The sequence below is a fragment of the Labrys methylaminiphilus subsp. lupini genome (genome assembly GCF_051161885.1).
Classification (GTDB): Bacteria; Pseudomonadota; Alphaproteobacteria; order Rhizobiales; family Labraceae; genus Labrys.
Genome location: NZ_JBMDIH010000002.1, coordinates 1,042,140 through 1,268,561 on the forward strand (window position 1 = coordinate 1,042,140; position 226,422 = coordinate 1,268,561).

The 226,422-nt window shown below is 63.0% G+C and carries 203 protein-coding genes (2 of these 203 running past the window's edge); 94 read left to right on the forward strand and 109 right to left on the reverse strand.

Annotation, left to right across the window (positions count from 1 at the left end; translation table 11 throughout):
- Positions 1–645 carry the 5' portion of a DUF72 domain-containing protein gene (locus tag ACN6KF_RS30475; protein WP_434960624.1) on the reverse strand. The gene continues 246 nt to the left of window position 1, outside the view, so 645 of the gene's 891 nt are visible here — the first part of the coding sequence; its start codon is at positions 643–645; its stop codon lies off the left edge, out of view.
- Positions 646–914: 269 nt separating this feature from the next.
- On the opposite strand from ACN6KF_RS30475, the gene ACN6KF_RS30480 reads away from it, so the two are divergent.
- The gene (locus ACN6KF_RS30480) at positions 915–1,418 is read left to right on the forward strand and encodes a sigma-70 family RNA polymerase sigma factor (RefSeq protein ID WP_434960625.1); all 504 of its coding nucleotides are present in this window, start codon (positions 915–917) and stop codon (positions 1,416–1,418) included.
- 157 nt (positions 1,419–1,575) lie between these two features.
- Here ACN6KF_RS30480 and ACN6KF_RS30485 read toward each other — a convergent pair whose 3' ends face one another.
- Positions 1,576–1,821: a DUF982 domain-containing protein gene (locus ACN6KF_RS30485; protein WP_434960626.1), complete on the reverse strand. Its 246-nt coding sequence runs from the start codon at positions 1,819–1,821 to the stop codon at positions 1,576–1,578.
- A 158-nt stretch (positions 1,822–1,979) separates the two neighbouring features.
- Here ACN6KF_RS30485 and ACN6KF_RS30490 point away from each other — a divergent pair, with 158 nt between their 5' ends.
- From ACN6KF_RS30490 to ligD, 3 genes are all read left to right on the forward strand, one after another.
- Positions 1,980–2,171, forward strand: a complete 192-nt coding sequence (locus ACN6KF_RS30490; protein ID WP_434960627.1) for a hypothetical protein — start codon at positions 1,980–1,982, stop codon at positions 2,169–2,171.
- Positions 2,172–2,323: 152 nt separating this feature from the next.
- Positions 2,324–3,199 (forward strand): non-homologous end joining protein Ku, encoded by an 876-nt coding sequence (ku, locus tag ACN6KF_RS30495; RefSeq protein WP_434960628.1) that lies wholly within the window; start codon positions 2,324–2,326, stop codon positions 3,197–3,199.
- Between the two features lies 1 nt (position 3,200).
- Positions 3,201–5,738: a DNA ligase D gene (gene ligD, locus ACN6KF_RS30500; protein ID WP_434960629.1), complete on the forward strand. Its 2,538-nt coding sequence runs from the start codon at positions 3,201–3,203 to the stop codon at positions 5,736–5,738.
- Positions 5,739–5,756: 18 nt separating this feature from the next.
- On the opposite strand, the gene ku (ACN6KF_RS30505) is transcribed toward ligD, so the two are convergent.
- Together ku (ACN6KF_RS30505) and ACN6KF_RS30510 are read right to left on the reverse strand one after the other, a co-directional pair.
- The gene (ku, locus tag ACN6KF_RS30505) at positions 5,757–6,548 is read right to left on the reverse strand and encodes a non-homologous end joining protein Ku (RefSeq protein WP_434960630.1); all 792 of its coding nucleotides are present in this window, start codon (positions 6,546–6,548) and stop codon (positions 5,757–5,759) included.
- Positions 6,549–6,600: 52 nt separating this feature from the next.
- Positions 6,601–6,957: an avidin/streptavidin family protein gene (locus tag ACN6KF_RS30510; RefSeq protein ID WP_434960631.1), complete on the reverse strand. Its 357-nt coding sequence runs from the start codon at positions 6,955–6,957 to the stop codon at positions 6,601–6,603.
- Between the two features lie 322 nt (positions 6,958–7,279).
- On the opposite strand from ACN6KF_RS30510, the gene ACN6KF_RS30515 reads away from it, so the two are divergent.
- Positions 7,280–7,510, forward strand: a complete 231-nt coding sequence (locus tag ACN6KF_RS30515; protein ID WP_434960632.1) for a DUF2171 domain-containing protein — start codon at positions 7,280–7,282, stop codon at positions 7,508–7,510.
- 60 nt (positions 7,511–7,570) lie between these two features.
- Here ACN6KF_RS30515 and ACN6KF_RS30520 read toward each other — a convergent pair whose 3' ends face one another.
- Entirely contained in the window at positions 7,571–9,856 is a 2,286-nt protein-coding gene (locus tag ACN6KF_RS30520; protein ID WP_434960633.1) for a penicillin acylase family protein, read from the reverse strand.
- 487 nt (positions 9,857–10,343) lie between these two features.
- A complete protein-coding gene (locus tag ACN6KF_RS30525) occupies positions 10,344–11,600 on the reverse strand; it encodes an ROK family transcriptional regulator (RefSeq protein WP_434960634.1) in 1,257 nt (418 codons plus the stop codon).
- 283 nt (positions 11,601–11,883) lie between these two features.
- Here ACN6KF_RS30525 and ACN6KF_RS30530 point away from each other — a divergent pair, with 283 nt between their 5' ends.
- From ACN6KF_RS30530 to edd, 4 genes are all read left to right on the forward strand, one after another.
- A complete protein-coding gene (locus ACN6KF_RS30530) occupies positions 11,884–12,918 on the forward strand; it encodes a sugar ABC transporter substrate-binding protein (protein WP_434961348.1) in 1,035 nt (344 codons plus the stop codon).
- A gap of 104 nt (positions 12,919–13,022) precedes the next feature.
- Positions 13,023–14,105, forward strand: coding sequence for an ABC transporter permease (locus ACN6KF_RS30535; RefSeq protein WP_434960635.1), 1,083 nt, complete (start codon positions 13,023–13,025; stop codon positions 14,103–14,105).
- Complete coding sequence (locus tag ACN6KF_RS30540; protein ID WP_434960636.1) at positions 14,105–14,887, forward strand: ATP-binding cassette domain-containing protein; 783 nt, start codon at positions 14,105–14,107, stop codon at positions 14,885–14,887. Before ACN6KF_RS30535 ends, ACN6KF_RS30540 begins: the two co-directional genes overlap by 1 nt.
- Positions 14,888–15,020: 133 nt before the next feature.
- Entirely contained in the window at positions 15,021–16,832 is a 1,812-nt protein-coding gene (gene edd / locus ACN6KF_RS30545) for a phosphogluconate dehydratase (protein WP_434960637.1), read from the forward strand.
- A 49-nt stretch (positions 16,833–16,881) separates the two neighbouring features.
- On the opposite strand, the gene ACN6KF_RS30550 is transcribed toward edd, so the two are convergent.
- The gene (locus ACN6KF_RS30550; RefSeq protein ID WP_434960638.1) at positions 16,882–18,225 is read right to left on the reverse strand and encodes an aminotransferase-like domain-containing protein; all 1,344 of its coding nucleotides are present in this window, start codon (positions 18,223–18,225) and stop codon (positions 16,882–16,884) included.
- A gap of 173 nt (positions 18,226–18,398) precedes the next feature.
- Here ACN6KF_RS30550 and ACN6KF_RS30555 point away from each other — a divergent pair, with 173 nt between their 5' ends.
- From ACN6KF_RS30555 to ACN6KF_RS30570, 4 genes are all read left to right on the forward strand, one after another.
- Entirely contained in the window at positions 18,399–18,638 is a 240-nt protein-coding gene (locus ACN6KF_RS30555; protein ID WP_434960639.1) for a DUF1127 domain-containing protein, read from the forward strand.
- A gap of 64 nt (positions 18,639–18,702) precedes the next feature.
- Positions 18,703–19,461: a sulfite exporter TauE/SafE family protein gene (locus ACN6KF_RS30560; RefSeq protein ID WP_434960640.1), complete on the forward strand. Its 759-nt coding sequence runs from the start codon at positions 18,703–18,705 to the stop codon at positions 19,459–19,461.
- A gap of 186 nt (positions 19,462–19,647) precedes the next feature.
- On the forward strand, positions 19,648–20,787 hold the full coding sequence (locus tag ACN6KF_RS30565) for an HlyD family secretion protein (protein ID WP_434960641.1): 1,140 nt from the start codon (positions 19,648–19,650) through the stop codon (positions 20,785–20,787).
- Positions 20,784–22,406 carry an MFS transporter gene (locus ACN6KF_RS30570; protein ID WP_434960642.1) on the forward strand — a complete coding sequence of 541 codons (1,623 nt, stop codon included), beginning with the start codon at positions 20,784–20,786 and terminating at the stop codon, positions 22,404–22,406. Before ACN6KF_RS30565 ends, ACN6KF_RS30570 begins: the two co-directional genes overlap by 4 nt.
- Before the next feature lie 170 nt (positions 22,407–22,576).
- Here the strand turns inward: ACN6KF_RS30570 and ACN6KF_RS30575 are convergent, their stop codons facing one another.
- From ACN6KF_RS30575 to ACN6KF_RS30585, 3 genes are all read right to left on the reverse strand, one after another.
- A complete protein-coding gene (locus tag ACN6KF_RS30575; protein WP_434960643.1) occupies positions 22,577–25,402 on the reverse strand; it encodes an autotransporter family protein in 2,826 nt (941 codons plus the stop codon).
- A 461-nt stretch (positions 25,403–25,863) separates the two neighbouring features.
- Positions 25,864–26,754, reverse strand: coding sequence for an alpha/beta hydrolase (locus ACN6KF_RS30580; RefSeq protein WP_434960644.1), 891 nt, complete (start codon positions 26,752–26,754; stop codon positions 25,864–25,866).
- A 9-nt stretch (positions 26,755–26,763) separates the two neighbouring features.
- Positions 26,764–27,759, reverse strand: coding sequence for an amidohydrolase family protein (locus tag ACN6KF_RS30585; RefSeq protein WP_434960645.1), 996 nt, complete (start codon positions 27,757–27,759; stop codon positions 26,764–26,766).
- A 270-nt stretch (positions 27,760–28,029) separates the two neighbouring features.
- Between ACN6KF_RS30585 and ACN6KF_RS30590 the strand changes: the two genes are divergently transcribed.
- The 3 genes from ACN6KF_RS30590 to ACN6KF_RS30600 all read left to right on the forward strand — a co-directional run bounded on the left by ACN6KF_RS30590 (position 28,030) and on the right by ACN6KF_RS30600 (position 31,033).
- Positions 28,030–29,016: a LysR family transcriptional regulator gene (locus tag ACN6KF_RS30590; protein ID WP_434961349.1), complete on the forward strand. Its 987-nt coding sequence runs from the start codon at positions 28,030–28,032 to the stop codon at positions 29,014–29,016.
- A gap of 233 nt (positions 29,017–29,249) precedes the next feature.
- Entirely contained in the window at positions 29,250–29,744 is a 495-nt protein-coding gene (locus tag ACN6KF_RS30595; RefSeq protein ID WP_434960646.1) for a DoxX family protein, read from the forward strand.
- Positions 29,741–31,033 carry an MFS transporter gene (locus tag ACN6KF_RS30600; RefSeq protein WP_434960647.1) on the forward strand — a complete coding sequence of 431 codons (1,293 nt, stop codon included), beginning with the start codon at positions 29,741–29,743 and terminating at the stop codon, positions 31,031–31,033. The genes ACN6KF_RS30595 and ACN6KF_RS30600 overlap by 4 nt, the downstream gene beginning before the upstream one ends.
- A gap of 18 nt (positions 31,034–31,051) precedes the next feature.
- Here ACN6KF_RS30600 and ACN6KF_RS30605 read toward each other — a convergent pair whose 3' ends face one another.
- Entirely contained in the window at positions 31,052–31,627 is a 576-nt protein-coding gene (locus ACN6KF_RS30605; protein WP_434960648.1) for a GNAT family N-acetyltransferase, read from the reverse strand.
- A 158-nt stretch (positions 31,628–31,785) separates the two neighbouring features.
- Here ACN6KF_RS30605 and cnbZ point away from each other — a divergent pair, with 158 nt between their 5' ends.
- On the forward strand, positions 31,786–32,556 hold the full coding sequence (cnbZ, locus tag ACN6KF_RS30610) for a 2-amino-5-chloromuconate deaminase CnbZ (RefSeq protein WP_434960649.1): 771 nt from the start codon (positions 31,786–31,788) through the stop codon (positions 32,554–32,556).
- A gap of 30 nt (positions 32,557–32,586) precedes the next feature.
- Here the strand turns inward: cnbZ and ACN6KF_RS30615 are convergent, their stop codons facing one another.
- Positions 32,587–33,903, reverse strand: coding sequence for an amidase (locus tag ACN6KF_RS30615; protein ID WP_434960650.1), 1,317 nt, complete (start codon positions 33,901–33,903; stop codon positions 32,587–32,589).
- A gap of 233 nt (positions 33,904–34,136) precedes the next feature.
- On the opposite strand from ACN6KF_RS30615, the gene ACN6KF_RS30620 reads away from it, so the two are divergent.
- The 7 genes from ACN6KF_RS30620 (at position 34,137) to ACN6KF_RS30650 (ending at position 41,160) form a co-directional block, all read left to right on the forward strand.
- Positions 34,137–35,048, forward strand: a complete 912-nt coding sequence (locus ACN6KF_RS30620) for a fumarylacetoacetate hydrolase family protein (RefSeq protein ID WP_434960651.1) — start codon at positions 34,137–34,139, stop codon at positions 35,046–35,048.
- Positions 35,049–35,097: 49 nt separating this feature from the next.
- Complete coding sequence (locus ACN6KF_RS30625; RefSeq protein WP_434960652.1) at positions 35,098–35,556, forward strand: cupin domain-containing protein; 459 nt, start codon at positions 35,098–35,100, stop codon at positions 35,554–35,556.
- A 293-nt stretch (positions 35,557–35,849) separates the two neighbouring features.
- Entirely contained in the window at positions 35,850–36,884 is a 1,035-nt protein-coding gene (locus ACN6KF_RS30630) for an NADP-dependent oxidoreductase (protein WP_434960653.1), read from the forward strand.
- A 227-nt stretch (positions 36,885–37,111) separates the two neighbouring features.
- The gene (locus tag ACN6KF_RS30635; protein WP_434961350.1) at positions 37,112–38,101 is read left to right on the forward strand and encodes an ABC transporter substrate-binding protein; all 990 of its coding nucleotides are present in this window, start codon (positions 37,112–37,114) and stop codon (positions 38,099–38,101) included.
- A 47-nt stretch (positions 38,102–38,148) separates the two neighbouring features.
- A complete protein-coding gene (locus ACN6KF_RS30640; protein WP_434960654.1) occupies positions 38,149–39,057 on the forward strand; it encodes an ABC transporter ATP-binding protein in 909 nt (302 codons plus the stop codon).
- Positions 39,054–39,938, forward strand: a complete 885-nt coding sequence (locus ACN6KF_RS30645; protein WP_434960655.1) for an ABC transporter permease — start codon at positions 39,054–39,056, stop codon at positions 39,936–39,938. The genes ACN6KF_RS30640 and ACN6KF_RS30645 overlap by 4 nt, the downstream gene beginning before the upstream one ends.
- A gap of 151 nt (positions 39,939–40,089) precedes the next feature.
- Positions 40,090–41,160, forward strand: a complete 1,071-nt coding sequence (locus ACN6KF_RS30650) for an LLM class flavin-dependent oxidoreductase (RefSeq protein ID WP_434960656.1) — start codon at positions 40,090–40,092, stop codon at positions 41,158–41,160.
- Positions 41,161–41,176: 16 nt separating this feature from the next.
- Here ACN6KF_RS30650 and ACN6KF_RS30655 read toward each other — a convergent pair whose 3' ends face one another.
- The 13 genes from ACN6KF_RS30655 to ACN6KF_RS30715 form a co-directional block, all read right to left on the reverse strand.
- Positions 41,177–41,962, reverse strand: coding sequence for a putative hydro-lyase (locus ACN6KF_RS30655; protein WP_434960657.1), 786 nt, complete (start codon positions 41,960–41,962; stop codon positions 41,177–41,179).
- Positions 41,963–42,184: 222 nt separating this feature from the next.
- The gene (gene sctT, locus ACN6KF_RS30660) at positions 42,185–42,991 is read right to left on the reverse strand and encodes a type III secretion system export apparatus subunit SctT (protein WP_434960658.1); all 807 of its coding nucleotides are present in this window, start codon (positions 42,989–42,991) and stop codon (positions 42,185–42,187) included.
- Between the two features lie 2 nt (positions 42,992–42,993).
- Positions 42,994–43,263 carry an EscS/YscS/HrcS family type III secretion system export apparatus protein gene (locus tag ACN6KF_RS30665; protein ID WP_434960659.1) on the reverse strand — a complete coding sequence of 90 codons (270 nt, stop codon included), beginning with the start codon at positions 43,261–43,263 and terminating at the stop codon, positions 42,994–42,996.
- A 24-nt stretch (positions 43,264–43,287) separates the two neighbouring features.
- Positions 43,288–43,941: a type III secretion system export apparatus subunit SctR gene (gene sctR, locus ACN6KF_RS30670; RefSeq protein ID WP_149249595.1), complete on the reverse strand. Its 654-nt coding sequence runs from the start codon at positions 43,939–43,941 to the stop codon at positions 43,288–43,290.
- Positions 43,934–44,947 (reverse strand): type III secretion system cytoplasmic ring protein SctQ, encoded by a 1,014-nt coding sequence (sctQ, locus tag ACN6KF_RS30675; protein WP_434960660.1) that lies wholly within the window; start codon positions 44,945–44,947, stop codon positions 43,934–43,936. Before sctQ ends, sctR begins: the two co-directional genes overlap by 8 nt.
- Positions 44,948–45,023: 76 nt before the next feature.
- The gene (gene sctO / locus ACN6KF_RS30680; protein WP_434960661.1) at positions 45,024–45,524 is read right to left on the reverse strand and encodes a type III secretion system stalk subunit SctO; all 501 of its coding nucleotides are present in this window, start codon (positions 45,522–45,524) and stop codon (positions 45,024–45,026) included.
- Positions 45,517–46,869, reverse strand: coding sequence for a FliI/YscN family ATPase (locus ACN6KF_RS30685; protein ID WP_434960662.1), 1,353 nt, complete (start codon positions 46,867–46,869; stop codon positions 45,517–45,519). Before ACN6KF_RS30685 ends, sctO begins: the two co-directional genes overlap by 8 nt.
- On the reverse strand, positions 46,866–47,465 hold the full coding sequence (gene sctL / locus ACN6KF_RS30690) for a type III secretion system stator protein SctL (protein WP_434960663.1): 600 nt from the start codon (positions 47,463–47,465) through the stop codon (positions 46,866–46,868). Before sctL ends, ACN6KF_RS30685 begins: the two co-directional genes overlap by 4 nt.
- A gap of 27 nt (positions 47,466–47,492) precedes the next feature.
- Positions 47,493–48,107 carry a hypothetical protein gene (locus tag ACN6KF_RS30695; protein WP_434960664.1) on the reverse strand — a complete coding sequence of 205 codons (615 nt, stop codon included), beginning with the start codon at positions 48,105–48,107 and terminating at the stop codon, positions 47,493–47,495.
- Positions 48,104–48,916 carry a type III secretion system inner membrane ring lipoprotein SctJ gene (gene sctJ, locus ACN6KF_RS30700; protein ID WP_434960665.1) on the reverse strand — a complete coding sequence of 271 codons (813 nt, stop codon included), beginning with the start codon at positions 48,914–48,916 and terminating at the stop codon, positions 48,104–48,106. The genes ACN6KF_RS30695 and sctJ overlap by 4 nt, the downstream gene beginning before the upstream one ends.
- Before the next feature lie 32 nt (positions 48,917–48,948).
- Positions 48,949–49,383 (reverse strand): hypothetical protein, encoded by a 435-nt coding sequence (locus ACN6KF_RS30705; RefSeq protein WP_434960666.1) that lies wholly within the window; start codon positions 49,381–49,383, stop codon positions 48,949–48,951.
- A 51-nt stretch (positions 49,384–49,434) separates the two neighbouring features.
- Entirely contained in the window at positions 49,435–49,617 is a 183-nt protein-coding gene (locus ACN6KF_RS30710; RefSeq protein WP_434960667.1) for a hypothetical protein, read from the reverse strand.
- Entirely contained in the window at positions 49,614–50,261 is a 648-nt protein-coding gene (locus ACN6KF_RS30715; protein WP_434960668.1) for a type III secretion protein, read from the reverse strand. The genes ACN6KF_RS30710 and ACN6KF_RS30715 overlap by 4 nt, the downstream gene beginning before the upstream one ends.
- A 305-nt stretch (positions 50,262–50,566) precedes the next feature.
- Between ACN6KF_RS30715 and ACN6KF_RS30720 the strand changes: the two genes are divergently transcribed.
- Complete coding sequence (locus tag ACN6KF_RS30720; protein ID WP_434960669.1) at positions 50,567–51,250, forward strand: L,D-transpeptidase; 684 nt, start codon at positions 50,567–50,569, stop codon at positions 51,248–51,250.
- A gap of 302 nt (positions 51,251–51,552) precedes the next feature.
- On the opposite strand, the gene ACN6KF_RS30725 is transcribed toward ACN6KF_RS30720, so the two are convergent.
- The 3 genes from ACN6KF_RS30725 to ACN6KF_RS30735 all read right to left on the reverse strand — a co-directional run bounded on the left by ACN6KF_RS30725 (position 51,553) and on the right by ACN6KF_RS30735 (position 60,146).
- Entirely contained in the window at positions 51,553–51,720 is a 168-nt protein-coding gene (locus ACN6KF_RS30725) for a hypothetical protein (protein WP_434960670.1), read from the reverse strand.
- A 128-nt stretch (positions 51,721–51,848) separates the two neighbouring features.
- Positions 51,849–59,204 (reverse strand): hypothetical protein, encoded by a 7,356-nt coding sequence (locus ACN6KF_RS30730; protein WP_434960671.1) that lies wholly within the window; start codon positions 59,202–59,204, stop codon positions 51,849–51,851.
- 84 nt (positions 59,205–59,288) lie between these two features.
- Entirely contained in the window at positions 59,289–60,146 is an 858-nt protein-coding gene (locus ACN6KF_RS30735; protein ID WP_434960672.1) for a MurR/RpiR family transcriptional regulator, read from the reverse strand.
- 211 nt (positions 60,147–60,357) lie between these two features.
- On the opposite strand from ACN6KF_RS30735, the gene ACN6KF_RS30740 reads away from it, so the two are divergent.
- The 7 genes from ACN6KF_RS30740 (at position 60,358) to ACN6KF_RS30770 (ending at position 66,492) form a co-directional block, all read left to right on the forward strand.
- Entirely contained in the window at positions 60,358–60,534 is a 177-nt protein-coding gene (locus ACN6KF_RS30740) for a hypothetical protein (protein ID WP_181160973.1), read from the forward strand.
- A gap of 112 nt (positions 60,535–60,646) precedes the next feature.
- Positions 60,647–61,678, forward strand: coding sequence for a SctD/MshK family protein (locus ACN6KF_RS30745; RefSeq protein ID WP_434960673.1), 1,032 nt, complete (start codon positions 60,647–60,649; stop codon positions 61,676–61,678).
- Positions 61,675–62,112, forward strand: a complete 438-nt coding sequence (locus tag ACN6KF_RS30750) for a hypothetical protein (RefSeq protein WP_434960674.1) — start codon at positions 61,675–61,677, stop codon at positions 62,110–62,112. Before ACN6KF_RS30745 ends, ACN6KF_RS30750 begins: the two co-directional genes overlap by 4 nt.
- 17 nt (positions 62,113–62,129) lie before the next feature.
- Positions 62,130–62,450, forward strand: a complete 321-nt coding sequence (locus ACN6KF_RS30755) for a hypothetical protein (RefSeq protein ID WP_434960675.1) — start codon at positions 62,130–62,132, stop codon at positions 62,448–62,450.
- Entirely contained in the window at positions 62,437–64,599 is a 2,163-nt protein-coding gene (sctV, locus tag ACN6KF_RS30760; RefSeq protein ID WP_434960676.1) for a type III secretion system export apparatus subunit SctV, read from the forward strand. The genes ACN6KF_RS30755 and sctV overlap by 14 nt, the downstream gene beginning before the upstream one ends.
- 46 nt (positions 64,600–64,645) lie before the next feature.
- The gene (locus tag ACN6KF_RS30765) at positions 64,646–66,019 is read left to right on the forward strand and encodes a type II and III secretion system protein family protein (RefSeq protein ID WP_434960677.1); all 1,374 of its coding nucleotides are present in this window, start codon (positions 64,646–64,648) and stop codon (positions 66,017–66,019) included.
- Positions 66,020–66,033: 14 nt separating this feature from the next.
- Positions 66,034–66,492, forward strand: coding sequence for a hypothetical protein (locus ACN6KF_RS30770; RefSeq protein WP_434960678.1), 459 nt, complete (start codon positions 66,034–66,036; stop codon positions 66,490–66,492).
- A gap of 37 nt (positions 66,493–66,529) precedes the next feature.
- Here ACN6KF_RS30770 and ACN6KF_RS30775 read toward each other — a convergent pair whose 3' ends face one another.
- Entirely contained in the window at positions 66,530–67,354 is an 825-nt protein-coding gene (locus ACN6KF_RS30775) for a tetratricopeptide repeat protein (protein WP_434960679.1), read from the reverse strand.
- Between the two features lie 142 nt (positions 67,355–67,496).
- On the opposite strand from ACN6KF_RS30775, the gene ACN6KF_RS30780 reads away from it, so the two are divergent.
- Positions 67,497–68,540, forward strand: a complete 1,044-nt coding sequence (locus tag ACN6KF_RS30780; protein WP_434960680.1) for an EscU/YscU/HrcU family type III secretion system export apparatus switch protein — start codon at positions 67,497–67,499, stop codon at positions 68,538–68,540.
- Between the two features lie 68 nt (positions 68,541–68,608).
- On the opposite strand, the gene ACN6KF_RS30785 is transcribed toward ACN6KF_RS30780, so the two are convergent.
- The 3 genes from ACN6KF_RS30785 to ACN6KF_RS30795 all read right to left on the reverse strand — a co-directional run bounded on the left by ACN6KF_RS30785 (position 68,609) and on the right by ACN6KF_RS30795 (position 74,008).
- A complete protein-coding gene (locus ACN6KF_RS30785; RefSeq protein WP_434960681.1) occupies positions 68,609–71,737 on the reverse strand; it encodes a LysM peptidoglycan-binding domain-containing protein in 3,129 nt (1,042 codons plus the stop codon).
- 261 nt (positions 71,738–71,998) lie between these two features.
- Positions 71,999–72,523, reverse strand: a complete 525-nt coding sequence (locus ACN6KF_RS30790) for a hypothetical protein (RefSeq protein ID WP_434960682.1) — start codon at positions 72,521–72,523, stop codon at positions 71,999–72,001.
- A 144-nt stretch (positions 72,524–72,667) separates the two neighbouring features.
- Positions 72,668–74,008 carry an aspartate aminotransferase family protein gene (locus ACN6KF_RS30795; RefSeq protein WP_434960683.1) on the reverse strand — a complete coding sequence of 447 codons (1,341 nt, stop codon included), beginning with the start codon at positions 74,006–74,008 and terminating at the stop codon, positions 72,668–72,670.
- 351 nt (positions 74,009–74,359) lie between these two features.
- Here ACN6KF_RS30795 and ACN6KF_RS30800 point away from each other — a divergent pair, with 351 nt between their 5' ends.
- The 3 genes from ACN6KF_RS30800 (at position 74,360) to ACN6KF_RS30810 (ending at position 76,395) form a co-directional block, all read left to right on the forward strand.
- On the forward strand, positions 74,360–75,229 hold the full coding sequence (locus ACN6KF_RS30800; protein ID WP_434960684.1) for a DeoR/GlpR family DNA-binding transcription regulator: 870 nt from the start codon (positions 74,360–74,362) through the stop codon (positions 75,227–75,229).
- 214 nt (positions 75,230–75,443) lie between these two features.
- Positions 75,444–76,277: an AraC-like ligand-binding domain-containing protein gene (locus tag ACN6KF_RS30805; protein ID WP_434960685.1), complete on the forward strand. Its 834-nt coding sequence runs from the start codon at positions 75,444–75,446 to the stop codon at positions 76,275–76,277.
- Entirely contained in the window at positions 76,198–76,395 is a 198-nt protein-coding gene (locus ACN6KF_RS30810; protein ID WP_434961351.1) for an AraC family transcriptional regulator, read from the forward strand. Before ACN6KF_RS30805 ends, ACN6KF_RS30810 begins: the two co-directional genes overlap by 80 nt.
- Before the next feature lie 87 nt (positions 76,396–76,482).
- Here the strand turns inward: ACN6KF_RS30810 and ACN6KF_RS30815 are convergent, their stop codons facing one another.
- Positions 76,483–77,442, reverse strand: coding sequence for a phosphotransferase (locus ACN6KF_RS30815; protein WP_434960686.1), 960 nt, complete (start codon positions 77,440–77,442; stop codon positions 76,483–76,485).
- The gene (locus ACN6KF_RS30820) at positions 77,442–78,395 is read right to left on the reverse strand and encodes a phosphotransferase (protein WP_434960687.1); all 954 of its coding nucleotides are present in this window, start codon (positions 78,393–78,395) and stop codon (positions 77,442–77,444) included. Before ACN6KF_RS30820 ends, ACN6KF_RS30815 begins: the two co-directional genes overlap by 1 nt.
- 321 nt (positions 78,396–78,716) lie before the next feature.
- On the opposite strand from ACN6KF_RS30820, the gene ACN6KF_RS30825 reads away from it, so the two are divergent.
- From ACN6KF_RS30825 to ACN6KF_RS30835, 3 genes are read left to right on the forward strand one after another with little or no spacing between them, the layout of a single operon-like run.
- Positions 78,717–80,117: an amidase gene (locus ACN6KF_RS30825; RefSeq protein WP_434960688.1), complete on the forward strand. Its 1,401-nt coding sequence runs from the start codon at positions 78,717–78,719 to the stop codon at positions 80,115–80,117.
- 7 nt (positions 80,118–80,124) lie between these two features.
- Complete coding sequence (locus tag ACN6KF_RS30830; RefSeq protein WP_434960689.1) at positions 80,125–81,351, forward strand: Zn-dependent hydrolase; 1,227 nt, start codon at positions 80,125–80,127, stop codon at positions 81,349–81,351.
- 46 nt (positions 81,352–81,397) lie between these two features.
- Positions 81,398–81,766: an endonuclease domain-containing protein gene (locus ACN6KF_RS30835; RefSeq protein ID WP_434960690.1), complete on the forward strand. Its 369-nt coding sequence runs from the start codon at positions 81,398–81,400 to the stop codon at positions 81,764–81,766.
- Between the two features lie 227 nt (positions 81,767–81,993).
- Here ACN6KF_RS30835 and ACN6KF_RS30840 read toward each other — a convergent pair whose 3' ends face one another.
- The 4 genes from ACN6KF_RS30840 to ACN6KF_RS30855 all read right to left on the reverse strand — a co-directional run bounded on the left by ACN6KF_RS30840 (position 81,994) and on the right by ACN6KF_RS30855 (position 87,342).
- Positions 81,994–83,817, reverse strand: coding sequence for an ABC transporter ATP-binding protein (locus ACN6KF_RS30840; protein WP_434960691.1), 1,824 nt, complete (start codon positions 83,815–83,817; stop codon positions 81,994–81,996).
- Between the two features lies 1 nt (position 83,818).
- Positions 83,819–84,727, reverse strand: coding sequence for an ABC transporter permease (locus tag ACN6KF_RS30845; protein WP_434960692.1), 909 nt, complete (start codon positions 84,725–84,727; stop codon positions 83,819–83,821).
- A gap of 2 nt (positions 84,728–84,729) precedes the next feature.
- Entirely contained in the window at positions 84,730–85,710 is a 981-nt protein-coding gene (locus tag ACN6KF_RS30850; protein ID WP_434960693.1) for an ABC transporter permease, read from the reverse strand.
- Between the two features lie 69 nt (positions 85,711–85,779).
- Positions 85,780–87,342, reverse strand: a complete 1,563-nt coding sequence (locus ACN6KF_RS30855) for an ABC transporter substrate-binding protein (RefSeq protein WP_434960694.1) — start codon at positions 87,340–87,342, stop codon at positions 85,780–85,782.
- Between the two features lie 308 nt (positions 87,343–87,650).
- Between ACN6KF_RS30855 and ACN6KF_RS30860 the strand changes: the two genes are divergently transcribed.
- Complete coding sequence (locus ACN6KF_RS30860; protein WP_434960695.1) at positions 87,651–88,430, forward strand: HAD-IIA family hydrolase; 780 nt, start codon at positions 87,651–87,653, stop codon at positions 88,428–88,430.
- Positions 88,431–88,568: 138 nt separating this feature from the next.
- Here ACN6KF_RS30860 and hpaH read toward each other — a convergent pair whose 3' ends face one another.
- The 11 genes from hpaH to ACN6KF_RS30915 form a co-directional block, all read right to left on the reverse strand.
- Complete coding sequence (gene hpaH / locus ACN6KF_RS30865; protein ID WP_434960696.1) at positions 88,569–89,372, reverse strand: 2-oxo-hept-4-ene-1,7-dioate hydratase; 804 nt, start codon at positions 89,370–89,372, stop codon at positions 88,569–88,571.
- Position 89,373: 1 nt separating this feature from the next.
- The gene (locus tag ACN6KF_RS30870) at positions 89,374–90,246 is read right to left on the reverse strand and encodes a fumarylacetoacetate hydrolase family protein (protein WP_434960697.1); all 873 of its coding nucleotides are present in this window, start codon (positions 90,244–90,246) and stop codon (positions 89,374–89,376) included.
- 92 nt (positions 90,247–90,338) lie between these two features.
- Positions 90,339–91,319, reverse strand: a complete 981-nt coding sequence (gene hpaD, locus ACN6KF_RS30875) for a 3,4-dihydroxyphenylacetate 2,3-dioxygenase (protein WP_434960698.1) — start codon at positions 91,317–91,319, stop codon at positions 90,339–90,341.
- Between the two features lie 275 nt (positions 91,320–91,594).
- Positions 91,595–93,112, reverse strand: coding sequence for a 5-carboxymethyl-2-hydroxymuconate semialdehyde dehydrogenase (gene hpaE, locus ACN6KF_RS30880; protein ID WP_434960699.1), 1,518 nt, complete (start codon positions 93,110–93,112; stop codon positions 91,595–91,597).
- A gap of 40 nt (positions 93,113–93,152) precedes the next feature.
- Positions 93,153–93,539, reverse strand: a complete 387-nt coding sequence (locus ACN6KF_RS30885; RefSeq protein ID WP_434960700.1) for a 5-carboxymethyl-2-hydroxymuconate Delta-isomerase — start codon at positions 93,537–93,539, stop codon at positions 93,153–93,155.
- A 56-nt stretch (positions 93,540–93,595) separates the two neighbouring features.
- Positions 93,596–94,606 carry a phosphotransferase enzyme family protein gene (locus tag ACN6KF_RS30890; protein WP_434960701.1) on the reverse strand — a complete coding sequence of 337 codons (1,011 nt, stop codon included), beginning with the start codon at positions 94,604–94,606 and terminating at the stop codon, positions 93,596–93,598.
- Positions 94,607–94,613: 7 nt separating this feature from the next.
- Positions 94,614–95,897, reverse strand: a complete 1,284-nt coding sequence (locus ACN6KF_RS30895) for an aspartate aminotransferase family protein (RefSeq protein ID WP_434960702.1) — start codon at positions 95,895–95,897, stop codon at positions 94,614–94,616.
- 1 nt (position 95,898) lies between these two features.
- Positions 95,899–97,257 (reverse strand): aspartate aminotransferase family protein, encoded by a 1,359-nt coding sequence (locus ACN6KF_RS30900; protein ID WP_434960703.1) that lies wholly within the window; start codon positions 97,255–97,257, stop codon positions 95,899–95,901.
- A gap of 19 nt (positions 97,258–97,276) precedes the next feature.
- On the reverse strand, positions 97,277–97,927 hold the full coding sequence (locus ACN6KF_RS30905; RefSeq protein WP_434960704.1) for an HAD family hydrolase: 651 nt from the start codon (positions 97,925–97,927) through the stop codon (positions 97,277–97,279).
- Positions 97,924–99,177, reverse strand: coding sequence for a Tm-1-like ATP-binding domain-containing protein (locus ACN6KF_RS30910; protein WP_434960705.1), 1,254 nt, complete (start codon positions 99,175–99,177; stop codon positions 97,924–97,926). The genes ACN6KF_RS30905 and ACN6KF_RS30910 overlap by 4 nt, the downstream gene beginning before the upstream one ends.
- A complete protein-coding gene (locus ACN6KF_RS30915) occupies positions 99,177–99,962 on the reverse strand; it encodes an IclR family transcriptional regulator (RefSeq protein WP_434960706.1) in 786 nt (261 codons plus the stop codon). The genes ACN6KF_RS30910 and ACN6KF_RS30915 overlap by 1 nt, the downstream gene beginning before the upstream one ends.
- A 287-nt stretch (positions 99,963–100,249) precedes the next feature.
- Between ACN6KF_RS30915 and ACN6KF_RS30920 the strand changes: the two genes are divergently transcribed.
- Both ACN6KF_RS30920 and ACN6KF_RS30925 read left to right on the forward strand, forming a co-directional pair.
- Positions 100,250–101,728, forward strand: coding sequence for an APC family permease (locus tag ACN6KF_RS30920; protein WP_434960707.1), 1,479 nt, complete (start codon positions 100,250–100,252; stop codon positions 101,726–101,728).
- A gap of 224 nt (positions 101,729–101,952) precedes the next feature.
- The gene (locus tag ACN6KF_RS30925; protein ID WP_434960708.1) at positions 101,953–103,431 is read left to right on the forward strand and encodes an aldehyde dehydrogenase; all 1,479 of its coding nucleotides are present in this window, start codon (positions 101,953–101,955) and stop codon (positions 103,429–103,431) included.
- 45 nt (positions 103,432–103,476) lie between these two features.
- Here ACN6KF_RS30925 and ACN6KF_RS30930 read toward each other — a convergent pair whose 3' ends face one another.
- On the reverse strand, positions 103,477–103,920 hold the full coding sequence (locus ACN6KF_RS30930; protein ID WP_434960709.1) for an SRPBCC family protein: 444 nt from the start codon (positions 103,918–103,920) through the stop codon (positions 103,477–103,479).
- A gap of 399 nt (positions 103,921–104,319) precedes the next feature.
- On the opposite strand from ACN6KF_RS30930, the gene ACN6KF_RS30935 reads away from it, so the two are divergent.
- Positions 104,320–105,258 (forward strand): hypothetical protein, encoded by a 939-nt coding sequence (locus ACN6KF_RS30935; protein WP_434960710.1) that lies wholly within the window; start codon positions 104,320–104,322, stop codon positions 105,256–105,258.
- Positions 105,259–105,370: 112 nt separating this feature from the next.
- Here ACN6KF_RS30935 and ACN6KF_RS30940 read toward each other — a convergent pair whose 3' ends face one another.
- Both ACN6KF_RS30940 and ACN6KF_RS30945 read right to left on the reverse strand, forming a co-directional pair.
- The gene (locus ACN6KF_RS30940) at positions 105,371–106,081 is read right to left on the reverse strand and encodes a L,D-transpeptidase (RefSeq protein ID WP_434960711.1); all 711 of its coding nucleotides are present in this window, start codon (positions 106,079–106,081) and stop codon (positions 105,371–105,373) included.
- 248 nt (positions 106,082–106,329) lie between these two features.
- Complete coding sequence (locus ACN6KF_RS30945; protein ID WP_434960712.1) at positions 106,330–107,247, reverse strand: alpha/beta hydrolase; 918 nt, start codon at positions 107,245–107,247, stop codon at positions 106,330–106,332.
- A gap of 333 nt (positions 107,248–107,580) precedes the next feature.
- On the opposite strand from ACN6KF_RS30945, the gene ACN6KF_RS30950 reads away from it, so the two are divergent.
- Together ACN6KF_RS30950 and ACN6KF_RS30955 are read left to right on the forward strand one after the other, a co-directional pair.
- Entirely contained in the window at positions 107,581–108,498 is a 918-nt protein-coding gene (locus ACN6KF_RS30950) for a DMT family transporter (RefSeq protein WP_434960713.1), read from the forward strand.
- Between the two features lie 247 nt (positions 108,499–108,745).
- Positions 108,746–109,636 (forward strand): adenylate/guanylate cyclase domain-containing protein, encoded by an 891-nt coding sequence (locus ACN6KF_RS30955; protein WP_434960714.1) that lies wholly within the window; start codon positions 108,746–108,748, stop codon positions 109,634–109,636.
- Positions 109,637–109,817: 181 nt separating this feature from the next.
- Here ACN6KF_RS30955 and ACN6KF_RS30960 read toward each other — a convergent pair whose 3' ends face one another.
- The 3 genes from ACN6KF_RS30960 to ACN6KF_RS30970 form a co-directional block, all read right to left on the reverse strand.
- Positions 109,818–110,840: a DUF930 domain-containing protein gene (locus tag ACN6KF_RS30960; RefSeq protein ID WP_434960715.1), complete on the reverse strand. Its 1,023-nt coding sequence runs from the start codon at positions 110,838–110,840 to the stop codon at positions 109,818–109,820.
- Between the two features lie 312 nt (positions 110,841–111,152).
- On the reverse strand, positions 111,153–111,665 hold the full coding sequence (locus ACN6KF_RS30965) for a flavin reductase (RefSeq protein ID WP_434960716.1): 513 nt from the start codon (positions 111,663–111,665) through the stop codon (positions 111,153–111,155).
- A 7-nt stretch (positions 111,666–111,672) separates the two neighbouring features.
- Positions 111,673–113,235, reverse strand: a complete 1,563-nt coding sequence (locus ACN6KF_RS30970; RefSeq protein WP_434960717.1) for a 4-hydroxyphenylacetate 3-hydroxylase N-terminal domain-containing protein — start codon at positions 113,233–113,235, stop codon at positions 111,673–111,675.
- A 103-nt stretch (positions 113,236–113,338) separates the two neighbouring features.
- Here ACN6KF_RS30970 and ACN6KF_RS30975 point away from each other — a divergent pair, with 103 nt between their 5' ends.
- On the forward strand, positions 113,339–114,211 hold the full coding sequence (locus tag ACN6KF_RS30975; protein ID WP_434960718.1) for a helix-turn-helix domain-containing protein: 873 nt from the start codon (positions 113,339–113,341) through the stop codon (positions 114,209–114,211).
- 78 nt (positions 114,212–114,289) lie between these two features.
- Complete coding sequence (hpaR, locus tag ACN6KF_RS30980; RefSeq protein WP_434960719.1) at positions 114,290–114,784, forward strand: homoprotocatechuate degradation operon regulator HpaR; 495 nt, start codon at positions 114,290–114,292, stop codon at positions 114,782–114,784.
- Positions 114,785–114,938: 154 nt separating this feature from the next.
- On the opposite strand, the gene ACN6KF_RS30985 is transcribed toward hpaR, so the two are convergent.
- The 6 genes from ACN6KF_RS30985 to ACN6KF_RS31010 form a co-directional block, all read right to left on the reverse strand.
- Entirely contained in the window at positions 114,939–116,501 is a 1,563-nt protein-coding gene (locus ACN6KF_RS30985; protein WP_434960720.1) for a SpoVR family protein, read from the reverse strand.
- Between the two features lie 11 nt (positions 116,502–116,512).
- On the reverse strand, positions 116,513–117,820 hold the full coding sequence (locus ACN6KF_RS30990; RefSeq protein ID WP_434960721.1) for a YeaH/YhbH family protein: 1,308 nt from the start codon (positions 117,818–117,820) through the stop codon (positions 116,513–116,515).
- A 21-nt stretch (positions 117,821–117,841) separates the two neighbouring features.
- Positions 117,842–119,791 (reverse strand): PrkA family serine protein kinase, encoded by a 1,950-nt coding sequence (locus tag ACN6KF_RS30995; protein ID WP_434960722.1) that lies wholly within the window; start codon positions 119,789–119,791, stop codon positions 117,842–117,844.
- A 400-nt stretch (positions 119,792–120,191) separates the two neighbouring features.
- Complete coding sequence (locus ACN6KF_RS31000; RefSeq protein WP_434960723.1) at positions 120,192–120,665, reverse strand: DUF411 domain-containing protein; 474 nt, start codon at positions 120,663–120,665, stop codon at positions 120,192–120,194.
- Positions 120,662–121,294, reverse strand: coding sequence for an SCO family protein (locus ACN6KF_RS31005; protein ID WP_434960724.1), 633 nt, complete (start codon positions 121,292–121,294; stop codon positions 120,662–120,664). Before ACN6KF_RS31005 ends, ACN6KF_RS31000 begins: the two co-directional genes overlap by 4 nt.
- A complete protein-coding gene (locus tag ACN6KF_RS31010; protein ID WP_434960725.1) occupies positions 121,291–122,307 on the reverse strand; it encodes a LysR family transcriptional regulator in 1,017 nt (338 codons plus the stop codon). The genes ACN6KF_RS31005 and ACN6KF_RS31010 overlap by 4 nt, the downstream gene beginning before the upstream one ends.
- A 90-nt stretch (positions 122,308–122,397) precedes the next feature.
- Between ACN6KF_RS31010 and ACN6KF_RS31015 the strand changes: the two genes are divergently transcribed.
- The 3 genes from ACN6KF_RS31015 (at position 122,398) to ACN6KF_RS31025 (ending at position 125,249) form a co-directional block, all read left to right on the forward strand.
- Positions 122,398–123,345: an MBL fold metallo-hydrolase gene (locus ACN6KF_RS31015; RefSeq protein WP_434960726.1), complete on the forward strand. Its 948-nt coding sequence runs from the start codon at positions 122,398–122,400 to the stop codon at positions 123,343–123,345.
- 13 nt (positions 123,346–123,358) lie between these two features.
- Positions 123,359–124,363: an alpha/beta hydrolase gene (locus ACN6KF_RS31020; RefSeq protein ID WP_434960727.1), complete on the forward strand. Its 1,005-nt coding sequence runs from the start codon at positions 123,359–123,361 to the stop codon at positions 124,361–124,363.
- Positions 124,364–124,445: 82 nt separating this feature from the next.
- A complete protein-coding gene (locus ACN6KF_RS31025; RefSeq protein ID WP_434960728.1) occupies positions 124,446–125,249 on the forward strand; it encodes a CDP-diacylglycerol diphosphatase in 804 nt (267 codons plus the stop codon).
- Between the two features lie 198 nt (positions 125,250–125,447).
- On the opposite strand, the gene ACN6KF_RS31030 is transcribed toward ACN6KF_RS31025, so the two are convergent.
- On the reverse strand, positions 125,448–125,831 hold the full coding sequence (locus ACN6KF_RS31030) for a PaaI family thioesterase (RefSeq protein WP_434961352.1): 384 nt from the start codon (positions 125,829–125,831) through the stop codon (positions 125,448–125,450).
- Between the two features lie 389 nt (positions 125,832–126,220).
- Between ACN6KF_RS31030 and ACN6KF_RS31035 the strand changes: the two genes are divergently transcribed.
- On the forward strand, positions 126,221–126,595 hold the full coding sequence (locus tag ACN6KF_RS31035; RefSeq protein ID WP_434960729.1) for an SPW repeat domain-containing protein: 375 nt from the start codon (positions 126,221–126,223) through the stop codon (positions 126,593–126,595).
- Positions 126,596–126,720: 125 nt separating this feature from the next.
- Here ACN6KF_RS31035 and ACN6KF_RS31040 read toward each other — a convergent pair whose 3' ends face one another.
- Entirely contained in the window at positions 126,721–127,677 is a 957-nt protein-coding gene (locus tag ACN6KF_RS31040) for a hydrogen peroxide-inducible genes activator (protein ID WP_434960730.1), read from the reverse strand.
- 358 nt (positions 127,678–128,035) lie between these two features.
- Here ACN6KF_RS31040 and katG point away from each other — a divergent pair, with 358 nt between their 5' ends.
- The 4 genes from katG (at position 128,036) to glyA (ending at position 136,613) form a co-directional block, all read left to right on the forward strand.
- Positions 128,036–130,240 carry a catalase/peroxidase HPI gene (gene katG, locus ACN6KF_RS31045; RefSeq protein ID WP_434960731.1) on the forward strand — a complete coding sequence of 735 codons (2,205 nt, stop codon included), beginning with the start codon at positions 128,036–128,038 and terminating at the stop codon, positions 130,238–130,240.
- Between the two features lie 155 nt (positions 130,241–130,395).
- On the forward strand, positions 130,396–132,219 hold the full coding sequence (locus ACN6KF_RS31050; protein ID WP_434960732.1) for an FkbM family methyltransferase: 1,824 nt from the start codon (positions 130,396–130,398) through the stop codon (positions 132,217–132,219).
- Between the two features lie 351 nt (positions 132,220–132,570).
- Positions 132,571–135,264, forward strand: coding sequence for a phosphoenolpyruvate carboxylase (locus tag ACN6KF_RS31055; RefSeq protein ID WP_434960733.1), 2,694 nt, complete (start codon positions 132,571–132,573; stop codon positions 135,262–135,264).
- Positions 135,265–135,308: 44 nt separating this feature from the next.
- Positions 135,309–136,613, forward strand: a complete 1,305-nt coding sequence (gene glyA, locus ACN6KF_RS31060) for a serine hydroxymethyltransferase (protein ID WP_434960734.1) — start codon at positions 135,309–135,311, stop codon at positions 136,611–136,613.
- A 106-nt stretch (positions 136,614–136,719) separates the two neighbouring features.
- On the opposite strand, the gene ACN6KF_RS31065 is transcribed toward glyA, so the two are convergent.
- Together ACN6KF_RS31065 and ACN6KF_RS31070 are read right to left on the reverse strand one after the other, a co-directional pair.
- Entirely contained in the window at positions 136,720–137,850 is a 1,131-nt protein-coding gene (locus ACN6KF_RS31065; RefSeq protein ID WP_434960735.1) for an AbrB family transcriptional regulator, read from the reverse strand.
- Positions 137,847–138,416, reverse strand: a complete 570-nt coding sequence (locus tag ACN6KF_RS31070) for a hydrolase (protein WP_434960736.1) — start codon at positions 138,414–138,416, stop codon at positions 137,847–137,849. The genes ACN6KF_RS31065 and ACN6KF_RS31070 overlap by 4 nt, the downstream gene beginning before the upstream one ends.
- Before the next feature lie 119 nt (positions 138,417–138,535).
- Here ACN6KF_RS31070 and ACN6KF_RS31075 point away from each other — a divergent pair, with 119 nt between their 5' ends.
- The 3 genes from ACN6KF_RS31075 to tkt all read left to right on the forward strand — a co-directional run bounded on the left by ACN6KF_RS31075 (position 138,536) and on the right by tkt (position 142,469).
- Positions 138,536–139,171 carry a TetR/AcrR family transcriptional regulator gene (locus ACN6KF_RS31075; protein ID WP_434960737.1) on the forward strand — a complete coding sequence of 212 codons (636 nt, stop codon included), beginning with the start codon at positions 138,536–138,538 and terminating at the stop codon, positions 139,169–139,171.
- Positions 139,172–139,238: 67 nt separating this feature from the next.
- Positions 139,239–140,096, forward strand: coding sequence for a MipA/OmpV family protein (locus ACN6KF_RS31080; RefSeq protein ID WP_434960738.1), 858 nt, complete (start codon positions 139,239–139,241; stop codon positions 140,094–140,096).
- Positions 140,097–140,423: 327 nt separating this feature from the next.
- A complete protein-coding gene (gene tkt / locus ACN6KF_RS31085; protein WP_434960739.1) occupies positions 140,424–142,469 on the forward strand; it encodes a transketolase in 2,046 nt (681 codons plus the stop codon).
- A gap of 192 nt (positions 142,470–142,661) precedes the next feature.
- Here the strand turns inward: tkt and ACN6KF_RS31090 are convergent, their stop codons facing one another.
- From ACN6KF_RS31090 to ACN6KF_RS31135, 10 genes are all read right to left on the reverse strand, one after another.
- Positions 142,662–144,218 (reverse strand): B12-binding domain-containing radical SAM protein, encoded by a 1,557-nt coding sequence (locus tag ACN6KF_RS31090; protein WP_434960740.1) that lies wholly within the window; start codon positions 144,216–144,218, stop codon positions 142,662–142,664.
- Positions 144,219–144,330: 112 nt separating this feature from the next.
- Complete coding sequence (locus tag ACN6KF_RS31095) at positions 144,331–145,593, reverse strand: class I SAM-dependent methyltransferase (protein ID WP_434960741.1); 1,263 nt, start codon at positions 145,591–145,593, stop codon at positions 144,331–144,333.
- 125 nt (positions 145,594–145,718) lie between these two features.
- Positions 145,719–147,101, reverse strand: a complete 1,383-nt coding sequence (locus ACN6KF_RS31100) for a sigma-54-dependent transcriptional regulator (RefSeq protein WP_434960742.1) — start codon at positions 147,099–147,101, stop codon at positions 145,719–145,721.
- A complete protein-coding gene (locus ACN6KF_RS31105; protein WP_434961353.1) occupies positions 147,076–148,878 on the reverse strand; it encodes a sensor histidine kinase in 1,803 nt (600 codons plus the stop codon). Before ACN6KF_RS31105 ends, ACN6KF_RS31100 begins: the two co-directional genes overlap by 26 nt.
- Positions 148,879–148,880: 2 nt before the next feature.
- Positions 148,881–149,276: an EamA family transporter gene (locus ACN6KF_RS31110; protein ID WP_434960743.1), complete on the reverse strand. Its 396-nt coding sequence runs from the start codon at positions 149,274–149,276 to the stop codon at positions 148,881–148,883.
- Entirely contained in the window at positions 149,273–150,409 is a 1,137-nt protein-coding gene (locus tag ACN6KF_RS31115; protein WP_434960744.1) for a GNAT family N-acetyltransferase, read from the reverse strand. The genes ACN6KF_RS31110 and ACN6KF_RS31115 overlap by 4 nt, the downstream gene beginning before the upstream one ends.
- Positions 150,406–151,311: an alpha/beta hydrolase gene (locus ACN6KF_RS31120; RefSeq protein ID WP_434960745.1), complete on the reverse strand. Its 906-nt coding sequence runs from the start codon at positions 151,309–151,311 to the stop codon at positions 150,406–150,408. Before ACN6KF_RS31120 ends, ACN6KF_RS31115 begins: the two co-directional genes overlap by 4 nt.
- Positions 151,308–151,670, reverse strand: a complete 363-nt coding sequence (locus ACN6KF_RS31125) for an EamA family transporter (protein ID WP_434960746.1) — start codon at positions 151,668–151,670, stop codon at positions 151,308–151,310. The genes ACN6KF_RS31120 and ACN6KF_RS31125 overlap by 4 nt, the downstream gene beginning before the upstream one ends.
- Positions 151,667–152,581, reverse strand: a complete 915-nt coding sequence (locus ACN6KF_RS31130) for an arginase (protein WP_434960747.1) — start codon at positions 152,579–152,581, stop codon at positions 151,667–151,669. Before ACN6KF_RS31130 ends, ACN6KF_RS31125 begins: the two co-directional genes overlap by 4 nt.
- Positions 152,578–153,342: an MtnX-like HAD-IB family phosphatase gene (locus ACN6KF_RS31135; RefSeq protein ID WP_434960748.1), complete on the reverse strand. Its 765-nt coding sequence runs from the start codon at positions 153,340–153,342 to the stop codon at positions 152,578–152,580. The genes ACN6KF_RS31130 and ACN6KF_RS31135 overlap by 4 nt, the downstream gene beginning before the upstream one ends.
- A gap of 416 nt (positions 153,343–153,758) precedes the next feature.
- Between ACN6KF_RS31135 and ACN6KF_RS31140 the strand changes: the two genes are divergently transcribed.
- The 3 genes from ACN6KF_RS31140 (at position 153,759) to ACN6KF_RS31150 (ending at position 156,680) form a co-directional block, all read left to right on the forward strand.
- A complete protein-coding gene (locus tag ACN6KF_RS31140) occupies positions 153,759–154,613 on the forward strand; it encodes a fatty acid desaturase family protein (RefSeq protein WP_434960749.1) in 855 nt (284 codons plus the stop codon).
- A gap of 63 nt (positions 154,614–154,676) precedes the next feature.
- On the forward strand, positions 154,677–156,023 hold the full coding sequence (locus ACN6KF_RS31145) for an aspartate aminotransferase family protein (RefSeq protein ID WP_434960750.1): 1,347 nt from the start codon (positions 154,677–154,679) through the stop codon (positions 156,021–156,023).
- A gap of 66 nt (positions 156,024–156,089) precedes the next feature.
- Positions 156,090–156,680, forward strand: a complete 591-nt coding sequence (locus ACN6KF_RS31150) for a phosphatase PAP2 family protein (protein WP_434960751.1) — start codon at positions 156,090–156,092, stop codon at positions 156,678–156,680.
- A gap of 47 nt (positions 156,681–156,727) precedes the next feature.
- Here the strand turns inward: ACN6KF_RS31150 and ACN6KF_RS31155 are convergent, their stop codons facing one another.
- Positions 156,728–157,687, reverse strand: a complete 960-nt coding sequence (locus ACN6KF_RS31155; protein WP_434960752.1) for an NAD(P)/FAD-dependent oxidoreductase — start codon at positions 157,685–157,687, stop codon at positions 156,728–156,730.
- Between the two features lie 207 nt (positions 157,688–157,894).
- On the opposite strand from ACN6KF_RS31155, the gene ACN6KF_RS31160 reads away from it, so the two are divergent.
- Positions 157,895–158,359: an Rrf2 family transcriptional regulator gene (locus tag ACN6KF_RS31160; protein WP_434960753.1), complete on the forward strand. Its 465-nt coding sequence runs from the start codon at positions 157,895–157,897 to the stop codon at positions 158,357–158,359.
- 29 nt (positions 158,360–158,388) lie between these two features.
- On the opposite strand, the gene ACN6KF_RS31165 is transcribed toward ACN6KF_RS31160, so the two are convergent.
- Positions 158,389–158,862, reverse strand: a complete 474-nt coding sequence (locus tag ACN6KF_RS31165) for a winged helix-turn-helix transcriptional regulator (protein WP_434960754.1) — start codon at positions 158,860–158,862, stop codon at positions 158,389–158,391.
- 180 nt (positions 158,863–159,042) lie between these two features.
- On the opposite strand from ACN6KF_RS31165, the gene ACN6KF_RS31170 reads away from it, so the two are divergent.
- Positions 159,043–159,963: an alpha/beta fold hydrolase gene (locus ACN6KF_RS31170; protein ID WP_434960755.1), complete on the forward strand. Its 921-nt coding sequence runs from the start codon at positions 159,043–159,045 to the stop codon at positions 159,961–159,963.
- An 87-nt stretch (positions 159,964–160,050) separates the two neighbouring features.
- On the opposite strand, the gene ACN6KF_RS31175 is transcribed toward ACN6KF_RS31170, so the two are convergent.
- Positions 160,051–160,659 (reverse strand): TetR/AcrR family transcriptional regulator, encoded by a 609-nt coding sequence (locus tag ACN6KF_RS31175; RefSeq protein WP_434960756.1) that lies wholly within the window; start codon positions 160,657–160,659, stop codon positions 160,051–160,053.
- Between the two features lie 314 nt (positions 160,660–160,973).
- On the opposite strand from ACN6KF_RS31175, the gene ACN6KF_RS31180 reads away from it, so the two are divergent.
- Positions 160,974–161,273, forward strand: coding sequence for an I78 family peptidase inhibitor (locus tag ACN6KF_RS31180; RefSeq protein WP_434960757.1), 300 nt, complete (start codon positions 160,974–160,976; stop codon positions 161,271–161,273).
- 48 nt (positions 161,274–161,321) lie between these two features.
- On the opposite strand, the gene ACN6KF_RS31185 is transcribed toward ACN6KF_RS31180, so the two are convergent.
- Together ACN6KF_RS31185 and ACN6KF_RS31190 are read right to left on the reverse strand one after the other, a co-directional pair.
- Positions 161,322–161,570 (reverse strand): hypothetical protein, encoded by a 249-nt coding sequence (locus ACN6KF_RS31185; protein ID WP_434960758.1) that lies wholly within the window; start codon positions 161,568–161,570, stop codon positions 161,322–161,324.
- A 151-nt stretch (positions 161,571–161,721) separates the two neighbouring features.
- A complete protein-coding gene (locus ACN6KF_RS31190; RefSeq protein ID WP_434960759.1) occupies positions 161,722–162,426 on the reverse strand; it encodes a DUF3053 family protein in 705 nt (234 codons plus the stop codon).
- Between the two features lie 375 nt (positions 162,427–162,801).
- Between ACN6KF_RS31190 and ACN6KF_RS31195 the strand changes: the two genes are divergently transcribed.
- Positions 162,802–164,277, forward strand: coding sequence for a CoA transferase (locus ACN6KF_RS31195; protein WP_434960760.1), 1,476 nt, complete (start codon positions 162,802–162,804; stop codon positions 164,275–164,277).
- Positions 164,278–164,286: 9 nt separating this feature from the next.
- On the opposite strand, the gene ACN6KF_RS31200 is transcribed toward ACN6KF_RS31195, so the two are convergent.
- Both ACN6KF_RS31200 and groL read right to left on the reverse strand, forming a co-directional pair.
- On the reverse strand, positions 164,287–164,706 hold the full coding sequence (locus tag ACN6KF_RS31200) for a hypothetical protein (protein WP_434960761.1): 420 nt from the start codon (positions 164,704–164,706) through the stop codon (positions 164,287–164,289).
- Positions 164,703–166,331 (reverse strand): chaperonin GroEL, encoded by a 1,629-nt coding sequence (gene groL / locus ACN6KF_RS31205; protein WP_434960762.1) that lies wholly within the window; start codon positions 166,329–166,331, stop codon positions 164,703–164,705. Before groL ends, ACN6KF_RS31200 begins: the two co-directional genes overlap by 4 nt.
- 733 nt (positions 166,332–167,064) lie before the next feature.
- Here groL and ACN6KF_RS31210 point away from each other — a divergent pair.
- Both ACN6KF_RS31210 and ACN6KF_RS31215 read left to right on the forward strand, forming a co-directional pair.
- Positions 167,065–167,508 carry a hypothetical protein gene (locus ACN6KF_RS31210; RefSeq protein ID WP_434960763.1) on the forward strand — a complete coding sequence of 148 codons (444 nt, stop codon included), beginning with the start codon at positions 167,065–167,067 and terminating at the stop codon, positions 167,506–167,508.
- A gap of 154 nt (positions 167,509–167,662) precedes the next feature.
- Positions 167,663–168,589, forward strand: a complete 927-nt coding sequence (locus tag ACN6KF_RS31215) for a cation diffusion facilitator family transporter (protein ID WP_434960764.1) — start codon at positions 167,663–167,665, stop codon at positions 168,587–168,589.
- A gap of 117 nt (positions 168,590–168,706) precedes the next feature.
- On the opposite strand, the gene ACN6KF_RS31220 is transcribed toward ACN6KF_RS31215, so the two are convergent.
- Positions 168,707–169,429, reverse strand: coding sequence for a class I SAM-dependent methyltransferase (locus ACN6KF_RS31220; RefSeq protein WP_434960765.1), 723 nt, complete (start codon positions 169,427–169,429; stop codon positions 168,707–168,709).
- 398 nt (positions 169,430–169,827) lie between these two features.
- Between ACN6KF_RS31220 and ACN6KF_RS31225 the strand changes: the two genes are divergently transcribed.
- The gene (locus ACN6KF_RS31225; RefSeq protein ID WP_434960766.1) at positions 169,828–171,087 is read left to right on the forward strand and encodes an NAD(P)/FAD-dependent oxidoreductase; all 1,260 of its coding nucleotides are present in this window, start codon (positions 169,828–169,830) and stop codon (positions 171,085–171,087) included.
- Positions 171,088–171,109: 22 nt separating this feature from the next.
- Here the strand turns inward: ACN6KF_RS31225 and ACN6KF_RS31230 are convergent, their stop codons facing one another.
- Both ACN6KF_RS31230 and ACN6KF_RS31235 read right to left on the reverse strand, forming a co-directional pair.
- Positions 171,110–172,900 (reverse strand): ATP-binding response regulator, encoded by a 1,791-nt coding sequence (locus tag ACN6KF_RS31230; protein ID WP_434960767.1) that lies wholly within the window; start codon positions 172,898–172,900, stop codon positions 171,110–171,112.
- Positions 172,901–173,515 (reverse strand): response regulator, encoded by a 615-nt coding sequence (locus ACN6KF_RS31235; RefSeq protein ID WP_434960768.1) that lies wholly within the window; start codon positions 173,513–173,515, stop codon positions 172,901–172,903.
- A gap of 359 nt (positions 173,516–173,874) precedes the next feature.
- Here ACN6KF_RS31235 and ACN6KF_RS31240 point away from each other — a divergent pair, with 359 nt between their 5' ends.
- Complete coding sequence (locus ACN6KF_RS31240) at positions 173,875–174,591, forward strand: LuxR C-terminal-related transcriptional regulator (RefSeq protein ID WP_434960769.1); 717 nt, start codon at positions 173,875–173,877, stop codon at positions 174,589–174,591.
- Between the two features lie 66 nt (positions 174,592–174,657).
- Here the strand turns inward: ACN6KF_RS31240 and ACN6KF_RS31245 are convergent, their stop codons facing one another.
- Complete coding sequence (locus ACN6KF_RS31245) at positions 174,658–175,092, reverse strand: SLOG family protein (RefSeq protein WP_434960770.1); 435 nt, start codon at positions 175,090–175,092, stop codon at positions 174,658–174,660.
- A 386-nt stretch (positions 175,093–175,478) separates the two neighbouring features.
- On the opposite strand from ACN6KF_RS31245, the gene ACN6KF_RS31250 reads away from it, so the two are divergent.
- Entirely contained in the window at positions 175,479–175,631 is a 153-nt protein-coding gene (locus ACN6KF_RS31250) for a hypothetical protein (RefSeq protein ID WP_434960771.1), read from the forward strand.
- Between the two features lie 44 nt (positions 175,632–175,675).
- Here the strand turns inward: ACN6KF_RS31250 and ACN6KF_RS31255 are convergent, their stop codons facing one another.
- Both ACN6KF_RS31255 and ACN6KF_RS31260 read right to left on the reverse strand, forming a co-directional pair.
- On the reverse strand, positions 175,676–176,263 hold the full coding sequence (locus tag ACN6KF_RS31255) for a TVP38/TMEM64 family protein (RefSeq protein WP_434960772.1): 588 nt from the start codon (positions 176,261–176,263) through the stop codon (positions 175,676–175,678).
- A gap of 389 nt (positions 176,264–176,652) precedes the next feature.
- Positions 176,653–177,336 (reverse strand): GntR family transcriptional regulator, encoded by a 684-nt coding sequence (locus tag ACN6KF_RS31260; RefSeq protein WP_434960773.1) that lies wholly within the window; start codon positions 177,334–177,336, stop codon positions 176,653–176,655.
- 189 nt (positions 177,337–177,525) lie between these two features.
- On the opposite strand from ACN6KF_RS31260, the gene ACN6KF_RS31265 reads away from it, so the two are divergent.
- The 7 genes from ACN6KF_RS31265 (at position 177,526) to ACN6KF_RS31295 (ending at position 186,105) form a co-directional block, all read left to right on the forward strand.
- Complete coding sequence (locus ACN6KF_RS31265; RefSeq protein WP_434960774.1) at positions 177,526–178,650, forward strand: sugar ABC transporter substrate-binding protein; 1,125 nt, start codon at positions 177,526–177,528, stop codon at positions 178,648–178,650.
- Between the two features lie 174 nt (positions 178,651–178,824).
- Positions 178,825–180,375, forward strand: coding sequence for a sugar ABC transporter ATP-binding protein (locus ACN6KF_RS31270; RefSeq protein WP_434960775.1), 1,551 nt, complete (start codon positions 178,825–178,827; stop codon positions 180,373–180,375).
- The gene (locus ACN6KF_RS31275) at positions 180,372–182,447 is read left to right on the forward strand and encodes an ABC transporter permease (protein ID WP_434960776.1); all 2,076 of its coding nucleotides are present in this window, start codon (positions 180,372–180,374) and stop codon (positions 182,445–182,447) included. The genes ACN6KF_RS31270 and ACN6KF_RS31275 overlap by 4 nt, the downstream gene beginning before the upstream one ends.
- Positions 182,448–182,473: 26 nt before the next feature.
- Complete coding sequence (locus ACN6KF_RS31280) at positions 182,474–183,253, forward strand: SDR family oxidoreductase (RefSeq protein WP_434960777.1); 780 nt, start codon at positions 182,474–182,476, stop codon at positions 183,251–183,253.
- A 28-nt stretch (positions 183,254–183,281) separates the two neighbouring features.
- Complete coding sequence (locus tag ACN6KF_RS31285) at positions 183,282–184,226, forward strand: 3-hydroxyacyl-CoA dehydrogenase (RefSeq protein WP_434960778.1); 945 nt, start codon at positions 183,282–183,284, stop codon at positions 184,224–184,226.
- Positions 184,227–184,235: 9 nt separating this feature from the next.
- Entirely contained in the window at positions 184,236–185,162 is a 927-nt protein-coding gene (gene kce, locus ACN6KF_RS31290) for a 3,5-dioxohexanoate:acetyl-CoA acetone transferase (RefSeq protein ID WP_434960779.1), read from the forward strand.
- A gap of 64 nt (positions 185,163–185,226) precedes the next feature.
- Positions 185,227–186,105, forward strand: a complete 879-nt coding sequence (locus ACN6KF_RS31295) for an SMP-30/gluconolactonase/LRE family protein (RefSeq protein ID WP_434960780.1) — start codon at positions 185,227–185,229, stop codon at positions 186,103–186,105.
- Between the two features lie 512 nt (positions 186,106–186,617).
- Here ACN6KF_RS31295 and ACN6KF_RS31300 read toward each other — a convergent pair.
- Positions 186,618–187,037 (reverse strand): DUF1236 domain-containing protein, encoded by a 420-nt coding sequence (locus tag ACN6KF_RS31300; RefSeq protein WP_434960781.1) that lies wholly within the window; start codon positions 187,035–187,037, stop codon positions 186,618–186,620.
- Positions 187,038–187,532: 495 nt separating this feature from the next.
- On the opposite strand from ACN6KF_RS31300, the gene ACN6KF_RS31305 reads away from it, so the two are divergent.
- Complete coding sequence (locus ACN6KF_RS31305; RefSeq protein WP_434960782.1) at positions 187,533–188,255, forward strand: response regulator transcription factor; 723 nt, start codon at positions 187,533–187,535, stop codon at positions 188,253–188,255.
- Between the two features lie 202 nt (positions 188,256–188,457).
- Positions 188,458–188,796, forward strand: coding sequence for a hypothetical protein (locus tag ACN6KF_RS31310; RefSeq protein WP_434960783.1), 339 nt, complete (start codon positions 188,458–188,460; stop codon positions 188,794–188,796).
- A gap of 75 nt (positions 188,797–188,871) precedes the next feature.
- On the opposite strand, the gene ACN6KF_RS31315 is transcribed toward ACN6KF_RS31310, so the two are convergent.
- Positions 188,872–189,435, reverse strand: coding sequence for a hypothetical protein (locus tag ACN6KF_RS31315; protein WP_434960784.1), 564 nt, complete (start codon positions 189,433–189,435; stop codon positions 188,872–188,874).
- Positions 189,436–189,548: 113 nt separating this feature from the next.
- Here ACN6KF_RS31315 and ACN6KF_RS31320 point away from each other — a divergent pair, with 113 nt between their 5' ends.
- Positions 189,549–189,791: a hypothetical protein gene (locus ACN6KF_RS31320; RefSeq protein ID WP_434960785.1), complete on the forward strand. Its 243-nt coding sequence runs from the start codon at positions 189,549–189,551 to the stop codon at positions 189,789–189,791.
- A gap of 40 nt (positions 189,792–189,831) precedes the next feature.
- Here the strand turns inward: ACN6KF_RS31320 and ACN6KF_RS31325 are convergent, their stop codons facing one another.
- Positions 189,832–190,659, reverse strand: coding sequence for a copper chaperone (locus ACN6KF_RS31325; RefSeq protein WP_434960786.1), 828 nt, complete (start codon positions 190,657–190,659; stop codon positions 189,832–189,834).
- Between the two features lie 92 nt (positions 190,660–190,751).
- Between ACN6KF_RS31325 and ACN6KF_RS31330 the strand changes: the two genes are divergently transcribed.
- Together ACN6KF_RS31330 and ACN6KF_RS31335 are read left to right on the forward strand one after the other, a co-directional pair.
- Positions 190,752–191,966, forward strand: coding sequence for a helix-turn-helix domain-containing protein (locus tag ACN6KF_RS31330; RefSeq protein WP_434960787.1), 1,215 nt, complete (start codon positions 190,752–190,754; stop codon positions 191,964–191,966).
- A 15-nt stretch (positions 191,967–191,981) separates the two neighbouring features.
- A complete protein-coding gene (locus ACN6KF_RS31335; RefSeq protein WP_434960788.1) occupies positions 191,982–192,635 on the forward strand; it encodes a Vgb family protein in 654 nt (217 codons plus the stop codon).
- 12 nt (positions 192,636–192,647) lie between these two features.
- On the opposite strand, the gene ACN6KF_RS31340 is transcribed toward ACN6KF_RS31335, so the two are convergent.
- On the reverse strand, positions 192,648–194,006 hold the full coding sequence (locus tag ACN6KF_RS31340; protein ID WP_434960789.1) for an aminotransferase-like domain-containing protein: 1,359 nt from the start codon (positions 194,004–194,006) through the stop codon (positions 192,648–192,650).
- A 116-nt stretch (positions 194,007–194,122) separates the two neighbouring features.
- Here ACN6KF_RS31340 and ACN6KF_RS31345 point away from each other — a divergent pair, with 116 nt between their 5' ends.
- Positions 194,123–194,728 carry a LysE family translocator gene (locus tag ACN6KF_RS31345; RefSeq protein WP_434960790.1) on the forward strand — a complete coding sequence of 202 codons (606 nt, stop codon included), beginning with the start codon at positions 194,123–194,125 and terminating at the stop codon, positions 194,726–194,728.
- A 248-nt stretch (positions 194,729–194,976) separates the two neighbouring features.
- On the opposite strand, the gene ACN6KF_RS31350 is transcribed toward ACN6KF_RS31345, so the two are convergent.
- The 5 genes from ACN6KF_RS31350 to ACN6KF_RS31370 all read right to left on the reverse strand — a co-directional run bounded on the left by ACN6KF_RS31350 (position 194,977) and on the right by ACN6KF_RS31370 (position 199,312).
- Positions 194,977–195,576, reverse strand: coding sequence for a dihydrofolate reductase family protein (locus tag ACN6KF_RS31350; protein ID WP_434960791.1), 600 nt, complete (start codon positions 195,574–195,576; stop codon positions 194,977–194,979).
- 232 nt (positions 195,577–195,808) lie between these two features.
- Positions 195,809–196,321 carry a hypothetical protein gene (locus ACN6KF_RS31355; protein ID WP_434960792.1) on the reverse strand — a complete coding sequence of 171 codons (513 nt, stop codon included), beginning with the start codon at positions 196,319–196,321 and terminating at the stop codon, positions 195,809–195,811.
- Positions 196,322–196,496: 175 nt separating this feature from the next.
- Entirely contained in the window at positions 196,497–197,096 is a 600-nt protein-coding gene (locus tag ACN6KF_RS31360; RefSeq protein WP_434960793.1) for an acyl-homoserine-lactone synthase, read from the reverse strand.
- A 127-nt stretch (positions 197,097–197,223) separates the two neighbouring features.
- Positions 197,224–197,952 (reverse strand): LuxR family transcriptional regulator, encoded by a 729-nt coding sequence (locus ACN6KF_RS31365; protein ID WP_434960794.1) that lies wholly within the window; start codon positions 197,950–197,952, stop codon positions 197,224–197,226.
- A 565-nt stretch (positions 197,953–198,517) separates the two neighbouring features.
- On the reverse strand, positions 198,518–199,312 hold the full coding sequence (locus ACN6KF_RS31370; RefSeq protein WP_434960795.1) for a lytic murein transglycosylase: 795 nt from the start codon (positions 199,310–199,312) through the stop codon (positions 198,518–198,520).
- Between the two features lie 402 nt (positions 199,313–199,714).
- Here ACN6KF_RS31370 and ACN6KF_RS31375 point away from each other — a divergent pair, with 402 nt between their 5' ends.
- Positions 199,715–200,326, forward strand: coding sequence for an IMPACT family protein (locus ACN6KF_RS31375; protein WP_434961354.1), 612 nt, complete (start codon positions 199,715–199,717; stop codon positions 200,324–200,326).
- Between the two features lie 13 nt (positions 200,327–200,339).
- On the opposite strand, the gene ACN6KF_RS31380 is transcribed toward ACN6KF_RS31375, so the two are convergent.
- The 7 genes from ACN6KF_RS31380 to ACN6KF_RS31410 form a co-directional block, all read right to left on the reverse strand.
- Complete coding sequence (locus tag ACN6KF_RS31380) at positions 200,340–200,840, reverse strand: GNAT family acetyltransferase (RefSeq protein ID WP_434960796.1); 501 nt, start codon at positions 200,838–200,840, stop codon at positions 200,340–200,342.
- A gap of 149 nt (positions 200,841–200,989) precedes the next feature.
- The gene (locus ACN6KF_RS31385) at positions 200,990–202,345 is read right to left on the reverse strand and encodes a purine-cytosine permease family protein (RefSeq protein WP_434960797.1); all 1,356 of its coding nucleotides are present in this window, start codon (positions 202,343–202,345) and stop codon (positions 200,990–200,992) included.
- Positions 202,346–202,435: 90 nt separating this feature from the next.
- Complete coding sequence (locus tag ACN6KF_RS31390) at positions 202,436–203,413, reverse strand: 5-oxoprolinase subunit C family protein (RefSeq protein WP_434960798.1); 978 nt, start codon at positions 203,411–203,413, stop codon at positions 202,436–202,438.
- Positions 203,403–204,278 carry a 5-oxoprolinase subunit B family protein gene (locus ACN6KF_RS31395; protein WP_434960799.1) on the reverse strand — a complete coding sequence of 292 codons (876 nt, stop codon included), beginning with the start codon at positions 204,276–204,278 and terminating at the stop codon, positions 203,403–203,405. The genes ACN6KF_RS31390 and ACN6KF_RS31395 overlap by 11 nt, the downstream gene beginning before the upstream one ends.
- A complete protein-coding gene (locus tag ACN6KF_RS31400) occupies positions 204,275–205,666 on the reverse strand; it encodes an acetyl-CoA carboxylase biotin carboxylase subunit (protein ID WP_434960800.1) in 1,392 nt (463 codons plus the stop codon). The genes ACN6KF_RS31395 and ACN6KF_RS31400 overlap by 4 nt, the downstream gene beginning before the upstream one ends.
- Positions 205,663–205,905 (reverse strand): acetyl-CoA carboxylase, encoded by a 243-nt coding sequence (locus ACN6KF_RS31405; protein ID WP_434960801.1) that lies wholly within the window; start codon positions 205,903–205,905, stop codon positions 205,663–205,665. The genes ACN6KF_RS31400 and ACN6KF_RS31405 overlap by 4 nt, the downstream gene beginning before the upstream one ends.
- A gap of 3 nt (positions 205,906–205,908) precedes the next feature.
- Positions 205,909–206,709 (reverse strand): 5-oxoprolinase subunit PxpA, encoded by an 801-nt coding sequence (locus ACN6KF_RS31410; protein WP_434960802.1) that lies wholly within the window; start codon positions 206,707–206,709, stop codon positions 205,909–205,911.
- Between the two features lie 280 nt (positions 206,710–206,989).
- On the opposite strand from ACN6KF_RS31410, the gene ACN6KF_RS31415 reads away from it, so the two are divergent.
- On the forward strand, positions 206,990–207,895 hold the full coding sequence (locus ACN6KF_RS31415) for a LysR family transcriptional regulator (RefSeq protein ID WP_434960803.1): 906 nt from the start codon (positions 206,990–206,992) through the stop codon (positions 207,893–207,895).
- A 51-nt stretch (positions 207,896–207,946) separates the two neighbouring features.
- Here the strand turns inward: ACN6KF_RS31415 and capA are convergent, their stop codons facing one another.
- Positions 207,947–210,025 carry a caprolactamase subunit alpha gene (capA, locus tag ACN6KF_RS31420; protein ID WP_434960804.1) on the reverse strand — a complete coding sequence of 693 codons (2,079 nt, stop codon included), beginning with the start codon at positions 210,023–210,025 and terminating at the stop codon, positions 207,947–207,949.
- An 11-nt stretch (positions 210,026–210,036) separates the two neighbouring features.
- Entirely contained in the window at positions 210,037–211,791 is a 1,755-nt protein-coding gene (capB, locus tag ACN6KF_RS31425; protein ID WP_434960805.1) for a caprolactamase subunit beta, read from the reverse strand.
- Between the two features lie 360 nt (positions 211,792–212,151).
- Here capB and ACN6KF_RS31430 point away from each other — a divergent pair, with 360 nt between their 5' ends.
- Complete coding sequence (locus tag ACN6KF_RS31430; RefSeq protein ID WP_434960806.1) at positions 212,152–213,147, forward strand: AraC-like ligand-binding domain-containing protein; 996 nt, start codon at positions 212,152–212,154, stop codon at positions 213,145–213,147.
- Between the two features lie 232 nt (positions 213,148–213,379).
- Positions 213,380–213,574 (forward strand): hypothetical protein, encoded by a 195-nt coding sequence (locus tag ACN6KF_RS31435; RefSeq protein ID WP_434960807.1) that lies wholly within the window; start codon positions 213,380–213,382, stop codon positions 213,572–213,574.
- 75 nt (positions 213,575–213,649) lie between these two features.
- Here ACN6KF_RS31435 and fhuF read toward each other — a convergent pair whose 3' ends face one another.
- From fhuF to ACN6KF_RS31450, 3 genes are read right to left on the reverse strand one after another with little or no spacing between them, the layout of a single operon-like run.
- The gene (fhuF, locus tag ACN6KF_RS31440) at positions 213,650–214,393 is read right to left on the reverse strand and encodes a siderophore-iron reductase FhuF (RefSeq protein ID WP_434960808.1); all 744 of its coding nucleotides are present in this window, start codon (positions 214,391–214,393) and stop codon (positions 213,650–213,652) included.
- Positions 214,390–215,637 carry an MFS transporter gene (locus ACN6KF_RS31445; RefSeq protein WP_434960809.1) on the reverse strand — a complete coding sequence of 416 codons (1,248 nt, stop codon included), beginning with the start codon at positions 215,635–215,637 and terminating at the stop codon, positions 214,390–214,392. Before ACN6KF_RS31445 ends, fhuF begins: the two co-directional genes overlap by 4 nt.
- Before the next feature lie 35 nt (positions 215,638–215,672).
- Positions 215,673–217,733: a TonB-dependent siderophore receptor gene (locus ACN6KF_RS31450; protein WP_434960810.1), complete on the reverse strand. Its 2,061-nt coding sequence runs from the start codon at positions 217,731–217,733 to the stop codon at positions 215,673–215,675.
- Between the two features lie 893 nt (positions 217,734–218,626).
- Here ACN6KF_RS31450 and ACN6KF_RS31455 point away from each other — a divergent pair.
- The 7 genes from ACN6KF_RS31455 to ACN6KF_RS31485 form a co-directional block, all read left to right on the forward strand.
- Complete coding sequence (locus tag ACN6KF_RS31455) at positions 218,627–220,258, forward strand: methyl-accepting chemotaxis protein (protein ID WP_434960811.1); 1,632 nt, start codon at positions 218,627–218,629, stop codon at positions 220,256–220,258.
- An 88-nt stretch (positions 220,259–220,346) separates the two neighbouring features.
- A complete protein-coding gene (locus ACN6KF_RS31460; RefSeq protein ID WP_434960812.1) occupies positions 220,347–220,766 on the forward strand; it encodes a chemotaxis protein CheW in 420 nt (139 codons plus the stop codon).
- A complete protein-coding gene (locus ACN6KF_RS31465) occupies positions 220,763–222,004 on the forward strand; it encodes a CheR family methyltransferase (RefSeq protein WP_434960813.1) in 1,242 nt (413 codons plus the stop codon). The genes ACN6KF_RS31460 and ACN6KF_RS31465 overlap by 4 nt, the downstream gene beginning before the upstream one ends.
- Positions 222,001–222,681: a chemotaxis protein CheW gene (locus ACN6KF_RS31470; RefSeq protein WP_434960814.1), complete on the forward strand. Its 681-nt coding sequence runs from the start codon at positions 222,001–222,003 to the stop codon at positions 222,679–222,681. The genes ACN6KF_RS31465 and ACN6KF_RS31470 overlap by 4 nt, the downstream gene beginning before the upstream one ends.
- Positions 222,678–224,927 (forward strand): hybrid sensor histidine kinase/response regulator, encoded by a 2,250-nt coding sequence (locus tag ACN6KF_RS31475; RefSeq protein ID WP_434960815.1) that lies wholly within the window; start codon positions 222,678–222,680, stop codon positions 224,925–224,927. Before ACN6KF_RS31470 ends, ACN6KF_RS31475 begins: the two co-directional genes overlap by 4 nt.
- Positions 224,924–225,952: a chemotaxis response regulator protein-glutamate methylesterase gene (cheB, locus tag ACN6KF_RS31480; RefSeq protein ID WP_434960816.1), complete on the forward strand. Its 1,029-nt coding sequence runs from the start codon at positions 224,924–224,926 to the stop codon at positions 225,950–225,952. Before ACN6KF_RS31475 ends, cheB begins: the two co-directional genes overlap by 4 nt.
- Positions 225,949–226,422 carry the start of a diguanylate cyclase domain-containing protein gene (locus ACN6KF_RS31485; protein ID WP_434960817.1) on the forward strand. 555 nt of this gene lie beyond the right edge of the window, so only the first 474 of its 1,029 coding nucleotides appear in the window; the start codon lies at positions 225,949–225,951; its stop codon lies beyond the right edge, outside the window. Before cheB ends, ACN6KF_RS31485 begins: the two co-directional genes overlap by 4 nt.

Genomic DNA, 226,422 nt, shown 5'->3' on the forward strand with positions numbered 1-226,422 from the left:
ATGCAGCCGGCAATAGATGAATTTCGACGTGACATCCATGACAAGCGGCCAGTCGACACTGTCAGCGCAGACGAGGGTCACATCGTGCTCGCGCAGCAGTGTGATGAAATCGCTGACGAGGAAGCTCTCGTGTCGGATTTCGAGAGCATGTCGTATCGGCTGCTCTCTCGGCGTCTTCAGCCACGGTTCGGTGCGGAGTTTGTCGTCATGCTTCCTGGCGGCATGCACGGCGGCGGCGGTATCGCGAGGCAGTTGCTTCAGGAAATCCGCGAGTAGATCCGCATCGAACCGGAAACTGGGCGGCAGCTGCCACAGGATCGGGCCCAGCTTGTGCTCCAGGCGTAATACGCCGGAAGCGAAGAAATTGGCGAGCGGCGCCGAAATCTCGCGCAGCCGCTTGACGTGGGTGATGAAGCGCGGGGCCTTGACGGCGAAGACGAAATCATCGGGGGTTTGCTCGAACCATCGCGCGAAGGTCGTCGGCGTCTGCAGACGATAGAAAGTGCTGTTGACCTCTATCGTCTTGAAAACACTGCTGGCATAGGCGAGTTCGCTCCTGTGCGGCAGTCCTTCGGGATAGAATTTGCCGCGCCAGGGCGGGTAGTTCCAACCCGATATGCCGATGCGGACATCTGCACGGCGCATGCCGATCTCCCCCACGCGGTCCAAACCCATTTTTGATCAAACCGGCACCGGCACATGCTGTTCCAAGTGCGCTATCCAAAGGAACGAGCGGCAGCAATCGGGACGACGCGGGTATCGAAGATGAAGGACGGCGGGCTGCGGCGACTCGAATGAAGGTGTTGAGGTTTATCGCTTAGGGGCGGAACAACCTTCGCGCTCCCTGCGTTGAATTAGCACACCACACCATCTCAGCCGCCAAAGGAAGGGGATTTTCCTTGCCGGATAATCATGTGACCGAGAACACTGAGCGGACCGACATCGTAAAGCTGATCCCTGCCTTGCGCGCTTTTGCACGCACCTTCTGTCAGGAACCCACCGATGCCGACGACCTGGTTCAGGAAACGCTTCTCAAGGCTCTCGCCAATATCGATCAATTCGAACCGGGAACCCGGTTGAAGTCCTGGCTCTTCACGATCATGCGCAACAGCTATTGCACAAAGGCCAAGAAGAGGAGCCGTGAGGTGCTGCGCGGCGACGACACGCTGTTCGATAGTGCGGTGCCGTCGGGCGAACAGGAATGGAACGTCAGGATGGGTGAAGTCGGCCGAGCGTTCCAGAACCTGCCCGACAAATACAAGGAGATCATCGCCCTCATCGTGATCCTGGGCGAATCTTATGAGAACGCGGCGCAGATCTGCGGCTGTGCCGTGGGCACGGTCAAAAGCAGGCTCAACCGGGCGAGGGCCCGCCTGACCTTTGAAATGGGCGAGGAGGATTATAGGCAAGCGAGCTAGTCACGCACGCTCGGCCTGCCGCAATATCCGCGTTCCTGGTAGAAGTCGGAGCGCCTCGCCAGCCAACCGTTACAAGCTTGTAGCGGCAACCGTGTTGGCAGGCCTCCTGTCGGGCCACGCCCGGGGAACGGGCAGGGTAGCCGTCATGCATGCCTTCTCAAGGCATCACGGGAATTTCGGCTTCCTTGCAGGCTTCGAGGAAGGCGGCTCGCGCATCGTCGGGCCCCCCGATCCCGGCCAGAACATCCAGACAAGTCCGCTGCGCTTCGATGAATTTCGGCCCGATATCAGCAGACCATTCGTTCTGCAAATAATAGGATGCCTCTTCGGTGGAAGTCAGAATCCTGACGTTTCCGCTGTCGGCTCCGAGCTGGACCGGGCGGCTCCAGGGTTGGGTGTCCATATCACATCTCCTGATTAACAACCCGGGTAGGGTCGGATGGTTCCGGGCGGAGCGAGCCATGACCGGTTGGCGCAGGCAGGCAGTCTCCGCGCCCTTGAGGAACGTATCGGCAGGAAAAGGGTTTGGGGCGACAAGCAGATCGAGAGAAGGAGGCTGACATGACCCCTACGATCGAAAAGGACAATGTCCAGCCGGCCCCGCGCGATGGGCGGGATACGCAAAACATTACAGCCGATACCGTCCGGCAGGGGCCAGCGGGCTGGCGGGTCCTTTATGTGCTGGTGGTGGGAACGGTCGGCGCTGCCCTGGCCTGCCTCGTTGCTTATCTGGCCTGGGCATATCTCCGATAGGATTGGGCCCTTTCGTTCCGACGCCATCGGACGGCAAGGCCGACAGCGACAGAGCGCAGGAACAATCGCATCGACGCTCGGTTTGAGAAATAGTCGCGGGTGTCGTCGCCAGAGCTCTCGCGGCGGTCATCGTCGAGCCTGGAGGTAGATCTATGGCGCCACGAGCGAACTGGAAGGGATTCCTGAAAATTGCGGAGGTTGCTTGTCCGGTTGCGCTCTACACGGCCGCATCGGCTTCCGATCGCATAGTATTTCACACGCTCAACCGTGCAAACGGCCATCGCGTCCATCGTGTCTTCATCGATGGCGAGACTGGCAAGACCGTGCCTCGGGAAGAGCAGGTCAAAGGCTATGAGACAACACCAGGCGACTATGTCGTACTGGAGCCGGAGGAAGTCGCATCCGCCGTGCCGGAAAGCGACAAGACTCTGGCCGTTGACGCCTTCGTGCCATGCAGGGAGATCGACGATGTCTATTTCGACAACCCCTATTATCTCGCGCCGGCCAATGGGGAGGCCGAGGAAGTCTATGCGGTGATCCGCGATGGCATGAGCGCCGGCGAGGTCGCGGCGCTGGCCCGAACCGTACTGTTCCGGCGGGTCCGGACGGTGCTGATTCGGGCGCATGGGCCGGGGCTGATCGCGACCACGCTCAATTTCGACTATGAGGTGCGCCCGGCCGAGGAGGTCTTCGATGACGTTCCGGACCTCACCATCGAAGGCGAGATGCTGGATCTGGCCAAGCACATCATCCAAACCAAGTCCGGCGCATTCGATCCATCGCAATTCGAGGATCGCTATGAACAGGCCCTCGCCGATCTGGTCAAGGCCAAGATCGCAGGAAAGCCGGTTCCGGTCCGCAAGGAGCCTGCCCGCGAAAAGGTGGTTGATCTGATGGCGGTCTTGCGCGAAAGCGCGGGGGTGACTGGCATCAAACCGGCGCGGCGATCCTCGGCGCCCCCCAAGGCCGCTCGCAAGACGACCACGCGCAAGACGACTGCGCATAAGACTCGGCGCAAGGCGGGCTGAGATGAGCGCGCTCGAACCCTATCACCACAAACGCGATTTCAAGGTGACCCCCGAACCCAAGGGACGAGCCGGTCGCAGGCGCGGCAACAGCTTCGTGATCCAGAAGCACGACGCCAGGCGGCTGCATTATGATTTCCGGCTCGAGATGGACGGCGTGCTCAAAAGCTGGGCGGTAACCAAGGGACCCAGCCTGGTCCCCGGCGAAAAGCGCCTTGCCGTGCATGTCGAGGACCATCCGCTCGACTATGGAGATTTCGAGGGAACCATCCCCAAGGGGGAATATGGCGGCGGCACCGTGGTCCTGTGGGATCGGGGCACTTGGCAGTCGATCGGGGATGCGCATCGGGGCTATGACAAGGGGCATCTGGAATTCGAGCTGAAGGGCGAAAAGCTTGCCGGCCGCTGGCATCTGATCCGGATGCGCGGCAAGCCACGCGAAAAGCGCGAGAACTGGCTACTGATCAAGGCAGAGGACGAGGCCGCTCGTCCGCCGGACGCCCCCGACATTCTGGAGGAACGGCCGGAATCGGTGAAGACGGGCCGCGATGTCGCCGAGATTGCGGGCGAAGAACCGGGCTGGTCATCCAAGACGGGCAGGATTGCTCCCAAGGCCAGGCGGACCCGGCAACCAGCAGGTCGACACAAGCCCGGCACCGTCTCCGATCCGGCCTCGATCAAGGGGGCAAAGAGGACGCCGATGCCGGATTTTGTCGAGCCGACGCTCGCGACGCTCGTTGCCAAGGCGCCGACCGGTCCCGATTGGATCCACGAGATCAAATTCGATGGCTATCGCCTGCAGGCGCGCATCGAGGCAGGGCGGGTCAAGCTCCTGACCCGCAGCGGTCTCGATTGGACCGGAAAGTTCGGCAAGCGGGTGCCGGCAGCATTGCAGGCCCTGCCGATAGGCTCGGCGCTGCTCGATGGCGAGTTGGTGGTCGAGGCCGGCACAGGAGCCTCTGATTTTTCCTCTCTGCAGGCCGATCTGAGCGAGGGTCGCTCCGACCGCTTCGTCTATTATGGCTTCGATCTCATCCATCTTGACGGCTATGACCTCCGGGCCTTGCCGCTCGTCCGGCGCAAGATGCTTTTGCAGGAACTGCTCGCCGATGCCGGGGCGGAGATCCGCTTTTCCGATCACTTCGAGGCGAGCGGCGCCATGGTCCTGCGTCACGCCTGCCGGCTGAGCCTCGAAGGCATCGTCTCCAAGCTTCGCACAGCCCCCTACCAATCCGGGCGCGGCAGGAGCTGGGTCAAGTCCAAATGCTCGGGGCGCCAGGAGTTCGTGGTCGCCGGCTATGTGCCATCGACGATATCCCGAAAGGCGATCGGATCGCTCGTCCTCGGCGTCTATGAAGACGGGGGCCTGGAGCCGGTCGGCCGGGTCGGCACCGGATTCACCCGTTCGGTCGCCGAAGCTCTGTTCGGGCGCCTGGAGGGCATGCGCGTCAAGCAGAACCCGTTTGCCCGCCCGCTCACCGCCGAGGAAGGGCGGGAGGTGCGTTTCACGCGCCCGGACTTGGTGGCCGAGGTGGAATTCCGGGCCTGGACGGCCGATCGTCATCTGCGCCATGCTGCCTTTCGCGGTCTTCGCGAGGACAAGCCGGCAAAAGAGGTCGTCAGGGAGACCAGGAAAAAGGCAGGAACCATGGCTGCAGCACCGCGCCGAACCGTGAAGCTCACCCATCCCGACCGGCTCTATTGGCCGCAGGAAGGCGTGACGAAGGAAGGGCTTGCCGATTACTATGCCGAGGTCTGGCGCGCCATGGCCCCCTTCGTCGTCGGCCGACCGCTGGCCCTGCTGCGTTGTCCCGATGGCATCGAGGGACCTCGCTTCTTCCAAAAGCACGCCTGGAAGGGCGTGAACGAGCACATTCTTCAGGTGAGCGACCCCAAGGACCGGGATGGCGAGCCCCTGATCGCGATCGAGGACCTCGACGGCCTGATCGGCCTGGTCCAGGCTGCCGTCCTGGAGATCCACCCGTGGGGATCGACGCTCGCCGATTGGGAGCGGCCCGATATGATCACAATGGATCTCGATCCCGGTGACGATGTCGCGTGGGGCGAGGTCATCGCAGCCGCCGAACAGGTGAAGGAGCGGCTGGAACAGGCCGGGTTAACTGCTTTCGTGAAGACGTCGGGTGGCAAGGGGCTGCATGTAGTCGCTCCCTTGAAGCCGAAAGCCAACTGGCCGAAGGTCAAGGCCTTCACCAAGGCCATGGCCGATGCCATGGCCGCCGACAGTCCGGATCGCTTCGTCTCAACCATCGCCAAGGCAAAACGCCACGGCAAGATCCTGATCGATTATCTGCGCAATCAGCGCGGCTCAACGGCGGTTGCGCCCTATTCGACGCGAGCGCGGCCGGGTGCCGCCGTTTCCATGCCGCTCGCCTGGGAGGAACTGGCGCCCGCGATCGGGCCGGCCTATTTCACCGTGACGAACACGCCGACGCGGCTATCGGCCCTTGCCGCCGATCCCTGGGCGCATTTCCTCGAGGCGGCCGTGCCCCTCGAAGCCCGGACGGTGCGCAAAACAGCTTGAGAGAGGGCGGTACGGAGATCAGCGTCGTGCCTCGCGCGCCAGGCTCCGGCGCAGGGCATCCATGATGCTGACCACCTTGCCGGGCACTTCGGTCTTGGGCTGGGCCGCGGACCGACGCCGCCCTTTCTTCTTGGTGGCGATAATTTCGAGAAGACGCTCCTGCACGGGATCGCGGACCATCTCCGGGCTCCAGGATTTCGTGCGCCCATCGATCAATTTTTGCATGAGCTGCAGCGCGGCCTGATCGGGACTGATATTGCCGAGCTTGTCGAAATAGGTGCCGGGGTCACGGACCTCGTCGCCGAAACGCAGGGTCCACACGACGATGCCCTTGCCGCGGGGCTCCAGCATTACCGCACGCTCCCGCCGATACATCACCAGGCGGGCAATGCCGACCATATGCGTCGTCGCCATGGCGTCCCGGATGACCGCGAAAGCTTCCTCCCCGACAGGATCGTCCGGCGTCAGATAATGCGGCTTGTCGAGCCAGATCCATTCAATGTCCTCCTGCGGCGCGAAGAGTTCGATGTCGATGGTCCGGGTGCTTTCCAGAGCGACGGCCTCGATCTCGTCTTCCTCGAGCATGACATAGTCTTCCTCGCCGCGCTGATAGCCCTTGACCTCGTCGTCCTCCTCGACGTGCTTGCCGGTGACCGCATCGACATATTGACTGACGATACGATTGCCGGTCGCGCGGTTGAGCGTATGGAACCGGACTTTCTCGCTCTCCGACGTCGCCGGCGTCAGCGCCACCGGGCAGGTGACCAGCGAGAGTTTGAGGTAGCCTTTCCAGAACGGGCGAGAAACCATGGGGCTTTCTCCTGAGGCAAGGCACGTTCATGTGAACGCCGGGAGGCTCTTTCTATGTCTCCCGCACGAAGATATCGGCGTTTGTCGTCACCGCGTGGGGCCAAGGGCGCTCGGTGATGCGGGCGTCCGGATCGAGCTGACCATCGGAGATGACATGCCAGACCGTGTTGAGGCGGTCGCCGCGCGACAATCCGCTATAGGAACAAAGCAAATCTCCGCCAGCGGTCGAGGCCGTGAAGGCAAAACTGATGCAATGTCCGAGATGAAGGCCCGAGACGGCGATCTCCGTGCCGTAGAAGCCGCTTTCGAGGAGCGCCGTCTTGAAAGTGCCGGTGATCCTGCCTTCCGCATCATCGGTAATGGTAAGGATCGATCCGTATTGGTTCTTCCATCTGCCTACCCAGCTCATTCCAGTCCTCCCTATCGGCTCTCCCGCCCTTGTCGGCGCGGTCGCGCCGGGCGAATGAGACGATGTGCGCCGACGGGACGGCGTGCTCTCGGCATGTCCGCGAGGGACCATTCCTGAAGAAGAACAAGCTTCGGCGCGGATTGTTTCATGCCGCCGACCGGAGCTGTGGCCAATCTCGATGGCCTGAGCGACGCCAAGGCTTGCCAATCACCGTGGTGTGACGGGTAGCGACAAACCCAACCAGCCTCGTCCCTCGGGATGCCTTGAGGAACTCCATATCCGCTGGGCAGTTAGATTCTCGATTACACGAGAGGGCACGGCCATGATGGATATCCGCGAAAATATGGAAGTCGTTGACGCCAATGATCAACATGTCGGCATTGTAGAAAGCGTGGAAGGCTCCTCGATCAAGTTGAGCAGCGAGGATATCCTGGATCCCCGGGAGCCTTTCATCGACATATCCCAGGTGTCCGCGGTCGAGGGGAACAAGGTGAGGTTGCGGCAGAAGGTATCGGCCGTTGCGACGCGAGCTTTCCTGTCTTCCGAGGAATAGGCAGCCGCGCTTGCCAGAGCGACGGCTGCCTCATGCCGCAACGGGCATTTTCCGAGCCACTTAATGCGCGGGCGCGTAGGTCACGATTTCGCTCGCCGCATTTTCGACCGCTGGCTTGGAATAGAGCAGGGGCACATATTGTCCATCGGCCCAGAGCGGCGCGAGATCGCGATAATGGGGGCTGAAGGGATTTCCCGATTGTCCGGGCGCGTTGATGACGCGGCTGGCATCCCAATTGCCGACATCCAGCACCATGCGGAAGGAAGCGCCAGAGGTCAGGCGAAAGTCCGAGCTGCGATAGCTCGTGGCATGGGGCACGTTGCTGGCACCTCCAAGCTCGAGCGGGCCCACACGCATCTGCGCCTGGGTCGAGGGGTCGGCAAGCGACGTGAGCGCGTGATCGAATTGGGCATGGTGCAGCCGGCCCCAGCGCCATTGGCCGGCATCCTCGCCGAGAAGCTTGGAAACCTCCGCGACCGCCGCGCCGATGCTCTGCAGCAGCAGCTTGTCGCGTGCCGCGGCCGGATCGGTGCCGAGCGAGGCGTCCGGTTTCTCCAGAAGCTCGAACATCGCGCCGACGCTCGGCTTGGGAATGAGGGAGCGAGCCGCCTCCGGCACGGTGGCGTTCACCAGCGCCGGACCGATATGCTTGCTGATCCACACCTCGAACAGGGCGGCGGCCGCGCTGTCGCGGTCATCGCGCGCATTCCAACCACGCAAGAGCTGCAGCCCCTTGCCTATCTGGGGATCATCGGATTGCAGCGGCTTGAGGAGCACGATCAGCCGGCGGCCAAGCATGGTGGTGTCGTCGTTCTGCAAGTCCATTGCGTCGGCGAGGCTGAATTTCTTCTTGTCCTGCAGTACCTCGACGATGCGGTCCCAGCGGGCGGGATTGGCCCAGGAATCGAAGCCGATGCGGCGCTGCGCGACCGGATAGTCGGGCGGCAGGTTCATCTGGTTGGCGGTGGCGAAATAGCCGGTCTTCGGATTGAAGACGCTCGGCAATTCATCCAGGCGCAAAAAGCCCTGCCATTCATAGCGCCCGTCGCCCGGCACCGGCAGCAGACCGTCATAGCTAAGGCGGCGCGGCGCCATCCCACCCGGCTGCCAGCCGATATTGCCCCTGGTATCGGCATAGATCTGGTTTTCCGAGGGCGCGCCCCAGCGCTTCATCGCAGCCTGGAATTCAGGCCAGGTCTTCGCCGTCATGTAGTCGGACGAGCCGAAATAGGCCGAGGTTCCCGGCTCGAACCAGACGGAGCGAATGGTAAAAGCCAGATTGCGCTTGGCATCGGTGGCTAGAACCGGCCCGTGCCGGGTGAAGCGCATCTCGATCTCTTGTGGCTCGGCGCCCTTGACCTCGACCTTTTCGCGCACGATCCGGATCGGTTCCCAGTCCGTGCCGAACTTGACCTGATCGGGATTGCTCGGATTGAGTGCCTCGACATAGAGATCTTCCTGATCCATGCCGAAGATCGTCAGGCCGAAAGCGATGCGGCCATTATGGCCGATCGAAATGCCGGGCAGCGCCGGTTCGCCGGCGCCGATCACATTCATGCCCGGCGCGACGAGGTGAACGATATAGCGCAGGGACGGCACGCTATGGTCGCGATGCGGATCATTGGCCAGGATCGGGCGCCTGGTTGCCGTGCGCTTGCCGGAGACGACCCAATTGTTGGAGCCGATCGTCTCGACCTTGGTCTGCGCCTGCGCAAGGAGGGTGTCAGGATCATAGGCCTGCGCCGCCTTCTTGCCCGCCCCGAACTTCACCGGATCGGTCGCAAGCGTGTAGTCCTTGAGCACATCCCGTGGAATTGAACAGGGATCGAGGCCATCGGGAAGCTTCGTCGTCCAGGCGGGTTCGAATTGAGCCTGGAGCCTGTCGGCCTGGAGCCCGGCAGCGCAGGCAATTTGTGCGCGCTGCACTTCGAGCTCGACATTGCGCGTCAGACCGTGACTGCGGATGCGCACGATATCGTCCGCATTCCACAGATCGGGACGCGAGCCGGCGATCTTGAACTCCTCGGGTAGCGGCTGCGCACCCTCCCGCGTTTCCTGGACATAGGCGTTGACGCCGGCAACGAAGGCGTCCGCGTAGTCTTTCGCATGCGGCCCGTAGGACTGCCATTCCTTGCCCATGTCGCCGCGATAGAGGAACAGGCGTGCCGCACGGTCCTGCTCGACATAGCTCGAACCGAAATCCCTGGCCAGAAGACCAAGGCCGCGCTTGCGCCACAGATCAATCTGCCACAGGCGGTCGCGCGCGGCATTGTAGCCTTGCATGAAGAAGGCATCGCGCCGGTTGGCGGTATAGAGATGCGCGATACCCCAGTGATCGAGGATCATTGTGGCAGGGTGCTGCAAACCGCGGATATTGTGGGTCTGTTGCCGTACACCCGATGAGATTTCCGCAAGAGAAGGTGGAACCCAAGCGACCAACGCGACGGAGCTTAGAAAGATGGTCAGGCTACGAAGCATATCAATGACCTTATTTTTCTATGCGGTACACTTTTGAAAATTATGATTATTTTGAACAGGACGCGAATAGTGGCGTCATTTCTATCGTCAGACAAGATGCTTATCTTCGTCTCTTCCGGAATATCCGTCGCCAGAGCCGCATGTCTTGCTTGAATTGGACACCGCGAGGCCAAGCCTCGCCGTCGCAGGCGGATAGCGTGCATGGGCGGGGGCAGGCCTGGGCCGTCGTGTCAAAATAGGTTTAATTTACTGAAAAAAATCTTGCAATAACAATATGTTATTGCATATTTTTTAATTCATGAATGAAATCTTGTGCCGTATGGGCGAAAGGGCTCAAGGCACCATTTGCGGTGCCCTAGCGGCCGTGAAGATCGCCGTTCTTGACGGTGTTGTTCTCTTTGGAGCTGTCCGCGAGCACGAGAAAGCGCGCCGATAAAGGCAGGCTGGCGCCGCCGAGCGCGCGGGCATGAATGCCCACGGTTCCCTCGCGCACATGGGGCGTTCTAAGTCCCTCAACGTCGATTCTGCCGAATGCCTCGCGCACGGCGTCGACAAGGCGCGCCCTGACATCGGACGGCATCCAGCCATCGATGACGGCTGCCTCGAAATCGATCACGGCACAGGACGAGACGATGGCGTACGCCAGGGCGTCGGCCGCCTTGCGGATCCAGAGCTCGACTTCCTCACCCAGATCGCCCCATACCTCGGGCGATGTCCATAGATGCGCGGCTTCGATGCCGCGTTCCTTCAACGCCTTTTCCAGCATGGCGATGGAGGCGACGTCGATGAGCTGGGTCGGCCTGCCGTCAGGGCCGGGGACAGGCATGGAGCCGAGCGCGCCGGCATTGCCGGTCTGGCCGCCGAACAGGCGGCCGTTTAACACGATGCCTCCTCCGGCAAAGGCGCCGATATAGAAATAGACGAAGTCACGCACGCCTGCGAACTGGCCGAAGACGAGTTCGGCCCCACAGGCTGCGGTGGCGTCATTCTCCAGATAGACCGGAAAATCGCAATTCGACTGGAGGTCGGCCTGGATGCTGCGATCGCGCCATTCGTCCATCACGGCGGGCGGGGCACCGGCCGCATCGGCCCAGTTCCACAGCTCGAACGGCATGGCGATGCCGAGCCCCGCGATGCGTTTGTTCGCGGCAGGACTGAGCGTTGCCCTGATGGACGCGATGCCGTCGAGCGCAAAGCCAATCGTCTCGCCCGGGGCAGGGTAGCGGTAGGATTTGTGCAGCATCGCGCGCACATTGCCGAGAAAATCGATCAGCACCAGATCGGCGCTGCGCCGCCCGATCTTCAGGCCGAGGAAATAGGCGCCTTCCGGATTGAGTGCCATGGGGATCGAGGGCTGGCCGATACGTCCGCGCACCGGTTCCTGACGCGTCAGCAAGCCTGCTTCCTCCAATTCCCGCATGATCACCGAAACGGTCTGCAGTGACAGGCTGGTCATGCGGGCGATGTCGGATTTGGCCAGGGCGCCGTGCTCGCGAACGAGCGAGAGCACGATACGCTCGTTGTGGTCGCGCATACCACTCTGGTTGGTGCCGCGATGAAAGCGGCTCTCGGCCAGCTCGGGCGAACCGGCCTTCTGGGTGCCAGCCTCCATCCCATTTCCTCCCCGTAAGCAGAGTTTCTTAATATTGCAGCTTCCTCTCGTTCGAATCCGTGGCTCGAACGAGAGGAAGCTGCATTGGGCTACATCGCTCCTTTCACCAAGAATGGGCGCTTCGTGCAAGGGCGTCAATAAATAACTAAATAAGACTTATTTATTTATTGACAAGGCAGGCAGGGATGATGTTTTTTATGTCCAGGCGCCAATGCGGCAATGAAGGCGCCCCGAAAGCGAGGTCCGGGCAGCCGGCCAAGCGATCCAAAATGGGAGGAATATGATGAAAAAACGTGTCCTGAAGTCGGCGCTGTTGTGCGCCAGCGTCCTGTCTCTCGGTGTCTTTGCGACCCCAGGCTTTGCAGCCGATGTCGGTGCCTGCCTGATCACCAAGACCGACACCAATCCCTTCTTCGTGAAGATGAAGGAGGGCGCGACTGCCAAGGCCAAGGAGCTTGGCGTCAACCTCAAGGCCTATGCGGGCAAGATCGACGGTGACAATGAGAGCCAGGTCTCGGCCATCGAATCCTGCATCGCCGACGGGGCAAAGGGCATTTTGCTGGTGCCTTCGGACTCCAAGGCCATCATCGACTCCGTCAAGAAGGCCCGCGCCGCCGGCATCCTCGTTATCGCGCTGGACACGCCGCTGGAGCCGATCGACGCCGCCGACGCCACCTTCGCCACCGACAATTTCAAGGCGGGCGAACTGATCGGCCAATGGGCGCAGGCGACGCTGGGCGACAAGGCCAAGGAAGCCAAGATCGCCTATCTCGATCTCAATCCGAGCCAGCCGACCGTCGATGTCCTGCGCGACCAGGGCTTCATGAGTGGGTTCGGCATTTCCAAGATCGCCAATCCGACCAAGATCCAGGATTGGGGCGATGCCCGCAACGTCTGCCACGACGTGACCAACGGCAATGAAGAGGGCGGCCGGTCCGCCATGGAGAATTGTCTCCAGAAGGACCCGATGATCAACGTCGTCTACACCATCAACGAACCGGCCGCCGCGGGCGCCTATGAGGCGCTGAAGTCCGTCGGCCGCGAGAAGGACGTGCTGCTCGTCTCGGTCGATGGTGGCTGCCCGGGCGTGAAGAACGTCGCTGAGGGCGTCATCGGCGCCACCTCGCAGCAATATCCGCTCAAGATGGCGGCCATGGGCATCGAAGCCATCAAGAAGTTCGCCGATAGCGGCGAGAAGCCCAAGCCCACCGAAGGCAAGGCGTTCTTCGACACCGGCGCCACCCTCGTCACCGACAAGCCGGCTTCCGGCGTCGAATCCATCGACACCAAGAAAGGCAAGGACCTGTGCTGGGGCTGATCTGAGCTCAGCCCGGCCAACGTTCAATCTTGTTCTTACGGAGGAGCGGCCCCCGCGCCGCTCCTTTTGCGAGGGGCCCCGCCCCGCGGGAGGAGACCAAAGATATGACCGATCCTTCGGCAAATGTCGGACGTCCACAGGACTTCGAAAAAGTCCTCTCGGGCAGCGACACCAGCGTAGCCAGTTTCGACGTTCACAAGAAATCACTCCTGGAAAAGGCACAGCACTTCCTGCACGGAAATCCGGCGATGGTGCCGTTGATCGTGCTGGTACTGTCCACCGCCATCTTCGGCATCATCCTGGGCAGTAAGTTCTTTTCGGCCTTTTCATTGACGCTGATCCTGCAGCAGGTGGCCATCACCGGTATCGTCGGCGCAGCGCAGACTCTGGTCATCCTGACAGCCGGCATCGACCTCTCGGTCGGCGCGATCATGGTGCTGTCCTCCGTTGTGATGGGGCAGTTCACCTTCCGGTACGGCCTGCCGGTTCCCCTATCGATCCTGTGCGGCTTCGCCTGCGGTGCCCTCTGCGGCTATATCAACGGACTGCTCGTCTCCCGCATGAAGCTGCCGCCCTTCATCGTCACGCTGGGCAGCTGGCAGATCATCCTGGCAGCCAATTTCCTCTACTCGGCCAATGAGACGATCCGCAGCCAGGACATCGCGGCCCAGGCCCCGCTGCTGCAACTCTTCGGTGCGAGCTTCCGCTTCGGAGGCGCGGTCTTGACGGCCGGCGTGGTCGCCATGGTGCTGTTGGTCGCGGTCCTGTGGTACGTGCTCAACCACACTGCCTGGGGCCGGCATGTCTATGCCGTGGGCGATGATCCCGACGCGGCCGAACTTTCCGGCGTCGGCACCAACAAGATGCTGCTCCAGGTCTATACGCTGTCCGGCCTCATCTGCGCCCTGGCGGGCTGGGTCCTGATCGGCCGCCTCGGCTCGGTTTCACCGACCTCCGGCCAGTTCGCCAATATCGAGTCGATCACCGCGGTAGTCATCGGCGGCATCTCCCTGTTCGGAGGCCGCGGCTCGATCCTGGGCATGATCTTCGGCGCCCTGATCGTCGGCGTGTTCCAGCTCGGCCTCAGGCTGGTCGGCACCGACCCGCAATGGACCTACCTGCTCATCGGCGTTCTCATCATCGGCGCCGTGACCGTCGACCAGTGGATCAGAAAGGTTGCAGGCTAATGGCACAGGAACCCATTCTCAGCGCACGCGGCCTGATCAAGCGCTATGGCCGGGTCACCGCTCTCAACAATTGCGAGTTCGACCTCTATCCCGGTGAGATCCTCGCCGTGATCGGCGATAACGGGGCTGGCAAATCGTCCCTGATCAAGGCCTTGTCGGGCGCCATCACGCCTGACGAGGGGGAAATCAGGCTCGACGGCAAGGTCGTCAACTTCAAGTCGCCCATCGATGCCCGCGAAGCGGGGATCGAGTGCGTGTACCAGAACCTGGCTCTGTCGCCGGCCCTGTCCATCGCCGACAACATGTTCCTGGGGCGGGAGATCCGCAAGCCCGGCATCCTCGGCCAATGGTTCAAGATGCTCGACAGGCCCGCCATGGAAAAGCGGGCCCGCGAGAAGCTGACCGAACTCGGCCTGATGACCATCCAGAACATCGGCCAGGCGGTCGAGACCCTGTCGGGTGGCCAGCGCCAGGGCGTCGCGGTGGCGCGTGCGGCCGCCTTCGGATCGAAGGTGGTCTTCATGGACGAGCCGACTGCCGCTCTCGGCGTCAAGGAAAGCCGCCGTGTCCTGGAACTCATCCTCGACGTGAAGCGGCGGGGGCTGCCGATCGTGCTGATCTCGCACAACATGCCCCATGTCTTCGAGGTGGCCGATCGCATCCACATCCACCGGCTCGGCCGGCGGCTCTGCGTTATCAATCCGCGAGACTACACGATGTCCGACGCGGTCGCCTTCATGACGGGTGCCAAGAGCCCGCCGGAGGAACTGGTCGCAGCCTGACAGATACGAGGGCCGGGGGGCGTTGTCCCCCCGGCTGGCGTGTTTCTTGCTTCGCCTCCTTATCGACGAAGCCATCAGGAGACGATGCTCCATACCAAAAGCAGCATCGTCTCCCAACCCGAGAAAGGCCACCATGGCGCTGAACCCAACGCTCGCACGGGTCACCGATCGGATCGTGGAGCGGTCCGCCGCCCTTCGCCGTCCCTATCTCGCGCGCATGGCGCGCGCCCGGGCCGCCGGCACCGTTCGCGCCCATCTGTCCTGCGGCAATCAGGCCCATGCCTATGCGGCCATGCCGGCGGACGACAAGGCGACGCTGGTCAAGGGCGGCGCAGGCAATCTCGGCATCATCAGCGCCTATAACGACATGCTCTCGGCGCACCAGCCCTATGAGAGCTACCCCGACCTGATCCGCGCGGCGGCGCGTACGGCCGGCGGCACGGCGCAGATGGCCGGCGGTGTTCCGGCGATGTGCGACGGCGTCACCCAGGGCCAGGCCGGAATGGAGCTGTCGCTGTTCTCGCGCGATGCCATCGCCATGGCAGCCGGCATCGCGCTCAGCCACAACACCTTCGATTCGATCGTCTATCTCGGTGTCTGCGACAAGATCGTGCCGGGCCTCGTCATTGCGGCGGCCGCCTTTGGCCATATGCCGGCGATCTTCGTGCCGGCCGGGCCGATGGCGAGCGGCATCGCCAATGACGAGAAGTCCAAGGTGCGCCAGCTCTTCGCCACGGGCCAATGCGGGCGCGACAAGCTGATGCAAGCGGAGATGGCGGCCTATCACGGGCCGGGCACCTGCACTTTCTATGGCACGGCCAACACCAACCAGATGCTGATGGAATTCATGGGCCTGCATTTGCCGGGTTCGAGCTTCGTCAATCCCAACACGCCCCTGCGCGATGCGCTCACCGTGGAAGCCGCCAGGCGTGCCTTGTCGATCACGGCCCTGGGCAACGACTACACGCCGGTCTGCGACGTGCTCGACGAGCGCGCCTTCGTCAACGGCATCGTCGGGCTCAACGCCACGGGCGGCTCCACCAATCTGCTCATTCACATGATCGCCATGGCGCGGGCGGCCGGGATCGTGCTCGACTGGCAGGACTTTGCCGATCTTTCGGACGTGACGCCCCTGATGGCACGCGTCTATCCGAACGGGCTCGCGGATGTGAACCATTTCCATGCCGCGGGCGGTCTCGGCTTCATGATCGGCGAACTGCTCGAAGCCGGGCTGCTGCATCCCGACACGCGCACCGTGGCCGGCGAGGGGCTGGCCCGCTACACCCACGAACCGAAGCTGATCGATGGCGCCCTGGTGTGGTCGGAGGGTACGAGCGCGTCGCTGAACCCCAAGGTGCTGCGGTCGGCCGGTGAACCATTCCAGCCGACAGGCGGCCTCAAGCGGCTCCGAGGCAATCTCGGCACCGGCGTGATGAAGGTTTCGGCCGTGGCACCGGAGCGCCATGTCGTCGAGGCGCCGGCACGCGTCTTCGCCGACCAGGAGGCGGTCAAGCAGGCCTTCCGCGCCGGCGAATTCACCGACGATACTGTGGTGGTGGTGCGCTTCCAGGGGCCGAAAGCCAATGGCATGCCGGAACTGCACAGCCTGACCCCGATGCTCTCCGTGCTGCAGGACAAGGGGCTGAAGGTTGCCCTCGTCACTGATGGCCGGATGTCGGGCGCTTCCGGCAAGGTGCCCGCGGCGATCCATGTCAGTCCCGAGGCGCTCGACGGAGGGCCGCTTGCCAGGCTCGAAGACGGTGACCTCGTGCGCGTCGATGCGGTTTCGGGCACGATCGACGTGCTGACGCTGGGAGCGCTCGAGCGGGCGAATGTCCAGCCGGATCTCGCCGGCAACGAATTCGGGGTCGGGCGCGAGCTCTTCGGCTTGTTTCGCCGACAGGTCTCGGCGGCGGAAAACGGCGCCTCGCCCCTGTTTGGATGATCGGGGCGCCCATTCCAGCGTGCACCGGCATCGCGGGAGTGCATTCGGCTTACTCGGTTGAGTCGAAATCGTCCTCTCGCATGGCCAGCATCGCGGCCAGCGTGGACAGGCCGCTATCGAGCTGGTCCATGGTCGGGCTGGCCAGCGCCAGCCGGACGGCGTTGGGCGCATGGCCTGGCGTCACGGCGAAGGTCGTGGAGGGAGACAGGGCAATGTCGCGCCTGGCCGCCGCCGCGACGAAGGTTTGCGAGCGCCAATGCGCCGGCAATGTCAGCCATAGATGGTAGCACTTTTCGTTGGTTTGAATCTCGAAGCCCGAAAGGCGCTCGGCGGCCAGCTTCTGGCGCGCGCGGGCATCCAGGCGTTTCAGCCTGGAGAGTTCGGCAGCGGTGCCATCGCCCATCAGTCGCTGCGCCGCCGCAAAGGCAAAGCCGGAGGCGGTCCATCCGCCCGAGCGCACCGAAGCCATGATGGTTTCACGCAAACGCTGCGGCGGCACGATGAAGCCCAAAGTCAGGCCCGGCGCGACCTTCTTGGACAGGGAGTCGATGACGACGCACCGTGCCGGCGCGAGAGCTGCGAGCGGCGGCTCGTCGTCGAGGAAGCCGTAGACATTGTCCTCGATGATCGGAAGGTCGAGCTTTTCGGCGACGTGCAGAAGGTCGGCCCGGCGCGCCGCGCTCATCGTCATGTTCAGCGGGTTTTGGACAGCCGGCTGGACGTAGAGCGCCGAAAGATGGGCCTCATGGTGCGCCTTTTGCACCGAGTCGGGACGCAGGCCGCCCTCGTCCATCGCCAAGGGCACCAGCGTGATGCCGAGCCGCGCGGCAACGCCCTTGATGAAAGGGTAGGTCAAGGCCTCGACGCCGCAGCGCCCGCCGGTCGGAACGATGGCGGCAAGGGCGGCCGCCAGGCTCTGGCGGCCATTGCCGGTAAAGACGAGTTGCTCCGGGGTTGGCGACCAAGCGTCCCGCGAAAGGAAGGAGGAGGCTAGGGTTCGCAGCGCCGGGGTTCCGATGCTGGTCGCCTGCCTCAGTGCAATGTCGAGGGCGGCGGGTTGTTCCAGGCCATCAAGACTTTTGGCAATGAGCGTAGTCTGATTGGGAAGCAAAGGGTAATTGAATTCGAGATCGATCCGAATGCCGCTCGGCTCGCTTGGCGCTGCCACGCCGCGCCTGGCATTGCCCGAAATGAAGGTGCCCCGGCCGGTTTCGCCGACCACAAGGCCGCGACGCAACAGCTCGGCGTAGACGCGGCTTGCCGTCGAGGCGGCAATCTTGCGCTCATAGGCAAAGTTGCGTTGAGGGGGCAGGCGATCGCCTGGGCTGAGCCTGCCGTCCGCTATGTCCGCGGCAATCTCGTCGGCCAGCTTCAGATATTCGGACTTTGACATTATTGCACCGAGAGCAATGTTATAATTGCACCTAGAAGCATATCGGAACATTCTATCTTCATCAACCGGATTGTACCGGGAATTGCGAAGATTTCTACGGTTCGGAACGGCCAGCTCGCCAAGGCTTGCGGCAACGGCGTCGCATTGCCCGAAGCAATTATTGGAGATCGGAAATGTCTGCTCCCCTGTCGACCATCACTCACCCCGCGATCGCGAAAAAGCCCGACGCATTGTATCGGCAGCTCGCGGCACTTTACGATGGAATGCTGCGCTTTTTTGCCCGGCGTGCCGCCCTCGCGGACTTGCGCGAATACGATGATTTCGCCCTGCGCGACATCGGCCTCACACGCGGCGATATCGAAGCGGCGGTCTATGGCCGTGCCGTCCCGCCCGACCGGACGAGGATGTCATGATCCCCGCTTGGGCAGAGGTGAGGCGGCACCGGCAGGAATGCCTGCGCGTGATGGAGGCGGTGCCATGGACCTGAGCGCTGCCACCATCCTGGTCGCCTTCGCGGGCGTGTTCCTGATCAGCTTCATGAGGGGCGCATTCGGTGGCGGCTTTGCCATTGTCGGCATCCCGCTGCTCTCGCTGGTCATGGATCCTGTCACCGCGGGCGGACTGCTTGCGCCTCTATTCATCGCAATGGATCTCTATGCATTGCGCTACTGGAGGCCCTCGACCTGGTCCAAGCCGGACCTCGTGCTACTGCTGCCGGGACTTGTGATCGGCATCGGCTTCGGCTTCCTGCTGTTCCGCGTACTCGACCATCGAGCCATTGCGGTCATGACGGCGGCCATTACCCTGGCCTTCGTCGGCCTCTGGCTCGTGCGGGGCGGGGAAATGACGCATCGTCCGCGCTCCAAGCCGAAGGCAGTCGCCGCCGGCCTCACGTCGGGCATCACCACCATGGTGGCGCATTCGGGGGGACCGCCGCTTGCGATGTATCTGCTGCCTCTTGGACTTGGGAAGGAGATCTACGCGGGAACGACAAGCCTGTTCTTCACCGTCGGCAATGCGACCAAACTGGTGCCGTGGCTGGTGTTGGTGCAGCCTGCGGCCACGACCTGGGCGTTGATGGCGATCTGCCTGCTCGCCATTCCCTTTGGTATCTGGTCAGGCTGGCGGCTTCATGGCGTTCTGGATCAGCGCCAAGTCTATCGTGCCTGCTATGGCTTGCTGGTCGTGACGGCGCTGAAATTGCTGTGGGACGGCGCTTCCGGCTTCTTGGGGTGAGCCCGGACGCCCGGCATGCCCTCGAGGCGTGACGTGCCGGTGCCGATTCACTGGCTGGGTGAACCCTGATGGATATGGGTTCGATCGGGCTTGGCGAGTCCGGTGTGCGTATTGGAATATTTTTGTTTCGCCATCCATAATCCTTCGCCAGGATCGGTCGCATTCGAGTGTGAGTGCGAGGATCAGATGTCGGATGCAGCAGAAAAGTCGACCGTATCCGAAACGCCGCCGCCCGCGCGCAGCCTGAGGTCGCGCTGGCTCTATCCGGCCTTGCGCGTCGGCTTCCTGCTGCTTGCTGCCTGGCTCGTCTGGTATGTCGCCGGCAACTGGAACCGCTGGACCGGTGCCGCCCGCCTCGCCGAGACCGACAATGCCTTCATCGTGGGCGACGTCACGCCCTTGTCGGCCCGCGTCTCCGGCTACATCAAGGAAGTCCCCATTCGCGACTATCAGGCGGTGGAGGCCGGCGATCTCATCGCCGAGATCGAACCGTCCGACTATCAGGCCCAGCTTGCATTGGCGCAGGCCAATCTCGCCGCGGCCGAGGCCAGTCTCGCCAATGTCGCTAATCAGAAGAACGTGCAGAATGCCCTGATCCGGCAGGCAGGCGCCAATATCGACGCGGGCAGTGCTGATGTGCGGCGCTATCAACTCGAAAGTACGCGCCAGCGCGATCTGCTCAAGACCGGCACGGCCGGCACCCAGCAATCGGTCGAGCAGGCCGATGCCAATGCCCAGCGCGCTTTGGCCCAGAAGGCGCTCTATGAGGCCCAGCTCGACCAGCAGAAGGCCCTGCTTGCCGGCCTCGATGTCCAGGAGCAGCAGGTCAAGGCCCAGATCAAGGCCGCGGAGGCGCAGGTCACCCTCGCCACCAACAATCTAGGCTACACCAAGATCCGCTCGCCGGCCAAAGGGCTCGTCGGCCAGCGCCAGGTTCGCCCGGGCCAGTTCGTCAATGTCGGCACGCAGGTGATCGCGGTGGTGCCGTTGCCCAATATCTGGGTGGTAGCGAACTACAAGGAAACGCAGATGACCAATATCCGCCTTGGTCAGCCGGCGCATGTCACCGTCGATGCCTTTCCCGACCTGGTCCTGGCAGGACGTGTCGAAGCCTGGTCGCCCGGCACCGGCAGCACCTTTGCCCTGCTGCCGCCCGACAACGCCACCGGCAATTTCACCAAGGTCGTGCAACGCATTCCGGTCAAGATCGCCCTCGACCCCAATCCGGCCCTGGGAACCTTGATCCGGCCTGGCATGTCCGTGGTTGCCACCGTCGATACCGGAGCCGGTGACAAAGCAGGCACCGGCACGGCAGCGGCGCCATGACGGCGGCCGGCATAACGACGTCAGCCGCACCCCTGACGGCGACCGGCGCGGCCCTCGAGCCGGCAGCGCATGCGCCGCCGCGCTTTCGTGCCGATACGCTGCGTCCCTATATCGGCATCCTCGGCGTGCTGCTCGGCTCCATCATGTCGACGCTCGGCAGCCGCGTCACCAGTTTCGGCCTCGCCGATCTGCGTGGCGGGCTGCATCTGGGCTTCGACGAAGGCGCCTGGATGACCACCACCTTCGCTGTCGGCCAGATGCTGGTCGGGGTTGCCTGCCCCTATCTCGGCGCCATTTTCGGGGTCCGGCGTATGCTGTTGCTGGGTATCACGCTGCTCTTCGTCGCCAGCTTGCTTGCGCCTCTCTCCCCCAATCTCGGAGCCTTCCTGGCCGCCCAATTCCTCGCGGGGGTCGGCTCCGGAACGTTCATTCCACTCACCATCAGCTTCATCGCCCGCAGCCTGCCGCCACGCCTGATCATCTACGGCATTGCGGTCTACGCCATGAATTCGGAGCTCTCGCAGAATGTCGCGGCCTCGCTCGAAGGCTGGTATGCGGACAATCTCTCCTGGCGCTGGATCAGCTGGCAATATTGCGGCCTGCTGCCGCTGATGTTCACCTGCGTATGGTTCGGCATTCCACGCGAGGACGTTAAGACCGAACTCCTGCACCATTTCGACTGGCCGGGTCTGGTCTATGCCGGGGCCGGCTTCAGCCTACTCTATGCCGGCCTCGACCAGGGTAACCGGCTCGACTGGACCAATAGCGGCCTGGTCAACGGCCTGCTGATCGCCGGCGGCCTGGTGACGGCGGCCTTCGTCGTGCGCGAGCTATGGGTCAGCCGCAGGCCCTTCCTCAATCTGCGGCTCTTGATGCAGCACCATCTCCTGCTGTTGCTGCTCCTATTGGCAGGCTTTCGCTTCATCATCCTGTCAACAGCCTACATCATTCCCAATTATCTGCAGTCGGTGCAGAATTTTCGGGAATTGCAGGTCGGCGCCGTGCTGCTGTGGATCGCCTTGCCCCAGCTCATCATCGTGGTGCCGCTCGGCTATGTCCTCAAGCGCTTCGACGGGCGGTGGGTGCTGGCCGCCGGCACCGCCCTGGTCGGTATTGCCTGCCTGATGGCGGCCCAGCTCACCAGCGCATGGGCCACCGACGATTTCCTGCAATCCCAGATCCTGCAGGCCCTCGGCCAGTCCTTCGCGCTCACGGCGCTGGTCGTCCTGGCGGTGCAGTCGATCAATCCGGCCGATGCGCTGACGATCGGTGCCCTGCTGCAGATCAGCCGCATGTTCGGCGGCGAAATCGGCACGGCCTTCATGCAAACTTTCGTGCGCGTGCGCGAACAGGTTCATTCCAATCTCATCGGCCTGCATGTCGACAGCCTCGCTGGCGCGACGGTCGATCGCCTGGCAGCCTATCGCAATGCCGTCAGCGCCCACACGGCGGATGTGGCGATCGCCAGCGCCCGGGCGACGAGCCTGTTGTCCTCGGCCATCGCCAAGCAGGCGGCGGTGCTCTCCTATATCGATGGCTTCCTGGCCGCCGCCGGCGGTGCCTTTGTCTGCCTCCTGCTGATCGCCTTGCTGCCCAGGCCCAATCGGCTTCCTATCTAGATGGAAGTACGATTTATCCATATAATTCTGATATATACCTGATTAACTTAATCTGTTTTTTTAGCAAGACTGCTGCAGCGATGCGCCTACCTTGAGGGAGACGAGACGAACGTCGTAGGGCAGGTTGGAATCTCCCAGCGTCCGACAGCGCGTCTCGCCTTCTTTCGCAATCAAAACCTCCAGACGAAATTGCCTTTGACGCTCTGGTCGACGGCCTTCTCGCCGAATTGTCCGCTATAGGACACGCCGAGGCTGGCCGAATGTGACAGCGCCACGCTCAGCCCGGCATCGACCGCCAGCGCATCGCGAGCGATTGGTGCACCATTGGCGAGGAAGCTCGAACCATCGGCCAAAGCGAGTGCCGCGGTTGGCCTGAGATTACCATAGGCATGCCGCCAGCCCAGGGTCGCCTGCGCGGTGGCGACGATGTCCCCGGTCAGGTCGAAGCTGGTCGCGGCCCGAGCGCCCAGGGTGGTGAAGCCGAGATTGCTGGTTTCGCTCCGGCCGGTCAAAGCCGCGTCGCCGCCGGTCTCCCGGAAGCCGTCGGTATGCAGGTTGAGATAGGCCGCGTTGACGAAGGGCTCTAAGCGCAAGGCTCCCCTGTCGATCCGATAGCCGAGCTCACCGAAGAGCTGCGCCGTACCGGCGTCATAGCTGGTGCCGAGCCGGTCGGCGTAGCTGGGCAGGATCACGCTGCGGTCGCTGTCGACGTCGTGCCATGTATAGGTGGCGCCTAGCCGTAAGGCGAGGGCGTTCCACTGCCGACCGGCATAGAGGCCGACATGGTAATTATCGGCCTTGCCTGAGGCGGAGCTGGCATCGGCATCGAAGCTCGAATGGCTGTAGCCGGCGAGGGCGCCCAGGCGCCAGTCCTGCAGGAACGAGCCCTGGACCAGCGCATCGAAGCCGAGGAGGAAGCCGCCCGTGCTGTGATCGATGCGGACATCGTGACCGCCGCCGAAATGGCCCCAGGAACCAAACCCCTGTGCCCAGAAGCCGGAAGGGGCGGGCGAAGTGTCCGAGCCGAACGGCGTCGGGCCGTGGGGCGTCGCGGTTTCAGCATAGGACGGCAGGCCGGTGGCTGGGGCAGTGGGGGCGACGGCAGCCAGATCGGCGGTATAGAGACGATTCAGCACGGCATCGCGCAGCAGCCCGCTGTCCTGGATCAATACGCTCCGGGCCGAGGCATGGATGTCGCCGGACAGGGTCGAGAAGGCCTGACGGGCGCTGGCGACATCCGGAGCCTTGGCGACGGCTTCATAGAGAGAGCTGCCGCCTGCCAGCGTCTCGACGCTTTCGGCCACGGCGCGTTGGATCTCGCTGGTGGCGACGGAAGCGAAGCTGGCGTCGTTGCGTGTCACCTTCAGATAGATGTTATTGGCGTTCTGCGACAGGCCGAGATCGACGAAGGGGGCGTTGTCGACCACCTTGGAGAACTGGCCGGTGATACCGCCATTGGCGCTCAGGATCTTGTAGGTCTGGCCGATCGAATAATCGCCGGAAGCGGGGATGACGGAAACCGTGCCGCCATTGATGGTGGTGGTGCCGGTGGCGTGGATGAAATCGTTCTGGCCTGCGGCGTTGATGTTCACCTGGATGGTGCCGCCGTCATTGACGAAGTTGCGCACCGTCAGCGTCGTTGGCCCGCCGGTCTGAAAGGCGATCTTGCCGGCGTTCTTCATCGTGCCGCTGACGGTGGAATTGCCGCCTCCCGGGATCGCCCACAGGGCATCGGGAGAACTCAGCACGACGGTCGTGGCATTGCTTGCCGAGCCGATCCAGCGGGCAGAATCGGCTAAAGTCACATTGCCTCGCGAAGCGCCGTTCACAGCCAGATTACCGGTCCATGTCGTGATGCCCCGCAGACTGGCCGACAGGATATTTGCTCCATCCGCAGCAGGTGCCTCCACCTCCATGTTCCCAGAGAGCGTGGAATCGATTGCGGTGAGGCTGAGTGCACTGGGTAGATGGAAGATCCGGCCCGTACCGACATCGGCAAGCAGGCCCCCGGTGCCTTTGAAGGCCGTGACGTCTGAACCGATCAAGCGCACCGTGGCTCGCCCACCATCTGCATAGATGGCGGCTCCGGCCGAGTTCATCGTAAGCTTGGTATTATCCAGAGCGAAGGTCGCATTCTCGGTCACTGCATTCGAGACATGGACGCCCCAGATCGCTCCCTCAGAATTGGCGCCATCCAGCTCGCTGTTGGAGACCTTGATAGTGCTCAAACTGCCTCCGGTCAGCAAGGAGGTACCACTGCCTTGGTTCGTATCGGCGTGGATCTTCAGACCGGTCGCCGTCAAAATTCCGTCGGCGCTCGCCGAAAAAACACCCTGGCCTGCTCCGGTCAGCGAAATGGTTCCCCCGCCCTTCAAATCGACCCGGCTGCCGTCGCCGCTGTGGGCGACGTAGAGCCAGGCACCGCTGGCATCGATCGGGCCATTCACGGTAATGGTGCTGTCGAACTGCGCAGAAAGACCATCCGACCAGGCACCATGGCCAACCAAGGTGGTTTGGCCGCTAAACGTCATGCGGCTGCTCCGGGAGGCTATCGCACCGTTGGCAACGTCCGCGACATCGAGGTTTAGGTTGGTCGCGTAGATCGTACCGCCCGGCGCGTCTGCCCAATTGGCCTGCAGCCCCGTCGAGCCCCCGCCGACGCGAACGATCCCCCCACCCTTGAGATTGATGGTGGTCTCGTTCTCCGCAAAAATACCGATGTCGTAATCGTCACCATTCAAGGCAGGTGGCACCGTCACGTCGATGGGCGTATCGGCGTTGCTGTAAAGCAGCGAGCCCTTGTCGATGGCATGAAAGCAGATCTCGTTCCTACAGGTCGCCTGGGCCGGCGTGATGCGCACCGTCCGTCCGCTGCTGGCTGTCGCCTGTGCATGCGCGGATTGGCACAGCATGACGGTGCCTGACGCCAATAGGAAACTCAGGAGCGACCGCTTGGGCAGGCGGGAGCGAACTCGAGCGTTTCCGGTCGACGTCATGGGGGCCCTCCTTTTCCACATAACCCGGTCGGTTCAGGTCTGTGCACCTGACTGAATGGGCCGCACGGTGCCTTTAGGCAAAGCCTGCCCCGCACCGGAATAATGAGAAAATATCTCAAAATTTCACAGAATATGAATCAAAATTATCGTGTTTTAATGATACTTTCAAGTGTATGATTTTTGAATGATCAATTATCATATAGGAATAAATTATCGTAGAATCATTGTTTATGAATAATATTCAAATTATGAATTGATGCATCGGCATATACGATCGAATTGTTTGCTGGATGTGGAAGTTTTTATTGAGAATGGCGCGATTCTACCCATGCTCAGCCTTAAGTTGTGCGGGGCGAGTCAAATACCTGAGGACTGAGGGACTCGGGAACATCCGGTTTTGCGGACAGGCAACGGAGCCACCAAAGCCATAGTGGCTCCAGCCGGGGGGTGAGATCGCCGTTCTATCCATCGCGTCGGGGCGCTGCGTGGATCAAGGCGCGGATGGCGTTGCTGAGGGAGGAGGCGGGATCCGACAGCGCCAGTGCGGAGGAAAAGTGATCCTCCTCACTTTGCACCAGCAATGAGGGCGGCGAATTACCGGCCTGGGTCCAGGCCGTGGCGAAGTCGCGTGACTGGCGCTGGAACTCACCGGTCTCGCGACCGCCATAGGCAACCAGAAGCTTCGCCTGCGGCATGGGCCGCGCCAGAAGCAAGGGGCTGTTGCGACGCACCATGCCCCAATCGAGCTGGAGCTGCGGCTGTATGAACGTATAGGGCAGGGGGCTGAGGTCGTAGAGGCCGCCCACCAGAATGCCGCCCTGAAGCATGTCTGCGGGCAGGTCATAGTCTTCGTGCCATTCAGCCAGCAGACACATGGCGGCTAGATGCGCGCCGGCCGAGTGCCCGCCGACATGCAGATGGCGGGTATCCAGGCCGAGAGTGGCACCGTTGCGATGGATCCAGGCGACGGCCGCCCGCGCCTGGCGGACGATCTCGCCGATGGAGACGCCTGGGCAGAGCGCGTAGTTCACATTGGCGACGGTTATGCCATTGGCAGCCGCGCCGGCGGCGGCGAAGGCGAAATCTTCGCTCGAGAGCATGCGCCAATAGCCGCCATGGAAGAAGATCAGCACCGGAGCATCGGGAGCCTTGGCCAAATAGAGATCGAAATATTCGGCCCGCGTCGGGCCATAGGGGATGCGGCGGCGGGGCTGCAGGCTGGCGAGGGCCTCCAGGCTGGCGGCATCGAAGCGCCTGCGATAGGCCGAAAAATCGGGGACCGAGGCCTCGACATCATAGTCCCGATCGAGCTGGGCCTGGTCGAGGAAGTCGCGATAGAGCGGCACGGGCATGTTCGGTCCTCACTTGGCGATGGAAAGTGCGTGTACCCGGTTCGATCGGGCTTGTGCCAGACTTGGGAACAGCCGACGCGCGGAACCATGGTCGATCGCCTCCCGGATGCGGTCGTCCAGGCGTGGTGACTGTGCCAGCTGGCTGATCGAGAGCGCCGCCGCCGGCACCGTCCCGAAAGGCAGGTCCGATCCGAACAGGAGCTGCGAGGGCTCGACCAGGGACAGCAGGGCCGACAGAGCCTCCGGCGCGGTCGCAAAGGCGGTGTCGAAGTAGAAGCGGCTGAGATAGTGGCGGACGGGGTGGGCAAGCTCGAGGCCCGGAATGCGCTGGCCCATATCGAGGCGGAAGGACAGGAAAGGCAGCGTGCCCCCGCCATGGGCCAGGATGATCGGAATGTCGGGGTACCGGTCGAGCGTGCCGCTATAGATGAGGTGCATTGCGGCTCGTGTCGTGTTGAACACGAACTCCAGGATCCAGGGGAAATAGGAGAGCGGTGCGTCATAGGCGGGCATTGCCGGATGGAGGAAGACCGGCAGCCGCCGGCGTGACAGCTCCGCGAAGAGAGGATCGAATTGCGCATCGCCGAGATAGGCCCCGCCATAGTTCGAGAGCAGGACGACCCCGGAAAGATTCAGCCGGTCGGCAGCATGGTTCAGTTCGACAAGGGCATCCTCGACATCCGGCAAGGGCAGGACGGCGAGGGCACCGAAGCGGCCATGGGCCTGCCCGGCGATATCGGCCAGATATTCGTTGCACTCGCGGGCGAGTTCGCGCCGGAACCCGGGATCGCCGATCGAGGCACCGGGATCGGAAAAAGACAGCAGCGCAACGGCAATGCCGAGTTCGTCCATCTGGCCGAGCGCGCCTTCCGGGCTCCATTGCAGGCTCGGCTCGTCGGGCGAGCGTCCGCCGAGCTTGGCAAGACCGGCATCGGCCAGCCTCCTCAGATACCAGCGCGGCAGCGGATGTTGATGGACATCGATGATCTGACCTGTGTCGCCCATTGAAATCTTGCTCCTTGCCGAGGCACTCTTTGCCCATGTTGGCTTGCTGGCCGGAACCTAGGGCTGGCGGGCTGCGCGCCACAGAGGGATAGTTCGCAACGGCGTGTCCGAATATTTGGACGATGGAGCAGGGCATTTTGCGATCTGGTGAAACCGCCGGGAATCGCGAAGATGCTCTAGCCAGTCCGACGGATTGGCTTGGAAACGGGGAGTGAGAGCGGTTGCGTTCCGGCCCGAACGCCTCTGGCTCTCAGGATGCGGGGCGTGACGATGATCTATGAAGACATGGCGATATTCGCCGCCGTGGTCGAGACTGCCGGCTTTGCCGCCGCCTCCAGGCGTTTGCGCATGTCCAAGTCGACCGTCAGCCATCGCGTGGCGGAACTGGAGGCGCGTCTCGGCGCCCGGCTTCTACATCGCAATACAAGGACGGTTCGTCCCACGGATATCGGCCTGTCCTATTATGAGCGCTGCGTGCGCATCATCGCCGAAATCGAGGCGGCGGAAGCGGCGGTCCAGGACCAGCAGGGCCAGCCGACCGGCATCCTGCGCCTGTGCCTGCCCATCGAACTGGGCATGCACATCATCGGCCCCGCCATTGCGCGATTCCGGCGCGAGAACAGCCAGGTCGACATCGATGTCGAGGTGACCAGCCGGCATATCGACCTGATCGAGGAACGCTTCGATCTGGCTTTCCGGATCGGCACATTGGCCGATTCACGCTTGATCGCCCGCAAATTCCTGACAGTTCCCCGCGGGGCCTATGCGAGCCCCGACTATGTGGCCGCGCGCGGCATGCCCATTGTTCCGGCCGAACTTGCCGAGCAGGACTGCCTGCACTTCTATTCGCCCTATGTGCCGGCCGACTGGACCTTTTTGCGGGGTGAAGAGCAAGCCAGCGTTTCTCCCCATGTCGTCGTGCGCATGAACAATCTGACGATGCTGCGTGACATGGCGCTGGAGGGCCAGGGGATCGCCGTGCTGCCGCGCTATATGTGCGCCTCGGCCCTGCGCAAGGGAACGCTGGTGTCGGTTCTGCCCGATTGGCAGCCACCCGGCGCCGATGTCTATGCCCTCTATCCGAGTGGGCGGCATCTGCCGCTGAAGGTGCGCAGCTTTCTCAAATTCATCGAGCGCCAGTTGCGCGCCACGGCCAGGCAGATCGTAGAGATGGCCGATTTCTCGCTCGACATCGAGGACAGGATTCCCGCCGAAACCGGGAGCCGGCCCAAAACCGGCCCCGCAAAATTGGCCTGAGGCAGGGACGCCGCCGACTGGTCTCCGCCCATCCCGGCCTTTCGATTGCAGTGATTTCCTGGACGGTGCGTTCCTCCGATCCGCGCTAGTCCCACGACCGTGCTCGCTTCATCGTCGAGAGCAAGAAGGCACCTGCTCCGCCCTGCGGACCAGGGTGCCCACATAACGTTTTGCGATTTGGCGGATCTCCAAGAATCGCAAGGACGCGCTTTGCTCGAGGGGAGGAAAACACGATGCCGATTTCCGAAACGCGGCCAAAGGCCTGGAGCGCGAGTGACCTAAGCGTACCGGCTGGAGCCGAGGCCTATCTGATGCTCGGCGGGCGCGTTCTGCTCGCCGTCATCTTCGTGGTGTCGGGTGTCCGCAAGATCGTCGAGTTCGACTTCTTCCTCGCCTATATGAAAGCCTTCGGCGTGCCGGCATCCTCCCAACTCCTGCCGCTGGCAGCGGCTTTCGAGATCATCGTCGGCATGGCCTTTGCCCTCGGAATAGCGACGCGCCTCTGTGCCGTCCTGCTGTTCCTGGAAACCCTGCTGCTCAATTCGATCTTTCACAATTTCTGGACCTATCCGCTCGAGCAGCGCCTGGCCCAGCTCAATTTGTTCCTGTTCCACCTGGCGACGCTGGGCGGCTTTCTCTACGTGATCGCTCATGGCGGCGGACGTTTCAGCCTGAGCAGGCCGGATCAAACCCGGGACGTGGACCAAGCCGAGGCGGCCGTGAAATGACGGTTTCAGGCAATGACATACCGGCATCCGCTCCGGCCCGCATGGCAGGGACGTTTGGCAACCGATGGTGGGTGGTTCTCGCCGCGGGCCTGGGGGTCATCGTGGCCCAGGGGCCGGTCATCGTCTTCACCTTCGGTGTCTTCGTCGACCCCGTGGCCAGGACGCTCGGCTTCGAGCGCAGCACGCTGTCCTCGGCCCTGCTGGTGCTGACCTCGGCCGCCGCACTCGCGACGCCGGTGATCGGCTGGCTGATGGATCGCTACGGCATACGCCCCGTGATGATGCCGCTCATCGCCCTGTTCGCAGCCTCGACGGCTGCCCTGAGCCTGATGCAATCTTCTTTGGCGATGCTCTACGGGCTCTTCATCCTGCAGGGGATCTTCAGCGCCAGCCAGAATCCGACGGGCTATGTCAAGGCGATCGCGGCCAGATTCGACCGGGAACGCGGCCTTGCCATGGGAATCGCGATGGCGGGGGCAGGGCTGGGCGTGGCCCTGGTGCCGCTGTATGCCAGCCTGCTCATCGAAGCCTATGGCTGGCGGGCGGCCTATCTCGGCCTCGGCTTCCTGATCGTCGTCCTGGCCCTGCTGCCGGTCTGCCTGTTCCTGCATGAAGCCAGAGTTCGCCATGAAGCCAGGGTGCCGGATCACCGCGCCATGACGGAGGCCCGGCCGGGCGGCCTCACCATGGCACAGGTGATGAAGCACTCGCCTCAGTTCTGGTTGCTTGCTGCTGCTCTCCTGCTTGCGGTGACCTCGATCAACGGCGTCCTCGCCCAGTTGGTCCTGCTCCTGCGCGAGCGTGGCTTTGCGCCTGCCGCGGCGGCGACTGCGATGAGTGTCGCTGGGGGGGCGATGATCCTGGGCCGGTTGATCGTCGGCTATTGTCTCGACCGCTTCTTCGGCCCCCATGTCGGCATGATCTTCTTTGCCCTGCCGGTGCTGGGTATCGGGGTGTTGCTCGCAGGAGGCAATAGCGGCTTTCTGCCCTATGTCGCGGCCGCCCTCTGCGGCCTGGGCATCGGCGCCGAAATCGACCTGATGGGCTTCCTGGTCAGCCGCTATTTCGGTCTTCGTGCCATGGCGGCGATCTATGCCGTCCTGTTCGCCCTCTTCACCGTCGGATCGGGCCTGGGGCCTCATATCATGAGCCTGTCCCGCGATCTCAGGCAGTCCTACGATCCGGCCTTGATCGGCTTTGCCGCCGCTCTCTCGCTCGCCATCGCCCTGTTGTCGCTGCTCGGCCCCTATCGCTTCCCGGCTGAACGCGAGGGCGGAGCGGGTCAATGATCCCACGTCGCCGTCCCTTCAGTCGATAGCGAAGGCGAGGGCGACGAAATCCTGGCCGGCATGGTTGAACTCGCCGACAGGGGTCATGCCGAGCTGGTCGATATGGGCCGAAAGGGAGCGGGGGTTGGCCTTGGCGACGAACGCCGTGCCGGCCTGGTAGCGCTGCCGGACCTCCGGAAGCATGGCGGCGAAAAGCCGGCGCAGGAGCCCCTTGCCGCGGGCCGATACATCGATGCAGACAGGCCCATAGGCAAAGCAGCGCCATGCCGACAGCGCCGTGCCGCGAAAGAGCCACTCGTCGAAATGGCCGCTCATGGTGCGATAGGGCGGCGGCAGGGCCGGCGAGGCACTGTCGTAGCAACACAGGCAGGCGAGGATCCGCCCCTCGGAAGCGGCGACGAACACGCCGATTTCCCCGGCCATGTCCTGCAACTGGGCCGGCGTGAACAGGGCGGAGATGAAACCGTGCTGACGCTCCTCAGCGTTGAGCCGATCGACATGATAGCGGTTCAGGAGTTCGCTTGCAGGGCTGAAATCCTCCTGGCGCGCCTTGCGGCAGACGATTTCGGCTTCGGCGGCAAGGTGGTCCTGCATGGCGAAATCCCCGGTTGGACTGATCATCTCGATACAACGGATCGGCGGTCGAGATTGTCCAAATTTCCGGACAGGCCATTCCGGCGGCGAGGCTTCTGTCCCCGATCCGATGCCGATACCCAAGGCAGCAGATACATGTGATTGCAAGGGAGAACAGGATGTCCGCCACCAAGATCTTCGAAACGGGAGGCTATCGTTTCATACCGGCCGTTTTCCAGTATTCCAGCGGCGTTGCGGCTCTCGAAGGATATGCTATCCGGCGCCATCGCCTTGCCAGGCCGGTTTCACTGGAGGAAGGGTTCACGCTGATCGGGCGGACATTGCAGGAAGCGGGCCGTCCGCTGACGGCCTTCTGTGCCTGCGAATTGCGCTCGCCCGGCCAGTTCAGTGATGCCGGTTTCCGGGCCTTCAACCAGCATTATGTCGAGACGCTGCGCGCCTGGGGCCTGTTCGACGGGGAGACCAATCCGGTTGCACGTTCCAATGTCTGCCCCAAGGTCGAGGCGCCGCGGCAGACGGTCTTCCATGCCTTCTCCTATACGGTTCCCCAAAATACGATTCCAACGACCAGTCCGGCGCCGAGTTTCGTGATATCGGGCAGTGGGGAAGCCAGGGCCGGCGACGGACCCTATGCCGGGCGCATCATTCGTCTTGGCGACACCTCGCCGGATGCGATGCGCGAGAAGGCGGCCTTCGTGCTCGGCGAGATGGAACGACGGCTTGCGAGCTTCGACATGGCATGGGGCGATACCACGGCCACCCATGTCTATACACTCGGCGACATCCATCCCTTCCTCGAAACCGAGATTATGCGGCGAGGAGCAGGACATGCCGGGATCGACTGGCACTTTTGCCGCCCCCCGGTCGAGGGCCTCGAATATGAGATGGATTGCCGTGCCGTCCATGACGAGCAGGTGCTTGCGGTCTGAAGCGGCTCCAGGACGTTGAACGGGCTGCTCTCAGTGCCCTGACTCGATAGATGGTGATTTTGGCAGGATCGCCTCGACGCCAGCGGCAATCTCCAGCAATTGCCGGTCACTGCCATGCCTGCCGACGAGCATGAGGCCCGTCGGCAGGCTCGACCACGGCAAGGGCAGGGAAATGGCGGTCAGATCGAACAGATTGGCCATGACGGTGTTGCGCAGGACCTGCGCATTGGTGGCGAGATAGAGTGCGTCATCGCCGATCAGCGGCGCCAACAGCGGCGGTGTGATGGCGACCGTCGGCAGCATGAGGGCATCATGAGGCCGCAGCCGCTCATCCATGGCTGCGCAGAGCCTGATACGCTCGCGCAGGGCCCGGATATAGGCGGACGCCGTGACCTCGCTGCCCTGCCGCATGCGTCTGGCGACCCGGGGATCGATGTGGGTTTCGCCGTCCTGCAGCACCTGCCAGTGAATGGCAGCTGACTCGATCGCCGGGATCGATGCCGATGGGATGGCTTGTGCCAGTGCCGTCAGGAGATCGTCGATGGTGATATCGGTCACGACGGCGCCCAGATCGGACAGATGGCGCCTGGCCCGCTCGAAGGCATCGGCCACCTTGTCGTCGAGGCCGTCGAGCAGCCGGCCTGCCGGTATGCCTAGGCGCAGGCCGGCAATCTGCTGACGCGCAAGGCCCCGGGGCTCTTCGCCCGCCATGATTGCATCGGCATCCGCGCAGGCCTGCACCGAGCGGGCGAGGGGCCCGATCGAGTCGAGCGAGGGCGAGAAAGGCAGGACGCCGTCCCTGGGATGACGCCCGGCCGTCGGCTTGAAGCCGACGATAGCGTTGAAGGCTGCCGGCACCCGGATGGAGCCGGCCGTGTCGCTGCCGATCGCGATCTCGCTGGTGCCTTCGCCGACCGAGACGCCTGCCCCCGAGGATGACCCGCCCGGAATGCGCTCCGCCGCCACCGCATTTGCCGGTGTGCCGTAATGCGGGTTGAGGCCGAGGCTGCTGAAGCCGAACTCGACCATGTTGGTCTTGCCGAGAATGACGGCGCCTGCCCGCCGCAAACGCCTCACGACAAGGGCGTCGGCCCGGGACGGCTGCCCACCGGCCAGGACCTGCGACCCGGCCAGCGTGACCTCGCCGGCGATATCGAAGAGATCCTTGATGGAGACCAGCGTGCCGTCGAGGGGTCCCAGCGTTAGCCCGGTGCGGTGGCGGGCGTCGGCCGCATCGGCCGTGGCTCGGGCCGCCTGATGATAGAGGCGGGTGAAGACATGCCGGCCACTGTCGCCACCGTCGATACGCCCGAGGACCATTTCCAGCCCGTCTCGGATCGTTTCCATGCCGCTGTCTCCCCTATCGATAGTGGCGCCAGCCTAGGCGGCTGCCCCAGCCCTCAATAGCCCCGTGAAGCAGGACAGACTGTCTCGTCGGGGCGAACGCTGTGTCCGCGCGGGGCAGCCTTCCGTGTCCATAAAGGCGAGGGCTAGATATCCACCGAGGCGACGGCTCGCCCACCACGGCTGAGCCCTGCTGCCAAGAACTGATCTGCATGAGCTGTTGTGAAGGAGTGGATATGAAGATTGCCCGTTTTCTGGGGGCGGATGGGCCCGAACTTGGCTTGGTCAAGGGAGATCGGCTGCACAGTCTGCCAAGGGCCGCCCAGGCTGCCGGACTGGCATGGTTGGCCCCGATGTTCCGCGACATTCGCTTGTTCCTGCTGGCCGATGAGCCGACGCGTGCAGCGCTGATCGGCCGGCTTCTGTCCGCCGGCGATGCCGGCTCGGTTCCCCTGGCCCAGGCCAGGCTCCTGGCGCCCATCGAGACGGGGTCGAAGATCCTCGCCCATGTCGTGAATTATCCCGGCCATGATGCGGAAGCGCGGGTGAAGATGCCCGAAAAGCCGTTCTTCTTCGTCAAGACCCCGTCATCGGTCGCCAATCCCGGCGATCCGATCTTCGCACATCCGGTATCGGCGAAGCTCGATCACGAGGTGGAGGTCGCCATCGTCATCGGACGCGCCGGTCGGGACATCCCGGCGGGGCGCGCGCTGGACCATGTCGCGGGATATACGGTCGCCAATGATGTGAGCTATCGCGACCTCCAGATGAACGAGGATTTCCCGGCCCTCAATCAGAGCTACGGCAAGAACTGGACACAGGCCAAGGGCCTCGACAATGCCTGCCCGCTCGGGCCGGTGCTGACGCTGGCCGACGAACTTGCAGAACCCTATCCGCTGGCGATGACCTGCCGGGTCAATGGCGAGATCCGCCAGAAGGCATCCACCGCGGAGATGGTCTGGAAGGTGCCGCAGCTCATCGCCGAGGTCTCCCGTGGGATGACGCTGCTGCCGGGCGACGTGATTCTGACGGGGACATGCGCCGGTGGTGGCCTTGCCGATGGCCGTTTCCTCAAGCCGGGCGACGAGGTCGTCTGCGAGATCGAGGGGCTTGGCGTCCTCATCAACAAGGTTCGCGCGGCCGCCTGATCCGCGGTTCCGCATAAGCGCGCAGCTACTATCACGAGAGGAGATGGAGATGGCCAGAACAAGAGTGGTCCGCCATGGCGACGGCGCTATGGTCGCGCCCTGGCGGGTCAAGTCATCGGGCGATTTGAGCGATGGACGCTTCGACCTGATGGTAGGGGAGGTGTCCTATCGCAGCGGCCCGCCTTTGCATCGGCACGAGGACCAGGAGGACACCTTCTATGTGCTCGAGGGCATCCTCACGGTCCAGGGCGATGAGGAGATCTTCGAGGCCGGCCCCGGCGACTTCGTGACCTTTCCGCCCGGCGTCGCCCACACCTTCGACAATCTCAAGCCGGACCAGCCGCCAGTCAAGGTGATGAACATCATGACGCCGGGCGGCTATGACCGCGCCATTGCGGCCTTCAACGAGTTGGGCCCCGAAATTGTCGATTTGGCCAAGGCGCAGGCCGTCGGCAAACGCTTCAAGGTCGAGATCGTTGGCCCGCCTATCCATGAAAAGATGGGCTGAGCCGCCGCCAGTGGCACCGGATGCAACAGGCCCTAAACCGGCCGCAACGGGAAATGGAGCTGGCCATAGAGACCGGTAACGACGTTTGCGATCCGTTGGCCGGTGACAGGGAATCCGCCGTTGCCATAGCCAGCGGTCATGACGAAGAAACGCAACTGCGCGAAAATATGAGCGGGCCGGCGATGACATTTCAATAAGCGCCCTTAAATGGAACAGGCATCCTATTCCCGGTGCGGGGCATTCCGTGGCCGGAACGAGCGTTTTGAACAGGTTAAAAGGAGGCCGGCTCGATCATGACGACGTCAACCCTTGTAAATCGGCGAATAGTGCTCGCTTCCCGGCCCGTCGGTGCGCCTTCGCCTGACAATTTCAGGGTCGAGGATGTGCCGGTCAGCGAGCCTTCGGAGGGGCAGCTCCTTCTCCAGGTCCTCTATCTCTCGCTCGATCCCTATATGCGCGGCCGCATGAGCGCGGCCAAATCCTATGCCAAGCCCGTGGCGATCGGCGATGTCATGGAAGGGGGCACCGTCGCCCGCGTGATACGCTCGCGCCATCCCGATTACAGGGAGGGCGACATCGTGCTCTCCCATTCCGGCTGGCAGAGCTTCGCGCTTTCCGATGGCGCGGGGTTGCGCAAGCTCGACCCGCAGGCGGCACCGGTGAGCACGGCGCTCGGGGTGCTCGGCATGCCCGGCTTCACGGCCTATGCGGGCTTGTTGACGATTGGCCAGCCCAAGCCAGGCGAGACCGTCGTCGTTGCCGCCGCATCCGGCGCCGTCGGCTCGGTTGTTGGTCAGATTGCCCGGATCAAGGGCGCCCGCGCCGTCGGTATCGCCGGTGGCGCGGACAAATGTGCCTTCGTGCGGGATGAACTCGGCTTCGATGCCGTGGTCGATCACCATGCTCCCGATTTCGGCGCGCAGCTCGCTGTTGCCTGCCCCGAGGGGATCGACATCTATTTCGAGAATGTCGGCGGCCGGGTATGGGATGCGGTGTTTCCGCTGCTCAACGATTTTGCCCGTATCCCTGTCTGCGGCTTGATTGCGCAATACAATGCAGGCCCCGATGCCCATCCCGGCCCCGACCGCCTGCCGCCGGTGATGCGGGATGTCCTGAGCAAGAGCCTTCTCATCCGCGGCTTCATCCAGCGCGAATTCGCCGACCAGCGCCCGGCCTTCTATCGGGAGGCGGCGGAATGGATCGCCTCGGGGCGCCTTCGCTACAAGGAGGATATCGTGGACGGGTTGGACAAGGCGCCCGAAGCCTTTATCGGGCTGCTCGAAGGTCGCAATTTCGGCAAGCTCGCCGTGCGTGTTGCCCCCGAATAGCGTCCGAGCCTCTCCCTCGAGAGCCGGGCTATCCCGCGGGGTCGGCTCGCCGAGTGGGCATTGGCCGGTCTCGATCCTGGGCTGCGTGCAAACAAACAGCGAGCCGGGCAGCCTATCGGCGGCGCGAATCGCTGTTTCGCATAAAATTGACTAATTCAATAGACTTTCTATATTTGAGAGGATTCTGAGCGACGAGCGGGTGTTTCATGAAACGTCATTTGCGGGCGATGGTTGGGGTGCTGGCCGGCGCGGGGTTGCTGATCGCCTCAGCGGCACGGGCCGAAGAGGGCAAATTGCGCATCGCCCAGCAATTCGGCGTCGTCTATCTCACGCTTAATGTCGCACAGGCGCAGAAGCTGTTCGAAAAGCACGGGAAGGCCGCAGGCATCGACATCAATGTCGAATTCGTCAAGCTCTCGGGCGGGGCGGCGGTGAACGATGCGCTGCTATCGGGCAGCATCGACATTGCGGGGGCAGGCGTCGGACCGCTGTTCACGCTGTGGGACCGCACCCACGGCAGGCAGAACGTCAAGGGCGTCGCCTCGCTCGGCAATTTCCCCTACTACCTCGTCACCAACAACGCCAATGTGAAGACGATTGCCGACTTCACCGACAAGGATCGCATCGCGCTGCCGGCCGTCGGCGTTTCGGTGCAATCGCGCATCCTGCAATGGGCCTCGGCCAAGCAATGGGGCGATGCGGATTATGCCAGGCTGGACCAGATCTCGGTCGCGCTGCCGCATCCGGAAGCCGCCGCGGCGGTGATCAAGGGCGGCACCGAAATCACGGCCCATTTCGGCAATCCCCCGTTCCAGGAACAGGAACTCGCCGAAAATCCGAAGGCCCACATCGTTCTCAAATCCTATGACGTGCAGGGTGGGCCGGCCTCCTCGACGGTGCTCTACGCCACGGAGAAATTCGTCAAGGACAGCCCCAAGACCTACAGGGCCTTCCTCGACGGTCTCGATGAAGCCGCCAAGTTCATCCGCGACAATCCCGAGGCGGCGGCCGATATCTATCTGGAGGTGACGGGCGCCAAGACCGACCGGAAGCTGCTCCTGCAGATCATCAAGAACCCGGAAGTGAGCTTCAAGATCGCCCCCGACAACACGCTGGGGCTCGGCCAGTTCCTGCACCGCGTCGGCGCCATCAAGAACGAGCCGAAGAGTCTTTCGGACTATTTCTTCGATGAGCCTCGCATTTCCGGCGGCAGCTGAATGCTTCGTTCCAAGGAAGACTTTGAGATGGGTGATCGGTAGACCGCATGACGGACAGCCTCCTGCACGGTTTTTCCAAGCCTGCTTTTCGCAGGCCGCGCGACGTTCCGCGTGCGCTGCAGCCCGTTGCCGAGAGCGGCTTGCCAGGGCCGCTGCTGCAGGCACGCTCGGTGACCCTGGAATATGTGACCCGCCATCAGGTCGTCCGGGCCACGCATAGGGTGGATCTCGATGTCTATGAGGGTGATCGTTTCGTCCTGCTCGGGCCGTCGGGTTGCGGCAAGTCCACGCTGTTGAAGGCGGCGGCGGGGTTCATCAGGCCGGTCGAAGGCGAATTCGTGCTCAGGGGGCGGCCGATACGCGCGCCGGGTCCTGACCGTATCGTCGTCTTCCAGGAGTTTGATCAACTGCCGCCGTGGAAGACGGTGTTGCAGAACGTGGTCTTCCCGCTCGTTGCTTCGGGAAGCCTGCCGCGTCAGCGGGCGCGGGAGCGGGCCCTGCATTACCTTGACAAGGTGGGCCTCGTTACCTTTGCAAACGTCTTCCCGCACCAGCTCTCGGGCGGCATGAAGCAGCGGGTGGCGATCGCCAGGGCGCTCGCCATGCAGCCGGAGATCCTCTTGATGGACGAGCCTTTCGCGGCGCTTGATGCCCTGACGCGGCGCAAGATGCAGGAGGAACTGCTGCAATTGTGGGATGAGGTCCGTTTCACCCTGTTGTTCGTCACCCATTCCATCGAGGAAGCGCTTGTCGTCGGCAACCGCGTAGCGCTGCTCTCGCCGCGCCCGGGCCGGGTGCGCGCAGAGATCAACAGCCACGAATGGGACCTGACGAGCGTCGGCGGAACGGCCTTCCAGGCTGCGAGCCAGCGTATCCATCGCCTGCTGTTCGAGGAGGAGAGCGCAGAAGTGCAGGGGGCAGTCGAGGCGAGGGTCGGTTGGAGAGGGCAGGCATGAGTACGGCCGTGAATGGGCCGCTCGTTCCACCGGTCCGCCCGGAATTCGAGCACGACCTGGCGCCCTTCATCGAAGTGGCGCTCGAACGCCGGCTGCCGCTGGCGACCCGCCTGTGGCAGCAGGGTTGGCTGCGCAAGGGCCTGATACTCATCGTCCTCGCGCTCTTGTGGGAGATTTCGGCTCGCTATCAGGACAATGATCTGCTGTTGCCGACCTTCACGGCGACCGCACGGGCCTTCGCTGCCGATATGGCCAGCGGCGAACTGCCCGAGCGGGTGCGGCTGTCGCTCCTCGTCCTCGTCCAGGGGTATCTCGCCGGTATCGTGCTCGCCTTCGCGCTGACCACGCTCGCCGTCGCCACCCAATTGGGCCGGGACCTTTTGTCGACGCTGACGGCCATGTTCAACCCGCTACCCGCCATCGCCCTGCTTCCTCTGGCGCTGCTGTGGTTCGGGCTCGGTGCCGGAAGCCTGATCTTCGTGCTTATCCATTCAGTGTTGTGGCCGCTTTCCCTCAACATCTTCGCCGGTTTCCAGGCCGTGCCAGAGACCCTGCGCATGACGGGCCGCAATTACGGCCTGCGGGGCGTACGTTATGTTTTTCAGATCCTGGTGCCCGCTGCATTGCCGGCGATTCTCTCGGGGCTGAAGATTGGGTGGGCCTTTGCGTGGCGGACGCTGATCGCGGCGGAACTGGTGTTTGGCGCCTCGTCCGGCAAGGGCGGGCTCGGCTGGTTCATCTTTCAAAACCGCAACGAGCTCTACACCGACCGTGTCTTCGCTGGCCTCGCCCTCGTGATCCTGATCGGTCTGGTCATGGAGAACGTGGTGTTCGCGACGCTGGAAAGGATCACCATCCGCCGCTGGGGGCAGGTGCGCTGATCTCGGCTTACCTCAAAGTCACATGCTAGGGGCGCGGACGCTTCGGGACATCGGGAATGATCACGGAAAGACGAACCATGTCGAACAGGATCGCATGCCACGCCGGCAATCATGACGGCTCCGCAGCCACGGGCAATGGCAGGCCGAACCCATGAGTGGGACTGGCGAATATCTATGGTACATCCCCAATGACATCAGGGCCGGCCATCGCGGTGATTCAGCCGTCGAGGATCACAACAGCCTGGAAACGCTGACTCGTCAGGCCAGGGCCCTGGAGGACCATGGCTGGAAGGGGGCGCTGATCGGCACCGGCTGGGGCCGGCCCGATACCTTCACCCTCGCCACTGCCCTTACCGTGCGAACCTCGACCTTCGAACCGTTGATCGCCATCCGGCCCGGCTATTGGCAGCCGGCCCAGTTCGCCTCCGCCGCGGCCACGCTTGATCAGCTGAGCGGCGGCCGCGTGCGCGTGAACGTCGTGTCGGGCCTGGATAAACTGGCGGCCTATGGCGATGCCGAGGGGGAGCAGGCGCATCGCTATGCCCGCACCCGGGAATTCATGCGCCTCGTGCGCAGGCTTTGGACCGAAGAGAACGTCACCTTTGACGGTGAGCATTTCCGGGTTGTCGCTTCCACTGCGGCGCCACGCATTTCCCCGCATGGCCAGCGTCGACATCCCAGGCTCTATTTCGGCGGCGCCTCGGAGGCGGCGGAGCGCGTGGCCGCAACCGAGGCCGATGTCCAGCTTTTCTGGGGAGAGCCGTTTGGCGGCGTACGGGAGCGGATCGAACGCCTCAGGGCCTTGAGCACGGCACTCGACCGCGATCTTCCGCCTTTGGAGTTCGGCTTGCGGATCACCACGCTGGTCCGCGACACGACAGAGCAGGCCTGGGCCGATGCCGAGGCGAAGGTCGCCGAGATGGCCAGGACCAATGGTGCCGGCTGGCATGACCATCGCCAGGCCGTCGCCGAGGGGCAGCGCAGGCTGCTCGATCTCTCCTCGCGCGGCGACGTGCTCGACGACAATCTCTATACCGCTCCCGGCAAGTTCGGCGGAGGCGGCGCCGGCACGACTTGGCTGGTCGGCTCGGCTGCCGATGTCGCCCGTTCGCTGCGCAAATACCGGGAGCTCGGCATCACGCATTTCGTGCTTTCCGATACGCCCTATCTCTCCGAGATCAAGCGGCAGGGCAAACAATTGCTGCCGCTGCTGCGCTATTGACGCCGGTACCGAACAGCTAGAACAGCCGGATCTGGCCGACGTCGGCATCCGCGTCGAGGTCGGTTATCAGCATATGCCCCGGCGTATTGGTGATGAACATCTCCGGCGTCGAGCATTTCAGTACGCTTTGCGCCGTCAGGCCTGAAGCCCAGAACACGGGAATCTCGTCGGGTCGGACATCGACCGCATCGCCCCAGTCGGGGCTATCGACCTCGTCAATGCCGATCTCGGCGGGATCGCCGACATGGACCGGCGAGCCATGGGCGTGTGGAAACCGCGCCGTCATGGCGCGAACCCTGTCGACGAGGTCCTTTCGGATCGGCCGCATCGACACGACCATGTAGCCCCCGAACACGCCCACGCTCTGGGTACGGATAGAAGAGCGATAGAGGGGTACGTTCTGGCTCATGGCGACATGGCGCACCTCGATGCGGTTTTGCTGAAGCATGTGCTCGAAGGTGAACGTTCCACCGAGTGCAAAGGCGACCAGATCCTCGCGCCACAGGCTGATGATGTCGCTCCTGCTCCAGATCTGCGGACCGGCATGAAAGACATCATATTGGGGCAGGTCGGTACGCACGTCGATCTCGCCGAGAGTCGGCAGGCTTGGGTCTCCAGCCTGGTTGACGCCCACCAGGGGCAGCGATTTGGGATTGCGCATGCAATATTCCAGGAAGTTGTCGGCGAGGCTGTTCGGCAAGATGACGACGTCCGCTTGCAGCCTGCCATCCGCCAACCCGGCGGTGTGACCGCGATAGTGGCCGAGCCGGATCGCTTCGCGCAGACTGGTAGCACCAACCATGCGGAATTCTTCGTACCTCGTCGCGATATGTGGACGTCCCATTGATCTCTGTGGCCCCCTGCTTGTCGCGAGAGTAGAGAAATCCCGAGCAAGCAATTAGAATTATTGTATTTTCTGGTTCTTTCGAAGGATGGATCAGCTCTTTGTCGTTCGACTGCCGGCCCGAGCACTCACACAGCTTCCATATGGCCTGGCAGTCTGTTTTTGCTTTTGCGACCATCGCTACCTCGCTCCACCGACAAGCGCCTTGAGGTCGCTCACGCCCTGGTTCAGGAAGGCGAGGCTGCCGGTCATGTAATGGACGAGGAAGGCGGCATAGAGCACCGAGACGAGGCTGAAGACGAGGGTCTTCACCACCAGCGACAGCGCAAAGATGTTGAGGTGTGGCGAGGCGCGGGCCAGAAAGGCGAGGATGACGTCGGAGAGCAGCAGGCTGACGATCAGTGGAGCCACCAGCGTCAGTGCCATGCCCAGGATTCGGGTCAGCAAGGTGAGGAGGATGGCGCCGGCGTCGCGGCTGAAGATTGGCGAGAGGCTGTCGATCGCCCATAATGCATAGCTGTCGTAGAGTGTGCTCAAGGTGTGGTGGAGGCCGCCGGCGGCCAGATAGATGCCCACCATGACGATCATGAGAAGCGTGCCGGTGGCGCTCGTCTCGTGGGTCATCATCGGATCGATCAGCGTGCCCATGGTCGAGCCGCGCTGCAGATCGACGATGTTGCCGGCGGCCTCGGCCGCCCAGAACGGTATGCCGAGCACGAAGCCGAGCAGGGCGCCGATCACAACTTCCTTGAACATCAGCATGAGCATCATGGGTGCGTCTACATGACCCCGGCCGGCGATCTCGACGGTCATCGGGATGACCGGCAGCGCCAGCGCCAGCGCCACGCCCGTGCGCAAGATTCCCGCCAGCCGGGTTCGGGAAAACAGCGGCATCAGCGCAACCAGGCCGACGATGCGCGCCGTGGCCAGGGCGCTTGCGAGGATAAGGGTTTCCAGCCCCTTGAGGGATGCAAACAGGTTTTCCATGACTAGCGCGTCACGACAGGAAACTCGTCCATGACCTTGGACGCCTCATTGGCGATCTGGTAGCCGAGGAGCGGGCCGACCAGCAGGATGACCACGAGGACGACGACAAGCTTGACGGTCTGCGGCAGGCTCTGGTCCTGGATCTGGGTCAACGCCTGCGCAAAGCCGATGAGCAGGCCGACGACCAGGGCTGCGACGATGGCAGGGCCAGAGAGGATCAGCACCATCCACAGGGCGCTCTGGACCTTGGCGAGGATGAAATCATTGGCCATTGGACGGTCCTTGCGGTGCAACCTTCAATTGTAGCTGAGGATGAGGCCGTGCATCAGGCGCGACCAGCCGTCGATCGCCACGAAGAGAAGCAGTTTGAGAGGAATGGAAATCAGCGTCGGAGAGACCATGATCATGCCCAGCGTCATCAGCACATTGGCGACCACCACATCGATGATGAGGAAGGGCAGATAGAGCAGGAAGCCGATCTCGAAGGCCCGCGTCAGTTCGGAAGCGACAAAGGCAGGCACCAGGATCTGCAGGTCGTCATCCTTGACCTCGGCCCGCGTCTGCTCGGGCCATAGCCGCTTGGTGCCGTCCAGGAAGAACTGACGCTCCTGCGGCTGGGTGTAGCGCAGCAAATGCTGCTTGAGCGGCTCGCGTGCCAGTTCGGCTGCGCGCGTCAGGTCCTGCGTGGTCTGGAACTGAATGTTTTCCTGCTGCAGTCGCCCTGAGATTTCGCCGATCAAGGGTGTCGTCACATAGACCGTCAGCACCAGGGCGATGCCGTAGATCACCAGATTGGGCGGTGTCTGCTGGACGCCGAGTGCATTGCGGATGAGGAAGAGGACGACGGAGATCTTCAGGAAACCCGTCATGGTCACCACGGCCAACGGCAGAATGCCGACCAAGCCGACCGCGACGAGAAGGCCGAGAAGATTGGGCGAACCCTCAAGCATCGGCGGAAATGCGAACGATACGCACTCCCATGCCGTCACCGACCTTCACGATCTCCCCGCGTCCGATGCGCTTGCCATTGGCTACGAGATCGACCGTGGGGTCGGAAAGCTCGGGCAGTGGCACGATGGATCCGGCAGCGAGCCGGCTGACCTCGTGCAGCGGCATGGTCATGCGGGCGAGTTCGAAGACGACGGTCACCGGCAAATCCTCCAGGCCCGTGTCGTCAGGCCGACCGCTCGCCGATTGTGGCTCATCCATGATCCATCCCCATCTCGTTTTGCTGATCGGCATCGGCGCCGAAACAAGTCTGCCGCTCTGCCCGATCGGCTCGGCCAGCGCCGCCCGACGCTCGGCCAGCACCATCAGGACCGTCTGCGCTCCGCGGGTCCAACCGTCGGCCATGACGACGTCGCCAGGCTGGAGGGAACGCAATTCCCCAATGGAGAGGCTGGTCGCGGCCCACCAGAGGCTGACGGGCAGCGGCAGGCCGAGCCGATGTGCCGTGGGCGTGTCCGATGCGGCATCGAGGAGGCCACCGATCTTGGTGGCGAGCTCAGCGTTCGCTTGCAGGAGACAGGTACCGTCGGCCTGGCCGGTGGTCCGGACAGCGAACGCGAAAGGCATATCGGCTACGCGGTCGAGAGGGGCGACCGCGATCAGCTCGATCGCCTCGTCCAGTTGCCGTTCCAGCCAGGTGATCTCCTCGCGCAGGAAGGATTCCAGCAGCAAGGCGGCATGGGTGGGGGCCGGCGGGCCGGCGGTGATACCGGGGTTGGCTCGTATCAGCCAACGTTCGAGCACTGCGCGCGTGAGGCAAAGCCGGCCTCTTGCGGCACCGAATTTGAAGTCGATGGCTGTGACGTTGCCCAGATCCATCGCCGGCAGCGGCCATCGGGCAGAAAGGAAGAACTCCTCGCCGGCAATGCGGATCCTCGCAGGCTGACGATGGCGATAGAAAGCGTTGAAGGCAGCGGCGTCCGCGGCGCCGATCGCTTGCAGGCGCACAGCCGAGACCGTGGATCCGACTGAAGGGCGCTGTTGCGTTTTTCCAAGTACCATTAGTCTCTGATGCATGCGAAAATCACGCTCTTACTGGCCTGGGCTTTGACGCGCCCGCGAGGGTTGCTTCCTCCTCGATCATCATTTCCTCGATCGCTTCCTGCCGGCGCACGCTGCGCGATCGCAGATCGTCGACGAGACGGGTCAGTTTCTCGATGGCCTTGCGCCGGGCGTGATGGTCCTCGCGTGCCTGCGCCAGTTTCTGCTGCTGCTCGGTTTCAGCCTGCCTTGCCTCTTCCGTCGCCTGCCGCAGCTGTTCCACTTCGCTTGCGGTCAACTGGAAGCGGCCGCGCAGCCGCAGCAGATCCTGTGCCGTCAGCGCCTGGCGCATGAGATCGGCAAACGAGGCTCGTTCGTCGGCTGCGGCCCGTTCGAGCCGGGTGTCGAGAGCAGTGGCCGCCGATTGCGCCTGGTCCTGTGCCTCACGAGCCAGGCGTTGCCTGCGGACAACCGCTTCCAGGGCGCGTCGCTCCCGCAAGCTGCGGATCTTGTGGAGCTGGGAAATCACCGCCTGCCTAGCCATTGACGATATCCCGCAAGCGCTCGGTGGTACGCTCCATGGCTTCCTGCTGGTCGGAGGGTTGCCGCAGGAAGGCGTTGATCCGGTCGATCTTGGTGACAGCTTCGTCAGCGACGGCGTCGCTGCCCTTCTGGTACTCGCCGATGCGCACCAGCAGTTCCACCTCGGTGTGGCGCGACATCAACTCGCGTATATGGGTTGCATCCGCCCGGTGCTGTTGCGAGATCACCTTATTCATCAGGCGGCTTCTGCTGCGCAGGACGTCGATCGCCGGGAAATGATCACGCCGGGCAAGATCGCTCGACAGGAAGACATGGCCGTCGAGTAGCGCCTGCAGTTCCTCCGCGACGGGGTCGAGCGTACCGTCGCCCTCGAGCAGGACGCTGTAGAGGCCGGTGATGGTCCCGGTCTGGCCTGGGCCGGCCCGTTCCAGCAAGCGCGGCAGCGCCGCGAACAGGGAGGGGGGAAAGCCGCGCCGTGTCGGCGGTTCACCCGAAGCCAGGCCGATTTCGCGCTGGGCGCGGGCGAAACGGGTGATGTTGTCCATCGCCAGCAGGACGTGGCGGCCCTGGTCGCGGAAATATTCGGCGATGGTGGTGGCGACGAAGGCCGCCTTGACGCGTTCGATGGCCGGTCTGTCCGAGGTCGCGGCGACGATGATGGTACGCGCCATGCCCTCGGGGCCCAGCGCATGCTCGACGAATTCACGGACCTCACGGCCGCGCTCGCCCACCAGCGCGACGACGGCGACATCCGCGTCGGTGCCGCGCACGATATTGGCGAGCAGGGTCGATTTGCCGATACCCGGCTCGCCGAACAGGCCGATGCGCTGGCCGCGGGCGCAGGTGAGCATCCCGTCCAGCGCACGGATGCCGAGCTGGATCGGCTCGCTGATCAACCCGCGAGAAAGCGGCGAGGGGGGATAGGCATGCACGGGGCGCTGGTCCTCGAGCGTATCGGCGTGAAGCGGCCGGCCGTCGAGCGGCTCGCCGAGGGCGCTCACCACGCGACCGAGCAGGCCGGGACCGACGCCGATCTGCAATTGTGCGGCGACGGGGATCACTTCCGTCAGGCTCGACAGGCCGGCGAGGTCGTCGAGCGGGACCAGCACCGCCGAGCCATCGGAAATGCCGACGACCTCGGCTCTGACGCGGCGGCCCGTCTTCGGATCGACCAGGTCGCAGATTTCGCCGAGCCGCGCCTCTTCCACTGTGGCATGGATGACGACGCCGACGACCTCGCGCACCCGCCCGCTGCGTCCCCGCTGATGTTCTTCGCGCAGCCGCCTGCCAAGGCGCGGAACGATATCGGCGAGCCTCGCGTCGATGTCGATGGAGGCGTTGGTCATGACACCGCCTTTCTCGCCGATCCAAGCGCAGCGGCGATGGCGTCGAGCTGGGTAGCAACACTGGCATCGATCACGGCGGCCTCGCTTGCTACGATGCAGGCGTCGCGGGCGAGGGCAGGGTCCGTCGTGGTCTCGATCGGAAAGCCGAATTGCCGCTCCCGCAGGAGTGCTTCGAGTTCTTTGCGAACCCTGTCATGCGCGTCGGGGTGAACGGTGAGCCTGAGATATTTGGCCTGCCTGACCTCGGAAACGGCCTGGCGGGCGATCTTGGCGACGAGCTCGTCGAGGTCGAAACTGCCCAGCATGCGCCGGGTGACCTCCAGCACCAGATCGGTCACCTGGTTTTCAACGCCCTGGAAATAGCGATCGAGCTTGGCCGTCGTTTCGGTGACGAGATGGGCTGCCTCCTGCTTGCCCTTGGCAAGCCCGTCCTCATAGCCTTGCGCATATTCGGCGGCATAGGCCCGGCGGCCGGCCTCGCGCAGGCGTTCGGCGTCCTGTTGCGCCGCTTCCAGAAAGCCATAGCCGTCCTGCCAGGCTTTTGCCTCCGCCGCGCGCAGGATGCGCCCGGTCGGGCGCTTGGGTCGATCGGCCAACGGCCCTGTGTCCTGCCCCGCCATCCCCTACCTCGAGCTTGCGGCCCGCCGCACGATCGGCGGGCCCAATTGCGCAAAAGGCGTCGGTGCGACGTCGTCGAGTTCCGGGCTGGGAGGAAGCTTGAGACGAACGCGCGTCCCCACCCCCGCGGGCATGGCGTCGCACCAGGCGCCGAGACAGCGCCAGCCATCGGCCGCAACCCGCTCCGCCAGGTCATCGATCGGATCGAGTTCCTGTTCGGGACCGGTGAGGTCGCGATTGACCACCGCGAATTCGCACAGGGCCTCGCCGAGCTGCGCATGCAGTGCTGCCGTCGTCTCGCGGCGGATCACGCCGGCGAACGACGCAGCCCAATAAATCGCTCCGGCCTTCAGTGCGATGTCGGCCAGCCGGTCCGCATCGCAAAGCGCGATAGGCCGGTCGTTTTCGTCGACCTCCGGTTCCTGGCGGGAAAAGCCGTAATGGTCACCGATCAGGCTCGAAAGCCGCGTCTCCAGCCGTTCGGCGGAGAGCATATGCGCGCAGGCCTCGTCACCGAGCGTGCCGCCGAAACAGGGAACCAGGCGGGAGGCAATGGCATGAAGGGCCGGTTTGTGCAGAAAGGACTGCCAAGCGTCGGCGGTGTCGACCGTGTCGGTCATGGCGCCCTCTTCACGGCACGAAGAGCGGGGGAGCCGTCGAGGGCGTAGACATCGCGTCGCCGCCGCCAGTGAAGATAGGCCAGGCTCCCGGCCAAAAGCACGACCATGGCGACGAGCCCATAGACGATCCAAATCGCACGCACCAGATCGTCGGGATGCAGCCAGATGCCCAGGAAGTTCGTGAGGCCCGGCTCGCTAGTCGCCGGCTCGGCCGGTGCCGCGACCGGCACGAGGATGACGGAGACATTGTCGTAGGTCAGTCCGGCAACGCCGTTGGCGACCAGCATCTTCACCTGCGGCACCAGTTCCTTCATGTCGACCGAGGTGCGGTGGCGGATGAAGACCGATGCCGAGGACGGCACCAATTGCTGCTTAAGTGGATCGTTCTCCGGCAGCACGAGATGCACGCGGGCGGACAGGACGCCGTCGATGTCGGAAATGGTTTGCGAGAGCTCCTGGCTGAGCCCGTAGATCATCGCAGCGCGCTCTTCTACTGGGGAGGAGACCAGCCCGTCGCGCTTGAACACCTGGCCGAGGGTCGCGAACTTCTCCTTTGGCAGCCCGATCGCATCGAGCACGGACATGGCTTCGGCAAAGCGGGCCTTGTCGACCAGGACGGTCACCGTGCCCTCCTTGTCGATCTGGCGTTGGGCGGGAATGCCCTTGCGCACCAGAGCGGCGACGACTTCGTTGCCCTGGCGCTGGCTGAGCCCCGTATAGAGTTCCACCGTGCAGGCCTGCAGGAACAGCACGCCGACAAGGGCAAAGACGGTGCCGAACCGGCGCAGCCAGGCCGGCAACCGATGCATCGATACTGGCCTCACGGAGCCCCCGCCACGCACTATTGCTGTTTGATCAGCGTGTTGACCGAGCCAGTGGCGGCTGTCACGCTGTTGATGGCGACGGAGACATTGGCCGCCGCCCACATGAAGGAAATGGCGCGATCCAGCGTCAGATCCGCGTTCGGCTGTCCCGGCGCCCGTTCATTGCCGGCCGGGCTATTGCCGGCTCCTTCGCTGGCCGACGAGGCGACGCCCGCCTGCGGGCCGTTCTTGGCAAAGGCAGACTGGGCCTGCTGCACCACCCCTTCGAGCGAATGGAGGGCACCGCCGACGAGAGCAGCGGGATCATTGGGCTGCCCGGTTTTCCCGACGCTCTTTTCCATTTCCACGAGATAGTCGAAGAGCTGGTGCTCGACATTCGCCTGGGGCTGGGTCGGCTGGGACTGGCTGGGCGCCGCCGAAACCGCGCCGATGGCAGCGTCTGCAAGCTGCATGTTCATTCCTCATCGATCGCCGATTGCGGGTGGCTGCCTCCCGGCTCCGGCTCAGCCTTCCTCGTTACGGGCCTGCTGCATGCCTTCGAGAGCCCGGTCACCCTGTTGCTGGGCCATGCTCACGGCAAAGTTGGCGAGGGTTTCTTCCATCTGCTTTTGAAGGGCTGCTTCCTGGCTTTCCTTGGTCGGATCGGGCTGGTTGGTCGGGCTGATGCCGTTGCTCTCGATCTTCATTTGCTTTCTCCTGGATGCTTGGCGGCGGGCGGGGTCTCGACCTCGGTGCGCCGGCCTCGGAAAACACGTACAGGCACGACATTTTCAGCCGAACCGTCGACTTCGCGCGCCCAGGCGGGGCCGGACGGCTCCGTCATCACGCCGAGCGCCTTGCGAACGGCGTCGATATAGGCGGGCGGACCGGAGACCGAGACGACCCGCTCGTTCTGGGCGATCTTGATGGGATAGCGCGCATCGGCGACGCCGAGTTCAAGCAGCCGTCCGGGAATGCCAGGCAGGGCTGTTGCATCGACCTTGAACATGTCGGTGCGCATTTCGGCCTCGGTCGCCACAGCCAGGCTGGAGCCATCATAATACCAAACCAGGCCGTAGCGGTCGCAAACCCATTGCAGGAACTCGCGGGCCGTTCCCATCGGCATGCCGGCACTCAACCGCCCCTTCACCCCGTCGGTGAGCTTCACCGGGACGTGAATGTTGCGGCCGAACTCGGTCAAGGCGTCGCGAACCGACTGGTCGATGATGATGTATTTGTAGGGGCCGGAAGGCCACTCAGGTTCCGCCGCACGCGCCGGCAACGCCGCCACGCCCAGGCACAATCCGACTGCGAAGCCGAGAATGGCGGGAGACCGACGGTTCGTCCCCATGGCCATCCTGCTGGTTTCAATTTCCATGCCCCTTACCTGTGCAACGACGCATTCGCTCTTCGAGCGCGAGTCCCGTACGGCATGATTTACCTGCCAAATCGTGCCGCACATTATCGTGATCGTCGCTGAAATGAAAGTCCAATTGGATTATAGAGCCATAGGTAAGTGCCAAACGCTTCAGATTTGTATTGTGTCTGGAGGTACATTGTTACAGTTTTTGAACGATACGACGGGCCCGGGAGACCATGGGAATGATGGTTGAGGCAGGATGTTTTCACGCGTGTCGCTCGTTACGAGGGAGGGGCATGATCCTGCGTTCCATCTTGCGCAGTGCCACTCTGGTCGCCGCCATCGCCGGTATGATCTCGTTGATGATGGCAGGCATCGCTGAGGCCCAGGGCGGTGCCTATGATCCACGCACATGGAGCTATGACAGCGAGCAGGACATGGTCATCGCGCCGTCCGACAATCCACAGGGATATGTCGTCGACGAGCCTGCCACGGGACCGGCGCACCCACCCGTGACAAGGCGCACGCCGCCGATCGCACGCGAGGTCGTGGCGTTCACCGAACCCCACCCTAAGGGATCGATCATCGTCGATACCGGCGAGCGTCGCCTGTACTACGTATTGGGGGACGGCAGGGCTCTCAGATATGCCATCGGTGTCGGACGCGAGGGCTTTTCCTGGTCGGGGCGGGATCGCATCCTCGACAAGAAGGAATGGCCCGACTGGCGCCCGCCTGCCGAAATGCGGGAAAGAGAGGCTGCGCAAGGGCATGACTTGCCGGTGCGGATGGCGGGCGGTCCCAACAATCCGCTCGGCGCCCGCGCGCTCTATATCGGCAATACGCTCTATCGCATCCACGGCACCAATGCGCCCTGGACGGTCGGCACGGCTAATTCCTCAGGCTGCATCCGTATGACCAACGACGACGTCATCGATCTGTATCAACGCGCCGTGATTGGCGCCGAGGTCGTCGTGCGCTAGAGCAAAGCGCGTTTAGAGGGAAACGCCTTTTTGCTCTAGCTCCTTGGTTCGACGCGCCTCTGCGATTCTTGGTGATTCCACCAAATCACAAACGCTATGGCGGGAGGTAAAAAAATACTGTTAGATTCTTGTAGAAATTGCCGGCGGGGACCTGTCGCAACCGTTCCGGGTGCCGTGTGAGTTTCAAAAGTCGACGGGTAAGAGCGTGGCCTCTCCGCATCGAGATTTTCTCTAACTTATTGTTTTAACATGTCTTCTTAACTGGAAAGCTCACCAGTTTTTGAAGCGCCGTGCCGGAAGAATCAGGTCTTTTTCCCGGACGCCCAGAACGCGGCAACCACCCCAACGGCGATGAAGATCGTCATCGCGAAAAACATCTGGGCGAGCTGGAAGTTCAGGGAATCCTTGGCCACAAAAAGGGCGGCGATGGGCGCCGCCACGAACAGCAACAATCGAACGATCAGGCCCATCTGCGCCCCCAATGGCTTACCTCGAAGCGATGGGGCGCAGATTGGACCCGTCATGGAGGGTCTGCATTGACTTGAATCAAGGCGAGATCGGTCCTTCTCCGCGGAAGCGGAGCGCTTGCGAACTCACCTCACGCCGTCGCACCCGGCAGGTAGATGCGGTCGCCGGCGAAGAGGATGTCCGGGATGGCGATGTGGCCCATGTTCAGCAGCACCGTTTCCCGCACATCGGCCGAATGGTTGCGCGCGATGCCGCCCATCGTATCGCCGTCGCGGGCGATGATCGGCTGGTAACCCTGGCGTTCGAGCTCGGGATTGAGGCGTCCCGCACCGTCTTGCGGCCCGGCCGGATGGGTCTGTACGAAGCTCGCCTTGGCCGGCTCCTTGGGCCGGGGTTTGTTCGGCCCGGTTTTGGTGGTGGTCGGCGAGGGCGTTGAGGAACTCGTGGCCGTGGGGGAGGTCGTGGGTGTTGGCGTCGTCCCTGATGGAGTCGGTGTTGGAGTCGCCGGCGTCGGTGTCAGCGTGGAATTGTTGTTGCCGGGGGGCTGTACGCCGGGGGCATTTGCCTTCTTCTGCTGATCCAGCCAGTTCGCGACCACGATGCCGCTGAACAGGATCATGCCGCCGCCGAAGGTGACGCCGAAGACGACACGATCCCAGCCCGACATTTTGGGCTCCCAATTCCCCCGTCCCAATCCCTTTCGGGCGCCCCGTGCCCACAAATAGGCCGAGCCGAAGAGGAAAGCGGCATTGTCGACCGTATCGGCGCCGCCCGGAACGAAGTCGAACCCTTTCGAAACGAAATCAGGCACGCCGGGTATGCTCGAAAGATTCGAACCATCCTTGGGGATGGAATCACCGAGCGAGAGGCCGCTCCCGATCGCATAGGAAGGCAGGTTCCATTTGTCGGCCATCGGCATGGCTGGCCGGCCCGTGCGGGCCTCACGTACCGCCTTGGCGAAATAGAAGGCGTTGCTGCCTTCAAACAGAGCCCCGCCAGCCCCGCCCAGAGTGACTGAGGTCGGGATGCCGGCCGCCTGGGTCGGTAGATAGCTCAGCGCATCGCCGATTTTCATGATGCGGCCCAGCGGCGTGTGCAGCGCCGTCCATTTGCCCGGCAGGGCAGCGGCGGTGCTCATGGTCAGGCCGCGCCAGGCGAGGCCACCGGCCCGGATATAGGCCTGGAGATGCGGCGGCAAAGCCGGCCAGACGGCGGCGAAGGTGGCCGTGGCGGTTGTGGTGAGCACGAGATCGTCGACACCCATCGCGCGCATTTTTGCCAGCGCCCGCACCGGCGCCGAGGCTGGCGTGTAGCCGTTGAGGGCCGAGCGCTGGTCAGCCTTGAGCAGAGCTGTCTGGAAGGGCTTGAGCACATCGACCTGAGCCGGCGTGAGGGCCTTCAATTGATCGTCCTTCAGCCCCGCGAGCTGGCCCGGCCTGAACTTCTTCACCTGCTCTGGCGTCAGCTCGCTCAGTTGCGAGGGGTTGAGCTCGGCCAGATCGAGATATTTGATGCGCTTGGGTGCGATGGCGCGCAATTGGTCCGGCGTCAGGCCCTTCAACTGGTCGGCCGTGAGATTGATGATTCCGCTCGGCGAGAGGCGGGCGATGTCGTCCGGTGAGAGGTTGCGGACCTCGATGAGTTCGTCCAGGAGCGTGCGCCCTTCCTCGCTCATCGCCTTCTTCTGGGCGTCGCCAACCGCTTCCATCTGGGCAAGCGTCAACTCGGGTATCTGCCTGCGCGTAAGGCTGGCTGCCATATCTGCGACAGACGCATCGGGCAAAGCGCGCAGCTGTTCGCCAGAAAAGGCCCTGATCTGCGACTTGGTCAGTGCCGAAAGCTGGTCGGGTTTCAGCCATCCAGCCTGCTTGGCGCCCAGCCCGGCGATGTCGAGATATTTGACACGGTTGGTCGGGATTGCAGCGATCTGGGCCTGCGTCAGCTGCCCCTGGAGGCCGGATCGCTTGAAGGCTTCCCATTGCTTCAGGGTCAACCAGGAGACCTGCTTGGGCGCCATTGCGCCGATATTCAGGTCTGCAATGCGGTTCTCTGGGATCGAGCGTGTTTGAGCCCGCGACAGATGAGGCAGTAGCCCTGCCTGATTGAAGGCTTTCCACTGGCTGTTGGTCATCGCGGCGATCTGGGCCTGGGAGAGGCCGCCGATCTGTCTTTTCGTCAAACTGACGCTATCGAGATATTTGACGCGATTATCAGGTATCGCCCCGATCTGGCCCTGAGTCAGATGCTCCTGCAGGCCGGCCTGATGGAGCGCCTGCAATTGCTTGCTATTGAAGGCCGCAACCTGGGCCCTGGTCAGCGAACGGACCTGGGATTTCGACAGGGCGCCGGTGTCGAGATTTCTGACCCGGTTTTCCGGAATCGCCTGCAATTGACTGCGCGTGAGATGGCCCTGCAGCCCGGCCTGTTTGAAGGCCTCCCACTGCTTGGGCGTGAAAGAGGCGATCTGGTCCGGCTTCAGCCATGGCACGTTCTTGGCGGTGAGTTGGGTGAAGTCCAACTGCTTGGGATCGGTGGCTTGCAATTGCTTGCGTGTGGGAGCCGTGTTTTCCGGCGACTTGGCCGGAGGGGTGTTGGCTGCAGCCGCCGAGGGATTGGACCCTGTCTTCTTGCCAAGGGTGATTGGATCGATCGGCCCGTCTCCGGCAACATGCACGCTGATCGGGGAGGCGGGCGGCGCCGTATCCTTGCCTCCTCCAAACCAGAAGTCGGTTTGAGCGGCATGGTTGGGCTGCTTGATCGTTCCTGCCCCTGAAACATCGGTCAGGGGCAGGCCGGGCAACTCGACCACTTCCCGGCCTCCCTGGGCCGGCTTGATGTCGCCGGCAAGCTCGACGGGCCCGTCATAGGCGCGCGTCCGTACGCCCAACCTGTCGGCGAGCTCACCGGCGAGAGAGCGCGTGAGGGGGCCGCCCGCTTGATGGTCAAGGGAGCCGGCGCGGCAGGCGAGGATCGTGATGCTCTGGCCCTCCCGGTACCCGGTGTTGCGGAGATCGTCGATCAATTGGGTCGCACCGGGCAGGTTGGTCTCATCGGCGACCACCAGGAAGGTGTCCTTGTCGACGGCGCCTTTGCTTGACAGCCCGATCGACAGATCTTTCGCCGCGACCGGTTGTCCGCCAACCGTCACCGTTCCGTCTGGGAGGTAGCTCAGCGTGCGCCCGCTTTCCGAACTGAAGGGCCGTGAAATTGGCCCATCGGCTGCAACAACCGGCTTGGTGGCCCTGAGCCCTTTGACACCCAAGCCCGTGCCGGCGACACCCACGCCGAGGCTGGTCAACGCGCTGGCGAATTCCAGGCCGCTCATCTGGTCGCCATAGGCGGCAAGGTCATGGGCCGATACCGCCGTCAACGGCACGCCCGTGCCGATGGCCGCCCAGTCGAGACCGCGCGCGGTGCGGTTGAGCCCGCCCGAACTCCTCATATAACCGTCCGCCGTCGTGGCGACGGAGGTGCCTTGCCCGGTCATGCCGATGCTGGCTCTGAACGCCTGCGCCACCGACAGTTCCGTGGTTTTCGCCATGCCGATGGTGCGCAACACACTCGACCCCATCGGCAGGACGGTGGTGGCCACCGTGCCGATGTTCATCATCGACTCCATGTCGCCCAGTTCGCCGCCATGCTGGAGATAGTCCACTTCCTTGATGACCGCGCGGGTACCGAGATAGGCACCACCGGCATAGGCCAGGCCTGCCGCGAGCGGCGAGAAGGGGTTGGGAATGACGGCAACGGCCGTGGCGAGGGCCGTGCCGATGCCCACGATCGGATCGATGATCTTGTCGAAGGTCGAGACGTTGCGGGCCTGGACGACCTCCAGGTCGATCTTGCCGTCGGCCCCGGGCTTCATGTTGAGGCCGGTCGGCGCGATAAGCTTGCCGCTTTCCTGGAACTGGCGGTTGCCGTCCTGGAAATCCTTGATGGACTCGAATTTCTGGCCGGTGGCGTCGACATACCAGGTCTTGTCGCCATCCTGGACCGCGAAAAGCGCGATCTGCTGCGCGCCGACCTTGTCGTCGACATAGAACAGGGGCACGACCTTGACCGAGGCGGCGTTGCCGCCGATGTCGCGGATCTCGTCGACCACGTTGTCGAGAGCTGTCCGGCCCTCTTCGCTGGAGGTATCCAGGCCAAGGGTGCGAGCGACCAGGCCTTCCTGGGCCTGGCGACCTTCGAGCGGCGTGAATTGGTCGTTGTAGCCTGATTTATAGAGGTTCTGGAACGTGGCCTGATAGACCGACATCGCCTGGTCGCGATGGTCGTCGAGATAGACGCTCTGGAGATGGGCGTAATAGGGCGCCGATCCCGCATCGTCCAACAGCTTGAGCGGCTGATTCAGCAGGAAGGAATACCATTGCTCGGAGCGCTCGGCCGATTGGCGGGCATTCTCGACGCTTGCGCGCCGATCCTGCGCCGTGTCGAGCCGGATCTGGGCCGCTGCGACGTCGGGATGAACCCACAACCACTGGCCGTCGATCTCCATGCGAACCGGCTTGCCGCTCTTGACGATGGCATCGATGCCGCCACGCTGCACGTCGCCGGCCATGTCTGGGGTCACCTGCACCTTCTGGCCGTTGACCGTGACCTCCACGGGCTGGGTGCCCTGGGGCAGCAGGCCTGCCGGCGCCTCCACACTGCCCGGGCCGTGCTGCTTGAGGGCGCCATCGAGGTCGGTCTTGAGGCCGGTGATTTGCTTGTCGAGACCGTCCCGCACCAGGCCGAGCTGGTCCTTCATCATCGCCTGGATCTGCTGGCCGGCCGAGATCTGCGCCGCCTTGGCCGCCGCCAGGCCGCCGCTGCCATCGGCGTAGCACATATTGGTATTTGCGGGGCTGTTGAGAAGCGCCTGCCACTGCTGGTTGAGCGAATTGTTGCGCAGATCGTCACGGATGTTCTTGTCGCTGGTCGCAAAGGTGAGCTGAACACGCTTGGTGTCGTGCTCGTATCTGGTCTCCAGATAGAGCTGATGATCCTTGGGATCCTCTATGACGTGCTGTTCCTTGATCTTGCCGAGATAATCGCCGCCATAAGTGGAATATTCCTTGTTCATGTCGAACGAGCCGGGATTGGCAGCGCGGTACTGTGCCAGAATCTTCTGCCTGAGATCGGTGGCCTGGACCTCCTGGCCCGAAAGCGTGCTCGTGGCAGAATAGAAGTTGGCATAGGCGGTGGCAGCATCGACCTGCTTGCCAGCATTCTCGCTCAATGTCTTGGTATCGCTAAGATTTTTCTCAGCCGCCGTGCGCTCCGGCGTGCCCGGCTTGGTGGCGTTGACTTCCTGTTGCCGAATGCCGACCAGATAGTCCGCCAGCGCCTTGTCGCCCTGGCTGGCAGAGAGTCCGGCCTGATAGAACAGTGAGGTCACGTCGTCATGGGCCGCCTTGGACTGGGCGTCCTTCAATTCGTAATTGGTATTGTCGTTCGTGGCCCGTACCGTCGTCTGCCCGGGCGGCGGCGGCGGAGGTGGCAATGTCGCCTGCTTGGTGATCGCCTGGTCGAGGAGGCTCTGGGCCTTCTCGTAATTCTCGCGCGCTGTCGTCGCGTTGGTGAGCTGGGTGTTGGCCTCCGTGAGATTCTTCTTGGCGTCGGCGAGCGAGCCTTCCGGCGTCGGTGCATTCCATTGCAGCCCGAAGGGCGCCAGCTTGTCATCGAGCAGGGCCTTGGCGTCGGTCATCGCGCCCTTGTAGGCGGGATCGAGCGCATAGACGTCCAACTGCGCCTGTGACTGGTTGACCTTGGCACTCGCCTCGGCACGACGCCCGAGGGCTACGTTTTCGGCAGCCATTGCCTTGGCGACCACCGGATCGACCCATTTGCCGTTCATCGGCACCCAGGCGCCTCCGGACGGCGCCTTGCCGGGAGGCGGCGTGCCATAGGGATTTTCCGCCGTCGGATTGGTGCCAGGCTGGCCCTCGCCATATGTCTTGATGGCGTCCTGGGTTTTCTGGTGCAGGTCGTTGACAGCCTGCTGCAGGTCCGGCAATTCCTCGCCGGCGAAGATGCCGTCGAGCGTCGTCTTGACGATCTCGGCCTTCTTGGCTTCCTTCGGATCGGAGCTCTTGGGATCGATGGAAACCAAAGTCTGGGCAAGCGCCGCCTCGGCGCTGTCGGGCTTGACCTTGACGTCTCGCCCGGTGGCGTCGTCGTGCAGCGTCATGCTGCCGTCCGGCTTGGTGGTCAGCGTGTAGCCGTTGAAGGTCACGGAGACGGTGGTGTCCTTGCCCTGCTTCACGGTGCGGGTGGTACGGCCATTGCCCTCGACCACGCTCTTCGTCTCGGTCCCGTTGCTTTCCGTGCTGGTGGTAACCGCATTGCCCTTTTCGTCGGTCGTGCGCACCGTGTGGGAACCGTGCTGGTAGTCCTGGTAATAGGCGGTGACTGTCTTGCCGGTCTTCTGATCGATGATCTCGGTCGACTGCACATCGCCATTGTCGCTGGTGGGCTGGCTCGTCTTGATCTCCAGGCCGGCGGCTGCGAGCTGGGCGGTCACCTGTTCCTTGGTCAGTCCGCGTTCGGCCGCGATCTGGTCGATGCTCTTGCCATCGGCGACATCCTTTTCGATGCCTGCTGCACCCTTGCGGGTCGGGTCCTGGTTGGCGGCGAGCGTCGTCTTCTGTCCCTTGGCATCGGTCACCACCGTGGTGGTCTTGCCGTCCGCGCCGGTCGTCTTCACTGTCGTCACGCCATTGGAGAGCCGCGTCGTCTGGGTAATCGTTCCCGTGCCCAGATCGTCCTCGCGGCGGGTGGTCGTCGTCCCTGTCTTCGGGTCATAGTCGGTGGTGAGCTTCTGGCCGGATTCATCACGCACCGGCGTGTCGGTCTCCGTCCCCTTGGCGTCCTTCACCTGCGTGTAATAGGTGCCGTGCTGGAAGTCGTAATATTCGGTGACGATCTGGCCGGTCTTGGGGTCCCGAATCTGCGTCGTACGGACATCGCCATTGTCGCTTTTCGGGTCGGTCGTCTTGACGTCGAGACCGCCGGCCTTGAGTTCATTGAGAACCTGGTCGCGCGTCAGCCCGCGTTCGGTGGCGATCTGGTCGACACTCTTGCCTGCCTGCACGTCCTTCACGATGGCGCTGGCATCGGCCCCTGGTTTCGGCGTATCAGCGGGAGCCGGGTTGTCGACGAGGGTGATCGCGGGCGTGGTGGCCGGCGGCGCGAGAAACAGGGCGGGGGTCGCCGTCGTCGGGCCAGATGTGGTGATCAGGGGCGTGTTGCTCGCCAGGACCAGAGGCGTGACGGCGGGGGGCGCTGCCACCGCCGGCGGCTCGAGTTTCGTCAGCTCCGTATTGGTCTGCTTGAGTTCCTTCTGCAGCTTGGTGGCCTCTTCGGCCTCGCCCATCTTCTGCGCGAGTTTGATCTGCTCGCGCAGCTTTTGCGCCTGGGCTCTAAGTTCCGCGATACGGTCGATGTCGTTCTTGGGGGTGATCTTCGGTGGGGGTGGCGGCACAAAGATGGGACGAACGACCATGCGTTGAATCTCCAAAAGCAGTCCGATCTCCCGCGCACCTCCACCGGAACGCCTGAGCCGGATCTCAAAGTGACGGTGGCGGCCTCATCGTGAAGGCGTCCAGTAGACATCGTATTCGCTGAGGTGCTGCTCCACGGCACGCATCGCTTCCTTGACGTCGACGCCGGACCGTTGAGCAATAAGGGCGATCAGGATCTCCGCCGCCGCGAGGGCCGGCGTGACGCTCCTGAAGAAGGAATGGGATTCGACCGTGACGACGACGCTGGCACGAGCCAGGCGCGCCAATGGCGACACTCGGCTGTCGGTGATCGCCACGACGGTCACACCGCGCTTGGCGGCACGGCGCGCAACCTCGACCGTGGCACGGGCATAGGGCGCCATGCCGACGACCAGCATGACATCCTCGGGGCCGGCGTGGCGAAGTGCGTCGACCTCGCCCTTTGCGGCGGCATCGAGTAGCGTGCCACGATCGTCGAAGAGCGAGAGCAGGCGGGAAAAGTGGGTGGCGACGACCTGTTCTGAACGCAGCCCCAGGCAATAGACGCGCCGCGCGCCGATCAATATGTCCGCGACGGCGACATGCTGCATGGCGCTGGTGTATTCGCCCAGACGGGCGACCTGTGCGGCAAGCATGTCGGTGGTGGCGCTGACCGTCGAATAACCTTGGCCGTCCTCCGCCACGCTGGGTGTCTCGACCGTCTCTGCCGGTTTGGCGCCCGGTTCGCGCAGCGCCTGCGCATAAAGGGCGCGCATGTCTTCATAGGCTTCCAGGCCCAGCCAGCGGGCAAGGCGCATCATGGTGGAATGCGAGACGCCGGCCCGCTGCGCCTGCTCGCGCATCGATATCAGCGCAACTTCCTGGGGGTGGTCCAGCACGAACCGGGCCGCCAGCTTCAGTTGCGACGGCATGGTCTCGAACCGCTCGACCAGGAGCTGCGTCAACGGACCTTCTCTCATTGCTGTGACCCAAATTTGTTGATGACGAGAGTATGACATGGCCTTCGCCAATGCAACAATTGGAACTTATTAATAACGCGCATTCCAAATGGACTTTCATTTCGAGATTCACTAGCATGCCGACGACGGCGATCCGAGCGATGCCCTTCGCGGTCTTGTGATCTCGCCGTTCGAAGCGCGATTCAAGGAGTGAACGATGTCCGTGTCTTCCCTAAATCCAAACGCATCAAGCAGCCCCAGCGGAGCTGTCGACGATGCGATCGCGAAAATGGAAAAGATGTTCTTGCTGAACCTGAAGCTTCAGGTGGCGACGACTGAAATCGGCGTCAAAAACAAGGCCGCCGACAACATTACCCGCGGCAGCAAGACCTGAGTCACGAGCGCCGCCGGCTTCGGCTGGCGGCGCTTGAACCGCATTGTCGGAGTCGCTTTCCGAAGACGCAGATCGGAAAAGGAGGCCCGATTGGGGATTGGGGACGGGATCGATGCCCACCGGATTGATCGACAAGGCTCAAGGTGAGGCGCGTGCCCTGCGTCGGCCCTCGTCACCGCCGGCCGCAGATGCGAACAAGGCGCGATTCGAGCCCGAAGCCACCATGGACTTCGAGGTGACCGGCGGCCTCCATGAGGGCGCCAGTCTCGGCCTCGATGAGGCGGACTATACGATCGGCTCGGGCAAGGACGCCGAGATCGTCCTGAGGGATGCGGGAATTGCGCCCATGCATGCGCGCCTGCGTTGCCGGGGGCGCCGGGTGGAGATCGAGGCGCTCGGCGGGGCGCTCAGCCTTGCAAAAGGGGAAATCCTGCCACAGGGCCATGGCCGCCGCTGTCACCTGCCGCTCGAGGTCGGCATCGGCGAGGCGCGGTTTCGGCTCGATTTGCGCGGCCGCTCGGCGATGGCGACGCGTTTTGACGGCGGTACATGGCTCCGCAGGCTGCTGTTCGCGAGTGGCGGAATCGTCGTCACGGTGGTAGGGGCCTCGCACGCCCTGAATTGGCTGCCGAGCGCCACGGCATTTTCCTCCCAGGCCCATCCGGCCGAAGAGCCGCAGCCGCTTCCGTTTGTTTCCGAAAAGCCAGGTGCGCAGCCGGCTGTCGCGAGCCTGAACGGCGGAGCCAACCCGGCAAGCCGTGCTCGCGACGACCTGGCAGGCCGTTTGGCCGCCGCCGGATTCTCCAATCTGACGATCGGCGCCGAAAAGGACCGCCTGGTCGTTTCGGGCGTGCTGCCGGTGCAGCAAGGTGAGGCCTGGCGGGACATCCAGGCCCGCTACGACCAAGCCTATGGCGACCGCGTCCCTCTCGTCTCACGCGTCGAGACGGGCAAGCCGGCCCAGTCGCCGCCGCTCACCTTGCGAGCGATCTGGTTCGGGGAGCGGCCCTATGTCATCGCCAGCGATGGTGCGCGCTATCACGAAGGGGCTTTCGTCACCGGCGGCTGGATCATCGAGAAGATTGGGGAGGATGATCTGAGGCTGGCCAAGAACGGTACGACGCTCACTTTGAAATACCGATGACCCGACGGCTGGATGCAATTCGCCTCGATGCCCCCAATCTCGGTTCGTCCAGCCAGGAGACGAACGTCAAGGGCTTGCAGGGACCTCCGGTCAACCGGCGGCGGCTGCATTCGATCGAGTCGCGTTCCGGAGAAGCCGGCAAGACGAACAAGAGCGAGCGTTCGGAGACGGCGGCGCGATCGACCGGCAGGCCGGCGGGACCATCGGCAAAGCGCTCCCTCGATGACGAACTCCTGGATTTCACCATGCCCAAGGGAGCGGGCTCGGCCATCCTGCGCCGCTCGGTGTCCATTCTACGCTATTGCATTGCCGATTTGGTGCCCCAGTTGGAGGGAGGAGACCAGCTTCGCAGCCTCGCCCGATCGCTGATGGAGGAAGAGATCGAACGTCATCGCGACCTGATGGCGCGGCTGCAGAAGGAAACCGAAAACTGACCGACCGGCAGGACACCGTGAAGCTGCTGCACCTGCTGGGCCATCTCTATGGCCGCCACGGGCAGGTCAAGCGCGGCACCGCCTATCTCCTCATCGCGGCTCAGCTCGAGCCGGCGAATACGGAAGTGCTGCGCACCCTGGCCCATCTGCTCGTGCTGGGCGGAGAGGCGGACAAGGCGCTCGCCACGATCGAACGGCTGGAGAAACTGGGAAGCGCCGATCATCCCGCCCTCGCCTTGCTCAGGGGCAAGGCCTTGCTGGCGGCAGGGCGCACAGTGGAAGCGCGCCAGTCCTTTCAGGACTTTCTGGCGCAACGAGAGCTGAATGACCATGCCTGACCGCGTTCTGACGTTCCTTGCAAAAGCCTCCAAACGCGCCGATCTCGTCATCGCGATCATGATGCTGGTCGCCGTGGTGATGATGCTGATTCCCCTGCCGACGGAATTGGTCGACGTCCTCATCACCACCAACATTGCGATCAGCGTGCTGGTGCTGCTTGCCGCGCTCTATGTCAGCCATCCGCTGGATTTCTCGTCGCTGCCGTCGGTCATTCTGATCGCAACCCTGTTCCGACTTGCCATCACCATCACCACGACCCGCCTCATCCTGCTTCAGGCCGACGCCGGCCAGATCATCACGGCGTTCGGTACCTTCGTGGTCGGCGGCAGCGTCGCCGTGGGGCTGGTGGTGTTCCTGATCATTACCATCGCGCAGTTTCTGGTCATCGCCAAAGGCGCGGAGCGGGTCGCGGAAGTCGCCGCGCGCTTCACCCTGGATGCCTTGCCCGGCAAGCAGATGAGCATCGACGCCGAACTGCGCAATGGCGACATCGACAAGACGGAGGCGCGCCGGCTCCGGCAGCGTCTCGAACGCGAAAGCCAGCTTTTCGGCGCCATGGATGGCGCCATGAAATTCGTGAAGGGCGACGTCATCGCCGGCATCGTCATCATCCTGGTCAACCTGATCGGCGGCATTGCCGTCGGCACCCTCCAGCATGGCATGTCGATCGGCGTGGCGGCGTCCACCTATGCCCTGCTGACGGTGGGCGACGGCCTGGTCGCCCAGATCCCTGCGCTGTTGGTGGCGGTGGCCTCGGGCACCATGATCACCCGCGTCGCCGGGGCGGATGGGGAAGGCGATCTCGGCGGCCAGATCGCCGGACAATTGCTGCGCGATTCGCGCACGCTGGGCCTGGCGGCGGTCATCCTGCTCGGTCTCAGCCTGGTGCCCGGCTTCCCCACCATCGTCTTCCTGATTCTCGGCGCTATATTGGGGACCGGCGCCTATGCCCTCCATCGCAATGCCAAGGGGACGAAGGAAGAGGGACAGGGCTCGGGCCCTGTCGCCGCCGCCGACATCGCGCGGTCGGGCGCGGCTTCTGGTTCGCTTCCAACCCAGGAAGGGGAGGAGGCCCTGCCTTCGACCCGGATCCTGGTCCGCTATGGCAAGGGCACCATGCTCGCCAGGATGGCGCTGGACGATCATGTGGGCGGTATTCGCCAGCGCCTCTATGACGATCTGGGTGTCGAACTGCCCCGCATCGGCGTCTATCAGGACCCGGCCTTGCCGAGGCAGCACGTCCGCATCGACGTGGAGGAGGCACCGGTGCTCGAGGCGGATCTGCCCGAAGACCGCATCAAGGTCGAAGGCGATGCCGCCAATCTCACTTTGCTCGGCCTCGCCTATGAGGAACATCCGGCCGGGCCGCGGGAGAATGCGGTCTGGGTCGAAGCCGGTGCGGCGCCGGCGCTGGCCGAGGCCGGGCTGACCTCCTTCGGGCCGGGGGAGGTCGTCGGCAAATGGACCGAGGACGTGCTGAAGCGCTATGCCGGGCACTTCGTCGGCATCCAGGAGACCCGTACGCTGCTTTCCGAGGCAGAGGAAGACTATGGCGAGTTGGTCAGGGAAGCGCGCGAAGCCGTGCCGCTGCAAAAAATTGCCGAGGTGCTGCGCCGGCTGGTCGCGGAAAATGTGCCGATCCGCAATCTGCGCATCATTCTGGAAGCCTTGGTGGAAGCCGGCGCTCGCGAGCAGGATCCGGCACTGCTTGCCGAGCATGTGCGCGCTGCTCTGAAACGGCAGATCAGCTTCCGTGTCGCCGACCGCAACCGCGTCATCGCCGCCTATGTCATGCAGCCTTCGGCGGAAGAATTGCTGCGCGCTGGCCAGCAATCGGCGGCGCTGGGTGGCTTTCTCGGCCTGCCGGAGGAGCAGGCCCAATCCATCGTGGCTCAGATCGGCCGGGCTTTGGCCGAAACCGCGCCGGACGCCACCCCCGTCGTCCTGACGGCTGGAGACGTCCGGCGCCACATGCGCGCCTTTCTGGCCCAGAACGGCCTCGAACTCGCGGTTCTGTCCTATCAGGAGCTTGCGCCGGAATTCAACGTGCAGCCGCTCGCCACCATCACCAGCCTGCAGGGCCAAGGCGCTGCCCGGCCATCGCTCGCCACCACCCGCCCGGCCAAACAACATGAAGGGGCCGCCTGACACGGGGCAGGGCGGGCACTGACGGCATCAAAAGGAGAGGAACGGAATGACAAGTCACGGCAGGGCCGGCCTTTGCATGGTCAACCATGCAACGGGTCTCGCCCCGGAAATCGGTTGGTCTCTCCTGTATCGGCAACTGGCCGTGCTTGCCGCTTTCGTGCTTCTCCTGCTGGGCCTGATGCAAGGCGTCCATGCCCAGACCATGACCAGCTTGCCGAGCAAACCCAGTGTCGACCTCGCCGTGGGGCAGGGCCGCCTGTTCCGCTTCAAGCAGCCGGTCGAAGCTGTGCTGGTCGCCGATACGACCATCGCGGATCTGCAGATCGTCTCGCCGCAGTTGGTTTATGTCTTCGGGCTGAAGCCCGGCCTGACCAATCTGATCGCGGTGACGGCCGACCAGAAGATCGAGGCGACCACGGAATTCCGGGTCAGCACCGATCCCAGGCCCGCCCAGCGGGCGCAGAAGGTATTGCAGCCTCGGGGCGCCACCAATCTCACCATTTTCGGGGACCGCATCGTCGCCACCGGCAATGCCGGCAGCGTCGACGAAGCGCTCGACACCGACGATGTCGCGCGCACCTATTCGCAGCCCGACCGGCCGCCGATCAATGACACCACCATCTCCGGCTCGCAGCAGATCAATATCCGGGTGCGCTTTGCCGAGGTTTCGCGTTCCGAGCTGCTGTCCTTCGGCGTGGACTGGGGCGTGTTCGCCAATTCGGGGAATTTCTCCTTCGGCCTCTTGAAGACCGGCGGCGTGAGCGAGGGCGGCGGCAATCTCGGCATCGGTGTGCGATCCAATGCCGTCAATGTCAGCGCGCTCATCGAAGCCCTGCAGCGCAACGGCATCGTCAAGATCCTGGCCGAGCCGAACTTGACCGCGGTGACGGGCCAGACGGCCAGCTTCCTCGCCGGCGGCGAGATTCCCGTGCCGATTCCGCAAAGCCGCGATACCGTGACGGTGGAATACAAGTCCTTCGGTGTTTCGCTCAACTTCACCCCGACCCTGCTCCCCAACAGCCACATCGCCATTCACGTCAAGCCGGAGGTCAGTTCGATCTCCGATTCCGGCGGCGTTACCCTGGGCGGCTTCAACCTGCCGAGTTTCGTGGTGCGCCGGGCCGATACCACGGTGGAGGTGGCAAGCGGGCAGACCTTCGCGATCGCCGGGCTGTTCCAGCAGAGATTTGCCAAGAGCCTGCAGAAGTTCCCCTTCCTGGGCGACGTGCCCGTGCTCGGCACGCTCTTCCAGTCGGAGCGCTTCCAGCGCGAGGAAACCGAGCTGGTGATCCTGGTCACGCCCTATCTCGTCCAGCCCGTGCGAAGCCATGACCTCGCCACGCCGATCGACCGGCCCGCGCGAAACAAGAAGGCTCGCAAGCCGGCGAATACCGCCGGCATGGGCCTCATCGTGAAATAGGAAGGACGGCAGCGATGAACGCGAATTTCCTGCGAGCCGGCCTTGGCTTTTGCCTGATTGGCCTGGCCGGTTGCTCGGCGGGCTCCACGGCCGATTATTCGCCTGGCTATAGCTATGTGGCGACCAATGGCGGCCATGGCTCGGCCAAGGGAGCGACCGGCTCGGTGCTGGTGCCCGATGCCTGCCTGGGACCTCCGGCCGACGTCCAACGCCCGGCCTGGGGCACGGTGGAAGCCGCCATGCCCGACCTCGGGGCCCATCTGCCGCCAGGTTGTGCCAATGCCTATAATCTGCAGCGCATGGCCGAAAGGCAGGGTGACCTTGTCGAGGGCCGGCGCATGGGTCCTGCCGCCGGCGCCCCTACGGCGCGCGCGGCCCGCAAATATCTGCTGGGGGAGAAGGAGGGGGATGCATCCTCATCGGGAAATCTCGGGGGTGCCGGCGGCAGCGCGACGCAGCAGTCCTCGGATTAGGGTCGGATCCGGGCCGAGGGAAGGATCACACCATCGACTAACTTGCGCTGGCCGCGGTGTTCATCAGGCCGAGCGCCTCGGCGCGCTCCCTGGGGCTGGCCTTGGCACGGATCGAGCGGGTGCGGGCCAGCAGCGCATCGACCTCGCTGCTGGAAAGGCCGACAGGTGGCGTGGTGCGGACTTGGCTGTCCTGACCCAGCAGCCCGTAGCAGACCACGAGGTTGCGCTTGTGATGCAATTGCGCGTCCGGAGCAGCCGCAACCTGCTGGATGAACGGCATTGCCTTTGGCGCGTCGCCGGCGAGGGATGCGGCGAGCGCCATATTGGCCTTGATGTCGAGGTCGGCAGGCGACAGGGTGAGGGCGCGCGAGAAGGAGGCTTCGGCCGCACCGGTCTGTCCGGCCACGGTCTGCGCTACGCCGAGCCGGTTATAGGCGCTGCTGGTGTTGACGATCTGCGCACCCTCGCCGAGGGCGCGGAGCCCGGCCTCGTTGTCGCCGGTCGCCATCATCGCCGAGCCCAGCCCGACCAGCGCCTTGCCGTCCTTGGGCGATTTCGCCAGCGCAGTGCGATAGGCGCCTATCGCATTGGGATAGGAGCCCGCACGCACATAGGCGTCGCCGACCTCGACATTGGCCGTCGCCGATGCGTCGGGTGCGGCCGCCGCCCGTTCGTAGAGGGCGAGGGCGGTTCCCTTGTCGCCATGCGATTCGACATCGGCGGCCAGCCGCATCAGGCGGGAGGATTGCGTGTTCGATGCGCCGCTCAGGCCGACATCGGGCGTGTTGGCATTATGCGCCGTGGTGCATGCCGACAGCACCATCATCGCAAAGACGGGACAAAACGCCGTGCGCAGCCGCATGCCGATCCTCCTGAAAGCCGCCGGATCATATCGCAAGCCTCCTGCCACGGAAACCATATACGCAGGTCATCCACGAGGAACCTTGGAAACGCGCAAAAACGCGCAGGAAATAGTGTGCGTACGCATGGTATAGGGCGCTGACATGTCCCAGGAAAGTGAAGAAAAGAAACTTCCCGCTTCGGAAAAGAAACTGCGCGATGCACGGCGCAAAGGCCAGGTTTCCAACAGCCGGGACCTGGTTTCAGGCTTTTCGATCTTCGCCGCTCTCGCTTTCCTCTATATCGCCGGGTCTGGCATCATGGATCGCATCAAGCAATTCGCCGAGCTTGTCGCGGAGGCGCAATCGGCCCCTTTCGCCGAGACCGCCAGTGCCATGATCCATCAGGCGATGATCACGCTCCTCTATATCGTAGTGCCATTGGCGGGCGTCGTCATCGGCGTGACGATTCTGGTCAGCACCATCGCAACGCGCGGCCCGGTGTTTTCCTTCGAGCCGCTCAAGCCGCAATTCGAACATGTCAACCCTGCCAAGGGGCTCAAGCGCATCGCGTCCCTGCGCAATGTCGTCGAGTTCGCCAAGAGCCTGATGAAGACGCTGCTGCTCGCAGCCGTCTTCGTCGCCATCCTGGCCGCCTGGCTGCAGCCGCTCTTCGAAGTTCCGGCCTGCGGCCAATCCTGTCTGGAGCCGACGCTGCTCGCCATCCTCACGCCCCTCGGCGCTGCGGCTGCGCTTGCCTTCATCGTCGTCGGCCTCATCGACGTGCCGATCCAGCGCGGGCTCTTCCTGCGCGACATGCGCATGACAAAGACAGAATACAAGCGCGAACACAAGGACTTGGAGGGAGATCCTCTGATAAGACAGGAGCTGCAGCGCCAGCGCCGCGACGTGACCAGCCGGCCCTATAAGCTCGGCCTCGCCAATGCCGTCCTGGTCGTCGCCGGCCGAGACCATCTGGTCGGCCTGCGCTATGTGCGTGGCGAAACGCCCGTTCCGGTGGTGGTCGGCAAGGGCGAGGGGGCGGCCGTCGCAAGCCTCCGCTCGCAAGCCCGCGAACTGGACCTGGCGATCGTCGAGGATGCCGCCCTGGCGGAGGCGCTGTTCGAGCGAACGGCCCTGGGCGCCTATGTCGAGGCGGATTATTTCCCCGCCATCGTTGCCCACCTCGTCAAGAACGGGCTGGTCTAGTATCGAGTATCGAGCCGCCAGCCTTGGCAGTCGAGGCGATGTCCCAAGGCCGCAAGGCGTCCGGTCCCTCAGGCCACGGGGACGGCGATGCCGAGTGCCGTGAGGGCGACATCGATCTGCGCGACCGAGGCCGGGCCGGCTTCGCCCTTGCGAACCTTGGAAGCGGTGTTGTCGATATGCACCGTCACCTCGCCCGAACCGTAGTCGTCGGGGGCGGTGAAATCCTCCTTGGCGTTGAAGCGCGAGGGATCCGTATAGGTTGAATCGGACGATGCCGTCGCCGTGAGCTTGGAGGCATCGCCCTTGAGGCCGGCGAGCGTGTGGTGCAGGTTGCTGATCAGCGTGTCGCGTGCCGCCTTGGGCATGGCGTCGATCCAGTCGATGAAGGCCTGGCGGCTGGCGGGATCGTTCATCTTGAAGCCCTTGGCCTCGCCATATTTGATGAGGAGCGGCACGGGGCTGTAGCCTTCGCGGCTTTGGTTCCTGAGGGCGGTAGCGGCCTCCTCCGACAGGCCGGCACGCTTGAGGAAGGCGGTCGCGTCGCCCGTCTCGAACTCATGGTTGTCGCGATTACCAGCCACGACGAACTGGGCGATCACCGCGCCGATGACGACGGCCAGTCCGATCGGGCCGAAGGCTGTGCCGGTGCCGAGCGCGGCCATGACGGTGCCGCCGCCCGCGGCGAGGGAGAGGCTCCCCATCGTCGGATCACCCGCCTTGAAATAATCGACCGCGTTCCAGACATCGAAGACCGCGCCGACGGCACCGAGAACCTTCACGGCCGGCTTGCTGCTGGATCCGAACACCTCCACCGACTTGTTGCCGCCCGAGAGAAGGCCGAAGCCATGCGAGAGCTCGATCACGCGCTGGCTGACGCCGGCGGCATCGATCACCATCTTCAGGCCACCCTTCCAGGTTGGGTTGTTGGCAAAGTTGACGCCGGAATTGGCAAGACCTGCCAAGGTGGCGGCGGTGCCGATGATGCGCAGGATCTTGCCCGGTGTCGTGTCGTTCTTGAAGGCCTTGATGCCATTGGCGTCGGTGATGTCGTCCAGCCCTGCATTGAGCTGGCGCATCTTGCGCTCCACCTCGGCGGGCGCGTCACCGGCCTTTGGCAGTGAATCCTCGACCAGCTTGATGGCCTTGTCGAGTTCGCCCTGCTTGACGCCGAGCATCTTGGCCATGCTGCCGTCCTTGAAGGAAACGAGGGCTTCGTCGACCTTCTTGAAGGTCGCGGGGTTTCCGGGATCGAAATCGGCGAAGCCGGGGATCACCGTGCGCCGGATCAGCTGGGTCGCAGCTTCCTCGACGATCTTGCGGCCTCGATCGGTCAAGCGCAGCGTGCCGGCAAGCTTGTCGAACCGCGGCAGGCCGAGCAGGGTCGGCTCCTGCGTCAGCGTCATGTTGAGCGCCATTGCGGTCTTGTCGTCGCCGAGGAGCTTGGCAAGGGTGTCGTTGGCATGCTTCTGATATTGGGCGAGCTCGGGCGGCAGATGGCCCAATTGGTCGATCTGGACCAGGAGCTTCTTGCCGTCCTCCCGGATCTTGGCGGCCAGATCCTGTTCCTTCTGCTGCCATTGCGGGCCCTTGCCCGTCTTGTAGTCCGCGATCGCCTGGGTGAGCTGCTCCGGCGTCATCAGCGGGCCCTTGCTGGCGATCAGATATTGCAGCTCCTTGGTGTGTTCCAGATAGGCATCGACATCCTTGTTCACTGTGCCAGCCGCAAATTGTTGCACGTTCGGCGTGATGGTTTCGTCGACTGGATAGCCGAGGGCGAGCGGGTAATCCAGGCGCGAACCGCTGGCGATGGCCTGGGGGATGGAATTGATGTTGTAGCTGCCGATGTCGGCGAAGCGCTCGACGATGGCCGAAGCGCCGGGTGCATCGCCCATCTTGTCGATGATCTTCATCAGGTTCGACAGGCCTTCCATGCCGACCAGATTGGTGCCGATCTCGCGCTGGCGTGTGGCATTGGCGGCCTCGATGGTGGGCAGGGCGGCCTGCATCAGCTTCACCGCCAGAGCGGGATCAGCCTTGTCCACCAGGCAGCACAGATTGTACATCACGGTCGCGGCATCGCCCTGGTCGCTGCTCGCCTTCTTGGGGTCGTAGCCCTTCAGCTTCTGCGTTGCCTCGTCGGCTGCCGCCTGGATGAGGATGCGGGCATCCTGCGAATTCGCGATGGCCTGCTTCACCTCAGGTGTCGCCTTGGCATAACCGTCGGCCAGTTTCTTGAAGGCTTCGCCCGGGCTGCCGGCAGCATTGGCATCATCGATTATCTTGCGCGCCGCGCCTTCCACTTGCGGGCCGGCATGGCCTGAAGGGCGCAGGGTGATGCCCAATTCCTTGCCGGCGGTCTCGATCGCGCCCAAGACGGGGCCGCCATCGGTCCAGTCGCGATCGAACAGGCGCTGCAGCGCGGCCGGCCGCTCGGCCTTTGGCAGACCGGCCAGATAGACCTTGGTATCGGCGGTGAGCTGCTTCTGCTCGGCTGCGAAATCATAATTCGGGTCGTCGGAATCGGCACCCTTGTTGCCGTGTTCATAGAGGCCTTTCGCAAAGGCCTCCTCGGGATCGGTCTCGAGGCCGCGCTCCTTGATCGCTGCCTCGGCACTGGCCTTGGCCGGCCCGCCATCCGACCAGTCGTAAGCGGCGATCCGGAGGGCAGCCGCCTGGCGCTGGGACGGCGGCAGGGCGTCGAGATAGGCCCCGATATCGGCCTTGATGGCCGCCCCGCCGGCATTCAGCTCTTCCAGCGAGATCCCGTCCTGGTAGCCGAGCTTGTTGCCCTGGCCGTAGAGGTCGTCGAGAAAGGCCTTTTCTCCAGACGGTACGCCATCGGCACTAGTGGGGGATTTGGCGACCAGCTCGGGCGCGCTTTCGGGGATGATGACGACGTCGTTGGGATGAAGCGCCTCGCCATTGGCATCGAGATGCCCCTTATTGGCCGCGATGAGGTCCGCGAATTTGACGTTGCTCTCGGCGGCGATCTTCCACAGGCTGTCGCCCTGTTCGACGACGACCGTCTTCTCCGTCTTCGAGTCGAGTTGTTTGGGCCCGCCAGCATCGGCCCGTTCGCGCACGGCCTTGTCGACCTGCGATTCGAAGAATTTCTGCTGCTGCGGGGGGAGCGCGAAGCTGACATTCCGGATTGGATCGAAGCGAAACCGTGCGTTCGGATCTATGCGAAAAGACATGCTGCATTACCCCGCCAAAACCAGTCGTGCCATGGCGACAGCGCATCCACCGCGAGCGGGCGCGTGGCCAGTTTGTGGGTAGCACTATGGCCGGGGGTGGATGATGGTTTAATGACACGTCGGACATTTGGCGTGCGGCCGGCGAGCTTTGCGCTGCATCGCCGAACACTTCAACGCTCGGACTATCGTCGCACGTCGCGCGACGTGGACGAGTTGCTTTCTGAAAGATCTCCGCACCCAATGGAATCTTCAATAATCAATTTATTGGGCGCGGATTCGATCCAGATTCTTCTTCTCGTTCCTATATGTCGCGGCAAAGGAAGTGCAGCTTCGTTGCGCGGCCTTTCGCTCGCCGGGCCGAGCCGGCGCCGCCTGCTCCAGGCACTTGTCCAGGCGTCTTTTACTGTCGGCCGCCTTGCGTTCGGCAAGTCCGATATCATCGGCCTTCATATCCGCGGCGTTGGACTTGAAGGTGAAGCAGCTCTTGGACGGGCTGGTATTGCCGGTGTAATCGCAGTTTCCGAAGGTGAAATAGATGCGGCCACCGACATCGATGACCTCGTAGCCCCCCACATTGCGCTGATAGGTCACCCTCTGGAATTGCCGCAGTTTGATGCAATCGGTGGGAAGCGGGCGCCCCGCTTTGATCTTGTCGAGGGAGACGAAAAGCGTACAGGCGGGCTGGCCAGGGTAGCGCGTGTATTTCTCGCCGAGCAACTGGGCCGATGCCGAAGTTGCTGCCGCAAGCGATAACGACAAGATCGCAACGAGGGACAAACTATGCATGGCGCACTCCTACTTCCACTGTGATCGAACGAAACTGATCATTCAGGTGTGGAGTAAGTGAGGCCAACAGGCGGTTGCGGGACTTTTGGGCATGGCTTGGCAAAGGTTCGGACAGCCAGCAGCGGACACGACGCCGCATTTTTCCTAGCCGCCGATCTGCTCCAGGACCGCATCGCAATGGTCGACGAAGGCGTCAGCATGCTCCCTGCCGAAGCAGAGGGGCGGACGGATCTTCAAGGTGTTGCCATAAGCGCCCGCCGCGCCGATCAGTACCCCGCGCTCGCGCAGTCCGTTTATCATGGCACTGGCCGTTTCCGGCGCCGGGGTCTTGCTTTCGCGGTCCGTGACGAATTCCAGGCCGATGAACAGGCCGGCGCCGCGAACTTCGCCGATGGCAAGATGCCGGTTGGCAATCTCCTGCAGGCCGTTGCGAAGATAGCGGCCGACCTCTCGGGCATTCTCGATGAGGCCTTCGTCCCGGATCACGTCGAGCACGGCGAGGCCCGCGGCGGCGGCCACGGGATTGCCGCCGAAGGTGTTGAAATACCTGTCGCTGGTGTTGAAGGCGGCGAGCAGATCCGGGCTTAGTGCCATGCCGCCCATGGGGAAGCCGTTGCCCATCGGCTTGCCCATGGTGACGATGTCGGGAACGATGCCGTGGCGCTGGAACCCCCAGAGGGCGTCGCCGGTACGACCGAAGCCCGGCTGGACCTCATCGGCGATGAAGAGGCCGCCTTGGGCGTGCACGGCATCGATGACGGGCACCAGCAGGCTGGGCGGGTCGGCATGGACGCCATCGCTGGAGAAGATGGTGTCGGCGATCATGCCGGCAAAGCGGATGCCTTTGCCCGCCATGTCCACGATCGCTTCGGTCACGGCGGCGGCCATGGCCTCGCCGGGATGCTCGTCCGTTCTGCGGTAGGAATCCGGTGCCGACACGGTCCGCACATGCGGTGCAAGCGGGCGGCCCGGGCGCGAGGACGGCGAGATATCGGTCACCGCCGCCGTGTTGCCGTGATAGGCCATTTCGGTCACGATGAAACCTGTGCCGCCAGTGGCCGCCTGGGCGACGCGCAGCGCAAGGTCGTTGGCCTCGCTGCCGGTACAGGTGAGGACGACATTGCCGATCGGCTCCGGCAGGGTCGCCAGCAGGCGCTCGGCATAGCTGTCGACGACCGCATTGAGATAGCGCGTGTGGATGTTCAGCGTGCCGACCTGCTGCCGGATGGCCTCGACCACACGCGGATGGCAGTGCCCGACGGAGGGCACGTTGTTGTAGACGTCGAGATAGCGCCTGCCATCCGCACCCTGGATCCACACGCCCTCGGCGCTCACCGCCTCGATGGGCTCACGATAGAACAGCACGGCTGCTCGCCCGAAAGCACCCAGGCGCCGCTCCACCGCGCGGCGCGTTTTTTCGTCGCCGGGCGCGGCCGCCGCTGGGTCATAGGCGTTGAGGGCGAGGATTTCCTTCTCGATCTGCATGGCTGGTCCAGGCGGTTTCCGGTGGGGCTGACGGGCATCTCCCTGCGGGAGATGAGCAACTTTGCATCCAACATTGAATTGTGTGTGAGGTTCCACAATCTTCAAAGACGCTCAGCACACAGTTCGAAGAATATCAGTGTCAGACCGTGCCTCATTTTGAAAATTACATAAAAACCGACATTTATTTTATCCATTTGGTCAAGAAACAGAATGGTTGAGAGAAGGCGGTAGCATGTAGATGTGAGGAAGGTTCCGCATTTTTTGTGGACATTCCACATTTATTGGAACAAGATCATGGGAGAGGACGCTAAGTCCCGTTTCCAGCAGCGACGCCAACCGGTGGAGTGATCGATGGCAAGCGATGCGCCGTCCGCGGAGAAGGAAGACAGACATTCCCGTTCGGCTCAGCCGAGCCAGGAACGTGACCGGCTTTCCAAGGAAGTGCGCCAGCAGCGCATCATCGCGCAGCTTTCCGCCGCGCCGACCCTGCGGGCGTCCGAACTCGCCGCCGCCCTCGGTGTCTCCGGTGAGACGATCCGGCGCGACCTCCTCGAATTGCATGAACAGGGCCTGATCAATCGAACCTATGGCGGGGCTTCGCGTCCCTTTGCGCACGAACCCTCTCGTAGTGATCGCCGCCATGTGATGATCGCCGAGCGCGAAGCCATCGCCGCGGCGGTGTCGGCCATGATCCTGCCCAAGGAAGTGCTGATGCTGGGTGGCGGCACCACGACCTATCATGTCGCCCGCTTCCTGGCCGCCCGCAACCGCGACATCACCGTCATCACCCATGATTTCGCCGCCGCGATGGCGCTCGGCACCAACCCGACCATCCGCGTACTGTTCTGTGCCGGCCGCGTCCATGCCAGCGAAGGCTATCTGCTGGGATCGCAGACGATTGCCAGCATCAATGGCTACGAGGCCAATCGCGCCATTGTCGGCGCCACTGGCCTGGGTGCCCGCGGCATCTACGATGCCGACGAGGAGGCCGGTGCCGTCTATGCCGCCATGGTCCAGCGGGCCGCGGAGGCGATCGTGGTGGCCGATCACGCCAAATTCGACCAGCTCGCGGTCGCCATCTGCTCGCGCTGGGATGCGATCGACCGCCTGGTCACCGATCGGCAGCCGCAAGGCTCGCTCGCCGGCGGCCTCAAGGAGGCCGGCACGGAGATCATCGTTGCCGGTCCGCGAAGCGAGAATACCGGGGAGGGGACGCGCTAGAGCATTTTCCAGAAAAGTTGACAGATTTTTCGATCAAGAAAAGGCGTTAAAACAAAGAGTTAGAGAAAGTTGTGATCCGCTAGGATCACAACTTTCTCTAACCTCTCAGGCAAAGTGGCCGCAGAGCCATCGATAGGCCGAGTCTGCACCAGATTGCGGGCCGAAACCATAACAAGACCGAACACCATCCAGACAGATCGAACGGGGCCACCTCATGCATCATCCTGCCATCCGCACGCGACCCGCGGCATCACGGCCGATCCATATCGGCCGGCTCACTTTGGAAATCACGCAGGCCGAGGGAGAGCGGGTCTGTCATTGCGAGCCGGCCAGAGGTGCAAGCGAGGCCTGCTACATGCTCCTGGTTCCCCTGAGCGGGAGGCTGCACTATGCGCAGGCCGGCCGTACAGGCAGCGTGGGGGCCGGCGAGTATGGGCTGTTCAGCCAGATGGAATTTCACGAATTCTCTGCCCAGGAGAACACCACGCTCATGGTGCTGCGCATTCCCGTGCTGGAACTGCGGGGGCGGATGACGTCGGTCGACGATCACATCGGCCGCCGCTTCGGCGCCAATGTACAAATGACGCGTCTCATGGTGGATCTGCTGCGCAGTGTTGCAGAAGTCTTCGCCGATTGCCCGCCGCCCAATCCGGAAGCGCTCGCCACCGAGATCTTCAGCTTCGTGGCGCTAGCCATCGGCGCGGAGGATCGCGGCTCGACCGTGGATGTGCGCAATGCGCGCTACCATCTGCGCAGGCGCATTTTCGAGTTCATCGAGAAGAATCTCGGCGACCAGGAACTGACACCTCGCAAGATCGCCGCCAGCAGCAGGATCTCACTGAGCTATCTCTACAGCCTGTTCAATGACGACGACACCACGGTGAGCCAGTTCATGCAGTTGAGGCGTCTGCAGCGGGCCTACGAGCTGCTGGTGGGCGATCCGGGGGGACGAACTCACGGTCTCGGAGATCGCCTACCAGGTCGGCTTCAAGAACGTCTCGCATTTCTCGCGCAGCTTCAGCCGCCAGTTCAACATGGCGCCGCGTGATGCGCGGCGTACCGCGCAGGAGGTGCCAGAGTTGAAGGCGCCGCTGCCGGCTGTGGAGACGCAGGAGCGCCTGCCGCGCCATAGTTTCAGGTCCCACACCCTGCAGGCTTCGCCTTGATTGGGGGGCGGGTCTTCGGACCCGCCCAACCTTGCCCGCAGGTGCGGTGCGTGAAAGGCTGGTCGCAAAACCAGCCCCCCAAGATGATCAGATCTGCCGCAGCCAGCTCTCCCACCGCGGGTCGTACATGACCTGGCGCGCACGCATATATTTCCACACGCCATATTTCTGGTAGTCGAAGTCCCAGCTGTTGAGCTTGCGGTTGACCACGGCCCAGCTCGCCCATTTGACGTCGGCCAGGGCGCGGTTAAGCATGACGCGGGCAACCATGTCGGGCCGGACCGAGCCGCAATATTCCTCGATGAGCTCCAGGGTCTTGCGCTCGTCGTAGAACATCTCGGCGAACAGCACACCGAGCTCATAGGCCCGTTCATTGTTGGAGGCGAACTCATAGTCGATCAGTTTCATCGGCCGCGAATTGGGGGCACCGTCGGCACTGATCAGGAAATTGCCGGGCATCGGGTCGTTGAAACAGGGTACGAGATCGAGCCCCGAGGCCAGGAAGGCGGTTTTGGCCTGGCGATAGCGGTGCTCGATCCAGGGCATGGCCGGCGGAAAATGGGCGCCAAGTTCGTGGCCCTGCTCGATATGCTCCTCGATCATGTCGAAGATGGTCTTGGTCAGGGACAGAGCCGGGCTGGCATGCAGGCGGCGATAGATGTCGAGCACGTCGGCCTGGATGGCCGGATCGGAGAAATCGGCATTGGTGCAAGCCCGGTAGCCGTCGAGGAATTCGCTGATCTCCAGGCCATCCGCCGCATCGAAGAACACCACTTCGGGCGCCACGTCGATCGCGTGGGCGTTGCGCGCGGCTTCATTGGCGGCGACCCGATCGATGAACATCTCCGAGCCCGCACCAGGCACCTTGATGAAATAGCGCCTGGCATCGCCTTCGATCTCGGCAACCCAGTTCTGGTTCATCAAACCGCCTACCAGGGAGGTATAATGCACGCTGCGGCCTTGCCAGGACGGCACCCGGGCGACTGCTTGCTCGAGGCGATGTTCGGCTTCGCTGGCGGCCTCGCCGAGACGTTTCTTGACGGACATCAGATCCTCCGCAGCGCTTCGCCGAAACGGGACGAATGCGCGGCCATGCGGCAGCGCACCAGGCGCCAGCTGGCGAATTTATGGAATTCCAGGGTGTTGCGCGGCGAGCGGGCGGCTACCAGGGTGCCGATCAGCCCCCAGCGCAGATCATCCGCCACGCCGTAGAGCCAGGCGCGGTTGTAGGCGGCCTCGTCGAAGCCGCCCTGGCTGCGGGCGAAAGCATCCCTCGCCTCCGGTTCCTGGTCGAAGGCTTCGGCGAGGAAGCTGCCGAGATCCTCCAGTGGGTCGGCATTCCCAGCCCTGTCCCAGTCGACCAAGCGGATCTCGCCAGCCTCGCTGATCATGATGTTGGAGACATTGCCGTCGCCATGGCTGGGCACCGACGCCTTTCGGCCAGGCGCCAGCGCCTCGCCGGCATAGCGCAATTCCGCCAGCAGCCAGTCCGCATCGGCAGGCAATTGGCCTTTGGCCGCGCGAGCATCCCGGTGGAAGCGCTCGATCTCGTCGAACACGCTGCTGGTGCGGGAGAGCGCGGAGCTTTCCTGAAAACGCCGGCGCGCGACAAGAACGCGATCGACGATATCCTGTTCGAGCAGGCGCTCCAGCGTGGCGGTACGCCAGCCGGCGTCGAGGTCCTCCATCACCAGGGCACCCGTGCCGTCGTCCGCGAGGTAGACATGAGGACCGATACCGAGTTCGGAGGCCTGCCGCGCCGCCTGGAAGGCGCAGGCGACATCGATGTAGAAGGCGGCGTCGGGATGCATGAGTTTGACGAACAGGCTGTCGCCGCTTGCCTTGTCGCGGACCCGCCAGGGCGAGCCGTCGACGCCTCGCCAACTCGGTGAGGCAAGCACCGGTATGGCTGGTTCCGTCGTGATCGCGCGTGCTGCCCAGCCGGGCAGCTGTCGGACATGGGCCTCGGCACGTGCCCGCTCCTCCTCGAACATACTCATTCCGTCGTCGGCCCCCGGAGCCTTTGTGGTGTCGCCAAGACCTTTGCGAAATCGCCTGGAATCACAAAGGCATGTCGAAACAAGGAACTAGAGCCGGAGCGTTTCGTTTGACGCACTTTGCCCTAGCGATGGTGATTTTGGAGGCTATGGCGCAAGCCATTGCCCCGATCCTATCTTCGCCGCGAAAGGCTGCGGTGAGGATGTCTGATGCTCCATGATTTCTTGTCCGGCAGACTGCGCCTCTACCCGAGCTTGGCCAAAACCCGTTAGGTCGAGCGGTATCACCGGTGCTCCTATCCGCGCCGGAACAGGGAGCCTTCCATGTCCATCACCAGCCTTGTCGCCATGAGTGTCGGTGAGATCGTCGACGCCTATGCGGCAGGGGAGCTTTCCCCGGTCGAGGTTACGCGCACGGTGATCGAACACGCCGAGGCGACCAATACCGCCGTCAACGCGCTGTTCTGCCTGCGGCCGGACGAGGCCCTCGCCACGGCCCGGGCCTCCGAGGCCCGCTATCGGGCCGGTACGCCCGCTGGTGTGCTCGACGGCATCCCGGTCACCGTCAAGGACAGCGTGGCCATGGTGGGCTGGCCCTACACCCACGGCATTGCCGCCAACCGAAACCAGCCGGCCTCGACCTACAATTCGCCGCCCGCCCTTGCCCTCATGGAGACCGGCGCCCCGATCTTCGCCAAGACGACCATGCCCGATTGCGGGTTGATGGCATCAGGCATCAGCTCGCTGCACGGCATCACCCGCAATCCCTGGGGCCTGTCCTGGAATACGGGCGGATCCTCCTCCGGTGCCGGTGCCTCGGTCGCGGCCGGCATGGGCTTCCTGTCTGTTGGAACCGACATTGCCGGCTCGGTGCGCCTGCCCGCGGCCCATTGCGGGCTCGCCTCGCTCAAGCCGAGCCATGGCCGGGTGCCGCATCTGCCACCCGACACCATGCGCATGGCCGGCCCGATGGGACGGCGGGTCGCGGACATCGCCCGCATGCTGAGCGTGCTGACGCGTCCCGACGAGCGCGATACCTGGAGCTTCCCGGGCGACGGCATGCAGTATCACCGGCATCTCGAACGCGACCTCAAGGGGCTGCGCATCGGCGTCCTTACCGATATGGGGTTCGGGCCGAAGCCGGAACCCGCCGTGCATGCAGCCGTAGAGGCTGCCGGCCGGTTGCTGGAGGGGGCCGGGGCTATCGTCGAACCCTTCGTCTCGCCGCTGGACCAGGACGCCTATGCCCCCATCGACCTCTATCTGCAGGTCCGCGGCTTCGTCGAATATAGCGACCTGCCTGCGCATGACGGCAACGGTATCAATCAATACGTGCGGGATTGGGCCCTGCAGGGGGCCTCGCATTCGGGTGAGGATCTCTTTCGCAGCCTCAGCGCCATCACGAAGATGAAAGCGGTGCTGCTCGCCGCCTTCGAGGGCTGGGACTATGTGATCGCCCCGACCTTGCCGGTGGTGAATTTCCCAGCCGAGGAACCGGGCGTCTCGCGGGAGGTGCCGCTGGCCCATACCGTGTTCACGGCCCTGTTCAACCAGACCGGCCAGCCTGCCTCCACCGTCTGCACGGCCTTTGACGACCGGCATCTGCCGATCGGAATCCAGGTCATCGGCCATCGCTGCGACGATCTCGGCGTCTTGCAGGTGACCAAGGCACTGGAGGACCTTAGGTCGATCACCATGGACTGGCCACTCCAGCCCCGGGCATGAGGCGAGCATGACCTCGACATTGAACAGCCTGCTGGAGACTTTTGCGCGGATCGGCGCCACGCCCGATGGCGGCGTCTGCCGCCTGACCGGAACGTCGGAGGACGGGCAGGCCCGTGCCCTGCTTGCGGCGGAAATCAGTGGCCGCCAGCTCGCTCTGCATGTCGATCCCATCGGCAACATGTTCGGCATTACCAGCCTGGCCCCGTCGTCGAAGGATGCGGTGGTCGTCGGCTCCCATCTCGACAGCCAGCCGACCGGCGGTCGTTTTGACGGCGTCTATGGCGTCTTGGCGGGCCTTCTGGCGATCGAGGCGGTCGCCGCGCGTGCGGCCGTCGAGCCGGGCAAGGCCAGGCGCAATCTCGTCCTGGCCAACTGGACCAACGAGGAGGGCGCCCGCTTCCAGCCGAGCCTGACCGGCAGTTCAGTCTTTGCCGGCACGCTTGCGCTCGATGCCGCCCTCGCTCTTGCTGACGGTACTGGCGTCACCCTGGCGGAAGCGCTAACCGCCATCGGCTATCGTGGCACCGCAGACCTGCCCCTGGAACCCCGGCGCTATGTCGAGCTTCACGTCGAGCAGGGGCCGCTTCTGGAGGAAGAGGGGGTCGAGATCGGCGTCGTCACCGGCTGTTGGGCGGCGCGCAAGCTGTCGCTGGTCTTTCATGGCGAGCCCTCACATACGGGCCCGACCCGCATGGCCCGCCGCCGCGATGCCCTGCGGGCGGCTGCCAGGGCGATCGAGCTGCACCACTGCCTGATCGAACTCAGCCGCACCGGCGCCCATGCGTCAGCGGCCCGCATCACCGTCGCTCCCAATTCGCCCAATGTGACGCCCAGCCGGGTCCAGGTCTGGTTCGAGTTCCGACATGAGGATGCCGCGATCGCCCTCGGGCTCGGCGACCGCTTTCTGGCCGAGACGCGGGCTGCAGTGGCGTCCTTGGGCGTCGACGTCGAGGTCGCGGCCGACGAGCAGCGCGGCACGGCAGCGCTCGATCCACATGGCGCAGCGCTGACCGCTTCGGTCGCCCGGGATCTGGGCTTTTCCTTGATGGAAATGAAGACGATCGCCGGCCATGACGCGCTTGCCCTCAACAAGTGCGTGCCGGCTTCATTGATCTTCGTGCCGAGCCGGAACGGCCTCAGCCACAACCCCGCCGAATTCACCGACGAGACCTCCCTCGACAAGGGGCTGGCAGTGCTCACGGAAGTGATCTGGCGCCTGGTGACGGAGGAGTAGGGGCGGGATGCTTGAATCGCGGCGGTAGCCGCTTCATGCTTTCTCCATGAATGAGCCGCGTTCCTATCGACAATCCAGCCGCAAATTCGCGCGGGAACGCCGGCGGCTGATGACCAAGTCGGAGAGCATGCTGTGGTGGGAATTGCGAGCTGGTGGCGTTGGCGTCAAGTTCCGCCGGCAGGTGCCGATAGGTCCCTATACCGTGGATTTTGCTGCCCATGAGGCCGCCCTGGTCATCGAGGTCGATGGCCGCACGCATGAGAATGAGGAAGCTGCGGCTTATGATCGAGAGCGCCAGGCCTGGCTGGAACGCCAGGGGTGGCGCGTGTTGCGCCTGCCGGACGATCTGGCGATCGGCTCGCTGCAATTGGCCGTCGACCGCATCAAGGCGACTTGTGTTCGCCTTACAAAATAGAGCGCAACCAGTCTTCTCCACGTAGTGGGGAAGGTGTCATTTCGAAGAAATGACGGATGGGGTGTGGCGGGCAGCGCGCTGAAAGCAACGCGATGGCACTACCGTCGTGCCAGCTTTCGAAGAATGGAGCGTTGCTCACCACACCCCATCCGACCCGGCTTCGCCGGGCCACCTTCCCCACTACGTGGAGAAGACTGGTTGCGCTTTATTCCAGACTAATCGTTCTATTATGCCGCCGCCGACTTCTCTCCCGCCTCCGCATCGAGCAAATGGCAGGCGGCAAAGCTGCCCGGGCGATGTTCCTTCAATGCTGGCGTCTCGGTGCGGCAGCGCCCGAAAGCCTTGGGGCAGCGGGAAGCGAAGCTGCAGCCGGGCGGGATGTCGATGGGGCTCGGCGGTTCGCCTTCGAGCAGATAGTCCTGCGGATCGAAAGGCTTTTCCTCCAGGGTCGGCGCAGCCGAGAGCAGGGCCTTGGTGTAAGGATGCTGCGGCTCGAAGAAGAGATCGTGATTGTCGGCGATCTCGACCATTTCGCCCAGATACATCACCGCGATGCGGGTGCACACCTTCCGGACCATGGCGAGGTCATGGGAGATGAAGACATAGGTAAGATCGTTCTTCTCCTGCAGGCTGGAGAACAGCTCAATGAGCTTGGCCTGTTCGCGCTGGTCGAGGGCGGACAGGGTTTCGTCGAGGATCAGCAGCTTGGGCGAGAGCACGAGGGCGCGGGCAATCGAGATGCGCTGGCGCTCGCCGGTGGACAAGGCATTGGGCAACTCGTCATAGAGGCGGGGCGACAGGCCGACCTCCTGCATGGCGGCGAATACGCGCTCGCGCAGTGCTTTGCCGCTATGGCTGCCGCGGATCAGCAGGCTTTCCTCGATCATCCGCCCCACCGTCGTGCGCGGGGGCAGGGCGTTGTAGGGATCCTGCAGCAGCAGCTGGAACTCGCCGCGCTTGGCAAGCAGCTCACGGGCGGAAAGGGTGCGCAGCGAGACGCCGCCAAGGATGATGTCGCCCTTGTCGGGCGCTTCCAGCCAGGCGAGCAGGCGGGTCAAGGTCGACTTGCCGCAACCGGATTCACCGACGATGCCGAAGTTCTCGCGCGGCAGGATGTCGAAGCTGACGCCACGCACCGCCTGGATATGGCGATAGGTGTTGAAGGTGCCGCGCTTGCGGGCGAGATAGGTGCGATGAGCGTCAGCCACCCGCATCAGCGGCGCGTCGGCCTCGTTGCGGCGCGAGAGCGGCTGTTCGCTTGTCGACCAGATGCGTGGCACGCTGGCGATAGCGCGGCGGGTGTAGTCGTCCTGCGGCGTCCGCATCAACTCGGAGAAGGGCTGCTCTTCCACCAGGCGCCCCTGGTGCAGCACGGCCGTGCGCCCGCCGAACTGGCCGAGCGTCGCCAGCGACGACGACAGGTAGATCGTCGCCATCTTGTGGCGTTGGCAGAGATCATGCAGCAATGCCACGATCTGGGCGGCGATGGTGACGTCGAGCGGCTGGGTGATGTTGTCGGCGATCAGAACGGCCGGCTCGGCGCAGATCGCGTCGACGATCATGGCACGCTGCATCATGCCGCCGGAGAATTTGGACGGGTATTCCCAGTAGCGCTCCCTCGGGGAGGGGATGCGTACCTCGCCGAGCAGCTGGATGACACGCTCGTGGCATTCCTTCCTGCTCCAGGCCGGGCGCACACTGCGCAGCTTTTCGCAGATCTGCACGCCTACCGGCTGGGTCGGATCGAGCGAACTCTGGGGCTTGGAACCGATATAGGCGATGTCGCGGCCGACGATGAAACTGTTGCCGGCAGAATCCGTGGTGACGTCCTTTCCTGCGAACAGCACCGAGCCGCGGCGATAAGCCAGGCTCTCGGGCAGCCAGTTGGCGAGGGCACGGCTGAGCACCGTCTTGCCGGCGCCGCTCTCGCCATAGATGCCGAAGATCTCGGCGCTGTGGAGCGTGAGCGCAATGTCGTCGAGCACCGGCGCCTCGTCGCGCGGCGAGCCGACAGTGAGATGGCGGGTTTCCAGGATCGGGGAATTGTCCATCTCAGGCGCCTCCATAGATCTTGTTGCGCGCCTTTTCGAGGGCGGATCCCATCAGGTTGATCGATGTCAGCGCCAGGGCCAGGAACACGCCGGGGCTGGTGGCGATCCACCAGGCGTTGATGAGATATTTGCGGCTGTCGGAAATGATCGAGCCGAAGCTCGGCGTCGGCGGCTGGATGCCGAGGCCGAGAAAGCCGAGGATCGCCTCGAAGATCATCATGCGGGCGACGTCCAGCACGGCGACGAAGGCAATCGGCGGCAGGATGTTCGGCGCGGCATAGAGCAGGAGGATGCGCCAGTCGCCGGCGCCGAGCACGCGCAGGCCGCGCACATATTCCTTGCCGCGCTCGGTGACGGCGGCGCTGCGGGCGACACGGGCATAGAGCGGCCAGCCGGACAGGGCCAGCACGATGATGATGGTGTGCACTTCCGGCTTGGTCACGCCCAGGATGGTGATGGCCAGGATGATCATCGGGATCGAGAGCTGCGCGTCGGTGATGCGCATGATGACGGTATCCCACCAGCCGCCCTTGAAGCCGGCGAGCAGGCCGAGCCCGCAGCCGATCAGGAAGACCAGCGCCACGGTGACGATACCGATCAGCAGCGAATAGCGCAGGCCGATCAGGCAGCGCAGCAGCATGTCGCGGCCGAGCTGGTCGGTGCCGAGCGGGTGGAGCCAGGTCCACTTCTCGCCCAGGAACAGCGGCGGAATGAACTTGTCCTTCACCACCATCTTGGTGGCTGAGATCGACGAGAGCTCGGGATAGATTGCCGAGACGAGGAGCAGCGCCAGGAAGACGAACAGGCCGACGCGAAAGCTCGGCATGGCCCAGGCGCTGGCCAGGATGCGCCGGCTGATCGACTGGGCCCGTTCATGGACGGGCACGGCGTCGCTGGTCACGATACTCATGCTCAGATCTCCACGCGGGGGTCGATGAGATAGGCCACGAGATCGACCAGGATGTTGATGAAGACGAAGACGGCGCTGGTGGTGATGGCGATGCCCTGGATCACCGGAAAATCGCGGCCGAGCACCGAGACCACGGTGAGATTGCCCAGGCCCGGATAGTCGAAGATGTATTCGATCACCAGCACCCCGCCGATCAGGGTGGAGAGCTGGATGCCGAGCAGGTTGACCAGGGGCACCGAGGCGTTGCGCAGGGCATGGGAATAGACAATGCGCCGGCGCGACAGGCCGCGTACGCGGGCTTCGTCGATGAAGGGCGCCTGCATCACCTCGCCCAGCGAGGTCGTCAGGGTGCGGATGATGAAGGGCGAGATCTCCACCGCCAGCACGAAGGCCGGCAGCAGCACATAGCTGAAGCCCTTGTAACCCAGTGCCGGCAGCCAATCGAGCTTCACCGACAGGAACAGGATCAGTACGATGGCGAGCCAGAAATTCGGGATGGAGACGAACAGCGACTGCACGCCGAAGGCCAGCGCATTCGGCCAGCCATGCTGGTTGAGACCGCCCGCGAGCCCGATCGGAAAGGAGATCAGCAACGCGAAGACCAGGGCGACACCGGCGAGCTGCAGGGTCAACGGCAGGCGTTCGAGGATGAGGCTGGCCACCGGTGCCATCTCGGCCTTGGTCGGGTCGACATATTGCCCGCCTGCCGCGACACCGCCGCTGCGCGGCCTGATATAGGATTGGCCGAGATCGCCCTTGGCGAGGCCTACCATGTAGCGGCCATATTGCACGATGATCGGATCGCGCAGTCCCATCTTGGTGGCGACTTCTTCGACGACATTGTCCGGCGCCATGCCACCCACGATCAGGCGGACCGGGTCGCCCGGAACCACGCGCAGCAGCGTGAAGATGATCAGCGACGTCAGGGCCACGATGAGCAGGCCCTGGGCGATCCGCTTGATCAGGAATTCGACAATCAGCATCGGCAACGATCCCGCACCGCCTGGAAAAAGAGGAGCCGGCCGGGGGGACCGGCTCCAGTCCCTTGCGGCTCAGGCCAGGTTTGCCTTGCTCATGTCCTGCATGCCGTTCGGGTAGATGTAGAGACCGTCGAGCTTCTTGGAGTAGGCGTGGATGAACACCGAGGTGAACAGGGCCAGCGCCGGCGCCTTGCGCGCGATGGTCGGCAGGGTTTCCGTCTGCAGGATTTTCTTGCGCTCCTCGATCGAGGCGGCGTTGCGCTCCTTGTCCAGTACCGCATCGATCTCCTTGTCGACGATGCCGGTGATGCGCTTGGAGGAGGAGTGGAAATGGGTACGGATCACCAGGTCCGGTTCGGGCGAGCCCGTGCACCAGCCGCAGTCGATCATGTTGCCTTCACCGCCGCCGGGCTTGTCGTAGAGCAGATTGCCCCAGGCCGCGACTTCCAGGGTTTGCAGGTTCACCTTGAAGCCCTGTTCCTCCAGCATGCCGGTGATCAATTCGGCATATTCCTTGGTCTTCGGATAGAAGCCGACCGAGGAGTAATAGGTCAGTTCCGGCAGGCCCTCGCCCTTGGGGAAGCCCGCCTCGGCCAGTAGGGCCTGGGCCTTGTCCGGATCATATTCGGGATAGTCGGCCACTTCGGTGTAGCCGAACTTCACCGGCGAGATATGGGCCTTGGAAAAGGTACCGGAAACGCCGAGGACCTCGAGCACCTGCTTGCGGTCGATCGAGTGGCAGGCGGCGAGGCGGATGCGCGGATCGTCGAAGGGCTTCTTGGAGCAGCGGAAGAACAGATATTTGTTCTCCACCGAAACAGCCTTGTGGATGGCGAAACGGTCGTCCTTGGCGATGGTGTCGACCTGCTCCTGTTCCAGGCGCTCGATGATGTCGGCCTGGCCGTTGAGCAGGGACAAAGTGCGTGTCGTGGTGTCGCCGACGAAATGATATTCGACGCCGGGGATCTTGGGCGCGCCGAATATGAAATCGGTATTGGCGGCCAGGATGGTGGTGTCGCCCTTCTGGTCGACATATTTGAACGGGCCGGTGCCGTTCATGCGGGCCGAGAGCTGTGCCTTGTTGGCGATGTCCTTGGCGGCCATGATCGGCAGGAAGGACGAGAGGTAGTAATAGAGCGCAGCCGGATAGCCATAGTCCTTGGTGTTGATATGGCAGGTGTGCTCGTCGACGATGTCGACCTTGACCTGGCCCGGATACCATTGCGCCGGCCTGTCGGGCTGCGAGCCATATTCGTAGGTGGCCTTGACGTCGGCCGAGGTGAAGGGCGTGCCGTCGTGAAACTTCACGCCTTTGCGCAGCTTCACTTCCAGCGTGTAGGTGTCGATCGGCTTGAGGGACTCAGCCAGTTCGAACACCAGTTCTTCCGGATTGTCGGGCTTCATCGGTGCCCGGGTGAGATAGCCGAACACGAAACCCTCTACGATGAGCTGGCCGAGATTGGTATGCGTGGTCGGGTCCCAATTGCCGGTCAGCGCCTCGGCGCCGAGGAAGCGCAGGGACCGGCCTTCGGCGGCGAAGGCCGAACTGACCAGGAAGTCGGGGTTGACGCGGCCGAAGCCGAAGGCGCCGGCTCCAGCCAGCGCGCCCAGCATAAGGTCTCTGCGGTTGATCATCTCTCGTTCCTCTGAATGGGGGCGCAGAAGTTTTTCGGGCTCGCCTTCCGATCCGACGCAGTGCCGAGCCGTCCCACTTTGTCGTTGGTGGGTGATGAAACTCTAGACCAGATGGCGCCGGAGCCTGATGCCTACAGCTCCACGATTCCATTGCTGACCCTTCTCGCGCCATGCCCAATCAAGAGGCATGGAAAACCGGACTCTGCGCGGGGTGGTTACGGGCACAGGAATGCAGGAGTTCAGGCAATGGCCGCTGCGTGCCAGGCCAGCCTATGATCCCGGCCGAATCGTGTCAGGGAACCTCGTCGATGCCGTCATTCCAATCCATGAGCCTGAAGGGGATCGTTTCGGATCTCGATGGGGTGGCCTATCGTGGCAACAGCCCGATTCCCGATGCTGTCGAGGCCTTCCGGCGCTGGCATGCCGACGGAATTCCCTATGCCTTCGTCACCAACAACGCCACGAAATCGGCGGCCGATTTCGCCGCTAAGCTGACGCGGATGGGGATTGTCGCCGAGCCCGAGCAGGTCTTCTGCGCGGTCTCGGCTACCGCCAGCCTGATGCGCCGGCGCTGGCCTGCGGGGGCGCGGGTCTTTGCCATCGGCGAACAGCCCTTATTCGCAGCGCTGGAGGCGGCGGGCTTCACCCCGGCGGGAGACGATGCCGAGGTCGTGGTGCTCGGCTTCGACTATCAGCTCAGCTATGCCAAGCTGAGCACGGCGGTGCGCGCGGCACTCGGCGGAGCCGCGGTGGTGGTGACCAATCCCGACATGCTGGCTCCGGTCGAGAGGGGCTTCGAGCCCTGCGTCGGCGTGCTGATGGCGGCCGTCCAGGCGGCGGTGCCGTCCTGCCGGCCGATCGTAGTGGGCAAGCCCGAGCCGCTGATGATCGAAGAGGCGCTCGGCTTTCTCGGCACGCCGCGCGAGGGGACGATCATGATCGGAGACCAGATCGCCACCGACATACTGGCCGGCAAGCGGGCGGGCATGCGTTCCGTGTTGGTCACGACCGGCGTGGTGGCTGCCGCCCGGCCGGATGTGACCCCCGATCTCGAGGTGGCGAGCCTGCTGGAGCTGTTCGGGGATTGAGGCGCGGCAGGCGTAGTGCCCAGGTATGCGCGCACAGGTTCTTTGCCCTTCGAGGACTTGCGCGAAAACACCCCACCCCGGCCTTTCAGGCTGACCCTCCCCATCAAGGGGAGCGCAAAGTACCTGCGACTGCGATTTTCAGGCGAAATAGATGCTCGCTGAACCATAGGGGCCGAAATCGGCGTGGATCGTGTCGCCATGCCGCGCCTCGATGGGACGGATGAAGGAGCCGGCGAGCACGATCTGTCCGGCCTCGATGCCCTGACCATACTCGGCCAGTCGGTTGGCGAGCCAGGCGATGCCGCGCGCCGGCTGGTTGAGCACACCGGCGCCGAGGCCGGTCTCCTCGACCTCGGCGTTGCGCGTGACGATGGCACCGATCCAGCGCAGATCGACCTGATCCGGTCGCATCGCTCGACCACCGGTGACGATGCCGGCATTGGCGGCGTTGTCGGAGATGGTATCGAAGATGGTGCGGGCCTTCCCGGTCTCGGGATCGACGCGAAGAATGCGTGTATCGAGGATTTCGAGGGCGGGGGTGACATAGTCGGTGGCTTCAAGCACCTCGAAGACGGTGACGCGTGGCCCCCGAAGCGGTGCCTTCATCACGAAGGAGAGTTCGGCCTCGACGCGCGGCTGGATGAAGCGGTCGGCTGGGATGGTGGCGCCGTCCTCGAACAGCATATCGTCGAACAACACGCCGGAATCGGGAATGTCGATGTTCAGCGCAGATTGCATCGCCTTGGAGGTAAGGCCGATCTTCCAGCCGATCACCCTGGCGCCGCGATCGATCTTCCTGCTCACCCAGCGGGCTTGGATCGCATAGGCGTCGGCCATGTCGATGCCGGGATGCTTGAGGGAGAGGAGGCCGGTCTGGATGCGGGTGCGCTCGGCCTCGTCCAGGCTTTCCGCGGCAGCTTCGATTTCAGCTGCTGTCATCATCTCAGACCTCGTCGGCGATCGTGTTGCTGAGGGTGCCGAGACCCTCGGCGCTGACCTCGACGACGTCGCCGGGCTTGAGCCAGATCGGCGGATCGAAGCGCGCGCCGGCCCCGGTCGGCGTGCCCGTGACGATCACGTCGCCGGGAACCAGCGTGGTGAAGGTCGAGATATAGGCGATGATCCGGGTGAAGGAGAAGATCATCCGGCTGGTCCGGTCCTTCTGGCGAATCTCGCCATTGACGCGGGTCGTGAGTTCGATGTCGGCAAGCTGGGTGCTGTCTGTATAGGGGACGAGCCAGGGGCCGATCGAACCGGTGCGATCGAAATTCTTGCCCTGGGTGACGTTGAACTTGGCGTGGCGCACCCAGTCGCGGATCGTGCCTTCGTTGCACAGTGACAACGCGGCGATGTGGTCGAGCGCTTCGGTCTCGGCTATGCGCCGGCCACCCTTGCCGACGACGATGACGATCTCGCCCTCATAATCGAGCTGCGGGCTTTCGGGCGGGCGGATCAGCGGCTGGCCGTGGCCGGTGAAGGAGCGCGGAAAACGGATGAAGAGGGAGGGGTTGGCCGGCGCGGCCTGGCCGTCCTTGTATTCCTCGTTGCGGTCGGGAAAGTTCACGCCCACGCAGATCAGCTTCTCCGGGGCAGGGATCGGAATTTCGAAGGTGATGTCCGAAAGGGCATAATCGGGGGGTAGCGATACTGCTTCCTCGGCGAGTTGTGCCAGGGCGCCGGCTTCGATCACCTCCCGCAAGCTCGGCCAGCGCTCGCCATGGCGCTTCGACAGGTCGATGATGCACTCGCCCTTCGCAAGGCCGTATTTCAGGGCTCCCTGATGGGAGAAGGCGGCAAAACGGGGCCTGTCGGTCACAATCGTCTCCTTGACAGTGCAGGGCGGAGTGCATTCAGGACAGAACACGCTCCGTTTCGTTGGTTCCGGGGCAGCGATGCCCAAACTGGCGATCAGGGGGCGATGATCGGCTGGGCCTTGAGGATGGAGTCGATGATGGGCGTGTCGGCGAAGGGACTGCCATGCTCGAACCAGGATTTGGGGGCGGGGGCTCCCCACAGAGTCTGGCGCTGCGGATCCTTGAGGTCCCATTTGATCGGCTCCAGATCGGGATCGACCGTCTGGTAGTCGGAACAATAGATCTCGATGCGATGCCCGTCCGGATCGAGAATATAGAGGAAGAAGGCATTGGAGATGCCATGGCGCCCGGGACCGCGCTCGATATTGGCAACCCATCCCGACGTCGCCATCAGATCGAGCAGGTCGATGATGTTGAGGGGCGTCGGCACCCAGAAGGCGGTGTGATGCAGGCGCGGCCCGCGGCCATTGGTAAAGGCGATGTCGTGCACGCCGCCCTTGCGATGGGTCCAGGCCGCCCAGAGCCGGCCGGTTTCTTCGTCCTCGGTATATTCGGTGACGCGAAAGCCGATCTCGTTGTAGAAGGCCACGGCCTCGTCGACATTGGGCGAGAAGCAGTTGAAGTGGTCGATGCGCAGCGGCTTGACGCCACGATAGAGCGCGTATTTCTGGTGGATGGGCGGCAGGCGCTCCATCTTGGCATAGAATTCGAGCGGAATGCCCTGCGGATCGCGGGTGCGGAAGGTCCTGGCCTGGTAGGGGCGCTCGATCCATTCGACCGGCAGCTCTCTGCCTTTGAAGAAATGCGCCGCCCTGTCGAGGTCGTCCTCCGAATAGACCTTGAAACCGAGGTCGCGCGCCTCGGCGGTCTCGGCCTTTTTGAGGACGATGCAATGATGGCCGCGCTCCTCCATCGCCCTGAGATAGATGGTGTCCGATGTCTCGTCGGTCACCTGCAGGCCGAGAATGTCGACATAGAAGGCGCGCGACTTGGCCAGATCCGTCACGGCGAGCTCGACATGGCTGAGCCTGACGATGTTGAAGGGCGGATGGAGAACAGGTTGGGGTAGGGGCATCGGGTCTTCCTCCCGCCCGCTCCCATCGAGGGGCGGGCTGTATTCTATGACGGCTAGGCCTGGGGCCTATTCATGAAGTACCGGTTTGAGGCGTCATCCTCAGCCCAACTTGCGATGCAACTTGGGGCGACAGCGCCACCGCAGGTGGCGGGAAGGGGATCCAGGAGTCGTAAGTTGAGCCATTGAGCCTCTGGATCCCCTTCCCCTCGCCCTCTCTTGCTGCGCTCGCGAGTGGCTCGGCCGGGGATGACGATGTATTTCTGGTGAGCGGTCGATCAGCCGCCCAGCTTCGTGATGGCGTGGGGCTTGGTCGCGAAGGCGATGTTCTTCGTCTCCATGTAGAAGTCGAAGGACCAGTCGCCGCCGTCGCGGCCGATGCCGGAATTCTTGACCCCGCCGAAGGGCGTGGGCAGGTGGCGCACATTCTCCGAATTGACCCAGATCATCCCGGCTTCGAGATGGTCGGTGAAGCGCAGGGCCCGGCCGAGGTCGGCGGTCCACAGATAGCCCGCCAGGCCGTATTGGACGTCGTTGGCCAGGGCGAGGGCCTCGTCCTCGTCGGCGAAGGGGATCGCCGTCAGCACCGGTCCGAAGATCTCTTCCTGAGCGATGCGCATACGGTTGTTGGCACCCGTAAACAAGGTCGGCGAGACATAGCATCCCCCGCCCGGTCCCTCGACCTTGGTGCCCCCCGCGGCCACCTTGGCACCTTCGGCCTGGCCGATGGCGATATAGTCGAGCACCTTCTTCTCATGCACCGGGTGGATCAACGGCCCGATCACCGTTTCCGGATCGAGCGGATGGCCGACCTTGATCCGGCTGGCCTTCTCGGCGATCAGTGCGGTGAACCTGTCGTAGATACTCTCCTCGACGAGCAGGCGCGAGGAGGAGGTGCAGCGCTCTCCGTTCAGCGAATAGATCATGAAGACGGCAGCGTCTGCCGCGCGTTCGAGATCGGCATCGGCGAAGACGATCATGGGGTTCTTGCCGCCCAGTTCGAAATGCACGCGCTTCAGGGTTTCGGCGCCCTGCCGCATGATCATCGCGCCGGTGCGGCTCTCGCCCACGAAGCCGATCGCCTTGATCAGGGGATGTTCGGTGAGGGCGCGGCCGGCATCCTCGCCAAAGCCATTGACGAGGTTCCACACGCCCTTGGGCAATCCGGCCTCCTCGGCGATCTCGACCAGCAGCCTTGCCGTCAGCGGCGAGAATTCGGCCGGCTTGTGCACGACGGTACAACCCGCGGCGAGCGCCGGTGCGATCTTCCAGGTCGACAGCATGAAGGGTGTGTTCCAGGGGGTGATGATGCCCACTGGTCCGATCGGCACGCGCGTGGTGACGTTGAACTGGCCGTCGGCGCGCAGGGATTTGCCGTCACGGGCCTCGGGTGCCCGGTCGGCGAAGAAGCGGAAATTCTCGGCGCCGCGCAAGGCTGCCTTGGCCATGAATTTCAAGGCCTGGCCGGTATCCATGCATTCGACGAAGGCGATTTCCTCGGCGCGCGCCACGATGGCATCGGCGATCTTGTGCAGGAGCTTCTTGCGAGCCCCGCCCGGCATGGCCGCCCATTCGGCGAAAGCCGCCTTGGCCGCCTTGGCGGCGCGATCGACATCGGCGCTCGAGCCGCGCGCCACGCGGGCCAGCGGCTTCAGGTCGATCGGCGAGATCGTCTCGAAAGTGGCACCATCGGCTGCTGCGACGTCTTCGCCGCCAATGCGGTTGGGCACGACCATGCCCTTGAAACGAGCCAGATAGGCTTCGGCCTTGGCCAGGTTTTCCTGCAGTGTCGACATGAATGGATCTCTCGATGATCGGGGGCGGCCGTCGCGCAGGCTATTTGCCGCGAAGGCGCGGATGGATGGCATTGCGCTTCCAGCTCAGCTCCGGGTCGATTTCCCGGATCTCCAGCGAAAGCGCGAAATGAGGGGTTGCGAACAGGGCAGCGAGCACCTCGCCCGCCGCGGCGAACAGGGCCTCGCCCGTACGCTTCTTTTCATCGGCACTGCGGCCGTGGCCGATGCGGAAGTTGAGGTCGACGAAGGCGTTCTCGGGCAGGTAGTCGGCTATGGTGAAATGGTCCGCCTTCAAGGCCCGAACGCGAATGGCGCCGAGCTCGAAGAGCCCCGTGGCCAGAATGGCGGCGTGCAGCCGGTCGCAGAGCGCGCCGATCTCGACGCGCCCTTCGAGATTGCCGGAATATTCCACGGTGAGGTGCGGCATGGCCTTGGCGTTTCCCGATCTATTTAATTAACATGTTAATAAAATTGTGAACCGTGTCAAGGGTCGATTTGCACAGTCTCGGCCAGTTGAAAGCTTTCTTTCAGATAACGCGACAGGCGTTCGGCGGCGTCGGGGGTCTCAGGCCGTTGCGCCACCCAGCCGATATAGGTCAGGCTCCGCAAGAGGAGGAAGAGCGGCAGGGCCGCCAGCGCCTCCTCGCTGAGGCCGCGGCGGCTGCGATAGCCGGCGACCAGCGCCTGCTCGATGGCCGGATAAGCCGGCTCGCGCCGGTTCTTCAGCAGCGCCGTGGCAAGGTCGAACAGGCGGTAGCCGTGGCCGCAATCGTCGAAATCGATGAAGGCCACGCCGCCATTGGTCATGAAGACGTTCTCGCGCACGAGGTCGGCATGGATGAGGCCGTAGTCGAGGCAAGGGGCGTGGCTGTCGAGGGCCTGGCGGAGCCTGATCCGCAGCTTGGCAAGAGCTTCGCTTTCCCGTGGCGAAAGGCCCGGACAATCCCAGAACCGTCCCCAGAGCGGCTGCTCGCCCACCAGCCCTTCGATATCCCAGGCTGGCCGATGGAAACCGGATGGCCGCTGCCAGGCATCGGCGAGATCATGCATGGTGGCCATGGCCTGGCCGATCCTGAAGAAAAGCTCGGCCTGTTTTCCCGGCGGCTGCGCCAGGGGCATTCCCGTTTGGCCGAGCGGCACACCGTCGATCCAGCTGACGATGTCGGCATGTTGGGCAGCAAAACGTTGAGTGGCGGGCAGCGCGACCAGGGGGTGCCCATCCTCGGCCGGAATGGAGGCGGGTACCGCCAGGCCGCCCTGCCGCAGGGCCGTCATCCAGGCCAGTTCCGATTGCAGCGCTGCCTCGTCGTGATAGCCCGCCCGGTGCAGCCGCAATGCCGCCGGCCGGCCATCGGCGAGGACGATACGGAAAACCGCATTCTCCCGATATTTGAGGAGTTGCGGCTGCTGGGCCGGCGCCGGCCAATGCTGCAGCGCTTCGCTGGCTCGCTCAAACAGCGTGTTCTTCAGTTCTTGCGCCGGATCGCCCATCATCACCGCCTCACAGACCCGACAGCACATCGTCGAGGGTCGACAGCATCAGATCGGCATGTTCCTTGGAGAACGGCATGGGCGGGCGGATCTTGGTGGCGCATTGATGCACGCCGATCTTGCCCATCAGCACGCCGCGCTCCCGCATGGCGTTGACGATGCGGGTGGCGAGATCGGGAGCCGGTGCCCTGGTCGAGCGATCCAGTACGAATTCGGTGCCCATGAACAGGCCGCTGCCGCGGATGTCGCCGATGAGGGCATGCTTGCCTGCGAGACGCTCGAAGCCGGCGCGCGCATGGGCGCCGACGGTGCTAGCGTTTTCGATCAGCCTTTCTTCCTCGATCACGTCGAGCACCGCCATCGCCGCGGCGCAGGACACAGGATTGCCGCCGAAGGTGTTGAAGTAGCGGAAGGCCTTGCGGAAGGTGTTCAGCGTATCGATGTTGGCGACCACGCCGCCGACCGGATGACCATTGGCCATGGGCTTGCCCAACGTGACGATATCGGGAAGGAAGCCGGCGCGCTGGTGGCCCCACATATGGCTGCCCGTTCGGCCGAAGCCGGGCTGGACCTCGTCGGCGATGACGAGTCCGCCGGCCTTGCGCACGACTGAGACCGTCCGGTCCAGAAAGCCCCGGGGCAGATCGGGAAAGCCTTCATTGGCGAAGAAGGGATCGATGATCAGGGCGGAAAAGCCGTGCGGGCTCGCCTCCAGCGAGGCGATCGCCTCCTCGATCTTGGTGGCGAAGGCCACCGCGAAGGCCGCGCCCGGCGCCCCGCCCAGCGGGCGGTAGCTGTCCGGCGCCGGCACGTGGCGGACATGGCCACCGAAGCCGCCGACGGGCGGCATGCGGGTGGAGAGCTGCGATACCGCCGCGGTATTGCCGTGATAGGTGTGGTCGGTGGCAATCACCCCGGTCCGGCCGGTCATGGCCTGCGCCATGCGCAAAGCGACGTCATTGGCCTCGCTGCCGGTACAGGTGAGGATCGCCGCGTTCAGGTTGGTGTCGAAGGTCGCGGTCAGGCGTTCGACATAGTCGAGGATGCCCTCATGCAGATAGCGTGTATGCGTGTTGAGCGTCGAAGCCTGGCGCGTGATCGCCTCGACCACGCGCGGATGGCAATGGCCGACATGCGGCACGTTGTTGTAGCAGTCGAGATAGCGCCGGCCCTCATCATCCCAGAGCCAGACGCCTTCGCCGCGCACCAGATGCACCGGCTCCTGGTAGAACAGCGACATGTTGCGCCCGAGCAGCCTTTCGCGGCGCGCGAGCAGAGCGGCATTGCCGGCCATCTCAGCGTCCTCCCGCCGCGGCCAGCCCGGCATCGAGGGCGGCAACGATGCGCGCGACGTCCTCGGCGCTGATCACCAGCGGCGGCGAGATGATGACATTGGCGCCGGAGGTGCGCACCAGCACGCCGGCCTCATAGGCGACGTCCTGCACCTTCTGCACCACATCCTTGGCGGCCGGCGTCTTCTTGGCGCGGTCGCCGACCAGTTCGAGCGCCCACATCAGGCCGATGCCGCGCACGTCACCGACGAGTTCGTGCCTGGCCTTGAGGTTTTCGAGCCCTTGGCCCAGTTCCGCGCCGCGGGCGGCGGCGTTGGCGGCGACGTCGAGCCGGCGGATTTCCTTCAGCGTGGCGATCGCCGCCGCCGCGCCGATGGGGTGGCCGGAATAGGTGTAGCCATGGCTGATGGTAGCGAGCGTGTTCTTGTTGCTCTCGAAGGCCTGAGCGATCGTCTCCGAGATCATCGCCACGCCGAAGGGGAAATAGCCGTTGGTGATCGCCTTGGCTGTGGACATCAAATCGGGCTTGATGCCCCACAGGCGCGAGCCGGTCCAGGCGCCGGTGCGGCCGAAGGCGGTGATCACCTCGTCGGCGATCAGGAGAATGCCGTGCCGGTCGCAGATCTCGCGCATCAGCGGCAGGAAGTTCTCATGCGGCACGATGATGCCGCCGGAGCCGAGCACGGGCTCGAGGATCAGGGCAGCGATGGTATCGGCGCCCTGGAAGGCGATTTCCTCTTCGAACAGCCGGCCGATCGCCGCCGTGATCTCGGCGCCATCGCTGGTCCCGAACGGATTACGGTAGGGCCAAGGTGCCGGCAGGTGGTATACGCCCGGCAACAAAGGCTCGTAGTTGCGGCGGAAATGCTGGTTGCCGTTGACGGAGGCGCCGCCGAAATGGGTGCCGTGATAGCCCTTCTTCAGCGCGATGAACTTGGTACGCTCGGGCTGGCCGCTGACCCGGTGATATTGCCGCGCCAGACGCAGGCAGGTTTCCACCGAATCCGAACCGCCGGAGGTGAAGAAGGCGCGGCTGAGTCCGTCCGGCTTAAACCACTCCGCCAGCTCATAGGCGAGCTCGATCGAGGGCGCGTTGGTGGTGCCCCGGAAGGTCGAGTAATAGGGCAGTTCGTCGAGCTGGTCCTTGATCGCCTGTTTGATCGGGTCGCAGGAATAGCCCAGATTGACGTTCCAGAGGCCACCGACGCCGTCCAGCACCGTCTTGCCGTGGATATCGGTGATCTCGACGCCCCTGGCCGAGGTGATGATGCGCGGCGGATTGGCCTGCATGTCGGCCGGATGCGCCATCGGATGCCAGAGCTGGCGTGCATTGTTCTCGATCAGGAAATTGGTCTCACGCATCGTTCATTCCTCTTCAAATTCAAATGCCGAGCATGGCCAGAGCCTGGGCATAGCCCTGGGACGGCCGGGTGACGTCGAAATGGACATGGGGCAGGCGCACCGCTCTGGCGCCTTCGATGTTCTTGAGCTGGTCGTCGACGAAGACACAAGCCTCGCGGGGCAGGTCGAGCTCGGCGAGGACCTGCTCATAGGCGCGCGCATCCGGTTTCAGGATGCCGGTATGGGTGGCATCGACGATGACATCGAAGCGGTCGATCAGGGGAAAGCGCTGGCGGAATTCGACGCCGTAGAACAGGTCGAGTTCGTTGGAGAGGATGGCGAGCTTCAGCCCCGCTGCCTTCACCTGCAGGATGGCCTCGCGCGCTTCCGGGCGCAGCACCAGCTCGGGTTCGGCGCCGCGGGCCCGGCGCACGAAAGTCTGCATATCCGTCCAGTCTTCGCCGACCATGCGGCCGACCTCGCCGGCTCGTGTGAGCCAGTAGTCGCGCTCGCTGATCTCCTGGCGTTGCATCGAGACCCAGAGCGGATCGGTCTCCGGGGCGAAGGGGCCGCGCCAGGTAAGCGTATCAGGCGCCAGGCCGAGGGTGCGCTCTGTGACATCGTGCGTTTCGAACAGGGTGCGGGTCACCACCCCACCGAAATCGAGGATGAGGGCGCGCTCGCCGGTCATGGCCGTCCCTCCGGTACGATGCCCTCGGCCACCCATTCGTCGAAGAGCGCGAGCGCGACGTCCGAGAATTGCGGCGCGTTGATGTGGGCGTTGATCTCGCGAAGGGCGACGCTCGGGGGCAGGGCCTTGCGGATTTCATCCACGAAGGCGGCGTGGCCGGCCGGATCGTGCAGGGGCTCGCCCGGTTTGTCCCATTCCTGCAATCCCTCGATCGGCAGCAGGAAGGCGGTTCTCCCGGCGGCCCGCTTGAGCTTTGCGGCGATCACCCGGGCGATCTCGCGCCGGCCCTCGGGGGAGGCGGTCACCGAGCCGATCAGGCGGTTATGGGCGTGATAGGGGCGGTCCACCAGGATGGGCGGCGGCTCGCGCCAGGATGGCAGGTCCACCATGTCGACGGCGCCCGGGGCGACGATCTGGGGAATGCGGGCGCGCCCGGCATTCTCCAGGCGGTCGGGACCGGAGGTGACGATGCTGCCGTAATGGTGGTTGCTGACTTCCTGGATGCAGAAATCGAACACCGCCGCAAAGCCACCCTTCTCAGCGACCGCCTCGAAGGCGCGTCCGCCCATGCCGGTGGCATGGAACACCGCGACGTCATAGCCGCGCCGTTCCAGCTCGGGCTTGAGATGCTTCATATATTTGAGGCAGGTGGAGCCGAGGGACGTCATGCCGATCAGGGGACGCGCGGAATCCGGCTTCCGGCCATGTCGGGCCGCGCCGACCACGGCGCCGCAGGCCTGCGAGAGCACGGAACAGCAAATGCCGCTGAGACCGTAGAGGCCGCCAGCCCACAGGATCATCATCAGGTCTGGCGCGATGCGCTCGGGCGGAAGGAGGTGGGAGTAGGCGATCGTCGAGACGACGAATTTGGGAACGCCCACCGGCAGGACAGCGGATACGTCGAGGGCGAGGTCGGTGCCCATCGAGCCGCCGAGCGCGATGATGCCATCCACCTTGCCGGCTCGGTAGAGGTCGAGGACGAGGGCTGCCGCCCCCTGTGCCATCAGGACCATCGCGCTGTTTTCGTCCCCGCTGGCGATGATGGCATCGATGGAGGTACCGGCAGCCGTGGCGATATCGTGCCTGGAATGATCGGGGGGATAGGGCGGATCGCCCAGGATGCTGACATCGACCATGACAGGGTGTCCGCCCGCTTCCCGGATGACGGAGGCCATGAATTGCAGCTCGTCCGATTTGGTGTCGCCCGTTCCGATAACGAGTATTGTGGGCGTCGAGACCGTCACGCTCATCAGGCAGTCCTCCCAAGACGAGCATTGGTTTTAGCGGGCCGTTCCAGACCGTAATATTTTTCCGAGATGACCTCGGCCGTTGCGACGGTCTCGGCACCCAAGGCCTGGAGGGCTGTCTTGGCGACACGCACCGTCGGAGCCGCAACGGCGATGCATCCGATCGGCTCCCCATTGGGCGCACGGATCGGGGCGGCCACGCTGACCACGCCGACCTCGAAGCCCTGATGACCGATCGAGAAGCCGCGGGCTCTGGTTTCTTCAAGCAATTCGCCAATCCCGGCGGGGTCGGTGATCGTATGCTCGGTGAAGCGTTCCAGCGGCGATGCCAGGGCAGCTTCGATCTCCGCCGCGGGGCGAAAGGCCAGGAAGGCTAGCCCCGACGCCGTCGCGTGGAAGGGCAGGATGCCCCCGACATCGACAATGACCCGATGGGCTTTGGGTGAATCCTCGACATGGATGGTGGCGAGTTGGCTGCCCGAGAATTCGGAAAGATGCACCGTCTCGGCCGAGGCCTCCGCCAGCGCCTTGATATGGGGCAGTGCGATGCGCAGGAAGGGATAGCGAGCCTCGCGAATGCGGGCGAGGCGCACCGGCGCTGCCCCGATGCGGTATTTGCGTGTCACCGGATCCTGCTCGACGAAGCCGTGCTTGGTGAGTTCCACCAGGAAGCGCCGGGCGGTGGCCTTATCGAGGGCGCAGAGCCGGGCGATGTCGGTCAGCCCCGCCTCCTCCTGCAGGCGCGACACGGTGTCCAGCAATGAAAGGGCCTTGCCGATCGTGCTCATTCTTCCTCCACCGGGGGTCGGTTCGTCTTGGCTTCCGGTGCGCCGGGAGCCTTGCGGGTTCTTCTGCCGCGACCCGAGATAATTAACATGCGAAATAACTTGACAGCTGCCGCGGTTCTTTGCAAGTCTATATTTGAAGTAATGGTTCAAATAATGAACCGAAGTTCGCGCATCAATACAGACGCCAACAAGAATAAGGGGCAGCATCGTTCGCGCCGTTTCTGACGAAACGGCGGGCGAGCCTTCCCCACGCATGCCGACGCCTTCAACCAGGGGAACGAACGCCCATGACCGTGCAAGATTCGTGGCAAGACACGCGACAAGACTCGCAAAGCCAACCATCCAACCAGCTCCGCAAGAACAGCCTCGGCGTGGGGGCGATCACCTTTCTGGTGGTCTCGGCGGCAGCACCCCTGACGGCGGTCGCCGGCGGCGTGCCCCTGTCCATGCTGCTCGGAAATGGGCCCGGCATCCCGCTGACCTTCGTCCTGGTCACCCTGATCCTGTTGCTCTTTGCCGTCGGCTATGTCGCCATGGCCCGCCATATCCGCAATGCCGGTGCCTTCTACGCCTATACGGCGCAAGGGCTTGGCGGCCTGATGGGGGGAGCGGCGGCCCTCATCGCCATTCTCGCCTATAATTGCATGCAGATCGGCGTGTTCGGCATGTTCGGTGCGGCGACAAGGGGATTCTTCGCCGAGCAGTTCGGCCTGGACCTGCCCTGGTGGGTGTGGACCTATGTCGGCATCGCCGCGGTGGCTGTTTTCGGCTATCGCCGTGTCGATCTGTCGGCCAAGATCCTCACCGTGCTGGTCGCGCTGGAATATCTCGTCGTGCTGGTCATCGATGCGGCGATCTTCTTCAAGGGAGGCGATGCCGGCCTCACCTTCACGCCCTTTACGCCGGCGGCGTTCTGGAGCGGCACGCCTGCCATCGGCCTCCTGTTCTGTTTTGCCGCCTTCATCGGTTTCGAGGCGACGACGATCTACAGTGAGGAGGCCCGCGAACCGCACAGGACCGTGCCGCGGGCGACCTATATCTCGGTGCTGATCATCGGCGTATTCTATATGCTGACCTCATGGCTGATGGTGAACGGCGCCGGCGTCGACAAGCTCGTGCCGCAGCTGCAGGGCCTTGCCGATCCGACGACCTTCCTCTTCGGCCTCGCCGAACGCTATGTCGGCCACGGCATCACCGTGGTGATGAGCCTTCTGTTCATCACGAGCCTGTTCGCCGGTGTTCTGGCCTTCCACAATGGCGTGGCGCGCTACCTCTATGTGGCCGGCCGCGAGGGGCTTCTGCCGAGATCGGTCGGCGTGACGCATCCCCTGTTCCAGAGCCCCCATGTCGGCTCGATGATCCAGACCGTCATCGCTGTGCTGGTGGTCGCGCTGTTTGCCGCTGCCGGCCTGGATCCGGTGCTGGCCCTGTTCTCCTGGCTCACCAATGTCGCGACCTTGGCGATCATCCTGCTGATGGCCTTCACGGCACTGGCGATCGTCGCCTTCTTCACGCGCAATCCCGAGCTTGAAGGCAATGTGCTGGTGACCAAGATCCTGCCGGTGGTGACCGGCCTGGTCCTGCTGGCGCTGGTCTATTTCATCGCGGTGAACTTCGGCGCGCTCGCGGGCGCCAATGGCGTGCTCGCCGTGCTGCTGCCTGGACTGGTTCCGATCGCCGGCATCATCGGCTTCCTTTCCGCCATCCGGCTCAAATCCACCGACGCCACTGCTTTTGCCCGGCTCGGCGTCGGGCAGGAGGCGTGATGAATTCCGGATGCAAAGCAGGCCGAGATCCCTCACCCCTAACCCCTCTCCCCACAGGGGAGAGGGGGGCTTCGACTGGGAGAGATGCGAGGGGATAAGAAGAAGCACAACGCTGATGCCTCCCTCTCCCGGGCCGGGAGAGGGTAAGGGTGAGGGATGACGCAATCCGCCCATCCTGCCGTCGCCCTCGACTTCGTGACCCGTTATCGTGTGAGAATTGAGAAATGCAGGACCAGATCGATCGTCTCCGGCTCCTTCCCGTCGCCCCGCAATCACTGTTCATCGGCGGCAGCTGGAGCGAGCCGCAGGATGGCGCCGTCCTGGACGTCATCTCGCCGATCGACGGGCGCAAGCTGACCACGATCGGCGACGCCGGGGCAGGGGATGTCGACCGCGCCGTGCGCGCCGCCCGTCTTGCCTTCGAGAAAGGCTCCTGGTCGAAGTCGGCGCCATCGGTGCGCAGGAAGGTGCTGCTGCGCATCGCCGAGCTGATCGAGCGCGACGCCCTAGACCTTGCCGTGCTGGGCGTGCGCGACAACGGTACGGAAATGGCCATGGCCCTGAAGGCCGAGCCGGGCAGTGCCGCGGCTACCTTCCGCTACTATGCCGAGGCGATCGACAAGGTCTATGGCGAAATCGCGCCGACGGCCGGTGACGTGCTCGGGCTCGTGCATCGCGAGCCGGTCGGCATCGTCGCCGCCATCGTGCCATGGAATTTTCCGATGATGATCGGGGCCTGGAAAATCGCGCCCGCGCTGGCGGCCGGCAATTGCGTGGTGCTGAAGCCGGCGGAAGGGGCTTCGCTGAGCATCCTCAAGCTGGCCTCGCTCTGCGCCGAGGCCGGTCTGCCGGAAGGCGTGCTGAACGTCGTCACGGGCAGGGGAGCGGTGTCCGGCGAGGCACTCGGCCTGCACCGGGATATCGACGTCATAGCCTTTACCGGGTCGGGCGGTGTCGGGCGCAAGCTGCTGGAATACTCGGCCCGCTCCAACCTCAAGCGTGTCTATCTCGAGCTCGGCGGCAAGTCGCCCAACATCGTGTTTGCCGACGTGCCCGATCTCGACCGGGCCGCGAAAGTCTCGGCCCATGGCATCTTTCGCAATGCCGGCCAGGTCTGCGTCGCCGGCTCCCGGCTGCTGGTGCACGCTTCCGTTCGCGAGGCCTTTACCGAAAAGCTCACCGCCATCGCCTCGTGCATGAAAGTCGGCGATCCCCTGCAACTCTCCACGGAGATCGGCGCGGTTTCCAGTGAGGCTCAGTTGAGGAAGGATCTCGCTTATGCCGAACTGTCCCTCGGCGAGGGGGCCAATCTCAGGACCGGCGGCCGGCGGATCCTGCAGGAGAGCGGCGGTTTCTACATGCAGCCGACGATCTTCGACGTCACGCCCCAAATGACGCTGGCACGGGAGGAAGTCTTCGGCCCGATCCTGTCGATCATTCCCTTCGAGACGGAAGCCGAGGCCATCTCCATCGCCAATGCCAGCGATTACGGTCTTGCTTCCGCCGTCTGGACCGCCGACCTTTCGCGTGCTCATCGCATGATCCGCGCCCTTCGCGCCGGCGTCGTGCATGTCAACACCTATGGTGGTGCCGACAACACAGTGCCGCTCGGCGGCGTGAAGCAGTCCGGCAACGGTCATGACAAATCGCTGCACGCCTTGGACAAATACAGCGATCTCAAGACGGCCTGGATCCAGCTTTGACTGATGATCAATCACGGGCATGGCGCCCCGCCTTATAGATCGAAACTATTGATTGATCTCGGGCTCGACCAGCCGGGCTAGATTGCGCAGCGAGTCCTGCCAGCCGAGATAACAGGCATCGGGCGGGATGAGGTCGGGAATGCCGGCCTGCTCGATATTCAGCTCGGTGCCGCAGGACACTTTCTTCAGCGTCACCGTCACCACGATCTCGCCCGCCAGATTGGGATCGTCGAACTTGTCCGTATAGCGCAGCCGTTCGCCCGGGACGAGTTCGAGATACTCGCCGCCGAACGAATGGCCATGGCCCGTGGTGAAGTTGCGGAACGACATTTTGAACGTACCGCCGACCGTCGGCTCGGAGTGATGCACGGTGCAGGTGAAGCCGTTCGGCGGCAGCCATTTTGCGAGGGCATCTGCTTCGAGGAAGGCGCGGTAGACCTTCTCGGGGCTGGTGGCCAGAACGCGGTGCAGACGGATGGTGCTGGGCATGATCGTTGTCCTCTTGGCTGGGAGAAGAGCTCTTGGCTTGGAGAGCAGGAAGTCATGGTAGAAAGCATCTTGCCATGCCCCGAGGACGAACGCCGCTCTGCCCGCCCGACAGAGCGACGCAGATTTTTTGCGGGGTGCCCGCCTTTATCGGCCTCTCCCACAACGGGCAGCTCCCCGGCTACGCCCAGCAGCATGCCTTCAAGACGATTTTCAATTGGAGGTTTTGACAAGCGATCCGAGTTCAGGTCGGCGCCAGGCGGGATCGGTGCCGGTTGATTGCCTCGCAAAGCCGATTTCCGCTATATTGTTCACTCAACCGGACAACAATGATCACGGGTGGTTCTCGCGGCTGCGATGGACCGGGCGCGGCATCATCGCGGATCGAGGCTGGGGAACGTCATGGCGAGTTTCGTGCAGTTCCTGCAATATTCCGGGGTGTTTGCCGCGCAAAACTTCATGGTGGTCCCAGAGGGTGGCTTCAATCTGGTTTGCCTGCGTGACGCCAAAGGCGTTCACCTGTCCTACGATCAGGCCCGACTGCAGATCGACGATGTCCGCGTCGAGCAGGTCGAGCGCGTCGCTCAGGATTATATCGACGCCCGGTACGGCAAACAGCAAAGCCAGGAGCGCGACGACCAGTTGCTGCGGCTGCGCACTTCACTCTATGGCACCATATGGCCGCAGGCCGGGGCACGTGCCCTCAAGGTCCAGGCCAAGGGGACCGGCATTCCCCCGCTCACGGGCACGCGTGGCGGCACGGTCATCAAGCTCGATGTCGCCATCATGCCGCGCAAGAGCTACACGCTCGCCTTCAAGTTCCTCAGGCATTTCGACCAGGCGGGCAAGGTTGTCAACGCAACGAAATTCAAGCCTGATGACGCGTCCTGGTTCCTTACCCGGCTGAACTGGATCTTCGGGGCCCAGACGAACATCTTCTTCACCCCGGCCGGCGCCGACTGGATCATGGTGGAAAAGGCCCTGGGGCCGAAGATCATGCGGGATGTCTTCCGCCAGGACATCGTGCCGCTCAAACAGGGCGGCGCCGATCTCACCTGCTTTCTCGTCGGCGATTACGATGCCACGGACAGTGAGGCGGCGGGGCAGTTCCTGCCGGACGAGCAGGTCTGCGTGGTCGTCGACCAGGGTAATCCAGGGGTGTTCGACTATGGCGAGGCCTTCATCGGCGTGATGGCGCACGAGGTCGGTCACTTCCTGCACCACAAACGCAAGCTGGGCGGAAGTGGTCACCATGATCGCGGCGGCATCCTGCTTTCCAGCGGCCTCGAAAGTCTGTCGCTGGACAGGCAGCTCGTCAGCGATCTCAACGCCTGGACATAGCCGCCCGGTTTTCGGAGGCGTCCTGACCCTCCTTCGGCGGATTGAGGCCGCAAGGCTGCGACTTCAATGGGTAGGGCAAGGATACGCCGGGAAACCGTATTGGGCCTTAGCCTTAGGCCGGCAGCACGACCACCTTCGTCCCCACCGGCGTCTGGCCGTAGAGGTGGAGCATGTCCTGGGTAAGCAGGCCGGTACAGCCGCTCGTAACGCCGGAGCCGATCGACTGGGGAATGATGGTGCTGTAGAGTGTGTAGAGCGTGTATTTGCCGTTCTGATATAGATAGAGCGTGCGGGCGCCGAGCGGGTTGTTCAGGCCGGGCGGCATGCCGCCGGCATATTTAGCGGCCTCCGGCTGGCGCGCGATCATCTCCCTGGGCGGCGTCCACACCGGCCATTCGGCCTTGCGCCCGACATAGGCGTCCCCATGCCACAGGAAGCCCTGGCGGCCGACATTGGCGCCGTAACGGGTGGCGATCCCGTCGCCCTCGATGCGGTAGACATAATATTTGCTCGGATCGACGATGATCGTGCCGGCCACTTCCTTGCTGGGGTACTGCACTTTCCGGCGATAATATTTGGGGTCGATCTTGCTGACATCGACCGCCGGGATCGGGAATTTCTCCTCGGGCACCGCCGCATAGAGCCTCGCCGCCTCGGCCCGGCTCATGCCGCCTGACGTCGCGCAGCCGGCCAGACCGAGTGCGCCAAGGCCGGCGGCGGAGCCGACCAGGAACGAGCGGCGGCTGAGAAGCCCCGATCCGAGCCCGAGCTTGGCGGCCTCGTCCATCTCGCCGGTATCGGCAATTCCACCGTCCATGATCATGATCTTCGCGTTCCCTTGTCCCGTTGTCCGACCAGAGAAGACAGCGGCATCGGCCGCCGAATGTCTCGCTGGGCTGAAATTGCCCTCCCGCGGCCCGATTGGCAAGCTTTGGGTCTTTGTGCGCGCGCAGCCTTGCACCGAAGTCTGCAAGGTCCACGCGGTCTTGCGGTCTCACTTCGCGCTGACTTCCAAGGTGGCCGGCAGCAATATGGGCGTTTTGGAACCGATTATATGAAAGGCTGCCGTTCCTAACATTTGGCTGGCTGGCACCCGGCTTTGCGAATGAATTCACCCGCAGTTGAAAGCGCGCGGCGGCCATCGTCCAGACCGGCGTTCCAAAGTGGCCAAGCGTGAATCATATGCGGCCATATCTCGAGTCGCACCGGCACATCCGCAATCCCTGCTGCTTCGGCAAGCCGCGTGGCGTCCGACAGCAACGTCTCAGCCGAACCAACTTGGATCAACAGCGGCGGAAAGCCGTGCAGATCGGCGAACAGCGGCGAGATTAGCGGGTCGCAATATTCTTTCCCCACGGGGACATAGGCGCCGGCGAGCTCCTCCAGATAGGCCTTATGGATGATCGGATCGATCGAGTCCTTGCTGGCGAGCGACGAGCCGGACATGGTGAGATCGGTCCAGGGCGAAATCAACCATGCACAGCGGGGAAGAGGGTCACCAGCGGCGCGCAGGCAAGCGATCAGGGCCAAAGTGAGATTGCCGCCCGCACTATCACCACCGACCACAATGTGTTCGGCGGCGATGCCTTGCCGCCGCAGAAAGCGCCATGCGGCGAGTGCGTCTTGGTGCTGGGCCGGAAAAGGGTGCTCGGGAGCGCGGCGATAGTCGATCGCAAGGGTTCGCATGCGCGCCGCGCGGCCTGCTTCCGTCACCAGCCGGCGATGGCTTTCAATAGAGCCTGAGCAGTAACCGCCGCCGTGGAAATACAGCAGCACCTTCTCAGCGTCGCTGCCCGGCGCCATCGACCATTCACCGGGGACGCCATCGCACTGGACAGCTGTGCACAGGATATCATCGGCAATAGGCCAGTTTGTTCCGACCTCATCGAGCCGTGCGCGCCGCTCGCCCCATCCGACCGGCCGAGGCTTCGAGGTCAGCAGTTCGCGGATGGCTGCGATTTCCTTCAGGGTGCGTTCGTGATCGGTCACAGCATGTTCCTTGATAAAGGTTGGCGCATCGTGACACTATGCTTGGTAATCAATCTTCGCAATTTGTAGTAATTTCAGCCGCGGAAGTGAGGTTGGGGTGAAGCGCGTAATATTTTTTGCAACAGCGGACACTCTAATCTTCTGAGACGGAGTAATGTGAGAGCGTCGTTGTGTTGCCAGGAAACCATCCCATCAGAAGAAATCGGATGGTTGGTCGTCAGGCCGGGCAGGTTGAAGAGCGCTGATTGGGCTCCAAGCGAGAGAACAGCACCCGGCGACGCGACGCTGCAATCGCTCCGGGGCCATTCGCGGTAGGAGGAGGCTGAGATCCAAATGCTGCCGATAACACATGCTGACGATGCGAAGGCCGCCTCTGGCGTGTCCCTTCCAATCGCTTACTCGACCGCGGTCCTGGGGTGGCTTCTTTCGGCTGGCGTGTACATCGCGGCCAAATGGGTGGCGCCGGAAATGGGGCCATGGGCGCTCTGCTTCTGGCGGCTGTTGCTTGCTTGCGCAATTTTGCTGCCGATCGTGCATCACCACTACCGCGCTATAATCGCGTTAATCCGATCGCGGGCGGTGGAGGTTCTGCTTATAGGAACGATTGGTCTGACCCTGTGCCAGGGCATGATCTACACAGGCCTCCATTCCACCAATGCCACCACTGCCGGCATCATAATGGCACTTTCACCCGTCATGACCATGGTTATCGCCCGGATCGTGCTTGGCGAACCGCTTGGTCTCTGGAAGGCAATCGGAGCGTTACTTGCCCTGGCCGGCATGATGGTGATTGTTGCCCACGGTGATCTCCGCGCGCTGATAGGGCTCCAGTTCAGTATCGGCGAACTGTGGATCGTAGGAAGCGCATTCTGCTGGGGCCTTTACACTGTGCTCTTGCGCCGTTCCAAATTCGGTATCGCCCTCCTGCCCACGGTCGTGGTTCTGCTCGGGGCCGGCTCCCTTGCCGCCCTTCCTTTCTATCTGTGGGAGTCAATATACGGCGGCGGCTCGGCATTGCACGCGAATGGCCTGTTGGCGCTTGCCTACTTGGCCGGGCCAGGCGGCGCACTGATGTACTACCTCTACAATCGCAGCGTCGAGGTGCTTGGCGCTGGCCGCGCCAGCATGCTGCTTTATCTGCAGACCGTCTTCGTGGCCTTGCTCGCCTATCTTTTGCTCGGGGAAAGTTTGCACTACTACGACATCTGGGGCGCGGCCTTTATCATCGCCGGTCTGGTATTTGCACATTGACCGTGCAAGGCCCAACGTTGCTCAAAAAAATAAGACGGACGCCGGGGAGCCGTCGGGGCCACTTGCGCCGGCGCTGCACTCGAAGGTGCGCACTGTATAGCCCGCCGCAGCTCGACAATGGCTCATCCTGCCATGAAGCCGGTTTCGCCCCTTACCAACACCGTTTTATTTGGACCTCAAGTAATGAAACCAGGGGTAATTTTAGTGTAGTATACAGGTGTTGCGCTCTCGGGGCGGATGCACGTTGATGGATCAGGAGAGAATTCTAGCTGCCGTCCTCTTGGTCGATGTCGTGGGGAGCACGCCGCTCTATGAGCGCATCGGCGATGTTGGTGCTCTGCGGCAAATCTCGGAATGCCTGGACGCGATTCGCGAGATCACCGCCCGATACGGCGGTGAGTTCATTTCCTCGAAGGGTGACGACGTGCTCAGCCTGTTCAAGAGGCCGGAGGCGGCGCTGAAGGCTGTCGGCCAGATCAGCAGCCAGCTGACGAATGGGCCGTTGAAGGCCAGGGTCGGATTGCATTTCGGAGCGGTCCTTCGAATGCGGGGCGACATATTCGGCGATGTTGTCAATGTCACCGCGAGGTTGTCGAGCACGGCAAACCCCGGGGAGGTGCTGGTCAGTCAGAGCTTTTTCGAAGCACTTATCCCGGGCAGCCGCGGTGCCTTGCGGCTCCTCGATAGCATGGCCTTCAAGGGGAAGCAGGAGCCCTTCGATGTCTATACCCTGCGGGATGACGATGGTGTTGTCAGTACGCAGCTTGCCCACCAGAGCACCGCTTTCGACAGGATTGCCAGCCCGACACGGCACCTCAATCTCGTCATCAGATATGGGGATCAGTTGCGATCCTGCCGCAACAATGAATCCGTGACCGTCGGCCGATCCCCAGAGTGCAATATCGTTGTGCCGCGGCCTTGGGTCTCAAGGCATCACGCGACCTTCACCATTTCGAACGGCAGGGCCAGGCTGGCCGAGCGAAGCTCGTCGGGCACATTCGTGTCGACGGGACCCGGCCTTGAAGTATTCGTGCGGCGTGAAGACGTTCTACTCTTCGGTTCCGGTTTGATATCGCCCGGTGTGCGATCGTCCCTCAGCGAGGCCCAGATCCTTCACTACGAGATCATCTCGGGGTGACCAGGGACAAGTTCCGGCCAAAGCGCTTCGTCCATCGCGACGGCATCGGCGGCCGGACGTCTCGCAGGGCTGAAATTGCCCGCGCAAGGCGCGATAGGCAGGTTGGGGCCTCTGGCGCGCGGATTGCCATGCACCAAGATCGCTGACGCCCCGCAGCCAAGCCGGGCGTTTCACGCCTCGTTTATGGCGCGGGGAGCCCGCGGCTTTTCCAGTCGCTGCGCGGAACCGGATTGCCGACCTGGAAGGCGAAGGCGATGACCTTCGTTACCTTCGCATCGACTTCGCAACGATAGCTCAAATTGTACCATTGTGACTTGGAGGCGAATGCTGCCTTGGAATCCTCGAGCACGGTGCCTTGCTCGAGCTGTTCGCGAGGGAGCATATCGGGGACATAGGAGGGCGAGGCATGCAGCAATTGCTCATGCAGTTCCGTGACGCAAAGCTGGCCCACCCGCTCGCCGCGAGACATGCTTCCCATCGCAAGCATCGCGTTGATGTCGTTGGTCGTCTCTTGCGAAAACAAGGTTCTGGATTCGGGCAGCTTCGGATCTGGTTGTGCCTGATTTGGGGCCTGGGGTTGGGTGGGTGCAGCCGACGCCTCTGTCGCAGCAACCTGGGGAGCCTGCTCGGTTGGGGCCGGCGTCACGGCCGGTGTGTTCGGACCATTTGTTTGAGCCGGATCAGGCCGGGCCGGGGGTAGGGCCGAGCCGTTTTCAGGGCTGTTGCCATCCGGCGCCTTTCGGGGGCCGCGATCCTTGTCGCCAAACAGAAACACCGGCTTCATGACAGGCTGCGTGCCCTGCCGTTCGTCCGCAGCCTTCGGCGGCGGTGGTTTCACGGCGCTTTCTGCCGGTGGCCGTACCGGTTTGGCTGGCGGGGGCGCTTCGGCTTTCGGCTTCGGTGGCGGATCGACCGACTGCACCAATTCGACCGTTATCGCCTGCTCTTCCTTCAGAGGCGACACCAGTGGTCGCGGCAGGATGAGCGCGGCGACCAGCAAATTGAGGAGAAGGGAGGCCAGCAGGCTCCATTTCCACCATCGCTGATCCGGCTGGTCGTTTCTCATCCCGGAAGATGTGGCGTGAAATATGGGCCGTATCAAGCACGCTGGCAGGCAGGATTGAAATATCCGTTCGGCAGGGAGGGGCTTGCCGGCGGTCGAGTTCACGGCTGCCGGTGTTAAAGCATGGTGATGCCTCGTCATTCCGGATCGTTACGGATGGTCTGAGCAGACGGACCGTTATCGCTATGCGATTGTTGGCAAGGGCGCATCTTCTTGCGGATCACACGGTGCGGATTGATCGAGGAGATGTTAGTCGGTGGCGCTGAAGCAAAACATACGTTCGACGCTGTGACAGGAATGAATAAGATCAATATCGCTGTGATCGCGGTCGTTCGGCACGGGTAGAGCGGGCGTGTTGTTGAATTGAGTAGATTTTTACCGCAATATCCTGCCACGCTTGTATTGCGAAGAATTCTAACCTGAAGCGATCCAGTTTTTAGGGCTCAGGTCATCCTACCCCCCAAAACTCCCCGCCTGCCCGAGCACCTGCGCATACCCCCTGTCGAAATAGAGCAGCGCATGGCCATCCTTGCGGCTGCGCAGATCCACCACCTCGCCGATGAAGATGTGGTGGCTGCCGATGAGATGCCGGTCGATCAGGCGGCAGTCGAAGGAGACGATGGCGTCGGCCAAAGCCTGATTGCCGGAGGGAAAGTCGATCCAGTCGGCGGCGGCGTAGCGGGCCTCCATCTCTGTGCGCTGGCCGGCGAAATAGCCGGCGAGGTGCTGGTGGTCGGGTGTCAGCACGTTGACGCAAAAGCGGGCGTTCTCGATGAAGCGGCCTGTTTGCGCCGAGCGGCTGTTCATGCACACCAGCAGGGTCGGCGGCTCGTCCGTCACCGAACACATGGCGGTGGCGGTGAAGCCGCCGCGCCCGGCCGTACCGTTGGTGGTAACCACGTTGACGCTGGCGCATACCCGCGCCATGGCGTCACGGAAAGCGTTTTTCGAGGGGCGCTCCTGCATGGCGGCCTCATTCGGCGGCGGCGCGGGGCGGTATGGCCTCGCCGAGCGGGGGCAGCCAGGTCTCGCTCGTCCAGCCCTTCTCGTCATAATCCGCCATGCATTGGTCGACGAGGGCTTCCATCTCCTTGAGGCGCCCGCCGCGCTCGGCGCCCTTGAGCACCTGCAGGCGGACTTCCTCGGGTGCACCGGCGTAATTGAGTTCGTAGAGGGCGTGGCGGCCGGCAAATTCCGTGCCCGTCGCATCCCACAGCAGCTTCATGATCTTGATGCGCTCGACATGGCCCATCTCGTTGGAGCCGCGCACATATTGGGCGAGGTAGCGGTCGATCTCGGGATTGGCGAAATCCCGGGCCGAGGATGGCAAGTAGATCAGGCCCGAGGCGATGGTGCGCCTGACGATGTCGATCACCCTGGGATAGGCCTCGGACATGAAGGTGCGGTAGGCGAGCGCGGCTTCCAGGTTCGGCAGCACGGCACCATTGGCCCAGGGCAGGGGATTGTGGGCCATGGCATTGGCGAAGGACCAGAACTGGTGGCGGATGGCGATCACCTCGCCCAGCATCGCCTGGTTGCCGCGAAAGGCGTCGCCCCCGGTGGCGCGCAGGGCCTTGGCCAACAGGCCGGCGAGGAAATCGAGCTTCACCCCGAAGCGGATGCAGCCCTGGAAGCAATAGCCGTGCATGAAGCCGGATGCGGGATGGAAGGACAGGATCTTGCCGGCATCGCGCAGCACCAGCACGTCCTCCCAAGGGATGAAGACATTGTCGAGCACCAGGATGGCGTCATTCTCGTCGAAGCGGGAGGAGAGCGGATAGTCGAAGGGGTGGGCGCCGCGATTGGCCGTCTCTTCGTAGGAGGTCCGGCAGAACATCTTCACCCCGGGCGCGTTCATCGCCACGATGAACATCACGGAGAGGGATGGGTCCTCGGTGACAGTGGCTGAACTCTGGGCGAGGAAATTGTAGTGGGTGAGGGCAGAGGAGGTGGCGACCACCTTGGCGCCGGAGACGTGGATGCCGGCATCGGTCTCCCTGGTGATGTGGACGAAGACGTCCTTCACCGCATCGGCCGGCTTGTGGCGGTCGATCGGCGGGTTGACGATGGCGTGATTCATGAACAGCACGGCTTCCTGCGCCCGCTTGTGCCAGGCCAGCGCATTGTCCTTGAAGGGGCCGTACCAGTCGGCGTTGGCGCCGAGCGTGTTCATCAGCGCCGCCTTGTAGTCGGCGGTGCGGCCCATCCAGCCATAGGTCATGCGGGCCCAATGGGCGATGGCGTCCTTCTGCGCCACCAGTTCGGCCGAGGAGCGGGCGACACGGAAATATTTGTGGGTGTAGCCGCCGGAACCGGTATCGGTCGGCGCAGTCAGGATCGGCCTGGTTTTCTCGTCATGCAGCGCGTCATAGAGCCGTGCCAGCGAGCGCACCGAATTGCGCATGGCAGGGTGGGCGGTGACATCGGCAACCCGTTCGCCATTGATGTAGACCTCGCGCCCGTCGCGCAGCGAAGCCAGATATTCGGCGCCCGTGAAGGGCCGTTTCTTATCGGCGCGGAAATCTTCCGATCGCATCGCCTTCCTCCCTGATGTTCGTTGACGCCAGGCTAGGCCTTGCCGGCGGCGCGTACCATGGACAGAATGGTAAAATCACTTGTACTTTTTTAAGAAGGCGCCCGTGTCCGACAAGGTTCCCAGCTTCTTCGTTTATGGTGAGCCCGATCGCCCTGTTGATGTCGGATTCCTGCATATGGAAACGGTAATGGAGCGAAAATCGCTGCATTCAGGCCAGGTTTCCGCCCATAGACATGACAGGATGGCGCAGATCACCTTCTGGACCAGAGGCCGGGGCGAATATTTCATCGAGGACAGGCGGCTGGACTTTATCGCACCTGCGGTCAGCTACATCCCCAGCGGCGTGGTGCATGGTTTCACTGTCGCGCCTGAGGAGACCGACGCCATCGTCGCCTCGATCGCCGACAGCGCTCTGCCGCCGATCGCCGCGCTTTCGGCCCTGCCGATCGAGGAGCCGATCATGGTGCGCGGGCAGAGCGAGAGCCGTTTCTGGCTTTCTCTGGCCGCGACCATGCAGCGTCTTCTCGAAGACTATCGGCAGGGGCAGATGGCGCCCCTGGGGGCCTTGCTGGCGGTGGCGATGAACGACATCGCCTTGCTCGGCCAGACCGGCCGCATCGGCGAACGCGAGGGCCATGACCTCGCCTTGGCCTTCAGGCGCCTGGTAGACCGGCATTTCCGGGACGCCTGGCCGATCGAGCGTTATGTTACGGCGCTCGGCACCACCCCACATCTGCTCGCCAGGGCCTGCGGGGCCTCCCATGGCCTGTCGGCCAAGGCCTTCATCGACAGGCGGCGCCTGATCGAGGCCAAGCGCCTCCTGGTCTTCACCATCCGTTCGGTCGAGGACGTCGCTTATGAGATCGGCTTTCGCGATCCGGCCTATTTCTCGCGCTTCTTCCGCAAGCATGTCGGCGAGCCGCCGGGCGAATGGCGCATCGGTCAGGCGCGCCATGGCGGTGCCAGGACACCATGAACGGCGCCCGGAGTTTGCGCAGCGGGCAGAGTATGCAAGTAGTGCTCAAGCCCCAGAGCCGCTATCGGGTGACGATGCATGGATGAAGTGAAGGAAACGCCTCCGGTGATCGAGGAAGCAAGGCTGAAGGAAACGCGGCGTTCGCTGCCGATCGCGCTCCTGAGGGCGCGCGAGGCGGTGATGAGCCATTTTCGCCCCATGCTCGCCAATCACGGCGTGACGGAGCAGCAATGGCGTGTGCTGCGCGTGCTGAACGAAGCCGGCATGCTCGACGCCTCCGAGGTCGCCGATCGCGCTTTCATCCTGGCGCCCAGCCTCACCCGCATGATCCGCTCGCTGGAAGAGCGCGGCTTCATCACCAAGCACAAGGACAAGGGGGACGGGCGCCGCGTGCTTCTGAAACTCGCGCCCGCGGGCCAGGCCGTCATTCGTGAAGTCCTGCCCGACAGCCGCAAGATCTATGCGGTGCTGGAAGAGCGCTTCGGCCGCGAGCGCATCGATCAGTTGGTCGATCTCCTGGGGGAGCTTGCGACGTTCCGCAACGATTCCGAAACACCCGAGGAGCTTGCGTGAGCCGATGACCGCCCCCGCTTCAGGCCTGCACGAGTTGCCCGGCGGCGAAGCGCTGCTCGCCTGGTTCGGCCGCAGCAGGCGCGCATCGCGCTGGAGCCGGGCAAGCCCTGAGGGCGGGACCCACTCGCCCCGACCCACTCAACTCGTGGCCAACTCAACTCGCCGCCTGGCGGGTTGAACATTCATAGATCCTGGTTCCCGTCCGCGCGTCGATGCCTTCCAGGCTCACCTCGTAACCCCAAAGGCTGCGGATATGGCGCAGCGTCGCGTCGCGGCTGTTGGGCTCGAGCAGGATGCCGTCATTGACCTTGTGCTGCAGGCGCAGATGCCGGTCGCCCAGCAGGTCCACATCGACGACCTGGATGTCCGAGCGGTTGGCGCCGATGTCATAACTGTGGGCGAGGGCAGCGCGGATATTCTCGTAGCCGCGCTCATTGTGGATCGAGGCGACCTTGTAGAAGGATTCGTTGGCCGCATCGGACAAGACGAACATCCGCCATTTGCGGATCAGCGCGGGGCTGAGATATTGGCGTATGAAGGACTCATCGCGGTAATTGGCCCAAGCGTCGAGCAGGACCTCGCGCCAATTGCCGTTGCCCGCGAATTCGGGAAACCAGTCGCGATCTTCTTGCGTCGGTTCGGTCGAGATGCGTTGGATGTCCTGCATCATGTCGAGGCCGAGCGCATAGGGATTGATGCCGGAAAAGCGGGGATCGTCGAAGCCCGGCTGGAACACCACGTTGGAATGGTTGCGCAGGATCTCGAGCATGGCGCCCTCGCTGATCCGACCTCGGTCGAACAGCGCGTTCATCAGGGTGTAATGCACGAAGGTCGCGCAGCCCTCGTTCATCACCTGGGTCTGCCGCTGCGGATAGAAGTATTGTGCGATGACACGCACGATCCTGACGAGTTCACGCTGCCACGGCTCGAGGATCAGGCTGTTCTTCTCCAGGAAATAGAGCAGGTTTTCCTCAGGAAGATTAAGCGACTTCTTCCGTTCGGGCATGCCGTCCTTGGCCTCCTCGGCCCTGTCCCCGCCCTTGGAGGCCGGTAGCGTGCGCCAGAGATCGTTATAGGTGCGTTCCTCATATTCCAGCCGCTCGCGCACCCCTTCGCGCTGTTTTTCCGAGGACAGTTTGGGCGGGCGGCGATATCTGAACACGCCCTGTTCCATCAGCGCGTGGGAAGCGTCGAGAATGGCCTCCACCGCGGCGACGCCATGGCGTTCCTCGCAGCGGGTGATGAAGCCCTTGGCAAAATCGAGATAACCCAGGATCGCGCCGGCATCCGTCCATTGCTGAAAAAGATAGTTGTTCTTGAAGAAGTGATTATGGCCGAGCGCCGCATGAGCCGTCACCAGGGCCTGCAGGGCCATGGTGTTTTCTTCCATCAGATAGACGACGCAAGGATTGGAATTGATGACGATTTCATAGGCGAGCCCGCGGCCACCCTTGCGATACATCAGCTCCTGATGAAGGAAATGCTTGCCGAACGACCAATGCCGATACATCAGCGGCATCCCAACGGATGAATAGGCATCGAGCATCTGTTGGGACGAGATGATTTCCATCTGCACGGGATAAATGTCGAGGTGGAGTTCCTCGACCGCCAGCGCCTCGATGGCGTCATAGGCCCGAGACAGCGTCTTGAAATTCCAGTCCGAGCCTGAGAACAGCAAGTCGGCGTTGGGCGCATGCTTGGGCGTAGGCTTGGGCATCGACGCTCCTTTTAGCCGCCCTTCGAGGCGGACTGCCTGGTAAAGAGCCGGCGGAAAACCGGGTAGATGTCCGAAGCCTTGGCGATGCGGCTCATCTGGAAGTTCGCCCAGCGCTCGGTGACGGCCGCATAGGCCTGCCAGAGTGAGGTTCCGTTCTCGGTGCCACCGAAAATGTGGCTCTCACGTTCATCGATGATCTCGACATAGGCGAAATACTGGCAAAGGCGCATGATCTCGCCATCGAGCAGTGCGATGCAACGCCCGGAATCGGTGGCGATATTGTCGCCATCCGAGGCCTGGGCGGCATAGATGTTCCATTCATTGGAGGGGTAGCGCTCCTTGATGATGCGCTGCATCTCCTCGAGGGCTGTGGAGACCACAGTGCCCCCGCTCTGCGTCGAGTAGAAGAAGGTTTCCTCGTCGACCTCCTGCGCCTCGTGAGTATGCCGGATGAAGACGATATCGGTGCGCTCGTAGCGCCGTTTCAGGAAGAGGTGCAGCAGAACGAAGAAGCGCTTGGCCAGATCCTTTTCCCGCTCTCCCATCGAGCCGGATACGTCCATGAGGCAGAACATCACCGCATTGGCGTTCGGTACGGGCTGCGCGTCGAAACGGTTGAAGCGGATGTCGACCGGATCGATATAGGCAATCACCCGGCGCCGGCGCTCCAGGCGGTCAAGCTCCTCGCGCAGTTCCGCGATGCGCTGGTCGGCTGCGGCACCTGCCGGGCCGGCTTCCAGCCCTTCCAGTTCCTGGAGGATCGTATCCATCTCCTCCTGTTTCGGACGCTTGAGGGCGATGCGGCGCCCATGGCTGTTGCGCATGGTCCGCCCGACATTGATGTTGGTCGGCGAGCCGCTCACCGCATAACCCGCCCGCCGCGGCTTGACGATCAGGATCTCCTTGAGATTGAGCTTGATCATGTCGGGCAGTTCGAGATCCTCGAAGAAGAGGTCCAGCACCTCCTCGCGGGTGAGCACGAAGCGGAAATCATCCTCCGAGTCGCTCAAGCCGGGAGACGAGCCCGACCCGGCGCCTTGATTGGGCTTGGAGACCCTGTCACCCGGTGCGAACTGCTTGTTGCCAGGCAGGACATGATGGCGGCCGCCGCTGTCCCTCGCCTCGCGGAAGGTCGGCTCGCTCGTGCCGTGCACCGGCATCGAGACAGAGTGCTTGGCATCGACATCCGCGATCTTGCCGGTCTTGATCTGGTCGCGAATGCTCTGCTTCAACTCGGCGCGCGCGCGGCGCAGGAAGCGCTGGCGATTGCCCAGGCTCTTGTCCTTGGGATTGAGGCGGCGATCGATAAAGATTGGCATGGGAACACCACCCGGCCGGGATCAACCCGCCTTGTTTACACGCATGTACCAATCCACCAGTCGACGCACCTGGCGCTGGGTGTAGCCGCGCGCCTCCATGCGCTGCACGAACTCCGTATGCCGCTTCTCGGTCACGCTGTCCTGCTTGGAGCCGAAGCTGATCACCGGCAAGAGATCCTCGACCTGGCCAAACATCCGCTTTTCAATGACTTCGCGCAGTTTTTCATAGCTGGTCCAGGCCGGGTTGCGGCCATTGTTCCTGGCCCGGGCGCGCAGGGTGAATTTCACCACCTCGTTACGGAAATCCTTGGGATTGGCGATGCCGGCCGGTTTTTCGATCTGGGACAGTTCCTTGTCGAGCACCTCGCGGTTGAGGACCTGGCCGGTATCGGGATCCTTGTAGTCCTGATCCTCCACCCAGGCATCGGCATAGGCGATGTAGCGGTCGAACAGGTTCTGGCCATATTCTGAGTAGGATTCGAGATAGGCCTTCTGGATCTCGTGTCCGATGAACTCGGCGTAGCGGCTTGCCAGCTCCGATTTGATGAAATCGAGATAGGCGGTTTCCGTTTCCTTCGCGAACTGCTCGCGCTTGATTGCCTCCTCCAGGATGTACATCAGATGCACGGGATCGGCGGCCAGTTCCTGGGTGTCGTAATTGAAGGTCTGCGACAGGATCTTGAAGGCAAAGCGCGTGCTGACGCCGGTCATGCCTTCATCGACGCCGGCGGCATCGCGATATTCCTGCACGGCCTTCGCCTTGGGATCCAGTTCCTTCAGGTTTTCGCCGTCGTAGATACGCATTTTCGTATAGAGCGGCGAATTGTCGAACTCGGCCAACCGGGTCGACACCGAGAAGCGGCTGAGAAGGTCGAGCACTTCCGGCGCGCAAGGGCTGCTGGCCAGTTCGCTCTCGCGCAGAAGCTTCTCGTAGATCTGCCTTTCCTCGGTGACACGCAGGCAATAGGGCACCTTGACCACCAGGATGCGGTCGAGGAAGGCTTCGTTGTTCTTGTTGCTCTTGAACTGCAGCCATTCCGACTCGTTGGAATGGGCCACGACGATACCCTGATAGGGGAAGGCGCCGAAATTCTCGGTGCCGTTATAGCTGCCTTCCTGCGTTGCGGTCAGCAGGGGATGCAGAACCTTGATCGGCGCCTTGAACATCTCGACGAATTCGAGCAGCCCCTGGGTCGTGCGGTTGAGCCCGCCGCTGTAGGAATAGGCATCCGGGTCCGACTGGCTGAAATGTTCGAGCTGGCGGATATCCACCTTGCCGACCAGGGCCGAGACATCCTGATTGTTCTCATCGCCCGGCTCGGTCTTGGCAATGCCGATCTGGCGCAGCCGCGAAGGCACGAGCTTGACGACGCTGAATTTGGAGATGTCGCCCGATAATTCATCGAGGCGCTTGGTTGCCCATGGGGAGATCAGGCCGTTCAGACGCCGCCGTGCAATACCGTATTTGTCTTCCAGCAGATCGCCCATCCGGTCCGGGTTGAAGAGACCCAGCGGCGATTCAAAAACCGGGCTTATCTTACCGCCGACCTTGAGCGTGTAGATGGGACGCTCCTCCATCAACTTCTTCAGCCGTTCCGCCAGGGAAGACTTGCCGCCACCGACAGGGCCGAGGAGGTAGAGGATCTGCTTGCGCTCTTCCAGTCCCTGAGAGGCATAGCGGAAATAGCCGACCAGACGCTCGATCGTATCTTCCATGCCATAGAAATCGGCGAAGGCCGGATAGGTCTTGACCGTGCGGTTGGCAAAAATCCGTCCGAGGCGCTCGTCCTTGCTGGTGTCGAGCAGCTTCGGCTTGCCGATCGCGTCGATCATCCGCTCGGCCGCGGAGGCATACATCGATTGGTCCTCGCGGCACGCGAGCAAATATTGCTGGAGGCTCATCTCCTCCTGGGCCGCGTTGGTATAAAGTTCCGCAAACAGGTCGAAAACGTCGCTGTTTCTCTCAGTCATGGCAGCCTCCCATGGTGGCTGATCGGGTTGACTGCGCCCTTGCTCACTCAACTGCAGGAAACCCGTAGAGTTCCGAGTGACTCACAAAGAACATCCGCTAAGATTGCGGCATATTATGGTAGTCTGGTGCCGGTAAGTATTTTTATCCAGAGTGCGATCGAAAAATTAATGTTCGTCGCCCGGCCACCTCACGCTTGTGGCTCTAGCCGCAAGTATGAATCGGCTGATCAACAGGGATCAATCTAACGCATCATCGTTGATTCGTCCGTGTGCATGCGCATCATTCACAGCCAAATCCGGTATCGAGCGGCGGGCAATTAGAGCGAATGCTGCACTGCAGCCAACATGCCGCGGCAAAGCGACGCGACCGGAGCCGGAGGCTGTCTTCGCGGGGCTGAGGTCAACGATAGCTGGCAAAGACCTGGGTGGTGCCATCCTTGCGCAGCAGCAGGACGCCGTATGGCTCGGCATCGGCGCTGCCTTCTCCCATGCCGGGCGAACCGACAGGCATGTCGGGCACTGCCAGCCCAACCGCGTCGGGGCGTTCGGAGAGCAGGCGTGCAATCTCGCGGGCTGGAACATGGCCTTCGACGACATAGCCGCCGATCAAGCCGGTATGGCAGGAGGCAAGATCCTGCCGCACCCCCAGCTGCAGCTTGCGCTGCTGCAGTTCGCTCGACGGGAGTTTCCGGACATCCGTCGTATAGCCTTCTCCCTGCAGATGGCGGGCCCACCCGATGCAGCAACTGCAGCCCTCGGTGGTGAGGATCTCGATCACGGGACCGGTGGCATGGGCGAGGCCGGGCAGAGAAACCAGTATCGCAATCGAAAGGCTTCGCAGAGGTCTCAGAACATATTTTCTCTTCATGTTCATGCCTTTGCCTCGATAATTCGACGTAGTTTCTGAAGCTTGGTCTCGCGCGGTTCATGCATGTCGAGCATGCTGGCAAACTTGCCGTCGGCACCCATAACATAGACGCCGGCGGTATGATCCATGCTGTACTCGCCGCCTTCGATCGGCACCTTGCGGGCATAGGCCGCGAAGGCCTTTACCACTGCATCCGTTTCCGTCCGACTGCCGCGCAAGGCCAGGATGCGTTCATCGAACGAGGTCATGTATTGCGCCAGCAGGTCCTGGCTGTCCCGTTCCGGATCGACGGTGATGAACAGGACGTTGAAGGCCCCGGCGGCAGGGCCGAGGGCACTCATCAGTTCGGTGAGATCGGACAGCGTGGTCGGGCAGACGTCCGGGCAATGGGTGAAGCCGAAAAAGGCGAGATAGGGCTTGCCGGCCAGCCGGGCATTGTCGATCACCTCTCCCTTGTGCGAGGTGAGCCGCAAGGGTCCACCCACCGCCGCCATGTCGATGACGGGCTTTTCGAGCGCAGACTGCTTAGGTTCGCCTTTCCATGCGTCCGGCAGCAGGGCATTCGCCCCGAGCAGAAGAGCGGCGACTGCGATCACGCTCCAGGCAGCGACGCGGATGACTTTCAGGGCGATCATTGTGCCGGTTCCTTACGCGGGCGTTGCCCTGCCAATTCCAATACCAATTTCTGTCGTCTCATTCGCTTTGGTGCGTCCTGGGCCGCCGCCTCGAAGGCAAGGAGCGTATCGGCGACCTCGGCCCTGAACCAGGACGAAGCCGGATCCTGATCGAGGCGGGCTGACCACACCATCGAAACCGCCGGCAACGTGAGATCGAGGGGAGCAGGGCCTGCCGTCAGGCCGAAGCGCGGTCCGTAAAGCTGTGCCATGCGGGTAGGGATCGTGGTGATCATCGGCGAGGCGGCGACGGTCGCCAGGACGCTCAGAAACTCGGACGATGCCGACACCACGTTGAGCTTGGCGTCGATGGCATCGAGGGCGGCCTCTAGACAGCCTTGCAGGCTGTCGGTCAGCGTGACCAGCGCATGCGGCAGCGCCAGATAATCGGCCAGGTTGATCGGCAGGTCGATATCGAGTCGGTCGGGATTGAAGACGCAACTCAAGGCCTGCTCGAACAGGAATTGTGCCTTGTGGCGCTGCGCAACGGCCTGGAAACAGCCGACGGCCAGGTCCAGCGTGCCTTCATCCAGCAGGCGATGAACCTCGTCGCTTCCCGTCTGCCGGCTGAGCAGCCTCAGGCCGGGTGCGGATCTGCGCAGGCGGGCCGTGAGCTCGGGTATCAGCAACAGCTCCACCTCGCTGGAGAAGCCGAGGCGGAATGTGCGCTCCTCCGTCGCCGGGTCGAAGGTGGAGGGCGCATGGAGAGCGGCTTGAATCTGCGCAAGGGCCACGCGAACCGGGTCGGCCAGGGCGAAGGCATAGGCGGTGGGCTGCATCACGGTGCCGACGCGGACGAAGAGTTCGTCCAGCAACAGCACGCGCAGGGTCGACAGGCTGTGGCTCATCGCCGGCTGCCCGACCTTGAGGCGGGTCGCCGCGCGCGTGACGCTGCGTTCCTGCATCAAGGCGTCGAAAGCCACCAAGAGGTTGAGATCGAAGGAACGAAGATCGAAATGGTTGATGTGCGACATGAGCCGTATCGATTTCTAATATGACATCGATAGCGCTAAATCCTGCATCGGACAATGCCGTCCTTCGAGGCGGTAGATGTGGAGCAGAATATGGAACAGGACACGGAACAAGCCCTCGGATCCTATCGGGTCGGCGCAGCCACCATCACCAAGATTCCGGAGTTGGCCCTCGAGGGGATCGATGCCGCTCTTCTCTATCCCGAGTACGATTCCGAGGCGGGAGCCGAGGAAGTGCGAAAGCTGGGCCCGGGATCGGTCGACCGGCAGACGGGGCTGTTGCGCCAGAGCGTTCACGCCTGGCTGGTCACCACCCCCGATCGGATCATCCTCGTCGATACGGCTTCCGGCAACGACAAGGAACGCCCCGGCCTGGCAGTGCTGCATCATCTCAATGAGCCGTTCCTCGAGCGATTAAGTGCGGTCGGCGTTGCTCCGGGTGACGTCGATCTGGTGCTGCTGACCCACATCCATGCGGACCATGCGGGATGGAATACGAGCAAGCTCGGAGAGCGATGGATCCCCACCTTTCCGAACGCCCGTTACGTCTTTTCCGCCCGCGAGCGCGCTTATAACGCGGCGCTCGCGGCGGCGACTAGCTCGGATGCAGCGATCCGGGCCGAAGCAAGCCTGGGGCCCATGGCTCGCCTGCCGCTTCCGGGCGTGTTCGAAGACAGCGTGGTTCCCATCCTCGAAGCAGGGCTTGCCCGTGAAATCGTGGTGGATGGTTCGGAAGTGGAGGAGGGCTTCTCCTTCTTTCCCAGCCCAGGGCACAGCATCGACCATGCTTCGATCGGCTTTCGCTCGGAAGGAGAATACGCCCTGTTCTGGGGCGATGTGCTGCATCACCCCCTCCAGGTCGCCAGACCGGATTGGAACTCGACCTATTGCGAATTCCCGCAGGCGGCCACGGCGTCACGCCAGTGGGCGCTGAACCATGCCGCCGAGACCGGCGCCCTCGTGCTGACCACGCATTTCGCCGAGACCTCAGCGGGCCGCGTCCGTCGTGACGGCAGCGCCTTCAGCTGGCAATTCGTCTGATAAGGAACCTGTCATGACTTCAGCCGATACCCTGTCGATGCCGCGCATCATTGCCCGGACCCTGCTGATCGCAAGTGATACGCCGGGCATCCAGTTGCAACTCCTCAACAAGCGACCGGACGGTGTGAGCACGTTCAGGTCCGAGCGCACTTTGGTGATGATGCATGGCGCCACCTTTCCCACCGCGAGCCTGTTCGATGTGCCGGTAGGCGAGGGCTCGTTCATGGATGTGCTGGCCCGCGCCGGATACGATGTCTGGGCTGTCGACGCCCGGGGCTATGGCGGCTCCACCCGTTTGCCCGAGATGGAACGACCGCCCGAGGACGGCGTTCCCCTGACGCTGGCACATACGGCAGTCCGGGACCTCGCCGCCGCGGTCGACTTCATCCGTAACGAGCGCGGCATAGCGCGACTCGGTTTGCTCGGCATGTCCTGGGGGGCGACGGTGGCCGGCATTCTTGCCAGCCAGCCGGATGCGCCGGTCGAGAAACTCGTGCTGGTGACGCCCCTCTGGCTCTCGGAAAAGCCGCTGCGCATCGATGCGGGAGGGCCGCTCGGAGCCTATCGCCTGGTGAGCCCGAGAGCTTTCGAGGCGGCATGGAAAAGCCCGGCACCGGAAGAGGCGAGAGGGACATTGATACCCGAGGGCTGGTTCGAAACCTGGGAGAAGGAGACGCTCGCGACCGATATGGGCTCGCCCATGCCCGGCACGATCAGGGCGCCCTCCGGTGCCGTGCAGGACGTGCGCGAGCATTGGACCGCTGGCAGGCCGCTCTACGACCCCTCGGACATAGGCTGTCCGGTGTTGCTGGTCGGTGCGGAGTGGGACATCGATGTCCGGTTCGACATGGCGCACGATCTGTTCGGCCGCCTCACCAAGTCGCCCTGCAAGCGCTTCGTCGAGATCGGGCAGGCGACGCATATGGTGCTCATGGAAAAGAACCGGGGGCAGGCCTTCGATGCGGTGATCGGCTTCCTTAATGAAGGTTTCATGCGGGGCGATTACTTGGCTCGGTAGCAGGCGGGCATTGGCGCGAGCTTGGCCTGCTCTGGTTTACGGGTCGGGTCGCCGAGATCGGCGGGCCCAAGGAGGCGAAAGCATGAGGGCGAGTGCGACCGGCTGGCGCAGAACCGGGATGACTCTCGCCATCCTCGCCACACTGGCCGGCCTGGTCCTGTTTTTCTTTCTCTCGCGCTTTCTCGATCCCGATGCCCTCTGGAAAATCGTCAACGGGCAATGCGTGCCGGAACAACAGCAGCAGGCCGAGCGCCGGCATTGCGCCGAGGTCGACATCAGCAAGGGTGTGGATCGCGGTTTCGCCGTCCTCAAGGACAATGCCCCGACAAAACCCTACAATTATCTGCTCATTCCGACGAAACGCATCACCGGGATCGAGGATGCGACCCTCCTGGCGCCCGGTGCCGAAAACTATTTCGAGCATGCCTGGGCCGCGCGGTCCTATCCCGGCGCAATCCTCAAGCGCGACCTGGATTGGAATATGGTCGCGCTTGCCGTGAATTCGGCGAAGGACAGATCCCAGAACCAGCTTCATATCCATGTCAGCTGTGTCAGGGCGGGCATTCGCAACGCCCTGAAGGACAATGAGGCGAAGCTTTCGGAAGGCTGGGTGCCCCTGAAGCCGACAGCGTCCGATCCTTCTTATCTCGTTTTCAGGCTGAAGCGGGACAACCTCTCCGGCTTCAATCCATTCCAGGCGGTTGCCGACGGCATTCCCGAAGCCAGGGCCGCGATGGGCTTTCAGACCATCGTGGTGGTCGGTGCGGTCTTCAGGGATGGAAGCAGAGGCTTCTACATCCTCAGCCGCCGTCGGGAGGATGGTGCGCCAGCTCATGGCGAGGACCTGATCGACCCGACTTGTCAATTGGTGAAGCAGGCGCAATAGGGTGGTTCGAGGGCGCTGCACAAGACGGGCCCAAGCTCTATGTCGAAATGAGTTTCGCCCTTATGGAAGCCGACCAGGGCATCCTTGGTTCCGTCTCGGTGGCGCGTGACGTCACAGAGAGGATCGAACGGGAACGGCAGGCGCGGCCCGATAGAGAGGTTTCAGGCGCCTGGAGCCACCAAATCCAGGACATGGCACTCAATCGACGATGCCGTCCCTGCCTTCGATCGCCATGAGCGTCGCGGTCAGCACGGCGGTCAGCCGTTCCTTGCCCTCGCTCTGCGCAAAGACTTCGGCCTGTGCAAGCGTCAGCGTGCGCCCGGCCTTGACCACCTTGCCGCGCGCCACGATACGCTCGCCCGCCGCCGGGGCCAGGAGATTGATCTTGAACTCGACCGTCAGCACGCCCTGGTCCATCGGCATCAGGCTGAGGGCAGCATAGCCTGCCGCGCTATCGGCAATGGCGCTCACGGCTCCGGCGTGAACGAAGCCATGTTGTTGAGACACCGCGCTGCTGGGCACGAGAGCGATCTCGACCCGGCCCGGCAACACGCCGGCCAGCGTTGCCCCGAGCGTATCCATAAGGCCCTGCTTTGCGAAGCTGGCCCGAATGCGGGCTTCGACCCGCGGGATTTCCAGTTCCGTCACCTAGCCTCCATTCGGATAGTGCTCGATGGGGCATTATCCATGATGCGTCTCGCTGGCACCACATTATTTGAAACTCAGCCGCTGATGCCTCGATGAAGTCGTACAAGAACATGCTTCCGGCCTACCGAAAATCCTGATCGGAAAACGTCTTGCATTCTACGTTGGATGGGCCGGCCAGGATAATAAGACGCATTGAAGTTACTGGGCTTTCTTGAGATAATGATGCCAGTGCAAAGAACGCCTGCCGAGGATGTTCTCAAGCAAGGCACGGTTGTCCTCGCGGGCGTTTGAGCAAAGCTCATGGCCTTGAGAGGAGGCGCATTATGGCAACGTTCAACGTCATGGGGCCCTTGGGGCTTTTGCAACACCGACGCTGGGAGGACATCGCCTTGATGATCCTCGGCGTCGCGATCGCCATCTCTCCCCTATGGTTCGGTAGCACCGAAACGCCCACCGTGATGCTGGTCACGGCCCTGGTGGGCGCGGCCGTCGTGGTGCTTGCCGGGCTGGAGGTGGTGTTCCTGCGGCGCTGGGAGGAAATCTTGTCGCTCGCCTGCGGTCTGTGGCTGGCAATACAGCCATTCGTGTTCGCCTATGGTTCACCGCTGCGCAACTGGCACATCGTGCTTGGGGCGCTCGTGGCCATACTCGCGATCCTGGAACTCTGGCAGGATCGCAATCGCGATATGGCGGCGTAGGTTGCGTCGGCAGCGCGATAGGGCGGGGTCTCTTGTGGGCCCCGGCCTGTTCACACGAGTGTCCTCGACCAAACCCGGATTATGCTCGGGCGCTCTTGCCGCGACTAAGGGGCTCCAAGGATCAACTACGAGGCGTGGGACCCGGCAGGTGAAAGCAGCAAATCGGACAGGCTCTGGTCGTGGCGCAGTCTCAACAGATCGGCCGCATCGCGTACCACTTTCGAGATTTCCAGGAGTTGTTTGACGAGGGGGCTGGTCTTGCGCCAGATCATGCCGATGGTGCGCGAGGGTTGGGGATCTGCGAAACGGGCGATGGAGACATGCGCCGAGCGTGTTTCCATCGGCACTGCCATTTCCGGGATCAAGGTGACCCCGATACCGGCCCCGACCATTTGAACAAGTGTCGACAAGGAACTGCCGTCCAGCAATTCGCGCGTCCGCAGGGATGGGGCATTGCAGAAGGCGAGCGCCTGATCGCGGAAGCAGTGACCCTCTTCCAGCAAGAGCAGCCGCATCTCGCTGAGCATTTCCCGGTCCGGCACCGGCTTTCCCTCGTCCTCACTCGGCCTCACAAGCACGAAGCTTTCGGCGAACAACGCGACCTCGTTGAAGGACGGCTCCGATACCGGCAAAGCGACGATGGCGGTATCGAGACGCCCGTCGATGAGTTCCTGAATCAGTCGGGGCGTCACAGTCTCGCGCACATGGATGTCCAGGCCCTCATGCGAGCGGGCGAGATTGCCGACGAGGGTCGGCAGCAGATAGGGAGCAACCGTCGGGATGATGCCAATGCGCAGCGGCCCGACCAGTTGGTCCTGCCAGGCTTGGGCCAGGTCTCCCAACGCCTCGACTGCGCGCAGAATGTCGCGGGCCCGTGTGGCGAACTCGTTGCCGAAGCTGGTGAGCCTGATCTGGCGCGCGCCTCTTTCGAACAGCGCCAGGCCCAGGCCTTCCTCCAATTCCTTGATCTGCATCGACAAAGCGGGCTGGGAGATCGCGCACGCATCCGCCGCCCGGCCGAAATGGCTATGCCGGACCAGTGCCTCGACATAGCGCAACTGCCGAAGCGTCAGATTTTTCATAAGCTGACCTTATCACAATAATCGGAAAAGCTGACTTAAACTGATGAGAGAACTCTAGTAAAGCTCTAAACGGGGGCGATGAGGCGAGTCGGATGTGACCCAGATTCCGCGTTGTGATCCCCGAGACATGTCGCCTCGAAGGCGCACAGAATTCGGGTGGCTGCGATTAATGTCGTTTGCAGGGTGTTCTATTGCGGTCAAGCAGTTGGCGAGAAGCCATGCCGCGTTCGTGAGCCACTCTCTCATGGGCCACTTTGTCATGGACCATGACACGCAATTGTCTTTCTGAGACGCGATAGTTCCTGGCCAAAGTCCTTGGCCAAGCAAATTTCATCAACAAGAACCATTGGAGACGATCATGGACGGAAGCGATACGCCGACCCCCGGCAAGTGCCCTGTTGCGCATGGGGCGCGTCCCGGCTTTGAGGTTCGCTCGAACCGTGACTGGTGGCCGAACCAGCTGAACCTGAAGATCCTGCACCAGCATTCTGCCCTGTCCAATCCGATGGGCAAGGCGTTCGACTATGCTGAAGAGTTCAAGAAGCTCGACCTTGCCGCGCTGAAGCAGGACCTGTTCGCGCTGATGACGGATTCGCAGGACTGGTGGCCGGCCGATTTCGGCCATTATGGTCCGCTGTTCATCCGCATGGCCTGGCACAGCGCCGGCACCTACCGCACCGGCGACGGGCGCGGCGGCGCCTCCTCGGGCACGCAGCGCTTCGCCCCCCTCAATTCGTGGCCGGACAACGTCAATCTCGACAAGGCCCGCCGCCTGCTCTGGCCGATCAAGCGCAAATACGGCAACCAGATCTCCTGGGCCGATCTGATGGTCCTGACCGGCAATTGCGCCCTGGAATCGATGGGCTTCAAGACCTTCGGCTTTGCCGGCGGCCGCGAGGATGTGTGGGAGCCCGAAGAGGACATCTACTGGGGCACCGAGAACGTCTGGCTCGACGACAAGCGCTACACCGGCGACCGCAATCTGGAGAACCCGCTCGCCGCCGTGCAGATGGGCCTGATCTACGTCAATCCGGAAGGGCCGAACGGCAATCCCGATCCTCTGGCGGCGGCGCGCGACATCCGCGAGACCTTCGCCCGCATGGCGATGAACGACGAGGAGACGGTGGCGCTGATCGCGGGCGGCCATACCTTCGGCAAGACCCATGGTGCCGGCGATGCGGCCAATGTCGGTCCCGAGCCCGAGGCGGCCGGCATCGAGCTGCAGGGCCTGGGCTGGCACAACAAGTTCGGCACGGGCAAGGGGGGCGATGCCATCGGCTCGGGCCTTGAGGTGACCTGGACCTCGACGCCGACCAAATGGAGCAACAACTTCTTCTGGAACCTGTTCGGCTATGACTGGGAGCTGACCAAGAGCCCGGCGGGTGCCCATCAGTGGCAGCCCAAGCACGGGGCGGGTGCCGGCTCGGTGCCGGATGCGCATGACCGCTCCAGGCGCCATGCCCCCTCCATGCTGACCACCGACCTGGCGCTGCGTGTCGACCCGGCCTATGAGAAGATCTCCCGGCATTTCTTCGAGAACCCGGAGGCCTTCGCCGACGCCTTTGCCCGGGCCTGGTTCAAGCTGACCCATCGCGACATGGGCCCGCGCGCCCGCTATCTCGGCCCGGAGGTTCCGGCCGAGGAGCTGATCTGGCAGGATCCGCTGCCGGCTGTCGACCATGCCCTGATCGACGAAAAGGATGCCGCCGATCTCAAGGCCAGGATTCTGGCTTCGGGCCTGTCGATTTCCGAACTCACCGCCACGGCCTGGGCCTCGGCCTCGACCTTCCGCGGCTCCGACAAGCGCGGCGGCGCCAATGGCGCGCGCATCCGTCTCGCCCCGCAGAAGGACTGGGAGGCCAACCAGCCGGCGCAGCTGGCCAAGGTGCTCGCCACGCTGGAGGAGATCCAGCAGGGCTTCAATGCGGCGCAGGCCGGCGGCAAGAAGGTCTCGCTCGCCGACCTGATCGTGCTGGGTGGCAATGCCGCGGTCGAGCAGGCGGCCAAGCAGGCCGGCCATGAGGTGACGGTGCCCTTCGCACCGGGCCGCACCGATGCGAGCCAGGAGCAGACCGATGTGGAATCCTTCGCCGTGCTCGAGCCGGTGGCGGATGGCTTCCGCAACTATCTGAAGACGGACTACAGCGTGCCGGCCGAAGGGCTGCTGGTCGACAAGGCCCAGCTCTTGGGCCTGACGGCGCCGGAACTCACCGTGCTGGTCGGGGGCCTGCGCGTGCTCGACGCCAATGCCGGCGGTAGCAAGCATGGCGTGCTGACCGACCGGCCAGGGGCGCTGACCACCGACTTCTTCGTCAACCTGCTCGACATGGGCACGGCCTGGAAGGCGACCTCGCCGGCCGAGGACGTGTTCGAGGGCCGCGACCGCGCAACGGGCGAGGTGAAGTGGACCGGCACCCGCGCCGACCTGGTATTCGGCTCCAACTCCCAGCTGCGGGCGCTGGCCGAGGTCTATGCCAGCCAGGATGCCAACGCCAAGTTCGTCACCGACTTCGTCGCCGCCTGGACAAAGGTCATGAACGCGGATCGCTTCGATCTGGCGTGATCACCGTGAAGGTTGCCTGGCTCCGTCGGGAGCCGGGCACAGCATGGAAAGCCACCCTCACAAAGGGTGGCTTTTCGCGTTCAGGGCAGGCTTTCTGGTTGCCGATGCTGCCGATATGCTCCAGTGGCGAATGAAGCGCGGTGCGAGGATTGCAGATGCCGATGTCCAATTTTCTCAAGGACCTGCTGGCGCGGTTCCCGCTCGAGCTCGGCTGCGGGGAGGTGGGAACCCTCAGCGAGTCGGCCCTGGATCATCTCGACTGGCGCGTGCGGGAAGCTGCCGCAGCGGGAGCCTTGCGCAGCCTGGAGACGGGAACCGGCCATACCACGCTTCTGCTCGCCCGCTACGCCAGATGGCACAGCGTCTATGCCGGCGGCGAGCAGGCCACATTGCCGGCGGGCAGAGGCTTCACGGCGGAAAACATCACCTGGATCGACGGCCCGGTTGCCAGAGCCATGCTGGTGCAGCCGCCGCAGGAGGAAGTCGACATCGCCGTTCTCGGCGGCGCCGACGGCTATCCGGCGGCCGATCTTGCCTTCGCCGCCATCCGCGAGCGGCTGAAGCCGGGCGCCTTGCTGGTGATCTCGGACATCCGCATCCCCAGCGTCCATCAACTCTATCGCTTTCTTCTGACAGACGACGCCTTCCAACTCGACAAGGTGGCCGTTACCACCGCCTTCTTCCATTACCGGTCGGGAGCCGAGGCCAAGGGGCTCGCCGCAACCTGGTGGCAGCAGCGCTATAACGCCCAGCTCTTTCCGGCCTTCGCGACGGGGGAGTTGGAGGTTGGAGCGAGCCTGCCCGTGCGCCTGGCCTTCGATGCCGTGCTGCATCGCCGCTCGCCCCACCTCCTGCGCGGCTTTGCCCTGGAGGATGGCCGTCCGGTCAGCGAGGGTCGCGAATCCCATCTCACCTTGAAGTTCGCCGAGCCACAAACGGGAAGGCGGCGGGTCGTCATCGAGCTCGAGCCGATGGCGGTCTCAGCGCGGCGGCAGGCAGGGCTTGCGCCGGGTGTCACGATCCGCGTCGGGTCCTGGGAGGCTGCCTCGATCCGGTTCGAGGATGACCGGCGTCTTGCGGTCGCGTTCAGCCTGGATCCGAAGGCGGAGGACCGGCTCGACCTCGTCTTCCAGCACGAGGGCCTGCCCATGGCCGACAGGAGCCTGAACGGGCGGCAATGCAATTTCCGCCTGCATGCTCTCGAGGTTTCCGCCGAGCGGGCGGATGCACCGGTCAATCTCGTGCAGCGGGTCGACGGCTCCGTGATGTCGTTCGATCAGGCTGGCCGGCGGTTTTCCTTTTTCGTCGATGATCTCGGCGATTCCGTGCAGAACTTTCATGTCCACGGCCGCTTCTACGAGCTCGATGATCTCGAAGCGCTGCGAACCTTGGTTGGCAGCAAACCACGTATCCTGGAAGTCGGCGCGCATGTCGGCAACCACACGGTCTATTTTTCCCATTTCTTCGACGCAGCCATCGTCGTGCCTGTGGAACCCAATCCACGCTCCCAGGCGATCCTGCGTCTCAATTGTCAGCTCAACCATTGCCGGAATGTCGATCTCAGCCGCGTCGATCATGCGCTCGGAGCGAAGGCCGGGCGGGGCAGGGTGGTCGCGGTGGCGGACCACAATTCGGGCGGAGCAATGGTCGAGCCCGGGAATACCGGCCCTCTTGCGATCGTCAGGGGTGACGACCTTTTCGCGAGTGAGGATTTCGACCTCGTCAAGATCGATGTCGAAGGCATGGAGTTGGAGGTCCTCGTCGGTCTCGACGGCCTGATCGAGCGCTGCCGCCCCCTGCTGTTCATCGAAGTTCGGGGCGACCATGAAACGACCCTGGAGCGCCTGCTCGCCTCCTGGCATTATCGGATCATGCGGCGAAGCCGGATGTATGAAGGGCTGACGAACGTCGTTGCGCGCTTCGAAAAGGAGGCGGAAGCCTCCCCGCTGCGACGTTTCGGCTGGGTGTTTCGCCGTTGATCCCGCCATTCTTTCTCGTCGTCCCTCTATGATTGAGGGGATGAACGCGTGGCGGCAAGAAATTCTCCTAAAATACTATTTAATAAAATTTTTGTAATGAGACATGATGCGGAGCCATTGGTGTGGCTGGCCACGAGTAGGCGCGGCCACAGTCTTGCACCATCCGGGCGGCCAGTCTTTTCACCACCCGAACGAACAGGATTTCTACCCGTCCGGGCGTTTCCAACCGCGGCAAAACGCGATCTGCTAAGCCAACCAAAAATCCCCAGGACGAAGCATTCGGGGGAACAGGCAAGAGGCCGGTGTCGGGCTGCCTGCGGTATCATGGATGGATGACGGGGGACGCCTTGGATGGATGAGAGCAGGCCACTCAGTTTCCGCGAGGACGTGCGCAGCCTGCTGTTCAGGCTGCTCCTTTCTGTCGTCAGTGAACGCGAGCCTTCTCTGGCCGCGGTGCTGGCCGGCACCGAGCCTCTGGATAGGCTCGACAAGAAGCAGCGCATCTGCGCGCTGCAGGCGACCGGAATCTGGTTCCAGCTCGTCGCCATTGCCAACGAACTCCTCGCCGTGCGCGCTCGGCGCGAGCTCGAACAGATCGGCGGCGCCGACGAAATCGTTGGCTCCTTTTCCAACGTGCTGGGCGAGATCGCCGCCGCCGGCTATCCGGCCGAGGAAGTGCAGGCGGCGCTCGACCAATTGTGGGTCGGGCCGACCATGACGGCACACCCGACCGAAGCCAAGCGGGTCACCGTTCTCGAGATCCACCGGCGCATCTATCGCAAGCTCACCGAGCTGGAACAGCATCGCTGGGCGCCGCGCGAGCGCGAGCAGCACGTCAACGACCTCGCTAGCGAGATCGAGCTGCTGTGGATGTCGGGCGAATTGCGGCTCGAACGGCCATCGGTCGAGCGCGAAATCGCCTGGGGCCTCCACTTCTTCCGCGAGGTCATCTTCGAGGCGACGCCCCGGATCTACGAGACGGCCAAGGAGGCACTGGGGCGCCACTACCCGGAATATGACCTCAAGGTACCCTCCTTCCTGCATTTCGCCTCCTGGATCGGCGGCGACCGCGACGGCAATCCCAATGTCACGGCCAAGACCACGGCCTATGCACTCGATGCTTGCCGCCAGGCCGTCATCGGCTGGTATATTCAGCAGGTGCGCCGCCTGGTGACCTTGCTCAGCGTCAGCGCCAACGTCGTCGACATTCCCGAGGATTTCGGCCAGGCCCTGGCGCGCCTCCTGAGCTCGACGGGCACGGCATCGGCCGTGACGGCACGCAATCCCGGGGAGCCCCTGCGCCAGTTCGCGGCGGGCATGCTGGAGCGTCTGCGCGCCCTGCGCAGCGAGTCTCTCGCCGAGCCCTATGCCCGGGCGGATGCCTTCAACGCCGATCTCGGCGATCTCGAAAACGTCCTCATCAAGCTTGGCGGCTCGCTGACGGCGCGGCGCCTCATTCGCCCCCTGCGCCAGCAGGTCGAGAGTTTCGGCTTCCGCACCGTCGCGCTCGACATCCGCCAGAATTCCACGGTCGTCAATCGCGTGCTGGCCGAGTTATTCGGCCAGATCGCGGCAGACGAGGTGCCGCAGCCAGAAACCGGGCAATGGAGCACTCGCCTGCGTTCCGAGCTGCAATCAGGCAGGAGACCAACGCTTGATCGGGCAGCCTTGTCCGACGAAGCCCGGGAATTGCTCGACCTCTTCGACGTCATCCGCGACGCGTCGGTGGATCCGAGCACAGGCGCCATCGGTGCCTTCATCCTGTCGATGACACGCTCCTGCGACGACCTGCTCGCTGTCTATCTGCTCGCCCAATATAGCGGCCTGGCCACGGCCGCCGACGGCAGCGGCACCATCAACCTGCGCGTGGTGCCGTTGTTCGAGACCATCGCGGATCTGCGCGCTGCCCCCGACATTCTCGACCAATTGTTCGGGATTTCGATCGTGCGCCGATCGGTGCGCGAATTCGCCAACCGCCAGGAGGTCATGCTCGGCTATTCCGACAGCAACAAGGATGGCGGCTTCCTCGCTTCCAATTGGGAGCTGAGCAAGGCCCAGCGGCGCATCGCTGCGCTGGGTCTCAAGCGCAAGGTCAAGATCAGCTTCTTCCATGGCCGTGGTGGCTCGGTCAGCCGTGGCGGGGCGCCCACCGGCCGCGCCATCGCGGCCCAGCCGGCCGGCACCATCGACGGGGTCATGCGCGTCACCGAGCAGGGCGAGGTGGTGTCGTCGAAATTCGCCAATCGCGGCACCGGCCTCTACCAGCTCGAGATCCTGGCCGCGAGCGTGTTCGCCCACTCTGTCAAGTCGCGTAACGAGAGCGAGCTCAAGGACATCCCCGAGTTCAACGAGGCCCTGGAAGCGCTCACCGGCATGTCGCAGGCTAGCTATTCCGGCCTGATCCGCGAGCCCGGCTTCATCGACTATTTCAACCAGGCCAGCCCGGTCGAGGAATTGTCGCTGCTCAAGATCGGATCGCGCCCGGCGCGGCGCTTCGGCGCCCGCGACATCTCGGATCTGCGCGCCATTCCCTGGGTCTTCGCCTGGAGCCAGAACCGGCACCTGATCACCAATTGGTATGGCATCGGCAGCGCGCTCAACTCCTTCGTGGGCGTTCGCGGCGATGCCGGCCTCGACCTCCTGCGTCAGATGTTCGAACGCTCGCGCTTCTTCCGGCTCGTCGTCGACGAAGTGGACAAGGGGCTCTACCAGACCGACATGGAGATCGGGCACCTCTATGCCTCGCTGGTGCAGGACAACGAGGTGGGTGAACGCATCTATCGCAAGATCGCGGCCGAATATGACCTGACCCGCAAGATGATCGGCGAGGTCAATGGCGGACTGGCCCTTTCGGAGCGATTTCCCTCTTTCAAACGCCATTTCGACCAGATCCGCCCGCAGATGGATGCGATCCACCGCCTGCAGGTTCAGCTTTTACGGGAAGTCCGTACCCAGGACGGCCAGTCCGCCAGCCCCAAGCGGGCGGTCAATGCCCTGCTGCTTTCAATCAACTGCATCTCGGCCGGGCTCGGTTGGACCGGCTGACGATGGTCATATCAGCGCCTCCGGGCACCACAAGGGAGAGTTTCATGGATAGCCCCGTCAGATCAGGCAGCACCGATACCGGCCATTTCTTTCGCGACACACTGTCCAAGGCCGATCCGGCGGTCAGCGGTGCCATCGGCCGCGAGCTTCATCGCCAGCGCGAGGAGATCGAGCTGATTGCCTCCGAAAACATCGTCTCCAGGGCGGTGCTTGAGGCGCAGGGCTCCGTCCTTACCAACAAATATGCCGAGGGCTATCCCGGGCGCCGCTACTATGGCGGCTGCCAACATGTCGACGAGGTCGAGGAACTTGCCCGCGAGCGGGCGCGGCAGTTGTTCAACTGCAGCTTTGCCAATGTGCAGCCCAATTCGGGCAGCCAGGCCAACCAGTCGGTGTTCATGGCCCTGATGCAGCCGGGCGATACTTTTCTCGGCCTGAACCTTGCCGCGGGTGGCCATCTCACCCATGGTGCGCCCGTCAACCAATCGGGCAAGTGGTTCAATGTGGTTTCCTATGGCGTCGACCCCAAGACGCATCGGATTGATCTCGACGAGGTGCGTGCCCTCGCCAAGACCCACCGGCCCAAGCTGATCCTGGCCGGTGGCTCGGCCTATCCGCGCATCATCGACTTCAAAGCCTTCCGCGAGATCGCCGACGAGATCGGCGCCAAGCTGTTCGTCGACATGGCGCATTTTGCCGGCCTGGTTGCAGGCGGCGTCCATCCCAATCCGCTCGACCATGCCCATGTGGTGACCACCACAACGCACAAGACCCTGCGCGGCCCGCGCGGCGGCATGGTGCTGTCGAATGACGAGGACATCGGCAAGAAGATCAATTCGGCAGTCTTTCCCGGCCTGCAGGGAGGGCCCCTGATGCACGTCATCGCCGCAAAGGCCGTCGCCTTCGGCGAGGCGCTGACGCCCGAGTTCAAGACCTATGCCGCCAATGTCGTTGATAACGCCAAGGCCCTAGCGGAGGGACTGTCCAGTGGCGGCGTCGACATCGTGTCTGGCGGTACCGACACCCATCTGATGCTGGTGGATCTCACCCGCAAGAACCTCACCGGCAAGGCGGTGGAAGCCGCGCTCGGACGCGCTCACATCACCTGCAACAAGAACGGTATTCCGTTCGATCCCCAGGGACCGATGGTCACCTCCGGCGTACGTCTGGGCACGCCGGCCTGCACGACCCGCGGCTTCATGACCGAAGAGTTCAGGCAAGTTGCACGCCTGACGCTCAAGGTGATCGACGGTCTTGCCGCCGATGGCGAAGAGGGCAACGGCGCCGTGGAAACCGGCGTGCGCGAGGAGGTGCAGGACCTGCTCGCCCGCTTCCCAATCTATGATTAAATCAGAGTGAAGTGGAAGGCCATGGCCATTGTCCAAGTCATGGCCTTCTACCCGCTGCCGTGGCCTGGGCCTGCAATTCTGAAAACGTGCCGGTGTCGAGGGCGCGTCAGTTCGGATCGTTGAGATCGACCGGCCCGGCCTCGGAAACCGGCCGGCCGAGCGTATCGGCCACCCATCGCGCCACGCTCGGGCCGATGACCAGCACGATGATCAGCCGAACCGTCTGCAAGGCCATGACGAAGGGAGTGTCGACATGGGTCGAGGCCGCGATGATGGCGGCCGCATCGACCCCGCCCGGGCTGGTGGCGAGATAGGCCGTCAGCGGATCGACATGCAGGAAGATCACGAGCAGCCAGGCCAGAAAACCGCAGAAGGCCATGAGAAGGACGGTAGCGCCCACGCTCGGCAGCAGGGCCCGGGCGGCTGCGGCCAGGATCTGCGGCGTGAAGCGCAAGCCGGTGTTCCAGCCGATCAGCGTATAGCTCGCGATGAGCACGATCGGCGGCAATTCAATCCGGACCCAGCCCAGCACATTGAAGAGCGCGCCGAGTGCCAGGGGGCCGAGGAGCATGCCCGCGGGGATGCGCAGGAGGCGGCCGATGCCGCCGCCGGCAAGCGCGATCGCTGCCGTCGCCAGGAGATCGCTGAACGCCATCGGCGGGAAAAAGCCGGTCGCGAAGCGGCCGCCGCCGTCCTGAACGAAAAGGAGGGCGATCAGCGAAGCGGCCGCAGCCACCAGAACCACGCGCAGATATTGCATGAAGGCGACAAGGCGGAAATCCGCACCATAGGCTTCCGCCATCACCATCATCACGGTGGCGGCGCCCGGCAGCATGCCCCAGACTGCCGTGCTGCCGGCAATGATGCGCAAGCGGCTCATGCCCCATCCGATCAGCGCGCTCGCGGCGACGGCAAGGCCCACCACGGCACAGAATACCGGCCATTGCCGGGCAACGCTGGCAAGGATCGTCGGATTGATCGCCTGGGCGATGAGGCAGCCGATCACCATCTGTGCTGCTGCGTTCAGGGACGAGGGAACCTTGACCGATCCACCCGCCATCTGGAGCAGGACGCCGGCAGACAGGGGCCCGAGCATGAAGGCCGCGGGAAGCTTCAACCCTTGCAGCAGGGCCGCAAGCAGGATGGAACAGGCCAGCAATGCGGCCCAACGCCGAGCCGGCGGCGTGGATTGAAGAGAGAGACGGGCAAGGCCCGGCCATCGAGCCGGGCTTTTCATGGCTGGAGCATGAACTCGTCGGCCTTGGTCACGCGGGCGAGGAGCGGGAAGATGCGTTCGACGGCGAAGGCATGCATGTCTGCAGCGCGGCCCGTGCAGGCGTCCTCCACCAGCACGACGGCATACCCGTGCTCATGAGCGGCGCGGGCGGTCGACTCCACGCCGATATTGGTGGCAATGCCGCCGATGACCACGGTGGTGATGCCGCGACGCCTCAGCTGCAGGTCGAGTTCGGTGCCGTAGAAGGCGCCCCATTGGCGCTTGGTGACCCGGAGATCGGAGGGTTCTGCAAGGCCGTCGGCCAGATCGGCCCAGCCGTCGGGAAAACCGCCGGGCGGTATTTTCATCGGCTGATCGACCGCCCCCTTGGGCGCGTCGCCGAAATCCGGAGAAAAGGCGACATTGACGAGAATGACGGGGGCGCCAGCGGCGCGAAACCGCCTGGCCAGGAGCTGCCCTCTGGCAAGCACGTCCGAGCCGGAATAGGGCTCGGTCGGCGTACCGACAATGCCCTTTTGCAGATCAATCAGAATGAGGGCCGTGGTGCGGGCGGGTAGGGCGAGCATGGAACCATCCTTTCGCCGGGTTCTCGACCGTCCTGTGCCGGGTTGCACCGTGCGGGGAAGGTCGCTATTTATTTGAGGAATTACTCAAGCAACATATCTATTTGAGGATGGGCTCAAATTTGTCAAGCCAGAAACGCAAAACCCTGGCGCCGCAGCGCGAGGTCGGCCGCCAACGCGTGGCGGAACTGCTGGAGGCGGCGGCGGAGGTGATCCAGGAGCGCGGGTTCGAAGCGACGACGATGGCGGAGATCGCCCTTCGCGCCGATGCCCGCATCGGCTCGCTCTATCGCTTCTTTCCCAGCAAGGACGCGGTGGCGGATGCCCTGATGGACCATTATGCGACGGTCCTTGCCGCGGCCTATGATTCCGTGCGCGACCAGGCAGGACGTGTCACGCCGGAGGAACTGGCGGACCTCCTGATTGAGCTCCTGGTAAAGCTTCATCCCAAGGCACGGGCCGTCACGGCCTTGTTGGATTCGAGGACGGATTGGACGCAGATCCGCCTCCGCTTCCGCGCCCAGGCTCTTGCCGGCGTACGCGCAGCGCTGAAGGCCAACGCGCCAGGCCTGGCCGAGACCGAGGCGGACGATATAGCGGCGGTCGTGCTCAACAACATGAAGACCATGGTCGGCATGATGCGCAGGGATGCGCCCACGACCCGCGGTGCTCCCGACCAGCTCAGATTGATGAACCGTCTCTATCTGGTAGCCAGCCTGGCGCAATCGCGTCATGCCCATGAAATCTTAAACCTCTAGCCTGATTTTGCTTGTCAAGGCGATGGAAGGTACCGCAAGTACGATCCAGTTTGAGGATGCCGCGTCCATGCGTTCGAGTGTGTTGCCCGTTCTAGCTTTCCTTGGTCTGGGTGCCGGTTCGCTCGTCTCCGGCTTGCCGGCGCATGCCGATGAACGCTCTCCCTATTCGGTACTGAACTTCTCCTCGCAGCCTGATGCCGGTCCGGACTGGATCGTGACATTGGGCGTTGGGGTTCAGTACGGGCCGACCTATGAAGGCGCTTCGAAAACCAGCGTCACGGTGCTGCCCTCCGATTTCGACATCAGGCGCGCCGGGGAAGCGCCAGGCTGGGGCGCCCCCGACGATGCGTTCTCCTTCGCCTTGTTGGAGAGCCATGGCTTTGCCATCGGGCCCGCGGCCGATTTCCGCGGTGGCCGCTCACGGTCGGATGAGCGGGACCTCACCGGGGTGCATACGGTACCCGCGACGCTGGATGCCGGCCTGTTCATGGAATATTGGCTGATCGAGAACCAGTTGCGCGCCCGGGCGGAGGTACGCCAGGCCCTGCGGGCGGGGCAGGGGCTGGTCGCTGATTTCTCGGCTGATTGGGTGCAGCCCTATGGCGCCTTCACTTTTTCCATAGGCCCGCGCCTGTCGGTCGGCAACGGGACCTATATGCGCTCTTCCTTCGGCGTGACGGAGCGCGATGCCCTGCGTAATGGGCAGGTGATACCCTACGACCCCTCGGCCGGCATCAAGGCCTATGGCGCCCTCGCTTCGGTTTCCTATCAATTCTCGCCAGCCTGGAAGGCTACGGTCTACGACAAGTTCGAGCGCCTGACGGGCGATGCCGCCGACAGCCCGGTCACAAAGCGCTTCGGTTCGGTCAATCAGAACACGGTCGGCCTCAGCCTGAGCTATTCCTTCGGCCTGAAGTTTCGCTAGAACGCGCTTTACGCCAAGACTTGTTGAGATTCAGGCTTCCCATTGAAGACTGATTACGATTCAAGCTTTGGGTGGAACGATTTGTACTGCCCCCCACGCGCCTACCATGAGCGGAACGTCGATCGTGACTTTCGCGCGGCTTTCCAGGCGAACTTCAGGATGGGGGCGGTGGTATTCAGCCCAGCCAAAAAGACGATGAGGGTTCGTCATCAAGCGACTAGGTTGCCAGATTATAGTATGAACGAATGTTGCCGTATCTGCGCGGTAAGGCAATGCGGTTGACAGGCTTGCTGTCGCGCAATCACCTCATTGAGAAGGATCGTGCTTATGGATGAAGCCACTTCAACCGCGACACCGAAGACGGTACCTGCCCCGCGTGACCAGCATCTCCGCGACATGGCAGATTGCATCAGGTTCCTGTCGATGGATGCCGTGCAGAAGGCCAAGAGCGGTCATCCCGGCGCGCCCATGGGCATGGCTGACATCGCCACTGTCCTCTACAAGGATTTCATGACGTTCGATGCGGCGGAGCCCCATTGGCCCGATCGGGATCGCTTCGTTCTCTCCAACGGCCATGCCTCGATGCTGCTCTACAGCCTGCTTTACCTGACAGGCGAGAAGGACATGCCGATCGAAGAGTTGGAGCGTTTCCGCCAAGTTGGCAGCAAGACGCCAGGTCACCCCGAATACGGCCATGCCGCCGGCATCGAGCTCACCACTGGCCCTCTTGGGCAGGGCATCGCGGATTCGGTCGGCATGTCTCTGGGCGAGCGCATCCTGAATGCGACTTTCGGCGACGATCTGGTCAACCATTACACCTATGTCTTTATGGGCGATGGCTGCCTGATGGAAGGCATCAGCGAGGAGGCGATCTCGCTGGCCGGCCATCTCAAGCTGGGGCGGCTCATCGCCTTCTGGGACAACAATTCCATCACCATCGACGGGGCGACCAGCCTCGCCGTGTCCGACAACGAGATCGAGCGCTTCCGGGCCTCCGGCTGGCATGTTCAGGAGATTGACGGCCATGACACCGACGCCATCCGCGAGGCGATCACGGCCGCCCGCGCGGTGACGGACAAGCCGTCGATGATCGCCTGCAAGACGATCATCGGCTTCGGCTTCCCCACCAGGGCCGGCACGCAGAAGGCCCATAGCGATGCGCCAGGGGAAGAGGAGATCGCCGGTGCCCGCAAGATACTGGGCTGGGACTCGCCGCCCTTCGTGATCCCCGACCACCTCCTGAAGGCCTGGCGCGACATCGGCTCGAAGGGAGCAAGCGCTCGCGCCGCCTGGCTGGAGCGTGTCAAGGCCACGCCGGAGCCGCTGCGCTCGGAATTCGAGCGTCGCCACAGGGGCGAACTGCCGGCAGATTGGAAGAGCGCCATTGCCGCCGCCAAGCAGGAGTTCATCGCTGGCGACAAGGGCATGGCAACCCGGCAGGCGAGCGGCGCCGTGCTCGAACACCTCGCCAACGCGATCCCCGAATTGCTTGGCGGCTCGGCCGACCTCACGCCCTCCAACAACACGAGGACCAAGAGTCAGGTCGAGATCAGGCCGGGCGCCTATGCCGGGTCTTACGTCCATTACGGCGTGCGCGAGCATGGCATGGCGGCTGCGATGAACGGCATCGCGCTGCATGGCGGCCTCGTCCCCTACGGCGGAACCTTCATGTGCTTTTCGGATTATTGCCGCCCAGCCATCAGGCTCGCGGCGCTGATGCGCATCCGCACGATCTTCGTGATGACGCATGATTCGATCGGTCTGGGCGAGGACGGCCCCACCCATCAGCCTGTCGAGCATCTGGCGGCGCTGCGTGCCATCCCGCATCTGGGTGTCTACCGCCCCGGCGATCCCGTCGAGACGGCCGAATGCTGGGAACTCATTCTCGATCAGCCGCGCCGTGCCGCACTCATCGCACTGTCACGCCAACCCATGCCGCTGCTGCGCCGGGAGGCGAGCCTGGAGAACAAATCCGCCCGCGGTGCCTATGTCCTGCTGGAAGCCGAGGGCGGAGCGCGCAAGCTGACCATCCTGGCGACAGGTTCCGAACTGCATCTCGCCGTCGAGGCCCGCGAAATCATGCAGCAGGAGGGAGTGCCCACGGCCGTTGTCTCCATGCCCTGCCGCCTGCTCTTCGAGGAGCAGGATCTTGCCTACAAGAAGGCGGTGCTCGGCGAAGGGACCGCGCGAGTCGCCGTGGAAGCAGCGGTGGAACTCGGCTGGGAGCGCTATCTCGGCTTCGAGGGGCGCTTCGTTGGGATGCACGACTTCGGTGAATCCGGCAAAATCGACGATGTCTACAAGAAGTTCGATATTACGACGGATGCTGTCGTTCGTGCCGCCCGTGCTGTCGTCAGCGGAGATGGTTCGTGAAACGGCATAGGTCTAAGTGACCGCCAAAGTGGCTGAGAACGACCCAGCGCAAGAAGCCTTTGGCCCTCCTTGCCTTGTGCTGGCGTTTCCTCCCTCGACTTCTGACCGCGCGCAATTGCTGCGCGGTCATTGGACGTCCGTCAGCACAAATCTGTCCAAGCAAAGCTTCGAAACCATAGCTGACGACACGCCCTAGAACGAGTTGACGATCCGGCCCGCCCGCATGTCGCTGATCATGGTATGGGCGTGGTAATGCATGGCGCATTTGATCGCATAGATCTGCATCACCACCGGCGACTGGCGACGCTTGAGCATCGTCCACAAGCGCTGGCGATAGACCCGACGCAGTTCCTTCTGGGGCACCCGGCGCATCAGGCGCAGGAAGATACCGGCGGCTTCGAGCATCCACATCAGGTTGAGCTTCGCCAGGCGCAGCGGATGGCGGCGCAGATGCCGCAGCCTGGAGCGCTCCGGCTTGATGCGTTCGTCGAGATAGAGCGCGTCCAGCCGGTCGAAAAAGGCCTGGGGCTGGTGAAGATCGGCCATCACCTCCAGATAGCCGTCGCGCAGTGCCTCGCGGCTCAAATTGAGAGGGATGACATTGGTGCCGTAGGGCTGCCGGTCGGAGAGGTCGAGACGGCCTTCCTTGGCGAGGCGAGCGTAGAGCGGTGTCTTGGGAATGGCGGCGAGCATGCCGACCATGGCGTTGACGATGCGGGACTCCCGGATGAAAACGCGCTGGGCTTCGAAGATGGAGGCATCGTCGCTGTCGAAACCCAGGATCATGCCACACCACACCTCGATGCCGCTGCGCTGGATGGTGTGGACCTTTTCCAGCATGGTGGCGCCTTTGCGCACGTTCTGCAGCTTCTTGGTCTCGCGCAAAGCGGCTTCATTGGGTGTTTCGATACCGATGAACACCACGCGGATATTGGCGTCCACCATCAGTTCCATCAGTTCGGCATCGTCGGCGAGGTCGATGGAGGCTTCGGTGACGAAGGTCATCGGATAGTCATGCGCGACCTGCCAGGCGACAACGTCGCGCAGCACTTCCTTGATCGCCTTCTTGTTGCCGATCAGATTGTCGTCGACGATGAAGGCGGTATCCATCCCGGTCGCCAGCAGCGCCTCCAGTTCGGCGATGACCTGCCGGCTGGTCTTGATGCGGGGCTTGCGGCCAAACACCACGATGATGTCGCAGAACTCGCAGGTGAACGGGCAGCCGCGCGAGAATTGCACGCTGCCGACCGCATAATCGTCCATCTTGAGGAGATCGAAGCGCGGCACCGGCACCGTTGACATATCGGTCTTGTCGGTCTGCTCGTAACGACGGGCATGGCGATTATGGACCCAGTCATCCAGAAAGCGTGGCCAGCTCTCCTCGGCTTCGCCGATGAAGGTGACGTCGGCGTCGTCGCCAAAATAGTCCTCGCTCACCGTGATCCAGGGACCGCCGACCGCTACGAAGCACTTGCGACGCTTCAATTCATCGAGGATCTCGCGCATGCGGAAACGCTGCACGATCATGCCGGTGAGGCCGACGATATCGGCCCGGGCGCAGAGCTCATAGTCGATTGCCTCGACGTTTTCGTCGATCAGGGTGACGGTGTGTTCGGCCGGTGTCAGCGCCGCCAGCAAGGGCAGGCAGGCGACGGGCAGGTTGGCCTTGGCATCGAACAGGGGCAGGGCATGTTCCAGGCCCCAATAGGAAGCCTCGAAGCGCGGATTGATCAGCACGATATGGGCCATGGTCGTCACCGTTCGGTGGAGTTGAGGGAGATTCTTGCGGCTATTCCATCATTTCGTTTGGTTCAGGGGGCAGTCCGGGCAGGCTGAGAGGAGACGAGTCGGGCGCGCCTCCTCAGGCTACGTTTCCAAGCTGGGTGTCTGCGGGCGTAAACTTGCTGGCCGCCGGCCGGCGTTCGGCGCTGATATAGTCGCGCGTCATCGGCAGGGTCTGGTTGGACCGGGCGAGCTGGATCTGGAACACCACCAGATCCTCGCAGCGGAAGGCGACCTCGGCGGCGGCGAGGTAATATTCCCACATCCGGCAAAAACGCGCGTCATACAGCGCCTCGGCCTCGCCCCGGCGTGACAGGAAACGTTCGCGCCAGGCCCTCAGCGTTTCGGCGTAATGCAGGCGCAGCACTTCCACATCGGTGACGATCAGCCCGGCCCGCTCGATGGCCGGCAGGATCTCCGAAAGCGAAGGGATGTAGCCGCCGGGGAAGATGTATTTGTCGAGCCAGGGCGTGGTGAAGCCGGGTTCGGACGAACAGCCGATGGTATGCAGGAGCATCACGCCGTCGTCGGCCAGAAGCCGGGCGGCGGTCCGGAAGAAGGTCTCATAATAGGCAAGACCGACATGCTCGAACATGCCGACGGAAACGATGCGGTCGAAGCGTCCCTGGACACTGCGATAATCGATCAGGTCGAAATGGACGCGGCCCTCGACAACGCCCTTGGGCCGTTCGCGGGCAAAGGCCAGCTGTTCTTCCGACAGGGTGACGCCTCGGACCTCGGCAGCTCCGGCCTCGGCGATCGAGCAGGCGAGACCACCCCAGCCCGAACCGATGTCGAGCACCCTGTGCTGCGGCCCCACCCGAAGCTTTGCGATGATGTGCTGCTTCTTGGCGGCCTGGGCGTCTTCCAGGCTCTGGCCGGAATATTCGAAATAGGCGCAGGAATATTGCCGATCGGCATCCAGGAACAGGTTGTAGAGACGCCCGTCGAGATCATAGTGATGCGCGACATTACGCTTGGAACGGCCCGGCAGGTTGCGCAGCCGGAACCGGCGCAGAGCGGCGCGGGCCCGATCGATGAGGCGCGCGGGCAGGGGATGGGTCTGGTTCTGGCCCTCGCGCAGGATGAGATGGACGAAATCGTAGATCGAGCCCTGCTCGACCAGGAAGCGCTCGTCCATGTAGAGTTCGCCGAGCCGCATGTCCGGATCGGCCAGCAGCGCCAACACAGCAGCCCGGTCCGTCAGGCGGACGGTGACAGGTTCGCCGCTGCCGTCACCGAAGACGAGCCGGGTTCCGGCGGGTGTCACCACCGTCAGATTGCCGCGGCTGACAATCCTGGCAAAGGCCCAGCGCACGATGCGGTCCAGGATGGAATCCATCTCATGATCTCCTATGGGGCGGCGTCAAAGCGTTTTGCGGTTCGTCGGAATCGCCAAGAATCGCAAAGACGCGTCAAAACAAAACAATGAGAGCAACGCGCGTTCACACCTGAACGCGCTTTGCTCTAGGAGCGCGGCCCGACCGTCTTGGAGACGGTGATGTCGTATTTCTTCAGCCGGTGCCAAAGGCTGCGTTCATTGATGCCGAGCAGTTCGGCTGCGCGCACCTGCACGCCGTCGGCCCGCTTCAGGGCTTCGACGATGAGGCCGCGTTCGAAGGCGGCAGCTGCATCGTCTAGTTGAATGGGAAAATCCTGCGCCGCGCCGTTGCCGGGCTTTTCGGCGATATAGGGCGGCAGGTCGGTGGCCGAGATCACCGGGCCGCGCGCCGAAATCAGTGAACGTTCTACGCAATTCTGCAGTTCGCGGATGTTGCCGGGCCAGCGATAGGCGGTCAGCACGCGCACGGCGTCGGGGCTGAAACGGATGTCGCGCTTGCCGAGCGTGGGCGCGAGGTCGTCGGCGAAAAGATCGAGAAACAGCGGAATGTCCTCGGCGCGTTCGCGCAGAGGCGGCAAGGCGATCGGGAACACGGCGAGGCGGTAGTAAAGATCCTCGCGGAACTTGTTCTCGGCCACCATCTGGGTGAGGTCGCGGTTGGTCGCGGCGATGATGCGCACATCGGCCGTGCGTGAGCCCGTGGCTCCCACCGGCTCATATTGGCGCTCCTGCAGCACGCGCAGGATCTTGGCCTGCAGGTTGAGCGGCATGTCGCCGACTTCGTCGAGGAAAAGGGTGCCACCCTCGGCCTGGGCGAAACGGCCGACGCGATTGCTGACGGCGCCGGTGAAACTGCCCTTCACATGGCCGAAGAACTCGCTTTCCAGCAGTGCCTCGGGAATGGCGGCGCAATTGACCGCGACGAAGGGTTTGCGTTGGCGCGGACTGTTGAAGTGGATGGCGCGGGCCACCACTTCCTTGCCCGAGCCACTCTCGCCGGTGAGCAGCACCGTGGTGCGCTGTTCGCACACCTCGCTCACGGCACGCAGTACCTTCTGGAAGGCGGGGGATTTGCCCACCAGCGTGTCGAACTTGTAGCGTCCGGCCAATTCCTGGCGCAGGCGCTCGTTGTCGCGCAAAGCCTCGTGAAGCCGCAGGGCGTTGGCGAGGGTCGTCGCCAGCTCCTCCTGTTCGATCGGCTTGTCGATATAGTCGAAGGCTCCGTCCTTGATGGCCTGGACGGCGTCGCGCACCGTCGAGTAGGCGGTCATGATCACCACCGGCATGGAAGGATGGCGGCGGTGAATTTCGGCCAGCAATTCCTGCCCGCTCATGCCGGGCATGCGCAGATCGGTGAGCACGAGATCGACCGGTTCCTGCTCCAACCGCTCGAGCGCGGCGGCACCGCTGCTTGCGGTAAGCGGGCGATAGCCCAGCCCCTCCAGCACGCCGCTCAACACGTCGAGCAGCTTCACCTCGTCGTCAACGAGCAGGATCGTTTGGGACATCGCCTGCCCTCCGTTGAGATGCCGGTATCACGAGTTCGAAAATGGCGCCGCCATGCGTGGCGTTGCGGGCCTCGATCCAGCCGCCATGACCTTCGGCGACGGCGAAGACGCGTGCGAGGCCAAGCCCGGTGCCGCTGTCCTTGGTGGTGACGAAGGGATCGAAGATGCGGTCGATCAGGGTTGACGGGATGCCAGGTCCATTGTCGGCAAAGATGAAATGCACCTCGTCTCCCTCGGTGGTGATGCGAATGTCGAGGCGGGGGCGAACGGCAAGACCGGGTGCCGTCGCCAGTTCGGGCGTTCCTTCCATGGCCTGCAGGGCGTTGAGCACCAGGTTGAGGCAGGCCTGGATCATCTGGTCGCGATCGACATGGATGCGGGCTCCGCCGCTTTCGTCCTCGACATTGACGAGGACCTGCTGCTGCTCGATCTCGCTCTGGCAACTGCCGAGAACCCGGTCGACAAGATCGACGGGAGCCAGGTCCGTCATGCGCTGCGGCGGCCGGGCAAAGGCCAGGAAGTCGCGGATCAACTGGTCGATCCGGCGGACCTCGTCGATGACATAGCCCAGGCGCCGCGTCTCCACCTCGGTCAGGTTGGCGCTGTTCTGGAGGAGTTCGGCGGAGGTCTTGATGATGCCGAGCGGATTGCGCACCTCATGCGCAAGGCCGGCGGCAACCTCGCCGAGCGTGGTCATGCGCTCGCGCCTTCTGAGCTTGGCTTCCATCTTGCGCAGCCCCTCGAGCTGTTGGGCCATCGAGTTGAACGCGATGGACAACTGGCCGAGTTCATCGTGGCGGCGGGTCGGCACGCGCTGGGTGAAATCCCCCTTCGCGATGGCGTTGACGCCCTCCGCAAGACGAATGACCGGGCTGGTGAGCAGGCGCGACATGATCAGGCCGGCGCCGAGCGACAGCAGCATGCCGAAGGCGAAGATGGCGATGAACAGGTTCTTGCTCGTCACCCAATCGGCAATGCCCGACTCCGAGCTGAGGCCACAAAACAATACGCCAATGAGAGCGTTGCCATCTCGGATCGGCGCATAGATGCCGATGGAGATATCCTCGCTAGCGATATCGGCGGATGTATACTCATCGACGCCATTGCCAGCGACCTCGGCCAGCGTCGCCGCGGGCAAGGCAATGGGTGCTTGCCCGTTGGAGGCATAGACCTGCGTGAACTGGCCATTGACCTTGTAGTAGAGGCGAACGGTCAGCGACGACAATGCCCCCATATTGGCGACGAAGCTTTGGTCGACCAGCGTACCGATCAGCACGTGGTAGCGCTGGCCTTGATAATCGAAGGTGCTGGAGCCCGCCGCCATCAGGGTCGGCGTGCCGTCGATCACGTCGAGATAGAGCTTCTGGCCCTCGCCGAAGGGTACGCTGGTGATGTTGGTGGCCGGCTTGGAGGAGAAGACGACCTTGCCCTCATTGTCGGAGATCAGCAGGAGATCATAGCCGAGTGCATTGATCATATGCGACACCGCCGGCGGCATCTCGTGCGATTGTCCGGTGACGAGAGCGGTCAGGCTGCCATTCTCGGCGAGCACGTCGGCGATGCTGGCGGTTTCCCGACGCTGGTCGAGGATGTTGGCCACGAAAAAGTGCGAGGTCTGGAACAGCCAGGCCTCGACATTGTCCTCGAACGTGGTGGAGACCACTTGCGTGGCGAATTTGGTCGCGATCAGCATCGGAATGACGCTGATGATGACGAACACGCCGACGAGCTTCCAGCGTATCGAGCGGCTCCACCATTTATAGAGAACGGTGAGCATCGTCACCCGTCGCCTCCCCCCATGACGACCACCCCCGCCACGATCAGGCCGATGCCCACCATGCGCCAGGGCGAGAGTTCTTCACCAAAGACATAGTGGGAGGCGATGGCAACCACCAGCATCACCACGGCGGTGAGAGGAAAGCCGAAGCTGAGCGGAATGCGATCGAGAATGACCATCCAGGCGGAGAAGGCCCCTAGATAGCCGAAGACCCCGACGATGACCCAGGGATTGCTCGCCGCTTCCATAAGCCAGGCGAGGCCGAAGGGAAGATGCGCCAGCGCCTCGCCGCCGATCTTGAGGGCGAATTGCGAGGTGGTTTCGAACACGAGCAGAAGCAGCCACGCAAACAGGGTATTGCGGTAGCCCGGACGCGGAGTGGATATCGTGTTGGTCATGCCGCATCCTTCACGAGATTGGCGATCGCAGGATCGAAGCGGTCCAACCGCACGAATTTGGCGACGACTTGCAGTATGGTGTTAATTGCCGCGTTGCGATGGCGGAAATATTGCCAATTGGGTTGCAGCCGGCAGCCCAGCCGCAGCTTGGGGCCATAGAAGGCCTGGCCGCTCTGATAGACCGGGATGCCGCGCTCGATGCAATAGCGGACATTGTGCAGCCAACTGTTGAAATAGAGACTGAATTTCGGAACGACGGCGTAGTTCATGCCGATATATTTGTCGATCAGTCGGTCCGCGGTCTCGATCACGAAATTGAAGGCGACCAGCTCATTGCCATGCCAGTAGAGGAAGACGCTGGCTTCGGGGGTAAGAAAGCGCAGCAACTGCGGGAAATAGTCTGGCGGCAGATACTCGAACTGAAGGTCGCTATGGGCGACCGTTTGCTGGTAGAGGGCGGATACCTCGCCAACCACGTCGTCGATCTCGCGGCGCTGCTCGACGCGAATATCCTTGAAGGCCTTGAGCTTGCGCCGCATGTCCTTGCGGGTGGCCTTGCTCAAGCTTTCGAGATAGGCGTCGAAAGTGGCAAAAGGCAGGTCGAGCATGGCCGTCGGCAGGCCGGGCAGGCGGGTGAAGCCGCTTGGCGTGAGCGCGCCGCGCCACAGGCCGTCATCCCGGGAGGGGGCATCCTTGATGCCGAGCAGGCCGTAGCGCTTGGCGGCGCCAAATTCCTGCAGGGCGGTGACGATACGCCGGAGCAGAGCCGGCCGGTCATAGGCCGGCACCTCCGGCGCAAAGCCGAGATGGCAGATTTCGGCAACCGGCGAGCCGAAGGCGATCAGGCGCAGTGACAAGAGAGCGGGCAGCACGCGATGGATCTGGTTGGTGATCCGCTTCAAGACCCCCTGCACGGTGGTGTCGAGGCGATATTCGGTGCCGAAGGCCGGCACGACGGCGACCAACCGGCCATTATCGCGGATGGCCGCGTAGTACCAAGTGAAGCCCGGAGGGCCGGCTTCCTCGCAGGCACGATAGAAGGCCCAGTTTTCCGGATCGGACGGAAAGCAGCGATTCCAGTCCGCACTGTCGAAGGCGGCGATCGAGTTCTCGACGACGGCGGTCAGCGTCATGATCGTCCTCGATTGAGCGCCAGGCTCAGCGTGGGCTGGGCGAGCCGGCGCGGCTCGGTACGCTTGAGGAAGCCGACGGAATGGTCGACCACCAGATCGCGCTCCTGGTCGAGCGTGATCATGTGATAGCTGTTTTCGAGCAGGATCTTCTCGACATTGCCGCCGAGATTGGCCGCCAGATAATTGGCGTTGCGGATGCTGGTGACGTCGTCCTCGCGGGCATGCAGGACCAAAGCGGGCATGCGCAGAGCGGGCAAACGTGGTTTCAGATCCCGGATGAGGTAGAGAAGCTGGGCAAGGCTTCGGCCGGGCATATAGAGCAGGCCCGCCTCTTCACTGCGGCCGGATTCCATGGCGGCCTGCACCCGGGCCCGCAGTCGGTCGTCCTTGATGCCGTAAGGAAAATTCTCTCGGAAGCGGAAAAAGCGCCCGAGCCCAAGCAGGATGGCCACGTGCAGAAGCACGCTGCCGCGCGGCACGCTCCAGCCATCATAGAACATGGTCGGTGAATAGAGCAGGCAGCCCGCGACGCGATCGGAACGGTGGGATGCCACCAGGAGGGCCAGCAGCGCACCCATCGACAGGCCACCGACGAACACGGCATCGTGGTTCTGGCGGATCCGGTCGAAAGCTTCCAGGGCACTGGCGAGCCAGTCCTTCCAGCCGGTCGCCATGAGGTCGGCTTCGCTGCCGCAATGGCCGGCGAGCTGTACGCCATAGACGGAATAACCGGCCCGGGCCAAGCCCTTGGCGACCAGCTTCAGCTCGGCCGGCGTGCCGGTCAGCCCATGAATCAGCAGGACGGCGGTCGGGCCGCCGGCATAATGGAAGGCATGGGCCAGAGGGGGCGCGGACTGGGTTTGGGTCTCAGATTTGCCGATCGGGGGGGTATGAACGTTCATGTCGAGGTCCCCACAATAGCGACACCCACGGCAATGAGGGCGGTCCCGAGCCAGCGCCGGCGAGATACCGGCTCCTTGAGAATGAAGCGACTTGCGAGCGCGATGCCGCAATAGGAGAGGCTCGCCAACGGGAAAGCGACGCTCAATGGCATGCGTGACAGCACGAACAGCCAGGCGCCGATCTCGATGGCGTAGGTCGCCACGCCCAGCCAGATCAAGGGCGTGGTCGCGACCTTGAGCCAGACCGGACGGGACGAATCCCCGCCTGTGACACCGTCGAGGCCAGCCTTGAAACAGAGCTGTCCGACGACGTCGCACAGGATCGTGCCGAAGAGGACGAGGAAGGCAAAACCGTTCATAGGACAGCCTCGAAGGCAGCAATCAGCCGCTCGTTGGTATGGGCATTGATAGTGAGATCAGGCTCTGCATCGACGCGCGGCTGGTCCAGCCGGGATTCGATAAGCTTAAAAGGATTGCGGTGGCGGATCGGCGCATATTCGCCGCAGATGTCAGCGCCGACCACGCTGAAATTGGCCGCCAGGCGCTGGATGGCTTCGATCAGGCGCTGCAGCGGCAGCCCGCCCTGGTCCCAGTTGGTCACGGCTTCGGTCGGCGGCAGCACGTCCTTGTCGATGGTGATCCAGATCCGTTCCGTCGGTACGCGCTCCATCAGGGCGCAAAGAAAGCCGCTCCAGTCCTGATCCACCAGATTATGCCAGCGGATCAGTCCGTCGGCAGCAACATGGCCGGCACCGCTGCGGACTTCCTTGCGCGTTTCCGAGGGACCATGCCACCAGGGGAAAAGCTCCAGCCGCCCGTTCGACAAGGCCTCCAGGTTGGCCCCCTTGCGATCCGGACGCACCAGATCGTCGCTGCAGGGACCGATGGTGACCACACGCTCGACATGCGGCAGGGCGAGCGCTTCGTTGACCCACGACCCACAATGGCGGCGGGGCATGGTCCAGCACCAATCGGGATGATTGTCGAAATGAACCACCGTCAGCGGTCCCGGTGCCGAGGCGATGAAGCCGGCGGTGAGATGATGGAAATCGCCCGAGCCCACCAGGGTGAGTGCTGGCTCGGACGGCGCCGGCAGGCTGGCCCAGAAGCTCTCGAAAGCGGCGTAGGTCTGCCGGCGCGCCCACAGACGCAAGGCCGGGCCGAGCGAGCGCAGATCATGCAGCACCGCCTGGCCGGACTGAAGGCGCCGGGCGATCGGCTTCTGGCCGGGTAGGCTACCGTCGAGATCCAGGATCCTGATCGGCATCATGGCAGCACCCTGCCTGGGATGCAGGCCTCGAGCAGGCCGGTATGCTTTTCCTGCCCGAGGAAGGTTCCATCGGGGACTTGCGCTGCCAGGCCGGCCAACCCGGCGCCGAGGCTCGGCAGTCGTTCGGCCAGAAGCTGCGTGACCTCGGCAAAATCCCTGTAGGGCAAATGCACGATGCCGCTGGCCTGGCAATGCTCCAGAAGGCCGGCCTTGGCGAAGACGAGATCGACGGCCCCGGCCGCGCAATAATCCGAGCGGCCGTCGCCGACCAGGATGGTGGTATGCGGCCCCGCTCCGCCAGTCGCCCTGACGGCCTCGCATTTGCAGGTTCCAGCAGCCGAACGGCAGGCTGTGGAAGCGTAGGGGCTGAGCATGGCATGACGGTCTTCGGCCAGGAACATCAGGCGGTTGGCGATAACAGGCAGGTCACCCAGGCCAAGACGCGAAAGGATGCGTCGGATGGCATAGTCGAGGCCGTCGCTGACGATGGTCGGCTCGATGTCATGGTCCCGGCAGAAGGCGACGAAATCGACGAAGCCGGGATCGATGTCGATGGAATCGAGCAATCGATCGAGGGCAGGGTGGCTGCAATGCAGGAGCGCGACCTGGCGCGCCATGCAATCGGCGGAGCCAATCAGGCCCGCCTGCCATTGGGCTTCGATGTCGCGCCAGCCGGGGGCCGCGAAAGCCTCGAGCAGGACGTCGGTAACGTCGCTGGTCGCTATCGTTCCGTCGAAGTCGCAATATATCCGATACGCCATTTCACGATCCGCTGGCAGAAGGTTTGCCTCTCGGGTGGCAAGATGCGTGCCAGTCGGCTTTCTTGGGGTCGCAAACCGGTGTGCCGGTCTCCAGACCGGCATGGAGACGAATGCTTGCCGGCGGAAATGCCGATCCCGCTCCATCGACCTGCCGATGGAACGGAGAAGATCGGCACGCCAAGGCCGCGGCTTCCTCGGCTCCCTCCAAATTGCGAGCTACAAGTTTTGTAGCTCGCGTCATGAAATGTCGGAGTGGCAATCGGCGCACTGCGCGCCGCCATGGCGGGCAATGTGCCAAAAACCTTGGTGGAAGGCGGCCATTCCCTGCTTTGGCGATCTTGGCACGTTCCTTGCGGTTGGTGCGGCAGCCGCTCTGTTGGTTGCCTGACCAGGCGACCGAACCAGGAACGTTCAAGATGCGCATGCTGCAATACTCAAAATGGGACTGGGTACCCGTGGTACTCGGCACCGCTCATTTCCTTGCCGTGATCGGACTGTTTTTCGCCTTTCCGCATTTGTCGTGGTGGAGCTTCATCTGCCTGGCACTGATCTATTCGCTGTCGATATCATGGAATATCAACAGTATATCCCACAACTTCATTCATAATTCGTTCTTTGCCAGCCAGACCTTGAATGTCGCCTTCAGCTTCATGCTGTCGATTACGCTCGGGTTTTCGCAGATCATGTATAATTTTGTTCATATGCGCCATCACAGTGGCAACATGGACCGCCCCGACGGCAGTGGAAAGACGATCGATTATCTGTCGATCTACAAGCATGGCCATGACGGAAAACCCGAAAACGTCTGGGCCTATACCTTCCTGAGCTATTTCCGTGATGACCCTGCCGAGATCCTCAGGGCCATGGCGGTCAGGCGTCCGGGCGAGGCTCGTCAGGCCAAGTTCGAACTTGCCGTGATGATCGGCTTCTACCTGGTGCTGGCGCTGCTCGACTGGCGCTTCATCGTCTGCATGCTGCCCTTCAACTATCTGGGCCAGTGCCTGTCGTCCCTCAACGGCTATTACGAGCATTTCGGTGGCGACCCGGAAAAGCCGCTGGCCTGGGGCGTGAGTACCTATGAAAAGGTCTACAACTGGACCTGGATGAACAACGGCTATCACGCCGAGCATCACTACAGGCCCAAGGTCCATTGGACCAAGATGCCCGAGCTCCACCGCAACATTGCCGCGGAGCAGGAACAGGCCGGCACGCGGGTGATCCGCCCGCCCCATCCCCTCGGTTTCCTCGACGCCGATCTAACCCAGCACTGAGCCCAGGAGCACCCGTCGAAGGACGGGGCGTTCGCCAACTCCCTCTTCAATCGAGATAGTTCCGTGAATTTCATCAGCACCACTCTCACGCGCACCGCCACCAGCGCCGCCCTGTTCGAAACGGCGCGCCATGTCATTCCAGGGGGCGTGAACTCGACCGCCCGGGCCCAATGGTCCGGCTGGCTGCCCTATCCCCTGTTCGTCGAGAAGGGCGAGGGATCTCGGCTCGTCGATGTCGACGGCAATCACTACATCGACTATTTGCTTGGGCTCGGCCCGATGATCCTCGGGCATCGCCCGCCCAAGGTGACCCGCGCCGTTGTCGATTTCATCGAGCAGCGCGGCACCGTTTTCGCCCTGCCGACGGCGGACGAGGCCGTCCTGGCCGAAAAGATCGTGGCCGCGGTACCTGGCGTCGAGCAGGCGCGCCTGTGCAATACCGGCACCGAAGCGGTGCTCTATGCGACGCGCCTGGCGCGGGCCTTCACCAAAAAGCGTAAGATCATCCGCTTCGAGGGCATGTATCACGGCTTTTCCGACGGCGTGTATTGGAGCAAGCACCCGCCGATCGACAAGGCCGGACCGGACCACAGCCCCACGGCCGTTGCACAGGGCCCCGGCATGCCGCGCGGCGTGGAGGAGAACCTGATCATCCTGCCCTGGAACGATGCGCAGGTGCTGGCCGACGTTCTGGCCAAGCATGGCGAGGATATCGCCGGCATCATTACCGAGCCGGTGATGTGCAATACCGGCTGCATCCTGCCCAAGCCGGGCTATCTGGAGGCGATGCGCGATCTCGCCACCCGGCATGATGTCGTGCTGATCTTCGACGAGGTCATCACCGGTTTCCGCCTAGGCCTCGGTGGCGCTCAGGCGCGGCTCGGCATTCGGCCTGATTTGTCAGTGTTCGCCAAGGGGCTCGGCGGCGGCTTCCCGGTGGCGGCCCTCGGCGGCAGGAAGGAGATCATGAGCCTGGTCGCTGACGGGACCGTGTCGATGGCGGGCACCTATACGGCCAATGGCATCGCGGTCGCCGCCGCCAATGCGGCGTTGGACGAACTCGGCCAGGATGGGATCTATGAGCAGTTGGATGCTGTCTCGGACGAATTGAGGACAGGCCTCGACCGCGTCCTGAAACAGGCCGGGTTGCCCGCCTACACGGTTGGTCTCGGCCCCCTGATGCAGGTGTGGTTCGCCGACAAGCCGATCCACAACTATCGCGATGCCGAGCGCTATGCCGACCAGGAACTGTTCCGGCGCTGGTGGGAAGGCATGCTGGAGCGCGGCGTGCTCTTCCATCCCGGGGCCTATGAGAACCTGTTCGTGTCGACGGCCCATAGCCGCGAAGACATCGCAGTGACGCTGGCGGCCGCCAAGGATGTCGCCGACAGCCTCGCACGGACGATGTGATCCATCCGGCCGCTGCTTGCTTTCCGCTGGCGGCGGCCGAAGTGTTTTCCATGCGATGATTGCTGAATGACCCTGAACCAGACCCTGTTCGCGATCCTCAATGCGGGCGTGCCGGCCAGTGCGGTCGGCCTCGACATCGGCTATCTCGCCGCTGTCTTTCTGATCTTCAGCCTGCCAGCGAAGCTGATGATCGACTGGCTATGGGGCAATTCGCGTGACCGTGGTGCCGCGATGGCCGTCGTGACCGCCATCTTGTTGGCTCTGGGGATCAATCTGTTGATCTCGACCGGGGTTCAGATACCCAGGCCGCACGAGGCTGGGATCGGACACAGCTATCTGGCGCATGCTGCCGATAGCTCGTTTCCCAGCGATCATGCGACCGTCCTGTTCGCCGCGGCCTGGGCTTATGCGTTCGCCGGACGGGCGGCTAGCGCCTGGCTGTTTGCCGTCATCGGGTTGATGGTCGGTTGGGCGCGCATCTATCTTGGCGTGCATTATCCCCTTGACATTTTCGGCGGCGCGCTAAGCGGCCTGACAGGAGCCATGCTATCGCGAGGCCTGATGGTGCTCGCGGGAACGAGGCTGCTCGCCTTTGCCGAGGCCTGCTATCGCCGCCTTTTCTCCATGTTGATCCGGGCCGGGTGGGTGCGGGCGTGATCCCGTGCCCGACGGCGGGCCGGTTCCGGCCTGCCTGATCCCGCGGATCATCCATGCGCGCCGCTGTCGAAAACAAGCGAGCGGTGCGCGGACACTCCTGCCATCACACCGCCTGCAGACGCCAGCGTCGCATTTGCCATCATGCTGGTGACATCGCCAGCGGCAAAAACGCCCTCGATGCTGGTGCGCTTCTGGTCGTCGACGCCGATGAGGGGCCCGAGGGGGCCGTCCTCGATGCGGCATCCGAGCTGTTCGGCAAGGGGAGACGTCAAATAGGTCTGTGGTGCGGTGAAAATGGCTTCGACCGGCACCGTCAGGCCATGCGCGGATCGGACGGCCTCGACCGCCGTGCCGGAGCCGATAATCTCGACGATCGGGCTGCGTTCGACCTCGATCTTGCGCGTACGAAACAGGGGGAGGAGTTCCTCATCCGGCTCGAACCGGCCCTGAGTGAAATAGACAGTCGGACCCCAGTCCGACACGAGGACGGCCTGATGCGCCGACATCGGATGGTTGGCGATTACGCCGAGGCGGCGATCCGCGACCTCATAGCCGTGACAATAGGGACAGCTGAAGATGGAAAGGCCCCAGCGCTCGCGCATGCCGGCGATCTCCGGCAGGTCGTCCCCGACGCCGGTTGCCAGGATCAGCCGCCGGCCGCGCACGGTGCCTTTTTCTCCCAGATCGATTTCGAAGAAATCTCCGTTCTTGCGTGCCTGCAGGGCCTGTCCGGCGACAAAACCGAAAGTCGGATAGGCGGAGAGCTGGGCAAGAGCGGTGCCGATGATCTCGCGCGGGGGCCGTCCATCCTGTCCGAGAAAGCCATGGGCGTTCTCGACGAAGCGGTTTCGCGGCTGGCCGCCATCGACGAGAAGCACGCGGCGTCGGGCGCGGGCGAGCTGCATTGCGGCCGAGACGCCGGCAAAACTGCCGCCGATGATGATGACGTCGTGATCAGCGGCGTGGCGAGGGCGGTCGATACCGTTGAGAGGCGATGCGGCGATCATTGGAGCACCTGTAGGTCCGGAGTTGAGAAACGGCTCGCTGGCATGCCTGCCAGATTCGTATCATTAAGAGTTACATGATATGCGGGGCGCTCAAGAACGCAACTTTTATTGTTACGAGATCATATTGCGGCTATCTCTGCATCAGCGGAATCTCCGTGCAACGGTGCGATTGCCGGATCGGGGATGCCGGAAGAAAAGGGAACGGAAATGGCTCGCGACAGCCGGCTGTCACGCATGCTCCATGTGCTGCTCCACATCGATCAGGCCGAGCGCGGCCTGACCTCGGATGAGATCGGCAGGATGCTCGATACCAATCCCGTGGTGATCCGCCGCACCATGGCCGGACTGAGGGAGCAGGGCTATGTGACGTCGGAGAAAGGCCATGGCGGCGGCTGGAAACTGGCCCGGCCCCTCGATCAATTCACTTTGCGCGATGTCTATGCCGCCATCGGCGAGCCGCCCATATTCGCCCTGGGTCTGGCCGAGGACCACCCGCAATGCCTGGTCGAACAGGCTGTGAATGCGCGTCTCGACGATGCGCTCGGCAAAGCCCGCCAATTGCTGCTCGATCAGTTTGCCAAGGTGACGCTGGCGGATCTCTCCGGCGATTTCCAGGCGCGCCTGGCGGCGCACCGTGAACGCGGCTGCGATGGGCATGGGGAGGAACGGTAGAACGACCTGCTGCGCCAGCGAGCAGGGGCTCAGTTCTTCTCCTCCATATCTGCTCCACCCGGTGGGCTGCGGACGAAGGTGTCCTGCGCGCCCAGCACACGTCCGTCCTGGGCACGAAGCTCGAGCCGGCGCACGGGCAGGGTGGTCTTCTTGTCCACCAACAGCACATGGGCTTCGTCCGGCTCGAAGAAGAAATCCTCTCCCCATTGCCGCAAGGCCACCAGAACCAGGAATAGGCCGCGGCCCTTCTCGGTCAGGACGTATTCGTGATGGGGACCGCCGTCACCGGCGGGCGCCAGATCCATGATGCCGTGGGCCACCAGGTTGCGGAGTCGGGCCGAGAGGATGTTCTTGGCCAGGCCAAGGCTCTTCTGAAACTCGCCGAACCGACGCAGGCCATCGAAGGCGTCGCGCACGATCAGCAGCGACCACCAGTCGCCGATCGCATCCAGCGGCCGGGCGACGCCGCACGCAGATTCCCGGTGGCTTACCCGCTTGGCCATGGCACTCGCCGATCCATCCTTGTTCGTGCCGAGGGGACGGCTCGACTGTCACGCATCGAAACGCGCTCCAGCCGTTCCCAGCTTGTCCCTCGAACTCATAGCATATCGGTTGCAAATTAAAACTGCAGGATTTAGTCCTGTCATGGTTTCAATCTAAAACCATGACAGGAGATATTCCCAATGATCGAGGCGGAAGCGACCTTCGACGGCACCTTTCCATTCGCTCCACACTTCACCAATGCCGCCGGTTTTAGAATGCACCATGTCGATGAGGGCCCCGATGATGGCGAACCCGTCCTGTGCCTGCATGGCGAGCCGACCTGGGGCTATCTTTTCCGCCATCTGATTCCCGTTTTGAGCCGGACGCATCGGGTGCTCGTTCCCGATCATATGGGTTTCGGCAAGAGCGGGACCCCGATAGGTCGCAGCTATTGGCTCCAGGACCACATCGACAATCTCGAGCGCTTCGTCCTCGCGCTCGACCTCAGCCAGATTACCCTCGTCATGCATGATTTCGGCGGCCCCGTCGGCATGGGCCTTGCCGCCCGGCAGCCGCAGCGGATCCGTCGGATCATCTCGGTCAATGGACCGACGCCCTTCGGGCAAGTCGATCTCGTCGAGCGCCTCACGGCCAATGCACAAGCGGCGCCCTGGTTCCAATGGATTGCCCGGGCCCATGCCGGGGGCGTGTTGAGGAGCGTGCTCGGCCAGCTCGGGTTCAACATCCTGAGCACACTGAAGCTCAACGGTTTCGAGAACAATGCCGTCATCACCGACGCATGGCTCTCGGCCTATGGCGCTCCTTTTTCAGATCCGGCTGAATGCGTGGGTGCCATCGGCTGGGCAGAGGGTTTTGCCCTAGGCGCCCACCGTTTCGAGCAGCCGGGCCCAGTGGCCTTCGAGATCATCCGCGACAAACCCGCCTTGGCGATCTGGGGCGAAGCAGACCGCACATTGCGGGCAGCGCATTTCCTGCCCTTGTTCTCCGAACTCTTCCCCCAGGCTCCCGTCGAGCGGCTCGCCGGAGTCGGGCATTATTGTTTCGAGGACGCTCCCGATGTCATCGCCGATCTGATCTGCAATTTCATTCGCCGGTCGTGATTTGACGCAGAAGGCCTCGGTGAGAGGCTGAATGAGTGGGCGATCCGGAAAGGCAGGATAGCATGATCGCCCAGGCGGGAAGGCCTCTTATCGAGCGCTTGGCGACCCGGTTTGCGCCTGGAGCAACTGCATGGCGAGGCGGGTTACGTCCTGCAGGCGCTCGCGCGATACGCCGTCCCGCGCCTTGACCGACAGGCCATGCATCACGGTGGCGAAAGTGTCGCCGAGGGCGCGGGCATCCGCCTCGGGCCGCAACTCGCCCTCGCGGATGGCGCGATCGAGCCGTCCGGTGATCGCACTCGTCTGAGCGCGGCGGCGCTCGGCCAGCCAGTCGCCTATCTTCACATTCTCGGTCGCGCAATTGGTGGCTGCAGTGACGACCATGCAGCCCCAAGGCTTTCCCGGCCGCGTATAGGTGTCCACCGCCTCCCGAAAGATCCGTTCGGCCGCCGCCAGGGCCGTCGGCTCCTGGGCCAGCGCCCGTTCCACGAAGCCGCCTTCTTGCGCTTCGTAAAGCGCGACCGCTTCCCGGAACAAATCCTCCTTGGAGCCAAAGGCGGCATAGATGCGCGCCGAGGCGAGGCCAAGTTCGCACACGAGGTCGGCCATAGAAGTTCCCTCATAGCCACGGCTCCAAAAGACGTCACGTGCCTTTGCCAGGGCCTCGCCACGATCGAACTCCCGAGGGCGCGCCATCGAAGCCTCCATTCTTGTCCAATCGACAAATAATTCTTCACGAGCCACATGGCAAGCCGTGCGCCTGCAGGCGCTTTTTCCGGACGCAGACGTTCGGCGCGTTCAGCCTGCATATCGAGGTCAAGCAGCAGGGGTGAGCGTCAGGACATTTTTTGAATGTTTGACATAAGGAATGCTATGGAATAATTTGAAATATATGAATTAAATCATATTTTTTGATTGAGTTTCATCCGACGGGATGAAAGGGCGAGGTACAATCCGGCATGACAGGCTCGATCGGTTCTGCCGGTCAAATACCGCAATGAGGAATCAGCATGCTTACCAGCCAGATCAGGCCCTTCCTGCCGTTCATACCCGTTGCCCTGCTGGCACTGACGGCCTGCGCTTCCAATGCCGCACAGCCGGGGCCATCTTCATCTTGCGTGGCGGAGGCGGCGCAGCGCCTGGTCGGCCAGCCCAAGCCGACGGACGATGAGGCCAGGAAACTGACAGGCGCCCAGATCGTACGCCAGATCAAGCCGGGCCAGGCCGTCACCTTCGATTTTCGTCAGGATCGGGTCACTATCACCACCAACCCGGCGACCGGGCGGGTGGTCAGCGCCAGTTGCGGCTGAGCGACTGCCCATCCCCACCGGCCAGGTTCCTTATTCAGGGTGGCCTGATTACATCCAGCTTCTGCCGTCGCCGCTGGAGCAGCCATAGGGCGGCAGGCGGTCCCCGAAACGCTTTTGCAACTGATAGCAGCCCCATTTGCGCAGGGCCATCGGCATGCGGCTGTTGAGCTCGATACCCACTTCGTCGAGCGGGTCCTTGGCAGCCGTCACATAGTCGTACCAGCGATAGCCGGCCGTGCCGACGATGGCGATGACGGCCACAGCCACGATCATGATGAGTTTTCGCAAGATCAGCATATTCGATACCTCAAGCAGGGCGCGTTCAGAGCTGGAGGCATGTTTGCTCCAGCTCCTTGTTTCCAAGCCAATCCGACGGATTGGCTTGAGCGTCTTTGCGATTCTGGCGATTCCGTCAAATCGCAAAGACGCTTCACGGCGTGATGACATCCTACTGGAATGAACGGAATTTCTGCTGGAGAGCCATCGCGGCCTGTCCCTTGGCGTTGAAATCGTCGAGAAGCGGCTGCAAGGCCGACAGGGTCTTCTGATCCTTGGCGGTGATCATCATGCCGCTGACCTCGAGCTTGTCCTTATTGCCGGTGATGAAATCGGCGAGCCGCAAGGCAGCAGTGGTCATGTCCTGGACCGGCGGCAACATCTGCTTGACGTTCCTGGCAACCTCCGTCACGTCCCGCTCATAGGCCTTGTCGAAGACGGCCTTGAGATCGTCCGGCTGCTTGAGCTGCGCCTTGGCAGCGTCGGCCTTGGCAAGGGCCTGGTCGATGGCGCTGCCGAGCTCGCCGACAAGATTGTGCACGGCTGCCAGATCCTCGCGCCGCGTCGCCAGATCACCCATCGAGCGAATAGAGCCCTTGGCCATGATGGCGCCGAAGCGCTGCTGTAGATTGCCAGGCTCACCCGTCGGGCCTGCCGCAAAGTCGGTGATGATGGCGTAGTCCTTGACGTAGGGGCCGAAGGCGTCCTTCTGGTTGCCGCTCAATTGCGGCACATGGGCGCCGGGCTTGTCGAGAATGCGGGTTTGCAGGAATTCGATGAATTCCTTGCGCTGGCTGGGTTCCTGGTCGCCGCAGGCGGAAAGGGCAAGGCAGAGCAGAACACCCACAAACGCTATGGGTCGGGCAAACACATTCATACGATCGCTTCCAGGCAATTCGAATTGCGTGATTTGATGAGAGATTCCAGCAAGAACATTGAAATCATGACGATTTCCAGCTTTCCAACAGCAGGACGAAGCCAATCGAAGAAAAGCAAGGACAAGGGGAAGGCAGGATAAGTATCTCAAGAGCAAAGCGCGTTCATGGCTGGCGCTCGTCAGCTCTAACGCCTTGTTTGGACGCATCTTTGCGATTCTGGGCGGGCTCGCCGAACCGAAAAACGCTTTAGCATGCCGCACCGTTCATTCAAGCCTTGTGCACGACTAGATCGATATGCGCCCTCCGGCGGTCGGCGAAGTCTGGGCCGAGGTGTCCCGAAATTGTTCATTGAAGAGAATCATATTGAGGCTGCCATGCGCGACGATACGGCTCCGACATTTCTATCCTCGACGGTCTCAGCTCCCGCTGCGTATTTCCTGCGCGAGATCTGGCAAGCCGTCGGCGGAGATCCTGCGCATCTCAGCCATCTGACGATAGAAGGCGCCGGTGCTCTGCCCTCGACATTCCACGTTACCGATCTCGCCGGCGCAGCGGTGGCCGCCGCCAGCCTCTCTGTCGCCGAACTGGCGTCGTTGCGACAAGGCAAATTCCCCGCCGTGCAGGTCGATCGGCGGCTGGCCTCGTTCTGGTTCCTCACCACGCTACCGCCGCAGGGATGGTCGATGCCGCCGCTATGGGATGCTGTGGCCGGCGATTATAGGGCGGCAGATGGCTGGATCCGGCTGCACACGAATGCCGCGCATCACCGCGATGCTGCCTTGGCTGTCCTGAGGACGCATGCCGAACGCGAGGCGGTGGCTGCCGCCGTGAAGCAATGGCAGGCGGCGGCCCTGGAGACGGCCATCGTGGCGAAGAATGGCTGCGCCGCCACCATGCGGACGCTCGCGCAATGGGCCGATCATCCACAGGGAAGGGCCGTCAATGCCGAGCCGCTGCTGCATCGTAGCAGCACCGCTGGCGGTGACCGGTCACACCTGCCGCTGTCGGCAGCTCGGCCTTTGCAGGGCATCCGCGTACTGGACCTGACGCGCATTCTTGCCGGTCCCGTTGCGACGCGCTTCCTCGCGGGCTTTGGGGCCGAGGTTCTGCGCATCGATCCCCCGGGCTGGGAGGAGCCGGGCACCGTGCCCGAGGTCGTGCTCGGCAAACGCTGCGCCCGGCTCGATCTGAAGAACCCCGACGGTCTGCGCACGCTGGAGCAACTGCTCGCGCGGGCGGACATCTTCGTTCACGGCTATCGGCCCGACGCGCTTGCCCGTCTCGGGCTTGATTCGACGCGCCGCCGGCAACTCAATCCGGGGCTGGTCGATGTGTGCCTGGACGCCTATGGCTGGAGCGGCCCCTGGAGCGGACGGCGAGGCTATGACAGCCTGATTCAGATGAGCACGGGCATTGCCGATGCAAGCATGCGCGCGGCAGGGCAAGACCGCCCGACACCGCTGCCCGGGCAGGCAATCGACCATGCCACCGGCTACCTCCTGGCCGCCGCGGCCGTCCGGGGGCTGGTGGAACGGCTGCAGACGGGGCGGGGATGCGAGATACGCGGATCGCTCGCGCGCACCGCGCTTGCTGGTTTCAGCTGGCAACCAACCGGACGACGCCGAAGCGCCGGCGCCCGAGCAACCTTCCGACTGGTCCGACCTCGTCGAGCAGACCGGTTAGGGACCGGCCCGCCGCATCCGCCCGCCCGTTGCGATCGCGGATATCCCAATGATGTGGGATTTGCCCGCGCCGAAGTTGGGATCTTCAGCGGCGGCCTGGCTGGCCGACAAGGCCTGACCACGCACCCGCAGCAGCGCTGCTCATGCCTGAACGCCCCCGCTCCTTAGGCCGTGGCTCTAGGACTTGGCCAGGGAAGCGCGTTTTTGTGCCGGGTGATTCCAATAGGTGGTCTGGCCCTGATAGGCCGTGACCCCGGCAATGGCCGTGGTCACGAGCGCCGCGGCGAGCGTCGCCACGATACAGACGGCGAAATAGTGCTGGCGACGAGCGATCCCCCGGCGGACCTTCCTGGCCCGGGATTTTCCCTCGATAAGGTCCAGCAATGTTTCTTTCCGCACCAAGATTTCGCCCTCGAACTGTCGATATGACGTAACGACAAGGCAGGACGCAATCAGACCTGTCAGTGCGATTTCGCACATTGCGATCATCATCTGGCCGCAATGGCTGAAAAGGGGAATGAGGCCGGCGCGACGACCGTTGCATACGGTGTTGCCGTCGGAACCCGCGAGGAGGCGGGTTCCGTAAACGACCGTCAAAAGCCCATGCCGCCGCCTCTAGGCATGGCTGGCGGCGCCTCCTTGTCAGGCAGCTCAGCCACCAGAGCTTCGGTGGTGATCAGCAGGGCGGCGATTGACGCCGCCCCCTGCAGGGCTGTCCGCACCACTTTGGCAGGATCGATCACGCCGGCCCGGACAAGATCTTGGTATTCACCCGTGTAGGCATTGTAGCCCCAACTATAGCTGTCCTTTTCCAGAAGCTTGCCGATGATGATGCTGGCATCGGCGCCGGCATTCGCCGCGATCTGCCGCGCCGGCACCTCGATTGCGCGTCTGACGATATCGATGCCGGTCTTCTGGTCGCTATTGCCCGGTTTCACGCTGTCGAGGGCGCCGAGCGAACGCAACAGGGCTACGCCACCGCCGGGAAGAATGCCTTCTTCCACGGCCGCGCGGGTGGCGTGGAGTGCATCGTCGACCCGATCCTTGCGCTCCTTGACCTCGACTTCGGTAGCGCCGCCGACCCGGATCACCGCCACGCCGCCCGCCAGCTTGGCCAGGCGTTCCTGCAGTTTCTCCCGGTCGTAGTCAGAGCTGGTCTCCTCGATCTGCGCCCGGATCTGGGCGATGCGGGCCTGGATCTCGGCCTTCTTGCCAGCGCCGTTGACGATGGTGGTGCTTTCCTTCTCGATCACCACCTTCTTGGCCTGCCCAAGCATTTGCAGGTCGATATTTTCGAGCTTGATGCCGAGATCCTCGCTGACGACGCTGCCGCCGGTGAGAATGGCGATGTCTTCCAGCATGGCCTTGCGGCGGTCACCGAAGCCCGGCGCCTTGACGGCGGCAATCTTCAGCCCGCCGCGCAGTTTGTTCACCACCAGCGTGGCGAGTGCCTCGCCTTCCACATCCTCGGCGATGATCAGCAGGGGGCGGCCACTTTGCACGACGGCTTCGAGCAAGGGGAGCAATGCTTGAAGACTCGAGAGCTTCTTTTCATGGATGAGGATGTAGGGATCTTCGAGGTCGGCCCGCATCTTCTCCGCATTGGTGACGAAATAGGGTGAGATGTAGCCCCGATCGAACTGCATGCCTTCCACCACCTCGAGTTCGGTGGCCAGCGCCTTTGCTTCCTCGACGGTGATCACGCCCTCATTGCCGACCTTCTTCATCGCCTTGGCCAGGAACTCGCCAATCTCCGCATCGCCATTGGCCGAGATGGTGCCGACCTGGGCGATTTCATCGTTCTTGGTAACCTTGCGAGCGTGCTTCCTGAGATCGGCGACCACGGCTTCCACTGCCATGTCGATACCGCGTTTGATATCCATCGGATTCATGCCGGCGGCGACAGCCTTGGCGCCCTCCCTGACGATGGCCTGGGCCAGAACGGTGGCGGTGGTGGTGCCGTCACCAGCCGAGTCCGAGGTTTTGGCGGCGACCTCGCGGACCAATTGGGCCCCCATATTCTCGAACCTGTCTTCCAGTTCGATTTCCTTGGCGACGGTCACGCCATCCTTGGTGATGCGGGGGGCGCCGAAACTTTTTTCGATGACGACATTCCGGCCCTTGGGGCCGAGCGTCACCTTGACCGCGTTTGCAAGCACGTCCACGCCTTGCAGCATCTTCTCACGTGCTTCGGATGAGAACTTCACGTCCTTGGCAGCCATGACAATTCCTCCTTTGACTGGCTCGACGTTTGGCAGAAATGCGCCTTTTCGCGCCAACTTCTTGTTTTGTCGTGTTTTCTTAATCGAAAAGTCTATCAACTTTTTCGGAAAACGCTCTAGCCCAAATATGAACCTGGCTTCTCTCCTGTTCCAGCTCTCAACATTGCTGCGACGGAAGAGCAAACGGGCCGGAATTATCCCTTGGCGCCGGCAAGAGGGCGTTGCAAATGTCGGAAGGGGCCGCTTTTTGCACGGTTGCGGGAGTGCCCTGCAGCAGATCTTGGCTGCGCCGCGAGGGTCCCTCTCCATTCGATCGCAGGTGCGGTCGTCGAGTGGATACGCTGCCGGAAGCGCACCTGAAGGTGCAATGATCCTGCAAGGAACCCGGTATAGTGGATATTGTCGGTGGGAAGAGGACGATATTTCGCATTCCACCCGATCTGGCGGTTTGCCAAGCACGGTCGAGGGTGTAATGCTTGCCGCGTTCCACGACTCGCCAACAAGCATACATTCCTGAATGAAACCCCCCTCCAAGCCTTTCTTTGTCGAGGTCAGGCGATCGCGATCGACTCCGACCCAGGCCTCTCCACCCCCGCGACAGACGTCGTCCTGGGAGGATACGCCTGAGCCTGCGAGTTCGCGATCCAGAGCTTGGCAACATGCTGAGCAATTCTTTCAGCCTCGACCTGCCGGCCCTGGGGCCGAGCGCCCAGAGCCTGCTCCTCTGGAGCATGTGGCTGTTCCCGCTCAGGCCGCAGTCGAGCAGAAAAGCGAGGCCGAGGTTTCCCCGCGAGTCGAGGCTCGTGGTGGAGAGGAAGGCAAGAACGGTGCCAAACGCGGCCGGAAGGTAGCCAAGGTCCCGGCGCTTGAACCGGAGGAGGCGAAGACTTCTTCGGTAAAAAAGGCGCGCAAGAAAAAGGTGCCACGGGAAGATTCCGTTTCCGTGCAATCGCAGCCATCAGCCTCTCGGCCGGAGGAGGCCAGCACGGTCCTGCATAAGACGCCTTCTGCTTCGAGTTCATATCTGGACGGCACCGCCGCCGAGGATGAAGCCGAGGTGGGCGGGCGAAAGCCCCTGTCGGCGCGCGCCGCGCGCTCCGCAGCCAAGCCTGCAGAACGCTGGACTTGCCGGTTGCGGCATGTCCGCCGGAGTCTGGGCGCGGGCCGCATCGGATAATTGCATCCGCAACACACTTCCAGTCTCGCCAAGGGCATCGCCTTTCGACTGACGCTGTTGGTACGACCGTCTGCCTGCCGGGCGATGCCCGGCCCTGCGTGCATTCAGCGCGGAGGGTAAAGGCGTTGGCTGTTCGGCAAAGCGGGGGCTGAAGGTGTACACGGAACAAGGCATTCTCAAAGTCTCGATCGCCGTCACGATTTTCGTGGCCGGCTTCGGCGTCGTATTCGGCCTGCTCTCCGGCTCCTTCTCCATCGTCTTCGACGGCGTCTATATGCTGGTCGATGCCAGCATGAGCGGCCTTGCGCTGATCGTGGCGAGCCTGATTGCGACCAATTCGTCTCCCGCCACCGCCGTGGGCAAGCTGCATGAGCGCTTCACCATGGGCTTTTGGCACCTGGAGCCGATGGTTCTCGGCCTCAACGGTGTGATGCTGATCGGAGCGGCCATCTATGCGATGATCAATGCCATTGGCAGCCTGATGGTCGGTGGCAGGGATCTCCAATTCGGATATGCCATCCTCTATGCAGCCGTGGCCTTGGCGGCCTGCATCGCCATGGCCGTGGTCGAGACCCGCATGAACCGGATCATTCGCTCCGATTTCGTGGCGCTCGATGCCAAGGCCTGGATCATGTCGGCCTCGATCACCGGGGCGCTCCTTCTGGCCTTCTGCATCGGCTATGCGATCGAAGGGACCCGTTTGGACTGGCTCACGCCCTATGTCGACCCCGCGGTCCTGCTCCTGCTTTGCCTGGTCATCATTCCTCTGCCGGTTTCAACCGTCAGGCAGGCCCTGTCCGAAATCCTTCTGGTGACGCCATCCTCTCTCAAGGACCATGTCGACACGGTCGCTAAGACCTTCGTTGCCAAATATGGCTTCCTGACCCACAAGGCCTATGTCGCAAAGGTCGGCCGAGGCCGGCAGATCGAGCTTTATTTCATCGTGCCGGCTGGCCGGCCCGCCATGCGCCTGGAGGAATGGGATCGGATCCGTGACGAGATCGGCGAAGCGATTGGCGGGGAGAGCCGGGATCGTTGGCTGACCATCGCCTTCACCACCGATGTCGAATGGGCGGTGTAAGGCGGGCCAAGGTCGCCAGTCTGACCTCCAACCTCGCTGAGGCTGTAATTTCTGATAGAAATTATTTATTTATATCAAATTTTTACCGATATTTTCTAAAGTAACCCAGAAGGGAGGTTAAGGCAAAATCTTGGCCTTGAGCCATAGGAAGAGGGGCAGGCGCGTCCACTGATTGAGGCGATCCGTATTCGCAATGTCGGGAACGGGCTCACGCAGGGCCGTGATCGCCAAGCCCGCTTGCGAGAGCGCGGCGACATAGTCCTCGAGCGGCTGCGACCAACCGGCGAAGTGCATGCGAAGGCCATCATGCTCCTCTTCGCCCTCGAAGCGCACGCGGCCGTAATAGCTGCCCTCCAGGACGAAGGGCGCATCGGGTGCGGGGCCGGCGAAGTGACCCCGATCCCGAAAGGGATGCACCAGTGAAATCAGGAACTCGCCGGCCGACTTGAGGACGCGCCGGGCTTCGGCAACGGCTGCAGGGACATCCTCGACATCCATCAGGACGTTGTAGGCCACGACCAGATCGAAGCTCGCAGCAGCGAAGGGCAGGCGAGCAGCACTGGCGACGGCATAAGCGTCGGCCGATTCCGCTTCCCGGGCAGCATCGACCATGGGCGCCACGGCATCGGTTGCCGTTACGTGATAGCCCAGCTTGCGCAGTTCGCGGCTGACCCGCCCTTCACCGCAGCCGATCTCCAGAGCCTTGCCCTGGCCGGGGCCGATGAATGCGAGCAGTGACTGGCGATAGGCCCAGAAGGCGTCATGTTCGGGCGAGCGCGCCCAAGCGATCCATTGCTGGGCGACACCGGTCCAATGGGCTTCGTCCGATGAACGGTCCATCTTGTCTCACTCCGATCGGATTGCGATGATTCGAAGCGGCGAACCTAAAGCAAGGCGCGTTCAGGCGGAAACGGCCTTTGTTCGGGCCTTTGTTTCGAGACGTCTTGGTGATTCCGATCGTCACGTCGAACCGCGAGATGCTTTCGGAGAGTGCCCACAGCGCGCGCAAAAGACCATTGCCGTCTCCAGGCCTTTCCCGCGAGCCGAGCGGCAAACCAGCGCGGTTGCGGTACCACTCGACGAAATTGCTTGCGGGCATGCCGGCGCTCGGCGCAAGGACAGGCGCGAAATGGCCGGCCGTCATATGCTCCACGATGGAACGGTCAGGTCTTGGTTACGATCGAGGTCTTGGCCATGATTGAGGTCTTGACCCCGATATTGCTTGGAGGCGGGGGTCCATGGTTCAGGTCATCAGGCAATCGAGCGATGTGCTGGTACTCGGTGCCGGCATCATCGGTGTCTCGATTGCTCTGCATCTTCAGAAATTGGGACGATCCGTCATTCTCGTCGACCGGCGCGCCCCCGGCGAGGAAACCAGCTACGGCAATGCGGGCCTGATCGAGCGCGCAAGCGTCATTCCCTACGGCTTTCCGCGCGAGCTCTCGACGGTTCTCCACTATGGGCTGAACCTGTCGGCGGATGTGCGCTACCATTGGCGCTTCCTGCCCAAGGCCCTGCCGTGGCTCGCGCGTTTCTGGTGGGAATCCTCTCCCAGGCGGCTGCGCCAGGCTGCCCTCGACATGCTACCTTTGATCGAGCATTCGGTCGATGAGCATGCCAAGCTGATGGCCGATGCCGGCATTTCGGAACAATTGCGACCGACCGGCTGGATGGAGGCCTATCGCACCACCGCGGCCTTTGAAAAAGCCTGTTCGGCGGCCAGACAGCTCGACGAATTCGGCCTGCGCTACGATCTGCTTGGCGCTTCCGCTCTGCGCGAGAGAGAACCGAATCTTGCGGGGGTGTTCGCAGGCGCGGTGCATTGGCGCGATCCGGCCACGATTGCCGATCCCGGTCGGCTGGTGAAGGATTATGCCGCGCTTTTCAGCCGCAATGGCGGTAACTTCGTTGAAGCCGACGCGACCGCCCTGCGCCAAGAGGAGGACGGCTGGAGCCTGGAGAGCCCGACCCGACACTATCATGCGCGCGAGGCCGTCGTCGCCCTCGGGCCGTGGTCGGACCGGCTCTACACGAAATTCGGCTATCGCATGCCGCTCGCGGTCAAGCGCGGCTATCATGTGCATTTCAAGCCGGCTCCCGGCGCCGTACTCAATCGACCTATCGTCGACATCGAGCGCGGTTATCTGCTGGCGCCGATGACCCGCGGTATCCGACTGACGACGGGAATCGAGTTCGCCTCACGCGATCACGCGCCGACGCCGGTGCAACTCGACCGGACCGAACCTCATGCCCGCGAGGTGTTTCCGCTCGATCAGCGCGTCGAGGCCGAGCCCTGGATGGGATCGCGCCCATGCCTGCCGGACATGCGTCCCGTGATCGGCCCGGCACCGCGCCACAAGGGTCTTTGGTTCGCCTTCGGCCACAACCACCATGGCTTGACACTCGGCCCGGCCACGGGGCGGCTGCTGTCGGAAATGATGATGGGGCTGCCCACTTTTGCCAATCCGGCTCCCTTTGCGATGGGTCGATTCGGCTGAAGGCGACGGCCAGCCGGCGCGTTCAGCCATGAGCGCGCTTTGCCCCAAGCGACATGGTGGTGCGGATCTTGGTGAAGAGGGCGGCCGGCAGAACCGGCTTGTGCAGCAGGGGAATGCCGCTGGCCTCCGCTTCGCGCAGCCGTTCAGGCGCGGTATCGCCAGTGATGAGAATGGCAGGCAAGCCGGGGATTTGTTCCCGCAGGATCGCGATCGCCTCCGCGCCGGTCCGCTGCTCGCGCAAGCGGTAGTCGCAGATCACCAGATCCGGCGTCAGACGGCCGAGGCAAAGCCGCGCCTCCTCGATGCCTTCTACCGCCTCACACTGCGCTCCCCAGGTTGTGAGCAGGCGCAGCATGCCTTCCCGGACGGCTTCGTCGTCGTCGATGACGAGGATCCGGCATGGCGCGCCCAACGCCGTGTGTTCGGCCAAGGATTCGGACGGCGCGGGATCGGCAGGCATACCCGGCTGCCCTGTGGCGAGCGGCAGGACGAGAGCGAATTTGCTGCCGCGGCCGACCACCGAGCGAAGCCGTAATTCATGATTGGCCGCCCGGGCGAGCCGCTCGGTAATGGCCAATCCCAGGCCAAGCCCCTTGCGGCGGTCACGCTCGGGGTTGCCGAGTTGATGAAACTCGCGAAAGATCTCCTGCTGATTGTCGGCGGCGATACCGATGCCGCTGTCCCAGACCTCGACATGCACCTGATCGAAACGGCGCCGGCAGCCGATCAGCACGCCACCGCGATCAGTATAGCGAATGGCGTTGGAGATCAGATTGCGGAGGATCAGTTCAACCAGCGCTGGGTCCGATTCCACCACGACATCGGTATCGCGCTGGCGGTAGACGATGCCTTTTTCATCCGCCGACGGGGCAAGTTCAGTGCCGATCCTGTTGAGCAGGGGCTGGAGTTCGAAACAGCGCTTGCTCACCGTGACCACGCCGGCTTCGAGCCGCGAGAAATCGAGAAGCGTGTTGAGCATGTCGCCCGAGGCGCTTGAGGCGGCGCGGGCATTGTCCAGGATTTCGCGTTGCTGTGCCGTCAATTGGCCGCGGGCGAGCACTTCCAGGAACAGGCCCTGGGCATGGATAGGTTGGCGAAGATCGTGGCTGGCGGCGGCCAGGAATTTCGATTTCGCCTGGTTGGCCGTTTCTGCCTCGAGGCGAGCAGCCTGGGCGACCGCCGTCTCCTGGCGCAGGCGCTCCACCAATTCGTTGTTGTCGAAACGCAGCTCCACCATTTTTTGGAAGGTCTGCGAAGCGCTTCGCGCCGAAGCGATGATGGCGATGCAGAATAATATGCTGCCGATCGCCATCCCCCAATACATTGGATCGCCAAGCGTGATCAGCTTGAGGGCCAGTAGGGCGATGAACACGACCGAATAGCCGACAAAGGCCGGCAATACAGGAGCCATGAAAGTGAGGGATCCGGCCTGGATGCCGGCCATGAAGCAGATCAGCAACGCTATGGCGAGCGGAGAAGCCTGATCGAAGGCGATCCAGGGTAATATGCCCCGCAAGACGCCGATCGCCGTGGCAAGGATGATGGTATAGCGCTGATAGCGGCCGACCTCGGCAACGGGATCAGGGCTGTCGCGAAAGCGGCTGGCGAGCAGGCGCAAAAAGGGCACGGGGAGAAAAGCGCAGACCGCCCAGATTGCCAAGGGAAGCACTGGAGCATCCAGGGCGAAGATGACGGCCATCGCCGCATTGCCGATGCCGCCGATGATGAAGGCGAACGGCGCCGTGCCGAGCATGAAGCGAAGCTGCTCCGCAGCAATGCGAGCTGGGACCGGCTTGAACCAGGGAACCGCCATTCAGCGCATCAAGCCACGTTCGCGGGCCACGGCCACGGCCTCAGCCCGGCTCGCCACATTGAAGGCGGCCAGCAATGCCTGGACATGCACGCGCACGGTATTTTCCGACAGGTTGAGGTGTCGCCCGATCACCTTGTTGGAATAACCCCGGCCCAATTGGTCGAGAACCTCGTATTGACGCGGCGTGAGCTGGGCCTGGCTTCTGGCGGCGGAGTGGGCAACCTCGCTGGGCGGCATCTCTCCCCGCAGGGCGCCTTCGACGGTGGCGACGATACGATCGGTCGGCTCAGCCTTGGACAGGAAGGCCGCGGCGCCCTTGGCCAGCGCTTCCGCTCGGGTGTCGACATCGTCATGCGAGGTGAGGATGATCACCGGCGCGCCCGGCCAGCGTCGCCTGAACACCGCAAGCCCTTCCATTCCGCTCAGGCCGGGCATCTCGATATCGAGCAGCACCGCATGGGGCCGCACCTGATCCTCGGCGATGGCCTGGGCGATCGAGCCGGCTTCGCGGATCATGGCATGCGGCAACCCCTGCTCCAGCACCAGGCGCAAGCCCGCGCGCAGGAGCGAGTGATCGTCGATCAGGAGCAAGTGCAGCGGCGATGGGGCGTGCATGACACCTCACTCTAGGCCAGTTGCCGAGCTTAGACCATTAGTCCATGCAGACTAGTCCAAGACAGACTATGGAAAAGGCTCTAAGAAGTTTCTAAAGTCGCTTTGACCAACGGGTTGGAGTTGAGTGGAGCAACTTAGCGGGATTGGTCTCACGACGAGCTTGCCGGCCGATTTTGGCTAGACCGCTTGCCGCAAGAGAATCGGATGGATGAGGCTTTCGCCTCGTCGATCTACCGCCGATCCTGACAAGCGGGCCGCGCTTTCAATGGTAGCCAGCGGGACAGGGTGGCGCACTATGTGCTTCGGCAATTCGCCGCCGAAGGTCTCATGGTCCATTTTCTTGGTGAAAGACCCCTCCCGTGGAAACGATACCCGCTCCCCATTTTCCCGAACAAGACCGGCAGGGTGCGCCGTGGACGATCGCCGTCATCGACGAAAAGCAGCTCACCCGTAGTTGCCTGACACACAGCCTCATTTCTGCCGCCCCCGCTTTTGCTGCGCGCGGATATGCCAGCCTGGCGGAATGGCACCAGAACGGGGGAGGGCACGCATCGTGCATCGTCCTGCTTTGCGTCACGGGTCAGAAAGCAACCGAGGCGATCGTGGAGCTCGATCTCGATTATGTGTCGCGCCATGAGGGCGACGTGCGGGTGATCGTGGTTTCCGACATCGAGGATCCCCGACTGGTCGTGGCGGCTCTCGGCAGGGGCGCCAGGGGCTATATCGGCATGAGCGCCAGTCTGGATGTTGCCCTCGCGGCCATACGCCTGGTGGCGGCGGGAGGCGTCTTCGTCCCGGCGAGCGGCCTGTTGCCGTCTAAGTCACGCGCCGGCCTTGGCGGCGAGGAAAGCCAGGATGAAGGGGTGCCGCGGCAGGCAGCATTCACGCCCAAGCAATTGGCCGTGATCCAGCGTTTGCGTCAGGGCGAGTCCAACAAGATCATCGCCTACAAGCTGAATATGGAGGAATGCACGGTCAAAGTGCATATCCGCAACATCATGCAGAAGATCCGGGCGCGCAACCGTACCGAAATCGCCTACATGACCAATAATCTGTTTGACGGCGATATCCAGTGATGCAGCCGGAGGGAGTCAGCGAAGCTCCGGCCCGCCCCGAGGACCAGGCTCGCGGCGCTGCGAGCCTCAAAGCGCGCCGGCTTCAATGATGCGAACGCCGGATCGCCGGGCCCGCGCGACCAGGTCCGCACAATCCTTGTCGCCCGGAAAGGCGATGACCAGGAAGGGCTCGTAGCAGTTGAGCATATGCTCGTTGCGCAGCGGACCTGCCGACTTGCCATATCGAAACCAGGACGCGCGCTCGGCGATCGACCGGACCCGATGCGCGACGGCCCATTTGGTCGCCAACAGGTCGGCGCCACGCTTGCCGCCATGAACGATACGAAACGCGCCTTCATCCATCAGAAGACGGTCCAGGATCGCAAACACGCGTTGCTCGTCAATGACCCCATCATTGCCACAGACGAGGACGGTCTTGAGCTTGCCCGGCGGCCGGCTCGCGGTCTCCCCGCCGGGAACCTGCGTCAGCGCGAGACTTACATCGTGAATGTCCATCGTCATGATTGCCACCGGCGGGACCCGCGACCGTATTGGATCGCAATTTCCTGTATTTCTTCGTGCTGATGCATCTGCCTGGGCAGAACGTCTTTTTGCTCTCTCAGGGAAATGCCGTGGGTCTAGCCGCGATGCCTGATGTCGAACACGTGCCGCAGCCGGACACCGGCTCGGTACCTGGTTCGGGTCAAACCCTCAGCCCTTCTATGCTGCTATTAAATCGCCAACCCGCGTGACAGGGATGTGATCCGATTGCCCCGTCAGGGCAGGGCCAAATAAGGTTGGAGCCGTTGCGCGCGAGCGCCCCATCCGTGCCCAACTCTCGTGGCATCCTTGCCCCGCAATTGAGACCGATCTCTGTCCTTCAAACCTTTTGGTATGCGCCGCCCTTGTTGAGTATCGCCGACGCCCTCATCCACGCCCTGACATCCATCATCCTCGCTTTGGCAGCCATCCGCGCGACCGGCATCATTGCCCTCACAGCCGCCGGTTTGCTGGTGGCGGGCGCGGTAGCGGCGAGTATCCGGCGAAGAAAACGCGGGTGAGGGGCCTTGCCAGCCGTCGGCATCCGGGATCGCGCGCGCTGGGCCTAACGCAGCGGGTTTTCCACCGCCGGCTCACGCTGATAGGTCGCCAGCACCTGCCGCAGCTTGCGGCCCAGCAAGAGAAGGGCTGCCAAGCCGGCGCAGAGGCCGAAGCCGAGGGCGACGACCTGCAGCATGGACAGGTGACCATCCAGACTTGCGCGTAGCCCTGCCCCAGCAGCGACCTGCAAGGCGATGCCGGGCAGAATGCCAACCCCGGTCGCGACCAGGAAGGGGCCGAAGGCGATCGACGTCGAGCCGAACACGAAGCTGACCAGGCTCGAAGGCGCGATCGGCGCGCAGCGGCACAACAGCACGATGCGCCAGCCGCCCAGCCGGACGGCCTCGCGAAGCGGTTCCAACAAGCGCCAGCGCCGGGTGAGCCGGTGCCCGTAGCGGCGTCCGACCACCACACCCAGCCAATAGGCCACCGACGCACCGAGGATGGAGCCGATCAGGGCGAGCGGAATGCCGTAAAGCCCGTAGGCGGAGCCGGCTACGATGCAAAGCGCGGGCCGGGGCAGCAAGGAGACCGCACTGACGAAGAAGAGCAGCAGCAACACGGCCGCTCCCCATTCACCAGCAAAGCTCAAGAAATCCGCCTGCATGCCCAAGCCAGTCCCGATGTCGTTCACCGTTCATACCGCGTCACAGGCAAGATGCAACCTCGGGGGCTTTGCTCAAGGGACATTCCCGCGATTCGCAGAGCGCCTTGCCGATCTTGCCGCCCGAAAACAAAGCACCCGGCGTGTCGGGCGCCGGGTGAAAAGTTGGTTGCTATGCCGCCGATTTGCGGCATGGGCGCACTATTGTCGGACGATGTGACACAGCCGTGAAAGTGCTCGCCCAGACCGATTTGCGAGGTTACGAAGTCAATAGAGATAGAAAAGCATTTAGAAACAGCCGGGTGCGAACGCGCTCCGTTTTGGAATGAAGCGTGACGCCCGGTCGCAGACGCACCCTCGAAAGCCGAGCAAGCCTGTCAGAGTATGGTTTCGAGGATATTGGCCGCGTCGCCGATATCGGCCTGGATGGCGCGTACGGCGCCGGCGTGGTCGCCGGATTTCAGTGCCTCCACCAGGACACGATGGTGCTTGTTCGAAACGACGAAATTGCCGCGTTCCTGCAGCAGGTTGAAATAGGGGCTGACCTGGAGCCAGAGAGTTTCGATGATGCCGAACAGGGTTTCCGAACCGCTCGCCTGATAGATCTCGAAATGCAGGGCCCGGTTGGCGCGCAGATAGATCTTCCGCGCCTCCTTGTTCGGCTTGATATTGTCCATCTCCTCGACCAGTTCGTCCAGCCGGGCGAGTGTCGCGGGCTGAAGGTTGGGCACGGCCCATGACACCGCCAGGCCTTCGATCTCCAGGCGAGTCCGCGTCAGATCCGCCAGCCTTTCGCGGGTGAGATGGGGGATGCCGAGGCTCCGTCCGGCCACGACGGTGAGGGCCTTTTCCGCCGTCAGGCGAAGAATCGCCTCGCGCACGGGCATGGCGCTGACGCCGAAGGCATCGGCCAGCCACTGAATGGTGATGGACTGGCCCGGCGCCAGATCGCCATTGAGGATCAGTTCCTTGGCCTGGCGATAGACGTCCTCCTGCATGGTGGCGCGCTGCACACGCACGACCGAGAGCGGCTCTCGCGCCTTGGACCTGATTTCGCTCATGACACCTCCGCGTTGCAATCCCGATGCCGGGTTCTCGTCTTGTAGGTCGGTTCGCCGTCCGGAGAAAGCAGTCCTCTGCGCTTGCAAAATTTCTGATCTTTGATTTATGATCAAAGTAGCTCAAAGAAGCTGGCTCATCAACGAGTCGAAGTGCCCGCCGCAACGAAGCGGGCTGACAGGGAGGGAAGAATGGGATTGGTAAAGCGCGGCGCTGCCCTGGTGGGCGCGGGACTGCTCGGCCTATGCGCCCTTGGCGGGCAGGCCGAGGCCAAGGACAAATACAAGATCTATCTGTCGATGAGCTATATCGGAAATGACTGGCAAGGCGAGGCCGCCAACATGGTCAAGGCCATGGCCGCCAGCAAGGAGTTGGCCGACAAGGTCGATCTCCAGGTCCAGGTCGCCGGCCCCAATGCCCAGCGCCAGATCCAGCAGATCAACGCCATGGTGCAGGCCGGCGCCAAGGCCATCGTGGTCTTCCCGATCTCCCCCACTGCCTTGAACGCAGCTGTGAAGAATGCCTGCGGCAAGGGCGTGGTGGTGATTGCCTATGATGGCGAGATCACCGAACCTTGCGCCTACAACGTCACGATCGACCAGAGCGAAGCAGGGCGGGTCACGGCCGAATGGCTGGCCAAGAAACTGAACGGCAAGGGCAACATCATCGCCATCACCGGCGTACCCGGCACCTCGGTCGATACGCTGCGCACCAAGGCCGCCAAGGAAGTCTTCGCCAAATATCCCGACATCAAGATCGTCAACGAAGCCATCGGCATGTGGAGCCAGGCGGTGGCCCGCACCGAATTATCCAAGATCATGGCCACCCGCAAATGGGACGAGATCGACGGGCTGTGGATGCAGGTGGGCTGCTATACCGCCAACACCATGCAGATCGAGGCCGGCGCTACTCCCGACAAGCTCAAGCCTTGTGCCGGTGAGGGCTCGAATGGCGGGCGCATCCAGATGCTGCCTGTGGGCACCGAGGTCGAGGGCGCCAACGGCACCTACACACCAATGGCCGCCCCCCGCATTTCCTATGCCTCACCGCCTTATTCGGGTGGCCTGGCCCTGAAGCTCGCCATCGCCAAACTCGATGGCAAGGACATCCCCAAGCACACGGTGCTGCCTTTGCCAATCGTGACGAACGAGACGATCAAGCTTTGCCAGGAGGGCAGTTGGGCGGAGATGAAGGCCGGCTGCAATGCCTTCAAGCCTTCTCTCGTTTCCAATCCCGGCTGGTTCGCCTCGATCTATTCGGCCGAGACGCCCGAACTAGGGCTGTCGGCGGCGCTGGTCGGCCAGCCCGAGAACTGACGGCGGCGTGGGTCTGCGCCATCCTTGCTGACCCACCTGTACTGCTTTGAGCATCGTACCGAAAAGGGGGCGCCGGTTTTCGGCAAAAACGATGCGGCATCAAAGATCTGCAGCACCAGAACCGATTCCGGCTCCGGTGCTGCCGACAACACCAATTTCCAGGGACCGGCTCGTATGTCATCCATATCCGTTCAGACGGCCTTGTCGAAAACGGCGGTTGCGGCCTGCGATATCAGTCGCTCCTTCGGACCGACCATCGCCGTCGACGGCGTCTCCTTCGAGGTCCTGGCAGGCGAGGCCCACGCACTGCTGGGCGAAAACGGCGCTGGCAAATCCACGCTCGTCAAGCTGCTGTCCGGCCTGATCATGCCCACGACAGGCCATTTCGAGATCTTTGGCCAGCAGGCGGTGCTCGGCAGTCCGCGCGCAGCCCATCGGCTCGGTATTCAGACGGCTTTTCAGGAACTCACCATCGTCAAGGACCTGACGGTGCTGGATAATATGCTGTTGCCCTATCCGCCGACCCTGTTCGGCCAGATCCGCCGCTCGGAGGCGCGCCGGCAGGTGATTGATCATCTGGAAGCGCTCGGCCTGGAGGCGATCGATCTCGATACCGACCTGCGCGATCTCGATCTCAACATTCGCCAGAAGATCGAGATTGCCCGCGCCTTGTTCCGCCGCCCCAGGATCCTCCTCCTCGACGAGCCGACTTCCACCTTGTCCGGCCGGGACATCGACTGGCTGGGCGGCCTGATCGACGGGCTGAAGCGCGACGGCGTGACGGTGGTGTTCATCTCTCATCGCATGGCGGAGGTGAGGGCCTTTTGCGATCGGGTCACGGTCCTGCGTGGTGGCAAGCATATCGCTACCGCCAGCCTTGCCGATGTCGCCGACGAGGACCTGATCGGCATGATAGCGGGCAGAGAGCTGGGTCGTTCCTTTCCGCCCAAGCCGCCGGTGCCGTCGCTGACCGGCGATCCCGTGCTGTCGGTGAAAGGACTTGGTACCCATAAGAGGCTCGATGAGGTCAGCCTCGATCTGCGTGCGGGCGAGATTCTCGGCGTCGCGGGCCTGCAGGGCATGGGCCAGCTCGAGCTCTTCTCGGCCCTGTTCGGCATGGAGGAATATCGCGGCGAGATCCGAATTGACGGGCAGGCGGTGACGCTGACCTCCCCGCGCGACGCCATCGAGGCGCGTATCGGCATCAGCCTGGTTCCCGAGGACCGCAAGACCGAAGCCCTTTTCCTCAAGCTCGACGGGCAGCGCAATGTCTCCCTGCCGGTGATCGAGCGCTATACAAGGTTCGGCCTGATCGACGAAACCCGCGAGGAGGCGGATGTCGCCAGGGTCTTCGGCAGGCTCAACGTGCAGATGCGCGCGCTGTGGACCAGCGTGAAATCCTTTTCCGGCGGCAACCAGCAGAAGATCGCCATCGCAAAATGGCTGTTCGCGCAAAGCCGCGTGCTGCTGCTGTTCGACCCGACCCGCGGCATCGACGTCGGCACCAAGCACGAGATCTATGCCTTGATCCAGCAATATGCCGCCGCCGGCGGCGCCGTCCTGTTCCATTCCACTGAGATTGCCGAACTCGACCATCTCGCCCATCGCGTCCTCGTGCTCTATCGCGGCAAGGTTGCGGCCGATCTCACCGGCCCTGCGATTTCCGAAGACGCCATTCTGCGCGCCACGCTGGGCAGCGCTTCCACGATCCGGGAGGCATCATGAGCGCGGCCCACGTCGACATGTCCCTCAAGCCGTCGCGGGCCAAGCGCGCGGGCCTGCGCTGGTCGCGCCATCGGGGTGCGCTGATCGCAGTCACCGCCTTCCTGGCCTGCCTCGGGCTGATCCGCCTCGTCAGCGGATCCCTCAACTATTACGATGTCTCGACCATTGCTACGGGCGGAGCCACGCTGGCGACGGCTGCTATCGGCCAGACTATCGTGGTGTTGTCGGGCGGGTTCGACCTGTCGGCGGCTGCCGTGGTTTCGCTGGTGAACGTCACGCTGGCAAGCCACATGCAGGACGATCCTTCCAGCATCCTCTTGTGGTCCTGCGCCGGCATCGCCATCGGAGCGGCGGCGGGGGCGTTCAACGGTTTCTTCATCGCCTTCCTGCGCCTGCAGCCGATCGTCGTGACGCTCGCGACGATGTTCATCCTGCAGGGGGTGACGCTGCTGGTGATGGACAAGCCCGGCGGCCAGCTTCCCGCTGACTTCACGGCCTTCTTCACGGCCGACGCGATCCCCGAATGGCTGCCGGGACCGGTTCTCATGCTCGTACTCCTGGTGTTGGGCTGGCTTTTCCTCAAGAATACCGTCTTCGGCAAGGCGATCTACGCGATCGGCTCTGACCGGGACGCGGCCCGGGCGGCGGGCCTCAACACCCGCCTGTGCGAGTTCTTTGTCTATGTGCTGGCCGGCGGGCTCTACGGCCTGGCCGGCGTGTTCATCAGCGCGCAGACCGGCTCGGGCGACCCGCTGGTCGGCAATCCCATGCTGCTGCAGATGTTCGCGGCCGTGGTGGTTGGCGGTACATTGCTGGGCGGCGGGCGCGGCGGGCCTGTTGGTACCATCTTCGGCGCCTATGTGCTGATGATGGTGGTCAACATCCTGCTCGTCCTCAACGTGCCGGCCTTCTATTCCTCCGTCGTCGAGGGCACCATCCTGATCCTGGCGGTGCTCGGCGCTTCGATCACCCGCACATCGGTGCTCGCCACCACCCTGCGCCTGATCGGCCATCGCTTGGCGGCCTGGCGCCAGGGCCGCCTGCCGCGGCAGCTGTCACTGCCGGAAACGCGGTTGCGACTGCCGGCCGAGCCGGTTCAAGCCGCGCGATCTCAGATTGCCCGTCCCAGCTTCTGGATCCGCCGCCAGGAGGATCTGCGCACGGTCCTTCCAGCCTTTGTCTGCTTTGCGATCGTCCTCATCGTCAGCCAGTTCGTGCTCGGCAGTACGCTGGCGTCGTGGGGCTACTACAATTCACTGATCGTGCTCGCGAGCTTCCTGGCCATTCTCGCGCTTGGGCAGGGGAGCGTGATCCTCACCGGCGGCCTCGACCTCTCCCTGCCGTGGACGATCGCGTTCTGCGGCATCGTCAGCGCCGGCCTGATGAAGGGATCGGATAGTGCGATGCTCTATGCCCTGCCGCTGGCCCTGGCGATGGGTACGTTCATCGGCCTGTTGAACGGCCTCGGCATCGTTGCCCTCGGCTTGTCGCCAATCGTGATGACATTGGCGATGAACGGCATCCTGCAGGGCTTTGCGCTGGTCTATTCCGGCGGGACGCCCGACGGTTTTTCGGCCCCGGGGCTGCGCTGGATCATGACCGGGCAGGTGATGGGTGTTACGCCGATCGTGCCTCTCGTCGTCCTGTTCGTGTTCCTCGCCATCGTCCTGCTCGGCCGGACCGCCTTCGGCCGGCGTGTCTATGCCATCGGCAATGGCGCGCGCGCTGCCCAGTTGTCAGGCGTGCCGGTCGGCGCAACCACGGTCAAGGTCTATATGCTGTCCGGCTGCTGCGCGGCCCTGGTGGGCTGCCTCCTTGCCGGCTTCTCCGGCCAGGCGAGCCTGGGCATGGGCGATGACTATCTGCTGCCGTCCATCGCCGTCGCCGTGGTTGGAGGAACGCTGATCACCGGCGGGCGAGGGCGCTATATCGGCATGATCGGCGGCGTGCTGCTGCTGACGGCCCTGCAGACCCTGCTGGCCGGCACCACGCTCCCTTATGCGACCCGCGCCATTCTCTACGGGGTCGTGGTGCTTTGCGCCGTTATCACATTGCGTGAAAAAAATTCCTGAAAACATTGTAAATCAAGGAAATATCCATGACCGGAATCGCCCTCAAACCTGGCCTTCGCGTTCTCATCACAGCCGGAGCTTCCGGCATCGGCCGCGCCATTGCCGATCTCCTAATCGACAATGGCGCCAGGGTGCATGTGTGCGATGTCGCCGAGCAGCATCTTGCCGATTTCAGGGCAGCTCATCCCGGACACGGTGCCAGCCTGTGCGACGTCTCGGACGAAGAGGCCGTGGCTGGGCTCTTCGACGACGTGCTAGCCGGGCTCGGGGGCCTCGATGCGCTCATCAACAATGCCGGCATTGCCGGGCCGACCGGTGGTGTGGAGGAGATCTCGCCCGCCGATTGGCGCCGCACCATCGATATCTGCCTCACCGGGCAGTTCCTCTGTTCTCATCACGGCGTGCCCCTGCTCAAGCAGGCGGGCGATGGCGCCATCATCAACCTGTCCTCGGCCGCGGGGCGCTATGGCTATGCCTATCGCACGCCGTATTCGGCCGCCAAATGGGGTGTCATCGGCTTCACCCAGAGCCTTGCCAAGGAACTCGGCCCCTCCGGTATCCGGGTCAATGCCATCCTGCCCGGCATCATCCGCGGGCCGCGCATGGAAGGGGTAATCCGCGATCGCGCCACCCAGGTCGGCGTGCCCTATGAGGCGATGGAGAAGCAATATCTCGACCGTATCTCGCTGCGCCGCATGACGGGCCCGGAGGATGTCGCTGCGATGGTGCTCTTCCTGTTGTCGCCGGCCGGCCTCAACATCTCCGGCCAGTCCCTGGGCGTCGACGGCAACGTCGAATCCTTGTGAGCGCCCCCTCTCAGTCGGGAACATTCCCATGAAGACAGCCATCATCGGATCCGGTTTCATCGGCCGCGCCTGGGCCATCACCTTCGCAAGGGCCGGCCATGAGGTCAGGCTCTGGGACAAGGACGCCGACGCCTTGCCGAAAGCCTTGGCCTTCATCGACGAGATGTTGCCGGATCTTGCCGCAAATGACCTTCTCGGCGGTTCCGAACCTCGCGAAGTCAAGGCACGCATCCGCATCGAGCCCGATCTTGCCGTAGCGCTCGATGACGTCGACCACGTCCAGGAGAACGCGCCCGAACAGGTCGAGCTGAAGCGCACTCTGTTCGCCGATCTCGACCGGCTGGCGCCCGCCAAGACGGTGCTGGCAAGTTCGACTTCGGCGATCCTGCCTTCCGCCTTCATGGAGCATCTTCCCGGCCGCCAGCGCTGCCTCGTGTGCCATCCGATCAATCCGCCCTACCTGGTACAAGCGGTGGAGGTCTGCCCCTCGCCCTGGACCTCGCAGGAGGCCATGTGCAAGGCGGCCGACTTCATGCGCAGTTGTGGCCAGTCACCTTTGGTGATGAAGCGCGAGATCGACGGTTTCATCATGAACCGCCTGCAGGGTGCTCTGCTCGAAGAAGCGTTCCGCCTGGTCGCCGACGATATCGCCAGCGTCGAGGACATCGATATAGGCCTGCGCGACGGGCTGGCCTTGCGCTGGTCGTTCATGGGTCCCTTCGAGACGATCGACCTCAACGCGCCCGGGGGCGTGCGCGACTATGCCGAGCGCTACCAAGGCATCTACGCCAACATCTTCCCGTCGGTGCAGTACCGCGTCGATTGGGCTGGCCCCGTGATGGAGCGCATCGAAGCGGAGCGCAGCGCCCTTCTACCGCGCGACAAGCTCGGTGAGCGCCAGAAATGGCGCGACCGCCAGCTGATGGCTCTGCGCGCGCACAAGCGCAGGGCCGCCAAGGACATCGGAAAGTGAGTAAACGGCATGGCCCGCAATAAAGTCATCATCACTTGCGCCGTAACCGGCGCCATTCATACGCCCTCGATGTCGCCGCATCTGCCGGTGACGCCGGAAGAGATCGCCGATGCGGCGGTCGGCGCCGCCGAGGCTGGCGCGGCGATCGTGCACCTCCACGCCCGCAATCCCGTGACCGGTGAGCCCGACCAGACGCCGGAGGCCTTTGCCAGGTTCCTGCCCCAGATCAAGCAGCGCTCGAACTGCGTCATCAACCTCACCACCGGCGGTGCCCCGACCATGAGCATCGAGGAGCGCGTGCGACCGGCGGCAACCTTCGCGCCGGAGGTCGCCTCGCTCAATCTTGGTTCCATGAATTTCGGCCTGTTCGGCATGCTCGATCGCTTCACCGATCTCAAGCATGAGTGGGAGCGAACCTATCTCGCCAACAAGGACATCATCTTTCGCAACACCTTCGGGCAGATCGAGCACATCCTGACCACCTGCGCGGGCAACGACACCCGTTTCGAGTTTGAATGCTACGACACGGCGCACCTGTACAATCTAAAATATTTCTTCGATCGCGGCCTGGTGAAGGCGCCGCTCTTCATCCAGACCGTCTTCGGCCTGCAGGGTGGCATTGGCGGCCATCCCGACGACGTCCAGCACATGAAGCGCACCGCAGATCGCTTGTTCGGCGATCAGTATCGCTGGTCCGTCCTCGGTGCGGGCCGCAACCAGTTCAACATTGCGGCGATGTCGGCTGCGATGGGCGGCAACGTCCGCGTCGGGCTGGAGGACTCGCTCTGGAACGGGCCCGGCGTGCTCGCCCGCTCCAATGCGGAACAGGTCACCAGGGTCCGCCAGATCATCGAGGGGCTGGGCCTCGCCGTGGCGACCCCGGACGAGGCCCGCGAAATACTGAGCCTGAAAGGCGGCCATGCCGTGAATTTCTGAGCACTTGATCGGGGCTGCCAGCCGGAAGGCTGACGACAAAACGGCTGAAGGAGAGGGAACGAGCATGCGTATCGAAGTCTTGCTGGATGTGAAGACCACCCTGGGGGAGGGCCCGCTTTGGGACGTCGACCAGCAGCGTCTCTACTGGATCGACAGTTTCGACGGCCGCGTCTTCCGTGCCACTGCCGATGGCAGGGAGCTCCGGGCCTGGGACGTGCCGCAGAAAATCGGCTCCATGGCGCTGCGCAAGGACGGCTCGGGCGCCGTCGTCTCGCTGGCGCGTGGCTTCCATCTTCTCGACTTCAAGACGGGTGATGTCGAACTCATCGACGATCCCGAGCCCGACCTGCCCAACAACCGCATCAATGACGGCAAGGTCGACAAGCGCGGCCGCTTCATCGCCGGCTCGATGGACACGATGGAGGAAGGGCCGAACGGGGCACTCTACAGCCTGTCGACGGACTTCAAGGTCACCAGGCTCGATTCCGGCATCATCTGCTCGAACGGGCCGTGCTGGAGCCCGGACGGTGCTATTTTCTATTTCACCGACACCTGGTCCGGCGAGATCTCCGCGTATGACTATGACCAGGACACTGGCGGCGTGTCGAACCGCCGGACCTTCGCCAAGGTCGATGGATCGGGTGGTGGTGCGGCCGATGGCTCGACGGTGGACGCCGAGGGCTGCCTGTGGAATGCCCTGGTCTACGATGGCAAGCTGGTGCGCTATCGGCCGGACGGCTCGGTCGACCGGGTGATCGAGATGCCGGTCAAGAAGGTCACCAGCGTGATGTTCGGCGGTCCCGATCTTGATGTGCTCTATGTGACCTCGATGGCCAAGCCGCCTTTGCCGCGCTTCCCCGGCGACGGCGTGTTGCGGGGCAGCCTCTTCGCCATCCATGATCTGGGCATTCGGGGCATCCCGGAGCCCCGTTTCGGCGGGTGAGGGGATCGGAGAATGGCAGGGACGTGGCAGCGGTTCCCGGTCACGGCGTAGGCGGGCGTCCCGTCAGAGGCCCCTGACATGAACTCCGATGGGTTGGCTCGTTGAAGTTAAGGATAAGAATGACCTTGTGCTGATAACCTGACTTATACGAGGTGGCCACGCTAAATTGGCTTGCTCATGCACCGAGCGCGCATACCCGTTTGGCGCATCTTGTGCCTATGCCGAAAGGGCAAGCCCCTTCCTTGTATTTATAAAAAGATATTATATATCAATGACATATATAATATTCCTATATCGATGTCTTATCGAGCTGATCTGCTTTGTCAGGTGTAGTGCATAACCTATATCCGCCACTCTTATGGCGATAAAGGCGTGCCGAAGTGCCATGCCCTGGTCCGCGCTTGCTGAAGCAGAAGCCCTGATCTTCCGGCTGCTGTGTCGCGCAGCCGGAAGATTTCTCAATCAACTCTGCAGCGAGCCCGTTCGAAGCGAGGCACGGCCGCAAGCGAGCCCTATTCTACAACCTGTACGATCCGGCGGGTGCCCGGATCGACCAACACCACCTCGTCGTTGATCACCGTATATTTGTAGCGGACTTCACCATAGTCCGCGGGCACGTCATAATATTCGATACCGTCCTCGGGCAGAACGACGCCCACATTGACGGGCTCCTCATAGCGGTAGGACGGAACGTGCCTCTCGATCACATATTGACGGAAGCGGGGGCGCTGCTGAATTCCCAGCAGTCCGTTGATACCGCCCGTCACAGCGCCAACCGTGCCACCGACGATGCCGCCGATCGGCCCGGCGTTCTCATTACCGCGTTCCGCCCCTTCCTGGGCTCCGCCCATCACGCCTTGCGCCTGGGCAGCGGCTGGCAGCCATAGCGCCACCAAAGATACGCCAATCAAGTTCATCAACCTGTTTGTCATGGTCTTTCTCCGCGATTGTCGAGTGTACGCACTCCAGATATGAGCAGTATAACAATCGGAGGATAAAATTGTTCCCATATAAATTTTCCTAAAATAAGAATTATGGCAGCTGCCTTCAAATTATCTTTGGTTTCTCAATGAGAACACATTTCAGATAAATGTATGGCGTTTATATTATTCTGATAAGTTCTGAAGATACCGATCTATATAGAACGAGAATTCTTATCGGTCTTGCTTACACGCGCGGCAATGAGCTCTCGATTCCAGCGTGGGTAACGGTCCTCCAGGGCACATCAGATCATTGTCCGCCAACCGGATTCGCCATCGTCCGTGGGGCGCCACGCCACGGCGTATGTGCGAAATCGCACATACGCCGCAGGGAAATACCTCTATCGCTCCACGCAGTTTGTAGGCCTGCTGGATAGGGGCGGTCTGATATAAGGTAATATGGTAATGGGTACTGCTGTTCTTTCCGACGCCTATAGGAGCGTCGACATGTTTGATCGCCCGCCGCGACTGCGCGATGACGCAGCGCTACCGACGGCGCCCATTGCCACGCCTTCCGTCACGCCTCGGATTGCAACAATCCCGGTCCTCATCATCAGCGCGGCAACGCTGATCCGAGACTGTCTGGCGCGCTGCCTCGCCGATTCTGAATTGAACTGCACGATGAGCGGCTACGGATCGGTAGACGAATGGCGCCCGTTGGACCCAGCCGCTCCCGTGACCGTACTGCTGTGCGCAACTGGCGACTGGGCGACGGAACACGCCATCTGCGACGACATTGCCAAGCTGCAAGCCAAGGCTCCCGATAGCCAGATCATCGTACTCTCCGATGCCGAGAATCCCGCTTTGGTTCGCCGTACCCTGGAGCAAGGCGCCCGTGGTTTTGTCGGTATGACCTTCAATCTGGATATGGCGGCGGCGGCCATTCGTCTGGTCCAGGCCGGGGAGAGGTTTGTGCCTGTTACGAGCCTCCTGGCTGCGCAGACAGCTCCCATGCAGGCTCCGGAGAAGGGGCCATTCCACCAGGTTCTTACCCAAAGGCAGATCGACGTCATCGACCACTTGCGCCGCGGCGAGTCCAACAAGATCATCGCCTACAAGCTCGAAATGAGCGAGAGCACGGTGAAGATCCATATCCGCAACATCATGCGCAAGATCAAGGCGCGCAATCGCACGGAAGTGGCGATCCTGACCCAGGATCTGTTCAACTGATCGCGGGGATTTCCCTCAACGGTCGTACCGACCGCAATTCCAGTTGAACCGCGTCAAATCTCAAAATGCTCCAAGGCTCCCCAAGGGGAGCCTTTTTCGTGCGTCGGCGGCAAGACGGGAACATGGCGCCAGGTCGGGCGTTATAGTTGGGTGCGGTGCAGGCTACGAGCCATCGCCGTCACGGATCACCAGAACGGAGAACATGATGGCCGACTCGATTTCCTCGGACGATGTGCGCAAGGAACTGGAAAAGCAGATTACCGAACTCAGAAAGGAAATCGGCGCACTTGGTAAATCCATCGCGGACCGTGGCGCCGAAACATTGGAGCGCACGCGCGAGGCGGCCGCGGAGGCCGTGGATCGAGCCAAGGGACAGACGCGAGCTTCCTTCCAGCAAGCACGCGAGCAAGCGCACGCCGTGACCGATGCGGCGAGGGAACACCCAGGCACCGCCGCGACGATCCTGTCCTCAGCCGGCATTGTCGGGTTCGTAATAGGGCTTGTGGTCGGCGCCACCCTGCTCGGAAGCGAACGCCGTTGATGTTTGCGTGTCGAGCAAGCATCGACACGCTGTTCTGAAACAGTTTTTCGGCCAGGGGTGCTTTACCAGCTGCGCTTACTTGTCGACCAGGGCAAAGCGCAGCCTGGCCGGTTCGCTTGCAGGATTTGGCCAACCCAGGGTCGAATTGGCAAAGGCATGAAGGAGAGCAGCCAGCCGGGCGCAAGGCTCCGAGCCGGCGACGACTGCCTTGCCGGCTTCATCTGCGTCTAAACCATACCGCACCTGGCATTGAAACTGTTCCAGGGCGCCATCGAGCGACCTGACATTCAATCGGCTCCCGGGCAGCAGGCATTGCCGAAGTCTTTCGACGGCATCGACGGAGGCTGTGAGCGCGTCAGGCTCGGCACGATGCGAACCATTGGCTGAAGACAGGCGATGGTCAGGCAGGACGACCAGCCAATCGGCGAACATGCAACCATCGAGATAACGAAGGCTCAGGCAGATGTCGCGATCGAGCGATGGATCGCTGCCGCTCAGCCGACTGGCTCTGTCGGCAAATGAGAAAAGCGTGCGCACGTCATAAGCTTGCATCGGATCCGTACCTTGATGATTGTCGATGGCGAGAACCACCGCCAACAGCAAAGGTTTCTGGCCTGCGACGAATTGGAGCAGAGCCACAGGGTCAGCCGGCGGGAACCACGGGGCCGGTTAGCAGGTTCAGCAGCAAGGCGTTTGGACATCAAGGCCACGGCGATCGGGCGGGGTCTGCGGCTTGAAAAGGGGAGGACGATATGCGTGGCCTTGGCCTTCTGGCTTCGTTTGCGGGACTGATCACCATTGCCAGGCTTCTGGATGACAATCATCGGCTGCGCCGGAAACTGGAGGTGCTGAATGCGCACGGCGCGGCAGCCGCCGGTAGGCACCGGAATATGGCGATGCAGCCTGCCGATCCTTGGGACGAGGTCGACGAAGCGAGCGACGAGTCGTTCCCTGCCAGCGATCCGCCCGCTTTCACCGCACGCCGCGGGACCTGAAACATACCGAAAACCGGCATCCGCTTTTCGGCACGGTGCTCTAACCGCCAAGTGCTTTGACGATCAGGATCAGGGCGGCGGCGATGATTACGCCTCCGATCAGCCGCGCGGCGAGTGGACCGTTCGGTGCGAGACGCTCGAAGCTGATGGCCGCCGTGACGGCTGCCATCATGCGCAGATCCATCATCCCGGTCATCAGAAGGATCGTGGTCAGGCCGACGGAGTTCAGGCTGCAATGGGCCCCCAGCCGCAAGCCGTCCAGCAAGGCCGCGTGCGCCGGTCGCTCGACTCTGTTTGCTGGCATACCGTGCCAGCAGGCGAGCTGGTGGGCCTTCCATGGCGTGAATTGCCAGGCGCCGGCCAACAGAACGATCAGGCCTGCGGCGAGCGGTACGGTACGCGACAACTCCGGCAGCTTGGCGCATGCTACCGCGAAGGTTGCGCTGCACAGGAAGACAAGGCAGCCGACCAAGGCCCACACCGAGAGATAACCCACGCCGATCAGGGCGATGAGATGGCCGGGACGCCTTTTTCCCGCCGCGACCAGAGCCTCGCGACGGCGCCATAGAACGGGCGACAGGCTCGGCAGCATCATGGCTGCCATCATGGCCAGCCACATGGCGAGGAAGGATAGGGCCAAGCCGGGCCAGCTCTGCCCGCATATCGGCAGCCACATCATCGACATCGTCCAGTTGCCGGGCATCGGGATCTCGCCCATGCCGGCCATCGCCAGCGACCATTCCAACATGATCGCCGTGCCCAGCGCGAAGGCGAGACCCAGACAGCCGACAAAGGCAAGCCGGGAGATCCATCCGGCGCCGTCATGCGCTGGGCTGTTCCATATCCTGCTGGCGTGAATGAGGCTCATGACGGGTCTCGCGGCGTTCTCGATACGATCCGGTGTTTCGTGCTAGTCCGGGAGTGTCGGATGGTGGGAGTGACAAGTTTGGCGGGATTCGAATGGACTCGCTGATTACGGCCGCGGCCCGTGCGCTCGCCGCCGGCGATCCGCTCGGTGCCCTGAACCGGGTTGCCCTGCGCGACGATGCGCCGGCATTGGCCCTGCGCGGCATCGCAATGGCGCAGCTCGGGGACCTCGATCGCGCTCGAACACTGATCCGAAGCGCGAGCCGTGCCTTCGGCACCAGGCAAGCGGTGGCGCGCGCAAGATGCGTTGTCGCCGAGGCGGAGATCGCCTTCGTCTCGCGCGATCTAGGCTGGCCCGCCAAGGCCCTTCATGCGGCGCGCGTGACGCTGGAACAGCATGGCGACTGGGTGAATGCCGCACATGCCAGATATCTCGAAGCTCGGCGCCTGCTACTGATCGGGCGCCTGGACGCCGCCGAGGCAGAGCTTGCCAATTTCGATCCCGCGCCGCTGCCGCCGGCCTTGAAGACGGCGCATGATCTGGTGGTCGCCGGCATTGCGATGCGCATGCTGCGGACCCGACAGGCCCGTGAGGCGCTGACCCGGGCCAAGCTGGCCGCACGCCAGGCCGGGATCCCGGCGTTGGCGGCGGAGGTCGAAAGCGCCATGCGGATCCTGGACACGCCGGCCGCGCGCCTGATCACCGGCGGCTGCGAACGCCCCGTGCTGCTCGATGAAGTCGAGGCTTTGCAGACATCGAAAGCCTTCCTGGTCGATGCCTGCCGTCATGTCGTGCGCGATGCAGAGAAGGGGGCTTCGCTCGCCAGACGGCCGGTGCTGTTTGCCCTTGTCAGGGCGTTGGGCGAGGCCTGGCCCGGCGATGTGACGCGCGACGAACTGGTGGCGCGCGCCTTCGGAGCCAAATCGGCCGACGAGTCCCATCGCGCCCGGCTTCGGGTCGAGATGGGCCGCCTGCGCGCGATCTTGCGGGGAATGGCCGCCGTCAACGCGACCCGGCGCGGCTTTGCCCTGGTCCCTCGCCGTGCCGGCGACGTCCTGGTACTGGCCCGGCCGGTCGAAGAGAAATATGCAGCGGTGCTGGCGTTCCTCTCCGATGGCGAAGCCTGGTCGAGCTCGGCTCTAGCGCTTGCGCTCGGTGCCAGCCAGCGTACGGTGCAGCGCGCCCTCGACGAGCTCGCCTTGGCCGCCAAAGTGCAGTTCTTCGGCCGCGGCCGGGCACGCCGCTGGGTGACGCCGCCCGTGCCGAGTTTCGCGACAACCTTGTTACTCCCCGCGCCTTTGCCATGAAGTTAGGGTCGCCCGATGAAACGGACATCAGCAGAAATCCTTCGCGAATATGGCCCTTTTGCCGGTGTCGAGGCCGTGCACGGGGTCAGCTTCGATGGTGACAACGTCTGGTTTGCGTCCGGCGACAAGCTGAACGCACTCGATCCCGACAGTGGCAAGACGGTGAGGTTTCTCGATGTCGCCGCGCATGCCGGCACCGCTTTTGACGGCCGGCATCTGTTTCAGATCGCGGAGGATCGCATCCAGAAGATCGATCCGGCCACCGGCAAGGTGCTCGCCACCATTCCAGCGCCCGGCGGCGGCAAGGATTCAGGCCTGGCCTGGGCGGAAGGCGCCCTTTGGGTCGGCCAATACCAGGACCGCAAGATTCACCAGATCGATCCTGAGACCGGCGCCACGCTACGCACCATCGAATCCAACCGTTTCGTCACTGGTGTGACCTGGGTGGATGGGGAGCTTTGGCACGCCACCTTGGAAAATGATGAGAGCGAATTGCGGCATATCGATCCGGCTACCGGCAAGGTTCTCGACAGCATCGAGATGCCGGCCGGCCTGGTCGTCTCCGGGCTCGAATCCGATGGGGGCGATCGCTTCTTCTGCGGAGGTGGTGCCAGCGGAAAAGTCAGGGCCGTCCGCCGGCCCTCTAGAGCAAAGCGCATTCATGACTGAACGCTTGTTTGCTCAGACGAGCACCGGCCGGTTGGACACGAACAGATCGGCGAGAATGCCGAGAGCCTGATCGAGCTGATCGATTGCCGGAGCGCCGAGGCTTATCCGCACGCCGCCCTGCAAAGCGGCGGGATCGGCCATTGCTGCGCGCGCCGGCATCAGAGCGACCCCGTGCAGGGCGGCGCGGGCGACGAAACGGTCTGCCGCCTCGGCCGGCATCGGCAGCCAGGCATGAAAACCGCCATTGACCTTCAGTGACGCATGCTTGGGCAAGCGTTCGGTGGCGAGCGCCGAGCGTCGGGCCGCGTCCGCGCGGACCGACGCCGCAACCGCTTCCGCTGTCCCGTCCACCAGCCACATCTCCATGATTTCGGCCAGGAGTGCCGACGCCATGGTGCTGCTCGCCTGCAGCCGTGCCTCCGCCTCGGCCATGCGATCGGGCGGGACGACGAGCGCGCCCATGCGAAGCCCGGGACTCAAGGTCTTGGAGAGGCCGGTGACATAGAAGGTACGTTCGGGCGCAAGGGACGCCAGGGGACAGACGCCTGCGGGCGCGAAAATGCCGTAGACGTCGTCCTCGATGATGGCGACGTCGTGGGCTCGGCATAGGCGGACCAAAGTCTGGCGGCGTTCAGCGCCCATCGTCGCCGTTGTTGGATTGTGCAGGGTCGGGGTCACATAGAGCACCCGATGCCGGCCGCGCTCGGAGCCGAGTGCTTCGGCCAGGGCGTCGGGCGTGAGTCCTTCCTCGTCCATCGCAAGACCGACGGTCTCGAGGCCGGCCTGCCCTGCCGCCAGCAACGCCCCCGGATAAGTCAGCGCCTCGGTCAGCAAGATCGTTCCCGGCGGGCAGGCGATGGCCATCGCAATAGAGAGAGCGTGCTGGGCGCCATGGCTCAGCACGATACAGTCCGGCCTGGCCTCAAAGCCCCATCTGGCCAGCCAGCGCGCCATCAGGCGCCGATGCTCCGGGCGGCCTGCGGGATGGGAATAGGCTCCGAAGGTGCCGGCATCGAGGCGCTTTGCCAGTGTCGACAGTGTGGCCTGTAGCAGCCTGTCGCTCAGCATCTGCGGAGGGGCGTTGATGCCGAGGTCGATTGCGCCGGCCGCCGCGGCCGAGGAACCGGCCACGAACATGCCGCGGCCATGGAGTGACCTCACCAGGCCGCGCTGCTCCAGCCTGGCATAGGCCTTGGTGACGGTGCCGACGCCAACGCCGAGACGCCAGGCAAGGTCGCGATGGGCCGGCAGACGGTCGCCGGCGCCGATCAGGCCGGCGGCAATGTCGTCGGCAAGCGCTGCGGCAAGCCGCTCGAAAGGTGGCCCACCACCTTGTGCCAAGTGCGGTACCCAGGGAGATGCAAGCTTCACGGCAGGACCATCAATTGCGTCACGTGACACTATTGCATATTTCAAAATAGTGTCACGCCGCTATGATCCCGTCAATTCTCTACGGAGCGGCCACTTCCCATGACACCCGACTTCCCATGACACCCGACCTGCTTATCGCCTTCGTCATCTACGCCTTCGTCACCTCGATCACGCCCGGCCCGAACAATACGATGCTGGTGGCCTCAGGAGCTAATTACGGTCTCAAGGCCACCATGCCTCATCTTCTCGGCATCAATCTCGGTTTCTGTGTCCTCGTGCTCGCCGCCGGTTTCGGCATAGGCGGCCTGTTCACGGTCTTTCCGCTCCTGCACACGCTGTTGCGCTATGGCGGTGCGACCTATCTCCTCTACCTTGCCTGGAAGATTGCCAAAGCAGGCAGGCCGGATTCCGAAGGCGGCCAGGATCGCCCGATGACCTTTTTCCAAGCAGCGGCCTTCCAGTGGATCAATCCGAAGGCCTGGATCATGGCTATCGGCGCCATTGCCACCTATACGCCGGCCAGTGGCTTCTTCGGCAATGTCCTGGTGGTGGCGGCCATCTACGTTCTGGTTAATGCACCCTGCCTCTTGGTCTGGGCGGCAGCGGGAACCGCTTTGCGCGGTTTCCTGTCGAAACCTCTACGGCTGCGTCTTTTCAACATCGCCATGGCGTTGGCACTGGTCGCCTCGCTCTATCCGATCCTGGCTGAAGCGGGGCATTGACCGACAGGCGCATCGACATCCCTTGTTAGAGGTCGAAGGTGAGATAGTAGGTCAAGAAGGAGAACAGCAAGGCAAGCAGCACACTTTCGAGCATCAGCTTTGCTCCGGTGAAAGAGGCCGTCAACATGCGCGCACTGCCTTAACCTGCGATTTCCATTTGTTTCGCCGTGATGGTGATATCGCGGCATTTCGCGGTCTCCTGCCCAGCGATGCCGCGGGCATGGCAAGGGCGCAGCTTGCCCCATTCGTCACGACGGACTGTATGTTGCGAATGTGGGGGATTCGCCTTTCTGATAGACTTGGATCGAGAGGCCGGCTGGCGTCACTTCGGTCTTCACAGGCTTGAACCCGAGAGGCTGCCCGCCTTCCTTGAAGAGCCTGCGGCCCTGTCCCAGCACGACGGGAGCGACCATGAGCCTGAATTCATCCACCAATCCAGCCGCCAGCAGCGAATAGGAGAGCCGGCCGCTGCCATGGATTTGGAGTTCGCGGCCGGCCTTTGCCTTCAACGCGGCGACGCCGCCGAGAATGTCGCCCGACAGGATGGTCGAAGGCGCCCATGTGGCCTGCTCGAGTGTGTTCGAGGCCACATATTTCGGAGCGCCGTTCAACTTGCTGGCCACGGGATTATTGGGATCGTCCATCTTCGGCCAATCGCGCGCGAAGCTTTCATAGGTGCGGCGGCCGAACAGGAAGCCATCGGCTTCGGAGACCCAGTCGGTTACCGAGCGCATCAGGGCATCATCGATGAAGGGGACGAACCAGCCGCCACGGACAAAACCGTCCGTCGTTTCTTCATCGGGGCCTCCCGGGCCCTGATAGACACCATCGAGAGACAGAAATTCCATCAATACCAGCTTCATCACGTCACCTCTCGCGGTTTTATTGCCGCTGCTGTCCGGGCCGAGGCCGGAGATAATCAATTACCTTATGGGCTAACTATCAGTCTTTAATACTTAGCACAAGAGCTTAGTTTTTGTGCGTGATGAGCCGGCTTGCCGTGAGGCAGGGAGAGATGACCGACAGGTGGGCTTCCGCCTGTGACGGGTGGTCCGGCGACGAGCGGGGAGGGAGGTCGGGTTAGTGGAACTTGGTTTCCCGCAAATCGAAAAAGCCCTTGCGATCGACCACGGCGATCAGCAGTTGCAATTCCGTCATGGCGTCGGAGACCACGATGATGTCGCCGGTGGTCGTCACGCGCGCCATTGGCCGAATGTCCCTATACTCGCCGTGCTGCGTGTAGAGGCGGGCCTCCTTGAGGACATCGGCGGGTTTACGGCCGATCAGTTCGAGCGTGCCGGTCATCGCGTATTTCTTGGCGATCTCGTAATTGTACCAGGCGTCGCACGGTCCGTAACGGGCACCGGGGTCGGAGCTGAAGCAAACGGCTTCGCCTTCGATCGTATCCGTGGCGTGAAAGATGTCCACCACATAGGTTCTGGGCTGGGGAGCGTCGATCTTCCCCATCTCCTGGAGAACCGCGACGGCCGCGTGCACGGCGGCACGATCCGTGCAGTGCCTGACGATGTGTTCGAGGCCCTTCACCACCTGCTGATAGGTAAGCAAGCCCGTAGCGCTGGATTGCATGGACATGGCGCAACTCTTGAGATGAAAGATTTTCGAGATTTTGAATGAGGAGCCGGCAAGAAATTTCGAAGAGAATGTGAGATGGCGTGAACCTGTTCTTCTGCATAATGGTGCGAAGTCGGGCGGGAGAGAGCTTGCAGCGACGATTGGCGGGTTCGCTGCGAACCAGTTCGGACCCCGTTCAAGCGTGAATCTGCTGCATCGGCGTAATCAGGTCGCTCCACTCGCATGGCGCGGGATCCGCCAGCCCGGTGCGCGGCAAATTCAGAGCGTCCATCCGGACAAAGACGCCGAGATTGACAGCCATATGGGCGGCGATGACGGGCTCACCCGCAATGGTCTTTGGCAGCCCCATCGGGAAGGGGTCGAAACCAAGTTCACTCGCTCTGGTAATCCAGCCCGGATGGGCCTGCCAGACCAGGGTCTGGATATCGAACTTCAAGGCGACATAGGCCACGCTCCGCAGCAACAGACCAATCGGGCCGTTCCAGCCTCGGCCGGCGCCGCGCGCCCGCTTCGCCGTGCCCATGCGGCTCCACTCCCAGGCCCTGGGGTCTCGGATCAGTCCCCGCGAAGCCAGGCCGGGATAGACCTCGGACAGAACATGAGGCTTGATCGTCGGGTTGAGCCGGCTATAGGCCTGAACCTGCTCATCCTTCATGGCCAGGATGTGGATGGTGTCGTCGGTATCGAATTGATCGATTTCCCTGCGATCGGGCCGGCGCAGATTTTCCCAGCCGGCTTCTTCGACAAACGCTTCGTTCCGAAAACGGAAAGCCAATTCCAACTCAAATTGCTTAGAGGAATCAAATCCCTTGATAATGTGTAACATAGCAGAACCTCTCCATTTGTCCGGAGAGACTTGCCGTCATGGTACAGTATTGCAATACCCCAAAAATGGGGCAGTGTCATTGTAGCAAATGTAGTCTATATGCTCTTGAAACTGTATGGGCTTTGGTTCGGGTTCCGAGTTTTTTGGCAACATTCTTGAGGTATTTTGTTGCCGTTTCTTCGGATATTCCCAGGATGCAACTGATCTCCCACGCCGTCTTACCTTCCGCAGTCCAGCGCAGACATTCGGTCTCGCGAGCCGAGAGAACAGGTCCGCCACCGCCGGAAGGACGCGTCGTTCGCAAGCGCCGAATGGCTTCGTAGGCATAGATGCTGATCATGTGGATCGCGGCATTCTCTTCCTCGGACAGAATCCAGTTCTTTTCCGGTGTCGAAATCGAGATCAGCCCCGCGACGGAGGTGAGGCCATGAATGGGAACGCAGAAGCCGTCGCCCATGCCGAAATCCGAACGGGCCTCGGCCATGATCCGGTTTGCGATCGAGTTGTCTTTGAACGCCTCGGCGGCCTCATGCCAGTAATAGGGGTTGATCTGCCGGCCGACATTGTTGGGTATCGGATCATGCATGGCATAATCGCGCTCCACATAGCGCTGCTGCCATGCCTCGGACCAGTTGGAGGCGTGCAGTTCGCGAACACCAGGCGGTGCGCCTGCCGGAATGTCACAAATGACAAAGGAATGGGATCCGAAATTCTGTAGCGCTAAACCAAACGTCGATTTCACCTCATCGACCGTCTTGGCTCTGCGCAGATCATGCAACGTCTCAAAAGCCATGACTTCCAGCATTTGACCGTCCCCCGGGGCTGACAGCCCATCGCCTGTGTAGCTGGTCGAATACTTGCCGCCTTGTGACCGGTGATGAAAATCCGCAGACACGCTACCGGTACACATTATTATTGTGCATGAATGCCCCAAGATTGCCAAGTCCAGCTTGAAGTAAAGAAGGCAAAAACAGCAACCTCCGCTTGCATCATACCGAAAAGAAGGAGTTCATTCGCGATGATATTGGCTGGAGCATAATACTTTAGACGTCTCGCGAGGAGGCCCTTCCTAACCCCTGGCCTGTGCTGGTAGCGACGAATGCAGGCCACTCCATGTCGGCACCTTCGACTGAGGGAGGCTCCTCAAGGGCAACACAGGTGCGATACGCGATAGTGAGAGGCGTTACTGAGGGATGCCAAGTTCCACCTGGCACACAAGAGGCTGGACGCGTGAAGCGATGCAAGCTTCTTACGTGCCTCAAACGTCATGACGCAACGTCAAATAATGAAGAACGCCGTGGAGGCGAGTGCTCCACGGCGCAATTGGTCGATAGTCGACTGTGTTCGGGTGAGAGAGCCCGCCAAGTCTCCTATTGGGCGTCGATGCGCTGGCCGATATGGGCGATGGCCTGCTGATAGACCGAGGCGGCATTCCAGGCCTGGATGGCCGAGAAATTCGGCTCGCCCGGCTGATAGCCCTGGCCAGCGCTCCAGCCATGACCCTTCAGATAGTTGGCGGTCGAATCGAGGGCGCCGGCCGCACTGTCGAGATTGCCGACACCATATTGCAGCACGGTCTTGGGCATGAACTGGGTCTGGCCCACTTCACCATGCATGGAACCGCGGGTTTGCGCTGTGAAGCGGCCGCTGTCGACAAGCTTGAGCGCGGCGTAGAGCTGGTCGGTGAAAAATTCGGGCCGGCGGCAGTCATAGGCAAGCGTTGCCACCGAGGAGAGCATGTTCTGATTGCCCTTGACGGCACCAAAGCCCGACTCCATGCCCCAGATCGCCAGCAGCGGTCCGGGGGGAACGCCGTAACGGCGCTGGATATCGGCAAACAGCGCGCCTTGGGATTTCTTGAGCTGGCGCCCGCGCGCGACGATCGTATTGCCGCCGCGCTTGGCAAGGAACTGATCCAAGGACAGCTTGAAGCTCTTCAGGCCACGATCGGCGTTGATGGTGGCTGTGGCGTAATGGGTGCTCATCAGCGCGGCGATGCCGGCCTGACCAACGCCCTTGGCGCGTGCCTCGGCTGAAAACTCCTGCTTCCATGCTTCATAGCCGGATGCGTTCTTGCCGCATTGGGCAGCATGGGCTCCGCCTGAAAGCTGGAACAGGCTCAAGACCGCTCCGGCCAGTGCCGCTACATGTATCCTCGTGCTCATTCCAATCCCTTTTTTGAGAACATCCAGGCTGCTGGCGACTACAGCAGTGACGCGGGGTCAAGTCAATCGATGCAGAACGGTGCCCACATCTGGCTTTCGATTTTGGGTTTACGAAGCGGTTAAATCTGAAGTGTCTGGTGTCATCGGCCGAGCATTGGGCATCCCCGACTGCGCCACCTGAACCTTCGTGGGTGAATGGCGGCCGAGCCCGATGCGTTCAGGGTAGCAGATCCCTTGCCCTCAGAGCGCGGTGATTTGGCTCCCGAACCCGCCACTCAGCGGTGAATTGCGATTTCCCCACATCGACGTTCTGCTCTAACTTTTTGTTTCAATGTACTTTCCTGTAGCCAGGAAGCCCATAAACTTTTCAGGAAAATGTTTTAGATTGCGGCCATGCCGGATTTGTTCAGTCTTAAAAAAACCGAGACCTTCAGACAGGAGGTCAAGAAAAGTCGTTTTCTGGCCACAGCGGCTCCCGCCACGGATGAAGAGGCGGCCAAGGCTTTCATCAAGGACCATTCCGATCCAACGGCCAATCACAATTGCTGGGCTTGGCGAATAGGTCCGCTCTACCGCTTCAACGATGACGGCGAGCCCAGCGGCACTGCGGGCAAGCCGATCCTGCAGGCGATCGACGGCCAGGCCTTGGATGGTGTCGCCGTCGTGGTCACGCGCTGGTTCGGCGGTATCCTGCTTGGCAGCGGCGGCTTGATCCGGGCCTATGGCGGTACCGCCGCATCCTGCCTGCGCGCCGCCGAGAAGCTGCCGATCGTCGCCCGGGTGGAGGCGCGTATTGTCTGCGGCTTTACCGATCTGGCGTTGGTTCAGGCGCGATTGTCGGCGCATCAGGCGGTGCAGATTCTTGCTCAGGACTATACCGCGACGGGGGCCGAATTTGTCGCTGCGATCCGCGAAGAGTATCTGGCCGATGTCCGGCAGTTGATGGCCGACGTCACCAGCGGTCGCGCCGTGCTGTCCATTCTGACTCAGGGCGAGCCTTCGGCTCGTGTCTGATCGGTGCCGTATTCTATCCCTGATCTTCCGTCTTGCGTTTGCTTTCGCCCTTTTCCTTGCTGGGTTCGGCCGGGCTTTCGCGTTCAACGCTGACGGACAGCTTCTGATAGACGCCGAGACCGACGATCATCGCGGTGCCGCCGAAGAGCAGGAGTGCCGGATAAAGCAATTGCTCCGGGCTTTGCTTGGCCACCTTGAACACGGTCACCAGGGCTTCGAGGAAAACCGCGATCACGATGGCCGACATGAATTTGGTCAGGCTGCGCCGGGCTTCCACGGCGTCGCGCATTTCGCGGGCGCGCAGCACTTCCTCCTCGAGGAAATAGCGAGCCACGTCGAAAACCGCGATGCCGACGACCACGAAGCCGATTGAGTCGAGCAGCGTATTGTCGAACTGGCCGTCTGAATACGCGGCGCGGAAGACCCGGACGCCGGCAATCGCCACAAGGCCGCCCGCCAACACCATCAGGCAGATGCTGGCCACGGTGAAAACGAGCCGAGATATGACTTCCATAGGCCCCCGCAAAGTCTCATCCATCAGCCTCTACCAGGCTGCACGGCGCTGGAAGATGGATCTCCCGGACAGGATCTAGAGCCGTTTCCTTCGCGGTTTCAATAGCAACTCCCGGCCGAAGGTCGACCGGGAGCCTGTGCTTCATCATTTCAGTCGGCGACCAGGAACCAGGAACGGCGCGCGAAGGTGAGGCCCACCGCATAGATGCTGAATGCGGCCACGGCCGTTGCCGGCGCGGACAACTCCGCATAGGCGCCGCCGAACAGATGCAGGCCGATGCCGATGGCGGCGCCGGCAAACCAGGCGACGAGGCCAAGGGGATTGAAGGCCGGCACATGGCTCGAACGGTACTCGATCGTATCGCCAGCCAGGCGCCGGTAGCGGTCGCTGAGGATATGGGCCATCGCCACGGCAACCCAGGCCACCACGAAGATGCCCTGATAGGCGAGGGCTTGCAGGAGATAGGCAAAGACATCTGCCAGCATCAGGAGATAAACGATCAGGCCGACGACGACCGCCCAGCCGATGCGTCCGAAGGGCAGCTTGCCGAAGAGCTGGACCAGGGCCTCCATGTTGACCGCGGCGAGATAGTAATTGGCCGTGTTGATGCGTGTCTGCGTAACCCAGACGAAGAGCAGGCCCCAGACGCCCATCAGCTTGAGCAGGGCGAGGAGGACGGTCACTTCGCTGACCGTGCCGAGATCGGGGACGGTGCCGATCATGAACATGCCGAACAGGCCGCTGACCAGGAAGACCATGACATAGAAGGGCATGCCGAAATTGAAGAAGGCGTGATAGCTGGCGTCCTCCTCGCGGCCGAAGCGGGCATAGTCGAAGGTGAACATCATCAGCACCCACACGCCCATGTAATAGACGAAGCACGACCACCAACCGCCAGCCGGCGCGCCGCCGGCCGGGCCGAGATTGAGCCACTTGTCGCTGTAGCCATATTCGGCGATTGCGAGACCGACGGCGACCACGAGCCCGAGGATATAGAAGGGCAGCAGCACGCCGTTGAACTTGTCGAGCCAAGTCTGGATGCTGCCGAAGATCAGCGGCACCGAATAGAGCACGACGATCAGGGCAGCGATCGCATAGGACACGGACGGAAAAATGGTGTGGATGCCGACGGCGATCACCGACCCTTCGAACACCGCGTAATAGATCGCGGTCGCGCAGAAGATCAGCGTCGCCAGCCCTGCGCCGACATTGCCGAACAGCACGCGTGAGAACAAGGCGACGGACAGGCCGGTGCGAATGGCGAAGCGGCTGAGCACGGCATTGATCAGGCCATAGGCGATCACCGACAGTACCATGCCGATGATGGCGTTGCGGGTGCCGAAGCCGAGGGCCAGGGCGGCTCCGACGACGATATAGAACACCGCGCTGCACACGGCCCACCACGCCATGGTCAGGGCCATCTTGGGCATGCGCTGATCGGGCGGGACGGCCCGGTTGGAATAGTCGAGTGTATCGGCTTCGGCGGCCGCGACGGTGCCTGCCATGATGGTTCCCCTCTCACTGGTTCTGGATGCTGTTTTTGGATGCTGTTCTTGGGTCGCGCGGCCTTTTCAACCGCTTCGGCCAGGGTGGATCTAGCTGGAGGCCAGCACGGCCCGGATGCAGGCGAGCAGCGTTGCGCGTTCGGCGCGAGCCGCCAGCGCCGTGGCCATGTCGACCTCGACGAATTGCGTCGGCGTGTTGGGCTGCATCTGGCCGATGAGGTCCATGTCGGCCGAGATCACGGTGCCGACCATGAAGTAGCCGCCGCCGGATACCGCATCACGATGCAGGATGATCGGTTCGGTGCCACTGGGCACCTGGATCGAGCCGTAGGGGTAGCAGCTGTCGACGATGTTGGAGGGGTCCGATCCCGCTCCGAAGGGGGGCTCACGTTCGACGAAGTGCAGGGGACGGCCACCACGGAAGCGATAGCCCATGCGGTCGGCTTCCGGTGCGACCTTCCACTGATCCTCGAAAAAGGCGCGTCCCGACTGTTCCTGGATGCGGTGCCAATACAGGCCCGGCAGGACACGAAGCTGCGCGGTCGCGCCCGGGCGGCGACGCAGAGGCTCCGGCACGCTGCGCCCTTCCTTGGCCGTGCCTGCTTCGCAGATCGCGAGTTCGTCACCCTTGGCTAAGGCACGGCCCTTATAGCCACCGAGAGCGCCGATCACGTAAGTCGAGCGACTGCCGAGCGCCAGGGGAACGTCGAAGCCGCCGGCGACGGCGATATAGATGCGCGCACCCGCCTTGAGGAAGCCGAAGCTGAGCGTCTGGCCTGCCTTGACGCCGAGGGCGGTCCAGGACGGCTGCTCGACCCCGGCGATCTTGATCGGCATCTCGGCACCGGTGATCGCGATCGTCGTATCCCTGGTGAATTCGAGTTCGGGGCCAAGGAACACGGCCTCCAGGCAGGCATCTCCTTCGTCATTGCCGACCAGGAGATTGGCGGCGCGCAAAGCCAGCCGATCCATCGCCCCGCCGATGGGAATGCCGAGATGGAAATAGCCCGGCCGGCCGAGATCCTGGATGGTGGTGGAAAGGCCGGGATTGAGGACCTTAACGCCCATGGATCATGCCCTCCAGCCTGGCGTTGTAACCGTCGATGTCGTTCTGGAATTCCCGGAGGTCGAAGGTGACCTCGTGCATCTGAGGCGCATAGCGGCCGGAGGCGACGTCGGCGGCGATCGCATCATGTTCGTCACGGCCGATCGGCTTGAACTTGACGATGTCGCCGGGCCGGAAGAACACCATGAAGTCGCGGAGATAGCCGGTCTTCTGCTCGGGATCGAAGATCGGCATAGGCGTGATACCGAACATCTGGTAGCCGCCGGCGCCGCGCACCGAATAGATGCACGAAAAACAGCCGCCATGGCCGACCGTCAGCTTCGGCGTATCGGTGCGGGGCCTCAGATATTTGGGAACCTGGAGTTGCCGGGAACGCTCGACCATCTGGTACATGAAGGGCAGGCCCGCGACGAAGCCGACCATCGAGACGAACCAGGGCGAACCGCTATGGGCGGCGACGAAATCCTCAACCGAGGCGAGGTCGTTGACGCGCGCGGCATATTCGAGATCGGTGGCCCCAGGGTCCTGGTGGCGTTCGCGAAACCGCATCAGGGTCTCATGAGTCCAGGGATCCTGATAGAACACCGGGATCTCGATGATGCGGGTGCCGATCACGGGATCTGCCTTCGCGGCGACCGCCTCGATGACCTTCACCTCCGCCAGGATGTCGTCCGGCTTGATGCGATCGGGATCGAAGCGGATCTGGAAGGATGCATTGGCCGGGCAGATCTCGGTGACGCCGGCAATGCCGGCCTCCCGAACCGCGCGGGTCATGGACAGGCTCTTGAAGAAGGCCTCCAGCGACATGCTCTCGTCGCATTCGACGAACAGGTGTTCGTCGCCGCCAAACGAATATCGGCTCATCATCGGGCGGCCTCCTTCACCGGTTCGGCTGGCGGCGGCGCAAAACGGCTCTCGAGCCAGCCTTCGAGAAAGCGCGTGTGGAAACGCCCCGCCGCCACATCGGCGTCGGCGGCAAGGGCCTCGTGCAGGGGAATGGTGGTGGGAATGCCTTCGATCTTCAGGCCGGCCAGCGCCTGCCGGAGCGTGGAGAGGCAGGAGGCACGGTCGGCACCGCGCACGACGAGTTTGCCCAGCAAAGAGTCGTAGAAGGGCGGCACCGCATAGCCCTCGAAGAGCATGGTGTCGAAACGAATGTCATCGCCTTCGGGCACCGATAGCGCCGTGACCACGCCCGGCCAGGGCATGAAGTTCTTGAACGGGTCCTCGGCGTTGATGCGGCATTCGATGGCATGGCCGGCGACGGCGACGTCCTCCTGACGGACGGAGAGCGGCTCGCCGCCAGCGATGCGCAGCATTTCCTGGACCAGGTCGAGGCCGGTGATCATTTCCGTTACCGGGTGCTCGACTTGTATGCGGGTGTTTACTTCAATGAAGTAGAAGTCCTGGCTTGCCTCGTCATAGAGATACTCAACCGTGCCCGCGCCGCTATAGCCGACCGAGCGGGCGAGGGCGACGGCACTTTGGCACAGGTGCTCGCGCACCTCAGGCGACAGGCCGACGGCCGGGGCTTCCTCCCACACTTTCTGGCGCCGGCGTTGCAGCGAGCATTCGCGCTCGTAGCAATGCACGAAGTTCCGGCCATCGCCGAGGATCTGCACCTCGACATGGCGCGCCTTTTCGATGGCCTTTTCGATGTAGAGGCCGCCATCGCCGAAGGCTGCCGCCGCTTCAGCGGAAGCCTGGGGGAACTGCCGGCGGAACTCGTCCATGTCCGCGGCGACGCGAATGCCACGTCCGCCGCCGCCGGCCGCAGCCTTGATCATCACCGGAAAGCCGATGCGTGCGGCGATCGCCTCGGCCTCCTCGATATTGGCGATGCGACCCCCGCTGCCCGGCACGGTGGGCACGCCCGCCTTCTTGGCTTCGGCCCGCGCCGCGACCTTGTCGCCGAGCAGGCGGATCGCAGAGCCGGCGGGCCCGACGAATTTCATGCCAGCCGCCACGACGGCATCGGCAAAATCGGCATTCTCCGCAAGGAAGCCATAGCCTGGATGCACGGTGTCCACCCTGGCCGCTTTGGCGGCCGAGATCACCGCCTCGATATTGAGATAGGATTTCTTGGCGGCGGCCGGCCCGATCTCGACGGCCTCGTCGGCGAGCTGTACCGCCAGCGAGTCCTTGTCCGCTGCGCTGTAGACCTGCACCGTGCGCAGCCCCAGCGCCTTGGCCGCGCGATTGATGCGCACGGCGATTTCGCCGCGATTGGCGATGAGGACCGAACGAATGTTCATGCCTCCACCTCGGCGAGTGCCTGGCCGGCCATCACGGCGTCGCCGTCATCGACGAGGAATTTGATATTGACGCCGCCGATACCCGCATTGATCTCGTGGAAGGACTTCATCACCTCGATCAGGCCGATGACATCCGCCGCTGTGACGGCGTCTCCATCCTCCTTGAAGAACGGGCTGTCAGGGGAAGGGCGTCTGTAGAAGACGCCGGGCAAGGGCGACATGATCTGCGAAATTGCCATTCTTCATCCCCTCGTGATGGCTTTGGACGGGTGCGCCAGCTCGCTCGCCGGCATGATCTTGATGCCATCGGCCACCAGGGCCCCGCGCATGGCGCGGGCGATCGCAAGGCTGCCGGGCGTATCGGAGTGAAAGCAGATGGAGTCGAAGGCGATGTCGATATCGTCGCCCTCGACGGTCCGCACCCGCTGCTCGCGGCAGGCCCGCACCACCTTGTCGGCGACCGCTGCCGGATCGAGCTTGCCGGTGCGGCGGGTGAACACGATGGAGCCCGAGCGGCCATAGTCACGGTCGGCGTAGAATTCGCGGATCACCGGCTGGCCGGCCTCGACGGCGACGCGATGGGTCAGCGAGACATCCATGCAGTAGATGAAGGCGTTGGGAGCTGTGGCCTGCATCGCATGGACGAAGGAACGCGACAGGTCCTCATTGGCAGCCAGTTCCATATAGAGCGCGCCATGCGGCTTCACATGCTGCAGGCTGGCACCATGGCGTCGGGCAAATTCCCGCAACGCTCCGGTCTGGTAGACGATGTCGTTGACGATCTCCTCGGCCGCTCCCTCGATGCGGCGGCGGCCAAAGCCCTGGAGATCTCGATAGCCGGGATGGGCGCCGATGCCGACGCCGTGCTGGGCCGCCAGCCGGACGGTGGCGTCCATCAGCGATGGATCCCCCGCATGAAAGCCGGTGGCGATGTTGGCGGAGCTGATGAGCTCCATCAAGGCGGTGTCGTCCGCCTCCGCCAGGCGCCATTGGCCGAAGCCTTCGCCCATGTCGCAATTGATGTCGACCGCAGCCAGCGCCAAGCCAGCCTCCCTCTGTAATTAGTCCTGCGCCGGCATCGCCGCCGGTCTTGCTCTGACGTTACGGCGAGACGGATAGATTGAAAAATTCTATAATCAGATGCTTGTTATCTGATTTTCAGAAATAGGAGATTTCCTGACTTCGCTTGAATTTCCCTCATATTGGGTCAATTTTCCGGAGATAAGCCAGAAAGTATGAGATTCGGTGGAGTTCTGGTCGGCCATCTATCGATTTTATAAATATTGATGTAGAGGTCGATCTGAAACGCGAAGGGAGTTGTTCATGCCGGTCAGTCTGCGCCAGATCCGCTATTTCGTGGCGACAGCCGAGCATGGGCAGGTGTCCCAGGCCGCGGGCGAACTCGGCATCTCGCAATCGGCGATCACCACCGCCATCAAGGAGCTGGAGCAGATCGTCGGCGTCGAACTGTTCACCCGCTCCACCCAGGGCATGGACATGACGCCGGCGGGCCGCCAGTTCCTGTTTCACGCCTATGAAATCCTGAACAAGGTCGAGGAGGCCACCAGCCTTCTCCTGCCCGCCAATGATTTTGCCGGCCGGCTGACGGTGGCGGCCACCTACACGGTCATCGGCTATTTCCTGCCCACCCATCTCGGCCGACTGCGACGGGCCTGGCCCAATCTCGACATCCAGCTTTTCGAGCTCAACCGCGAAGCGATCGAGGACGGGTTGCTGGCCAATCGCTACGACATGGCGGTGCTGCTGACCTCCAACGTGATCAATCCCGATCTCACCACCGAGACGCTGATGAGCTCGCGCCGGCGGCTGTGGGTGCCGGCCCGCCACCGGCTGCTGGCGCAGGGCGCCGTCAGCCTCAAGGAGATCGCAGAAGAGCCCTATATCATGCTGACCGTGGACGAAGCTGCCCATACGGCGCTGCGCTATTGGAGCCTGTCCTCCTTCCGGCCGAACGTGACGCTGCGGACTTCCTCGGTCGAGGCGGTACGTTCGCTGGTGGCGGACGGGCAGGGGGTGGCGATCCTGTCGGACATGGTGCTCAGGCCCTGGTCGCTGGAGGGCAAGCGCATCGAGACGATCGTGCCGACCGAGCCGATCCCCTCGATGGATGTCGGCCTGGCCTGGCGGCGGGACGCGGTGTTCACGCCCGCCATGGAAGCCTTCCGCTCCTATTTCCGCCAGGCCTTCTTCCTGCCGCCCAATCGCTAGCGACAACAGCCCCGCGAGCGAAAGGAGAGCAGGAAAGGCAGGCATTGCCGGTCAATCCTTGCGGGTCAGCAGATAGCTGCCGCTTTCATGCAGGCTTGCGGTCCAGCCCGGCTCGATGACGATGGTGGTGGTGACCTCCTCGATGATGGCAGGCCCTGCAACTGACACGCCCACGCCCAGCTTCGAGCCGTCATAGACAGGTGTAGACGTCGCGTCGCCCGATCTGTGGAAGATCGCGGGCCGTCGGTCTTTCAGGGCTTGTTCCAGGCTACCGGTGCTGTCGAGGCGGGGAGGCCTGGGTTTTTCGATCAACCCGAAGAGGGTAGATTCGATATTCACCACCTCGACCGGGTTGTGCCGCTCACAATAGGTGTAGAGTTCTTCGTGACGGGCATGGAAGGCTTCCTTGACCCGGTCGATCGTGGTGTCGTCGATCCTGAAATTATCGATGTCGACCGTGCATTCATGCACCTGGCCGACATAGCGCATTTCGAGGCTGCGCTTGATGGCGATGCGGTCGGCAGCAAAGCCGTCTGCCTCCAGATGGCGGACACCCTGGGCCTCGATCTCGGCGAAGAGTACGTCGATCTTCTCGCAGGCGCCGGCATTGTCCAGGCGCAAAGGAGCGGTTGCCATATAGTTGTATTTGACGTCCGAGATGATCTGCCCGAAGGCGCACAGGCCGGAGGCGAGCTTGGGCAGGATGATGGTATCGATGCCCATCTCGCGCGCCAGAGCGGTGATGTGGGCGGCGGTGGCGCCGCCGGCCCCGACCAGGACGAAGTCGCGCGGATCATAACCACGCTCGACCGACACGCGCCGGATGCCGTTGACCATGCCGCTGTTTACGATCGTGAACATGCCATATGCAGCCTGTTCGACGCTGATGCCGAGCGGCCCGGCGATCCTGGCGATGGCCTCGCGAGCTCGTCCGACGTCGAGAGGCAGCTTGCCGCCGAGCAGCCCCTCGGGATTGAGATAGCCGAGCACGAGATTGGCATCGGAGGTCGTGGGATCGGTTCCTCCGTGCCCATAGCAGGCCGGGCCGGGCTCGGAGCCCGCTGATTGCGGACCGACCTGCAGCAGGCCCAGGCTGTCGATCCAGCCGATCGAGCCGCCGCCGGCACCGAGCGTCTCGACCTGGATCATGGGAACGCCGACGCGGTAGCGCAGGAAGTCGACGTTCTTGTTCAGGTTGGTCTGGCCGTTGCGGGTGAGCGTGATGTCGAAGGAGGTGCCGCCCATGTCGACGGTGATGACATTCTCCTTGCCGAACGGGGCGCCGACATAGAGGCCGGCCTGCGGCGCGGAGGCGGGGCCGGAATTGATGGCGTAGACGGAGCGATCGGTCATCACCTGCCCGACGGCCAGGCCGCCATTCGACTGGAAGTAACGCACGGGCTGCTTGGCACCGAGATCGCGGAAATAGCGGTCGACGGCGGTGACGTAGCGCCGCATCACCGGAGCGAGATAGGCATTGGTCACCGCGGTGGAGGTGCGGGTATATTCACGGATCTGCGGATAGAGTTCGCTGCCAACGGTGAGGATCACGTCGGGCATCATCTCCCGCACGATCTCGGCGGCGCGGCGCTCATGCCCAGGATTGAGCACGGACCACACGAAGGAGATCGCTACCGTCTCCACTTTCTCAGCGAGGAACAGGCGGCAGGCCTGCCGCACGTCCTCTTCCTGTATCGCGGTGCGGACGGAGCCATCCGATAGCACGCGCTCGCGCACGCCGCGCCTGAGATAGCGCGGCACCAGCATGGTGGCCGCCGGATATTCGGGGTCGTAGCGAAAGCCGTCTTCCTTATGGCCGTTGCGGATCTCGATGGAATCCTCATGGCCCGCCGTGCAAATCAGCCCGGTCTTGCCGCCCCGATGGGTGATCAGGGCATTGAGGCCGACCGTGGTGCCGTTGATGCAGAGGTCGCAGTCGGACACGATGGCCGAAGGCGTCGTGCCGAAATTCTCGGCGATCTGCTTCAGGCCGTTCTCGATCGCCCTGGTTGGATCGGATGGCGTGGAAAGTGCCTTGAACAGTTTGACGTCGCCGCTGGTGCGATTGGCGATGACGAAATCGGTGAAGGTGCCCCCGGCGTCGATGCCGAGACGATAAGCGTGTTCCATGATGATTTCTTTCAGGCCGCCCGGAGCCGTTGGGTTTCGGCGAGGTCGACTTCCAATGTTTCGGCATTCGTGATGGACACGCCGTAGTCGGCGCGAGCGCCCTCGATGGAGACGAGTTTGTTGCGCACATCCCAGACCACCTTGTCGACAGGACGCTCGAACGGGTTGCCATAGCCGCCGCCACCGGGGTTGAGATTGGTGATGGTCTGGCCGGGCTTGATGGTCTCGATGATGTTCTTGCGCTCGACCGTGACCTCGCCGCCGCGCCGGAGCTCGACGCGGCCGACTTTCTTGTCGATCAGGGCAGACTTGGCGCCGGCCGCGCCCATGGCTGGAATGCGTCGTCCTTCGCCAAAGCCGATGCACAGCATGTCGCCGTTCAGCGGCTCGACCTCCCAGGCCGTGCCGGAGCCGCCGCGGAACTTCCCGGCGCCGCCTGAATCGGTCATCAGCGCGTAGCGGTGAATGATGATGGGATAGGAATATTCCAGAAGCTCGACGTCACCCGACGTGAGGGCGCCAAAGCAGCATTCCGGACCCACTGCATGCCAGCCGTCCTGCTGGGGCGTGGCGCCACCGCCCGAGATGATGGTGGCAAGCACCATGGTCACGAACTCCTCGCCGTTGCGGCCGTCCTTGCCGGCGATGTTGAGCCCGTTGGCATGTCCCCAGGAGGCCGCGACCTTGGAAGGCATCGCCTTCTCGAAGGCGAGCCGAACCGCATCCGTCAGCGTTTCCATCGGCGTGGTGGTGCAGTTCATGTGGGGCGCGGGCTCCTGCGCGTTACACAGCGTGCCCTTCGGCCCGAAATCGACGCTCACGCAACGATAGAGTCCCTCATTGTAGGGCGGGGGCAAAGCGGCGAACATCATCAGGCCGAGATAGACGCCCGAATGGGAGTTGCCCTCATAGGAATTGATGAAATAGGGCACCTGGGGCGGGCTGGAGATGACGATGTGACAGGCGTCGCCGGTGATGGTGACCTTGGCGCCGATCTCGAAGTCGCCGAAGCCGTGCCCGGCATCCTCGAGGATGGCCTTGCCCTCATAGGTGCCATCTGGAACGCTCGCTATCAGCGAGCGCATATGGCGGTCGGCCATGTCGAGCAGCGTGTCGATGCAGGCATCGACCGTCGGCTTGCCATATTTGTCGAGGAGGGCGATCAGGCGTCGTTCGCCGACCTGGCAGGCACCGATCAGGGCGCGGAAATCGCCCTCCTGGTCGCGCCGTGCCCGCATGTTCGAGAAGATCAGGTTGAGCACGTCCTCGCGTGGCTTACCGCGGTCCCAGATCTTCACCGGCGGGATACGCAGGCATTCGGCGTAGATCTCGGTGGCGTTTGGGTTGTAGCCGGCCGGAACCGGGCCGCCGATATCGGTGAGGTGTCCCTTGCAGACGGTCCAGTAGACCAGCTCGCCGTGGTAGAACACCGGCTTGTACATGCAAGTATCGATGGCGTGGCTGCCGCCGAAGACGGGATCGTTGTGCAGGAAGAGATCGCCTTCATGAATGTCGTCACCGAAGAATTTGGCGACGGCCTTCATGGCCGGGATCAGGGAGCCGAGATGGATGGGAATATCCTGGCCCTGGAGGATCATTTCCGGACGGGCATTGAAGAGCGCGGTCGAATAATCGTGGGCCAGGTTGAAGACGGAGGAACGCGCCGTCTTTTCCAGGGCCAGCGTCATCTCGCGCTGGGTGGTCTCCAGCACCCCACGCACCACCGATAGTGTGATCGGATCAACTTTTTCTCGCTCTATCGACATCCATCCTCCCCAGAGCAAAGTGCGTTCAGACGTGAACGCTTGTTTGCTCTCACTCTTTGGTTCCAAGCCAATCCTACGGATTGGCTGGAGCGTCTTTGCGATTCTTGGCGATGCCGCCAAAATCGCAAAACCCTCCGGCCAGCCGCAAGCAAGGCGGGAGAAGTCTGTCCCCCACGATCCCCTGCAGCGGCGTCTCGCGCACCGTTGTTTCCATCAGCCAATCAGGTTTGCCGGCGGCCGTCTTTGCAGGGAGCGAGCAATGGTTTGACGCTGAGTGCACAATCGGCCGGATGGCCGGACCGCGCGATTGCCATCCTCGCCTCTCGCGCCTAGTCTCGATAACCGTTCTGTGGAGCTGTCATGAAGACTTCCGTCACCACGAGCGCGACCCGCACCATGGATCGGAGCCGGCACTGGCACCAGGCCATTGCCGGGGCCTATTTCCCGCTCGACCTGACGTTCCGCCATCCGGATCATTTCTTCGGTGACCTCACCATCTGGCAGTTCGGCGACGTATCGATCTCTCGGCTCTCTTCGGACGGGCTGCAATATCTGCGCCTGCCGCATCATTTTCGCAGTGCCCGCAAGGAAGAGTTCCTGGTGACGGTGCCGACCCGTTCCCAGGTTTCTTTCTCCCAATGCGGCAGCGAAGTGCGCTGTTCGCCCGGCGGCTTCTTCCTCGAGCGCAGCCACGAGCCCTATGAGTTCAGCCACGCCGATCCCGCCGATCTCTGGGTGCTGAAGGTGGCCTCGCAACCACTGTCGGAGCGTATCCGCAGTCCGGACAGGCTGTGTTCGCTGCAGTTCGACGCGGCCAATGGAGCGGGCGGCCTGTTTGCGGACATGCTGCACCTCCTGCCGCAGCGCTTCGAGGCGCTGGACGAGGAGGCCCGCACTGCCGTGGGGCGCCAGCTCATCGATCTCCTGGTGCTGGCGGTCAAGGCGGATGATCGTATCCTGACATCGGGCAGCTCGACGGTGCGCGAGGCGCATCTTGCCCGGATCGAGGCCTATATCCGAGCCCACCTCAACGATTGGCGCCTCGATCCCGACATGATCGCGCGGGCCTGCGGGGTTTCCATCCGTTATCTGCACGACCTGTTCCGCGACACCGACCAGACGGTGGCGGGTTGGATCCGCGATCAGAGGCTGGCGGCCTGCCGCACGGCCCTCGAAAATCCCGCCAATAGCCAAACGGCCGCCGAGATAGCCTATCAGTGGGGATTCACGGACCAGGCCCAGTTCTCCAGGAGCTTCAGGGCCCGTTTCGGCGTGCCACCCGGAGAATATCGCCGGCTGAACCGACGTGCCGGCACGTCGGGGGCGCCTGCGCCGGACATGTCCGGCACCGCTTAAATCGACATCCGGCCGCCTGCACCAGGCGTGCCGCTCTGCCAGAAACACTCGATCCGATTTCTGCCCCCTTGCGGGTTTATAAGCATGGCTCCGCCTGTTCTTCCGACGTTGAACACAGGAGGCCGCCGTGCCGATCAACCGGACTTTAGCGGATGGCTTGGTTTTCGTATTCCTGGCGTCCGCGACCGCTCTGCTCCTGGACCAACCGAGCGATGCAGAGGCAACTGCCGCCATGCGCGCAATACCCGCGCTGGCCGCCAAGCAGCAACAGACTGCCCATATCAATACTTGTGTGCCCGCCGTCGGTCGCCCGGGCGTGACGTGCACCGCCACGGTGAAGGACACGCCCCAGGCACAAGCGAGCCCAGTCCGTATCTATTTCGCCCGAGGTCCGGACAGTGCCTGGATCACCGAGATCCTGCACTGAACCTTGAGCACTGTGCCGGAGCGTGGAATTTCTTTTCAGAAAAAAGAAGCGATAACAATATGATACAAAGTTTGCTTAAATGAGAATATCTACTTTTTGCTTCCGACTTATCTGCGGCAGCGGGCATAGGCTGCCGCAATCCTCCACGCCCGGCAGAAGATAGCGCAGGCAACAGACTTTCCGCCGGCGCACGGGTTGTCCCTGTTCCAGGGGATAGCGAACCGCCCCGCAAATCGGATTGGGACGACCATCGCCGCCACTGCGCTGCTGCAGCAAAGCGCGGCCTTCCTCCAAGGCGACCGGGCCGGGAACGCCAACGTCCAGCACCTGCTGCAATGTCCACTCGAAAATCGCAGCAGCATTGGTCCACAGCAAACGTTTGGACACGCCAAATCGTGCCCCGAAATTGTGGATCAGCGGTTCGACATGCCCTTCGAAAAGGCGCGAGAAGCGTTTGGTGGCATCGCCGGGATGCGGCCTGCCCTCATCCGGGATGACCAGCGCGGCAGTGCGCCCGCTTTCATGCGGAACGATGCCGATCGCATCCAGATCCACGGGCAGTTCCCGGTTGAGCAGCAAGGTTGCGGCCGTTGCCGGGATGACCAGCGCCCCGAAATGCCATTGCGTCCACATCGAGACAAGCGCCTGGCGGTCGGCACCGGGATAGGTGTCGGCAAAGCGTGACATCAGATCCTCGGCCACGCCTTTTTCGAGAAGGCTGCGACCGGCAATCAGGCGTCCATGCACGCCCGGCAGCGCCACGCTCTCCTTGTACCAATGGAGATTTCCAGCAAAACAGGGCGCGAGGGATGCAATCATCGACCGTACGGAACTCCGGCCAGCGCCTCTACCGGATCCTTCCAGGCACCGGACCGCACGGCGACGCGATGGCTGAGCATGGCGGCGATCGGCGCGGCAGCCAGAGCGAGAAATGCCGCCATGCCGAAATAGGGCCCATAGCCCCAATGCTGGGCGATCCAGCCCGAACCCATGCCACCCGCCATGCTCACCAGCGCGTCCATGCATTGCAGCAGCGTGAAGTCGATGCCGGCCTGGCGGGGATCGGAGACCACCATGAACTGGGCATAGAGTGCGACGAAGCCGAGAGCCATAATGCCGGACGAGCTTGCCAGTGCGAGGATGAGCAGGAGGGGTTGGCCGATCCCGCCCTTCCAGGCGGCGAAGGCCAAGCCCGACAGCGCCATGGCCTGCAGGACGAGCGCCAGTGCCAATACGGTCCGCGCGCTCCACAACCGCACGAGGGCACCTCCGATCAGGGCACAGATGAAACCGACGGCCATGCCGCCGACGCCGTTGACGATGCCCAGCGAGGTGAGGTCGAGGCCGCTGTCGATCAGGAAGGGGCCGAGCATGCTGACGCCCCACTTCTGGGCGATGACGTTGACCGCTGCCAAAGCCAGGCCCAGATGCATGTCCTTGCGCCGCAACGCCTGGCGCAGAGAGGGCCGATGGTCGCGCCCGGGAGAGGGCGGAGCCGGCGAGGCCACGAAGAGCAGGCCGAGCACGATCAGCAGGCCTGCCATGGCAAAGCAGGAGACGCCCCAACCATACTGGGCAACCAGCACCAGAAAGAGCCCCGATCCGATCGCCGACCCCAGATAGGCGCCGCCGACCTGCGCCGCATTGCCCCAGCCATGATAGCGCTCGGACAGGGTTTCCACCGCATGCCCGTCACAGGCGATGTCGCTGGTGGAGGTGGCGAAGGCAATCAGCAGCAGCACGGCGAGCAGGGGCATGAAACTGGTCGGCCCGATCAGCCCGGTCAGGATGAGGCCGACGGCCGATATCAGGCCGCCGACCAGGACGATCGAGCGTGAACGGCTATGGCCGGTGGCCGGCAGCCTGTAGCGTTCCACTGCCGGCGCCCACAGGAATTTGAAGGCCCAGGGCAGCACCGCCAGATAGAGCAGGCCGATCTGGTCGAGCGGCAGGTTTCGCTCCCGCAGCACGCTCGGCAAGGCAATGAAGGTCAAGCCGCCGATGATGCTCTGGCCGACATAGAGCCCGCCCACGCCGAGCACGATGGCGAGTGGAGAGGACAAAGCGTACCTGGTCGACGTGACGGGCTCGATACTGCTCACCAGCGGTAGCGCAGGCTGGCAATGACCTTGCGTCCCTCGTCGAAATAGCAATAGCCGACCGTGCAGATCTGCTTGACCTCGTTGAGCAGATTGGTGGCGCTGACCTGCACGCGCATGCCGGCGAGTTTTGGATTGAGGTTTTCGAGGTCATAGCGGATCGAGGCGTCGACGAAGGTGCGCGGCTTGTTTTCGAGTATTGCGCGATTGAGATTGTCGCCCAGGCTCGAGCCGACATAGCGCACGCCGCCGCCAATGCCGAGGCCGGTGGCCGGCCCCTCCTGGAAGGTATAATCGAGCCAGAGCGAGGCCATGTGATAGGGCACGCTCGACAGACGGTTGCCCTCGGTGTCGGGAGTGAGCTTGAGGATGCGGGCATCGTTGTAGGAATAGGAAGCCTGGACGCTGAGCCCGTTGGTCAGCGAGGCCACGCCCTCGATCTCGACACCGCGCGAGCGCACGTCGAGCTGGACCTGCTTGTTGAGACCGTCGATGACTTCATAGACCACCGCATTGTTCTGGCGCATGTCGAAGACGGCGGCGCGCAGCGACGCGTTCATGTTGGGAATGTCGTATTTGACGCCGATTTCGGTCTGTTCGCCGGTGGTGGGCACGGCGACGCCGCCATTGAGCACCGTACCCGGATTGGGCGTGAAGGAGGTGCCATACGCGACATAGGGGGCGAGGCCGAAATCGGTGACATAGCTCAAGGCCGCCCGTCCGGTGAACTTGGTGTCGCGGCTCTTGCTTTGCGTCATGCCGCTGCCGACCGTGCCCTTGCTGAAGCGGCTATAGAGCCAGTCGTGCCGGCCGCCGAGCGTCAGGCGCCAGTTCTGCCACTTGACCTGGTCCTGGACATAGATGCCGGTCATCGCCAGCGTCTGCTTCGACTGGGTGGTCAGCGGAGGGTCGACACCAAGGGGCGCGCCGCCATAGCCTTCTGCCGAACGGTAATGCAGATAGCTGGTGTCCAGACCCGTCACGAGCGTGTGTTCGAGCGGACCTGTGGCAAAGTGGCTTTCCAGGCTGGTATCGCTGGCAAAGCCGGCCGTGCTCTCGCGGGTCAGGCCAGGGCCGAAATAGTAATATTCCTGATTGGTGCCAAGTTGCGAATAGCGTGCGTTCTGGCGCAGGATCAGGGCATCGCTGAACTTGTGCTCGAACTCGTAGCCGATGCGCCCCTGCTGCTGGCGAAAGTCGTTGTAGCGGCGATCGCCGGCGAATACTTTGGTGGCGCCAACCGACTTGTCGGTGACGTTGCCCTGGCTATCGACATAGGGCGCGTAGCGGTTGAGGTAGACCTGAGTGCCGCCAACGGTGGAATCCATATATTCGCCAAGCAGCGTGAGCTTGGTGGCATCGTTGGGCTTCCAGGTTATCGCCGGTGCGATGAAGACGCGGTCGTCCCGGCCGGCGCTCAGATCGGCCTTGGCATTGCGGACGACGCCGGTCAGCCGATAGAATACAGTCTTCTCGGCATTGAGAGGTCCCGACAGGTCGAAATTGCCCTGGAGCCGACCGAAGGAACCTGTCTGCAATTCGATCTCGCGGAAAGGCGTCTCGGTCGGGCGCTTGGAGATGATGTCGACGATGCCGCCCGTGCTGCTGGCACCATAGATGGAAGCGGCCGGGCCACGCAGGATGGAAATCGCTTCCACCCCATAAGGTTCGAGCCTGAACAGGCCGTTCGGGCTGTTGAGTTGCCGCAGTCCGTCGCGGAACACGCCGGTATTGGTCATGTCGATGCCGCGGACCATGAAACCGTCATACCGGGAATCGAAGCCATACATGCCCACGACGGCACCGGGGGTGTAGGCGATCGCCTCGAGCAAATTCTGTGGCTTGCGCTCTTCGAGCTGGGGCTGCGTCACGGTGGAGACGGATTGCGGCACTTCCAGCAAAGGAGTGTCGGTCTTGGTGGGGCTCCGACCGGAGGTCGCGACATAACCGGTGGTTGCGATCACGCCCGCTACTCCGCCGCGGTCCTTGCCCTCCACCACCACCGGATCGAGTTCGATCGTCGCGGCGCCGCTGGATTGCGCATGGGCGGCACCAGACATCAGAACAAGCGATGCGGACGCCAGAAGGGCGGATTCAAGTTTCACAGGCCGAGAGCTTTCTTCAAGAAAAAGTCAGACCCGCCTAACAATATCCTCCAGCTCAAGTCAACGAGTACATATTTGAATCATTCAAAATTGGCACTTTATAATACGGTAATTTAAATATTTAAAAATATATAGATAATTATAAGATTTTTCGTAAATTTATACTTACATTTATGCTTGAAAATCCAAACTATAAAAACAAAAATATATCTTATCGATTGCCAGTGACACTGCGGCAGGAAGTCAAGAGCGCCGCCTCGAATCGTGGATCGCCACAGGCAGCCGCTGCGCTCGAACATGGCGATGGGATGATGCCTGCTCCAGGTAGGGCAGGGGCCTCGCCAGATCGGCAGGGTCTCGTGACCACGGGATTGGCCTGTACCGCGGCCGCTGAAACGGGGGCTTCGCCCAGGCTGCCGGCACCCGCAAGGCATGCACGGATGTGCCTCCTTCATAAAAGCATGTTCTGGGAGTAAGTCCTTCATTATGAAGAGATTAATGTTTGGTTGGCATATCTGGTTGCATAAGCGCGTCGGCTAGAATCAAAGCTCCGAAGGGGTCGCCTTGATCCGATCGTGTGGTTTGTCGGAGCCGATGGTCGCAGGAATGCGACGGGGAAGCCCGTCGATCCGAATGAGCATGTCGCGAAGGATTTCGGGTGGGGGATGAATCATATATGGCCTCAGCGCCAGTGTCCATCAGTCCGGCGTGCTTCCATTTGCGGAACCTGGCCTTACTCGTCATGGATTTCGATATAGCTTTCCCTACGGATTTTGTCGTACGGTCGTGTCATATTACCATGCTCGACGTGCTGATCGTTGCAAGACTGAAATGACGTGGCAGCTTCCATGAAACAAGTAACCATCCGCGCGCGTATAATGCTGAGTTTCGGCATTATCCTTCTGGTCGTTCTAGCCATCGGGCTGTTTGCCTATTGGCAGCTCAAGTCGATCGATGACCATGTCACCAGTCTCAAGTCCGACTCCGTTGCCGGGCTACGACAGGCAGCTTTCGTCAAGGATGGACTTTTTGCCGACTATCTTGCCTTCGTCATGTCACGCGAGGCTGCGGCCAAGGCCCCGACCGACGATCAGCTTGCCGACGGCAGAACCAAGATGGAGCAACTTTTCAGGGGCTATGAGGAAACGATCGTTGCCGACGCCGATCGGCAGCTTTTCTCGCGCTTCAAGGACTCGGTCGCTTCCTATCAGAGCCTGAAGGAAGGCTTTCTCAAGCAGGCGGCGGCGCGCAACGGCACGCCTGGGAACGGGGAGGCGAATGCATCGGCCGCTTCAGGTGTCGATGCGGCTTTCAACACGGCCTTCAAGAACCTCACCGATGTAATAGCGTTCAACCAGCAACGCGCCTTTGCCTTGCCCGATATCGTCGGCAATGAAATCCTCTCTTTGCTGAGCGCCATGATAGTGGCCTTCGCATTTGCCCTGGTGATTGCCGCCTTTGCAGGCTTTTCGCTGCTGCGCGCCATCACCAAGCCCCTGCTGCAGTTGAAGACGCTGATGAACACCATGCGCAAGGGCGACTTTACCCAGCGCATGCAGATCGTTCGGCAGGACGAATTGGGCGACCTCGGCGAAGGCTACAACCGCATGGCCGACGAAGTGATGGAACTCGTCGGCCAGGTCCAGCGCTCGGGTATCCGCGTCAGCACGTCGATGACCGAGATTGCGGCGACGTCCAAACAGCAGCAGGCAACGGCCTCGGAAGTCGCCGCCACCACAACGGAGATCGGTGCGACCTCCCGCGAGATCGCAGCAACCTCCAAGGAGTTGGTCAGGACCATGTCCGATGTCGTGACGGTGTCCGAGCACACCGCCAGTCTGGCATCGGGAGGCAAGGTCGAGCTGGCCCATATGGAGGACACCATGAACCAGGTGATGGGCGCTGCCAGCTCCATCACCGCCAAGCTTGCCGTGCTGAACGAAAAAGCCAGCGACATCAACCAGGTCGTCACGGCGATCACCAAAGTTGCCGATCAGACCAATCTCTTGTCGCTCAATGCCGCGATCGAGGCAGAAAAGGCCGGCGAATATGGAGGCGGCTTTGCCGTGGTGTCTTCGGAAATTCGCCGTCTGGCCGACCAGACGGCCGTCGCCACCTACGACATCGAGCAGATGGTCAAGGAGATCCAGTCCGCCGTGTCGGCCAGCGTCATGGGCATGGACAAGTTCTCGGAGGAAGTGCGACGCGGCCTGCATGACGTTCATGAGATCGGAGCCAAACTTTCCGAGATCATCACGCAAGTGCAGGCGCTTACGCCCCGCTATGAATCCGTCAGCGAAGGCATGCAGGCGCAGGCGACGGGGGCCGAGCAGATCAGCGAGGCGCTCATACAGCTGACCGAAGCGACGCAGCAGACGGTGGAATCCCTGCGCCAGTCCAGCTCGGCGATCGACGAACTCAATCACGTCGCCAGCAATCTCAGCGGAAGCATCGCACGCTTCAAGCTCGAGATGGCCTGACGCGCAAGGGCGCATGGAAACAAGGGACTGGGGCTGCAGTGCGATTTCGCCAGAACGCGCTTTTCTCCAGGATATGGCGGAACTCAGAATGCTCTTCCTCTATTTCCGGATCGGCGATGAGGGCTTTGCGATGACGATCGATCCGATCGTCGAGGTCATGCCGTTGACGGAATTGAAGAAGGTGCGTCAGGCGCCCGAGGGGGTCGCCGGCTCCTTCGAATATCGCGGCCGTTATGTACCGGTCATCGATCTGTGTACCCTCGAGCTTGGCCGGCCGGCGCGCCGGCGCCTGAGCACGCGCATCATCGTCATACGCCATCCGCAGGACGATACCGTCCTGCTGGGTCTGATCGCGGAAAATGCCACGGAGATGCTCCGGCTGGATCCGGCCGAATTCGCACCTTTCGCGCCCGGCCCGCATGGCCTGGTTCAGCGTGTTCAACTGGAAGGCCTGCTCCCTGCTGCGCTTCTCACCGCCGTTCGCAGCCAGCCGGTGGCCAGCCAATGAGCGACCCGCGCTTCGAGCAATTCCTTGGGCGCGTCATCGGGCTGAATGCTGCCTCCATCGGCCCGTCGGCGATCGAGCGTGCGGTGGTGGCGCGGTACAAGGCGTGCAAGCTCGACGGCGCCCAGGCCTATTGGGAACTGCTGCAAAATTCCGAAGAAGAAGTGCAGGAGTTGATCGAGGCGGTCATCGTCCCCGAGACCTGGTTCTTTCGCGCTCCCCAGGCTTTCGTTGCCTTGGCGCGGCTGGTGACGCGCGGAACGTTCCAAGCCGATGCTTCTCACCCATTGCGCCTCCTCAGCCTGCCTTGCTCGAGCGGGGAGGAGCCTTATACGATCGCCATGGCGCTGCTCGATGCGGGCTTGACCGTCGATCAATTCCGTATCGACGCCATCGATCTCAGCGCTCGTTCGCTCGCCCTTGCCAGGCAGGGCGTCTATGGCCGCAACTCGTTTCGGGGGGAGAACCTGGCTTTCCGCGACCGCTATTTCGAAGCAACCAAGGACGGATACAGGCTTCGAGACGCCGTCCGCAGCCCTGTCCAGTTCAGCCTGGGCAATATCGTGGCGCCGCATTTCTATGCCGACCCGGCGAGCTATGATTTCGTTTTTTGCCGCAACCTGCTGATCTATTTCGATGCGGCGACGCAAAGGCAGGCGGTCGCCGTGATCCGACGCCTGCTCGCACCCCATGGGATCGCCTTTGTCGGCCATTCGGAGGCCGGGCTGATGGGGGCCAACGGCTTCACCTCGACCAAGATTCCGATGGCGTTCGCCTTCCACAAGGAAAGCGCCCGCCCAAGCACCACCAAGGCCAGACCCACGCCGTCGGCAATCGCGACCCGGCCACGGCGAGAGCCGCCGCCACTGCCGAAATCGAGGCCTTTCGCTCCCGCTCCCCCTCGACGCGAGGAGAAGCGGGAAACAGCGCTGCCAAACCTTGACGAACTGCGCCGGCTGGCCGATCGGGGCCGGCTGGAGGAGGCTGCGCGTGGATGCGAAGCGTTGATCCGTCAGGATGGCGCAACTCCCGACGCCCTGGCACTGCTGGGCTTGATCAGCGACGCCTCCGGCGATCTGGGCACGGCAGAGCGCTATTACCGTAAGGCCCTCTATCTGGATCCCGCCAATACCGAGGCGCTCGGCCATCTCGCCCTCCTGCTCAGGAAACAGGGCGATCATGGCGGCGCCAGACTGCTCGACGAGCGCTTGCGACGCCTGGACGAACGGAGAGTGCGATGACGAGCCTGGCTTCCGACGTTCCCGCCGCAGCGTCGCCCTTCGAGATCGACAATTGTTGGCAGCGGATCGGCGTGCGCGGCGACAAATCATGCCCGGAACTCCGGCGCCATGCGCATTGCCACAATTGTGAGGTGTTTTCACGCGCGGCCTCTCGATTGCTCGATCGTGACGTTCCCCGAGGAGAGATCACCGCTGCCCTTCCGCCAGCGGGGGCGGGCGCGATCGCGCGTTCGTCCAATACCCAATCGGTACTGGTCTTCCGGTTGGGCAGCGAGTGGTTTGCCTTGCCCACGCTGGTCCTGGACGAGGTGACCGGCCTGCGCTCCATCCATTCACTGCCGCACCGGCGCAATCCTGCGCTGCTGGGTCTGGTCAATGTGCGCGGCGAATTGGTGATCTGCGTCTCGATCGCCCAGGTCCTCATCGGCGGCGAGCAGCATTCGCCGCAGGGCCGGCTGATCGTCGCCCACCATGCCGGTTCCCGCTTTGCGTTTCCCGTCGACGAGGTCCAGTACACCCATCTCTATGTGGAAGCGGAGCTGAAGCCTGTGCCGGCCACCGTGGCCCAGTCGAGTTCGGGTTTCACCCGAGGCCTGCTGTCTTGGCGCGACAGAAATGTCGGCCGGCTCGATGAGCATGCGTTGTTCGAGACCCTCGGCAGGGGGCTGGCACGATGACACAGGATCTCAGCCAATTCTCGATGCGCGACCTGTTTCGCATCGAAGCGGAAGGACAGGCCGAGGCGATGACGACGGCCTTGTTGGCGCTCGACAAGGATCCGGCACGAGCCGACCAGATCGAGGCCTGCATGCGAGCCGCTCACTCTCTCAAGGGGGCTGCCCGCATCGTCGAGATCCATGCCGCCGTGACGATCGCGCATGCGATGGAAGATCTTTTCGTTCTGGCCCAACAGCGCGGCGCCCGGCTGGATCACGGTCGGATCGACGTACTCCTGCGCGGCGTGGATCTGCTTCTGACTTTCGCCAGATCGCCGGATCTCGAAAGCGGTTCGCGCGACGAGGCCTGGCAGGCCGAAGCCGATCAGTTCGTCCTGGAACTCAGCCAGCCTCAAGCCGAAGCTGCGGAGATGCCGGCGCCGGTGCCGAAGCCGACGCCCGAGCCCACCCCTCTGCCCCTACCAGTGGCGGAGGAGACGACCTCAGCCTCCGGATCGACCGACCGGGCCCTACGAGTCAGTGCCGAAAATCTCAACCGGCTCCTCGATCTCGCTGGTGAATCACTGGTGGAATCGCGATGGCTGGGACCTTTCGGTCAGTCGCTGCAACGCCTCAAGCGTCTCCAGCTCGAGGCGGCGAGTGCATTGGAGTCGCTGCGCGCTGTCTTGCCGGTCCACGCCCTGGATGAACGGGCGCAATCGGCCCTCGACAAGGCCCAGCAACGCCTTCTGGAATGCCGGCAGCATCTGTCGCAGCGACTGGGAGAACTGGAAGCCACCGACCATCAGGCCACCACGCTCGCCCACCGGCTCTACGATCAAGCGCTGGCGATACGCATGCGTCCCTTCTCCGACGGCATCGCGGCCTATCCGCGCATGGTGCGCGACATTGCGCGCGAACTCGACAAGAAGGTGCGGCTGGAGATCGTCGGCGAGCGCACGCTGGTGGATCGTGACATTCTGGACAGGCTCGATGCTCCGCTTGGTCATCTCCTGCGCAACGCCCTTGATCACGGTATTGAAAGCCCCGACGAAAGGGTTGCCGCCGGCAAGGCCAACGAAGGCGTGGTCCGTCTGGAAGCATCGCACCGCGCGGGCACGTTGCAGATCACCGTCTCGGACGATGGACGCGGTATCGATCTCGAACAGATCCGCCAAACCGTGATTGCACGAAACCTTGCCAGCTCGGACACGGCGAACAGGCTCAGCGCCCATGAATTGCTCGAATTCCTGTTCCTGCCCGGCTTCTCCATGAAGGGAAAGGTCACCGTTATTTCCGGCCGGGGCGTAGGGCTGGATGTCGTGCAGGAGATGATCCGCCAAGTTCGCGGCCTGGTGCGAGTAACGTCCGAGCTCGGCGAAGGTACACGCTTCAAGCTGGAGCTGCCGCTCACGCTCTCGGTGGTCCGTTCGCTGATCGTGGAAATCGGCGGGGAGCCCTACGCCTTTCCCTTCGCCCATATCGTGCGCGCCATCAAGATCGCCGGCGATCAGGTCCAGACCCTGGAAGGGCGCCAGCATTTCAACCTCGATGGGCAGCTGGTCGGCCTGGTCGCGGCACATCAGGTGCTGGGTTGTCCGCCGGCTGATGATCCCAACGGCGAATTGCGCATCGTCGTGGTCGGCAGCCCCGGTGCCATGTACGGACTGGTGGTCGAGCGCTTCCTCGGCGGTCGCGAGCTGGTGGTGCAGCCGCTCGACCCGCGCCTCGGCAAGATCAAGGATATCAGTGCGGCTGCCTTGATGGAGGACGGCTCGCCACTCCTGATCATCGACGTCGAGGACATCATCCGTTCCATGGAAAAACTCTCCTCCGCTGATCAGCTTGCTCAGATTGGCCGAAAGAAGGCCGGCAGGCAGGAGGAAAGGCGCAAGCGCGTGCTCGTCGTCGACGATTCCCTCACCGTGCGCGAGCTGCAGCGCAAACTGCTCGACCATCGCGGCTACGAGGTCGAAGTGGCCGTCGACGGCATGGATGGCTGGAACGCCTTGCGCAATGGCCGTTTCGATCTCCTGATCAGCGATATCGACATGCCGCGCATCGACGGGATCGAACTGGTCCACCGCATCCGGCAGGACGCCGATCTCAAATCGCTGCCGGTGATGATCGTGTCCTACAAAGATCGAGCGGAGGATCGCCAGCGTGGCCTGGACGCTGGGGCGGATTATTATCTTACCAAAGGCAGTTTCCAGGATGATACTCTGATCAACGCAGTGGTGGATCTGATTGGCGAGGCTGGGGTATGAGGATCGCGATCGTCAATGATTTGCCGCTGGCGGTGGAAGCAATGCGCCGGGTACTTGCCATGGCACCCCAGCATCAGCTTGCCTGGGTCGCCGCCGATGGCGTGCAGGCAGTGGAGTTGTGCAGCCGGGACCGGCCCGATCTCGTGCTGATGGACCTGATCATGCCGCGCATGGACGGTATCGAAGCCACCCGTCGGATCATGGCGCAGTCGCCCTGCGCCATCCTGATCGTGACAGCTGATGTCGAGACCAATGCGGCACGCGTTTTTGCCGCCATGGGGGAGGGCGCTCTCGATGCGGTCGACACGCCACTTCTAGGCTCGCGCGAGACGCGTTGGGGGGCACGCCCCCTCCTGGCAAAGATCGACGTGATCGCTAATCTGGTCACCGACGGCAATCCCAGGCAAAGGTCTGCCGATATGGCACGACCACAGACCCAGCAACTCATCGCGATCGGCGCATCGGCCGGCGGTCCCACCGCATTGGCCACGGTGTTGAAAAGCCTGCCCGGTAATTGTGCTGCCGGCATCGTGATCGTTCAGCATGTCGATGCCCGCTTTGCGCCCGGCCTTGCCAACTGGCTCAGCCAGCATTCCACTCTTCCGGTCCAGCTCGCGAGCGAGGGGGATCGCGCTTTGCCGGGACAGGTTCTGGTCGCCGGCACCGACAATCATCTGGTTTTCAAGGCCGGCGGGCAATTGGGCTATACGCCCAATCCGGTCGATCAGGTTTATCGTCCGTCCGTGGACGTTTTTTTCGACAGCGTGGTACGCCTATGGAAAGGTCCGGTGACCGGCGTCCTGCTGACCGGCATGGGATCGGATGGAGCGCGCGGCCTGAAAGCGCTCCGTGAACTTGGACATCACACTATCGCGCAGGACCAGGCTACAAGTGCGGTCTATGGCATGCCCAAGGCGGCAGCCGCCCTGGGTGCCGCGACGGACATTCTGCCGCTGGACAGAATCGCCTCGCGTCTGACCGAACTGCTCGGCTCCCCGCGCCTGAGAAGAGGAACTGCCCCATGAGCCAGCCAGCAGACGTCAAATCTCACGGCGCCGCCTCCCTCGACACCATCCATCAGTCGGTCATGGTCCTTCTGGTCGATGATCAGATCATGGTCGGCGAGGCCATCCGGCGCGCGCTGATCGATGAGATCGAGATCGAATTGCATTATTGCTCCAATCCGCTGGAGGCCCTTGCCATCGCCAAGCGGGTGAAGCCCACCGTGATCCTGCAGGATCTGGTGATGCCCAATATGAATGGCCTGACCCTGGTCCGCCAATATCGTGCCGACCCCGCCACCAAGGCCATTCCCGTCATCGTGCTCTCGACGGAGGAGGAGGCGGCTGTCAAGAGCGAAGCTTTTCGGATCGGCGCCAATGACTATCTCGTCAAGCTGCCCGACCGGATCGAGCTGATTGCGCGCATCCGCTACCATTCGGCGGCCTATCTGACCCAGATCCAACGCGACGAAGCCTATCGTGCCTTGCGTCGA

Excerpts from the sequence above, each read along its gene's own strand:
- ACN6KF_RS31150 (WP_434960751.1), top strand. The coding sequence starts at position 156,090 with ATGACCCTGAACCAGACCCTGTTCGCGATCCTCAATGCGGGCGTGCCG.
- ACN6KF_RS30580 (WP_434960644.1), bottom strand. The coding sequence starts at position 26,754 with ATGCCCGTGCCGCTCTATCGCGACTTCCTCGACCAGGCCCAGCTCGAT.
- ACN6KF_RS30860 (WP_434960695.1), top strand. The coding sequence starts at position 87,651 with ATGCCGTCATTCCAATCCATGAGCCTGAAGGGGATCGTTTCGGATCTC.
- ACN6KF_RS30995 (WP_434960722.1), bottom strand. The coding sequence starts at position 119,791 with ATGACTGAGAGAAACAGCGACGTTTTCGACCTGTTTGCGGAACTTTAT.
- ACN6KF_RS31380 (WP_434960796.1), bottom strand. The coding sequence starts at position 200,840 with ATGGAAGTCATATCTCGGCTCGTTTTCACCGTGGCCAGCATCTGCCTG.
- ligD (WP_434960629.1), top strand. The coding sequence starts at position 3,201 with ATGAGCGCGCTCGAACCCTATCACCACAAACGCGATTTCAAGGTGACC.
- ACN6KF_RS31180 (WP_434960757.1), top strand. The coding sequence starts at position 160,974 with ATGCTTACCAGCCAGATCAGGCCCTTCCTGCCGTTCATACCCGTTGCC.
- ACN6KF_RS31030 (WP_434961352.1), bottom strand. The coding sequence starts at position 125,831 with ATGGATACGCTCGGGGCAACGCTGGCCGGCGTGTTGCCGGGCCGGGTC.
- ACN6KF_RS31400 (WP_434960800.1), bottom strand. The coding sequence starts at position 205,666 with ATGAACATTCGTTCGGTCCTCATCGCCAATCGCGGCGAAATCGCCGTG.
- ACN6KF_RS30575 (WP_434960643.1), bottom strand. The coding sequence starts at position 25,402 with ATGACGTCGACCGGAAACGCTCGAGTTCGCTCCCGCCTGCCCAAGCGG.
- ACN6KF_RS31175 (WP_434960756.1), bottom strand. The coding sequence starts at position 160,659 with ATGGCGCGCCCTCGGGAGTTCGATCGTGGCGAGGCCCTGGCAAAGGCA.
- ACN6KF_RS30605 (WP_434960648.1), bottom strand. The coding sequence starts at position 31,627 with ATGCAGGACCACCTTGCCGCCGAAGCCGAAATCGTCTGCCGCAAGGCG.
- ACN6KF_RS31135 (WP_434960748.1), bottom strand. The coding sequence starts at position 153,342 with ATGGCGTATCGGATATATTGCGACTTCGACGGAACGATAGCGACCAGC.
- ACN6KF_RS31055 (WP_434960733.1), top strand. The coding sequence starts at position 132,571 with ATGGATGAGAGCAGGCCACTCAGTTTCCGCGAGGACGTGCGCAGCCTG.
- ACN6KF_RS30765 (WP_434960677.1), top strand. The coding sequence starts at position 64,646 with ATGACAAGTCACGGCAGGGCCGGCCTTTGCATGGTCAACCATGCAACG.
- ACN6KF_RS31005 (WP_434960724.1), bottom strand. The coding sequence starts at position 121,294 with ATGATCGCCCTGAAAGTCATCCGCGTCGCTGCCTGGAGCGTGATCGCA.
- ACN6KF_RS30775 (WP_434960679.1), bottom strand. The coding sequence starts at position 67,354 with ATGCGGCTGCGCACGGCGTTTTGTCCCGTCTTTGCGATGATGGTGCTG.
- ACN6KF_RS30780 (WP_434960680.1), top strand. The coding sequence starts at position 67,497 with ATGTCCCAGGAAAGTGAAGAAAAGAAACTTCCCGCTTCGGAAAAGAAA.
- ACN6KF_RS30510 (WP_434960631.1), bottom strand. The coding sequence starts at position 6,957 with ATGAGCTGGGTAGGCAGATGGAAGAACCAATACGGATCGATCCTTACC.
- ACN6KF_RS30540 (WP_434960636.1), top strand. The coding sequence starts at position 14,105 with ATGGCACAGGAACCCATTCTCAGCGCACGCGGCCTGATCAAGCGCTAT.
- ACN6KF_RS30725 (WP_434960670.1), bottom strand. The coding sequence starts at position 51,720 with ATGGGCCTGATCGTTCGATTGTTGCTGTTCGTGGCGGCGCCCATCGCC.
- tkt (WP_434960739.1), top strand. The coding sequence starts at position 140,424 with ATGGATGAAGCCACTTCAACCGCGACACCGAAGACGGTACCTGCCCCG.
- ACN6KF_RS30530 (WP_434961348.1), top strand. The coding sequence starts at position 11,884 with ATGAAAAAACGTGTCCTGAAGTCGGCGCTGTTGTGCGCCAGCGTCCTG.
- ACN6KF_RS30950 (WP_434960713.1), top strand. The coding sequence starts at position 107,581 with ATGCTGCCGATAACACATGCTGACGATGCGAAGGCCGCCTCTGGCGTG.
- ACN6KF_RS31000 (WP_434960723.1), bottom strand. The coding sequence starts at position 120,665 with ATGAACATGAAGAGAAAATATGTTCTGAGACCTCTGCGAAGCCTTTCG.
- ACN6KF_RS31355 (WP_434960792.1), bottom strand. The coding sequence starts at position 196,321 with ATGTCCATGCAATCCAGCGCTACGGGCTTGCTTACCTATCAGCAGGTG.
- ACN6KF_RS30830 (WP_434960689.1), top strand. The coding sequence starts at position 80,125 with ATGACCTCGACATTGAACAGCCTGCTGGAGACTTTTGCGCGGATCGGC.
- ACN6KF_RS30795 (WP_434960683.1), bottom strand. The coding sequence starts at position 74,008 with ATGCAGATCGAGAAGGAAATCCTCGCCCTCAACGCCTATGACCCAGCG.
- ACN6KF_RS30960 (WP_434960715.1), bottom strand. The coding sequence starts at position 110,840 with ATGACGAGGCATCACCATGCTTTAACACCGGCAGCCGTGAACTCGACC.
- ACN6KF_RS31120 (WP_434960745.1), bottom strand. The coding sequence starts at position 151,311 with ATGAACGTTCATACCCCCCCGATCGGCAAATCTGAGACCCAAACCCAG.
- ACN6KF_RS31305 (WP_434960782.1), top strand. The coding sequence starts at position 187,533 with ATGTTTGATCGCCCGCCGCGACTGCGCGATGACGCAGCGCTACCGACG.
- capB (WP_434960805.1), bottom strand. The coding sequence starts at position 211,791 with ATGTCGATAGAGCGAGAAAAAGTTGATCCGATCACACTATCGGTGGTG.
- ACN6KF_RS30845 (WP_434960692.1), bottom strand. The coding sequence starts at position 84,727 with ATGAGTATCGTGACCAGCGACGCCGTGCCCGTCCATGAACGGGCCCAG.
- ACN6KF_RS30590 (WP_434961349.1), top strand. The coding sequence starts at position 28,030 with ATGATCTATGAAGACATGGCGATATTCGCCGCCGTGGTCGAGACTGCC.
- ACN6KF_RS31090 (WP_434960740.1), bottom strand. The coding sequence starts at position 144,218 with ATGGCCCATATCGTGCTGATCAATCCGCGCTTCGAGGCTTCCTATTGG.
- ACN6KF_RS30805 (WP_434960685.1), top strand. The coding sequence starts at position 75,444 with ATGCATCATCCTGCCATCCGCACGCGACCCGCGGCATCACGGCCGATC.
- ACN6KF_RS30935 (WP_434960710.1), top strand. The coding sequence starts at position 104,320 with ATGGCGAGTTTCGTGCAGTTCCTGCAATATTCCGGGGTGTTTGCCGCG.
- ACN6KF_RS31295 (WP_434960780.1), top strand. The coding sequence starts at position 185,227 with ATGCGTATCGAAGTCTTGCTGGATGTGAAGACCACCCTGGGGGAGGGC.
- ACN6KF_RS30630 (WP_434960653.1), top strand. The coding sequence starts at position 35,850 with ATGACGACGTCAACCCTTGTAAATCGGCGAATAGTGCTCGCTTCCCGG.
- ACN6KF_RS31265 (WP_434960774.1), top strand. The coding sequence starts at position 177,526 with ATGGGATTGGTAAAGCGCGGCGCTGCCCTGGTGGGCGCGGGACTGCTC.
- cheB (WP_434960816.1), top strand. The coding sequence starts at position 224,924 with ATGAGGATCGCGATCGTCAATGATTTGCCGCTGGCGGTGGAAGCAATG.
- ACN6KF_RS31105 (WP_434961353.1), bottom strand. The coding sequence starts at position 148,878 with ATGCTCACCGTTCTCTATAAATGGTGGAGCCGCTCGATACGCTGGAAG.
- ACN6KF_RS30905 (WP_434960704.1), bottom strand. The coding sequence starts at position 97,927 with ATGACCGGCGAGCGCGCCCTCATCCTCGATTTCGGTGGGGTGGTGACC.
- ACN6KF_RS31275 (WP_434960776.1), top strand. The coding sequence starts at position 180,372 with ATGAGCGCGGCCCACGTCGACATGTCCCTCAAGCCGTCGCGGGCCAAG.
- ACN6KF_RS30790 (WP_434960682.1), bottom strand. The coding sequence starts at position 72,523 with ATGCATAGTTTGTCCCTCGTTGCGATCTTGTCGTTATCGCTTGCGGCA.
- hpaD (WP_434960698.1), bottom strand. The coding sequence starts at position 91,319 with ATGCCCCTACCCCAACCTGTTCTCCATCCGCCCTTCAACATCGTCAGG.
- hpaH (WP_434960696.1), bottom strand. The coding sequence starts at position 89,372 with ATGATGACAGCAGCTGAAATCGAAGCTGCCGCGGAAAGCCTGGACGAG.
- ACN6KF_RS30515 (WP_434960632.1), top strand. The coding sequence starts at position 7,280 with ATGATGGATATCCGCGAAAATATGGAAGTCGTTGACGCCAATGATCAA.
- ACN6KF_RS31455 (WP_434960811.1), top strand. The coding sequence starts at position 218,627 with ATGAAACAAGTAACCATCCGCGCGCGTATAATGCTGAGTTTCGGCATT.
- ACN6KF_RS31010 (WP_434960725.1), bottom strand. The coding sequence starts at position 122,307 with ATGTCGCACATCAACCATTTCGATCTTCGTTCCTTCGATCTCAACCTC.
- ACN6KF_RS30895 (WP_434960702.1), bottom strand. The coding sequence starts at position 95,897 with ATGGCCGGCAATGCCGCTCTGCTCGCGCGCCGCGAAAGGCTGCTCGGG.
- ACN6KF_RS30745 (WP_434960673.1), top strand. The coding sequence starts at position 60,647 with ATGCCCACCGGATTGATCGACAAGGCTCAAGGTGAGGCGCGTGCCCTG.
- sctJ (WP_434960665.1), bottom strand. The coding sequence starts at position 48,916 with ATGCATCGGTTGCCGGCCTGGCTGCGCCGGTTCGGCACCGTCTTTGCC.
- ACN6KF_RS31405 (WP_434960801.1), bottom strand. The coding sequence starts at position 205,905 with ATGGCAATTTCGCAGATCATGTCGCCCTTGCCCGGCGTCTTCTACAGA.
- ACN6KF_RS30595 (WP_434960646.1), top strand. The coding sequence starts at position 29,250 with ATGCCGATTTCCGAAACGCGGCCAAAGGCCTGGAGCGCGAGTGACCTA.
- ACN6KF_RS30820 (WP_434960687.1), bottom strand. The coding sequence starts at position 78,395 with ATGAGTATGTTCGAGGAGGAGCGGGCACGTGCCGAGGCCCATGTCCGA.
- ACN6KF_RS31465 (WP_434960813.1), top strand. The coding sequence starts at position 220,763 with ATGAGCGACCCGCGCTTCGAGCAATTCCTTGGGCGCGTCATCGGGCTG.
- ACN6KF_RS30570 (WP_434960642.1), top strand. The coding sequence starts at position 20,784 with ATGACGGCGGCCGGCATAACGACGTCAGCCGCACCCCTGACGGCGACC.
- ACN6KF_RS31130 (WP_434960747.1), bottom strand. The coding sequence starts at position 152,581 with ATGATGCCGATCAGGATCCTGGATCTCGACGGTAGCCTACCCGGCCAG.
- ACN6KF_RS30565 (WP_434960641.1), top strand. The coding sequence starts at position 19,648 with ATGTCGGATGCAGCAGAAAAGTCGACCGTATCCGAAACGCCGCCGCCC.
- ACN6KF_RS30955 (WP_434960714.1), top strand. The coding sequence starts at position 108,746 with ATGGATCAGGAGAGAATTCTAGCTGCCGTCCTCTTGGTCGATGTCGTG.
- ACN6KF_RS30640 (WP_434960654.1), top strand. The coding sequence starts at position 38,149 with ATGACGGACAGCCTCCTGCACGGTTTTTCCAAGCCTGCTTTTCGCAGG.
- ACN6KF_RS31110 (WP_434960743.1), bottom strand. The coding sequence starts at position 149,276 with ATGACCAACACGATATCCACTCCGCGTCCGGGCTACCGCAATACCCTG.
- ACN6KF_RS31460 (WP_434960812.1), top strand. The coding sequence starts at position 220,347 with ATGCTCTTCCTCTATTTCCGGATCGGCGATGAGGGCTTTGCGATGACG.
- ku (WP_434960628.1), top strand. The coding sequence starts at position 2,324 with ATGGCGCCACGAGCGAACTGGAAGGGATTCCTGAAAATTGCGGAGGTT.
- ACN6KF_RS30990 (WP_434960721.1), bottom strand. The coding sequence starts at position 117,820 with ATGCCAATCTTTATCGATCGCCGCCTCAATCCCAAGGACAAGAGCCTG.
- ACN6KF_RS30555 (WP_434960639.1), top strand. The coding sequence starts at position 18,399 with ATGTCTGCTCCCCTGTCGACCATCACTCACCCCGCGATCGCGAAAAAG.
- ACN6KF_RS30625 (WP_434960652.1), top strand. The coding sequence starts at position 35,098 with ATGGCCAGAACAAGAGTGGTCCGCCATGGCGACGGCGCTATGGTCGCG.
- ACN6KF_RS31390 (WP_434960798.1), bottom strand. The coding sequence starts at position 203,413 with ATGGGCGTTAAGGTCCTCAATCCCGGCCTTTCCACCACCATCCAGGAT.
- ACN6KF_RS30730 (WP_434960671.1), bottom strand. The coding sequence starts at position 59,204 with ATGGTCGTTCGTCCCATCTTTGTGCCGCCACCCCCACCGAAGATCACC.
- ACN6KF_RS31015 (WP_434960726.1), top strand. The coding sequence starts at position 122,398 with ATGGAACAGGACACGGAACAAGCCCTCGGATCCTATCGGGTCGGCGCA.
- kce (WP_434960779.1), top strand. The coding sequence starts at position 184,236 with ATGGCCCGCAATAAAGTCATCATCACTTGCGCCGTAACCGGCGCCATT.
- ACN6KF_RS30620 (WP_434960651.1), top strand. The coding sequence starts at position 34,137 with ATGAAGATTGCCCGTTTTCTGGGGGCGGATGGGCCCGAACTTGGCTTG.
- ACN6KF_RS30800 (WP_434960684.1), top strand. The coding sequence starts at position 74,360 with ATGGCAAGCGATGCGCCGTCCGCGGAGAAGGAAGACAGACATTCCCGT.
- sctO (WP_434960661.1), bottom strand. The coding sequence starts at position 45,524 with ATGGCTAGGCAGGCGGTGATTTCCCAGCTCCACAAGATCCGCAGCTTG.
- ACN6KF_RS30915 (WP_434960706.1), bottom strand. The coding sequence starts at position 99,962 with ATGAGCACGATCGGCAAGGCCCTTTCATTGCTGGACACCGTGTCGCGC.
- ACN6KF_RS31325 (WP_434960786.1), bottom strand. The coding sequence starts at position 190,659 with ATGAGCCTCATTCACGCCAGCAGGATATGGAACAGCCCAGCGCATGAC.
- ACN6KF_RS30825 (WP_434960688.1), top strand. The coding sequence starts at position 78,717 with ATGTCCATCACCAGCCTTGTCGCCATGAGTGTCGGTGAGATCGTCGAC.
- ACN6KF_RS31225 (WP_434960766.1), top strand. The coding sequence starts at position 169,828 with ATGGTTCAGGTCATCAGGCAATCGAGCGATGTGCTGGTACTCGGTGCC.
- ACN6KF_RS30650 (WP_434960656.1), top strand. The coding sequence starts at position 40,090 with ATGAGTGGGACTGGCGAATATCTATGGTACATCCCCAATGACATCAGG.
- ACN6KF_RS31080 (WP_434960738.1), top strand. The coding sequence starts at position 139,239 with ATGCGTTCGAGTGTGTTGCCCGTTCTAGCTTTCCTTGGTCTGGGTGCC.
- ACN6KF_RS31300 (WP_434960781.1), bottom strand. The coding sequence starts at position 187,037 with ATGACAAACAGGTTGATGAACTTGATTGGCGTATCTTTGGTGGCGCTA.
- ACN6KF_RS31025 (WP_434960728.1), top strand. The coding sequence starts at position 124,446 with ATGAGGGCGAGTGCGACCGGCTGGCGCAGAACCGGGATGACTCTCGCC.
- ACN6KF_RS30550 (WP_434960638.1), bottom strand. The coding sequence starts at position 18,225 with ATGTCAAAGTCCGAATATCTGAAGCTGGCCGACGAGATTGCCGCGGAC.
- ACN6KF_RS30615 (WP_434960650.1), bottom strand. The coding sequence starts at position 33,903 with ATGGAAACGATCCGAGACGGGCTGGAAATGGTCCTCGGGCGTATCGAC.
- ACN6KF_RS31155 (WP_434960752.1), bottom strand. The coding sequence starts at position 157,687 with ATGATCGCCGCATCGCCTCTCAACGGTATCGACCGCCCTCGCCACGCC.
- capA (WP_434960804.1), bottom strand. The coding sequence starts at position 210,025 with ATGGAACACGCTTATCGTCTCGGCATCGACGCCGGGGGCACCTTCACC.
- glyA (WP_434960734.1), top strand. The coding sequence starts at position 135,309 with ATGGATAGCCCCGTCAGATCAGGCAGCACCGATACCGGCCATTTCTTT.
- ACN6KF_RS30855 (WP_434960694.1), bottom strand. The coding sequence starts at position 87,342 with ATGATCAACCGCAGAGACCTTATGCTGGGCGCGCTGGCTGGAGCCGGC.
- ACN6KF_RS31395 (WP_434960799.1), bottom strand. The coding sequence starts at position 204,278 with ATGATGAGCCGATATTCGTTTGGCGGCGACGAACACCTGTTCGTCGAA.
- ACN6KF_RS31020 (WP_434960727.1), top strand. The coding sequence starts at position 123,359 with ATGACTTCAGCCGATACCCTGTCGATGCCGCGCATCATTGCCCGGACC.
- hpaR (WP_434960719.1), top strand. The coding sequence starts at position 114,290 with ATGGATGAAGTGAAGGAAACGCCTCCGGTGATCGAGGAAGCAAGGCTG.
- ku (WP_434960630.1), bottom strand. The coding sequence starts at position 6,548 with ATGGTTTCTCGCCCGTTCTGGAAAGGCTACCTCAAACTCTCGCTGGTC.
- ACN6KF_RS31280 (WP_434960777.1), top strand. The coding sequence starts at position 182,474 with ATGACCGGAATCGCCCTCAAACCTGGCCTTCGCGTTCTCATCACAGCC.
- sctV (WP_434960676.1), top strand. The coding sequence starts at position 62,437 with ATGACCATGCCTGACCGCGTTCTGACGTTCCTTGCAAAAGCCTCCAAA.
- ACN6KF_RS30585 (WP_434960645.1), bottom strand. The coding sequence starts at position 27,759 with ATGGGCGACACAGGTCAGATCATCGATGTCCATCAACATCCGCTGCCG.
- ACN6KF_RS31330 (WP_434960787.1), top strand. The coding sequence starts at position 190,752 with ATGGACTCGCTGATTACGGCCGCGGCCCGTGCGCTCGCCGCCGGCGAT.
- ACN6KF_RS30695 (WP_434960664.1), bottom strand. The coding sequence starts at position 48,107 with ATGACCGACACGGTCGACACCGCCGACGCTTGGCAGTCCTTTCTGCAC.
- ACN6KF_RS30930 (WP_434960709.1), bottom strand. The coding sequence starts at position 103,920 with ATGCCCAGCACCATCCGTCTGCACCGCGTTCTGGCCACCAGCCCCGAG.
- ACN6KF_RS31320 (WP_434960785.1), top strand. The coding sequence starts at position 189,549 with ATGCGTGGCCTTGGCCTTCTGGCTTCGTTTGCGGGACTGATCACCATT.
- ACN6KF_RS30850 (WP_434960693.1), bottom strand. The coding sequence starts at position 85,710 with ATGCTGATTGTCGAATTCCTGATCAAGCGGATCGCCCAGGGCCTGCTC.
- ACN6KF_RS31435 (WP_434960807.1), top strand. The coding sequence starts at position 213,380 with ATGCGCGCAATACCCGCGCTGGCCGCCAAGCAGCAACAGACTGCCCAT.
- ACN6KF_RS30715 (WP_434960668.1), bottom strand. The coding sequence starts at position 50,261 with ATGGGGACGAACCGTCGGTCTCCCGCCATTCTCGGCTTCGCAGTCGGA.
- ACN6KF_RS30665 (WP_434960659.1), bottom strand. The coding sequence starts at position 43,263 with ATGGCCAATGATTTCATCCTCGCCAAGGTCCAGAGCGCCCTGTGGATG.
- ACN6KF_RS31040 (WP_434960730.1), bottom strand. The coding sequence starts at position 127,677 with ATGAAAAATCTGACGCTTCGGCAGTTGCGCTATGTCGAGGCACTGGTC.
- ACN6KF_RS30920 (WP_434960707.1), top strand. The coding sequence starts at position 100,250 with ATGACCGTGCAAGATTCGTGGCAAGACACGCGACAAGACTCGCAAAGC.
- ACN6KF_RS31310 (WP_434960783.1), top strand. The coding sequence starts at position 188,458 with ATGATGGCCGACTCGATTTCCTCGGACGATGTGCGCAAGGAACTGGAA.
- fhuF (WP_434960808.1), bottom strand. The coding sequence starts at position 214,393 with ATGATTGCATCCCTCGCGCCCTGTTTTGCTGGAAATCTCCATTGGTAC.
- sctT (WP_434960658.1), bottom strand. The coding sequence starts at position 42,991 with ATGGAAAACCTGTTTGCATCCCTCAAGGGGCTGGAAACCCTTATCCTC.
- ACN6KF_RS31220 (WP_434960765.1), bottom strand. The coding sequence starts at position 169,429 with ATGGACCGTTCATCGGACGAAGCCCATTGGACCGGTGTCGCCCAGCAA.
- ACN6KF_RS31070 (WP_434960736.1), bottom strand. The coding sequence starts at position 138,416 with ATGCTCGCCCTACCCGCCCGCACCACGGCCCTCATTCTGATTGATCTG.
- ACN6KF_RS31115 (WP_434960744.1), bottom strand. The coding sequence starts at position 150,409 with ATGACGCTGACCGCCGTCGTCGAGAACTCGATCGCCGCCTTCGACAGT.
- ACN6KF_RS30785 (WP_434960681.1), bottom strand. The coding sequence starts at position 71,737 with ATGTCTTTTCGCATAGATCCGAACGCACGGTTTCGCTTCGATCCAATC.
- ACN6KF_RS31350 (WP_434960791.1), bottom strand. The coding sequence starts at position 195,576 with ATGGAATTTCTGTCTCTCGATGGTGTCTATCAGGGCCCGGGAGGCCCC.
- ACN6KF_RS30770 (WP_434960678.1), top strand. The coding sequence starts at position 66,034 with ATGAACGCGAATTTCCTGCGAGCCGGCCTTGGCTTTTGCCTGATTGGC.
- ACN6KF_RS31140 (WP_434960749.1), top strand. The coding sequence starts at position 153,759 with ATGCGCATGCTGCAATACTCAAAATGGGACTGGGTACCCGTGGTACTC.
- ACN6KF_RS30635 (WP_434961350.1), top strand. The coding sequence starts at position 37,112 with ATGGTTGGGGTGCTGGCCGGCGCGGGGTTGCTGATCGCCTCAGCGGCA.
- ACN6KF_RS31065 (WP_434960735.1), bottom strand. The coding sequence starts at position 137,850 with ATGAAAAGCCCGGCTCGATGGCCGGGCCTTGCCCGTCTCTCTCTTCAA.
- cnbZ (WP_434960649.1), top strand. The coding sequence starts at position 31,786 with ATGTCCGCCACCAAGATCTTCGAAACGGGAGGCTATCGTTTCATACCG.
- ACN6KF_RS30965 (WP_434960716.1), bottom strand. The coding sequence starts at position 111,665 with ATGCAGGAGCGCCCCTCGAAAAACGCTTTCCGTGACGCCATGGCGCGG.
- ACN6KF_RS30710 (WP_434960667.1), bottom strand. The coding sequence starts at position 49,617 with ATGAAGATCGAGAGCAACGGCATCAGCCCGACCAACCAGCCCGATCCG.
- ACN6KF_RS31235 (WP_434960768.1), bottom strand. The coding sequence starts at position 173,515 with ATGCACGCCCCATCGCCGCTGCACTTGCTCCTGATCGACGATCACTCG.
- ACN6KF_RS30910 (WP_434960705.1), bottom strand. The coding sequence starts at position 99,177 with ATGAGCGTGACGGTCTCGACGCCCACAATACTCGTTATCGGAACGGGC.
- ACN6KF_RS31125 (WP_434960746.1), bottom strand. The coding sequence starts at position 151,670 with ATGAACGGTTTTGCCTTCCTCGTCCTCTTCGGCACGATCCTGTGCGAC.
- ACN6KF_RS31190 (WP_434960759.1), bottom strand. The coding sequence starts at position 162,426 with ATGAATGTGTTTGCCCGACCCATAGCGTTTGTGGGTGTTCTGCTCTGC.
- ACN6KF_RS31270 (WP_434960775.1), top strand. The coding sequence starts at position 178,825 with ATGTCATCCATATCCGTTCAGACGGCCTTGTCGAAAACGGCGGTTGCG.
- ACN6KF_RS31475 (WP_434960815.1), top strand. The coding sequence starts at position 222,678 with ATGACACAGGATCTCAGCCAATTCTCGATGCGCGACCTGTTTCGCATC.
- ACN6KF_RS31170 (WP_434960755.1), top strand. The coding sequence starts at position 159,043 with ATGATCGAGGCGGAAGCGACCTTCGACGGCACCTTTCCATTCGCTCCA.
- ACN6KF_RS30490 (WP_434960627.1), top strand. The coding sequence starts at position 1,980 with ATGACCCCTACGATCGAAAAGGACAATGTCCAGCCGGCCCCGCGCGAT.
- ACN6KF_RS31165 (WP_434960754.1), bottom strand. The coding sequence starts at position 158,862 with ATGGCCAAGCGGGTAAGCCACCGGGAATCTGCGTGCGGCGTCGCCCGG.
- ACN6KF_RS30645 (WP_434960655.1), top strand. The coding sequence starts at position 39,054 with ATGAGTACGGCCGTGAATGGGCCGCTCGTTCCACCGGTCCGCCCGGAA.
- ACN6KF_RS30535 (WP_434960635.1), top strand. The coding sequence starts at position 13,023 with ATGACCGATCCTTCGGCAAATGTCGGACGTCCACAGGACTTCGAAAAA.
- ACN6KF_RS30705 (WP_434960666.1), bottom strand. The coding sequence starts at position 49,383 with ATGCAGCTTGCAGACGCTGCCATCGGCGCGGTTTCGGCGGCGCCCAGC.
- hpaE (WP_434960699.1), bottom strand. The coding sequence starts at position 93,112 with ATGTCGACACTGCAGGAAAACCTGGCCAAGGCCGAAGCCTATCTGGCT.
- ACN6KF_RS30985 (WP_434960720.1), bottom strand. The coding sequence starts at position 116,501 with ATGCCCAAGCCTACGCCCAAGCATGCGCCCAACGCCGACTTGCTGTTC.
- edd (WP_434960637.1), top strand. The coding sequence starts at position 15,021 with ATGGCGCTGAACCCAACGCTCGCACGGGTCACCGATCGGATCGTGGAG.
- ACN6KF_RS31230 (WP_434960767.1), bottom strand. The coding sequence starts at position 172,900 with ATGGCGGTTCCCTGGTTCAAGCCGGTCCCAGCTCGCATTGCTGCGGAG.
- ACN6KF_RS31160 (WP_434960753.1), top strand. The coding sequence starts at position 157,895 with ATGGCTCGCGACAGCCGGCTGTCACGCATGCTCCATGTGCTGCTCCAC.
- ACN6KF_RS30720 (WP_434960669.1), top strand. The coding sequence starts at position 50,567 with ATGATCCTGCGTTCCATCTTGCGCAGTGCCACTCTGGTCGCCGCCATC.
- ACN6KF_RS30685 (WP_434960662.1), bottom strand. The coding sequence starts at position 46,869 with ATGACCAACGCCTCCATCGACATCGACGCGAGGCTCGCCGATATCGTT.
- ACN6KF_RS30740 (WP_181160973.1), top strand. The coding sequence starts at position 60,358 with ATGTCCGTGTCTTCCCTAAATCCAAACGCATCAAGCAGCCCCAGCGGA.
- groL (WP_434960762.1), bottom strand. The coding sequence starts at position 166,331 with ATGGCTGCCAAGGACGTGAAGTTCTCATCCGAAGCACGTGAGAAGATG.
- ACN6KF_RS30815 (WP_434960686.1), bottom strand. The coding sequence starts at position 77,442 with ATGTCCGTCAAGAAACGTCTCGGCGAGGCCGCCAGCGAAGCCGAACAT.
- katG (WP_434960731.1), top strand. The coding sequence starts at position 128,036 with ATGGACGGAAGCGATACGCCGACCCCCGGCAAGTGCCCTGTTGCGCAT.
- ACN6KF_RS30970 (WP_434960717.1), bottom strand. The coding sequence starts at position 113,235 with ATGCGATCGGAAGATTTCCGCGCCGATAAGAAACGGCCCTTCACGGGC.
- ACN6KF_RS30655 (WP_434960657.1), bottom strand. The coding sequence starts at position 41,962 with ATGGTTGGTGCTACCAGTCTGCGCGAAGCGATCCGGCTCGGCCACTAT.
- ACN6KF_RS31260 (WP_434960773.1), bottom strand. The coding sequence starts at position 177,336 with ATGAGCGAAATCAGGTCCAAGGCGCGAGAGCCGCTCTCGGTCGTGCGT.
- ACN6KF_RS31470 (WP_434960814.1), top strand. The coding sequence starts at position 222,001 with ATGACGAGCCTGGCTTCCGACGTTCCCGCCGCAGCGTCGCCCTTCGAG.
- ACN6KF_RS30525 (WP_434960634.1), bottom strand. The coding sequence starts at position 11,600 with ATGGAGGCTGGCACCCAGAAGGCCGGTTCGCCCGAGCTGGCCGAGAGC.
- ACN6KF_RS31095 (WP_434960741.1), bottom strand. The coding sequence starts at position 145,593 with ATGGATTCCATCCTGGACCGCATCGTGCGCTGGGCCTTTGCCAGGATT.
- ACN6KF_RS30940 (WP_434960711.1), bottom strand. The coding sequence starts at position 106,081 with ATGATCATGGACGGTGGAATTGCCGATACCGGCGAGATGGACGAGGCC.
- ACN6KF_RS30925 (WP_434960708.1), top strand. The coding sequence starts at position 101,953 with ATGCAGGACCAGATCGATCGTCTCCGGCTCCTTCCCGTCGCCCCGCAA.
- ACN6KF_RS31285 (WP_434960778.1), top strand. The coding sequence starts at position 183,282 with ATGAAGACAGCCATCATCGGATCCGGTTTCATCGGCCGCGCCTGGGCC.
- ACN6KF_RS30485 (WP_434960626.1), bottom strand. The coding sequence starts at position 1,821 with ATGGACACCCAACCCTGGAGCCGCCCGGTCCAGCTCGGAGCCGACAGC.
- ACN6KF_RS31370 (WP_434960795.1), bottom strand. The coding sequence starts at position 199,312 with ATGAGCACGAGGATACATGTAGCGGCACTGGCCGGAGCGGTCTTGAGC.
- ACN6KF_RS31450 (WP_434960810.1), bottom strand. The coding sequence starts at position 217,733 with ATGTCTGGTGCCGCCCATGCGCAATCCAGCGGCGCCGCGACGATCGAA.
- ACN6KF_RS31385 (WP_434960797.1), bottom strand. The coding sequence starts at position 202,345 with ATGGCAGGCACCGTCGCGGCCGCCGAAGCCGATACACTCGACTATTCC.
- ACN6KF_RS31335 (WP_434960788.1), top strand. The coding sequence starts at position 191,982 with ATGAAACGGACATCAGCAGAAATCCTTCGCGAATATGGCCCTTTTGCC.
- ACN6KF_RS30750 (WP_434960674.1), top strand. The coding sequence starts at position 61,675 with ATGACCCGACGGCTGGATGCAATTCGCCTCGATGCCCCCAATCTCGGT.
- ACN6KF_RS31035 (WP_434960729.1), top strand. The coding sequence starts at position 126,221 with ATGGCAACGTTCAACGTCATGGGGCCCTTGGGGCTTTTGCAACACCGA.
- ACN6KF_RS30835 (WP_434960690.1), top strand. The coding sequence starts at position 81,398 with ATGAATGAGCCGCGTTCCTATCGACAATCCAGCCGCAAATTCGCGCGG.
- ACN6KF_RS30840 (WP_434960691.1), bottom strand. The coding sequence starts at position 83,817 with ATGGACAATTCCCCGATCCTGGAAACCCGCCATCTCACTGTCGGCTCG.
- ACN6KF_RS30520 (WP_434960633.1), bottom strand. The coding sequence starts at position 9,856 with ATGATCCTCGATCACTGGGGTATCGCGCATCTCTATACCGCCAACCGG.
- sctR (WP_149249595.1), bottom strand. The coding sequence starts at position 43,941 with ATGCTTGAGGGTTCGCCCAATCTTCTCGGCCTTCTCGTCGCGGTCGGC.
- ACN6KF_RS31365 (WP_434960794.1), bottom strand. The coding sequence starts at position 197,952 with ATGCTGGAAGTCATGGCTTTTGAGACGTTGCATGATCTGCGCAGAGCC.
- ACN6KF_RS31245 (WP_434960770.1), bottom strand. The coding sequence starts at position 175,092 with ATGACGATGGACATTCACGATGTAAGTCTCGCGCTGACGCAGGTTCCC.
- ACN6KF_RS31050 (WP_434960732.1), top strand. The coding sequence starts at position 130,396 with ATGCCGATGTCCAATTTTCTCAAGGACCTGCTGGCGCGGTTCCCGCTC.
- ACN6KF_RS31415 (WP_434960803.1), top strand. The coding sequence starts at position 206,990 with ATGCCGGTCAGTCTGCGCCAGATCCGCTATTTCGTGGCGACAGCCGAG.
- ACN6KF_RS30560 (WP_434960640.1), top strand. The coding sequence starts at position 18,703 with ATGGACCTGAGCGCTGCCACCATCCTGGTCGCCTTCGCGGGCGTGTTC.
- ACN6KF_RS31195 (WP_434960760.1), top strand. The coding sequence starts at position 162,802 with ATGCGCGACGATACGGCTCCGACATTTCTATCCTCGACGGTCTCAGCT.
- ACN6KF_RS31100 (WP_434960742.1), bottom strand. The coding sequence starts at position 147,101 with ATGTCCCAAACGATCCTGCTCGTTGACGACGAGGTGAAGCTGCTCGAC.
- ACN6KF_RS30600 (WP_434960647.1), top strand. The coding sequence starts at position 29,741 with ATGACGGTTTCAGGCAATGACATACCGGCATCCGCTCCGGCCCGCATG.
- ACN6KF_RS31345 (WP_434960790.1), top strand. The coding sequence starts at position 194,123 with ATGACACCCGACCTGCTTATCGCCTTCGTCATCTACGCCTTCGTCACC.
- ACN6KF_RS31185 (WP_434960758.1), bottom strand. The coding sequence starts at position 161,570 with ATGCTGATCTTGCGAAAACTCATCATGATCGTGGCTGTGGCCGTCATC.
- ACN6KF_RS31430 (WP_434960806.1), top strand. The coding sequence starts at position 212,152 with ATGAAGACTTCCGTCACCACGAGCGCGACCCGCACCATGGATCGGAGC.
- ACN6KF_RS30890 (WP_434960701.1), bottom strand. The coding sequence starts at position 94,606 with ATGATGGGCGATCCGGCGCAAGAACTGAAGAACACGCTGTTTGAGCGA.
- ACN6KF_RS30900 (WP_434960703.1), bottom strand. The coding sequence starts at position 97,257 with ATGCGTGAGACCAATTTCCTGATCGAGAACAATGCACGCCAGCTCTGG.
- ACN6KF_RS30885 (WP_434960700.1), bottom strand. The coding sequence starts at position 93,539 with ATGCCGCACCTCACCGTGGAATATTCCGGCAATCTCGAAGGGCGCGTC.